Raw genomic sequence first — 230,686 nt, forward strand, 5'->3', positions numbered from 1 at the left:
GATCATAAGAATAAGCCATATATTTATGGGAAACAAATCAATTATAATATTTCCCATTCTTCAAGTTATTTAATGATAGGGATTTCAAAAGATAAACAAATTGGCGTGGACATACAAAAAATAGATGATAGGAAGAAAGAAATACCGATATCAATTTTTTCAAAGCAGGAACTAGAGAAGTATGATTCAAGTCAATGCTCTGGAAAAAGGGAGTTCTTTTGGAAAACATGGGCATTAAAGGAAGCCATAACAAAGGCTACAGGAGATGGAATGACAACAAATTTTTGTGACATAGATGCTTCTACGCTTGATGTAAACCAAGAAGAGACAGTAGAACTACAATATTCAAATAAAGTTTATATAAGTGCAATAGTCTTTGTAAAAATAGAAAATGATTATGTATATTCATATGTTTTGTTGAATGGATAAAATGAGGGGTAAGTAGGGAGTTTTAAATAAAAAGTGATAGGACTGAGATAATTGAGGAATTTAATTGAGGTTCAAGATTTCGTAAAGAAGTATGATAAGTTTGTTGCCGTAAATAATGTAACCTTTGAGGTGGAGGAAGGTACTATATTTGCATTTTTAGGTCCTAATGGGGCAGGAAAAAGCACGACTATCAACACCCTGTGTACAATACTTGAGAAAACTTCTGGAAGGCTGGCTATTGATAATAAAGACTTATCCCATGAAAAGGATGCTGTAAGAAGGGCTATTGGGGTTGTTTTTCAGGAGTCGACTTTAGATAATAAAATGACAGTCCATGAGAATTTGATTATGCATTGTCATTTTTATGGAGTACCCAAAGGAGAAGCAGCCAAAAGGATTGATTTTGTATTAGAATTGGTAGGGATGCAGAATTGGAAAAGGAAAATAGTAAGTGGCTTATCTGGTGGAATGAAGCGACGTGTGGAAATTGCAAGATCTCTTTTGCATTATCCTAAGGTATTGTTTTTAGATGAACCAACGACAGGTCTAGATCCCCAAACGAGAGCCCACATTTGGGACTATATAGTCAAGTTACAAAAGGAAAAAAAAGTTACAATTTTTCTGACAACCCATTATATGGAAGAGGCCGAGATAAGCAATAAGGTTGCAATTATGGATGCTGGAAAAATTGTTGCTTTAGATACACCCCGAGGTTTAAAACAGAAATATACCAAAGATATAGCTAACATTGCAACCAGTAACGAGGAAGCATTAGAGACAGCTTTAAATAAAGCAGAATTTGATTATACTAAAAAATTCGGCTATTACTCAATTGATGCAACGAGTTTACCGAAACTAATGGAGATAATAGGTGAGCTAAGGGCTTCTATCACAGACTTAGAGATTAAAAAAGGAACATTGAATGATGTATTCTTAGCTATTACTGGAAAAGACATAAGGGAGTGATCTTTTTATGAATATTATAGTTGCTTTATGGCTCAGAAATCTTAAACTATTTATCCGTAATCGTGTTCAGCTAATTACGCTAATTGTAATGCCCTTCTTTTTTTTATATATTTTCAGTGCGATATTTAAAAATGAAAGCATTACCAATCCAGTAAATTATATGCTTGCGGGTATTGTAATTGCTACGGTATTTCAAGCATCCCTCACAATGGGAACCAGTACGATAGAAGATATTGTTTCAGGATTTATGAAGGAAGTATTGGTGAGTCCAGTTAAACGGATACAGGTTGCAGTAGGACAGTTAATTTCTGCCGCAACAATTGCAAGTCTGCAAGGGATTATTATTTTATTTTTTGGATTCTTAATAGGATTTAGAGTCAATTCTTGGATTACACCATTTGCCGTTATTGGATTTATGATTATCGTGGGGCTTGTCTTTTCTGGGCTAGGGTTATTTATTGCCACACTAGTTAAGGATTCACAAACTTTTCAGATCATAAATACAGCAATCTCTATGCCATTGACATTTCTTAGCGGTGCATACGTGCCCCTTTCAATATTGCCAAATATTTTAAGATTTGTGGCTTATCTCAATCCAATGACCTATGCTACGGCTTTCTTCAGAACAATTATACTGGAAAAGACCTCTTTAACAATAGATGAACTAATTGAACAACAACTTGCTTTTAAGATTGGTGATTTTGTAATAACCCCCTTGATTAGTATGGTGTTTGTGTTAGTATTTGGGTTTATATTTTTAATATTAGCATCCTATGTCTTTGGAAAAGTTGACTTTTCTAAAATTAATCGTACAAGAAATAAAGAAGAAGAAATATGGTAAGCATCATTACGACCTGTCTTTAACAATAGTTAATAATAGATTTTAAAAAGTAAAAATCCATTGTTAGAAGAGTTAAAATTAGAACCGTATTAAAATTGACTAGATAGAGGTTAGGTGTATCTGTGATGTAATATACTTATTGTAATTTTTTAAAAGTCTAGACTTAAATTTACTTGTGTTTAACGATAACAGATAATATTACTTTAGGAAAAAAGGGGAAATGAAAATGATTCGCTTAGGAGTGATATGTCCATCTGAAATTGCAATGCGCAGATTTATGCCAGAGTTGGCAGCGTTGGAGGGTTTCCAGTTTGTTGGGATTGGTGTATGTACTGAAGAAGAAAGATTTGGCGATAAAGGTTCAGAAGTGTCAGAAGAGGTGAAGAAAAGTACATTAAAGGCACAATACCAAAAGGCAGCTCAATTTGTTGAAACATATGGTGGGAAAATTTTTGAGGGTTATGAAGCAATTTCTACTTCTAGTGAAATTGATGCCTTATATATTCCATTACCCCCATCCCTGCATTTTAAATGGGCAAAACGTGCATTAGAATCTAATAAACACGTTTTAGTAGAAAAACCTGCTACGATAGCTTCAGAAACAACTAGAGAGATGGTAGAACTGGCTAGAGAAAAAGGAAGGGCACTTCATGAGAACTATATGTTTGTTTATCATGATCAATTGAAGGCGATTGATGATATCGTTCAAAGTGGTGAAATTGGTGATGTAAGACTTTATAGAATTACTTTTGGCTTTCCAAGAAGAGCGATTAATGATTTCAGATATAATAAAGAACTTGGCGGCGGCGCACTAATGGATGCTGGAGGCTATACTATCAAATATGCAGCAACCTTACTTGGTGAATCGGCTAAGATTGCCTATGCCCAGATGAACTATATAGATAATTTTGAAGTTGATCTATTTGGCTCGGGAGCAATCATTAATCGAGAAGGAATTACAGCTCAAATTGCATTCGGGATGGATAACCAATATAAATGTGATCTTGAAGTTTGGGGGAGCAAGGGGTGTTTAATGACAGGTCGCATACTTACTGCACCCACTGGGTTTGTTCCTGAAATCACTATTAATAAAGGGAGCATAGAAGAAGTGAGAAAGCTTCCATCGGATAATACATTTAGGAAGTCAATACTAAAATTTCAAGAGTGCATTACGAATAGTAGTGTGAGGGAAAACAATTATAATGAGATTCTTAAACAAGCAGAGTTAATAGATGAGTTCATTAAAACAGCCAAAGGATCATTTTAAGTAATGTGTAATTTAAAGCATGGTTTACATACTTTGTTATAAGGAATAGGGAGTTCTACTTTAACTATTTTAAATAAGAAACTTTATGTAAATGAGGATGTTTCTATAATTATGTTAATATGAACAATTCTTCTAAACTTTTAAAAAGGAGGAAAGGATATAATATGAGATTAATTATTCATGATTTATCGGAAGAATATGAGAAAAAATTAAAGGTAAATAATGATATGGTTTTAGGAAATGATGGGACCATAAAAAGCTGTATAGGATGTTTTGACTGTTGGACTAAGCATCCAGTGTTATGCTGTTTGAAGGACAAGTATTCGGATAACCCTAAAAATATGCAGTATATGGATGAATACGTAATAATTACTGAATGTTATTGTGGTAGCTACTCTCCTTTTATAAAAAACATATTAGATCGAAGTATTTCCTATATGTTACCCTTCTTTGTTATTAGAAACGATGAAATGCATCACCCTGAGCGTTATTCTAATAAATTTAAGCTGACGGTTTATGCTTATGGTAACTCCTTAACTGAAAGAGAAAAAGCAACGATGAAAAGTTTTGTTAAGGCTAATGCCATTAATTTAAATTGCGATGATTATACGACAACATTTTTTCAATCTCCACAGGATATCATTTCATTATGGGAGGGAGTAAAATGCAAATAGCTATATTAGATGGCACCCCAAAATTTAAAGAGAGCCGTTCGGGATACTTGATAAACCACATGGAAAATTTATTAGGAGGCAATAATGAATGTCATCAACTGAAGCTTATTAGAAAAAGTCAGTGGCAACAATATTATAAAACCATAGATGAATCGGAAGTTATATTACTGGTGGCTCCATTATATGTAGATGGATTGCCATCTCATGTTTTAGATTTTATGTATCATTATGAAAAGTATTTGAAGGATGAAGGCAAAACCCCCAATTTGGTTATGTATACAATTATAAATTGTGGATTTTATGAGGGTATTCAAAATAAAATTGCAATCGAGATTGTAAATAATTGGTGCAATAAAATTGGTATTACCAAAGGAGGGGGAATAGGGATTGGAGCAGGGACTCTATTGGCAACTGACAAACCAATACCCTTCACTGCTGCTTCTAGAAAAACATTGAAGGAAGAGCTACAGAAATTTAAGGAGTTAATCGAAGTAAAAGGAACAAAGGACGACTTATATCTAAATCCCCAAATGTCCCGTTCAAAATGTATGAGATTATCGGATATGTACTGGTATTTTTGTGGATTTGCAAATCGCTTAACTCCAAAGAAATTATACGTTAAGAGACAATAGTACCCCCATTATAATTATATGTTAATCAAAAGATAGTGATAAAAGAAAAGATAGTGATAAAAGAAATGAGGGAAGGTGGTGTAACTACTTATGGAAGGAAAGGTAGTTTTTTGTTTTGAAGGGATGAACAGTTCTATAGGAAAACTAATTAGTAAACTGGATGAAAAACAAAAAGAAAAACTATATACACTGTGTGAAGAAGCAAAAGAATTTATGGGAATAGACTTCTTAGAAAATTTGAAACATAGAAAAGAAGATGGAAGTGATCTAGAAGTAGTCTTTGCTGAAATGGTAATATCATACATATGTGATTACATAATATTTGATACATATATACAAAATGGAATTAAGCCCGATATATTGGTGGGATACAGTCTAGGAGTGAATACAGCATTAGTATGTGCTGGATATCTTTCATTTTTAGGTGGAATTGAAATACTAAAAAGCACGATAAAGTGCATAGAGTATTCTTTTAATAATCTAAAGGAAGATATGGCTTTAATTGTTGGCTTACCTAAAAATTATTTAGAAGAAATTATTATAAAAAATGGATGGAGCAACTTTGTATCAATAGCCAGTGAAAACTCTGAAGTTTCATTATTAATTACTGGTGAAAAGGAATATGTGGATTACATGATGGAAGCTTCAACCAACGAGGGAGCATTAAAAGCGATAAAATTAAATACATTAATCGCCTTTCATAATGGAAAAAAAGACTGGATGGAAGAATGTATAAAGGGCATGGATGACCTTGTTATATTTAAAGGTAATAGAAAAGTCTTATCTGTGTATTCATTAGATATTATTAAGGATGATGAGAATTTAGTAAGGGAAGAATTAAAGAAAAATGTATACACTCCAATGAAATGGCGAGAAGCTATAGAATCTTTAGAAAATCAGGGATACAACCAATTTTGGGATGTAAGCCTTGATGGTAATGTCAAAAAAATATCCACTTTAACTAAACCAGATTCTGTTTTTTATTCCTATAAGACTTTTTTAAAAAACTGCTAGGAAGGTTTTTACTATAAATAAAATTCCTCAATTACTACTTGAGGAAAATGCATAATTAATATTGAATTATGATTAATGCATTTTCCTCACTTAAGTGTGAGGAAGTGAAAGGAATGAATACAATTGATAACTGATAATAGAATCGTTTATGTGGACCTGGATAAGAAAAAGGTAGAAGAGGTTGAAATTACAAGAAGAGAACGGGAAGAATACATTGGGGGGGCTGGACTTAATACTAAAATTCTATTTGATTCTGAAGCTATGTTTAACGATGCGCTGTCTGATGAAAATGTCCTAGTTTTTGGAGTTGGAGTTGGCACTGGTTCAGGACTACTTAATGGAAACCGTGGTGTTATAACAGGTAAAAGTCCAGTAACGGATTTGTTTGGGGATTCTAATATTGGAGGAGATTTTCCCATATATTTAAAAAGACTTGGGATAGATCATCTTGTTTTACGTAATACGTCAGAGAAGCCAGTTTACATTTATATAAGTGCTAAAAGGGAAGTGCAGTTTATTGATGCTGATGACTTATTGGGCATGAATACAGATGATGTAACCGATTTATTACAGGCAAGATATGGGGGAAATTGTGAGGTGGCATGTATTGGGCCAGCTGGTGAAAAATTATGTAGATTTGCAAGTATTGCAATGTCAAAAACTCATTTTGCAGGACGTATGGGAATGGGTTGTATAATGGGGCATAAGAAGGTTAAAGCCATTGTTATAGAAAAGACGAATGTTATAAACAATGTGTATGACAAAGAAAAATTAAAAAATATAAGCAAAAATTGGTTGGATAGTGGTAAAACTTCTGTCACCTTTAAAATGATGAGTCTTGAAGGGACGTTATTGTTGGTGAAACAGTATAACGAAACAGATACGATACCAATCAATAATTGTGCCAATAACAAGGACGAACGTTGCGAGAATTTATATGCTAGGGTTTTTAGATCAGAATTTGAAACTAAAAAAAATCCGTGCAAATACTGTGCAATGGGCTGTGCAAAAGACTTTGAGATTAAAAAAGGTAGATTTAAAGGAGAAGGTGGTTCAAGAATTGATTATGGTTCTGTAGCAAGCTTTGGTCCAGCTATAGGAATTTTTGACTATGCTGAAGTTATCCACTTAAAGCTTTTAGGAGACAAGTTTGGAATGGACAGTATGGAATGTGCTTCGGCTATTGCCCTCACCTTTGAACTGCAAAACAGGGGACTTTTGCCTCCAGAATATCAGAATGAGAAGCTATATAAGTTCGGTAGTGTAGAAGGGGCAGAGCATTTAATGTCTTTGATGGTATCTGATGATGAGTTCGGGAAAATTTTAGCTCAGGGTTCATATAGGGCTTCAAGAATTTTAAAGGCAGAGAAATACGCCTTTTGTGTAAAAAAATCTTCAATAGGTTTACAATCCAAACGAAGAAAAGCATGGGCACTAGGATATATAACCTCCACCCGTGGTGGAGATCACTTGAAAAACTTTCCGTTTACATCAATTTTTGGTGGTCCTTTTGCAGAGATGGTGGCAAAGCACATTTTTAAAAGAGATTTTAAAGGGAATTATCATAAATCAGAGGAAAAAGGAAGAGTTGTTTGGTGGCATGAAAACTATAAGTATGCACTAGATTCAATTGGTTTATGCTTATTTGGTATGCATGGAATTGTAACACAAGGTAGAGGTTACTTTAATGACTTGGCAGAAGTCATGAATTCACTACTAGGGACTGCCTTAACAGAAGAACAACTATTCTATTGTGGAGAAAGAATATATCAATTACAAAATGCTTTTAATATCGTATCGGGTATGAAGTTAGAAGACTATAAGTTACCCCAAAGAAAGAAAGAAGAAGGTGTTAATAAACAGTTTATAGAAGACACCGACATTAAAGAAAATGATGAGGGAATGCTTCCAGAATACTTTTATTTTAGAGGCTTATCAAAAGATGGTAGACCAACAATAGAAAGATTTAAGGAGATAGGGTTAAGTCATTACATTGATCTGGTAAAAGCCACTGAAGATAGTAAAACTGGTAAAATGGAAGAGGTTTTAAAAGAGGTGCGATTAAGTTTTAAAATGACTATAGGAGAAAAGATAAAGTCTAGAATTATCTATAAAATAGTGACTAACTCAATAGAAAAAGGCATGAAGAAAGCTAAAAAAATGAAAATGGAAGAAATGAAAAAAATGGGGAAAACACTGCAGCAATAGAAGGATCTAGTTAATAGAATCATACTAGCATAGCATCATCTTCTGCACTAAGACAAGGTATAAGATAAGGTATAAAAATGTTTCTACAAATAACAGTATTATAACTAAATAAGCCTTTTAAAAAGTAGTAAACCTTAACCATACTAAAGTAATCAAAATGGTTGAGGTTTTTCTCTTCTCACAATCTTTATATTTTCTATAATTAATATTTTTAATAAATTATTATGAAACTAAAAAAATGAGAAATTTGTAATAATCAAAAATTGGCATAATTAGAGAAAGTTTTTAAATTAATTTACAAGCTTTTACAATTCTCCCCATAATTAAAAAATACCACGAATATTAGTCAAACCTGCCCTTTCTGCTGTTTTCAAGGCATCGCAAAATTTGTCTTTAGTCACTCTTTTATTCAGTTCAGTGTAATCAAATGCCTTGTAGGCAGGGTAGTACTGGGGCATAATGTTAACATAGGTATTTTTTGATAAATCATCTGCTATAAATTTCATGATTTTTTCTGTACCAGCAAGATTTTCAGGCATAACTAGGTGACGAATCAGTAATCCTTCATAGGCAATATTTTTTTCATTTGTTTTTAAGCTACCTACCTGACGATACATTTCTTTAATGGCTGCTTGAGCAATGGTAAAATAACTTTTTACCCCTAAATATTTCATTGCTAAATCATTATCTGCAAACTTAATGTCTGGCATGTAAATGTCTACGACCCCATCCAATAATTTGAGACTATCAGTTAAGTCATAACCATTGGTATTATAAATAATGGGGATATTTAAACCCTTTTGAGCGGCAATAAAAATTGACTCTACAATTTGAGGTATAATATGGCCGGGGGAGACAAGATTAATGTTATGGCAACCTTTCTTTTGTAAAGATAACATTACTTCTGCCAGCTGTTGATTAGTGATCTCCTGTCCTTCACCACAATGGCTTATTTCGTAATTTTGACAGAAGACACATTTAAGATTGCAATGAGAAAAAAATATTGTACCTGAGCCATATCGACCTACCAATTCAGGCTCTTCACCAAAATGGGGGTCAGCCCCCGAAACCACTACTTTCTTTAAGGTTTTACAATAGCCAGGCTCACCACTTAGTCGATTAACTTGACATTGATGGGGACACAATACGCAATTTTCAAGCATCTTGTTTAATTTATGTATTTTACTTTCTAATTGGCCATTGGCTAATAGTTGAAGATATTTTGGTGTTTTCAGCAATTCCATCTACTCCTTATCTTTACTTTACTATATGAAGACAACCCTTATTATATTTCCCTTTTTAATTCATTTAAATATTATGTTTGTCTAGGTTAATTTGCTAAATTTAAATTGACCTTCCGTAATTTTGCTAAATATACTATATCTCTTAGTATAATAAGTAGTACTAGAAGGGTCAGGGTTAATAAAGATATACTTCAAAGTATATTGTAAAATTATGGAATTTATAATATAATATTAATAATTGAAGCCTGTTAGGAGAGGGAATATGGAGAATGAAAAAATAACAATTGAAAAAGTTTCAAAGGAAAATTATCATATGTTTGATGATATGGTGGCATGGAGAATAAGTGGCGTAGAAAGAAGTGTAGAAGAGAAAAAGTTAAATAAACAAACTGTTTTTTCTGATGCTTATATCCAGTTAGGGCAACAGGGCTTTTATGCCTTTGCGGCTAAGGTGGAGGGGCGGTATGTTGGTTGGATTACTATGATCCTTACACCTAAAATAGGAAAATGGCACCGGGGAATTGTCTATGTGGATGAGGTATGGACAGCACCAGTCTACCGGAGAAAGGGAGTGGCCTTTGCCCTTATGCAGAAGGCCTTCGATGTTGCAAATGAGACTAATGCAGTAAAGGTTAGATTATATACTGATAATATACCAGCCCAAAGGCTGTATGAAAAGTGTGGTTTTAAAGTTACAAATCATGCAGTTTTTATGGAGTCAAATGAAGGGTAAAGCCTTAAGAATAGAGGGTTATGGAATGAATAAGAAATTAATTGTGGTCAACGGGACAATGGCAGTAGGAAAAACAACCACCTGTCGTTTGCTTAATAGCAAACTTCAAAATTCCGTTTGGTTAGATGGAGATTGGTGTTGGAGGATGAATCCATTTGTGGTGAATGATGAAAATAAAAGGATGGTAGAAAATAATATAAGCTATTTATTAAGGAATTTTTTTAGTAATTCTTCTATTGAGTATATCATCTTCAATTGGGTTATACATACAGAGGCTATCATGGAAATGGTGTTGGACTGGGTTAAGAATTTCAACTTTGACCTCTATAAGATAACCCTTACTTGTTCTGAAGATGAACTAAAAGAACGATTGTTAAAAAGACAAGCCCATGAAGAAATGATTAAAAGGAGCATAGAAAGATTAGCTTTATATGAGGACTTAGATACATTTAAAATTGATACTACCAATAAAAGAAGTGAAGAAGTAGCAGAGGAAATTATTAAGCTGATAAAGAGAAAGTTCTCGTAATAAAAGCATAAAATACCGAGAAGGGCCTTTCTAACTAGAGAAGGACTTTCTTTTTTTACTCTATGCTTAATTTCGGCAACTATCAGCATAAAAATGGAAGTATAAATTGAAAAGGAAATACTACATATTATTGGGCAAGTATAATATCTTATGCTCTGATCTAGATTCAATAATTTATAAATATATGAGGGGTATTGATGCTTACTTGACATGGTTAAATTTGACAATTACATGGTTGTGAAGTATGCTTGTATAGGAAGGTTAGAGAAGAGAGGGAATATTAAATATGAAGAAAAAACTACTTATAATCTTATTTCTTATACTGACGATTACTCAAGTTGTAGGGTGTGCTATGCAGACTAATACTAGCAAGAGATTTATTGAAGATAACATAGATTTTATTGAAATAAGTGATGGTAAAATGAAGAAAGTGATTACAGAATTAGAAGATATTAATAGAATTATAAATCTTCTAAATGAAATGAGATTTAGCAATATAAGTGAAGATATAGAGTATAATCCTGTTTATGAGATTAGTATTGTGGATGACAAACGTAATGTAAATTTCATCAGTTTTGTTGGACAAAGAGTTTATTATCAAGAGCAATGGTATGATATAGACATAAGTGTAATTAATGAAATAACTACTTATTTTGAAGGACTTAATTACCCAGAGGAACCTATTGAAATTGATTTAGAAAATGTAAATTTACATAGAAGTAATATGCCAATGGATATAGCAATTTACGGAAGTTGGGTAACTACAGATGATGAAATGCTTACCTTCGATGAAACATACCTATACCAAGGTAGCCATAAATTTAAATATGTTATAACCGAAGAGTTAGAAAATGGTTTAATCATTTCAGTCTATGGAATAAGGGGATTTTTGATCAAAGAGAGAAAGCTTTTTAACCTGTATCTGATTTTTGATGAGACCAAGAATAATGTTCAGCTAATGAAAACCTTCTATCAAATGGGAAGTACAGATTTAGTTTATAAATACAATATGGTTTTAAAAGATGAAAATAATAATCTATTAGGAAAGTACCATTCAGCATTTTTTTCAAAGGATGTGTTCGATGAGTACAATCATAGCAAATAATAGCAAATCATAGTAAATAATATTCCTCTAATGATTATGAGAGGCATATTACTACTACTATTTCATCTAAAGGAACAATGCAAAAGGGTTTTATAGCCCATACTATGTTAGAAGTCATGAAGGAATATAATCAACAGAGCTAGTCATTACTAGTATTATGATGCCTCCAATAAATTAGGGGCATTTTTAATTTGCAGGAAACCACAAAATGCCCTAACATAAAAAGGAAAACCACTTTTCCCATCGAAAATATCCCTATAGGTTAATTGAAGTGATACAATGGTATATAAAGTATAAAAAGAGAACAGACGAGGGGGAATAAGGATGAAAATATTCCATACCAGCGATTGGCATATAGGAAAATTGGTACACCAAATTCATATGACAGAAGACCAAAGACATATATTAGAGCAGTTTGTAGAACTAGTAAAGGAAGAAAAACCCGATTGTATCATCATTGCAGGGGATTTATATGATCGTTCAGTACCGCCAGTTGAAGCAGTAGAACTTTTAGATGAAGTCTTTTCAAAAATATTAATTGAATTAGAAATACCTATACTGGCTATTGCGGGCAACCATGATAGTCCAGATCGTTTAGGCTTTGCTAATAAAATATTGAAAAACAAAGGACTATATATTTCAGGGAAGCTGACAAAGGAACTAGAGGCAATTGTATTAGAAGATGAACATGGTCCTGTAAACTTTTACTTAGTTCCCTATGCAGACCCAATTATCGTAAGGGATATTACCGAAAATAAAGAAATTCAAGGTCATGACCATGCCATGAAGGTACTGCTAGATGGTATCAAAGGTAAGATGAATCCTCAAGAAAGACATGTGGTGGTAGCCCATGGTTTTATTACAGGGGCAGAGGCTTTAGAAACCAGTGAATCTGAAAGACCCTTATCTATTGGAGGGACAGACTATATAGATGCCAATTACTTTAAAGACTTCCACTATACTGCCCTAGGGCATCTCCATAGCCCCCAAAAGGTTGTGTGGGACAAAGTACGATATGCAGGTTCATTAATGAAATATTCTTTTTCAGAGAGTAAACAAAAGAAGTCTATTACTATTGTAGAGATGGATGGTAAGGGAGAAATTGAAGTAAGACAGGTGTCCCTAACCCCTAAAAGAGATATGAGGAGAGTTATGGGGGAACTAAAGGAGCTACTGCAACCCCATGTTTATGAAAATGCCAATATAGAGGACTATTTAATGGTGACCCTAACCGACGAAGGAGAGTTGATTGATGCTATTGGAAAGCTTAGGACGGTTTATCCCAACGTATTAAGGTTAGACCGACATACAACGGCTCGGAATAAGGAAAATGATAAAATTTCAGCAGGAGAAAACCACCATAAAAGGACTAAACTAGAGCTATTTCAAGAGTTCTATAAAAAAGTGACAGATCAAGACTGTTGTGAAGCCAAATCTACTATTTTAGCCAAGGTATTAAATCAACTAGAGGCAGCGGAAAGGGGGAAATAAAGGATGAGACCATTAAAACTCACCATGACAGCCTTTGGCCCCTATGCAGGACAAGAAGTAATAGATTTTTCTAAACTAGATGGGCGGAACATTTTCTTAATTACAGGCCCAACAGGAGCAGGGAAAACCACCATATTTGATGGAATTAGTTATGCTATCTATGGGGAAGCCAGTGGACAAGAAAGGGATGGAGAAAACCTTAGAAGTCAGTTTGCCGATTTAGATACATTAACCATGGTGGAACTAGAATTCCAACTAAGAGGAAGACATTACTATATTAAGCGAATCCCAAGACAAGAAAAAAGAAGAAGTCGTGGGGAAGGAACAACAGAACAAAGTCCAGAGGCAGAGTTAAGAATAGTAGGAGAAGATGACCCTCAAACTGTTACAGGGGTGAGTAATGTAAAGGAGAAAATTAATCAACTAATGGGGATTACCAGCGACCAGTTTAGGCAGATTATGATGATTCCCCAAGGGGAATTTCGTAAACTCTTGGTTTCTGATAGTAAAGATCGGGAGAAAATTCTTCAAAAAATCTTTGGTACAGAGGGTTTTAAACTTGTTGAGACAAGGCTGAATGAGATGGCGAAAACCATTAGACAGGAAATCGGTACCTTGGTAACTAGAAGACAGGATACCTTAAAGCGAGTTGAGTTAGAAGACCCTACTGTAATGGAGACCCTTATGGAAGGGAAGGACTTAAACTACATTGAGGTGCTAAAACTAATAAAAGAAGAAATCGAAAAGGATGAAGCCCTAAGAACAGAAGTCTCAGAAGCTATCAAAACACAGAACCAAAAGTTAGAGGAAGGCCATAAAAAGATATTAATAGCAGAAGAGAATAATAAAAAAATTGCCCTTAAGGAAGCAATAGAAAAAGAAAAATTATTACTTGAAGCAGAAAAGCCTAAAATAATAGCCCAAGAGGAAAGATTAAAATTGGCTAGAAGGGCAGAAGGAATAATTCCTTTAGAAGAAAATTACTTAGAGAAACAAATAAGTAGTGGGAAAAAAGAAGAAGAACTAAAAATTAAAACAGTTGAACTGGAAGCTGTAGAAACTAGATATGTAAAAGCTGTAGAGAAGTTAGAGATTGAAAAGAAAAAGGAAGCAGAAGGCACCAAGCTATCTGAAGAGATTACCCTTCTCAAGGGTTTTGAAGAAAAGGTAAGTTCTTTTGAAGTTAAAAAGGAAAGTTTAAAAAAATTAGCTACCTCTCTAAAGGGAATAGAGAAAAACAAAGAAGAGCAAAAGAAAATAGTCGAAGAGTTAAAGGAAAAAAACAAAGAAATAACAGTAAAGTTGGATCAGAGTCGAAATGTTAGTACAGAATTGGTCGAAGCTAAAGGTCACTTTGAAAAGGTTTCTCAAATCCACGAAAAGCTTAATAGTCTAGACATAGAAAATGATAAATTAGATAGTTTAGTTAAAGGCTATAACAACATCAAGAAGCAACATGATGACATTACCCTAAAGTTTCAAGGGGCCAAAAAAGACTATGAAACTTTAATGGAAAACTGGTATAGGGGACAAGCTGGGTTATTAGCTCAAGATTTAAAGGAAAATCAGTCCTGTCCTGTTTGTGGCTCTACCCATCACCCCCACCTAGCAACATTAGAAGAAGGGATTCCTACAGAAGTCACCTTAAAAATAGAAAAAGACAAACTAGAAAAGTTAGATATGAGCTATCAAAAAAGCCAATTAAAGGTGAACGATGCCCTTAGCGAAGGCAAGGCACAAAAAGCGATTGTAGGGAGAATGAAGGAAGAACTGGAAATACTAATCAAAGTTCCTTTACAGGAGCTAAAGTTTAATGAGTTAAAGATCTTTATTAAGGAACAGTTAGCTCTTGTAGCCCTTGATAAAGAAACTATAGAAAAAAGGGTTGCTCTCCTTGAAAAGGAGAAGAAGGAAGTCGAAGCATTATCAAAAAAGCAAGAAGAAATAATTAAAGGGCTTGAAGAAGAAGAAAAAAAACTAGAAGAATTAAATAACCTTTATACAGAAGAAATTGGTCAGTATAAGGGAGAGCATGCTATCGTAGAAGCACTAGAAAAAGAGTTGCCAGAGGAAATAAGAACTCCAGAAAAGTTACAAAGGGCTATTATCATCAAGACAAATAAATTGCAAGAAATAAAGGATGCTTTTAAAGAAGCTGAAAAAAAGGTACAGGATTTTAATTTAGAAATCGCAACAAGAAAGTCTCAATTACAGGAAATAGAAAACAACTTAAAAGAAATAAAAGAAGCCGTTAACTTATCGAAGGACAAACTGGAAAAAGCCATAGAAACAGCAGGATTTAAAGGGTTAGAAGGCTACCAAAGGGCAAAACTTGGAGGGGCTGAAATTCAACAACTAGAAAAACTAATTAAGGAATATTATGAGTCCTTAAAGTCTGCATCTGACAGATATCAGGAGGCCGAAAAGGAAGCTGAAGGTTTAAAACTAGTTGAAGTGAAGGTTTTAGTAGAGGACTATGAAGGAATGAAACTTCAAAAAGAAGCATTAGAGCATAAGAAAACAGTTCTCCATAGTAAGATTGATAAAAATAGCAATGTTTTAGTTACTATAGAGGCATTGCAAGTAGAGATTGGAGATAAAGAGGAAGAATATAGTCTAGTTGGGCACTTGGCAGAGGTGGCTAAGGGTAACAATAACGAAAGAATGACCTTTGAAAGATATGTTCTAGCGGCCTTTTTAGATAATATTTTAGAAGCAGCCAATACCCGTCTTGTTAGAATGACAGGGAACCGTTATGAGCTAAGTAGGACTGATGAAAGGGTAAGAAGCAACGCTCAAAGTGGATTAGAGCTAGAGGTTTATGATCATTATACTGGTAAGTCTCGACATGTAAAAACCCTATCAGGGGGAGAAGGCTTTAAGGCTTCATTATCACTTGCCTTGGGACTTGCAGACGTTGTCCAGTCCTATGCTGGTGGCATTAGTATTGATACCATTTTTATTGATGAAGGTTTCGGTACCCTAGATCCTGAATCTTTAGATAGTGCAGTAGAATCTTTAGTAGAATTGCAGAAATCTGGCCGACTAGTGGGTATTATATCCCATGTTCCAGAGTTAAAGGAGCGGATTGGGGCTAGATTAGAGATAATTCCAGGTAATAGGGGGAGTAGAGCAGCCTTTAAAGTCGTATAATAGTTTAAGAGAATTTTTTATATAGGCCAATTGGAATTAGTCCGATTGGCTTTACCCTGTTATGAAGACCTATAGATTTATTTTAAATTATTTTATTTTTTTTGCAGGGTTATCTAAAAAACCATCGTCTTTATAGTTGAATGGGGGAGGTGAGTTATGGAACAAGATGAATTATTAATTAAAAGGGCGTCAACGGGGGATCCAATTGCATTTGGCAAAATAGTAGATTCCTATAAAAATTACGTCTTTTCAATTATATTAAACATCACAAAAAATAAAGAAGAGACTGAAAACATTGCTCAAGAAACCTTCATTAAGGTCTATAACTCCCTTAATAGCTATCAAGGACAAGGTTTTAAAAGTTGGATTGGGAAAATTGCTGTTCACAAGGCAATAGATTGGAATCGAAAAGTTAAACGGGAAGGAGCTGGCTTTTTGGCATATTGTCAACATCAAGAAATCCATAGCCAAATGCTAGAGCCATCACCCGAAGAAAAAATCCTTCAGGGGGAAGATACAAAAAAGCTAAAGATTGTCTTAAATCAATTACCTGAAAGATATCGTGGAGTACTTGAAAGCTATTATCTAAACGCTATGAGTTATAAAGAGATTGCTGAGAAAGAAGGAATTAGTGTAAGAACAGTAGAGTCTAGGTTATATAGGGGGAAAAACTTACTGCGGGAAGCATGGAAGGAGGCAGACTTAGATGCATCATTACCACCAAGATAAATGGCAGAAATATATTGATAATGAACTAGAACAGTGGGAAGTTCAGTTATTGGAAGAGCATCTTTATCAATGTGATGAGTGTATGAATGTCTACTTATCTCTATTAGAGGGAGCTAATCCCTTAGAAGAGATTGAGCCTTCCTTAGATTTTACAAGCAAAGTTTTCGAAGAATTAAATTTAGAACTACCTTCAACAACAAAAAACGAGCCCTACGATAGAAAGGTCTTATTTAAATACTATGTTGTTGCTGCATCTATTACGATGGTGCTAATGTATGGTGGTATTTTTGATTTGTTTCTTACAGAAGTACCCCGTGCCACCTCAGAGATGATCAGTTCCAGTAAACGAGTAGAAGAGATTGTGCCAGCTGGTTGGTCACAGCGAATGTTAGATTCAACTTTTGAAAAATTAGAATTAAGATCATTAAAACAAGGGAGTGATGTAGATGAAAACTAATCGATTTTTTGGATTTATGTTGTGTTTTTTACCTGGAGCAGCCCATATGTATTTGGGACTTAAAAAACAAGGGCTTCAATTAATGACGTTATTCGTTTTGCCGATGTTCTTAACGGAATTGGTTCGATTAAGTCTGTTTATGTTTGTATTGCCTATTATTTGGTTTTATAGCTTTTTCGACGGATTAAGAAAAATTAATGGCCATGAGGAACTTATAGATTCTGATGTTTTAATATTCAATTGGTTAGATCATAATAAGCGATGGGCTGGAGATCAGAATAAGATATTAGGTTATGGTTTTATCGTTTTAGGTGGATTACTAATTTTTGATAGAATATTAATGCCTATTGTAAGTAGTAATTTTGGGTGGCAGATGAGGCAATATATTCATATGGGAACAATCTCTGTGGTATTAATATTAGGCGGAGTTAAACTGTTGGCAGGAACACAACAGGGGAAAGGAAAGGATCAATAATGGGAAAATGGAGAGTTGGTACATTAACCATGGGGGTTGCACTAATTTTATTGGGGGTTATTTTATTTGTTTCATTATTAGGCGGCTATGAAATAATGGATAAGCTACTGACCTGGTGGCCTGTAATTTTAATTATGATAGGTGCAGAAATCCTCTTTTATATTTATCGTGGAAAAGAAGAACAAGTAAAAATAAGGTATGATGTATTTAGTATTTTCATGATTATGTGTATTTTTATAACTAGTGGCATTTTATATGGGGTTACCTCTTCAGGTATTATTCAACATGTGGCTGTTGCTGTAAACAGTAGAGACTATACTGTCTCAATTCCCCAAGAAGAAATTGTTGTCGGTAATCATATAAGAAAAGTTGTCATTACATCCCCAAATTCATCAATATTAGAGCTCAATAAAACAGAAGGGGCAAACATAATTTATAAGGGAACCAGCGATGTTTTTGCAGAGTCGATGGATGGGGCAAGAGAGATTATTAGTAAAGAAGAAGTCTATATCAATGAGATAGAAAATACATTGTATATACAACTACCTTCCTTTGAAAGAAGATATGATATTAAAACAGGAGTTAATAACATTAGCTTCAATCTTTATTTACCAGGAGAGATTGATGTTGAAGTTAGAGGTGGAAATCATTATTTATCTAAAGTAATGATAGATGGCGAAGCAGTTAGGGGTAACTGGTTAATTAATAATAGTTTTAATGTGCAGGTCAATGGAAATAGCAACTCTAACTTCCTGCTAGAGGCTATAACAGAATATGAACCCAACTTAAGGGGTAATGTAGAATGGGATATAAATCAGCAGGAGGATGGTTATGCTGTAGGAAAAGTGGTTTTAGGCAATGGAGATCATAAGCTTCATATAGTTAAAAGTAACGTTGAAGTCCTTAAATTAAATTAATTAAGTTCAAAAATGAATATTTAATTAGAAATAAATGGCTCCCAGAAATAGGTGAGCCATTTATTTTATAGCGAAAAGGAAAGTTCAAATTAAATATACAGCCTCCATAATTTAATTAGGCAAAATAATTTGATTTAGATTGATGGAAATAGTTGTTGATGTTATGTTATAATAATACGAAATAGTTATTTTATTTAAGTTTTATTGACTTTAAAGTCCTAATATGTTATTACTAGAATTACTAAAAAAATATTTGCAACGATCATGTAGCCATCGACTGAATATGGGGGGCTGTTTTTTTATGGGGTTCTTGTTCATGTTAGATGGTTGAAGTTTGCTGTAAATATAAACCTTAATCTTATGAAAATGGGGGGAAGCCTATGGAGGATCAAATTATCAATCTCGTGAATATATCCAAGAGCTACGGAGGAAGTGAAGCTTTAAAGAATATGAACTTATATATTCGGAAAAATGAGTTTTTGACTCTGCTAGGCCCAAGTGGATGTGGAAAGACCACTACCCTTAGAATTATAGGTGGCTTTGAGACTCCAAATTCGGGAAGGGTTCTTTTTGAAGGGAAGGACATAACTGATGTACCCCCCCATAAAAGAAGAGTGAATACAGTATTTCAAAAGTATGCTTTGTTTCCTCATATGAATGTCGCTGAAAATATTGCCTTTGGTTTAAAAATTAAAGGAATAGCTGATAGTGATATTAAAGAAAAAGTAAAAAAGGTACTTGAGCTGGTAAACCTTGCAGGATATGAGAAACGTTCTGTAAACTCCCTAAGTGGTGGGCAGCAGCAAAGAATAGCTATTGCAAGAGCTATTGTTAATGAACCAGAAGTTCTCTTGCTGGACGAGCCTTTAGGGGCATTAGATCTTAAATTAAGAAAAGATATGCAGTTTGAACTAAAGAAAATACAACAACATTTAGGGATTACCTTTATTTATGTTACCCATGACCAAGAAGAAGCCCTAACAATGTCTGATACGATAGTTGTGATGAAGGATGGTTTAATACAGCAAATTGGGACACCGGAAGATATATATAATGAGCCGAAGAATTCCTTCGTGGCTGACTTTATTGGTGAAAGTAATATTGTAAAAGGGAAGTACATAGAAGATTTTAAAGTAGCCTTTGCTGATAATATTTTTGACTGTGTAGATACAGGTTTTGGGGTAGGTGAAGAGGTAGATATCGTTATTCGCCCAGAAGATATTAAGCTGGTAGATATAGCTGAAGGTATGCTGAAGGGCAAGGTAACGTCTGTGACTTTCAAAGGGGTCCATTATGAAATGATTATCCATAGCATGGGGATCGATTGGATGGTCCATAGCACATCTATGGAACAGGTGGACAGCCCTGTGGGAATTAAGATATCACCAGATGATATTCATATTATGAAGAGGGTGATCTGATGAAGCTAAAGTGGATTTCCTATCCTTATATTGTTTGGATGATTATTTTTATTCTGTTGCCCCTATTTCTGATATTATTCTATAGTGTTACTTACAATACAAGTGAAGGACTAGGATTTACCCTAGAGTACTTTCAAAGATTTTTTGAACCAATCTACATTAATGTATTATGGAGATCTTTTAAGCTAGCCCTTGTCAGTACAGGAGTCTGTCTTTTGTTAGGGTATCCTATGGCAATGATTCTAGCAGACAAAGAACTAAAAAATCGAAATGTGATGGTGTTGCTATTTATCATACCAATGTGGATGAATTTTTTGTTAAGGACCTATGCGTGGATGACCCTTTTAGAGAGAAATGGGATCTTAAACTCCCTTTTAGGTCTATTGAATATAGCTCCAAAGGATTTTTTATATAATGAAGGAGCTGTTATACTGGGGATGGTTTATAACTTTCTACCCTTTATGGTGTTGCCAATTTACTCAGTATTAATTAAGATAGACAAAAATTTACTGGAGGCAGCAGGCGACTTAGGTGCTAACTCAGCTACTACCTTTAGAAAGATCATACTACCCTTAAGTATACCAGGGGTGCTTTCAGGGGTTACAATGGTATTTATGCCAGCGGTAACTACCTTTGTTATTCCTAGGTTACTGGGGGGCGGACAATTTACCCTAATAGGTAACTTAATCGAGCAACAGTTTTTATTTGTTGGCGACTGGGGTTTTGGTTCTGCCGTTTCAGTTATCATGCTAATCCTTATACTAATTAGTATGGGGGTTATGGGTAAATATGAGAAGGAACAGGAGGGAGGCGGATTATGGTAAAGTTTATAAAACGTTTTTATACTTCTTTAATCTTTCTGTTTCTATACGCTCCCATTTTAGTCCTAATTATTTTTTCCTTCAATAGCTCAAAGTCTAGGGGAAGCTGGGATGGATTTACCCTTAACTGGTATGTTGAAATGTTTCAAGATAGACAGATTATGTCGGCCTTATATGTGACCCTTGGGATAGCTGTGTTGTCCTCAATAATTGCCACTATAATTGGGACAGCTGCTGCCATCGGGATCTATAATATGAATCGATTTAATAAAGGAATTATAATGAACTTAACCTACTTGCCTGTTTTAAATGCAGATATCGTTACAGGGATCTCCCTAATGTTATTGCTGATATTTTTAAAAATACCCTTAGGATTTACATCTTTATTATTGGCTCATATTACTTTTAATATACCCTATGTAATACTATCGGTATTGCCTAAGCTAAGGCAACTCAATAAGCATCTTTATGAGGCTGCCCTTGATCTTGGGGCCAGTCCCCTATATGCATTACGAAAAATAATTATTCCAGAAATAAAACCAGGAATAATAACGGGGCTATTATTAGCCTTCACCCTATCTATTGACGACTTTGTAATCAGTTTCTTTACGACAGGGTCTGGGGTGGCGAACCTATCAATCACCATTTATTCTATGGCAAGAAGGGGTATAAACCCTAAAATAAATGCATTATCAACAATCATGTTTCTAAGTGTTCTTACTTTACTAATTATAGTAAACAAAAGAATGGATAATACAGAGGAGGGAGATAATTGAAAAAATATTTTAAATTAGTATTATTTATGGTAGTTGCCACAATCCTTTTAGCAGGTTGTAGTGGTGGACGAGAAACCCTTACGGTTTACAACTGGGGGGACTACATCGATGAAGATGTAATTAGAGAGTTTGAAAAGGAATTTGGGGTAAGAGTTGTCTATGATGAATTTGCCACTAACGAAGATATGTATGTTAAAATCAACGCTGGAGGCGGAAACTATGATGTAGCCATTCCATCCGACTACATGATTAAAAGGATGATTGATGAGGATTTACTGCACAAAATAGACTTTGATAATGTACCAAATTATCAGTATATTGATGATCAGTTTAAAGACCTTGGCTTTGATCCTAATAATGAGTATTCTGTCCCTTATATGTGGGGAACGGTAGGGATTTTATATAATAAAACTATGGTAGATGATCCTGTAGATAGTTGGAAAATCCTATGGGATGAAAAATATAGCAAACAGATTTTAATGTTAGATAGCCAAAGGGATTCTATTGGGATTACATTAAAAATGTTGGGTTACTCTTTAAATACTAAAAATACCCAAGAGTTAGAAGAAGCAAAAGATGCTCTAATTGAGCAAAAACCGCTAGTACTAGCTTATGTAGGTGATGAGGTTAAAGATAAAATGATTTCGGGAGAGGCTGCATTGGCAGTAGTTTGGTCAGGAGATGCAGTTTATATGATGAGGGAAAACCCTGACTTAGCCTATGCAATTCCAGAGGAAGGTAGTAACCTATGGTTTGATTCTATGGTTATTCCTAAAACCAGTAAAAATAAGGAATTAGCAGAGAAATTCATTAACTTTATGACAAGAACAGATATTGCCTTTATGAATACTGATTATATTGGCTATTCTACGCCCCACACTGAGGCAAAGAAGCAGTTAGATCCATCTTTAATGAATGACATGGCAGCTTATCCAGCAATGGAGGATCTAGAAGACTGTGAAGTCTTTGAAGACTTATCAAGTTCTGCAAGTGTTTATGATAGAATTTGGACAGAAGTAAAGGCTAAATAGATAAGAGAAAATTAATAGACAGGTATAGCAAAGGAGAACTCAGATTTTATCTCAAAGGTCCCTTTAGCTAACCTGTCTTTTTAAATTAATTGGTTATCTGCTTAGTTTCTTCACCTAAAGTCATCCTTTAAACCATAGGAAGCAAAACTTTGTTACAGGCTGTATTTAAAATAACTACTTACAATTAATTAATCTCTTTTAAAAAGAATCTTGTTAATTCTTTAGCTTCATCTTCTCCAAACAGATCAGATATATGATATTCGATTCTATATCCACCCTTCTCAAGATTGATTCCTGTTATGATAAGCTTCTCTCCCTCTACATTCATGACCTTGTAGGGAATATCCCTCCCATCTATTACCCAGACATCTTTACTGGATACCTCGCCATGTTTTTGTGGATAATAACTTAATTCTGCTATCATATCTCCTTCGTAATATCCATAGATAATTCTTCCTGTCGACTCTTCATAAGATTTAATGAAGGCCTCATCTTGAAAATGTGGTCGGAGTTCTTCTTTAGACAGTCCATAATGAATAACCATGTCTGGGGACATCGTTTCTAAAGGGGGGTTAGCTAAATAAACGTGTAAAATGGGGTAGTCAGGGGATAAAGGCAAAGCATAGTTACCACCATACTGATGATTAAATTCTTCCACCTGCTTAACTAATTCTAGGTATTCTCCTTTTAAGGAATCATCAGAATTAGAAGAGCTATCAGTTGTGCTACAGCCTACTAAAAGGATGGTTAAAATCATTAGAATGCTTAAATATTTTTTCATATAAAATCTCCTTTCTTAAAGTTTAAGCAACTGGTTTTTCAAAATTAAAACATAAACTAATAATTAATATTTTATTTTCTAAATCAAGAATTAATAGTAGAGGGAGCCAATATGGGACTCCCTCTAACATTACATTTTAATTTTAACCCTATTCATATAACATTATTTATATATAAAAACTGGAGGTAAATCTATTGGATAGAATTGAATAAAGTATATAGTGTATCTACACTGACAGTATCACTCAGAGTTCCTGCTAATGAGTATACCATACCTTTATCTTCCCAATTTAATACCACTATAGTCTTTCCAATCCATTCATTTTCTATTATACGTTCTTGTATATTCAATTCTATAGCAATATCTGAATCTGAAGTATGTAGCTTAGGAGTCTGTTGAAATATAATAAAGTCTCCACTCTTATCGTCAGTCCAACTTTGCTTGATTAGGTTGGGTAAGTTAGAACGTTCAATAACATAAACATTTGTTGAATCGTTAAAATTGTCTGGTAAACTTTCCAATGTAGATATATTAAAATCTACATTGGAAGAAGCCATTTCAAGATCAGTTTTTTCAATATTAGACTGTACTTCATCTTGAATAGATAGTGTACCAGCAGTATTAACTCTATATACGACTTTATCTGAAGATAAACCAGTGGTGCCGTCTTGGAAGAATTGATCAGTAATTAAATGGCGATTAGTGGTATTGAAATTAGCAAATGACCAGTTAGGTGAAAAGGTGTAATTTGTATTGCGAACTGGCATACCAAACAAATGCCAATAGTCTACAGAATTATTACCATATTCATCATATATCCATAGGATGCCAAATTGTAAGTTGCTAGATGCGCTACTTGCCCCTACATATTGCCTTGAATGTAATATAGCATTACTATTAGAACGTTTCTCAACTTGATCTCGAACATAATAGTTAACATCATATCTCACACCTAATTCACTATTTTTTTGTCCAATAAAATCACTCCTATAGTAAGCAGTGCCATTCAATAGATTCCAAGAACGAGTAGCACCGTATGTAATGCTAGATGTTATCAAAATTACCAAAGCAAGAATCATCAAAATTCTCTTACTCGAAAATTTTTTCATATAAACAGCTCCTTTGTTAAAATTATAGTATTGTCTGACATGTGTTAAGCTTTGTTGCTTTCCCACCTTTCGGAATAATATAGTAAGCATTCTTTGATTTCTTTTATTTAAGTATACAAAAAAACAAACAGGTAGTCAATGGAAAATTTGAAAAATATGTATTTAAATTAAAATAATTTGATATAATAGGGTATATAAAGTATGAAAGGGGGAAATAATATTCAAATTCTCTATAGATAGCTTAGTAATGTATATTGATAAACTGTAATGACATTAGACAAGGGGTTGATTAAAATATGAAGAGTGTTATAAAAATAATAGCCATCGTAGCAGGGCTATTAATAGGGGTTTTTGGTATATGGTATTACTTTGTTAACAATACAACTTTTCCTGAAGAGGTACTTATGGTGGGAGAGCAGGTTGACGACAATGGCAGAGTGCATTTTTATAAAAATATAAAAGAGGAAGAAAAAATTGCTCGGTATAAAAAGTTATATAATAGTATTGGGATAATCTACGAAGGAGAAGAACCAAAGGATTATCCAGACTTTGTTATTAGCATTTTAAATCCTGAATCGATGGTGACCCATAATCTTAATATATGGGTTAAAGAAGACCAGGTGATTGTTTTCAAAAGAAGTAATAACTCAAGTTATTTTAGAATATTATCATCAGCACAATTTAAAGAATTAAAAGAAATACTTGAAATTGAATGACAATTAAAAGGAAGGGCTATGGAGCTGGAAAGAAACCATAAACCTTCCTTTTTCATAATTATCTATCAGTTTTTATTACTATCTACAGACACAGTTTCTTCCCTTCTTTTTAGCTTTATAAAGGGCTTTATCTGCATTTTTCATTACCTCTTGGGGAGACTTAGTTTCCTTTGTTCGATTGGCAACCCCAATACTGATGGTTACAAAGAGCTTTCTGCCAACAGTTGAAGGAGATTTTCTAGTGGTTTGAGACTTTGTTTTAGGCTTTGTTTTCGGGCGATTAGGGCTTCTTAATATAAAGGCCCTTTTGGCTACAGTCTCTCGTAGTTCCTCCAAATGGCTTAATGTTTCATCGGCAGACTTACCGGGAAAAAGAACTGTAAACTCTTCACCACCATAACGGAAGGCCTTTCCCCCACCAGTTACTTTTGATAAGCAGTTGGCTACCATTTTAAGGACCTCATCACCAACATCGTGTCCATGTTTATCATTGAATTTCTTAAAAAAGTCAATGTCCAGCATAGCAACAGAATATGTACCACTAAGTTTTAACATATCTTCCTTTAACGCCCTCCTACCTGGTAGCCCTGTCAGTTCATCTAAATAGGACATTCGGTAGGAATCTTGAATAATACTTATGATTAGAACAATCCCAATGGCAGAAAAAAGCACTAATACACCAGTAGTCGTTTTGATGCTTAAAGCAATGGTGATGGCAATTAAGCTAGCAATTAATGGCCCATCAGAATAAGCTGAATTAATATAACCCTTAACTAGTAAACCTACAACAGATAGTGTAATACTAAAGATGACCAACTGAGGACTATTAGTATTAAAGGGAAGGTTTATGTAATCTTTATATAAAAATTCGAGGTTAGTATAATTAGATGCACCAACACTACCAACGATAAAGGCTAGCTGAAGGGAGATAAAGATAAAACGAAGAACTCCCCATACTGTGAAAAAACCCCTCTCTTTTAAAAGAGAAAAGATGGCTAAATTTATTGGAATAATAACCCCTAATACTAGGTAAAAAATAGTTAGGTCATCATAGATCATTAATATTTTAGGGGCATAAACGATCGTTAATAAACTGGCTAAAAGAACCACTAAAATAAAGAAAATCCGACTACGATTAAATCGTAAAGATAAAAGCATCCCTATTAATAAAATACCATAGGGTAAATAATACATTAGTAATGTAACTGAAGTAGGTAATTCAGTTAGTTTAAGGTATAAGAAGATTCCTGCAATGACAATTAATAAAGGGAGGACTAAGGATCGTAGTAGTTTTGTTATAGCTTTCAAAGATTTCATCCTTTCTTTCAGTGAAAAAATGTCGTATGTTGTTTTATTATAACATTTATTATAGGCTAATTTAATAGATAAATGGTTCTATTGACAAGATAGTGGCTTTTCACAATGCACAACGCACAACGTTGTTTTTATCTTTGCATAAAACAAAATATAAATTCAGATTTATGGTATGCTGCAATTTCTTAATCTAGTGTAGAAAAGAAATTAATTTCAGATAGTCGTGGAGATTTATGATAAAATTAGATTTAAATATTGATAGAGTTTGATATAGATTGATATAGATTGATATAGATTGATATAGAAAGTTGGAATGATAGTATGGATAAAGTTGAAAAAACCTTAGATATGGGAGGAATCCCAACGTGGGAATTTGTTCAATATTTTGAAGAACTAGGTTGTAAGCAAGAAGGAGAGGATACGTTTCTTGATAAGAATTGGAGGGTTAATTTAGTTGAAAGCGAAGAAATGCTTGGCTCAATTAAAATGACCAGAGTGAAGATCACTTTTATAGGTGATGAAAAAATAATAGATCATGTGATTACTAATTTTAGAAAGATGTTTATGAGGGCTGGAGGTTAATAAAGGGTGAAAAATTACATCATTAATTTAGGTTTATATTAATGGGAATATATTATTGAGGAAACTACTCACTTCACAATGGGTGACTTAGTTTTTATTTTGCATAAAAAATATAAATACAGCGTTATGGTATTATGTAATTTCCTCTATTGTTAAGCTCCTTATGAATTATTTTAGTTAATGGGGAGGAATAAGTTGGGGGATACTTGTAAATAAGGATTCTATCATATACAGTTATACTTAAGTAGAAATAGGAACAAAGGAAGGATGTTTAAAATGATTAGGATTGCAGAAATAAAGCTATCAATTGACCAAAACGAAGAAATGCTTAAAGATATAATCTTAAAAAAATTAAAGGTTAATGAAACAGATCTAAAGGGATATACCATCTATAAAAAATCCATAGATGCTAGAAAAAAAGACCAAATTCAATTTGTCTATACCCTAGATGTAGACATTAAAAATGAAGATAAAGTGCTTAATAGAATTAAAGATAAAAATATTATTAAAACCCCAAATAAAGCATATCAGTATGTTGAAACAGGAAGTAGTAAGTTAAGCTACCCTCCAGTTGTTATTGGTACAGGGCCGGCAGGATTATTTGCAGGATTAATTCTAGCAAGAATGGGATATAGACCAATTATACTAGAAAGAGGAAAGGCAGTAGATGAAAGAAGCAGAGATGTTGCTGATTTTTGGAAAAATGGAAAGTTAGATCCAGAGTCAAATGTACAGTTTGGAGAAGGTGGGGCAGGTACTTTTTCAGATGGTAAGTTAACTACTCAAATTAAGGATATTAGATGTAGAAAAATATTAGAAGAATTAGTTGAGGCAGGTGCGCCAGAAGAAATTATCTATTACAGTAAGCCCCATGTAGGAACAGATCATCTACGAAGGGTTGTAAAGAACATTCGAGAAACAATAATCGCTTTAGGGGGAGAAGTTCGATTTAGTAGTAAGGCTACTAATTTCATCATAAAAGAGGACAAAATAGCAGGTGTGGAGGTTAATCATGAAGAAGTTATTCCAACTGAAGCCGTTGTGTTAGCAGTTGGTCATAGTGCTAGAGATACTTTCCACATGCTTTACGAGAATAAAATTGATATTCAACAAAAAGCCTTCTCCATAGGGGTAAGAATAGAGCATCCACAAGAAATCATAAATAAAAGTCAGTATGGAACCTGTTGGGAGAATTCTAAGTTGGGAGCAGCCGACTATAAATTATCCTACCATGCTAGAAATGGTAGGTCGGCCTATACCTTCTGTATGTGCCCTGGTGGACAAGTTGTAGCAGCAGCATCTGATGAAGGCGGCGTAGTAACTAATGGGATGAGTTATTACGCAAGAAATTTAGAAAATGCCAACAGCGCCCTGTTAGTAGGGGTAGGGCCTGAAGATTTTCATGACAATCATCCGTTGGCGGGCGTATTTTTTCAAGAGAAATGGGAAAAAGAAGCCTTTAAGGCTGGTGGTTCTAACTATCATGCACCAGCACAATTGGTTAAAGATTTTTTACAAGATGTGTCTTCAACTGAGTTAGGAAAAGTAAAACCATCCTACACCCCTGGAGTCCATTTGACTGATCTGAGAGAATGTCTACCAAACTTTGTGACAGAAACCATGAAGGAGGCCTTATTAGAGTTAGACAAAAAACTAAAGGGTTTTGCTATGGGAGATTCGATCATGACGGGGGTAGAAACCAGAAGCTCGTCTCCTATTAGAATTTTGAGAAATCAAGACCTTGAAAGTAATATTATAGGGCTATATCCTTCTGGCGAAGGTGCAGGCTATGCAGGAGGAATCATTTCTGCTGCGGTAGATGGAATTAAGGTGGCGGAAGCAATTGCTAAAAAATATGCTCCCTTACAATAACATAGTGGTTTCCTAAATTGGGGAGTCTAATATCTTTATTGAGTAAGAATTGTAAGGATTGGAGGAACTTTTTGTGAAGAAGATTGTAGGTGTTGGTGAGAATATCATGGATTATTATCTGAAGCAAAAGAAGTACCATTATGGAGGTACTGTTATCAATTTTTTAATGAACTTAAGTAAAAACAAAAATTATTCATTGAGCTATGTGGGGCCTTTTGCAACAGATGAAAGGGGTAACGAATTTAAAGATTTTATTAGATCAGCGGGTATAGATGTAAGTTACGCCGATTTAATTGAGGGAAATACAGCTATATCAATAATTGATTCAGTCAAGGGTGAACGAATTTTTAAAGAAAAAAAACATGGAGTTTATGAGGAGTTTGAATTAACAGAAGAGCAATTAGCCTTTATTCAACAACATGATCATATACATGCTTCTGTTATGGGAAGAATGATCCAACATTTAGGGCCAAGTAAAGGAAATGCAACAATATCCTACGATTTTTCAATACTAAGGGGATTAACCACAATTAATAAATGTATCGATTGGGTTGATTATAGTTTTTTCTCTGGGGAAGATCTAGAGCACCAAAGAAGTGAAATTATTAATGGTGTGAATTTAAAAGCGGGACAACAGATTATTTTTTTAATGGGAAGTAAGGGAAGCTGTGTGTATGATGGGGATAAGTTATATGAATGTCCTGCAAAAAAGATAGAGGTTGTGGATACATTAGGAGCAGGAGATAGCTATATCGCAGGATATATTGCTAGGATTTTAGAAGGAGGGACGCCTAAGGAAGCAATGGAAATGGCAACGGAGTGGGCTTCTAGTGCTTGTCAAAAGATTGGAGGATTTTAGCTGAGCTTAAGATAGGCCTTTTACAACTTATACAAGGGAGGAAATACTCCATGAAAATAGCAATCATCTCTGACACCCACATTAATAAGCAAATAGAAGGTTTTAAAGAAATGATAGAATTTCATTTTTTAGAATTTGATATGATTATCCATGCTGGCGACTATCATCATGAAGGGGCACTAAGACTACTACAAGCTACAGGTAAGTTTATAGGGGTATGGGGTAATGCTGACTCAGAAGAAGTTAAAAAGAAACTAAATGAGAAGGAAATAATAGAGATAGCAGACCTTAGAATCGGGGTTTTTCATGGCCATGGTACCAAGAAAACCACTATTGAACGGGCCTTCGATACTTTTCAAGAGGATACTGTAGATATAATCGTTTTTGGTCATAGTCATCAACCATTAGTTCAAACTAAAAAAGGGGTGTTAATGTTAAACCCAGGCTCATTTACCAATAAAAGAAGGGAAAGGTGGTTCTCTTATATTGTGTTGGAGATTAAAGAGGGTGAAGTAGTGGTAGAAATGAAATTTCGCCATTAGTTAAATTTGAAGAAGAAGAAGGTGTAACTTTTATGGATAGAGTAGAAGAGTTTATTCAGATTTATAATGACCTAGATAGAGAAATTAAAAATGCCCTAAAACTGAATAATAGTATTTTTCATGTTAAGGCTCTAGAAATTATGTCTAAGAAAAATGACTTAATAGCTCAGAATCTCGAACTTTTAAAACAATACGCAAGGTTAAGGAATTGTATTGTTCATGATACAGTGACTGGTGTGAAGGGGGCAATTGCAGTTCCACTACCTGAAGTTATAGAACATTACAGAAGTGTTTTAAACCGATTTAGAAATCCTTTAACGGTCTATGATATCTGTACCCACAGATCAAAAATGTTGGTGGCCACACCAGATAGTCTTATTCTAGACATAACAGATGCTATGGAAAATTTACTCATATCAAGGGTACCTCTACTGGATAATGAGGCTGTTGTTGGTGTTTTTAATGGACATGTTCTGATTCACTATTTAGCAAGTACAAAAAAATGTCTACTATCAAACAATACATTGATGAAGGATTTAAAGGAATTTACCGAGTTAGAAAGTCATAGAAAAGAACAGTTTCTATTTGTAAATAAGACTCTAAATATTTACGAGGCTAAAAATTATTTTAAAGACAGAAATAGAGATCAACATAGATTAATTGGACTGTTTATTACCTCAGACGGAACAAAGGATGGAAAATTACTAGGGCTACTAACTGAATGGGACTTATATAATAAATTGGGTTAACTGGGGAGGAATAGCATAACTCATTTGTATACTTATGCTACAAGAAACCCGAATTAAAGAAGATAAGAACTAAAGAAGATAACAATTAAAGTAGATAACAATTAAAGAAGAACTAAGAATAATAAATTAACAAAAAATTACAATAATAGAAATATCAATGCAGGATAAATATTGTTAAATAAATAACGATAAATTGGTTGGATAATTACAATTACAAATAGAAGTAAGTACTTTAAAATCTGATGATTATTAAAGGGGTGTTGAAATGAGAATAGGTGCTTTTGCAAAACATAATAGAGTAAGTATCGATACAATACGTCATTATATGGAATTAGGATTAATTCTGCCCCAAAAACATGGGGGACAATACACCTTTGAAGAAAGATGTCAGATTGATTTAGATAATGTTATCGAATTAAAAAATATGGGCTTCAGCTTAAATGAGATTAAAACCATATTTAAGTTTAAGCGGTTAGGAAAGTTAACTCCCTATCAAAAGGACGATTATTATAGAGCCTTATATATAGATAAACATGAAGAACTTAAAGAAGAAATTGCAATATTAAAAGATCAAAAAGAAAAATTAGAGATTAAAATAAATGAGCTTTCAGAAAAAGAATCAATAAAGGATTTTAAATTAGGAATAGACATAAAGATGATAGAATTATTAGCCTGTTCTAAGTGTAATTCGGAGTTAGTTTTACATGATGGGATCATCAATGATAATCAAATTATGGATGGAAAACTTGAGTGTCGTCAATGTGGAGAATTTTATTACATTGAATCAGGAATCTTAAAAATAAGTAATGCTGATATGGACAAGGAATTGAAATTTCAACAAGATTATTTTACATATATTAGAGAATATATAAATGTAACGGATTCATCCTATCTAGATAATATAAATAAAGGTTTAGAATGGCTATATAAGAAAATTAATTTTAGTGAGATGAAGGGAAAAGTTCTTTTAGATTTAGGTTCTGGTGTGGGCTTTTTCTTAAGGTACATTTATCAAGATTTACCCGATGATTGCTATTATATCGCAGTGGATCATGATATTAATAGACATAAGTTCCTAAAAAATATGTTAGAGAGAACAGGTTGCAAAAAAAAGATTGTTTTTATTGAAGTAGATTTTCTTGAGATTCCTTTGAAGCGTTGTTCTGTAGATATTTTGATAGATCATTCAGGTACAAGTAACTATAGCTTCCATCATAGTGATTTTTTATTAAGTAGGATTAATCATTATGTAAAGGAACATGCTAAACTATTGGGTTCTTACATTTTATTTAAAAATTTTAGTACAAATAGTATCATAGAAGCAGATTTTCGAAAAAATTTTATGATAGAAACTGTAAAAGAGAAGATATTCGAGTTAGGGTATGAAGCCCTTGGTGAACACATTTCCGAATATGTAGAAAAAGGTGGGAAATACGAAGGCTATTTTGTTAAGGGAGAAAAAGTATATAATTTAATGGTCCATTGTGAAAGGTAGGGTTAACCCTATCTTTTTGTTTTTTTGATGTTAAAAACATTAATCCCTCCCATTGCTGTTGTCTTAGGACAACTTTATATAATAAAAACAAATGAAGGGTTAATCGAGGAGGGGTACTATGACAGCATTAGAAAATGTTATTAATAGAGGAGATAGTAAGGGAGAGCTACGAAATTTAATTTTATTTTTACTAGGAAAATCTATATCAGTATTTGGAAATGCAATCTTTAATTTTGCAATGGGACTGTTTGTTTTACAGAAGACAGGATCAGGTTTAAGTTTTGCGATAACTTTAGTATTGGGAACAATACCTATGGTGATTGTGAATCCATTTGCAGGGGTACTTGCAGATCGTTTTGACAAGAAAAAACTGGTGGTGGGAATGGATCTATTAAACGGGACATTACTAATGAGCTTCTATCTCCTCACGATGCTTTGGGGATTAAAAATTAGTATGATCTATATTAATACATTTTTAATGTCCATCTTTACAGCTATATTTGCAATTAGCATAGAGACAGCAAAACCTAATATCGTAACTAAAAATAAATTAATGAATTTAAATGCTGTTAGTAAAATTGTTGATTCAATTACTGGAATTTTAGGTCCAATGGTGGGAGGGATAGTGTTTGCCTTTATAGATATGCGATTATTTATTCTCTTTAACGCAATATCCTATCTATTCTCTGGCGTTACGGAATTATTTATTGATTTTAATTTTAATATTGACAGTAAACCAGTAGAAAATAAAAGTTATGGTATTGTTAAAGATATTAAAGAAGGATTAAGATACATTTTAAATAGCAGTACCCTAATCCCTATTTTTAGCGTTTTTTTTCTCTTAAATTTCTTTATAGGTTTTTCTATAACAGTACCTTTACCTTATATTATTAATAGTGTATTGATGTTGGAATCTAGTTATTATGGAATGATCCAAGCTATGTTTCCTATAGGAATGATTGTTGGTGCACTGGTGGTTAAAAGGTTTTCTAAGGAGATTCCTTATATCATACTATTACGCAGAATGAGCAGGATATTAGCCCTTTGCATGATGCTATTGGGGATACCGGTATCTATCAGTATGAAGTTTGGGGGACACGTCTATTTAGGATATTATAGTATCCTTTCTTTAATCATGGGGGTATCTATTTCTTTTATTGATATACCATTATTTTATCAGTTGCAGACTATGATCCCAAGCCAATATCGAGGGAGAGTCTTAAGTCTAGGAATGAGCGTTGCAAAGGCCATTTTACCAATTGCATTAATATTGTCGGGAGCAGTAATAAATAAATTGCCACCATGGGTTTTACCAGTAGGGGGAGGAAGTCTGTTTTTAATTCTTAATTTACTAATGGTAGGTAATAAAGCTCAATATGAAGCTACTAAATAAAACTACTAAATAAAACTACTAAATAAAACTACTAAATAAAACTAAAGTCTGAGTGTTTAAGTTGATTAATAAAAAGGATTTAAAGACCTATTTGTAGAATATGGAAACGTTAAGATTAATAAATTTAAGGAGAATTATAATGAATATGAAAAAATTATCTAATTCGGCTAAATTTGTTTTATTATTAATTCCATTATTAATAGGCTTTCTAGTGAATAGGGACAGTGTCCTTATGACATTCTATCTTAGGTTTTCTAGAATTTTTTCAATAATATTACTTATTTTATGGGGATGGGTAGGTAGCCTTTTCGCTCAATCTGAAAACAAAATAAAAAGTTATATGATTGGAAATAGCCTATGGGCTTTAGGGTTAATGTTGTACATTTGGCAATATATAATTAAAAGTGAGCAAAGTATGAATTTTATCATATTGATCTTATCACAACTTTATGTAGTATTTGTACTGCCTACTGCAGTATTAATTATGAAGATTTTTACCTCTTCCATTAATGGTATTCATGCAATAATCCTATCCTATGGATTGATGATAGTCTCCTTTTCAATTGGTTTCTTTTATAGGGTGAAAAATTAAAATTTATGTATTAAATTTTAATAAAGGATAAATTAGAGGAGGGAAAGTTATGAATGAAATGATAAACCAATTAAAAAATAGAAGATCTGTTAGGCAATTTGAAGAGAGAGACATCGAAGCAGAAAAGAAAAACGAAATTATTAACGCTGCCTTCGAAGCACCAACAGCAGGAAACATGATGCTCTATACGATATTAGATATTACTAATCAAAAATTAAAGGAAAAACTAGCGGTAATTTGTGATAACCAGCCCTTTATTTCAAAGGCTCCCTTGGTATTGATTTTTCTTGCAGATTATCAACGATGGTATGAAACTTTTGTCTTTGAAGGATGTAATCCACGAAAACCAGGCGAGGGTGATATCTTACTTGCCTGTGCTGATGCTATTATTGCTGCCCAAAATACAGTAGTAGCAGCAGAATCTTTAGGGATAGGCTCTTGCTATATTGGTGATATTTTGGAGCACTGTGAGGCGGTAAGAGAGTTATTAGGTTTACCAGATTATGTAATACCAGCTGCTATGCTAGTTTATGGATACCCCACAGAGGGACAAAAAAATAGAGTAAAACCACCACGCTTTGAGAAGGAATATATCGTTTTTGAAAATCAATATAAAAGTATCAGTAAAGAAGAACATGAAGAAATGCACCGTATTAGAAATGAGAAAAGGGGTTTTACTGATAAAAATATCAATGAAGATATTAAGGCTTTCTGTAATCGTAAGTACATGTCAGCCTTTTCATTAGAGATGACTAGATCAGCTTCAGAATATTTAAAGAAGTTTAGATAGCGGCATGAATAACTATCCTTTTAAGTAAAGCTGAGAATTTTTTTACCTTTCATCTTTTTGCTTTTCTATTAAGTTATTCCAATAATAGGCAGGCATATTTTTTCGTTGAAGTTTTGGGTTATGGCGCTCTTTTATAGATAGATTAGCAAAATACTCTTTCCATAGGGATTGATAGATTTTTTCGCTTTGATCTAGTTGGGGGCTAAAATTGGAATCTAAATCTGTAATTACCCACTGTCTATCAAGGCAAACAGATGCTAATTCTCTTTTTTTATCATGAATCATCCAATTTAATTCCCCCATTCGATCTAAGAAATGGGGGGAAATTAACCCTGTAATATTATACTTTGGTTCGATTACTGCATAATAAAAGTCACCTACCAGCTGCTGAAATCGTACCAGACCTAGCATCCAATGCTTTTCTTTCTTTACCTTTAAACAAATTTTATCGACTGCCATTACTCTATCATCCAATAAGTTAGACTCTATAGAAGCACCAATCTTCCATCCTAAACGCAGGTATTGATAGATGATTGTAGCCGCTTCCTCTTCCTCAGATAAATAGACATGGTATACGTTTCTTAAAGCCTTATGGGAAATTTTACGATAGATGGATTCGTATACCTTTTCAGATTTTTCTAAATCTGTTTCTATTGTATAGGTTTGATCTAATAAATTAGGTTGAAAAATTTTTTCGGTGATTATTTTATCGGGTTTGTCCTTTAAATAATAAGATTGATAGATTGCAGTTAATAAGCCTTCAAAACTTCCATCATAAAGATATATCGTCTTCAATGAAATCTCCCTTCCTATGGAAACATACTTATAGATCTACTAATTATGATTATAGGGCATAAGATCGGTAAAAAAGGAAAGTTGATGACTTTGCCACGAAGGAGTAGATCTTTTGACTGGTTTATAAAGTAGACTTTGTCTAATTAAACCCTCCTTAACATCTATACCTCCATAATATTTACCTTGACAGGTTACAAAGAACTTTGTTCTTTTTAAGACAACTCCAATCTTCTTAAGGCCATCGTAGCTGATAGGAGCCAATTTTCTTGCTGCAATAATTCTTTGAGCCGATTTTACACCAATGCCGGGTATGCGTAGTAGCATCTCATAATCTGCTCGGTTAATTTCGATAGGGAAAAGATGGATGTTTCTTAAAGCCCAGGTTATTTTAGGGTCCAGTTCATGATCAAAGTTTGGCTGGGCTTCAGTTAGAAGCTCCTCAGCAGAAAAACCGTAAAATCTTAATAACCAGTCGGCTTGATAAAGTCTATGTTCCCTTATAGTGGGTGGGTTAATCATCTCTGGAAGTTTTGGATGTTGAACCACCGGCACATAGGCAGAATAATAAACCCTTTTTAAGTTGAATTTATGGTAGAGACCTTCTGTTAATTGCAGAATTTTGTAATCGTGGTCAGCTGTTGCCCCTACAATTAATTGAGTACTTTGGCCAGCAGGAACGAAGGAACTAACTTTTTTAAATTGTTTTTTCTCGTCAATCGTTTGGATAATTTTACGATTAATTAAGCCCATGGGCTTGAGAATGTTCTCCTTCTTTTTTTGAGGGGCCAATAGCTTTAACCCTTCGCTAGAGGGCAACTCTATATTAACACTCATTCTGTCTACATAAAGGCCTGCTTTAGCAATTAAAAGCTCATCTGCACCTGGAATTCCCTTAAGATGAATATATCCATTGAATCGATAATCCTCCCTTAGAATTCTTACAACTTCAGTAAGACCCTCCATTGTATGGTCTGGGTTGCGGGTAATTGCAGAACTAAGAAAAAGACCTTCAATATAATTTCTTTTATAAAAATTGATGGTTAAATCGGCTACTTCCTTAGGCGTGAAGGAAGCCCTGGGAATATCATTAGTGATTCGATTAACACAATAAGCACAATCGTAAACACAGTCATTGGTATACAGTATTTTTAGAAGTGAAATACAACGACCATCATCAGTCCAGCTATGGCAAATACCACTTACCGCAGTACTGCCAATTCCACCAGATTTATGTTTTCTATTACTACCGCTGGAGGAACAGGAAACATCGTATTTAGCTGAATCTGCCAAAATTTTAAGTTTTTCTTGAATATCCATTATACCCCTCCATGATAACTTGCTTTTACCTATTGTACCACAAAAGAAGAAAAAATAAAACGTATGTTCGGTATTTTCTTAAATAGATTCAAGTAATTTTAATTGACTAGAAGGACTAAAATGAAAAACTAAAATGAATACTAGAATAAAAATTAAAATGAAACTAAAATAAAAACTAAAATACTAAAATGAAATTTTAATTGTGTATTCGTCAAAAAAGCTCCCTTCTATTGAAAAGGGAACTTTTTAAAACCTTCTCTAAATTAGTGTAAAAATCTTGGCCCATATGATAATATCTACCTCTAAACCTTAGAATAGCATATCCCTCTTGGAATTCTTCATAATCATACATTTGAAATTCATTGTCTAGCTCATCTTTCTTGTTAATTGTTAGAATGTAAGCAGTAAGAAGCTTTTGATCATCATTGTGAAATGCTAGTTTATAAGAAGAAGTCATACTTTTAACATTAGGTTTTTTTCGACCTAGAAGGCTATCTGTATCCTCTAATAAAGAACTAGAATCAACTAGAAAATTCTTTTCATTATTTAAAGAAGTCACTTCTACTTGATTTGATAAAAAAACCTGTGAAATAACTGAGCTTCGGTGGATTGTAAATACTTCATAGGAGTAAACGATAAATAAAGTTAAAATAATAATAACGATAATCTTTTTATTTAGTTTTATAGCTAAATATAAGCCAATAAGAAATAGTAATAATGTGTATATTATCGGTAACCAGTTCATCTAAATCCCCCTTATGTAATATAGATCAGATTTGGGATTGTTATAATACTACTATTAATAACGATTAGCAATTTTATCAATAATTTAATGCTCTAATACTATAATCTTTTAGTTAATTTGCATCTAATATAGTTACAGATTTAACAATATGTTCCCCAAAATCCCTAGCCTTCTCTTCAATACCCTCAACCCTCAGAATCGCTCCCAAATCATTAGCAATCTCCATTATGGCAAAGTAGGGGGGGAGATAAAAGCCTTTATTAATATTTAGAGCATCAATCAACTGCCTTGCAATAGAGTCAGAGCCAGAGTTGCCAGAAACAATGACTGCAAAGATGGCTTTATCATAGAAATCCATGATCCGATACAGCGTGGTTAAACGATTAATTACCGCCATTAAGTTAGATGAGATAGAATCATTATAGTTAGGACAAATCCATACTAAGGCATCTGCCTTTTCGATGGTGGGTAATATTGTTTCTGTCATCACACCACCATAAAAACAACTGCTCTCTTGGGCAAACTGCATACAGGTTTTATAAGAACAGCCATAACAATCAAAAACAGAACCATTTTTAATATAAAGTTCATCCAAGTTGCAGTTGTTTAAACTTTCAGTAACCATATTCCAAAGAGATAAAGTATTAGAGGTAGCACGAGAACTGGAATGAAGGGCTACAATATTTGGATTTTCTATCTTTTTGTAAGCAAACTGAGCTAAACGTGCCCCCAATTGGCCAGAAAGAGATAGTGAAATTTCTTCAAGGGATAAATTAAGTCTTTTCTGCCATGTCTTAAAGTTTTTTAACCCGCCAATAGCTTCTACTAGAGGATGCCCTATAAAACTACACCCCAGTTGATTAGCCATAAAAATGATATGGGCAGCAGTACTCTTTGTATATAGATCACTTTTACTATGGACCAGTAAAGCCCCTACAGAACCCAGTAATGCATCATTCCCCCTACTAGAGAGGACAGATAAAATTTTTAGTAGGGATATATTAAATCCTAAGCTTCCCAGTTCAATAGCAAATAGGATTTTTACATTTTGTAAGTTAGGAAGCTCAGTTTCATCTTTTATAACACGAAATTTATGCCCTTTGGTAGCCGCCTCCATCATATTGATTAACTGGGGAGAAGGCTCCCCAGCCATAATTACATAAATCATAGGAGACTCCCCAGTTTGTTATAAGTAGTTTGTAGTCGTTCCATCAGTTGTGAAGGTAGGGCTAACCTTTCCACCTCAGTACCAGAGGGAAGTAGACGATTTAACGCCCCCATGTAGACCCCACCCATATAGGTAGCACTATAATGCCATTCTCCCCTAAGGGTGGCTAAAATTGATAGAGTACCAGAAGAAAGGGCAGGGGCAATATAAGGTTTAAAGCCAGTTTCCCTAACAGCTAGATTAGCTGTTCTTGCTTTTTCAGTTAAATATAAAGACAGTTGATGGTTATAGTTTTCTATACTGTCGGCAATAATTAGATCCTCCCCATGGGGGCCAAAGGCTCTACCTTCCTTAATATAATGTTTTGTATCTTCTCGACGGTCGGCATAGTATAAAGCTCTAGCATTCATCACCCCTAGTCCATAGCCCCTAACTTGCTCTGGAGCTAGACCCTTTCCATCGAAAAGACCTTCTTCATTGGTGTTACTTGCAAGATAGACAGATTTACAAAGGAGATCTACAGGGTCAGATACCACAGCAAAAATCCCTTTATATCCTGCTTTTCTGGCTAAAGCGCCATAGGTGTTAATGATTTTGGCGTTCTCTTCAAATTGAACCATTCGTACATCAACCTTTTCCTCACCGATGGCAGGCACCCTAGCAGCAATACAGAAAAGAAAGATGTCGCAATCAAAAATTTCCTCTTCTTTTAAAATCTTTACCTCAGGCATGTTAGATGCTTGAAAGCCGTCAATCTGATTAATTTCATATTCCCAACGCTTTAACTTATCCATTGTTCGATCATAAATACCAATCTCTCTAAGGGTATCAAAGCCCAATAGTCTTAAGCCAATTAATAGGGTTCCTCCAACATCCCCCAATCCAGCAATATTAAGTCGCCATTTCTTGGGTAGGGGATTACTTAAAACCTCCTGCCAATCTTCATAGAGGGTATTAATGGACATCACTTCACCATTACTAATCTTATCTAGAATCCATTGGGGCAAGTCATGACTTACTTCGTCCTCCTTTAGAAGAAGGCTTAAGTCCTCCTTCTGAGAAAAGATTAGAGATGGGCTAGAAACCGAAAAACTCCGTCGGGCAGGGGCTTCTACCTTCTTAAGAAGGTATATTATTCCTCTATGGCTTTTTGCCACCTCCTCCCTAATCTCTTTCAATTGGGGGTAGTGGTCTAGAGAAAAAAGAATTTTATCCTGTAATAGATAATAATACATGTTAATCCCTCCTAGTTTCGCTGGTGATGATACTATACTCTAAGCGCTTTGCCAGCTCTAAATCATTTTTTAAATAACTTGATGGATTTAAACTTAGGTCATATTGTACATTTTCGCCGTGATCAGGGCATCTAGGGTATAACAATACCTCATTTAGTGAAGATAGATTGAGTCGACGTTCATTTAATTTTTGGTATTCTACTTCTAAAACCTGTAGAATGTCAATGGCATTTTCAAGAGAAACCTCAGATAAATTGTAAATAGCTTGGTTAGATACTCCTTTAATAAAATAAGGCGATGTATAGGGGACAATCAAATTAATAGAGGGAAGAAGATTACCCTCAGGATAAACTCCCCGCCAAAGGGTATCGCCACCAATAAAGGGATATAAGTTATTTTCATTAAACCAGAGATTCAACTTAGGAATAAAATACGCACTGTCCACCTCTCTATCCTGAATTTCCATTAACTCTTTACCCCTACCAGAAAGAATTCCCACCAAAATCTTTTTAACTTTAACATTTTCTTTTTTTAGTAGAGGGTCTAAGGCCTTAATTCTGTAACCTTTATTTAATATATCATCTACTAAAATAACAGACCTATTAAAAGAATGGATCATTCTAATTTGATGCTCTAAATCTAGATAATAGGGGTATGGTCCAATTGTAAAACCCTTCATATCAGGATAAAATAATTTTTCGGTGTGGAGGGACTTGGTGACGGTATTGGGAACGATTGATCTATTCAAAATATTTCCAAAGGGAACACACATTAAATCTCCTAATTTCCTTGGGTTAGTAGGAATGGGAGAAACACCATTTTCCTCACAGATTTTTCTAACCAAGGTTTCCTCGATAATACTACGGTCAAAAGACAGGACAAGTTGACCGGGGTATAATTTGGTTAAGGCAGCTTGAAGTCTTCTTCTAGTACGATCAATAACCTTTTTTACATTTCCATTACTCTTAAAGGGCTCTTTAATAACGGCTTCAAGATCAAGGTTAAGGGTACAAGGGTTAGTCATATTTACCACCATAATTGGCATACTTTCTCCATGGGGAGGTAATGTTTCAAAACCATGTAAAGTTAACATCTCCAACAAGTCATCATCAGAGTAGCCATCTACGGTATTTCTAAAAATGCCATAACCAAAATCATTTCTTAAGCAATAGGTTAAGGTTTCTGTTAAGATGATTTGATGTAGAGAACTTACGGCTGCATACTCTTTAACAAAGAATCCATCAAGAGAAATGATTCTACCACTATAATTATCTCGAATAATTTCAGTTATTTTGCTATTCTTAAATTCTTGATAAATCTGATCTGAAGGAATCCAATGGAGGGCTGAATAAGCTAATAAATTCCTCTGATCATGGATATCTCGAATGACAATCAAACGACCATCGGGTTGCTGACAAATCCTTTTAAGTCGATCTACTGCTTCATCTACTTGGTAATGAAAGCTAGAAGCAATAAGATGAAGGAAATCATCATCACAACCTTCAATAATATCGACACTAATAGAGATGGTTTGAATAATTGACTTGTACTGAGGTTCTTTTTTATACAAATTGTTTTTATAAATATATTTTTGAGCAAGGGGGTCAATAAGTTTAGAAATATCCCGATTCTCATCAATATAATTACGTATTTGAGTTGAGCTAATATCCTCGTATTGGGGAGGCAAGTTTAATCGAACAACTGGTGCTATTATGTTGGAAAGAGCCTCGTCCAATAATTCGTCATATTCTTCTTGTTTCTCCATTTCCCGTCTTTCGAAAACAATATGGGGAAAATGGTGAATTGAGTCTTCTTTGGGTGGTAGTTGATAGGCAGAGGCATTAATTACAACATCTCCCCCAACAACAATATAAACATCATCGTTATTAAGATTTTTTCTAAGCTCCATTAGATCCACAGGATTAGAAATATTAGTGGGAAATTCTTCAGGATATAAATAAATGTCCATTTCATCAGCAATAGACTTATTAATAATATTTTTTCTAATTAGATTAGGTTGAGTTCTTTTAGACCATGAAAACTCATCAACTGCTAAGTAAACTTCAAATCCTATATCCCTTATTGCCTTAGATATCTCTTTATGACCAAGGGTAAAAGGGTCAAAGGTGCCGGGGAAAAAAGCTTGTTTTTCTGGTACCTTTATGATAATCTCTCCGTATTTAAATGAATAGTCGGAGATAAACCTATAGATATGATTTAAACCAGAAGAATTAGTCAAAAACAATAACTGGTTTTCCTCAGATTCAGATAAAAGGGAAAGAATCTTTTTTGCAATAGATTGAAATATAAGATACTTAACCGTTAAAGGTAATTTTTTAGAACCAAATAAATCTTTACCGATAACACTAAAGGATATTTGCCTGATCTGTTGATCATCATGAACAAGTCCATTTAGTAAAATACCCAGAAGTTGAGATTGACGTCTTAAATAATCAGTTTCTGTTTCTTTAAATCGCTCTCGATAACTAGGATAGTTGGTGATGATAATCCCAATGGTCTTTAATAAAAGAGACTTAATTTGGTTAGTGGATTGACGAGTCTTTTCCTCTAAGTCGTCGATTATTTCGTCTAATTCATAGGGTTGTAGATAAAGAAGAATAGCCCCTAGATAATTTGGTATATATTTAGTGTACTGATAACCTTCTATTTCTAAGGCTCTTAATAACTCTATGGCTACATCATTTCGTTGTTCAATGGGTAGGTGGGGAAAGAGCTTTATTAACGCTTTACCAGCAGCATTACGAACACTTTCGACTGCACTTACCTTTAATAAATTACAAAAATGCATAGCAGTATATAGACCACTAACACTTTTAAATTCTAAAGTATATTCTAAAAGAATTTTAACTTGTACTTTTTTAGTAACCCAATTGGTGGCAGTTTTTAAATTACTTAAAAATATATCCGATAATCTTTCCATGTCTCGATAGCATAGGCTTGAATAATGGCTGATGGTATCAGGATCAAAGGAAAGACTCTGGGCTATTTTATATTTAAGGTAATTTTCTGCCGGAAAGTGGATGTCATCATCCTCTTCTAGCATATGTACAATTTTTTCCATTAGACAGTTATTGGTTTGAAGATGATTAACAAGGTAGTTAATGGCATCTAAAGAAGCTACTTTTAAATCTTTAATGGTACTAGACAAACTAGTGGAAATATAGTCGCAAATCACTTCTAAAGATTTTAAGTCATCTTCTATAGGTATATATTTAATAATGTCTAAAAGATAAATATTAATATTTGTTTCATAAAAGGTTTTTTGAGTGTAATATTTTAATACAATTTCACGATATTCTTCAACGGGCTTGCCCTGACAATTTGCAAATACTGATGTAATGAAAACCTTCATACTATAGCCCATCCATTGACGATGGAGAGGAATCATCTGATGGGGTGGTTTAATAAATAGTTGTAAATACTCATCTAAAAGCTCAAAACTAGTAATATAGGCAGGTGCTAATGTTACCCCTTCTGGAATCTCCTTCCGATAATCCTCATCAAACATTGTAATTAAGCTACCCATTAGTTCAGCACATTGTCTACGGATATCCTCTTCAGGATGAATTAGTTTTTCATATAAGAAACGAAGAACAATAATCTTTTGTTTTTGAGTTAAATAGGTGGAGTATTCTTGAAATACATCTAGATATTCCCGTAAATTTCTTGGATCCTCTTCACTTCTTGCCACCTCTAAAATTTCGTTTAGAGAGGTTTCAGTTCTAAATTGATGCATTAAATAAATATTATGACGTATTGCAAGAAATTTTAGGTTTTCGGTAACTTCTTTACTTTTCATTAAAGAATAGTATTTTTTCTTATGTGTATGTTGGTCGGGTGCAGGTAAATCAGGATTTGTCTCTACCCCCAAACTAACCATATAATCTTCAAAATCCTTTAATTTTCCATAGACACGGGTGTAGCGTCTTTCCTTTGCATCATCAAGATTATCTAATTTGTTTAAAATTACATCAAAGGAATCCTTTAAAGTAAAAATCTTCATCTCATACTTGTTATTTTCATTTAAATCATTTTTTACCCTAAAGTCTGAATAGATTAAAATTAATGATTCGAGGGATAAGTTTTCTAACTCTAAATCCCAAACAGAATGATTTAGGGCAACATTTCCAATATGGGTAATCCCTCTGCTTTTAAACCATAAATCTGTATAATAGTAGTGAAGATAGGCAACTCGTTTACCTTCCCAGCTTCTACATCCAAATTTACCTAGGTCGTGGCCAGCTGCTGCACCAGAAACCCTTCCTAAATCGATGGGAACCCCAGCATTAAACAACTGCTTTCCAATAAATAACGCAAGATGGTGGACACCAGAAATATGGTCTAATGTATTGTGGTGAAGAACCTCTTGATTAAGCTTCATCATCTCATAAAGAAACTCTTTTTCAAAAGCCGACTTAAAGTGGCGATATTCCTCAGAAACATGATAGAAGATCTCTTCTTTTTGAGTTAGAAGTTTAAGTGGAAATCTTTGAATAATTGAATCGCCATCAACTTCTTGTTCAAGCTGACAAACTATCTTAAGTACATGAAGATAGACTAGGCACCCTGCTGATAATTCATCCTTCAATTCAATTTCCACAGATTTAGGAAAAGACCTACTTAAAGTAAATTGATAGATATAATAGAGGGGATTTGCAGGTATTTCACCCTTCCATAATTCAGCTAAAATATCATGACAAAGGGTGTATACTGCTTGGCAACTATAATCGCCTTTATTAGCAATATAAGATATTTGATGAATGAACTCTGCTTCCTCTATTTGGGACCTAATAAAAGATGGATCGAGCTTAAGCTCATGAATTAATTCTCTTTGAAGTAGTTGACTACAGACATTCTGATAGAGTTTTCTAGGTGTGACCAATGTTGATCCCCCTTTCATAAAAATTTCTTCCACATAGTTTCATTATATCCTATCAGGAAAATAATAATAAAGAAAGTTTTTAATATTATTATAAATACCCTTTGTTTTAGATAATTGAGGAAATTGCATAATTAATATTAAATTTATATTAATGCAAAATGAAAACTTCGCTGTTTAGTGTTCAATGAGTAATAGATTATTTTATCAAGGAAATTACTCATTTCACAATGCACGACTCAGCTTTCACCTTTGCATAAAACGAATATAAATTCAGATTCATGGTATTATGCAATTTCCTCAATTAAATTGGTTTTAGAGAATTAATTTCAGGGTAAAGAAAAATTAGAGATTGCTCGTTAATATATTAAGAAAAATTCATTTTTTTCTTTGTAAAAATTATTTATTATTTTCCATTTTTAGGGTATTATTATAATACTGTCTATGAAAGGAACAATTTATAGATTAGAAACGTCTAATAGAGGGAGGTGATGGTTTTATGTTTAAAAAGGTAAGGGGACTAATACTTATATGTATTTTAATGTTATTATTTACAGCTTGTACAATATTAGATGGTAGCAAAGCTTCCCTTGATCATCCAAATATAAGAGGTATTATTACTAATATCCACCGAGATGCATCTGGAAACATCTTAAGTATTTTAGTTGAAGGAGAAGCAACGAAAGAAACCGATTATGATAAAGCCACCATAAGTTTTAGGGAAGAAACGACGATCTTAGAAAATGATGAAAATATAACATCGGATGATCTGTTTATTGGATTAACAGTAGAAGCATGGCTAATGGGACCAGTGGCTGAATCTTACCCTATTCAAGCAGCGGCTGAAAAAATAAAGGTAATTAATATTGAGCAAAAAGTTACCTTAGATTTCAGTCCCATAAAACCAGAAATCCTTAAACCAGGAAAACCTGAGGATAGTTGGCTATTAGAAGGTCTTATTGACTTTTCATGGCAATATGATGACCGAATATTAGAGGTATATCTTTATAGAAGAGATTTTGAAGAGGATCCTTTAGGTCATGAAATTTTCGCTTTTTTACAGGATGAAAATGACATGTATGAAATTGGTTTAGTGGCTAATTACGGCATAAGAAGTCTTGGAATAGAGCTAGATGATGTAACCCATAATGGAAATAAAGAAATTATTTTAGAGGGAAGTTTAGGTGCAACCTATGTAGAAACCAAAATTATAGGGCAAGATCATGAAGGGAACTGGGTATTATGGTTATCGGGAGGATCCTATAATCATATTGACCTTGATGGAAATGGTCAGATGGAATGGGTAGCTACTTCCAGCGGTAGTTTACCACCCTATGTTGTTATTTATCGTTGGAATGGAGAATCCTTTGAGTGGGCAGATGTAAGTGCCGCAGTAGGTGGTAACTATGCTAATTTGATTCAAAAGAATAATGAATGGATTCTAGAGTCTGGTATGTGGAAATTAGATCACTATGCAAATGAATTTGTGATTAATAAAAGAAGCTACGTATTTAGGGAAGATTATTTAATTAATGGGTTTGATAATTGACAAAATTCACTGGTTTGTGCTACTATATTTTAAGAATATGTGTCTACCTTTAATTTGGTCCAGAGAGGCCAGAAAGGAATGAGAGCCATGATTAGAATTAATGGACTTTTTTGTCATACCAATATAAAAATTTATTCAAAGTATAATCTAGAGGAACGAAAAGAAGGGTTTTAACACCTCCTTTTTGTTGCTCTTTTATTTTGTCTAAAAACATTCCTGTAGACCATGCTAATCATAAATTAGAGGGAGGAATTTAAAATGCAAATTTTAATTAAAGCAGGTAGAGTAATTGACCCTTCTACCAAAACCGACGCTATTATGGATTTATTAATCGAAGACGATAAAATTAAAAAAGTAGGTAATGATCTGGAAATAAAGGTAGATCGAGTAATTGAAGCAAAAGGGAATTGGGTGGTACCAGGTTTAATAGATATTCATGTTCACCTAAGAGAGCCAGGTTTTCAGCATAAGGAAACTATTTTAACGGGCAGTGAAAGTGCTGCAATGGGAGGATTTACAACAATTTGCTGTATGCCCAATACAAACCCAATCATCGATTCAGTTGAAATTGTAGAATATATCAATAAAAAGGCAGAAGAAGCTAATCTAGTTAATGTTTTGACCATTGGCAGTATCACTAAAGGCCAAAGGGGTGAGGTGCTGTCGGATATTAGGGGAATGAAAGAGTTTGGAATATGTGGAATCAGTGAAGATGGAAAAACAGTAATGGATGAAAAGTTATTTGTTGAAGCACTACAAAAAGCAAAGGAAGAAAACCTATTAGTTTTTTCCCATTGTGAAGATCATCAGTTGGCAGCAGATGGGGTAATGAATGAGGGTAAAGTGGCCGATGAACTAGGTTTAAAGGGAATTCCACCCGAAGCGGAGGATAAGATTACCTTAAGAGACATCAACCTAGCTAATGAGATTGGTGCAAAATTACATTTGTGCCATGTCAGTACTAAGGGTGCAGTTGAGATTATTAGAGAAGCTAAAGGAATAGGTAAAAAGGTAACAGCAGAAGTATGTCCCCATCATTTTATCCTAACCGATGAAACAGTAAAAGTAATGAATGCTGACCCTAATGCTAAGATGAATCCCCCTTTAAGGGGAGCTGAAGATGTAGAAGAAATAATTAAAGCTTTGAAGGATGGAACAATTGATATAATAGCCACCGACCATGCCCCTCATCATGCTGATGAAAAGGCTTTAGGGTTTGAAAAAGCCCCCTTTGGTATTGTGGGTCTAGAGACAGCCGTAGCTTTGTCAATTACAGCTTTAGTGGAAACAGGCATTTTAACACCAATGGAATTAATAGAAAAGATGAGTACTAACCCTGCAAAGTTATTGGGTTCTGGTGGAAGCCTAAAAGTAGGGGAATCAGCAGATATAACCATTATTGACCCTATGGCAAAGTATAAGATTGACGTAGCTAAATTTGTATCAAAAGGTAAAAATAGCCCCTTTCATGGGAAAGAAGTAAAGGGAAAAGTAGCGTATACCATTGTTAAAGGAAAAGTTATTGTAGCCGAAGGAAAGTTAGTATAAAGAACGTTAATATTAAGTGTTATGAGTTTATCTGTAATTTTCAAAAATAACATTAAATTAGAGGGGGAAGAAAGATGATTGACTTACTAATTGAAAAGATACAAGAAAAGGAAAATCCAACGGTGGTTGGTTTGGACCCAAGACTAAACTTTATTCCAGAATACATTAAAAAAGAAGCTTATGAAAAGTACGGAAAAACACCAGAGGGGGCAGCAGAAGCCATCTATCAATATAATCGAGAATTAATTGATGCTATTTACGATATTGTTCCGGCGGTTAAACCCCAAATAGCCATGTACGAGCAATATGGTGGGGCAGGAGTTGACGCCTATATTAAAACCATCAAGTATGCCAAAGAGCAGGGTTTGGTAATTATCGGGGACATTAAGCGAGGCGACATATCCTCTACAGCAGAAGCCTATTCTAATGGGCACATAGGTAAAGTAATGGTAGATGGCGAAAAATTTGAAGTTTATCAGGAGGATAGTATAACTATTAATCCTTATCTGGGCTATGATTCTATTGAACCTTTTATTCAGGACTGTAAAGACTACAATAGAGGATTATTTATCCTTGTAAAAACCTCCAACCCTAATAGTGGACAGATTCAAAATCTTAAAGTAGATGGAAAAATGATTTATGAAATTATGGGGGAAAAAGTTGCTGAATGGGGTCAACAGCTAATGGGGACTAAAGGCTACAGCAGTATAGGGGCAGTTGTTGGGGCGACCTATCCAGAGGAAGCAACGAAACTTAGAAAGATTATGCCTCATACCTATTTCCTAGTACCAGGTTATGGCGCCCAGGGGGGAACCGCAGAAGACTTAAAAGGTTGTTTTAATCAAGATGGATTAGGAGCAATCATTAATTCTTCAAGGGGAATTATCGCAGCCCATCTAAAGGAAGAAAATAAAAAGAAATATCAAGAAAAAGAGTTTGCCCAAGCTGCTAGAAATGCAGCTATCGAAATGAAGAAGGATTTACAAAGGGTAATTGGGTAAAATAATAAGAAATTTCTAGATGCTATCAAAAATGTTGGAGAGAAAATGCTCCAACATTTTTTATGTATTAAGAGGTTAACTGTAAAGTAAGGGGGTTATATAATAATGTAAGCAGGATAAATAAAACAAATAACGAAATAAATAAGAGATAGTAAAGGAGGTGGATTACTATAAATATATTAAGAAATATAGAAAAATTTTCTAAAACCTTAAAACCTACTTTTGTTGAAATATTAAAAGAAGCTAGAACTTGGATACAAATGTTTACCCTGTTAATATTGATATACCTATTAAATTTATGGTTTTACCCATTTTTGCCTAATGCAATAGGAAATGCTAGGCGAGCAGCTATAGTTGTAGTTGTTGTGGTTTTTATCTGTACCATCATTGAAAGAGGTATTAAGAAAATTAATGACTAATCAATACACATTCAATCTGTCTACCATGAAGGCTAGCATATCACCACAATTCTAGATTTTTACTTTATTTTAAATCAACCCTTATTATGATTATTGTCGTGGATCACTTGGTCTATTACAATTACTAAAGCCAGCATAAATGGTTGATCTTCTTTATCGTCAATTTCAGCCATATATGAGTCGCCAAAGGAGACCCATTTCTTGTTTACAACAGCTACGGGTCTACCATCCTTTAAGATTTCGAAATTATGGCCGAAAAAATTGCCTGATATTGTATAATTGCCCGTAATGCTACTGATATTAAACTTAGGTTTAAAAAAAGTAAATTCTTTTTTAACCTTTGCTAAATGTTTAGTGCCCGAGAAAATATGATACTCTGGCAGGAGTTTAAAAATCTTTTGTTCAATATAAACTAACTCTTGATTTTTGTTTTAACAATGATACATACACTATATAGTACAAAACCTTTAAGTTATTACTAGATAGTATATATTTCATGGGATTTGTAGTTTTGACACCCTAACCATTAAGTTTAAAGTCAATTATGGAATTTCTTCAAATATATAAATATCCTTTACAATCCCCTCCACCTATGATAATATAATTTGAAGAGTGTGAGTCTACCTTTAATTTGGTCCAGAGAGGCCAGAAAGGAATGAGAGCCATGAAAAATCTTAATGGATTTTTTTGCTGTACAAAATTACAGTTGAATACTAATGCAGACAACATGGAAACAACGGCAATAGCTTCAATAATACCGTTGCAGTTTCCTATTGTTGTTCCTTTGCTAATGAATATAACCAGAGCAATTGAAAGAAGATTGAATAAATCCTCTTTTGTTGCTCTTTTTGTTATGTCTAAAAACATTCCTGTAGACCACCTTAAAACATACTAGTCAAACAAAATACTAAGAAGAGGTGAAAAACATGAAGGCAACATTAATCTTAGAAAATGGCCAAAGGTTTCATGGAAAGGCTTTTGGTCATGTTAAAGAGACCGTTGGAGAAGTGGTTTTTAATACAGGGATGACAGGTTATCAAGAAGTACTAACAGACCCCTCCTATACAGGACAAATTGTTACCATGACCTATCCCCTAATCGGAAACTATGGAATAAATTTAGGAGATATGGAATCAGCAAACCCAAAGGTAAAAGGATTTATCGTAAGAGAAAGGTCTGAAATGCCCAACCATTGGAGATGCGAAATGGATTTAGACGGATATTTAAAGGAAAGTCGTATCATGGCGTTAGAGGGAATTGATACAAGGGCTTTAACAAAAATTATTCGTAATCATGGAACAATGAAGGGGATTATTACAGTAAGAGAATTAACAGAAGCTCAGATTCAAAACAAGTTTGATAGCTTCCATAATACCAACGCAGTAGAAGAAGTCACAACTAAAGATATTTATGAGATCGCAGGTGAAGGGAAGCATGTAGCAGTATTAGATTTCGGAGTAAAAGCAAATATCCTTCGCTCATTACAAAAAAGAAATTGTCGATTAACGGTTTTTCCAGCCTTTACATCAATGGAAGAAATCCTTAAGGTAAATCCCGATGGAATTCTATTATCCAACGGCCCTGGAGACCCAAAAGATATACCCCAAGTGGTAGAAACGATTAAAGGTTTATTAGGTGTCAAGCCAATCTTCGGTATCTGCTTAGGGCATCAATTACTCACATTAAGTCTAGGTGGAGATACAGAAAGGCTTAAATTTGGTCATAGGGGATGTAATCATCCAGTTAAAGACTTTATCAATAATCGAGTTTATATTACCTCTCAAAATCATGGATATGTAGTTAATGGTAAGAAATTACCCCAAGAGGTAACTGTAACCCATATCAACATGAATGACCAGACCATCGAGGGGATTGCCCACAAGAGATTACCAGCCTTTAGTGTACAGTTTCACCCAGAGGCAGCACCAGGGCCAAGGGAAAATGACTATTTATTCGACCGTTTCATGAAGATGATGGAGGAGGAAGCGACATGCCAAGAAATCATAGCATAAAAAAAGTACTAGTAATCGGTTCGGGACCAATTGTAATAGGGCAGGCAGCAGAGTTCGACTATGCAGGGACCCAAGCCTGCCAAGCCCTTAAAGAAGAGGGAGTAGAAGTAGTATTAATTAATAGTAACCCAGCCACCATCATGACAGATCAAGAAATAGCCCATAAAATTTATATAGAGCCCTTAACAGCAGAATTTATTGAGAGGGTAATTGCTAAAGAAAGACCCGATAGTCTGTTGGCAGGAATGGGAGGGCAAACAGGCCTAAACCTTGCTGTAGAGCTTCATGATAAAGGGATATTAGAAAAGTATGACGTTAAAATCATTGGAACATCCATCGAAGCCATTAAAGAAGGTGAAGACCGAGAAGCCTTCCAACAATTAATGGAGAGAATCAACCAACCGATGGTAGAAGGAAAAATAGTCACTTCCTTAGAGGAAGGAGTAACCTTTGCTGAAGCCATTGGTTATCCCGTAGTTGTACGACCTGCCTATACCTTAGGGGGTACCGGTGGGGGAATCGCTGAAGACCAAGAAGGATTAAAGGAAATCTTAGCCCAAGGATTACAATTAAGTAGAGTAGGTCAAGTATTAATAGAGAAATCAATTAAGGGTTGGAAGGAAATTGAGTATGAGGTAATTAGAGATAGCCAAGGGAACTGTATCACCGTATGTAACATGGAAAATATAGACCCAGTGGGGGTCCATACAGGGGACAGCATCGTGGTGGCCCCTTCCCAGACCTTAACCGATAAGGAATACCAAATGCTAAGAAGCGCCTCCATTGATATTATTAATGCTATAAAAATAGAGGGGGGCTGTAATGTACAATTGGCCCTTAACCCAAAGAGTCATGAATATGTAGTCATCGAAATCAACCCAAGGGTAAGTCGTTCTTCAGCTTTAGCATCAAAAGTAACAGGTTATCCCATTGCAAAGGTAGCGGCGAAAATTGCCTTAGGCTATGGACTAGATGAAATTATCAATGCTGTAACAGGAAAAACCTTCGCCTGCTTCGAGCCAACATTAGATTATCTTGTGGTTAAAATCCCTAAATGGCCCTTCGAAAAATTTACTGGAGCAACAAGAAACTTAGGGACAAAGATGATGGCAACAGGAGAAACAATGGCCATTGCCAATAATTTTGAAGCCGCCCTTTTAAAGGGAATACGCTCTTTAGAAATTGGACAATACAACTTAGAGAGAAAGTCGTCTAAAGAAAGAAGTTTAGAGGAACTAAAAAAGAGAGTACAGGTACCAGATGACGAAAGAATCTTTGATATTGCAGAAATGCTAAGAAGAAACTATCGAATTGATAAGGTTTGCGAAATAACAGGTATGGATGCCTTCTTCATTGAAAAACTAAGAAATTTAGTGATGATGGAGGAAGAATTAAAAGTAAGGAAATTAGAGAATTTAACAAAGGAGAAGCTACACCAACTAAAGAAAAAAGGTTTTTCTGATAAGGGAATTGCAGATTTAATGGGAGTTAGTCCTCAAGAAATCTACCAATTAAGAAAATCATTAGGAATACAGGCCGTATATAAAATGGTAGATACCTGTGGTGGAGAATTTGATGCCCTATCCCCTTACTACTACTCAACCTACGATGAAGTTGATGAAGTAACAGTCTCAAAAAGTAAAAAAGTAATGGTAATCGGTTCTGGTCCAATCAGAATTGGTCAAGGAATTGAGTTTGACTACTGCTCAGTCCACAGTGTACTAGCCTTAAGAAAGCTAGGCATAGAAACCATTATTGTTAATAATAATCCAGAAACCGTCAGTACCGATTTTGATATTTCCGATAAGCTTTATTTCGAGCCATTAACAGAGGAAGATGTCCTGAACATTGTAGAAAAAGAAAGGCCAGATGGAGTAATTCTACAGTTTGGGGGGCAAACAGCCATTAAATTAGCAAGCTTCCTTGAAGAAATGAAGATCCCAATACTAGGGACTAAGCCAGAGCAAATAGATGCTGCAGAAGATAGAGAGAAGTTTGAAGCCCTATTAGAAGATTTAAACATTGCAAGACCAAAGGGGAAGGCTGTATGGAGCATCGAAGAAGGTGTGAAGGAAGCAGAGAAGATCGGATACCCTGTATTAGTAAGGCCCTCCTACGTTCTTGGGGGACAAGGGATGGAAATTACCTACGGAGAAGATGAACTAAAGGGATATCTAGAGGAAGCCTTCAAGAAGGATCATAAAAATCCAGTATTAATTGACCGTTATTTAATTGGTAGAGAAATAGAGGTAGATGCCATCTGTGATGGTGAAGATATCTTGATTCCAGGGATCATGGAGCATTTAGAGCGGGCAGGAGTCCATTCGGGAGATAGTATCACCATTTATCCAAGTCAAAATATTAGTGAAGAAATAGAAAAGAAAGTAATTGAGTATACAAAAAAGATATCCCTAGCCTTGAAGGTAATGGGAATGATCAATATTCAATTTATTGAGTTTAACAATGAACTATATATCATCGAAGTAAACCCTCGATCCAGTAGAACAGTACCTTATATTAGTAAGGTAACAGAATTGCCTGTGGTTTCCTTAGCAACAAGGGTGATGTTGGGGGAAAAAATTAAGGACTTAGGCTATGGAACTGGGGTGTATAGAAGGTCAGAAATTGTTGCTGTAAAAGTACCAGTATTCTCTACAGAAAAGCTACCAATGGCAGAAATTAGTCTTGGGCCTGAAATGAAATCTACAGGAGAGGTTCTAGGGGTAGGAAAGACCTTTGAAGGGGCAGTTTACAAAGGTATGGTGGCAGCTGGACTAGGTCTACCAAAGGAAAATGGGACTATACTAGTGACCATTAAGGACTACGATAAAGAAGAGTTTCTTCCAATGGCTAAAGACTTCATCGAGATGGGATATCAGCTGATGGCTACCCACGGGACGGCAGAATATCTAAAACAGCATCAGTTGCCTGTTACAGAAGTTAAGAAGATTAGTGAAGGAATACCAAACATTCTAGACATCATCAGAAGTGGTATGATCGACTTAATCATCAATACACCAACAAAAGGGAAGGATCGTGTAAGGGATGGCTTTAAAATTAGAAGAACAGCGGTGGAATCTTCGGTAAAGGTACTAACTTCTCTAGATACGGTGGCAGCTATGCTAAGGGTAATGAAGTATAACTTAAAGGATGAAGACTTGAAGGTAATCAATTTGGGGGTGAAGGAATGAAGAAGAAGCATATAGTTGAAATTCTTCTAAATGAAGAGATTGCACCTAATAATTATAGGATGGTTTTATCTGCAAAGGAAATTGTAGAAGAAGTAGTGGCAGGGCAATTTGTTAATGTCTATTGCAACAAGGGGGAGCTGTTGCTTCCCCGCCCCATCAGTATCTGCGAGGTAAATCGAGAATCGGGAGAGTTAACCTTAGTCTATGCAGTTGTAGGAAAGGGAACAAAGGTAATTTCAGAAATGAAGGTGGGGGAAGACCTGCAGATTATTGGCCCCCTGGGCAGAGGATTTATGATATTGGAAGATGAGGAAGATGAGGAAGAAAATCAAGAGAATCCAGTTTATCTAGAACATTTAATTATAGCGGGGGGCATCGGTGTACCTCCTATGGTGGAGCTAGTGAAAAACCTTAAAGGTAATGTAACGGTACTATTGGGCTTTAGATGTAACCCTATTTTAGAAGACATCTTTAAGAAGTACGGCGCAACAGTCCATGTGGCAACAGAGGATGGTAGTGTTGGTTTAAAGGGTAATGTGATGGATTTAATTAATCAACTAAAACCAAAGGCAGACATGGTCTATAGCTGTGGACCGAAGCCAATGCTAAAGGCTGTGGCCCAATGGTCTAAGAAGGAAAATATTGCAACACAAATATCTCTAGAAGAAAGAATGGCTTGTGGTATTGGTGCTTGTCTAGTTTGTACCTGTAAGATTCAGAAGGAAGAAGAAACCGATTGGGAAAACAGAAGGGTCTGTAAAGATGGTCCAGTATTCTGGAGGGATGAGGTGATTTGGGATGAGTAAGGTAGATTTAAGGGTAAATATTGCAGGTGTAGAATTAAAAAACCCAGTGATGACAGCTTCAGGTACCTTCGGATCTGGAATAGAGTATAGTGAATATGTTGACTTGAATCGGCTGGGGGCAGTGGTAACTAAAGGAGTTGCCAATATTCCTTGGAAGGGTAATGCCAGCCCAAGGGTAGCAGAAACCTACGGTGGAATGTTAAATAGTGTAGGCTTACAAAACCCAGGAATAGAGGAATTTATTAAAAAAGACATCCCCTTCCTAAGACAATACGATACTAAAATAATTGTTAATATCGCAGGAAGAACTGTCGAGGACTATTGCTCGGTAGTAGAAAGATTAGCTAGTGAAGATATTGATTTATTAGAGTTAAACATTTCATGCCCCAATGTAAAGGAAGGTGGCGTTTGCTTCGGTACAGTCCCTAGCATGGTGGAACATGTCACGAAAGAAGTGAAAAAATTTGCTAAGCAGCCTTTAATCGTAAAATTAACTCCCAATGTTACAGATATTGTAGAGATTGCTAAAGCCGCTGAAGCAGGAGGGGCCGATGGCATCTCACTAATTAATACCCTTTTAGGCATGGTTATTGATATTCATAAAAGAAAGCCAGTACTGGCAAATGTGGTAGGAGGACTTTCAGGCCCTGCCATCAAGCCCGTAGCAGTTAGAATGGTTCATCAGGTGGCTAAAGCCACAAAGCTTCCTATCATTGGGATGGGAGGCATCATGACGGGGGAAGATGCCATTGAATTTATTCAAGCAGGGGCTACAGGGGTAGCTGTAGGAACAGCCAACTTCATCAACCCAAGGGCAACCCTAGATGTGCTGGAGGGTATTGAGAATTATCTAAATCAATATGGTGAAGAGAAGATCGGTGATGTTAGAGGTATTATCTAGAAAATTAATATAAAAATACTGAATGTAGTATTTGAGGGTTTCTACACAATTAAACAGAAGGGGATGATCAATTATGTTAAGTAAAGAAAGAGTACTAGAAATCTTAAAGGCTTCAGAGGTTTTATTGGAGGGGCATTTTCTACTAACTTCTGGTAGACATAGTAATCAGTATATGCAATGTGCAAGAATATTACAATATCCATGGTATACAGAAGAAATCGCAGGTGGATTAGCTCAAGCCTTCAAAGATGATGAAGTAGATATTGTTGTAGGGCCAGCAATGGGTGGCATCATTATCGCCTATGAAATTGCAAGAAAGCTCAAGGCTAAAAATATATTCGCCGAGAGGGAAAACGGTAAAATGACTTTGAGAAGAGGGTTCTCCATCCCTAAGGGGGCAAGGGTTGTGGTGGCAGAGGACGTTATTACCACAGGTGGATCGGTTAAAGAAGTGATGGAAATCGTTAAAGAGCAGGGGGGAGAAGTTGTTGGCGTTGCTGTTTTAGTAGACAGAAGTAATGGAACGATTGATTTTGGAACAAAGCTACAGGCAGCTCTAACAACAGAGGTAATTTCTTATGATGCTGAAGATTGTCCCCTGTGTAGAGAATTAAAGACACCTCCTGTTAAGCCCGGTAGTAGAAATATATAAGTTAGACTTAATTGCGTAGTAGTTTTTAACTGCTACGCAATTAGTTTATGCAGCCAAGAGACTGAGCCTGTCTTCTACAGGACCCATCCATAATAGTTACAAATTATAAATCGTATCGTACTCTAACTCAACAGATTCTGCTTCTATTGGCTTAGAAAAATAATATCCTTGAATGGCATCACATCTTCCAATAATCAATTTTTTCACCTGCTCATAATTTTCTATCCCTTCTGCAACTACCTTTAGATTTAAACTCTGGGCTAGGGCAATGAGATTGTCCATCACTTTAGTATCTTCTTTCTCTAGAAACCTATGGCTTAATGTACTGTCAATTTTAATTGAATCTACCGGTAAAAAAGTTAAGTAACTTAAGGAAGAAAAGCCTGTACCAAAATCATCTATTGCTATTTTTATACCATAGGATCTTAAGGTATTTAAAAAAGATATGGTGGATTCTCTATTGTCTAAAAATACATTTTCGGTGATTTCTATAATGATTAAACGAGGATCAATTTCATACTCATTTAGCCAAGTAATAAGGTAAGTGATAAATTGTAGGTCTTGAATTTGAGCAGCCGAAAAGTTTATAGAGACTGGCCTTAGAGTTAGTCCTTTACTGCGCCATATACTCATTTGCTTAATCACTAACTGAGTGATAATCCTACCGATATTGATTATTAAATTATTTTCTTCTGCAACGGAAATAAATTCTCCAGGTGAGATTTGATGGTACTTTAGCCTAACTAATGCTTCATATCCGATTATCTTCCCAGAAGAAATGTCAACTTGAGGTTGATATAGAATCTTAAAGCCGTCATGAGTAATAGCTTCCCTTAAAATTTGTTTAATATCCTCAGAGCGCTTAATTTTTTCGCTCATGTGACTTCTATAAAGAGAAAAATTGCTTTTACCTTTTCCTTTTGTATCAAAGAGGGCCATATCAGCATACATCAATAGTTTTGTAATATCCCTACTATCATCTGGAAACTTTGCTACACCACTACTAAAGTGAATTTTAATTTCTGTACCATTAATGATAAAGGGTGATTGAAAAAGTAAGAATAATAGCTTCATTAAGGAAGATAGATGCTCATCATCATTAGAACCTAGGTAATAGAGTAAAAATTCATCGCCTCCAAACCTAGAAACAAAGATTTCCTCATTTGAAAAAGATAACAGTCTTTCTGCAACACGTTTTAAAATTTCATCTCCAAATAAATGTCCTAAAGTATCATTAAAACCTTTAAAGTTATCAAGGTCTAGTAAAATAACGGCTCCACTTTCATTACTTTCAATAGCCTCACCAAGTTTCTGTTGAAATATTCTCCGATTTGGTAAACAGGTCAATGGGTCATGATCTGCCAAATAACTAATATAGTGTTCTTGCATTTTTATCTCTATAATTGAGTTGTATACTCTTTTAAGTAGTTCATTAATAGAAGTAGAAATTCTAATAAATGGATTTTTTTCAGATAATTCTAATATCAAAGGAGCAGGATCTTCAATCCTCACATTTTTGATTTGAGTTTCAATCGTAGCCATATTATCCCTTAATTCAAAAAAATTCGCTTCTAAGTTATTTAATGCACGGGTGATCTCCCCGATTTCATCCTGTTGGTTGATATATTTTTTATAATTGCTTTCTTCATACCCATTAAAATTAAAGGTAGACATTTTTTGAATATCCTCAGCAATTTTAAGGATGGGTTTAGTGATATAGTTAGAAAAGATAATTGCAAAGAAGATTAGAATAAGTAAGATAAGGATATAGGCTATTGTGATAAAATTAGATAATCTAGTAATTGGTGCAAAGACTTCCTTTTCCGCTATAGTTGAAATATATTTCCAACCACTATAGTCAGATATGTACACACTAAAAATATGTTCTTTATTTTCAAACATTCCCTTAAAGGATTTCTGATTATATTCATCTATGTCGATGGGGATTTCATACTCTATATCATTTAAAGAATGGAGAAGCCAATCCTCATTTAATGGACTATTGATAAAAACATTATTAGGACTTAAAATGCTAATGCTACCAGAACTTCCGTAGTGAAGATTATTGATTTGATACATCAGATCTTCAAGACTGATGGTTATACTAATAACTCCGATAGTATTATCTTCTAGGGTAACCCTTTGGGCAATACTAATGACTAGTTCCTCAGTAATCTGCGTGATATAGGGTTCGGATATGACAGGTTTGTCTACTGTGATGGCATCAATATACCACTTTCTGTTTCTCGGATCATAGGAAGTACTAGGTTTAAAATTAGGATATTCTATGTAAGCACCCCATTCAGTTCCTAAAGAAACCATTTTGATCATTTCGTGACTATCGCTAATGGATTGAAAAAATTCTAGTATAGCTTCTTCCTGTTGGGAGGGTTGAGTTAACGATGTATTATTGGTGAGATTAATGTAGCTACGGATAGAATCATCTACTAATAGTATTCTCGGATCATTAATCATTAAGAAAAGTAAATTTTGTGTATTTTTTAAAATGATTTCATCAACAGAGCCAGCTGTCTGACGAAGCAATTGATTGGTATATTCTAGGGTGCTTTTATGAAACGAGTCTTCTGTGACATTTTTAATAAAGTAGATTCCGATAAAATATGGTAAAAAACAAGTTAAGATAATGCTAAATATGATTTTATTTCTGATGGATGGTTGTTTTCTCAAAACTAGCCCTCCTAACATAATAATATTTAATGTTCTCCTATTGATTCGAGTTATTGTGACAAAATAATAGAAAGTTTGACATTTTTATCATTTTAACATCTTACAAGACATATTGCCACAATTAAGTTTCGAAAACTATGTATACGTACAAGAATACTTGTTGTGACCTTCATATGATTTAGTTTTTATGAAAATAATAGTTTTTTATAAAATATTCTCGAAACATATAGATTTTATATTGCCAAATATTGTATAATTAAGGTGGGAGATTATAGACGGGAGTTGTAACGAACTTTATTATGTAGATATGTCACTATTACCCAGATTTAATGAATTTAACCTTTGGCCTTTAGAATTAAATTAGGTTATATGATCTAATTTACTGTGTTAATGACTTTTTAGAGAATAGAGGGAGTTCTGCTTTGAATTTATGGCACTACGAGAATCCCCTATTATTTAAATAGTCGAAAAAATAATAATATTCATATAAATATTACATTAATGTAAAAGATTCATCTTTTATAAAAATGTATAATAGAAACAACACTAGTTAAAAGGGGGAATGACTGATGTTTATTAAAATACTTGAAAAGCTAGATGGCTTGTTTACAGTTAAGCAAACCCAATATACAAGAAAACGGGTTTTCTTTAATTTGCTTCTAGCAATTCTAGTAATTATGAGTTTGCCAATTTACTTTTATTATGAAGATTGGAATTATGAAAAATATTTAGTAGAATACAACCAAGCTTCTCAATTGATTAATGAGTATACAGAGGTTAATGGGGTCTATCCCATAGGTGAAGCAGTAGAAATTCAAAAGGAGAAGGACCTATATGATTTTTTCAAAGAGATGAATTTAAGTCTTACTAGAGAGTTTTATTATGTAGATATGACGTTATTACCAGAGTTTAAAGATTTTAAATATACTTATATTATTGATTCTACCAACCGATATATTTATACAAGTGAGTCGGTTGTGTATAAAATGGCTAGATGGCACTATGCTCGTCCTTATTGATGGAAAAGAAAATAAAATAACATCACTTTATGACAAGGTTCACAATGTTTAAATTAATTAAGCTATGGATTAATATAAATCTATATGAAACAGGAGAAATATCTTATCAAGAAGATAACTTCTCTTGTTTTTATTTTAAGAAATGAATAGACGATATAGTTTATAGACCTTAAATTAGTTATGCAATCACCTCGATTATTTAACAATCTACTGATATGTAATTATTATGGAATAAGAGGTAGCCATATAGACTTTATTGTACATTATATCTATATATCTATTTGGAAAAGAATGAAGGAGGAGTATTATGTTTAAACATATTATAGAAGAAGGTTTAGAGTTAAAAATGTTAGAAAATAACCATGCAGAAGCCATTTTTGAGTTAGTAGATGGTAATAGAGAACATCTAAGACAATGGTTGCCTTGGGTGGATGATAACAATACCCTTCATGAATCTAGAAACTTTATTAAATATGTAAAAAAGCAACACTTTGAAGATAAGGGGTTTGTTGCTGGTATTTGGTACGAAGGAAAACTAGCTGGTGTGATCGGTTTTAATGAATTAAACTGGAACAACAAATCTGCCAGTATAGGATACTGGTTAGGAGCAGAATTTGAAGGTAAGGGAATTATGACGAAGGCTACAAAAAGCTTTATAGACTATGCAATACTGGAGTTGGGTTTTAATAGGGTAGAGATCAGATGTGCAGAGGATAATTTAAAGAGTGGAGCTATTCCCAAAAGACTTGGATTTACAAAAGAGGGTGTTATTAGGGAAGTAGAATGGTTATATGACCATTATGTAAACCATATTGTTTATGGAGTACTGGCAAAAGATTGGAAAGAAAAACAATAATATTGTTACATGATTAATAAAACTAAATGCTATTTGGCTAATTCTATTAACAAAGGGGGCTAAAAAATGTATCAATTAAATAAAGAAGAATACCATAAAATTCAACATTTGATTAAAGATGTTGATCCAGATTGCAGTTTTGCTTACAGCGTTGCTCTTAATGGCAATCCAGGTAGAATTTATGTTGATAATCTTTTAGACCCTAAAGCCTGTATTATAGCTGGGGCAGGGGGCGTATATTTAGTGGCCGGTAGTGAAAGGGAGGAAGATTTTAATTATAATTTGGTAGAATTTCTAAAAGATAAGGTAAACCACATTAAGTATTATGATTTGTTTGCTACATCTGAAAGGTGGGTTAAACTATTAGCCAAGAGACTAGAAAAAGACTCTATTCCCTTACCTCGTACAACCTATACATATCAACAAGCTGTTCCGCCAATGTTTCATCGAGATATTACATTAGAAGAAGGATATCATCTAAAAAGAATGGATGAAGCTTTATTTCATCAATTTAATAAAGAAATGTATTCTATCTATCAAGACACATGGGGAACTGTCGAAAACTTTATAGAAAAGGGTATTGCCTACGCTATACTACATAAAGATGAAATTGCCAGTGTATGCTTTGCCTGTAGTAGTGGTGGAGGCTATACTGAAATAGGGGTATTAACAAACAAAAAATATCAACAAAGGGGTTATGCATTAATCGTGTGTAGTGCCTTTATAGAAGAGTGTCTAGAAAAAAAGATGGTGGCAGTTTGGAATTGTGGTAAAGGGAATCAGCCTTCAGAACAATTAGCCCAAAAGTTAGGTTTCACCTTTGTAAAATATTCTGATTTAATCTTTTGGCATTCCGATAGAGCCATTATCGAATCTTATTTAGATGGCACTAATTTTTTATAATAAATAGGGAAATTCTACGGGAAACTCACTTTCAAATTCTAAAAAAACAACTTTACCTAATAAGTTTCAACATAAAAAGCTAACCAGTTAACGATGAAATTCTGATAGTATTATTCCTTAGAGTTAAGGAAAAGGGGTGAGCGTATGAAGATCAGATTAGCAAAGGGGCATCATGACCTAGAAATAGTGGTTAATTTGTTAAATGAAGTAACTGAAATGCTCCTTAAAAAAGGAATTAAGCAGTGGGAACACCCATGGGATGCCACAGAAATAGAAGTTGATATAAATACCAATAGATTATATGTTGTAGAAGTTGATGGAGAGGTGGCCTGTTCCTTCTCCATTAAGAAAATAGATCAGTTAAATTCCTTGACTATAAAAGAAGGACTATATTTATACCGAATTGCAGTATTACCAAAACTTCAAGGAAAAGATTATGGAGGCAAAATTATAGATTTTTCCATTTGTTTGGCTAGGGAAGGAAACTTGTCATTATACTTGGATTGTTGGGCAGGTAATGAAAAGTTGAAGAATTTTTATTCATGTTCTGGATTAGCATATTTAGGGGACTATCCCGAAGAAGATTATATGATTAGTATTTTTAAAGGCTAAAATCATCAGAATTAAAGAAATACAAGGTCTTGTAGTTTGAGACCTTGTATTTTTTCTATTCGTTAAAGGTTTATGCAATTTTTTATTAAGCTAAATTCTTAGCTTTATCTTCTTCACTTAAGACCTCATTCATACTACCAGTACGATACCCAAGAAGATCAACGGTAGCGTAATCAAATCCAATTTTTTTAAAGTAGGTTCCAATTTGATCCATTAGATCCGTATTAAAGAGTTTTATTCTTTCTTCCTTTGCAATTTCAATTCTTGCAATTTTTTCGTGATGACGAACCCGTATTTGTCTGAAACCTAAATCAAGTAAAAACTGTTCTGCTAATTCCACCATTTTTAGTTTTGGTGCAGTAATTTCATGTCCATAGGGAAATCGAGAAGATAGGCAAGCAAAAGCAGGCTTATTCCATGTTGGGACACCCAGCTCTTTAGATAGCTGTCTAATATCATCCTTAGTTAAGCCAGCTTCCTTTAATGGACTTACAACTTTAAGTTCTTTAGCAGCGTGCATACCAGGTCTGAAGTCAGAGATATCATCAAAATTTGAGCCATCCAATACATGACTGATCCCATGCTCTTGGGCAACGTCACGAACCTTTGTAAATAACTCATGTTTACAATAATAGCATCTATTAACTGGGTTTTGAGCAAAACCTTCAATATCCAACTCTTCTGAAACAATTACAACATGTTTTACGCCAAATTCCTTTGCATATTGTGTTGCCTCATTAAATTCCCTTTCAGGATAGGTAGAAGAGCGAGCTGTAACAGCAATCACATTTTTGCCTAAAACATCATGGGCAACCTTCAATAGAAAGGTGCTATCTACACCGCCAGAAAAGGCGACTGCCCCACTGTTAAGGTTTTTTAAAATTTCCTTTAGCTTTAAATATTTATCTGCTAATTTATTAGACATAGACCTAACCCCCCTTATATCATCAAATAAATATGTAGAATGGTAATAGCTTATCATATTTTGAAAGTTTATTCAATTAGTCTAAGGTCATTCTGGGCTTATGATAAAAAATAGAATGGAAAAGTATAAAAACACATAAAATCATGTAAATGTTACATAAATTTAAACAACTGTTTAATATTTATACATTGCAATATAGATTGGTAATTGATAAAATACATAAATATTGTATAAATATAATACCGGTAGTTATGTTTATAAAAAAAGATTGCTTCTAAAACAAAATGGTAGTAGTTAATTTTATAAGTATCTGTAATTATTTGTACTATTACCATAAAATACTCAATAGGATTTAAGAAAGAAAAAAAGGGGGACAAAAAATGGTTGGAAAAATAAACTCTAAAAAAGGCATTAAGATACCACATACCTATGTTATTATCTTTTCAATTTTATTACTGGTTTCATTGGCAACATATTTAATACCAGCTGGAGAATATGAAAGAGCAGAAAATGCCAGCGGTAGAACTGTAGTTGTAGAAGACTCCTACCATCGTGTAGAAAGTAATCCACAAGGAATAATAAAAGTACTTCAGGCGCCTTTAAGGGGTATTCGTGAAACATCAGAAATTATTGGATTTATTTTAATTATAGGGGGAGCTTTTGCTATCGTTCAAAAAACGAAAGCCATAGACTCTGGTCTAATAAAGGCAACTAGCCATTTAAAAGGAAAAGAAATCATTATTATACCTACTGTAATGTTATTATTCTCTTTAGGTGGCGCAGTATTTGGAATGTCGGAAGAAACAATTCCTTTTGTAGCAATATTTGTACCCTTAGCCCTAGCATTAGGTTATGATACGATAACGGGAATTGCAATGTCCTATATGGCGGCACAAATTGGTTTTGCTGCAGCTTTTATGAATCCCTTTACAATTGGGATCGCCCAAGGAATTGCAGAGTTACCCCCTATGTCAGGAATGGGTTATCGATTATTTGTTTGGGTAGTGGCAACCTTGTTTGGAATTGCTTATGTGATGATTTATGCTTCTAAGATTAAGAAGAATCCAGAATTAAGTATTACCTATGATCACGACTTAAATAGGAGAAAAGAACTTAGGGAAGATGGAGCAATAAATAATAATTTTACGAGTAAACATGCTTTAGTACTAATAACTTTTTTTATAGGGATGGTTACTTTAATTTGGGGAGTTATTGTCCATGAGTGGTACATTAGTGAAATTGCAGCTTTATTTGTAGCAATAGGGATAATAGCTGGGTTTATCGGTGGATTAAAGGCAGGGGAAATTGCAAACTCCTTTATTGATGGGGCAAAGGATCTTGTAAGTGCCGCATTAATGGTAGGTTTAGCGAGAGGTGCTTTAATTCTAGCTACTGATGGAAGAATTATAGATACAATGCTAGCTAGTGTAGCAGGGGTAGTTGGTAGTGTTCCTAGTTTAATTTCAGCATATTTAATGTTCTTTATTCAAACCATTATTAATTTCTTCGTACCATCTGGAAGCGGGCAGGCTGCTTTAACTATGCCAATTATGGCACCATTAGGAGAGTTGGTAGGAATTACGAGACAAACAACTGTACTGGCATACCAATTTGGTGATGGCTTTACAAATATGATTATTCCCACATCTGGCGTTTTGATGGGAGCTTTAGGGATGGCAAAAATCTCTTGGGATCAATGGGCGAAATGGATGATTAAGCTTCAGATTCTTTTCATTATTTTAGGCTGTCTATTATTAACACCAGCTGTTTTAATGCATCTAGGACCCTTTTAAAGATAAATATAAATAGTTAAAAAAAATATTTAAAAAAGGGGCTATCTTAAATTCAAAAAAAAAAATTTGGAGCTAAGTTGATATGATACTTCCAAAGTAGACATTGTAATTAACTAAAATTACATTATCTACTTGGAAGTATTTTTTATTGTGTTGACAGAAATCAATAGGACTATTTGCTTAATATTACTTTTACTTTCTAGTAAAAAAGTTGTAAATAGTTGCGAATTATCAATATAATATAAAAACATTGAAATAATTAGTAACATTATGTATTATTATAGTAGATATAGTATTTTTTTGTCGATGTTGGATAAATAAAGCAGTTTGTCATCTTTCAATTAACGTTTAAATGATTATTTAGTTTAACTTAACGAGGTAGGAAACACTTAGATTTTTAAGTAAAGTGGTTGAAATATTTAATATATTTTACAAAATACTGTTAAAGAATAATCAGAATGAGGTGAAGAAATTGTTCAAAGTTCTAATTGGTGGAAAAGGTAAGAAAGATTTAGAAAGCATTATTCATGGTAAAAATGATCGATTAAAGGAGCTTATTGATCAGACTTCTGACATGGTAGTTGATACTAATCAGATGGCCTATAAGGTGAAGGTGATTTTAGAGGAAACCGAAGAAATTTCAAAAAGTCAGTCGGAATCTATTAATGAGTTAGCAGAAAGTACTAAATTATTAGCACAAGATTCAGAAGATGTCGCCCTAAAGATAACACAGCTTTCGGATGTTGTTTCGGGGGCTTCAGAAAAGTGTAAGGATGCCAATGATAAAACCCTACATATGGTAGAGATCTCCCGACAAGGAAAGGGATCGATGGAAAATACTGCTGAAAATGTTAATTCAGTAATTAAGTCAATTAGTCAATTGTCAAACACTGTAGCAGAAGCGGGAAGTTCAGCTTCCGAAATCAAATCAATTATTCAAGTAATTGATGATATCGCTTCCCAAACCAATTTATTGGCTTTAAATGCTTCTATAGAAGCCGCTAGGGCAGGAGAACATGGTAGGGGGTTTGCGGTAGTAGCAGAAGAAATTAGGAAGTTGGCAGAAAGTGTTACTGGTGCAACAAAAAATATAGCTGATCTTCTTTTGAATGTAGAGAATGTTGTTAATCAAGCCGTTAGTCAAACCGAAGAAAATAAAGAGAGCATTTTTCTAGTTAAAGAATCCGTTAGTGAAACAGATAAAATATTTGAGAACATGCTTACAGCAGTAAACAATGTACAACTGGACATTAAGGATATTGTAAATGATATGGAGTCCACCAGTAGATTTGCTCAGGAAATTGCCAGTGTTACTCAAGAACAATTGGCTGCTTCCGAAGAAATTTGTGCAGCAGCAGAAAATGTTAAGGATTCCACCATTAGCACTTTAGAAAATAACAAAAACATATTAACCAATATAGATGATCTATTTAGAAGCACCAATCATATTGGAAGACGAATTGTTCTAGAGACAGGTAAAAATGGTGAAATTGGATATTTTTCTTATAGGCATGATGCGGAAGGAAAATTTGAATTCGTTACAAAATCTGTAGAAGGACTTTTAGGCTATACAACAGAGGAGCTAATGAAAGATTTTCAATTGTTCCTTACAGACCATGCAGTAAATAATCAGGTAGATGAATATACAAGCTTATCATTACAAGGGATTCAACAACCAAAATATCATGCAGAATTTAAACAGAAAGATGGTGTTAAATGTATGAGTGAGGTAACGGAAGTACCAGTGTTTGATGAAAAAGGCAATGTTATAGCAGTAGAAGGTCTTGTAAAAATGCTAAAGGATTAAAAAACTCAGGGATAGATAATCGTTAAAACATATATTATATATATCTATTGGAGGAAATTGTATAATATCTTTAGTTATGAATTTATATTCACTTTCTATTAAAAAACTAAAATAATTATACAATTTCTTTATTTAAATTAGAAAGAGAAAAAATAACGGGGGTATGTCACTATATTGTTTTGCATAATACTAGAGGGGGAATGACAGTTGAAACAGAATTATATGAAAGGACTAAACTATGATGATTTTGTCCTAACTTCAGAAGGACTTAAGGAGGAGGATCGTTCAAAGGCGATCAAAAACTTACAAGATTATCTTAAAGAGCAAAAGGGGCGTTTTTTAGGTTATCAGGTAAACCATAATATGACATATGATGAAGATCTTAAGCCCTTTTTGAATATGCACATTAATAATGTAGGAGATCCTTTTATTGAGAGCAATTATACCATGAGCAGTAAAGCGATGGAGAAGGCCGTCTTAGATTATTATGCAAAATTATGGAATGGGATAACTCCCCACGATAAAGAGAACCCAGAATCCTACTGGGGATATACCTTGTCTATGGGAAGTACAGAAGGAAATGTCTATGCTATATGGAATGCTAGAGACTATTTAAGTGGTAAGGAATTATTAATAGATGAATCAAAAGGTAATTCAAACAAAGTATTTAACCCATCAAACTTATCAAAGAATCTAGCAACAAATAATGAAAATACCTATACACCTATTGCTTTCTATTCACAAGATACCCATTATTCAATTAAAAAAGCTATGAGGGTACTAAGTTTTGAAACTTTTTATGAAATAGGAAGCAGTAAATATCATTGTCCACTAAGGTTTCCAGAAGATTATCCTAGTGGTTATTCTAAAGGAAATTTAGGAGAAGGGGGATGGCCATTAGAAGTTCCTTCTAACCATGATGGGAGCATTCATATTCCTTCTTTAACTAAATTAATAGATTTTTTTACGGGTAAAGGATATCCAGTGTTTGTGTGTTTCAACTACGGGACTACTTTTAAAGGAGCCTATGATCAAGTTGAGAAGGCTGTTAATGCCCTTGTACCCATCTTAAAAAAGAACAAAATGTACGAAAGAGAGATACCATATAAAGAGAAATCTTGTCATGGAACAGTTATACGTAACGGATTTTGGTTTCATGTAGATGGTGCTTTGGGGGCAGCTTATATGCCCTATATTGAAAAATCAGTGAAGGAAGGGAAACTTTCCCTACCAGAAGGTTACGATTTTCCAAAGTTTGACTTTCGTATACCAGAGGTTAATTCTATTGTTATGAGTATTCATAAATGGGTAGGAGCACCCTTTTCTTGTGGACTATTAATGACAAAAACGAAATATCAATTATTGCCACCGGCGAATCCAATGTATATCGGTTCTCCAGATACAACCTTTGCTGGTTCAAGAAATGGGTTAGCACCAATAGTACTGTGGAATTTTCTGGCCAAACATTCAGAGGAAAAATTAAAGGAAATGGCACTAAAAACAGAAAAGATTGCCCAATATGCAGAAAGAAGACTTAAAGAGCTTGAAAAAGTTTTACAAATAGACTTATGGGTGGAAAGAAGTCCGTTAGCCCTAACAGTCCGCTTTAGAAAACCAAATGATCAAGTTATATTTTCTAATACCCTATCTTGTGAAACTGTATTTGTTGGCGAAGAGAAGCGAGACTATGCCCATGTATATGCTATGGAACATGTAACAGAAGAAATGATTGACTTATTAATAGAAGACTTAAGGGATTCAGACGCATATCAAGAATTTAATGATTCACCTTTAGAGGTGGAAATTCATCCTATGGAAAATTGTTTAGGGAGTTAATATAACTGAAACAGTAGACTAGGATCTCTATGAATCTGTATAGGGATCCTTTTTATGCCATTAGGGCTATTTTAAATATTCTGTATAACTAATAACTTGTTTATATAAGCATAGCCTAGTATAATAGGACTATATTAACAAGAATAGATTATTTCTCTACTGAGGAAAAGGATGATAGGATGACGATTAAGTATATAGAAAGAAAAACTGGAGAAGAAGTAACAGAAATTGTAGCTGGAGGTAAGGTTTTAAGGTGGACCTATGAAACGAAACCAGGGCGTTTTTTGTTAGAAACCATTATGAAACGAAAATTATTTACAAAAATATTTGGAATAGTGATGGATACAACCTTTAGTAAAAAAAGGATACAGCCTTTTGTTAGGGATCTGGCTATAGATTTATCGGAGGCTCAAAAGGAGAAAATTGAAGATTATCAGAACTTTAATGATTTTTTCGCTCGACATTTAAAACAAGAAGCTAGACCAGTCTGTTCAAAGGTGGATACCTTAGCTAGTCCAGCAGATGGACGCATTTTTGCCTATGAAAATATCGATATTAATAAAATTGTCCAAGTTAAAGGGTCCCATTTTTCCTTAATGGAATTGATTGGGGATCAACAATTGGCGTTAGAATATGAGGGTGGTATTTGTATTATTGTGAGGTTAGCACCAGTAGATTATCATCGTTTTCATTTTCCGGCTAAGGGGATTCCCAAAGTTGCAAAAAGAATAGAAGGACATTATTATTCTGTAAGTCCATATGCATTAAGAAGGATGACAGAAATCTATTGTAGGAATAAACGAGAAATTACTGAGTTAGAAACCGATCTTTTTGATAGGTTATTATTGGTAGAAGTGGGGGCCACCTGTGTTGGCAGTATTGTTCAAACCTATGAAGCTGATAAACCTGTAATTAAGGGTCAAGAAAAGGGTTATTTTAAATTCGGCGGATCTACTACCATTATATTTATTAAAAAGAATATTGTAAAAATAGATGAAGATATTATCAATAATACGGCAAAGGGGATCGAAACAAAGGTAAATATGGGGGAGTCAATTGGAAAAAAATTAATTAATGATTAAAGGGAGTATTAAAGTCAATAAAGGATAAGTGGCTAGGACATGATTTTAATATAAAGCAGAATAAAGAAAAGAATAAAAAGGACGACATTGTATTTGTCGTCCTTTAAATATGTATTAGTCCTTATAAACTATTTTTCTGTAGTAAAAGTTGTAAACATCTCTACTTTAACCTTGCATACAGGACAATTGTCTTCTAATGCACCAGTTAAAGTATAACCACAGACATCACAGACATGAACCGTATCTTCTTGGAAATCTACTTTAGAATCAACCGCTTCTTTAGCCTTTGCAAATAATTCAGCATGGGTTTTCTCAGCTTCTATAGCATAGTGGAAAGATCTCATGCTTCCCTTTTCGTTTTGTAACTCTGCAACAGCCATAAAAGCAGGGTACATTTGTTCAACTTCGTAGTTTTCGCCATCAATAGCACCTTGAAGATTTTCAGAAGTAGTAGTCATTCCAAAACCTGCTCCTGCTGTTACTGAAGCTTCACCTACTTCGTTTTTTAATTCTCTGAAATGATTTGCTGCATGAACCTGCTCTGCATAAGCTACAGCTTGAAATAGGTTTCCTACGTTTGGATAACCTTCTTTAGTAGCAAAAGCTCCCCATTGTAAATATCTCATATGGGCCATACTTTCTCCACCAAAAGCAGATTTTAAATTAGTTGCTGTCATATCGTTCATAATAATTCCTCCCTTTAAATAAAAAATTAGACAATGTCTATTATACTATATTTTTAAGCCATTGCTATAATTACCCATGAAAAAAAATATTAAACATAATTAAATTTTAAAATTTGATTTATTTAAGGAATGAAATTAATTCTAGAATTTTCTCAAGTATTTAAGCAGGAAATAACTTAATCTATATAGAAAAATATCTAGAAGTAATATTTAGTAGAAAAAATTTTAGTAGAAGTAGAAAATAGATTTGGGGTTTTAATGATGGTTATTTATAAGAAAAATTATATAGGCTAAAGCTTAAATTTTAAAATAGCTAGTGATCAATCAGACGATAGAGGAGGTTTTAAGATGAAGGAGTATCTAAAAGTAGTGAAGAATGCTACCATTGCTGCAGTAGTTGCAGGTGTAGTTGGTAGTATCTATGGACTTATTCGAAACATTGATGTATTATTAGGTGCTAATAGATTTATTTATATCTTGGGCTTAATACTAATTACCTTTAGCATTTTTAGTAATCTTTCTTTTTTTCCTAAAGCTGAAGAAAAGGGTAAATTAATAAACAAAGAAGAACTTCATAAAAAGATGAAGGAGAAAAAGGAACACAAGAAGGAAGCCCCAAAGGACTACTTAAGAGCTGCTACTGTCATGTTAATTGCAATCCTACTAGAGAGTGTTAGATTTTATGTTTTATAGGAGGATATAAATGGAAATCAAACAATTAAAAGATATTAATAAAAGTCATTTAAACAGCTTAATCGAAGTGGTTGCCCTATTGGTGGAGGTTAAGGTTAGAACAACAAAAACTGAAAAGCAATATGCCGACTTAATCCTTCAAGATGCTTCTAAAAAGGTGGAAGCAAAGTGCTGGGAATATCAAGAAAACAAGAATCTATTTGACTCCTTACTAGATACACCAGTAGTAAAGATTAAGGCCCTTGTAGGAGAATATCAGGGACAGATTCAATTAACAGTTAAAGATATTTGTATCCTAGAAACTAGTGAAGATATGATGGCAGGGTTGATTCCCACTAGTGATTGGGGACTAGATACCCTACAAAAAGGCTTGCAGTATTTTTATGAAAAGGTGGAAACACCCCATCTTAAGACTTTGTTGGATAAATTGATTTTTAATGAAGATTATTATGAAAAGTTTATCACATATCCAGCCGCACGACAGGTGCACCACAATTTTTATCATGGTTTGCTACAGCATGTTTTAGAAGTATTAAAATTTGCCTTTACGATTGCAACAACCAAGAAACTAACTAAGCGTCAACAGGAACGATTAATTGTAATGGCTTTTCTTCATGATTGGGCGAAGATTTTTGAATATAAGCCACTGCCTAATATAGGATTTACAGATGAAGGAACGATGCTGGGGCACATATTTTTAGGGGCCCATATGGCCCTTAATACAATGGATGAAATAACAGGTTTTGACCAAGATGATAAACTTATTATTTTAAATGGTATTTTAGGTCATCACGGAAAATTAGAATATGGATCGCCTGTTTTACCTAAGACAGTTGAAGCCCAAATTCTTCATCATGCCGATTGCGTATCGGGGGACATAGAGAGCATTTTATCCTTCATGGAAGAACAAGAAAATGAAGAAGATAGCTTTACAGGAAAACTTTGGAATATGGGAACAGACTATTATAAAAAGGGAAGATACTAACACTAATTAGAATAGGTATAAAGCTAAAACTGTCGTAAAACCGGCAGTTTTTCTGATAGCGAAAGTTTATTTTTAGGTAAATTATAATAGGATATTAAATCAAAGTGAGGTGTAAAGATGGCGTTTAAATATATTATTGGCCGTAGTGGGGTAGGGAAAACCCATTATGTCCTTCAAGAAATAAAAGAAGCCTTAGAAAAAAAAGAAGCCCATAAGCTAATTTTATTAGTACCAGAACAATATACCCTCCAAGCAGAGCGGGATCTCATTAAAAAATTAAACCTTGAAGGGATTTTAAGGGTTGAGGTATTAAGTTTTAGTAGACTTGTCCATAGGGTATATAACGAGGTTGGCGGTTTAACTAAAATTCATATAAATGAAATGGGTAAAAATATGATCATTCGTAAGTTATTGGAGGAACATAGTAAATCCCTTAGTGTATATCAGAAGGCTTCTAGACAAGATGGGTTTGTGGCCAAAATTAATGAATTAATCACTGAGATGAAGCGACATGATGTTATCCCCATAGAACTTAATCAACAACTAGAGAAGTTAGACCATGCTCCTTTGCTACAAATGAAGTTATCGGACTTTAATTTAATTTATGATAGTTTTAATCAATATCTTGCGAATCGATATATCGACACTGAGGACCAAATTAATTTATTAATAGAAAAGATCCCTCAAACAGAATTTTTAAAGGGGGCTGAAATTTGGATAGATGGTTTCCATCGTCTAACCCCTCAAACTCAAAGAATTATAGGGGAACTAATGAAAAAAGCCCAACAAATATCCATGACCTTCACCCTCGATCCAACCCCCCAAGCTAGAGAAGGGGATCTATTTTCCATTTCTACAAATACATTAGGGCAAATCAAAAGAATGGCTAAAGAATTAAATCTTAATGAAAAGGTCATTAAGATTGAGACATCTATGACTGAAGACAATCAACTTACTAAAACTAGCCAACTTAAACATCTAGAAAAGGAACTATATGCATACCCCTATAATCCTTATCTATATAAGGCTGAGGGGATAGAAATCTTTGTTGCTAATAATCTGTATACAGAAGTAGAGCAGGTGGCAATTAATATTTTATCTCTAGTGAGGGATAAAAAATATCGTTATCAAGATATAGCAGTCGTGTCAGGAGACCCAGATGGCTATGGGAGAATCATTAGAAGAATCTTTAAGGAGTATAAGATTCCCTATTTTATGGATCAAAAGCGGGAAATTATGGATCATCCTATCATAGAATTGATCCTTGCAGCTTTAGATACCCTTATTGGTAACTTTCAGTATAAAGATATCTTCAGATATCTAAAATCAGGTTTTAGTGATTTAAAGAAGGATGAATACGAAAAATTGGAAAACTATGTGTTGGCATATGGCATCTCAGGAAAACAGTGGACAGAAGCCTTTTATAAGGGTGAAAAGGAAGACATAGAAAGGCTAAATCAACTGAGGGAAAAAGTAGTAACCCCCTTTATCAAATTTAAGGTTAAGGTAAAGAAGGCGGAAAATGTTTTAGAAATTACTAGAGGTTTATTTGAATTTTTAACGGATCTTAAGATTGAAGGAAAACTACAGGACTGGATAGATCAGTTAAAAGAATTGGGGCACTTTGACTATGTAAATGAGAACACTCAAATTTGGAACACTGTAATGGAGATCTTTGACCAACTCTCAGAAATTTTAGGAGATTCTTCAATTAGTTTAAAGGGTTATCGCAGGATATTAGAATCTGGCTTTTCGGCATGTGAAATAGGGGTAATTCCAACGACAATAGACCAAGTCTTAATTGGTAATATAGAAAGATCCAGAAGTCATGATATTAAGGCTCTTTTTGTTGTGGGTGTTAACGACGGTATTTTACCTGCCATTAAAGAAGATAAAGATATTCTATCGGGAAATGAACGTAAATTACTAAAAGAAAAGGGCTTTCAATTAGAGTTTGATGATGATAGTAGATTAATTGAAGAGAAGTTTTCTATTTATTTAGCCCTAACTAAACCCAGCCAGTATTTATGGTTGAGCTATTCAATGGCAACTCAAGAAGGAAAGGCATTAAGACCTTCTATGTTAATAGACAGATTTAAAAAACTGTACCCTAAACTAGAGATTAAAAGCGAGTTAAGCCATGGGGAAGAATATGAATTTGATCTAGTGGCAAGTCCAGAAGCCACGTTTAAACATTTAGTAGAGCGAATTCGTTTGAATATAGATGATAAAGAAATTAATGAGTTTTGGTGGGATGTTTATTGTTGGTATCATGAGAATGAGAGCTGGCGATCTAAAGTAAATATGATCAATGAAGGATTTTTTCACGCTAACCAAGTTTATTATATTCCAGAAAATAAAGCTAGGGATCTATATAAAACCCCAATTACTGCAAGTATATCAAGGCTAGAAAAGTTCTCAAACTGTCCTTTTTCTCATTTCATAACCTACGGATTAAAGCCAACAGAGCGGAAGGAATATCAGCTAAACAACCCAGATATAGGTAAGTTGTTCCACGATTCTATGGATGAATTTAAGAATAGATTAGAAGCAGAAGGACTAAGTTGGTTAGAGATTGAGAAGCCAAAGTGCGATAGCTTAGTTGAGGAAGTGATCGATGACATGCTAGATCACTTTGAAAATGGTATTTTACAAAGTACCCATCGATATCAATATTTAGTTAATCGATTAAAGCGTATTAGTAAGAGGGCCCTTTGGACATTAACCCAGCATTTAAAAAGAGGCGGCTTTACCCCTTTAGGGCAGGAAATTCGATTTGGACAGGGAGAAGAAATACCGCCAATTGTTGTTGAATTAGACAATGGCGAGGTAATCTATCTTGAGGGAAGAATTGATCGTGTTGATTTACTAGAGGATGAAGAGGGACGGTATATTAAAATTATTGACTATAAGTCTGGGAATAAAGACTTTAGTTTGACAGATGCTTATTTTGGATTACAACTTCAGCTACTGGTATATCTAGATGCCATGATGAATATGTCAAATGATCATAAAAATAAAACCTACCCAGGGGGAATTTTCTATTTTAAAATTGATGATCCATTGATCAAAACCACAGAAAAGGCAGCAGAATTTGTAGAAAAAGAAATCAATAGCAAGCTGAAAATGAAGGGTGTTGTATTAAAGGACTTAAAAGTTATTAAAGAAATAGATAAAGATATAACCAGCTATTCAGATATTATTCCTGTAAAGCTTAATAAAGGTGAGGAGATTTCAAAAACATCCAATGTCCTGTCGAAGGATGACTTTAATGATCTAATTTTACACGTTCGACATTTGGTTAAGGAAATTTCCTGGGAAATGTTGAAGGGTAATGTCAAAATATATCCCTGCAAAAAAGGGAAACAGGTTTCTTGTCAATATTGCTTATATCAGGGAATTTGTCAATTCGACTCTAGTCTAGAAGACAATGTTTATCGCAATATTAAAGAATTAAAGGATGAGGAAATCTTAGAAAAAATAAAAGGAAAGGGGGATCACTCAGATGACTAAGTGGACGAAGGAACAGAAATCAGCCATAGTTGCTAGAGATAGTAACCTATTAATATCAGCAGCAGCAGGCTCAGGAAAAACTGCAGTATTGGTTGAACGTATTATAGGATTAATTATTGATGACGGTGTGGATATAGACCAACTTTTAATTGTAACCTTTACAAATGCTGCTGCAGGTGAAATGAGGGAAAGAATTGCTGCTGCAATTATTAAAGCGTTAGATTCAAATAATGGAAAAGAAGAGCATATTAGAAGACAGATGACATTACTGAATAAAGCCACCATTACTACCCTCCATTCCTTTTGCATTGAGGTGGTAAAAAGACATTTTCATTTAATTGAGATAGATCCTTCCTTCCGAATTGGAGATGTGTCGGAAACAGAGTTGTTGAAAATGGAGGCCCTTACAGAGGTCTTTGAGGCAGAATATGAAAAGGCAGAAGGGGATTTTTTAGAATTAGTAGAGGCCTTCGGTGGTAATCGAGAGGATATTCCCCTACAAGAACTTGTATTGAAAATTTTTAGATTTATTCAGAGTCAGCCTAAGCCCTATCTTTGGTTACAGGAAAAGTGTCATGATTTTAATATGACGATAGAAAACTTCGAAGACAGTTCTTGGGGAAATACGATTAAAAAGAGCATTTTAATACGTTTGATAGGGGCAAAGGATGCCCTTTTAGAGGCAAGAGAGATCTGTCAAAAGCCCAGTGGCCCCGATTGTTACATGGAGGCTGTCCTAGATGATCTTCAACAAGTAGAAGCTTTAATGACAGATTTATCAGAAGGTGTATCAAAATTCCATCAATCCTTAAAAAAACTGACTCATATGAAGTTGGCAAGAGGGGGAAAGGATATTGATCCAGAACTAAAGGAAGAAGCTAAGGGCCTTAGGGATCAAGCAAAGGATATTTTGAAGAAAATTAATGTTGAGTATTTTAACCTTTCTCCAGAAGAATATGTTGAGGATATTAACTTGACTGCCCCTTTAATGAAATATTTGAGTTATGTGGTAGAAGACTTTGGTAAAAGATATCAAACTAAAAAGACAGAAAAGGGAATTGTTGATTTTAATGATTTAGAGCATTATACGTTAAGTATTTTAGAGGATGAATTGGTGGCAAAGGAATACCGGGGTAAATTTGAATACATCTTTATTGATGAATATCAGGACAGCAACATTGTGCAAGAGACGATTATTCAAAGGATTAATCGAGAGGAGAATCTATTTTTAGTAGGTGATGTTAAACAAAGTATTTATCGATTCCGTCTGGCAGATCCATCACTTTTTATAGAAAAATATGAAAAATATCAACTAGAAGAGGGTAGTCAGAATCGAAGGATTGATCTCGCTAAAAACTTTAGAAGTCGTGGGGAAATTTTAAAGGGGGTAAATTACCTATTTAAAAATATGATGACAAAGACCTTAGGGGAAGTAGATTATGATGAAGCGGCCTACCTTTATCAAGGAAGAGAATTCCCACCAATAGATGATCCATCAATAGAATTGAATCTAATTGAGCGGGATTATAATGGAGAAGAGCTGGAAGAAGAACTGGAGTTGATGGAGGATATTGAGGTAGAAGCCAAAATTGTTGCCAATAGAATAAAAGTTGCCTTAGAAGAGGAAATTTTTGATGAGAAGATTAATGATTATCGAAAAGTAGATTATAAAGATATTGTTATTCTTCTAAGGGCAACTCAAAACTGGGGTTCTATTTTCCTTGAAACTTTTATACAAGAGGGCATTCCAGCCTATGCCGATGCTAATGCAGGTTACTTTCAAACAACAGAGATTACTATATTCTTAAATTTACTTAAAGTAATTGATAACAAAAGACAAGATATCCCCCTATTAAGTGTTATGAGGTCTCCAATTGGCGGCTTTACTATTGATGAATTAATAGAAATACGTATTACCCATAGAAAGGGAAGTTATTACGAAGCTATCGAAAAGTATGTTGAAGAAAAAACTGGTGAGCTAAAGGAAAAATTACAGATTTTTAAGGAAAAGATTAATCATTGGTTTGAAATATCTAGATATATGAAGTTAGATGACTTCATATGGAAGATACTAACTGATAGTGGTTATTATCACTATGTGGGGGCTATGCCTGGTGGTTTACAGCGCCAAGCTAACTTACGTATTTTGCTAGATCGAGCTGCCGAGTTTCAAAAGACTTCTATTAAAGGGTTGTTCAATTTTATTCATTTTGTAGGTAAGCTTCAGAGTAATAAAGGAGACTTAGATGCGGCTAAAATCTTAAGTGAAAATGATAATGTCGTTAGAATAATGAGTATTCATAAAAGTAAGGGCTTAGAGTTTCCTTATGTTATCGTTGCTGGAATGGGAAAAAACTTTAACCTAAGGGATAGTAATGATCATGTTCTTCTCCATAAAGAACTAGGGTTAGGGCCGAGATATGTTGATAGTCAGCTTAGGGTTACAAGGGATACCATTGCAAAAATAGCAATGAAGGATCAAATTAAAATAGAAAGTCTTTCGGAGGAGATGCGGGTTCTTTATGTTGCCCTTACTCGACCTAAAGATAAACTTATTTTAATTGGGTCTATGAAAAACTTAGAGAAACAATGTAAAAAGTGGACTAAGGGCTTAGGTAACTACTCCCTATTTAATGCCAAGTGTTATCTTGATTGGGTTGGAAGTGTTCTCATTAGACATCCCCTTGGGGAAAAGTTAAGAGAGCTGGCAGGGGATTTCGACCCTCAATATTTCTTTGAAGATGAATCGAAATGGACTATCTCTTTTGCTGACAGAGGAAGCATATTAGCAGAAAAAGTAGTGGCATTAAATCAACAGGCGGAATATAAGGAAAAGCTAAGTAATCCTGGTCTCCAATCTAATTCCAACTTAGTAGATCCAATACAGGAAAGGTTGAATTGGCAATATCCTTATGAAAAGTCCCTCAAAATTCCATCAAAATTATCGGTAACAGATATCAAAGAGAGTCATTTTAAAAGGGTTGAGAGTCTAGCCCATAAGATTCCGCCCTTGGTTAAAATGCCAAAGTTCATGGAAAGTGTTAAGGAGTTTTCGCCAGCAGAAAAGGGGACAATACTTCACTTTGTTTTACAACACCTTCAATTAAAGACACCAAAAGACTTAACCACCATAGAAGAAGAAATTAATATGATGATCGTGAAGGAATTACTAACTGCTGAGGAAGCTGAAACTGTAGATGTAGGTAAATTAGTAACCTTCTTTAATAGTGAAATTGGTATCAGAATGAGGGCATCCGACCATGTCTACAGAGAAGTTCCTTTTAATTTGAGAAAGAAGGCTGTGGATGTGATTGATGGCTTAATAGATTGTGACGATGAGCTTTTAATACAAGGTGTAATTGATTGTTACTTTCAAGAAGGAGAAGATTTAATTCTGTTAGACTATAAGAGTGATTTTGTTTTAGAAAATAATCTATGGGAAATGAAGAATAAATATGAAAGTCAGCTAGAATTATATCAAGAGGCCCTAGAAAAAATAACAGGAAAAAATATTAAAGAGCGATATCTCTATCTTTTCTATCGAGATGAAGTGCTGGAAATTTAAAGATAAAGGATAAGAACTAATCAAATAAATAAATTAATCCAGCTTAATTCGAAGGAATATAAAGGCTGGATTAATTTTCTTAAATATTTATTAAAAAACAATAAAATTTAAACCATAATTATGACAATTCATGAAAAATAAGCTAAAATAATGAAAACTAAGCTAAATAATGAAAAAAGAATAAAAGAGGGTGAGATTATGCCAAAGAGAGATAAAAAAACCACCATGAGAAAGCAGTGGACCCGTAATATCATGATCCTTATTACAGGGATCTTCATTGTTTTTTCCATATCTATTTTTGCACTAATTAATAGCACAACAACGAGGGTTTTAAATTTAGCCCTTGATGTTCTTGGTAATGTTGCTACGAAAGAACTCGTGCATCAAAATGTTGAAGAATTACTTAATAATAATCAACAAAATGAGAACTTTCAAGTGGTTAAACAATCTTTAGAGTTTCTTCAAAATAATTCTAGGGGGCTTATACCTAGTGTTTATATGGTAACTAAAAATCAAGTAGGAGAATGGGTCTATATAGCAGAAGCTACTTCTGAAGAGAAGCCAGCCGTAAGTATCGGACAAGGTTTTATCGCTGAAGAAGAGATGGAAGAGGCTTTCTATAATGGAAAAGTAATGCTTTCTAAAATTCATCGAGACTATATTACCCAAGAAGCCATCGTTACTGCATATATTCCTATAGGCAATAGCGAAAGTGTTACAGCTATTCTTGGTTTTGATTTAAAGGCAGATATTGTTATTAAGTTAAATATGTTATTAGTACTAGTATTATTAGTAACAATGGGGATCACCCTATTTATTGTTTGGTTGATTGTTAAACGGATGACAAAGCGACAAACGAAATCGATAGAATTATTGGTAAGAAAGATGAGGGAAATGGCTGACTTAGATGGTGACCTAACCCAAAGAATAGAAGTTGAAAGTAATAACGAGATAGGAGAGCTTGCTGAATGCACTAACAAGATGTTAGATACCATTCAAGAAATGTTTATAGGGGTAGAAAAGACTTCAAAGAAGCTATTAAGCACCAGTGAAATTTTTTCCGAAGCATTTAATCAAACCGCCACCAGTTTTGATGAAATTAATATGACTACAAGAGATGTAGCCCATAGAATAGAATCACAAAACGAGGGAAGCCGTAAAATTAATAACTACATAGTTGATGTAAGTGAATCGGTAAATCAAGTTGCAGTTTTTTCACAGCAGGTAACTGAAGAAGCCATCAAAACAGAAACCAATGCAGTAGATGGGAATGGTAGCATCCAATTAATGCAAAAACATATCACAGAAGTTATTAATGCTGTTGATGAATCGGTTGAATCTGTTAAGCTTCTTAGGGGTAAATCAAATCAGATTAATAGTATCGTCGATACGATTACAGCCATAGCAGGACAAACTAACTTATTGGCTTTAAATGCTTCTATTGAAGCTGCTAGGGCAGGAGAACAAGGAAGGGGCTTTGTTGTTGTAGCCGATGAGGTTAGGAAGCTTGCAGAAGAATCCTCCAAATCTGCTGAAGAAATTTATAAATTGATTCAAGAAGTACAGCATGTAATTGAAGCTGTAGGAAAATCGATGGAAAAAGTATCCCATCAATCAATGTCCAGTAATGATTATGTTTCAAATGTGATGGAACGGTTTACTTATATAGTAGAATCCATCAAAAACGTTTCAAATATGGTGGAAGAAGTTTCTGCTTCGACAGAGGAAATGGCTGCAAGTACGTCTATGATCAATAGTGAAATGAATGCATTTACTTCCATCTCTGCCGAAAATACAGCTGCCACCGATGGTATATCAATAGAAATTGAGAAGGAATCGGAAAGTGTAAATGAGTTGCTTCATATGGTAACAGACTTAAAGTCAGTTGCTCTTGAACTAAGCAATAGACTAGAAAAATTAAAATTAGAATAATAAATTACAACCTCCCTTGGAAAAGAGCTAGACAGAAGATATTCTTTACATAGCTACTACTAGTGGGAGGTTTTTTTGTACCGAATAGTAAATCATCTCCGAAGAAAAACTTCTTCTAGAAGGAATAAGAAAAAATTAGACAAGAGCTATTAAACTTGTAAAAAATGGGTATCTTAAGACTAGATCATTATAAATAGAGAGGGGAAATGGTTATGATGGTAAAGGATATTATGACAAAAAAGGTATTTAGTGTTCAGCCTGAAGATTCAATTGAGGATGTGGTAAAACTATTAGTAGAGCATAATATAAGTGGAGTACCTGTTGTAGATGATGAAAATAAAGTAGTGGGAATTATAACTGAAGGGGATTTGATTTACAGAAGCAAAAAACTACAGATCCCTAGTTATTTCACTATCCTAGATAGTTATATTTTCCTTGAAGATCCCAGTACTGTAAAGGATCAGATTAAAAAAATGATAGGTTATAAGGTAAAGGATGTTATGACAGAAAAAGTAATTGTGGCAAAGGAAGATGATTCAATAGAAGAGGTAGCTACCATCATTACCAATAAAAATGTTAATCGACTGCCCGTTGTAAAAGATAATAAGCTAGTGGGTATAATCAGTAGAAGAGATATTATCAAGGCCTATTCACTATAAAACACTAATTAATGAGGAAATAGCATAATACCTTAGTAATCAATGGATTTCCTCTATTAAAAAATAATAATTATAACCTCCAAATTCCATTGATAGAATCCTAAGGTTTCTTGTTGATAAGGTAATGGAGGTTTATTTCTGACTAATGGAGGTTAGACCATGGAGCCAATCTTAAAGGTAGATCAATTAAAGAAAATCTATTCATTAAAGGGGAAGAAAGAATTTATCGCTGTAGACGATGTATCCTTTTCTGTTAATCGTGGAGAAATTTTTGGTTTATTAGGTCCCAATGGAGCAGGAAAAACCAGTACCATTAAGTGTATTTGTGGATTGTTAAAATATGAAGGTGGGGAAATATTAGTTAAGGGACACTCCATGAAGAAGGAGCGAAGTAAAGGATTAAGACATATAAGTGCTGTGTTGGAAGGGAACCGTAATATCTATTGGCGGATGACTGTAAGGGAAAACCTAGAATTTTTTACGGGTATAAATGGTTTGTCACCTGCGAAAACTAGAGGACGATTAGAGGGATTATTAGAACAATTTCAATTAGTAGAACAGCGTGATACTGTGGTAAATAACTTATCAAGGGGAATGAAGCAAAAGGTGGCTATTGCCATATCCTTAATAACTGATAAAGATATTATATTATTAGATGAACCTACCTTAGGTCTTGATGTTGGAATGAGTCAGGAACTAAGATATTTATTAAAGACGATTGCAAAAGAAGAAGGTAAGACAATTTTATTAAGTACCCACGATATGAAGGTAGTTGAAGAAACCTGTAATCGACTGATTATTATTAACAAAGGAAAACGGATCGTCCATGATACCGTAGAAAATGTAATTAAACTAACAAACCAAGAAAACTATTTACTAAAACTTAAAGATTCTCTTGAAAGAAATCTGTATGAGCAGATAAAGGCTAAAAGTAAAAACATTAAGAGTTCTAACGATAGACGGGGGATTTATGAGTTAAGTCTTTTTCATCCAAACGACCTTTATCATGTAATGGAGATTTTGAAATCTAACAATGTAGAGTTAGTTTCTATTGATAGAATAAATAATCGATTAGAAGATATTTTTATTGACCTTGTTAAGGAGGTAAAAGATGATGAAATATCTGTATAGTTTTACTGCCATTGGAAAAAGAGAATGGATTGAACTCAAACGTTATTGGTTTAATAGCTTAATAGGTTTGGTTATTTATATAGGTATTTTTGCAGCCCTTTTTACAGGAGCCCAATATATAGGACAGAATAATTATGCCCTTAATGAGAGTCTTGAAGGATTTTTAATTGGTTATGCTTTATGGTTTATGGCGATGGGAGCTTTTTCAGAAACAGCCCATTCTATTATAGATGAAGCAAGAAAAGGGACCCTGGAACAACTTTATATGACTGAAGTTCCCTTTGTATGGCTACTAATAAGTAAAAACATAATATCAACAGTGATCTTTAGCATTTTATTTTTTTTAATTACTACAGTTCAAATGTACATTACAGGTATACAGGTAAATGTTGATGTTTTAAGTATTTTCATTACTTTGTTTATAGGCTTATTCAGTCTCTATGGAGTAGGTTTAATTATGGCTGGGTTAGGACTACTCTTTAAGCGTATACAAAACCTATTAGGCGTAACACAATTTATTATCGTAGGCGTGATGATTCTTTCTCCTACCGATCTTCCTTTAATTAAGTTTTTGCCCTTTGTTTATAGTAGAGAGCTGATCATGACAATTATGATGAGGGGTTATTCAATTCTTCAATTCACTTTAATCGATTGGGGTTTTCTTATTATAACTTCGTTAGTATATTTAATTATTGGTATTTTACTATATAAGATGGCAGAAAAAGAAGTGTTGCGAAGGGGTATGCTGGGGCAATATTAAAAGAGATTATCCAATGCCTTCTATCGTTACATAGTTTAATACATGGTTTAATGCAATTAATTAGTTATCTGTTTATGATGGAATCATTTACATAAAGTTCTTGTTTACATAATATCGAAGTAGAACTTTGTTGTTTCTTATATCAAAGCGACTACCTCGAAATCTAAAAGGTTAGTAAAGAATAAAAATAAAAACCAAAAATAAAGAATAGTAAATATATTCAGAAAATTTGTTAATTAATTATTTAACAATAATTACCCTTCCAATTAATAATGATTATGAATAAGATGTATTATATCAGATACCATCAGTAGCAAATGTTTGAACATTCAATTAATTTAACAAAAAAGTTTAAAATGAGCTATAAGATGATAGTGACTAAAGTTTGATAAAAAAATAACTAAACTTTACAAGAAAATACTATATACACTGTAGTAAAAAAATGATAAAATGAAGATAACATTGGAAACTCAATGTTTTTTTAAAAAAATACAATGAGAGTGTTTATCAAGTACGATTGGAAATTACGCACATTGATATATATTTAACAAATATTAACGTATCATAATCATAACAGAGAGTATAGCTATGGACTATGGATTATAGATTATAAGCTATAAATTATGGATTATAGATTAAGGATTATTAATAATTAGTATCGGGTATTTAAATAGATTTCCAATTAAAGGAGGGGATCATATGTCAAGAAAAACATTGGGTCTAGTAGCATTTATAGCTACCGGGGCGGGACTTCTTGGAGAAACGATTCTACAAGGATTAACTCCCCTGTCAAAAATAGGCGTATTTGCAATTATAGGGCTTTTTATTATAGGTATTGCTGGTCATTACAAAGAATTATCGAAATAAAAAATAAACCATTTAGAGGGGGAGAGTTCCATGAAAATAGAATTTTCTAAGGGAAAATCAATAATATGCTCATTCGTAGCAGTAATTGTAACGTGGTTCTTAAACCATGAGCTTGGTTTAGGTCCAATAGTTGCCAATGGTCTAGTTGGTGTGATGGCAGCTCTTTTTTTATCACCACCTTTGGCGGCAGTTACCTATGCATCCTCCTTTGTTGGAATGTCGTCAATTACTGTATTGCCATCTCTCACTGCTGCAGCAATCGGGGGCATAATTATCGGTGGAATCTGGTTGCTTACTTCTGAAATATATGCGGGAATTGGGGGCAAGGGAGGTACAACAGCTGCCTTAGCCACACTAATTACGAAAGCCATTATGAACATCTTTAGTTAGAGGGGGAAAGACTAATGGAAAATATTTTGATTTTATTTGTATCAACCTTAGCTGGGGTTGTTACTTACTATATAAGTGTTAATTTAAACAAAGGGGCTGTTTTCGGATCAGCAATTGTGACCTTGGTTTCTGGTCTGCTTTTCCCAAATATATTCCCATCAATCGGAGCTAAATTAGCCATTGTTGCTACATGTGCTTCCTATGCAGGAATGGTGGCAGTGAAAAATGTACCTAAACTATGGGAAATGGCCATTGTATCATTTATAACAGGGGGGTTGTATATTGCAACAACTTCTGCCTATGTTGGGGTGGGAGGTAAATTAGGAACAATTGCAGCTATAGCCTGCTTTAGTTGGATTGGATGCAAAAAGATGTTAAGTCTACTAAAAGTTAACAAAAAAGAAAAAGCTTATAAAAGGGAATTAATTGATCAACATTAAAACTAGCTTAAACCATTGAAATTAACAAATAATTTGAAACCTATATTGATAATAAATATAGGTTTTTTTCTATTCTACTAAAGATACATTTAGATAAATTTATAACCAGTCATTGAATTTAATAACGTTTTGAAGTACAATGAAATATGGACAAATTAAAAAATATTATTTATTAACAATCATTAAAATAGGGGGGTTAGAATGAAATCGCCAAAAGGAATATTATCTAAAAGTTCACTTCTACTAATTATTCTACTATTCGTCTTCTGGCTAATATTATCACCAGCACTTAGTTTAGAAACGGTAGTTTTAGGTCTCATAGCATCGTTAGGAGTCGTTATTTTTAATTTAGACTTATCATTTGATGAAAATGAAACTTCTTTTTATTCAATTAAAGGAATCATAAAACTTATTTCATTTATAGGAATTCTTTTGATTGAAATCGTAAAGGCAAACATAGGAGTTGCCAAAATAGTGCTAAGTCCTAAAATGCCAATATCACCAACCTTTGTTAAAGTTCCATTAACATTAAAGAAGGAAATGAATCGAGTGCTGTATGCCAATAGTATTACTTTAACACCAGGGACTCTTTCAGTAGATATTAATGAAGATGAAATATTAGTTCATGCATTGACCCAAGAATATGCCGATGGAATGAAGGGGAATATTCTAGAAAAATATATAACAAGGCTGGAGGAAGAATAAGATGAACTTAAACACCTTAAATATACTGATTTCAGTTGCTATTTTTTTAAGTATATTAAGTATCGTTTGCCTCTATCGAGCTTATGTAGGACCCACATCAGCAGATCGAGTAATCTCTATTAATGTAATTTCAACAAAGGTAACGGTGCTAATTGCAGTGTTGGCAGTCTTAACTGACCAAGATACTTTTATTGATGTAGCATTAATTTATTCAATGATGGGTTTTATCACAACAGTATGTGTATCTAAGTTTATGGAAAAAGGAAAATTGTTTTAAGGGGTGAATCTATTGGAACTAATGATCGATATCGTAGTACTTTTACTAGTGGTGGGGGGCGCCTTCTTTTTTTTAGTAGGAACAACCGGATTAATCAGAATGCCCGATGTTTTCAGTAGAATGCATGCCACAACAAAATGTGATACCTTAGGTGCTGGTTTAATACTGTTAGCACTAATCATATCACGGGGGATGAATGTTGTAAGTTTAAAAATTCTATTAGTAATCGTGTTTATTTGGATTACCAACCCTACTGCTGCCCATATTATTTCGAAGGCAGAGCTAAATAATCAAAAATTAGAAGAAAAAAAGAATAATTAATAATAAACCTTTTAAGAAAGAAGGTGGACCCTATGGTATATTTAAATGTAGTTTTAGTATTATTTCTCATTGTCTGTGCTATTGCAGTTGAAAGAACTAAAGATTTGCTGGGGGCAGTGATTATCTTTGCTGCCTATAGTTTAGTAATGGCGGTATTATGGTTACTAATGAAGGCTCCAGATATTGCTTTAACAGAGGCAGCTATTGGGGCGGGAGTAACCTCGATTTTATTTATAGCGGTAATTAGTCGGACAAGGAGGATGGAAAAGTGAAGAAGCTTATGTTAATGGTTGTGCTTGCGGGGCTTTTCGTTGTTTTAGTCTCCAGTATATTAAAAATGCCTGCTCTTGGTAGTATTGATAATCCTTCCTATAACGAAGTTACTCATTATTACTTGGAAAACACCTTAGATGATACAAAGGCTGTCAACGTTATTGCAGCTGTGATTACTGATTATAGAGCTTTTGATACCCTCGGAGAAACGACAGTATTATTTACTTCTATTGCTGCGGTAATTTCTGTCTTGCAAATAAGTCATCATAAAAAAGAAAAAAACAAGGGGGAAAAACAGCATGGATGATTTGATCGTTAAAACCATAACCCGTTTAATCGTACCCTTTATACAATTATATGGAATATTTATTATACTTCATGGACATATATCCCCTGGTGGAGGATTCTCAGGTGGTGCAATATTAGGCTCAAGTATTATTCTATTTACCCTGTCCTATGGACTAGAAAGAGCGTCTAAGAAAGTTCCCCATAAAATATCAGCAATACTTGAATCAGCAGGAATCCTTTGGTATATTTTTATTGGTTTAATAGGGATCGCTTTAGGTGGAACCTTCTTAGCTAATCAAGACTCAGGCTTCTTTATGGGAGAAGCAGGACGAATCTTAAGTGCAGGTATGATTCCATTATTAACTGTTGCAATCGGAATTAAAGTTGCTAGTACAATGGTTACTTTATTTCACACTATTATTGAGGAGGACTAAAAGTGGAGTTATTAAATTCAATAATAGAACACATTAACTATATAGGTGCAATGGCACTGTTTGTAATCGGGTTATATACCGTTTTAACCCATTCTAATTTATTAAAAAAAGTAATTGGGATTAATATTATGGAGACATCGATCTTCTTATTCTTTGTTTCAATTGGCTATGTCCATGATGGAAGCTCTCCGATTATTAATCTTGGTGGTGGGCGTGTTATTTATGTTAATCCATTACCATCAGCTTTAATTCTAACAGGAATCGTAGTTGCCGTTAGTATAACTGCTTATTCCTTAAGCTTAATTATGAAGCTTTATGAAGTTTACGGAACGATGGATCTTGACGAAATTATGGAAATAAGGAGTGAGGCAACAAATGAATAATATACATTTTCCAGTATATACACTGCTCCTGTTATTAGCCACCGCCGTAGTGATTCCAATTATTGGTAAGGAGAGTTTTTCAAGATTAAAGACCTTAATGATGGTAACTCTACCAGCCTCATGGTTATTATCGGTGATGACTTTTCTTAAGGTAAATCAAGAAGGTGGATTTGTATATAATTTCGGTAACTGGAGTGAAAAAATAGGGATTCAATTTATAATAGATGAATTTTCTGCACTAATGAGCTTATTTATATTGACGGTATCTTTTTTCGTGATTCTTTATTCCCTAAAGGATATTGAGCATGAAATTGATCCAGATCAATTTTCTGGTTATTATACTTTAATATTTATTCTGCTATTCTCTATGGTGGGAATTACCTTTAGTAATGACCTATTCAACATGTATGTATTTATGGAGATTTTATCTTTAACCTCATGTAGTATTATTTCCATCAAGCGAAAGAAAGATAATTATATGGCTGCCCTAAGGTATCTTGTATTAAATACAATTGGTTCCCTTTCTGTACTTCTGGGCATGGCCTTATTATATATGGTAACAGGACACTTAAATGTAACCGAAGCAGCTAGAAATATAGCAGAGATTTATCAATTGTATCCAACTAACCTATTATTGGCAGTTGGGTTTATGGTTACAGGAATGGGAATTAAAGCAGCAGTCTTTCCGCTACACATTTGGTTACCAGATGCCCATTCATCAGCACCAACACCTTCCAGTGCTTTATTATCAGGTATTGTAGTTAAGGTTTATATCTTTACTATTATCAAAATTCTATTTAAATTATTAGGAATAGATATCGTAAATTCATTGGGAGTACCTCAATATATCACTTATTTTGCAGCAGTAGGAATGATCATGGGATCAGTATTCGCTATCGGACAAAAAGATATTAAACGAATGTTGGCCTATTCCAGTGTAGCCCAAATAGGTTATATATTCTTAGGGCTAGGGTTGGCATCAGAACAAGGTCTATCAGCAGCATTGTTCCATGTGATTGCCCATGCATTAATGAAGTCAGCTTTGTTCTTAAGTGTCGGAGCAATTATTTATAAAACAGGAAAAAGAGATATAAGAGAATTAAATGGAATTGGCTATGAAATGCCAATTACGATGACGGTATTTACAGTGGCAGCCTTTGGAATGATCGGAATTCCTGGTATTAATGGATTTATGAGTAAAATATATCTGAGTTTTGCAGTTTTAGATGCAGACAAACCAGTCTTTTTGGTTATTATCCTAATCAGTAGTTTCTTAAATGCATTCTACTATTTACCAATTGTTATTTCTGCTTTCTTAAGGGAAAATAAAGAAAGAAAAAGTATCATGGCATTAGAGAAAATTCCTAGAGGAATGCTTATACCTATGGTATGTTTCGCATTAGCCAGTATCATAATGGGCTTCTACCCACAAATTGTAATGGATGTGATAGAAAAAGCTGTTCCAACATTTTTTCTAATGGGTAACTAGTAGCACAAGTTAATAAAATTAATAAGCACCCTAAACTCATTAGAGTTTATAGGTGCTTATTTTTGGGTGCTAAGTTAGTAAAAAAAGTTAGTAAAAAAAGTTAGTAAAAAAAGTTAGTAAAAAAGTTAGTAAAAAAAATTATTAAATAAAATAAAAAACTAAGTAATAATAAGAAAAACAGTAACTTTGTTTAAAAATGAACAAATTTCAAAGAATTAACCAGAGAATTACCCTGTTGATTTCTTTAGACAATAGGAGTAAAATGAAACTGAAGGAAGTATCTGTTAATTGAATAACAAACCAATTTATTATTGTAGAAATAGGTAGCTTATATTATGAAAGGTGTAGATTTTTACAATAATAAAGGACCCAATGGGAGGTTTGTTTAGGGTTATTTAGTAAAGTTAAAATATTTTGGAGGAGATTAAAAATGAAAAGTTCCCATAGTACCGAAGATGTGCGTCTGAGGGAAGTAAGCTACAGCAATTATATTAAGAATAAGATTTATGATGTTGACTGCATTGTGGTTTTTACAACATTGATGTTTATTATTATTGGATTTATCGCCTTAACGGCAACAAACTTAGGAAGCCGCTTAATTTCAAACTCTGAAACAGTCGCATCATTTGCAGACTTCCTATATGCTTTCAGGGCTCTTCCATTATTGGCGATTCTAACACCGTTTTTAGGAGGAATCATTGAAACCTATTTCGGAACCAAATCAGATAATTTGCGGGACGTTGCTGTGGTAAATACAACATTCATTACATTGTTACTAGTATTAGCAATGTATCCACAGGTGGCAGCAGGCACATTAAACTATAAAATAGCAAATATCTTAGGCTTTGGTTTATATTTTAAAGTAGACATGCTAAGTCTTGCAATGGCGGCAACTACTTCAATATTGTGGTTAATGGTAATGATTTATTCCCATGACTACATGATGGTGGAGAACCATAGAAGTCGTTTCTATTTCTTTATGTCCATTACCTTCGGAGCTATTTTAGGATGTGTAATGGCGGGAGATATCTTCACTATGTTCTTATTCTTTGAAATTATGACCTTTAGTTCTTACATGTTAGTTACCCACAGTCAACATGAAGAATGTATTCAAGCGGGTTATAACTATATTTATATCGGTATTCTTGGCGGATTAAGTATTTTATTAGGAATGATCCTACTATACATTAATACCAATACCTTAGAGTTTGTCCCCTTAGCATCAGTTTTTCAAGAGTTAGGAAGTATAAGATATTGGATTATCGGTTTATTTGTATTTGGATTTGGGATTAAGGCAGGGATGGCACCAGTCCATGTTTGGTTGCCAAAAGCCCATCCAGTGGCTCCAACCCCAGCAAGTGCCCTTTTATCAGGGATCATGATTAAAATAGGAGCCTATGGAATCTTGAGGGTAACCACAACCTACTTATTTCCACTACCAAGTGAAATTGAAGGATATAAAGATATATTATGGACAGCTTCAAAGAATTTCGGAGCAGGAATTATATGGCTTGGAATAGGAACAATGGCTTTAGGTGTATTCTTAGCCCTGCAACAAGGAAATATTAAGAGAATGTTGGCTTATCATAGTGTCAGCCAGATGGGATATATCGTAATGGGAATTGGGGTAGCCATCTACCTTGGCCATAAAGGTGCAATGGGATTTGCAGGTAGTCTATACCACATCATTAACCACGCCCTATTCAAGTCGGTATTGTTTATGGTGGCAGGAGTTGTCTATCTTAAAACCCATGAAACCGACATGTATAAGCTAGGTGGACTATGGAGAAAGCTACCCTTTACTGCTGTGGCCTGTTTAGTGGCGGCCCTAGGAATAACAGGAATGCCAGGTTTTAATGGTTTTGCAAGTAAGTCTATACTTCACCATGCAATCATCGAAGCCTATGAATATGGGCATCCAGCCTTTAGATATGCTGAAATTATGTTTACGATTATTAGTGCAGGTACAGTTTGTTCCTTTATCAAACTTTTTGGATTTGTATTCTTAGGACGCTGTCCAGAGAAATACAAGGATATAAAAGGTGGATATAAGATGATGGATATGGCAATGGGAGGTCTATCCCTTTTAATTATTGGTATAGGCTTAAGACCAGAATATTTGATGAATCAGTTTATTATTCCCGCAGCTAGAAGTATCACTTATGACCCTTACTTTATTGATAAATATTTGGTGGATATGAATTTCTTTAATGCAACGGATATGACAGGAATGATCTGGGTGTATCTGTTAGGTGCCATTATATTTATTTTAGGAATCAAGTTTCATTTGTTCCACCTACACTTTCCAAAATGGCTTAAGACAGAATATATTGTGTTTTATCCCCTTAATAAGTTCTTACAAATTATTGGTAAAGAATTATCAGTGGGAGAAGGAACTAAGGCTAGCAATAATGCTAGATTAAGGGATGGAATGTATGCAATTGAGCCCCACCAGCCAGAGGGAAATACTGAAAGTGAAGGGGTTGTAAATCGGTTTGTCAATACAGTTGGATTATTTACTAATCGCTATGAAACAAGTATGATTAAAAATGATACAATAATCTATTCAGTTATTATTACAAGTATCTTAGCTCTACTAGTAATTTTTAACTAAGAATAAATTTAAATTATGAAGCCCAAAGGCAGGCCTTTAAAATGCTACCTTTGGGCTTTTTTTATCTCTATTTTTCAAGATTCTTAAGGGGAGCCATGCCTTGACAATAGGGGTTAAAGTCATGTAATATTGAAATGATAATAGAATTTTTGTCAAAGTAATTAAGCAGATGACTAGTTTAATTTGATTAAATTTTGTTAGTTGCTTTGTTTCTTTAACAAAGTCCTCCATTAAAAATTCTTTAAGGAAGACTTTGTCCAAAAATTGACAGGAGGTTACGATAAATGGATTTTCTGGAGATTGTAATCCTATTGTGGTTACCAGCTTTGGTGATCTTCTTTGGGTTACTGGAAGCATTGATTATTCCTTTGTTAGGAGATAATCACAGATTTGCTAGAAGGTTATCGGTTAATGGATTCATTTTATTTACTACAATACTGATTATGATGACCTTTAATCAAGTAAAAGAAGCACCGATCGTTTATGAGTTTGGAAATGTATTTGGAATGGGAATTTTCTTTAAAATTGACCTATTGAATTTTATCCTAATGGTATTTGCAGGAATTATTTTTATGGTGGCAAGTATTTATAGTCTTGAAGATATTAAACAAAAAGATAGAGAACGAACCTTCTATTTCTTTTTTATCATATCATATGTAGCCACAATTGGTACTTTAATGGCAGGAGATCTATTAAGTTTCTTCTTGTTCTTTGAGGTAATGACCTTCTCATCCTATGCCCTAATGGTTCACTATAGGGGAGACAGCGTATTAGAAGCAGGTAATGTCTATATTTATATGGGGATTATAGGTGGTCTTTGTATCCTAAGTGGTATTGTTCTACTTTCGGCCTATACCCAAAGTTATGAATGGACTAACTTAGCTGTTAAGTTTAGCACAATGGGACCAATTAAATATATTATAGGGGCCTTATTTATAACAGGGTTTGGTATAAAAGCAGGTATGGTGCCTTTCCATTTTTGGATGCCTAAAATCTACCGTGAATCTCCTATTTCAGTAAATGCCATATCATCTGGAATACTAACAAAGGTGGGAGCCTATGGTATTTTACGAGTTGCTACAATTATATTCTCTGTAGGAACAGCAGAAGCATCAACTTCAGGAATTGTTTTATGGGCAACATCCCAGAATATTGGTTTTGTTCTAATTTGGTTAGGAATTATTACAATGGTTGTGGGGGTTTTCTTAGCACTATTAGAAGGAAATATGAAACGTATGTTAGCCTATCACAGTGTTAGTCAAATGGGTTATATTATAATGGGAATTGGCGTTGCAGCCTATTTAGGGTTCAAAGGTGCAACGGGTTTCTCAGGTAGTATCTATCATATGATTAACCATGGGTTCTTTAAAGCTCTTCTATTTATGGTGGCTGGAGTAGTATATTTAAATACAAAAGAAATGGATATGTATAAACTAGGTGGATTATGGAAGGTAATGCCTTTTGCTGCCGTTGTGGCCTTAATTGCGGCACTAGGAATAACAGGAATGCCTGGGTTTAATGGTTTTGCCAGTAAGTCAATACTACACCATGCAATTATTGAAGCCTATAAATATGGACATCCATCCTTTGAGTATGCAGAAATTATATTTAAAGTAGTAAGCGCAGGGACAGTCTGTTCCTTCTTAAAATTCTTCGGATTTATCTTTTTAGGTAAGTGTCCAGAGAAGTATAAAAAGCTTAAACCAAGATATCCTAGAATGGCATTAGCTATGGGGATTTTAGCAACTTTTGTTGTGCTTATTGGAATTAGACCAGACTTTGTTTTAAATACTTTTATCGTGCCAGCAGTACTGTCTTTTACCTATGACCCCGCTTTTGTAAGTGAACACTTAGTAGGGTTAAACTTCTGGAATTCAAAAGACATTATGGGAATGGTATATGTCTATGGTTTAGGGGCAATCATATTTACAATAGGAGTTAAATTCCATCTATTCCATAAACATTTACCTAACTGGTTAAATGCTGAAAGATTTATTTATCGTCCTGTAACACAATTTTGTGAAGAGTTCCCAAATATGTGTGTTCAAAAATATGAAAAACCAATGATCTTAGGGGATGTTGTTATTTACGTAACCTTATTAACGGTAGTCTTAGGTTTATTAGTTAATTCAGGATTCTAAATTCAATAATACTAAATCATATAATACTAAAATTGTATAATATTAAAATTGTATAATATTAAAATCGTATAATACTAAAATCGTATATAAAGAAAAGAGGAAATAACAATGAAGCTTGGTTCCCATGTATCCGTATCGGGTAAGGGGTTGCTATCAGCTGTAAAGGAAGCCATTAAGTATGATTCAGATACCTTTATGATCTATACAGGAGCTCCCCAAAATACCAAAAGGAAAAAGATTGAGGATATGCATATTGAAGAGGGACTAAAGTTAATGGGGGAGCATGGACTAGCGGATTTTATAGTCCATGCTCCTTATATTATCAATTTAGCCTCCCCAAAGGAAGACACCTTTAATATGTCGGTAGATTTTTTAAAACAAGAAGTTGCTAGAACTGAAGCTATAGGGTCTAAGTATATTGTCATTCATCCAGGAGCCCACGTAGGTTCAGGAGAAGGTGAAGGTTTAAAGCGAATTAGCTATGGTTTAAATGAAGTAATCTCAAAAGATCAAGACGTTCTAATTGCCCTAGAGATTATGGCAGGAAAGGGTTCAGAACTAAACTACAAATTTGAACATACTGCAAGTTTGTTAGAACAAGTAACCCATTCTGATAAGTTGGTCGTTTGCTTTGATACCTGTCATGCCCATGACGCAGGTTATGACATCGTCAATGATTTTGATGGGGTAATGGAGTCCTTTGATAAGATCGTTGGTTTAGACAAATTAAAGATTTTCCATATTAATGGGTCCTTAAATCCGAGGGGTTCTAAAAAAGACCGTCATGCAAATATAGGAGCAACCGAAGATAACCCAAAAGGGAAAGACCACATAGGGCTTGAAGCCATAAGATACATTGTGCATCATGAAGTAGCTCAAGGAAAGCCCTGTATTTTAGAAACTCCTTGGTTGGATAAGAAGACTAATCTTTATCGGGAAGAAATAGCTTTATTAAGAGGAAAAACCAGCACGTGCTCATGGTAGCGGCTGGTTTTTTTTATGATTAAATACATAAATATGGTAAATTTTATGATATAATTCATAGAGAAAGTACAATGATACAAATAGATTACCCACTAAACACAGTGATGGGAAGTTTAAATAAATGATAAGGATTAAACAAAGAAGAAGGTGTTGATATGGCTAATAAGAGATTAGTCACAAAGCTTAGTAAAGGGTTAATTGCTATTTTTACATTGATTTTTATATTGATAGTCTTAATTCGTAGTCTAGATTATCGTAGTAATATAGCAATTAATTGGGGGGTGAAGTTACCAAAAAACTATGAAATAACATATAGTGCAGATTCAGGGTCAGGTCCTTTTAATGATGGATTTCGTTTGCATGTATTTTACTATAAAAATGGCATAAATACTTCATTTTTGAATGATTTTTCAGATAAAAAAGATAAGGCTATGGAAGAAGAAGTAAATAATATCTTAAGCCATTTAGAAATAGATCCAGAAGAGTCAGTAGACTTTAATCAACCCTATAAATGGAAACGAATTACTTATATTCCTGAAGGGGGTATTGATATTGTAACTAAAGGTTTATATTTAATTTATCAACCCCAAAATAACTGCTTATATGTGGTGGATTATAAAATTTAGCATAATAAGACCAGCCCTTAGCATATAAAGTCATATGTTATTTTGGCTGGTCTTATCTATGTTACTTCTAACTTTCTTTATTATACTTACCTAAGTTTAGAATACATGCTTTATATCCGTCTAGTTTCCTGCTTCAAAGGGTGTTTGAACCAATTCTATATTTTTCATAAAGATGGCAGCTTTTATTTGAACTAGGTGGAAATTTTCTGTAGAAATCTCGTGTTGAAGATCTTCTAATGAAAGGACTAACTTATCTAATTCTTCCTCACCATCTTTTTCGATTACTCTCTGTCTTAAACCATTAATTAATTCCTTCATCTTTTCAGCTTCTTCTAAGGCTGCTTCATATTCTTCTTCATTGGACAATAAAACACTTTTGCGAGACTGGTAACGAAGCATATACATTTCAAAGGGAACTTTACTCTTAAAGTGGTTACGATAATCAGCTAATTTTCCAAGGATTTCATTAGAAGTAAAAAGGCTAGCTTCTACTTCTTTGGCATCAAGATTCTTCGTAAGTTCCTCTAGCAATTCCTCTAGTTCTTGTAGTTGCTCATTAGGTACATCAGCATCCTTTAAATGCCTTTCTAACACATTCCATTGTCGATGAATCGTATAAATATTCTGTTGGATTTTAAACCATAAATCATCTACTTCCTGGGGAGGTTTATGGGGATCAATCATTTCATCACCCTCGACTTCTTCTTCCTCTAAAATAGGAATGATGATTGCATTCTCCATAATAACTCGATTTACGTCAATCATATCCATTGCAGAGTCTTCTTTTTCTTGCTTTTCTTGATCAACTTCACTTTCCTGTGTAATTTCAGCTTTAAGCTTTTCAATCTCCTGTAATGTTACCTCTAAACCCATAACGCTATCGATGGCATACATTGTCTCTAAGATTGTATCCTCCATTTCAGTCAATATTTCCGGTACTTCTGGAGGGGTATTGCTGTTTTCTTTTGGTTCTGGTTTCTCAGGGTTAGCGCCACAGCCAGCAAAAGAAAAAATGATTAAAGCTAATACTATTAAGGGAACAATTAATTTATATCGCTTTAGCATCCTATCACCTCGAAAATATTTTTTCCAATAACTTAAAAATAATTACATGAATTTATTTAAATAATCTGCCATTTAATTTATAAAAAATAAGTCAAAAGTACTGGCAGGAAAAATAACTTCAAATATAGAAATATGAAAAGTAAGAGATATATTACAAGGGTTCCCTTAAATAAGGGTTAATACAGATGCTAGTATAATATAAGAGTTAATCAAATGATGGGATAAAATAAGGAAATTAAGAAAAGAGTGAAATCATGTTCTTTAGTAGAAAAAGAAAAAAGCTATTGGATAAAAAGATCATAAAGAAAAGTAATGTACCTATTTTGATTAAAGATAAAGAATGGCGAGAAGTTTTTACAAAGAAATCAAACCGGATCATCGAAAATCTAAGTGGGGAGTTGACTGATTTAGTAGCTCAGGAAGCCACCTATAAAAAAAATCTTGCTGAAAAGAAAAAGCAAAAAAAATTATTAATGGAAAAAATATTAGAGCTATCGGATGAAATAAATTCTAAGGGCTTAGAAGAATCCATTGAGACTTTAGAAAAATCAAAGGAAGAATTTACTGTAGTTGTTGAAGAAATCGATGAGATTTATAAAGTATTAGAAGAGTTTCCAGGGAAAATTGAAGAAGTAAATCTTGCATTGCTAGAAGAAACTGTACAAATAGCTTATCAAGATTTGGTTGACGGGCAAAAAAACCTAGATGGGATACACGAAGAAATCGCCAAACTTAGAGACCGACTGGCGATTTTAAGGGAAGATAAAGAAGAGCTAGACACAAAGCTGAGTTATTTATATTCCTTTTTACATACGATGATTGGACATGAAGAAATTGAAAAATTAGACATTCATTATTTCAAAAAGAATGAGGAATAGATAGACTAGCAGACTTAAGTATATGTACTGGTTACTTAAGCACTGCTGGTTTTTTTTACGAAGTCATCCCTTAAATCTAGGGAAGGAAGACTTTTGTTCTTTATAGAAATGATCCTTTAATCAAAATTTTTTCTACTGAAACAGATAAGTTACAATTTTTAACAGATTTAATATTAACTTATTATTATTATCATTATTATTAACTTGTTTAAAAAAATTGTATAAATTCCTGATTCTATAAGAGATAGGACTTGTTTTTCTAGCATTTTAATGGATAATAATGAAGGGGGTATTAAATTATTTTTATATAATTTTTAGTATTCTAAAAATTAGGAAATAATGATAGGATAGTATAGAAGGGGAGTATAGGTATGATTAAAGGAATTGGCATTGATATCATTGAAATTGAAAGAATTAAAGAAGCAATAGAAAAGAAAGGTAAATTTCTTCAACGCTTCTTTACAGAAGCTGAAATTGAAATTTTTATAGCTAAAAACAATAAGCCATCAACAATAGCTGGTTTTTTCGCAGCAAAGGAGGCTGTTGTAAAGGCTTTAGGTACTGGTTTTAGAGATATGAAATGGAAGGACATAGAGGTAGCCCAAGACCATTTGGGTAAACCCTATATAAAATTACATAATAATAGCAGGAATATAGCATATAGTAAAGGGATAGAAGAAATAATGATTTCTATATCCCATAGCAGATTTAATGCTGTAGCCCAAGCTATAGCCATTGGAAACCAAGAAAAACCTGAGCCTAAGCCTACAAGTATTATTGGGGGAGCAGATGGAGAAAAATAAAATATGAATTGGGAGGGTTAAAGTTGAAGGTCCTTAAGATTATCGTAGTAATGATGCTACTAACCTTATTAAGTGGATGTCAACCACCTACCGATGAAGAGATTTACTATAAAGCACAGAAGAAATTAGGAGAAATGGAAAGTTATCAAACAACTGCTAAAATATATGTGCAAAGGGAAGAGATAGAGCAAGAATATGTATTCCAACAGAGCTTTCATTACCCCAATAAGTACCATTTAGAGGTGCTGTTTCCTGAAAACCTAAAGGGAAACTTAACAATCTCCAATGGCAGAACTGCTTGGATAAAACATCCTTCTATTAATCAAGTATGGAGGATGGAGCAGTTTGAACAGTCCCAAGAGCAATTGATGTTCATAGGTTATTTTATGAGAAACCTATATAACTCAGGGGAATCTACAATAGAAAGAAAGATTGTGGAGGGTAAGGACTTTATTGTCATCACCACGCCACTGCCTGGGGCTAACTATTACTTTTATCAACAAAGATTATGGGTCGATACAAAAGAATTAGTACCAACACAGCTTCACATCATTGATGAAAAAGGGAAGACAAGATTTAAAGTACTTTATGAGGACTTTATATATAATCCGAAGTTAGAGGAGGACCTCTTCAATCTTAACTAATATAAGTATATGGATTTTTTAAATCAAAGAGGGGGATTTACTTATATGCAAAGGGAAAAGCTGCTACGACCAGTTTGGGCAGAGATTAACTTAGATTATTTAAAACATAATCTTTTAGAAGTAAAGAGGTTAATTAATAAAGGAACAAAGGTATGTTGCGTTATTAAAGCAGATGGATATGGTCATGGGGCATTGGAAATAGCAAAAACCTTGATAGAAAATGGATCAGATTATTTTGCTGTAGCAACCTTAACAGAAGCTATTCAACTAAGGAAGGGTGGAATTAATCTACCGATATTAGTTTTAGGATATACTCCTGATGAATATTGGCAGGAGATTCTACAATATGATATAACCCAGACTATTTACAGCTTGCAACAGGCAAAGGAATTTTCAGCGGCTGCTAAAAGGGTTGAAAAGACCATGAAGGTACATTTAAAAGTTGATACGGGCATGGCTAGGCTAGGCTTTCAAGTAACTGAGGGAACCATAAGTGATATACAAAGTATATATCACTTATCAAACATAATGATAGAAGGAATTTATACCCATCTTGCAACTGCTGATGAAGGAGATAAAACCTATGCAAGAGAACAGTTTTCGAAATTTATGGGGTTGTTAGAGACATTAGAAAATAGCGGGTGTAGCTTTCCTATTAGACATGTATCTAATAGTGCAACAATTATCGATTTACCAGAAATGAACTTAGATATGGTTCGGGCAGGGATTATGCTTTATGGATTGTATCCATCTGATGAAGTTTGCCATGAGCAGGTTAAATTAAAACAAGTATTAACAGTAAAGGCCAAAGTTGCTCAAGTTAAGAAGCTACAAAAAGGTTGTGGTGTAAGTTATGGGCAAATTTATAAAGCAGAAGAAGAACGACAAATCGTTACTTTACCTATTGGATACGCCGATGGTTTTACTAGGCTACTCACTAATAAAGCAGAGGTGCTTTTAAAGGATAAAAAAATTCCGATTGTAGGCAGAATTTGTATGGATCAATGCATGGCCGATGCCACAGGGCTAGATGTCATGAGGGGAGATGAAGTGATAATTATCAGTAATGATATAGCCCAAGGAAATACAGTAGATGATTTTGCTAAAAAACTTGGAACGATAAATTATGAAATCATATGCATGATAGGTAAGCGTATGCCAAGAATTTATATGGAAAATAATAACCTTTTACACGTGAAAGATAGTTTGGTAGAATAATAAAGTATAGTAAAGTGTGTAGCTATGTTTTTGTTTAAATGCTATCAAAATTTAATCTTTAAATAGAGGATAATAAAACCCCATAGTACCATAACTCTAAACTGATATTTTGCATTAATATAAATCTAAAATTAATGATGCAATTTCATTAGAAAATAGTATAATTTTGGGGTTATATTGACACACTTAAAATGAATATATATATATGGGTATATATTCTTGATATATAACAATACTAATGGAAAGTATAATCAGCTACTAGCCATTATCTAATTTTTTTTGATTTATTGAATAATTCTAGGAGGTGCGCAATGGCTGATTCTAAAAGAATTATGATAAGCCTTCCCGACAGTCTCTTAAAAGAGATTGACTCAATTGTCTGTAATGAAAAGACCAATAGGAGTGAATTCATTAGAAAGGCAATGCATTTGTATATTAGAGAAAAAACAAAAGTAGAAATTAGAGAGCGAATGAAAAAGGGTTATCAAGAGATGGCAACGATTAATCTTTCGCTGGCAGAACTTGGGTTAAGCTTAGATGTATCTTCGTTAGAAAATTATGAGGTCAAAATGGCGGAGTGTGAATAGTGTGAATGTTAAAAGAGGAGATATATATTATGCAGATTTAAGTCCTGTAATTGGATCAGAACAGGGGGGAGTTAGACCGGTATTGATTATTCAGAATGATATTGGTAATCGATACAGTCCAACTGTTATTATTGCTGCAATAACATCACAAATTAACAAGGCAAAGCTACCGACTCATATTGAAATTGCCGCAACTGATTATGGACTACCAAAGGATTCAGTAATATTACTGGAACAAATTCGAACCATTGATAAAAGGCGCCTAGAAGAGAAGATAGGTCATATAGATGAAGAGATGATGGAAAAAGTCAATGATGGACTAATGATCAGTTTAGGTTTAATTGATTTTTAATCAGTTAATAATGAAGGATAGAAGACTTAAGGGAAACTTAGGTCTTTTTGTGTATCTAGATATCTATGGATTTTCATAAATAATTAAATAAAACTATATTACTTCAAATTTAGAGTAAATTATAGTATAATGTAAACATCAAATCTTTAGATAGCAGTTAGGGAGGCAACTTTATAATGAAAAAGAATAAAAAAGTGCTATTTTCACTATTAATTTTGTGTGGGACTTTAATTGTTGGACAACTTGTCTATGCTGCAGGCAAAGAGCCTGGATCTACTGATGATCCTTTAGTAACGGTGTCCTTTGTAGAGCAAAAGATTAATCAAATTAAGGCATATGTTGATGACCAAATTAGAACAGCACCTTCTACAGGTGGTGCCACTACATTAGAAGTTGTTAATGTGGGGGCTGGACAAACCCTAGTTGCAGGGCAAGGAACAGAAATGATTTTAAGAAGTGGACGAGCGACTGCCGTTGCTTCTCCTGGTGGGGGTCTTTCTGACGTTACCGCTGGAAGGGATATTACTACAGGTGAAGTGATTCCCCAAAACCACCTGCTCATTATTCCACGGGCCGATGGAAGGGGAGCAAAAGCCGAAACTGCTACAATTTTTATGGTGAGAGGTTCTTATAGAATAGAGTAAATGACATACAAGAAGACTTAAATAGATAAGACTTCCCCAGGGTATTAATGGAAGTCTTTTTTATGGATAAAAAACATAATTAAGATTAGAGGGATGGGACAACTTATGAAAAAAAATAACTTTTTAATAGGGATTTTAATAATTAGTTTTTTAGTAACAGCCTTTACTTTTGTAGGAAGAATTTCTACTGAATATCATAATGATACTGTTGATATTGTTTTAGACTACTATGAATTTGTTCAGCTGGCAGAAACATCAGAAGAATCATTATCATGGTGGTTTGAAGAATTTAATCGATTGGGTGTTCAATATGTGGCAATAAGGGAAGAAACAATAGCCTCATTAATCGAAGAAGGAAAACCACTACAGGTTGAAATGGTAGGCAATATAATATCCGATTTAAATTGGAAGGATAACTATCCAGCAGGTATAGTCAATCATCTTGAAGCAGGTGATGATATTGAGTTTGATGTATTATTAATTTCAGACTCTAAAGAGACCTTCGATTTTGTTTCTGAAAAATTATTGGCCCGCTATGATGAAGAAAAATTTACATTAATAGAAGATGAAGCCTACTACTCAATTATTCTTAAAGGAACGAGGGAAGAAGCCCTCTTTATACAAGATCGTGCAGTAGATGAAATGGGAAGGGTTTTTCAAACAAAACCAAGGTTAATTTCCTCAAAGCTTCTAAATTTAGGTTTAGGACTTGATCCAGAAAAGGTTGAATTAATTCAAAATAGTGGATTAAAGGTGATGCCTAGACCCTATCAATATCTAGATTGGCTAAGTGAAAGATTAGTTTTTGCCACCTTCAACGAATATGAAACCTATGGTATTAAACCAACAGTATTAATTTTCGATGGGGATGACATATTTGGTTATCCAGACTATACCCATGTAACAAAAAATTATATGGTAGAAAACGATATTAAAGTTGGTTTAATAGAGCGAAGTGTCCAAAGGGAATATATTAAACAAAAAGGAATAGACCCATTAATTAAGGCATTAGATTATAACGCTACAGGAGTATTTTCAATGCCAGAATTTGTTCAAATGAGATTTGCCTATTATCATTATTCAGGTTCAGAAGAGATTGAAAATACCCTTTATAGAGCAGTAACTGAAAGAAATATGAGATTAATTTACTTTAGACCCTTTAAAATTGATCGAACTGAATATGTTACAGATTTAGTTGAGTATGAAAACATGTTCCAACGTTTTGAAGCAAGACTTTCCCAACATGGTATGGCTATCGGTGACAGTAGTGCTATGGCACCTTTTAAAGTAAGATTAGCCTTCCAAATAATAATGGGATGGGGAATTGTTGCAGCTGGCATACTATTAATTAATACGTTATTCAAACTAAAACAAAAATATAATATCCTATTAATGGCAGTAGGCGCATTGTTTGTAATTGGAATTCTAATGATCAGACGTGATCTTGCGGCTAATTTACTAGCTATTACTGCTGCAATTGTTTTTGCTTCCTTAAGTATGATCTATTTTATTAAACAAACCCATAAATATCTTCAAGAAAAGAATGAAGGTATTCCCTTTACTAGAAAAGTGATAAGGTCAGCAAAAGATTTGTTAATTGCTTCTTTAATTTCTAGCATTGGAGCAGTTTATGTAGCCTCTATATTAGCTGATATTGAGTATTTCATTGCTATGAATGTATACAGAGGTGTTAAAATTAGTCAATTAGTTCCTTTTGTTGTCTTTGCAATTGCATATTTAGCTTACTTTGGCTATAGACGTAAAGACGGAGACTACAAAGTAGGGATACGTTTTGGTGACATAAAGCGTCTCTTAATGGAAGATGTAAAGGTGATTTATGTATTTTTAGCAGGAATAGTATTAGTAGTCGGATATATCTATATTGCTAGAACAGGTCATGCTACAGGTCTTCAAGCTTCTGCTATTGAAATGAGAATAAGAAACTTTTTAGGTGATGTTTTAATGGCAAGACCTAGAACTAAGGAGTTTTTAATTGCTTTCCCTGCATTAATGATGGGAGTTTATTTAGCCCATCAATACAAATATAAAATTTTTATATTTGCTACAGGTTTAGCGGCAGTAATGGGACAAACTTCAATAATTAATACCTTTAGTCACTTTAGAACCCCTATTTATTTATCAGCAATAAGAACAGTTTATTCTTTAGGACTTGGTATCCTTGTGGCAATTATTTTTATAGCCCTTTTAGAAGTAGGCGTTAAGCTAATTAAGGTTGGGGCAGAGAAATTTAATGATTAACTAAATTGCATAAATAGAAGAAAAACCCATAGTATGGTATTATGCAAATTAGCTAGGTTATCAAAATATCTTCTAAAGAGAGGATGAAATTAGAAATATGAAAAATGTTCTATTATTTGGATACTACGGCTTTCAAAACACAGGAGACGAGGCATTACTTCAAACGATAGTCAATCAAATGAAGGTGTATTCGCCAAAGGTAAATGTGGTGGTTATGAGCAATAATGCAGAAGAAACCAGCAGGCTTTATGGTGTTAAGGCGATTAATCGAAATAACTTTAAAGAAGTGCTTAATACAATTAAAAAAAGCGATGTGGTTATTAGTGGAGGAGGTTCTATCCTTCAAGATGTCACCAGTAGTAGATCCTTAATATATTATTTAGGCGTTATATTCCTAGCAAAACGACTAGGGAAAAAAGTCATGTTCTACGGAAATGGTTTTGGACCAATCATAAAGGGAAGAAACAAAAAGCTCACAAAATATATTTTAGATCAGGTAGATGTGATTACAGTTCGAGATCATCCGTCGAAGGAGCTCATGCAGTCTTTAGGGGTTAAGAAAAATATTCAAGTTACTGCCGACGTAGCTTTTGGTATGGAGCTTCCTACTGTTGCTAAAACAGAGAAGATTCTTGCTTCGGAAGGGCTTAATAGCCAGAAAAAACTAGTGGGTATTTCTGTTAGAAAATGGAAAGATCATCAAGAGTATAAAAAAATAATTGCTAAAGCAGGAGACTATCTTCAAAAAAGTAATTTTGAAGTGGTGTTTCTTCCTATGCATCATCCAGATGATTTAGAGGTTTCTTTAGAAATAGCAAATATGATGGAGACTAAACCTAAAATACTGGATAAGCAATATAGTCCAGAGGATTTATTATCTATAATAAATGGTCTAGATTTAATGATTGGTATGAGACTCCACTCTTTAATATTCGCAGCCATTGTTAATGTTCCTATGGTGGGTTTAGAATATGATGAAAAAATTAATAGTTTTCTTAAGCTAGTTAGTCAAAGAAATGCAGGAAGAGTTGAGCGTTTAGATCAGATTAAACTTTTTACTGCCATTGATGAAATTTTACAAAACTATGAGGAAGTACAGTCAACTTTGGATAAAGCAAGCTTAAACTTAAAGAAAAAAGCAAAGATGACCCATGATATATTTATGGAATTAATCTAAGAAGGTGAAAAAATGAGAGAAAAGGTAGAGATACTAAATGTACCGATAGATGCCATCACCATGAAGGATGCCATTAGAAAAGTGACTTCTTTTGTAGAAGGAGATTCTTTAAAAAAGATCTATACTCCAAATCCTGAAATTGTTATGTTGGCACAGGATAACCCTGAATTGTTTAGAATATTGACAGAAGCAGATTTAGTTGTTGCCGATGGGATTGGTCTAATTATTGCTTCTAAGATGAAAAGAAAGGGACTTAAGGAAAGGGTAACAGGAATTGACTTAATGCACCACCTGCTACTTTATTGTGCTAACAACAACAAATCCATTTACATCTTTGGTGGTAAGCCTGGTGTTGCAGATGCAGCAGTTGCCAACATTGTAGCGAAGTATAAAGGGATTAATATTGGTGGTTATCATCATGGCTATGTTAAAAATGAAGAGCATCACCAAATCGTTGAAGATATCAACCATTCAGGTGCAGACGTTTTATTTGTATGTTTAGGTGCACCAAGACAAGAAATTTGGATTGATCAATATAAAGATCAGCTAAAATGTAAAGTTGCAATGGGGGTTGGAGGCAGTGTCGATGTACACGCAGGTACAGTGAAAAGGGCCCCTGTATTTTATCAAAAAGTAGGTTTAGAATGGTTTTATCGTTTAATGAAGGAACCAAGTAGATACAAACGGATGTTAGTATTACCAAAGTTTTTAGTTAGATTTATGATTAAGGGGTAATCCCTGTTAAGTAATGGAGAGGTGAAAAAGTGAAACATTTAAAATACAAAACAATCATCGAATACGTAGGAATAACCGTTGGAGCAGCACTTATGGCCTTAGCACTAAACTTTTTCCTAGAGCCTAATACAATTGCCCCAGGAGGGGTAACAGGGTTTGCCATCGTTCTATATAGAGCAATGGGAATTCCCATTGACTTAACTAACCTAGCAATAAATATTCCTCTTTTTATTGCAGGTATACTTATTTTAGGAGGGGTATTTGGCGTTAAAACAGCCTATGCCACCTTAATGCTTTCAGCATTTATAAGATTATTTATTATTTTGTTTGGTCATGGGTTTATTGTTACTCAAGACCTTCTATTGGCAAGTATTTATGGTGGACTGATTATGGGTATTGGTCTGGGCGTGATTTTTCTATATGGTGGAACTACTGGTGGAACAGATCTGGCAGGAGCAATTTTAAATAAGTACTTTCCGTCAATCAGTACAGCTAAAATGATGATGATCTTAGACTTAATTATTGTTGCTGCAGCAGGAATTGTTGGTCGAAATGTAGAAACGGCCCTTTATTCTGTTATTGCCCTGTATATATTAGTTAAAATTGCAGATTTTATTGTAGAGGGACTGTCTTATGCAAAGGCCTTCTATATCATCTCTAATACATCAGAAGAGATTGGTAAAAAAATTATGATGGAAATTGGTAGAGGGGTAACTGTTTTAGAGGGTAGAGGTATGTATACAGGTAACCAGAGGGATGTACTACTTTGTGTAGTGAATCGAGCACAGGTAGCTAAGTTAAAAGAAATTGTTTATAGCGTTGATAACAGAGCTTTTATCATGATTACGACAATTCATGAAGTTCTTGGTGAAGGCTTTAAAGAAATAAAATAGAAAAAAGTATTGGAGGAGAAATATTTCATGAAGGACTATCAGTTACTTAAGGAAACAGCAACAAATGTTAGAAGAAACATTATTGAAATGTTACACGAAGCAGGTTCTGGACATCCAGGAGGTTCATTATCGGCGGCAGATATCTTAACAGTACTTTATTTCCACGAAATGAAGGTGGACCCTCAAAACCCAAAGATGGAGGACCGAGACCGTTTTGTACTGTCTAAGGGCCATGCTGCTCCTGTTCTATATTCAACATTAGCAGAAAAAGGCTTTTTCCCTAAGGAAGAACTACTTAAACTTAGAAAAATAGATGCTATGCTTCAGGGGCATCCTGATATGAAAGGGACTCCTGGGGTAGAAATGTCCACAGGTTCTTTAGGGCAAGGTTTCTCTTCAGCTGCAGGTATGGCAATGGGGGCTAGGTTAGATGGAAAGTCTTCTAGAGTATACGCATTATTAGGAGACGGAGAGTTACAAGAAGGCCTTGTTTGGGAAACAACGATGGCAGCTGCCCACTACAAATTAGATAACTTAACAGCTTTTATTGACTACAATGGTTTACAAATTGATGGACCAAATAAAGAAGTAATGGGAATAGATCCGATAGCAGATAAATTTATGGCCTTTGGATGGCATGTAATCGAGATTGATGGACATAACTTTGAAGAAATAATCAATGCTATTGAAGAAGCCAAAGCTACAAAAGGAAAGCCAACTGTAATTGTGGCTAAGACAATTAAAGGAAAAGGTGTTTCCTTTATGGAAAATCAAGTAGGTTGGCATGGAAATGCTCCTAAGAAAGAGGACGCTGACAAGGCATTAATGGAATTAGGAGGGGAAAAGTAATGAGTAAAAAGATCGCTACTAGAGATGCATATGGAGAGGTTCTTGTTGAATTAGGAAAAGAAAACGATAAAATCGTTGTACTAGATGCAGACTTATCAAAATCTACTAAAACCCATGATTTTAGCAAAGCTTTTCCAGAAAGATTCTTTAATATAGGAATAGCAGAACAAAACTTAATGGGTATGGCAGCTGGTTTGTCAACAACTGGGAAAATTCCCTTTGCCAGTACCTTTGCAATGTTTGCTACAGGAAGGGCCTTTGAAATAATAAGAAATTCAATAGGCTATCCTAAATTAAATGTAAAAATTTGTGCAACCCATGCAGGAATTACTGTTGGAGAAGATGGAGCTTCCCATCAAGCCTTAGAGGATATTGCGTGCATGAGGGTTATTCCTAATATGACAGTGATCGTTCCTGCCGACGGTGTAGAGACAAAAGCTGCAATTAGAGCTATTACTGAATACAATGGACCTGTATACGTGAGAATGGGTAGGTCAGGCGTACCAGTTTTAAATGATGAAAATACATATAAATTTGAAATTGGTAAAGGGGTTCAGTTAAAGGAAGGTAATGATGTAACAATTATAGCAACTGGAATCATGGTAAGTAAGGCTATGGAGGCAGCTGAAAAACTAGCAGTAGAAGGTATTAATGCTAGAGTTGTAAACATCCATACAATCAAGCCAATTGATACAGATATGATTATAAAGGCTGCAAAGGAAACTGGAGCAATTGTTACTGTAGAAGAACATAACGTTATCGGTGGATTAGGATCAGCTGTTGCAGAGGTTTTAGTAGAACATTATCCAGCACCAATGAAAAGAATCGGTACACAAGATACCTTTGGTGAATCTGGAAAACCAGATGAATTATTAGAGAAGTACGGATTAACAGCTGATGCTATCGTTGATGTAGCAAAGTCAATGAAAAAATAAAGTTATATATTTTGCTTCTTAATTAAATTTTTTAGCTTTAAATTTACTTGATACTTTATATAAATAAATCAATTTTACTTAAAAGGAGCTTAGGCTCCTTTTTTTCAAGGTAAGTTTAAATAGTTTAAATTTGTAATTGCTACAGATCATGAGAAGGAGAATGTAGTATGAAACCGATATTAATTATTGCCCCCCACACTAAAATTAAAAATGATGCCGAGAAAGTGGCTAAAGACTACGATGACGTAGCGGTAGAATTAGCACTTTTAGATCATGCGATTGAAGTTGTGGGACGTAGAGAAAAAGAAGGGGTAGAAGCAATCATATCAAGAGGTGGCACCGCCAGAGTTATAAAAAAATCAGTGCCATCAATACCGGTTATTGAGATAAAGGTCTCTCCCTATGATTTGATTCAAGCTATCCATGAGTCGAAAAAATATGGGAATAACATTTGTATTATTGGTTTTGATGATATGATTGAGGGCATACAAATGATTGGTTCTATATTAGACGCTAACCTAAAGGTATATCATATTAAAAATGAAGAAGATGGCGAAGGGTATATAAGGCATTTACTAAGTACTGGTGAGAAGATTGATGCTCTACTGGGGGGGACAGTTGCTGAAAAAATTGCATTAAAATATAATATTCCTACAGTTAGTCTAGAAACAAGCCCACAAGCCATAGACCAAAGTATACAAGAAGCAAGAGAAATCATTAGAATTGCCCGTAAAGAAAGGGAAAAAACCCAACAATTTAAAGCAATTTTGCAATGTATTAGTGAAGGGGTTATCTCGATAGATCAAGATGAAAAAATTACTACATTTAACTCAGCGGCTGAGAAAATGTTTGGAATTAAAAGTAGAGAAGCGATGGGGAAGTCAATTGATCAGCTTTCTTCTAATTTAAAACTTGCTACTGTAGTAAAAGCAAATAGTCCTAAACTTGGAGAAGTGATACAGATAGGAAGAACTCAAGTTTTAACCAATCAAGTCCCCATACTTTTAAAGAGCCAGACGGTGGGAGCAGTCGCTACCTTTCAAGATATAACGAAAATTAAAGAATATGAAGAGCAAATTAGGTCAAATCTATTGCATAAAGGTCATGTGGCTAAATACAGTTTTTCAAAGATTATAGGTGAAAGTAAAGTATTAATGAAAACCATAGAAAATGCAAGAAAGTATGCTAAACATGATAGTACAGTCTTAATTGTAGGTGGCAGTGGAACAGGAAAAGAGATGTTTGCCCAGAGCATCCATCTAGAAAGCCAGCGGAAAAATATGCCCTTTGTAGCAGTAAATTGTGGAGCCATTCCAGAAAGCTTGTTAGAGAGTGAACTTTTTGGTTATGAAGAAGGTGCTTTTACAGGAGCTAAAAAAGCTGGTAGAACAGGACTTTTCACAGAAGCCCATGGGGGAACCATATTTTTAGATGAGATAGGGGAAATGAGCATTGAATTACAAAGTAGACTTTTAAGGGTAATTCAAGAAAGAGAAATCAGACCAGTTGGCTCAAATAAAGTGATTCCAATAGATATTCGTATTATTGCGGCTACTAATAAAGATCTTTTAATGGAAATAGAAGCAGGTAAGTTTAGAAGAGACTTGTATTATAGATTAAACATATTGAAATTAAGAATACCATCTTTAATAGAACGAAAAGAAGATATTAAATTATTAAGTCAATATTTTATAAATAGCTTTTCTTCTAAACTAGCTAAGAAGATAGAGATTGCAGAGGATGCAATAGCAGAACTATATAGGCACGATTGGCCGGGCAATGTAAGGGAATTGGAAAATGTAATTGAAAGACTTGTGGTTTTAAACGATAATATCATTACAAAACAAGAGGTTGAAGAAATCTTAGAAGAATATGTCCCTGTCCCTTTAAATAGTAAAAACCACAATATAAATCAGACTATAAATAGTTTTAAAAATGCCACTATAAATTATTCTAAAAACGATGCTAATAACTATTTTAACAATGAAGATGAAAGGGATTCCCTTGAAGAAGTGAAACAGAGACATATTTATCATATCTTATCGGAATGCAAAGGGAACCAATCTTTAGCAGCAAAAAGATTAGGGATCAGCAGAACCCATTTGTGGCGAATCTTAAATGATTATCAGCGTAAAAAATAATTTATTCAGAAACAAACCCATAAGTAGTATAGGTGTTGATGAAACTGATACAAAATGTAACAATCGAAACCTTATGTATCAGTTTTTTTCATTGCATTAATTTATATTTGAGGAAATTGCATAATACCATAAATCCGAATTTATATTCGTTTTATGCAAAGGTGAAAGCTGAGTCGTGCATTGTGAAAAGCAGATGGCCGAAAGCTTAGATTTCGAGGCAGTCGCTTTGTTATAAACCTTTATACTAACACCAAATGTTTATAATTATAATATTGAACTGTTAGTATGAATGTTTCTAACATCATTTATATTACTCATTGAACACTAAACAGCGAAGTTTTCATTTTGCATTAATATAAATTTAATAATAATTATGCAATTTCCTCATTTAATTGAAGTGTTGTTTTTTCTCAGAATTAATGTTCTACTCAAAAAATAAAATATTCTGCAAAGTATTGATTCTTTCCTGTTTCCATAACTCAAATACAAATTCATAGTTATCATATTGTGCCCTTCCTTGATTTTAGAGAGGGAAGGATGGTACATATTTAAAATTTGGCATCTTTCTTGCTAATATTAATAGTTAATAGATAATTTTGAGATTAATATTGAATAGCTTAAAGATGAACATGAGGAGGGAATCAAATGCATGCAATAGAGAAAATATTAGCTAAGGCTGCAGGGAAAGAGAAGGTTGTAGCGGGTGAAATTGTTAATTGTAAGATTGACTTTGCAGAGGTTAATGATCTATACCTACAAACCGTCTATTCATTTTATGAAATGGGAGGAAAGAAAGTTTGGGATCGAGAAAAAGTGACTTTTGTCTTCGATCATTATTCACCAGCACCAACAATAAAGACTGCCCAAATTCATAAGGAAATGAGGGACTTTGCGAAAGAGCAGAATTTAAAGTATCACTTTGATATTAATACTGGAGTATGCCATCAAGTAATGCCAGAAGCAGGAGTTGTTTGGCCGGGGATGATTCTTGTTGCCACAGATTCCCATACAACTACCCATGGAGCCTTTGGTGCTTTTGGTACAGGCTTAGGGGCTACCGATATGGCTACAGTCTTAATTTCTGGTGAGTTGTGGTTTAGAGTGCCAGAAGTGATGAAGATTGAATTAAATGGTCAGCTTTCTCAAGGCGTATATGCAAAGGATGTGATCTTGCATATACTAGGACAGCTTAAGGCAGATGCAGCGGTATATAAAGCCATCGAATTTTCAGGAAGTTATGTAGATGACCTCGACGTAGCCGACAGAATGACAATCTGCAATATGGCTGTGGAAATGGGAGCCAAAACCGCCTATATGAAACCTAATTCCAAGGTATTAAATTATTTAAGCAAGCGAACTAATGAAGAATTTATCATCCATGAAACAGACGACGATTATCAATATTCAGACAACTATATCTTTGATGTAAGTCATCTATCCCCCCAATTGGCTGTGCCCCATAGCGTAGACCATGTGTTTCCGCTAGAAGAGGTAGAAATAGTTAAGGTTAATCAGGCTTTTATAGGTTCATGTACAGGTGGTAGGTTAGAAGATATCGAAGCTGCCTATAAAATACTTCATGGTAAAAAAGTTAATTCAGAAACAAGACTAGTTGTCATTCCAGCATCCAATGAAGTTTTTCAAAATGCAATGCAGTTAGGTTATGTACAATCGCTTATTGAATCGGGAGCTACTTTTGCAGCAGCCGGTTGTGGGCCCTGTTTAGGTACTCATGCTGGCCTCCTTGCAGATGGAGAAGTTTGTATTAGTGCAACTAATCGTAATTTCCCTGGTCGTATGGGGAGTACTGGTGCAAAAATATATCTTGCCTCACCAGCCAGTGTTGCAGCAGCAGCCCTAGTGGGGGAAATTACAGATCCAAGGCAATTACTGAAGGAGGTAGAAGTAAATGCATAAAGAAATAACAGGAAAAGCTTTTGTTTTTGGCAAAAACATTGATACCGATCAAATATATCCCGGTAGATATTTAGAACTTGTTAAGCCAGAAGATATTGCAAAACACTGTTTGGAAGGAGCAGACCCAACCTTTGTTGAGAGGATGACAAAAGGTGATATTGTTGTAGCTGCCACTAACTTTGGATGTGGATCAAGCCGTGAGCACGCTGCTATTACTTTAATTAATGCAGGTGTTAGTGTTGTTTTAGCAGATTCCTTTGCAAGAATATTTTTTAGAAATGCTACAAATTTAGCCCTTCCTCTTATGGTGGTGCCAGGAATAAGTGAGAAGGTAAATGATGAAGATGAATTAGAGGTAAATCTTGAAGCTGGTACTGTATATAACCGTACTACAGGAGAAAAAATTCAAGGAGAAAAAATATCTGAATATGTGATGAATATTTTAGAAAATGGAGGAATTAAACCTCTATTTAAGAAAAAAACAGAGACTTCTAATATATAGTTTTGGTGACTAATATTTAATCATTTTTTTATACTTGTATAATCCATTAATAGAATAAGACGTATTTTTCCACTATAAAGGTCCTTTGGGGGCCTTTTTTAGTAAATCTATTGAATATTTCCTCCCCCTGAAGAATAAACATAGAAATGAGAAGCCATGAAGAAATAATTGGAAGGGGGGAACTCAATGAATAGAAAAGTAAGATTACCCAAGTTTCCAAGACTTAATTGGAAATTATTAATTACTGTTATTGTACTAATTGTTTTAGTTGCGGCCATTACTAGATGCGTACCTAGATTTTTCTCTGGTGGAGAGCAGACTGTAAACTATGTCATTGTAGAAGATGAATCAGTACCTGATAGCTTAAAAGAAATTATATCAAGGTATAAGATGTTGGAAAGGGCTCTAGCAACAACAATTGATGACCAAGTCTATGTAATAGTAACTAGAGGAGAAAAATTAACCGCTGGATACGAGGTTGATATAGAAAAGATGCAAATCGTTAAGGAAGAAGATGAAGAAAAATTAGTGGTTTATGCATTGTTTACTGATCCCAAACAAGGTGAATTAGTTGCACAAGTAATAACCCATCCCTATGTTATTGCTAAAACCGATTTAAAAGAACTGCCTAAAAAAATTGAATTACAAGCTAGATTTCCTGAATAATAGTAAAAAGTGACATGGTGAAAATCATGTCATTTTTTTTAATACCAAAACTTAATAATATTGTAATCTGCTTGTAATGGACATTGTAGGTGGTTGATATATACTAATAAATGATACTTATTTACTTCCAAAAAAGGACAACTAAGGGGGCATTGCCAATGAAACTACATAAGAAAAAAGTAGTTGCAAGTTTGCTGATTGTAGTATTTCTGTTGAGCTTATCTTCAGGAGCTTTTGCAAATAATAGTTTTTATGAAAGAGTTACAACAGAGAGAATATCTAGAGGAGTTACCCAGAGTCATATCCAACGCTTCGACCAGAATGGATGGCTAAATGCTAATGTTATGTATGTTGACTTGATGGATGATACCCTTGAATTAGACCTATTACAAAGTTCTGGTGGTTTAACTACGAAGGAAACTCTTTCGACAATGGTTAGTAGACAAAAAAATGTAGTAGGGGCTATTAACGGTGATTTCTTTTATATGACAAACCCAGATTCACCAATGGGGGTTATGGTTAAAGATGGAAGGATGATCAGTAGTCCAGTAATCAATAATCAGTTAGGAACCCTATACATTAATAACAATAATAATGCTTTTGCAGAGTATTTAGATTATACCTTAAACCTTAAAACTGATCAAGGTAAGCAATTAAGACTAGGGGCTATCAACAAACTTTCTTCAAGATTTCAGCTAATTACAGTAATTGATAGAAACTGGGGAACCCATTCGCCAGGGGTCGCAAGTGATCGTCCCGATATGGTGGAGGTTGTTGTTGTCAATGATGTTGTTGTTGAAGTAAGAAAAGCTTTACCAGCAGTTCAGATTCCTGAGAATGGTTATATTATTATGGCTTCAGGAGTTAATGGTGGACAATTAGCTAATAACCTAAATGTAGGAGACCGTATTACTATTGACATTCAAATAACTCCCGGAATTGAAAATCTAAAGTTAGCTATGGGGGGAGGAACCTTACTTGTAAGTAATGGACAAGTTGTGCCAAACTTTACCCAAACAAATGTGACAGGAAATGCTCCTAGAACTGCAGTTGGTGTTACTAAGGATAGAAGTAAATTAATTCTTGTAACGGTAGATGGTAGAAATAGCTCATGGCCAGGACTTGATGGAACCCGTTTAGCAAGATTGCTGATTGAGTTAGGAAGTCATGAAGCTGTTATTATGGATGGTGGTGGTTCTACAACCATGATAACGAGACCCTTAGGAAGCTATGCACCAAGGGTTATTAATACTCCTTCTGATGGTGCAGAGAGAAGAATCATAAACGGCTTAGCTGTTATATCTAACTTACCTCAAGGAAATATAGAAGGACTTAAGGCTGTAGCAGCAAATCAAAATGTATTTAAAGATACTTCTGTTGAAATAAGAGTTACAGCATATGATACAAATTATAATCCGTTTTGGGTAGATCCTACAAAGGTAAGTTATTCTGTAAAAGAAGGTAGTGGGACCTTTAATAGTAATCGTTTTACCCCGAATAGAGCTGGTAATGCTACTATTGTGGTTGAATATTTAGGGAAAACGACAGAAGTGAGTGTTAAGGTATTGGATGAACCTGCAAATTTAGAGATTACGCCTAAATCAATTACCCTATCACAAGGTAGAACGGCCAATTTAAGTGTAATAGGAGTTGACCCATTAGGCTATAGGGCACCTATTAATGCAGGACTAATTACTTGGAAAGATACAAAGGGGCTAGGTACTGTAGCCAATGGGGTATATACAGCAGGAAATAATAGTGGGCAATCTCAATTAGAGGCGACCTATAAAAATGGCAAAGGTACGATTCCGGTTGTCATAGGTAATCAACAGGTAGAGGTAACTTTGGATAACTTTAATGAAATGAAGGTCAGATTTAATAGTTTCCCACAGGAAGTTACAGGTTCTGTTACGTTGGTAAATAACGGGCGAAATAACTCTAAAGCAGTAGCATTAGAATATGATTTCACAACAACAGATGTAACTAGAGCAGCCTATATGGACTATAGTAATGGTGGGATCACTATTAATGGTAGCCCAAGTAGAATTGGAGTATGGGTGAATGCAAGTGCCCAGTCAAAACAGTGGATTAGAGGAAGGGTTTTTGATGCCAATGGTACAGCCCACATTATTGATTTTTCAAAAGGGGTTGACTGGACTGGCTGGAAATATCTTGAGGCAACGCTTCCATCTAACATTTCATACCCAGTTAGAATAGATCGACTGTATGTAGCAGAGACAAATAGTAATGAAAAAGCAAAGGGTACATTAATCTTTGATGACCTACAGGCGGTATATCCTTCTAACGTGACTGTAAGCTCGTCTACATCAAATGTGATAAAAGACCCCCTTTACAGACCTGCTGCTACAAAAGGAACAGTAATTACTGCCCATAGTGGGATAGGGCTACAACAAAAAAGTACCCTTCTAGATCGCTATGTTAATAACAATATTATTAAATTGATAAATGAAAATAGCAATAGAGCCCTCTTTACTGGAGAGGTTGGGGCAGGTATTAGAAGTGATATAAAAACACCTTATGTATCGGCAGTTGCTGGACATACCCATTTAGAGGATGAAAATAGCTTAATTATTAGGCTAGATAACCGTAAGAATGGATTAAGACAAACCAACTTCCAACAATGGCCTTACCTAAAGCAACAATTAGAAACTAGTAAGAAGAATAATGTCTTTATTATTCTACCGAACCCTATTTGGGGTGGGAAGGGCTTTAGTGATGGCTTAGAGGCTGAACTGTTGGCAGAAATCCTAACAAAAGAAGCAGAAAAGGGTAGAAACATATTTGTACTTTATGGAGGAGAAGACCTACAAGTAAACCTCTATAATGGGGTAAGATATATTGCAACGGGCCTTCATCAACAAAGACCCACAAGTCCTACTGAAGCCTACAGATATGTTGAGTTTAATGTATTGGGTAATGAGGTTACCTATCAAATAAGATCGGTTTTTAACTAACTGATATGGAACATTAACCTAAAAAGAAGAGAGTAGAAAAGGGTAGACCGTTTTAAAAAAGCTCTAATGGAATAAACACTTCCATTAGAGCTTTTTTTCAGTGTAACTTAATTGTTTGTTGTCTATATCCTATTCTTACTTCCTTGTAATTTTGTCTAACAAAATAATTAATATTACTCAATTTTTTGGTCTGCTAATCTTTCTAGGTACTCTAACAATTCTATCGTTTCTGCCGTATATCTTATTTCAGGTATAAATTCAAGCTTTAGGAATGACATTAACTTTGGAGGAGATAATACACTCAATCCATATCCTGTATTAATATAATCTAATTTAAAATCAATTAATCTTTCTTCCAACTCAATATCTTTTAATTCTTCCACTGTATATAGCCCCAAAATCATTTTCATATAATTTATATACTGTGTTCCCTCATTTGAAACTTTAGGGTCAGTCATACTATTAGCCAAACTAAAATATTGATAAGTATGCTTTAAAAGGAATTCATCTTCATTTCTTATACCCTCAATAATTTGATAGTTTACTGAAACAAGATTTGAGTAAAGTAAAACTTGTGTCCTTTTATGTTGGATAAACATGTTAGCATAAAAGTATAGTATTACAACACTAACCAAAGCCAATCCTACTATAAATTTTTTGTTATTTTTCAATAAAACCTACCCCCATTCTGTGGGCTTGTGTTGATAGCGTAGCTACAAGTCCATGTATACTTATAATATTTAATAACTATATCTAAATCTAAATATATCTAAAATATCTTTACAATGACTGAGGAAATTAATACTGATAATACTTTTGATAAGTTGTTTTTTATTTTAATTCCACCTTTTGTTAGTTAAGTTAATTTAGCTAAATTAGTTAACGAATAAATATTACTATAAAATAAAAAAAAGTAAATGGATTAATAGAACAAAAATTCTGAAATATTTATATTTAATAATTTTAACAAGCAATAAGTATTGATTTATGTATTGATGATGATAAAATAATAAATAAACAAAGTGAAATCTAAATGATAGGTTGTTAAAAAGTAACTGGAGGTGAACTATGGATTTTAAAAGTGGTTTAAAGTTTTTTGGGATTTATGTTATTTTGGAATTATCTTTGCTTATAGCAGGGATTGATAGTTCTCTTTATAGGATTGCTATTGCATTTATTGTTGCAGTAATACTATCAATATTTACAGATAGAAACAAATTAAAAGATAAAAAAGCCAAGTGAACTTAAAGTAAAAAAGTATAGTAGAAGCCCACATTTGATTATAATTAATAAATACTTGCCTTTAAAAAACAAAAAGAAATAAATAAGGGTAGACCGTAGAATGTTTCTTAACCTACGGTCTACCCTTATTTAACAGGATATCTAATAAGGAGCACCACCTTTTATTGATAGAGATATAGAAATAAGTGCAATAATTATAATGGTATCCTCTTAATTTTCGTAAATTTCTCGTATTAGCTCCTTAGTCTTCTGTTCATCAAGTATATAGTAACTTGTTGGGCCAATATATTCTCCTTTGCCCGGCAAAGTATAGGTTTCAAGCTTAGTATTATTGTTTCTATAGGTATTAGCTAAGTTTAAAATTTCATTTATACTTAAACTGGTTTCAACAGAATCAGATGCAATATTTAATAACTTAGGAATATTAGTAGGTCTTACTGCCTTATTAACAAGTACAGCAAGGAACTCCTGTTGCCGTCTAATTCTTCCGAGGTCGGCCTCTTTAGGCTCTCTATATCTTAAGTATTTTAACGCATCTTGCCCCATAAGTAGGGTTTGTCCCTTTTTAAAGTTTATAATGAGAGGTGGACTAGCGGCATAATCGGTGTGTTTCATGTCTGCCTTTATGTCTATTTCAATTCCTCCAAGGGCATCTACAATTGTTACTACCGAATCAAAGTCAACGGCTATATAATGATGGACGGGGATATCCAACAGATTACTGACGGCCTTCATCATGGAATAAGCCTTATCTTCCCTAACACCATAGGCAGCATTGATCTTCTTTTGATGGGCAGTATTGTATCCTTCCCTTGGGTAATAGGTATCTCTAGGGATACTGATTAAATCGACAGTATTTCCTTTGCGATTATAATTAATAAGCATAATGGTATCGGCTAAAGACCCATCGGCAACACCAATCAATAGAATATTTTCTTGCTTGCTGTTTTTGTTACCTTCTTCAAGCTTGTCTCTATATTCATCTGGTTCAGCCACTTCTACATTTATGCCCACCTGCAAGTTTCCAATTATATTGCCTATATAAAAGGCCAGAGGAATAAAGAAAACTAAAAATATAATAAAACTGATAAAAAAGACTTTTTTAAATTCCTTCATAGAATCTTTCATAAATTCCTTTATAAACCCTTTCATAAACTCCTCCTTGGTAGGGTAATTAACCCTTCATGTAATACTTCATATGTTATAGTATATCATATATTGTTAAAATAGTAATAATCAGATTAAAAGACAATAGCATAGCTGTATTATAATATATAAAAGGAATAGTTCTTCTTTAGTGGGGAGATAAAAACATATCAATAGCTAAGGGGGTACATGAAATATAAGTAAATGAAGCTTTCTATAAGAGATAACCATAATTTACATCAAGGATATAGGGGGGGCTCCTAGAATTATATTAAAGGACAGGATAATTCTACAAAAGGAGGCAACCTAATGAAGAAAAACATAAAAAAGATCATTGTAGGAACTACTTTAGCTGCAACCCTCTTTACTTCTACCGCAGGCTTTACCTTTGCAAATCAAGCCCATACCGTTAGAAGTGGAGATACCCTATGGAAAATAGCTCAACAATACAATACAAGCTTAGAGAGGATCTATCAATTAAATCCCAACTATCGGGCTAATCCAAACTTATGGGTAGGAGCAACAGTAATGGTGCCATCAAGTGGGCAATTGACTAATTATACCGTTGTAAGAAACGATACGCCGTGGTTAATTAGCAATCGTTTGGGTGTAAGTTTAAGTGAACTTTTAAAGGTAAATGGATTAACAGCTAGTTCTCAAATATACCCTGGACAAATATTAAAAATCCCATCAACCACATCTGCCCAAACCCAACAGTATCGAGTAGAAAGAAATGATACACCATGGATAATTAGTCAAAAGTTTAATGTCAATTTACAGCAACTATTAGATTTAAACAATCTAAAGGCTGGTCAACATATCTATGAAGGGCAAATATTACTTATCCCTAATACATCAAGTAATAATAGTAGCAGTAACAATAGTAGCAGTAACAATAGTAACAATAACAACCAAGGGAATCAATCGAGTAGTGGAGTAACAAAGACCTTTACAACCCATACTGTAGCCAATGGAGACGATTTGTGGAACCTTTCAATTAAATATGGAATTCCCTTTGCAGAGCTAAAGCAAGTTAATGGACTGACGGATAATAGTGTGTTGAGAATTGGTCAAAAACTAACAATTCCTGTATATCAAGTTCCGGTTAAACCAACCCCTGGGCCTCGATTTGGCGAATTACTAGATTGGTGGACGGAAGCACAATACGTTGTACCTATCGGAAAAATATTTACAATTATTGATTTTCAAACAGGTAGAAGTTGGCAGGCAAAACGTACAATTGGAGCTAATCATGCCGATACTGAACCCCTAACAGCTAGAGATGCAAATATTATGAAGGAAGTATGGGGCGGTAATTTTAGTTGGGCAACACGAGCAGTTATTGTTGAAGTTGACGGTAGAAGAATTGCTGCTTCAGCTAGTTCATTACCCCACGATATTCAATATATTACTAATAATAGTTTTAATGGACATTTTGATTTATATTTCTTAAACAGCACACGACATGTAGATGGTAGAAGTGATGCTAACCACCAAGCCAATGTACTAAGAGCTGGGGGAAAATAATCAATAAATAATAATTAAAAAGGAAATGATAATAGTCATAAAAAAGATTATTATCATTTTCTTTTTTTCAAAAATATCGGAAGATTAGGATTTTTGTTGTTAATCTGCTAGAAAATAGGTATATATAAACTAATAAACAGAGGGGGGATTTATATGCAAAAACTTCGCTTAAATGAAAAACAATTAACTAGTCGGTGCAGGATAGAAGATCTAAATTTTGAGTCAACCTCTGACTTGGGACCACTAAAAGGAATCATCGGGCAGGAAAGGGCGGTTAATGCATTAGCCTTCGGTCTAAAGATGAAGAAAAAAGGCTATAACATCTACATTGCTGGTTTAAGTGGGACAGGCCGTAGTAGCTATTCCCACTCCATTACAGAAAAGCTAGCAGAAGAGATGGAGATTCCTAACGACTGGATCTATGTTTATAATTTTAAGAACCCAGACCGGCCTAAAGCCCTGTGTATGGAAGCCGGCTTAGGGTTACAATTTAAAAAAGATATGGAGTGGTTGGTGGAACAATTACTAAAAGAAATTCCATTAACCTTTACATCATCCGATTACGAGACGAAAAAGAGTGAACTATATCGTGAATTTTCTCAAAAAAATCAAGTGATTATAGCAGAATTAAACAAAATTGCCGAAAAGTATCAGTTCACCTTTAAAGAATCGGAGGGGGGATTAGTACCTATTCCTTTATTAGATGGTAGACCAATGAAGCAAGAAGAGTATAGTCATTTACCTATTTCGGAAGTGGAAAAGATTAGAGAGGCTTCAAATCAATTAGCCATTGAGACGATGGATACATTAAATAAAGTGAAGGATTTAGAAGAAGAATATAGTATCAAATTAACTAAACTAGATGAAGAAGTTGGATACAATGTTGTTAATTACTATATTACCAAGTTAATACAGCGATATGGTCATAGAAAGTCCATTGTAGAGTATATTAATCATTTGGAGCAGGATATTGTTGAGAATCTTGAACATTTTAACGATAAAAAAGAAGATAACCAAGTGGAACAGTTATTAATGATGCAGGTACAAAAAGATGATAAATTCTTAAATCGATATGGGGTTAATTTGTTTATAGATAATTCAGATTTAGATCAAGCCCCTATTATTAATGAAAGTAACCCTACCCTTTATAATTTAATTGGTACAATTGAATATAAAAATGAAATGGGAATTTTAAAAACTGACTTTATGCAAATAAAGCCTGGGGCATTACATGCTGCTAATGGAGGATTTTTAATATTAAATGCTAGGGAAGTTCTTTCACAGCCCTATGGTTGGGAGACCTTAAAGCGAGCATTAAAAACGGGTGAAATCAATATAGAGTCTTTAAATAAACAGATGGGCTATGTTGTGACATCTACCCTAAAACCGGAAGCAATTCCCTTAGAAACTAAAGTAATATTAATTGGTGATTCGGAAATTTATCATGGACTGTATCACATAGATGAAGACTTTAGAAAACTATTTAAGATAATGGCAGATTTTGATGTAGAAATGACAAAGGATGATGAAAATATATTAAAAATGGCAAGATTTATTGCATCCCATTGTGAAAAGGAAGGATTAAAACATTTCCATAAGGAAGCTGTTGCTCGGGTAATAGAGTATAGTTCTCGATTAGCTGATCACCAAGAGAAATTAAGTTCTCTATTTAATAAAATTGTGGAGATTCTATATGAAGCTGACGCATGGGCAGAGATGGATGGGCAGCCCCTTATTCTCAAGAAACATGTTGAAAAGGCCATTCAACAAAAGATACATCGCAACAGCAAATACGAAGAAAAACTTAATGAAATGTTTAAAGATGGTACTTTATTGATGGATGTAGAAGGAGAAAAGGTAGGACAAATTAATGGTTTAGTAGTGATGGGAACAGGGGAATATAGCTTTGGAAAGCCAAGTCGTATAACCGTTAATACTTATCAGGGAAAATCGGGTATTATTAATATCGAAAGGGAAGTTAAAAAGAGTGGTAGTATCCATGATAAAGGTGTATTAATTCTTAGTGGTTACTTAGGAAGTCAATATGCTCAAAAGAACCCCCTCTCCCTTTCAGTTAGTATTAGTTTCGAACAAAATTACTCGATGATTGATGGAGACAGTGCTTCAAGTACAGAACTATATGCCATCCTATCTAGTATTGCAGAAGTGCCGATAAAGCAATCTATAGCAGTAACAGGTTCCATTAATCAAAAGGGAGAAATACAACCTATTGGTGGCGTTAATGAGAAAATAGAAGGCTTTTATGATGTATGTAAACATAATGGTTTAACCGGAGATCAAGGGGTTATTATTCCTAAGCAGAATGTAAAAAATTTAATGCTTAAAGAAGAGGTAGTTGAAGCTGTTAAAAATAAACAATTCCATATCTATGCCATTGGTGGTGTAGAAGAGGGGATTGAAATATTAACTGGAATCCCTATGGGAGAAAAGGATGAAGGGGGCCAATACCCAGAAGGCACTCTAAACTATCTAATTAATAAAAAGCTAGAAAACTTATCTAAAAATAATAAAAAAGAGAAATAAAGCAGGGTAGGAAATCTGTTGCCTTGAATAGATGATGGTTTAGATGGGGGTTAAAATTTAATAGGCTCTTTGTTAAAAATGGGGTGGGATTCTTTGAATTCCACTCCATTATTACATTAGGGAGTATCAAAATACACTCAATATTGATTATAGTACTGGATATTGGTTATATTACTTGATATTAATTATGGTACTGGATATTGGTTATATCACTTGATATTAATTATAGTACTTGATATTGATTATAACTCTTGGCTTTTTTAAAAGTAATGTTACTATTTTACTAGGGGGTTATTTTAATTATTCTGCAAAAAATAAAACAAGGCTAAAATCGCCCTGCCTTATTGGGTTATGTACTATGTTATTGCGTAGAAGTATTGTAGAAGTATGAATATTTACCTGGCTGTTTTATATAATTATTCCTTCATTTGTTTCTATCTTATTCACAAAGTCCATATTGTAACGGACAGCACCGTGATCTTTAATTACTGTACCTCTCGTAAGGCGGATTGCTAAAATACAGCAATTCTCATCTTGCTCATTGTTTGCGTCATCGTACCATGGGGCAAAAACTTCACGAAGTTTAGTTCTTATTTCAGCATTTTTCGGGTCTAATACCCAACCAAGATTTTCACCTATTCCATTGCCAGAAAACCACTCGAAGTTAACTGAAAATGCAACTTCTTTATTTTGGGCTATTTGATGCATTTTATTTGACTTACCATAGGTTACAGCATAAAAAACGCCCTCCTCATAATATGCATCTATATCACGGACAATGGGTATGGGATTTCCATCAGCACTTGGCTCTGTCGCAATAGTTGCAAGTGAGATAACATTATCCTTGTTGTTGCCGCACCTTTCTTCAATGATCTTTAGCCCTTCTTCGTATTTACTCATTAGTATTTCCTCCAATCAATTTATTTTTATTTAAATTCCCATTGCTTAAATAAAATCCACATTCCATATTTTCAGAAAATCCACATTGCAATACATTCTTTTTCCAAATTTTTCGCCTACCGTTGGAATAGATGAATTCTCTAGAATTTACCCTCGACAGGTGATAATTTGATTTTCAGTAATAATATATTGAACTGGAAAATCATAATTATCATTTGGAACTAAGTCAATCATTTGAACCTCTAAGGCAAGGGCAATTAAAGGAACTTGGGGGTTAATGTTTGGCAAAAAGCGATCATAATATCCAGCTCCATAGCCGATGCGATAGCCTCTTTTATCGAAGGCTACCCCTGGAACAATAATTAAATCTAATAGGTCGGGGGAAACTGGTCTAAGGGCTTCTTTTTTAGGTTCTAGCACACCAAATGTACCAACCTCAAGATCATTAATGGGGTCCTTTAATTCGGAGACTATTAAAGCTTTTGTTTTGGGAACTGTTACGGGAATAAATACTCGTTTATTAGCTTTTAATAGATCTTGAATGATTTTATTAGTGTCTACTTCATTTCGAAAAGATAAAAAAAGCATGACACATTGAGCTTTTTGATAATGGTCAGTGGCAGTTAACAGATCATAAATTTTTTCGCTTTTTTCCTGTACAGCCTGCTGGTCAAGGCCTTCTCTCTTGTTTAAAATTTCCTGTCGAATGATTTTTTTCATTATTTCTTCCTCCTAAAGCTTCAATTTCCAGTTACTTACTATCTATTGTATCGAATTTTGGTAATCAATACAATTGAAATTAAGGCTTATATATTGTTATAATGAATACAGTAGATATGCGAAAAAAGGATTATTATTGAAATTTATCTTTTATTATATCACTTAATGAAAAACTAGGTACATTTTCCCAAAGATCTCTACTGTTTTTAAGAAGGAAAAATAGATTTTATGTCGAAGAATATATTGTGGATAACAGGAGTTGATAACTTTGATCGAAATGAGTAACGTAACTAAAAAATATGTTAATGGTGTACAAGCTTTAACGAATGTAAATTTGAAAATAGAAAAAGGAGAATTTGCTTTTCTAGTTGGACCTAGTGGAGCAGGTAAATCTACTTTTTTTAAGCTATTATTAAAAGAGGAAGAACCTACATCGGGTAAAATTTATCTCGATAATCAAGATATTACAAAGGTTTCAAGAAGAAAAGTACCCTACTTAAGAAGGAACCTAGGGGTTATTTTTCAGGACTTTAGACTTTTACCTAATAAAACGGTTTTTGAAAATGTAGCTTTTGCTATGGAAATTGTCGAAGCCTCATCAAAGGAAATTAGAAGGCAAGTCCCCATGATGTTAGGGATGGTAGGGCTAAGTGAAAGGGCTAACCAGTATCCCCATCAATTATCTGGAGGAGAAAAACAAAGGGTTTCAATTGCAAGAGCCATTGTTAATAACCCTTCAATATTAATTGCCGATGAGCCTACTGGTAACCTTGACCCAGAAACAGCCTGGGAAATTATGAAGGTTTTAAGACAAATTAATAGAAGAGGTACAACAATTTTAATGGTAACCCATGCAAAAGACATTGTAGATGTAATGCAACAAAGGGTTATTGCCCTCGAAAAAGGCAGAATTATTCGAGACGAAGCAAAGGGGGCATATGGCTATGAAGATTAGAACCGTCAGATACATTTTTAAACAAGGTTTTGTTGGGTTATGGCGTAATAGAGGGATGAGTTTGGCTTCAATCGGTTCAGTTGCGGCATCATTGGTGGTTTTAGGGTTAATCATCATCTTAGTATTAAACATTAATAATGCAGCCGAGACCCTTCAATCAGATTTCGATACAGTTCGTGTATATTTAGAGGAAGATTTAACAGAAGAGGAAACTGCAAGAGTAGGACAGGTGATCAATGCCCTTGACGATGTTCGAATGGTTGAATATGAATCTAAAGAGCAGGCATTAGCCAATTATAAGGAAAGCTGGGGAGAAGAGGGATATCTTCTGGAGTTTTTCCAAGAAAATCCTTTATCTAATTCCTATATTATTCATTTGTGGGATATTGAGACTGCCCATCAAGTTGTAGCAGTCTTAGAAAATGTTGATGGTATTGATGAAGTAAGATATAACGAAGAAATTATCCAAAATCTATTACGAATGGCGACCTTTATTAGAACAATTGGTTTAGTGTTAATATTTATTTTAATTCTTGTAGCAATGTTTATTATCTCCAACACAGTTAAGTTGGCCCTAAATGCTAGAAGACAAGAAATAAATATCATGAAATACGTTGGAGCTACCAATTGGTTTATTAGATGGCCCTTTGTGGTGGAGGGTGTAATTTTAGGTTTAATAGGTGCTGTATTAGCACTATTGATGGTACATTACGGATACCAATACACATTAGAAGCAATCAACCTTAGATTCACAGCAATATTTAGTGGATATTTACTACCTATTGATACCATGATGCAAAGAACAACATATATGTTTGTGGTGTTAGGAAGTGGTGTTGGTGCTTTAGGAAGTATTATATCCTTAAGAAAGCATTTAAAAGTTTAGTTGGAAGGGGGCCCCTAGAAAGTGCATTTTAAAAGAATAAAATTAATTTTAATCGCATTGATTATCTTGGTGACAACAGTTACTGTTTTTGCAAATGATACGCAGGGATTAAGAGAACAATTAAATGACATTAATAGTAAAACCGAAGAAGTTACTAAAGGAATAAAGGAACTTGAAAAGAGAGAACAAGGTGTACTGGCACAATTGCAAAAAATTAATCAAGATATCGAGAAGACAGAGGAAGAAGAAAAGCAATTAGCACGACAAATTACAACTGTAGAAGGACAAATTAGAACGACAACACAAGAACTAGTTGTAGCAGAAGAAGAAATAGAAGAGAAATCAGATTTATTTGGTTCAAGGTTAAATGTGATGTACCGTAGGGGTAATGTGGGTTATCTTGAAGTGTTACTAAGTTCTAAGAACCTTCAAGAACTTCTAACAAACTTAGATATGGTGAAATTAATTGTACAACATGATATTGATCTTTTAAAATCATTAAGAGACCAAAGAGATTTAATAGAAGATAAAAAAGTACAGTTAGAAACAGACCAAAGACAATTAGTTTCCTTAAAAGCTGAAGTAGCCAGTAAGAGAGACACTTTAGTAGTATCTAGGGGGCAACAGGAAAGACTTAGACAAGAATTAGTTTCAGATCGTAAAGAACTTGAAAAAATGGAAGATGAATTAAAACGTGAAGCCGATAATATTACCTCAATGATTATTAGAATGGGTAATAGTGGGAAAGATTATTCTGGCGGAGTAATGGCATGGCCTGTCCCAGGGATGACAAGAATTTCTTCTCCTTTTGGGAACCGAATCCATCCGATATTAAAAACAAATCGTTTCCATTCTGGGATAGATATACCTGCACCAACAGGGACCCCTATCGTGGCGGCTAACGATGGTAGAGTCGTTTCAGCAGGTGACATGGGGGGCTATGGTAGAACTTTAATTATTGACCACGGCGGTGGAATTACCACTTTATATGCCCATAACTCTAGATTACTAGTATCGGTAGGAACAGAAGTGAAACGGGGAGATAGAGTTGCTCTAGCAGGAAGCACGGGTATGTCAACAGGCCCCCATCTACATTTTGAAGTAAGGGTAAATGGACAATATGTAGACCCTATGTCTTATTTATCTAATTCAAGATAGAATAGACATAGAAATAGAGTATAAAATACCAAATACAATATACATTATATAATAAAAAATTAAAACTATAATAACATAATGCAAATGTACCCTATAGTGTGGAGCAAAACTCACCTATAGGGTATTTTTATGGTTTAGGGTATTTGGACTTTGTTTTGATTTAGTTACCTAAATATCTAGAAAAAATCCATATTAAAATAGCTACTCCTAGTATCAATAAACTAATACGTTTGCTGGTAATCAATAGCAAATCCTCCTTTTAAGTTAATTTATTATCTGAATAGGAAAAATATGATAAGTATTTAATCCTATTTAAGAACATAATTTTATTAGGAAAGATTACGATTTTAGGGCTATTTTCGACTTATGGACAAATAATAAAGTAAGATCCTTAATTTGAAAGATTTTAAGTCATAATAAGAATATGATATAATGTTATTTAATAAGTTAGATAGAAGGATATAAAATGTAATCTGACAAGAGGGGAGAAGTGCAATGATCAGTAAGAAAAAAGCATTGATTGGAGCTATAGTCATTGTGGTATTAACCACTGTATTAAATATGACAGTCGTAAACTTTATTGGAGTCAGAACAGGTCAGATGTATTTAATTAGTAAAAATACCCATGAATATTATCAAGAAATACAATCCCGTTATGGTAAATTACTTCAATTAAGTAGTTTCTTAGAAGAAAATTATTATCAAGAAATAGATATGGAGGCTTTGGCAGAAGGAGCAGTAGCAGGTATGTTCGAAGCAGTTGGAGATCCCTATACTACTTATTTAACTGAGAAAGAGTTTAGCGATTTAATGACAAGGACTTCTGGGGTTTTTGGAGGAATTGGAGTTATCGTAACCCCGGGGGAAGATGGATATGTAACGGTAGTATCGCCTATAGAGGGTACACCAGGAGAAAGGGCAGGTTTAACAACAGGGGATAGAATTCTGTTGGTTGATGGAGTAGCTATTTATGGAGATCGTCTAGAAAATGCAGTTGAGTTAATGAAGGGAACACCAGGTACTCAAGTTACCTTAACCATTAGAAGGGATGGTATACCAAATACCTTCGAAGTTGAGATTATAAGAGAAGAAATAAGAGTTCAGACGGTAAGATCAGAAATATTAGAAGGAGAAATAGGTTATATTAGAATATCCTCTTTTGATGAAAAAACTTCTGATGATTTTGAGATTCACTTGAAGCAGTTGGAAAAACAAAATATTAAAGGCCTAGTATTAGACTTAAGAGGTAACCCAGGCGGACTGTTAAGTCAATGCGTTAAAATAGCAGATCGACTACTGGGAGAACAGGTGATTGTTTATACTGAAGATCGACAAGGAAAGCAAGATGTTATGAAATCTGGAAAGGGTAAAATAGATTATCCATTAGTTTTATTGGTTAATCAAGGAAGTGCCAGTGCTTCAGAAATTTTAGCAGGAGCAGTTAAGGATAGTGGAGCAGGTACCATTGTTGGAACAACCACCTTTGGTAAGGGATTAGTTCAACAAGTAAAACCCCTTTCAGATGGAACAGGTTTTAAATACACTGTATCTCAATACTTTACACCAAATGGTACCAACATTCATGGTACTGGTGTAGAACCTAATATTATTATTGAGCTACCTGAAGAATTAAAGGGAGCTACTTCAATTGAACCTAGTGAAGATACACAATTGCAGAAAGCGATAGAAGTCATTAGAGAGAAATTGAATTAATTAATAAAAGATAATTAATAAAAGATAATTAACTAAGAGGCGGGTATTCTTTATGGATACCTGCCTTAATTAATGTTTATAAAATTATGTTTTAAACTATTTTGATATTTAATTTGAGTTATGCAATTTCAAAAACTCCTTGAATCCAAAAAAAATCAGCTTCTTCCCTTAAACTATTACTAAAATCATTGTCATCAACGTATAAAGAGTTTGCATTCCAATGTTTGTCGTAATTTGCGTTATAGGAAAATTCATATACATGGTGACCATGTTTGTCCAAATCACTTAAATAAAGTATTTTCATTAGAACAAATCCCTTCGTAATGTAGTTTTATATACATATATCAAATAATACAATTATAGTATATATCCTTTCATAAAAAAAACAAACACATCAATTGTATTTAACAACAGATGTCAACACAAGTGTTTACTAAGAGTAAAAATGTTTTAAAAAAGATTAAAAAACTATTGAAATTATGTAATAAATTAGATAATATAGTAATATACATTAAATAAAAATCACATAAAGTAAATATAACTATAATATAATTAACAATGTATAGGTTTTTATTTTAACAAATGAGGAGGGGGAACAAAATGGCAAAGCGGATTGGGCCAGGTGAGAAGATTAAAAGACTTCGCTTGGCTATGGGATTAACGCAAGATGCCTTGACTAAGGATGAATTATCTAAAAGTATTGTAAGCATGATTGAAAGTAATAAACGGAACTTAACTTGGCATACAGCCCAAATTATAGCTGACTGCTTAAATGTTTATTACGAAAGATTGGGGCAAAAAATTACTGCCGAATATTTAATGGAAACAGAGGAAGATGAAGCTCGAAGAACCATTAAAGAAGACATCAAACATCTACAAGAGGTGATTGATAAAGGGAATGTAGACCAACAACTGTTAGAGAATACCTTCGATAAAATTTTAAATCACATCAAAACGTGGGGTTTAGAGAAGGAATTAGCAGATTTTAAAATTATCAGAGGTAACTTTTACTATCATAATTATCAGTATAATGAAGCCTTAACAGAGTACTTGGACGTGCTAGAATACGCTCTACGTTCAAATGACCATGGCTTAACGGCTAGAATGTACAATTCAATAGCATGTGTCTACAAATTGCAGATGAACCTAGATACTGCCTTAATCCATTATGTTAAGGCATACGATACGGCAAGGGTCTATAAGCCAAAAGATGAAGCAAAAAGAAAGGTGTTAGCATTATATAATCAGATATTATGCTATCGTCTGATGAAGCGCTACGACTTAGCCCTAAGCCATATTAATCTATTAAGGGGATTAAAATGGGATGATCCTTACTTTAAAGTAATTTTAGATAAGACGTTATTAATAGAAGGTAGTACCTATCGAGACATCGGAAACTATGAAAAAGCCCTTAAAACCTATGATAAACTACAAAACAATGAAAGAGAATTAAATAAAGAAACCTTATTTTTACTTTATGATAACTACGCAGAATTATTTTTATTACAGAAAAAACCCCGAGAGGCTTTGGTTTTCGTTCATAAAGCAAATGAAATAAAGAAAGAGGTAAATATAAACTATTTACCTGACCTATACTTAATGGAGGCAAAATGTTATAGTATATTAAAGGATTACGATCTAGTAGTTAGTTTGCTAGAAAATGCCCTGCATTTAGCCCATAGGGTAGGAAAAGAACGTGTAATATTAGACATGCACTTTGCCTTTGCAGATCTTTATTTAAAAACAAAAGACTACGAAACAGCCCTAGCCCATTTAGAGACGGCAGAGAAAACAATTATCGAGAAGGACTTAAGTACATATAAGGCAGACCTCTATAGCTTCTACTCAAATATATATCTTAAGCTGGGAGACGACAAAAAGGTTGAAGAATATCTTATTAAAATGAGAAGAAGTTTTTTGTAGACTAATTGTGGAGGATAATAAAATAAGGGGGAATTTTTGTGAAAAGGTTGAAGGGTGTTATCTTATCATTGGTAATTTCAATACTTATGTTAAATAGTGTTTTAGTATGGGGCAATATTAATATCAACGGAGAAGAAAACCCTAATACTGGTGGCGGGTTTACAATGCAACAAGACCCAAATCCAGAGATAGACTAAAAAGAGACTAGAGCTAGTCTAGAGCTAGACTAGAAAGACCCTAGCCTACTACATAATAGCTATCATTATTATCTATAATGTAATAATAGGAATAAGATAAGTTTTTAGAAGTATAAAAAGATTAGGTAGATCTTATCGATATAAATGGACTCTATGTTAAGGACAGTTTAAAAAAAGAGAATAAATGATTACCCTCATGTCATGAAAGCGATGTGAGGGTAATTTTCTATTTATAACTGTTAAATCATTTTTTACAAACTGCCACCATTAAATAATATTTATGATTTGGGATAGGTATTTCTATAGTAGAATCAATTTGATGATACATGGTTAATTGAGAAAAGGGTTTTAATACTTCTATAAATTCTTCCTCTTTATATTGATAAACATGGAAGGGGCAAGAACAAGGCTCATTTTTTCCTTTTCCAAAGGGAGTTGAAATAAGCAGCGTACCGTCAGGTTTTAAGAGATTATAGAGATTATTAACAAAAATATGGTCTCCTTCAAAATGTTCAATCGTTTCAAAGCTAATAATGGTATCGAAGGTACCATATTTTTTATCTAAATTTTCATCAAGGGCATCCTCTACATAATATTCTGTTTCTAGAAAATGATAATTGTCTTTAGCATATTCAATTGTTTCTTTACAATTGTCAATACCCACATATTTTGTAATTTTAGGATTCTGTTCTAATAATATTTCACTACCAAAGCCTACGCCACAAGCGATGTCTAAAACCCTTCCCTTTGCAAAGTCTTTTGCAAATTGATAGCGGGCAATATGCTCCATAAGTATTCCACTTCGAGGGTTCATTAAGTGGGGGATGACTCTTTCACCGGTATATTTCATAAAATTTTCCTTCCTTCTGGTAAAACTTAATATTTTAATATAACCACTTTTATCAAAAACAATTATAACAAAAGGTAGGAAATAGAACAAATTTAGATATAAGAACTAGAAAGTTTGATTAGCCTTTATTACGTTTAGTAAATATAGAAACTGCATAATTAATATTTAATTTATATTAATGATTGAAGTGTTAAAAGCATGTTTTAACAATGATATATACCTATATTGTACAAAACCTTTAGTCGTTGCTAGATGGTGGGGATGATTTATGGTATTATGCAATTTCTTCAATTAAATAGTAATTAAAATGTTAAGGGACTGGTTGAATGGTTATAAATATTTAGGGAATCATTTTAATTTAAGTAAAAAATATACTGACTAACGTTGACTTTAAAAAAATAGAGAAGTATAATTGAATAAGAACAAATGTTCTTGATAAGAATCTTAGTTAAAGATATTGTTAGATATTGGCATAGGGTTATTATGTTAACCAACTATGGTATAATAGAAGAGTACGTCTAGAATATGTATGAAAGTAATCTAGCGTATGCCTATAGGAATCTAAAAGAAAAGATCGTGAGGTTATATAAATGGACTCATTTAAAATTGTATCTGATTATAAACCAACAGGAGACCAACCGAGGGCAATAGAGACCCTAACGGAGAGTATATTAAAAGGAAGCAAACACCAAACCCTTCTAGGGGTTACGGGTTCGGGTAAAACCTTTACTATGGCCAATGTGATAGAAAATGTGCAGAAGCCAACCTTGGTTATTGCCCACAATAAAACCTTGGCAGCCCAACTTTGTAGCGAATTTAAGGAATTTTTCCCAAATAACGCAGTTGAATACTTTGTTAGTTATTATGATTATTACCAACCAGAGGCCTATGTGGTTCATTCTGATACTTATATTGAAAAAGATGCATCTATTAACGATGAAATTGATAAACTTCGTCACTCTGCTACAGCGGCTTTACTTGAGAGACGTGATGTCATTATTGTAGCCAGTGTTTCCTGTATTTATGGTTTAGGGGACCCAGAAGAATATAAAAAGTTGATGGTATCTCTAAGGACTGGTATGAATAAAGATCGAGACCAAGTACTAAGACAATTGGTAGATATTCAATATGAAAGAAATGATATCAACTTTGTTCGTGGTGCCTTCCGTGTAAGGGGTGATGTAGTGGAAATATTCCCTGCAAACTCTTCAGAAAATGCCATAAGAGTAGATTTTTTTGGTGATGAGATAGAAAGAATTACAGAAGTAAATGCCTTAACAGGAGAAGTAATAGGCAGAAGAAATCATATCTCTATTTTCCCAGCTTCCCATTATGCAACTGGGCAAGACAAAATTGAACTTGCCATCAAAGGCATTGAAAAAGAATTAGAGGAACGAGTTAAATATTTTACAGACAATGATAAATTAATCGAAGCCCAAAGGATTCAACAAAGAACGATGTATGACATTGAGATGCTTCGGGAAGTAGGTTTTTGTCAAGGAATCGAAAACTATTCAAGACATTTAACGGGAAGAGAGGCTGGTAGCAGACCCTATACCCTATTAGATTATTTTCCAGAAGACTATCTCATTATTGTGGATGAATCCCACGTGTCTATTCCACAGGTAAGGGGTATGTATAATGGCGACAGAGCTAGAAAAGAAACTTTAATAGAGCATGGCTTCCGTATGCCATCAGCCTTTGACAATAGGCCATTGCAGTTTAAAGAATTTGAATCCTTAGTCAATCAAATAGCGTATGTAAGTGCTACACCAGGACCCTATGAACTTGAAAAGGATGGTCCAGTAGTAGAACAGATTATCAGACCTACGGGGCTTTTAGACCCTATTATTGAGGTGCGACCAGTTAAAGGTCAAATAGATGACCTTGTTTCAGAAATTAATAAAAGAATTAAGCTGAAACAAAGGGTATTGGTGACAACCCTTACTAAGAAGATGGCGGAGGATTTAACCAATTATTTAAAGGAACTAGAAATAGCAGTAAGATATCTCCACTCAGATGTTAAAACCTTAGAAAGAATGGAAATTATTCGAGACCTAAGACTAGGCGTGTTTGATGTTTTGGTGGGAATCAACCTTCTACGGGAGGGGCTAGACCTACCAGAGGTTTCTTTAGTGGCTATATTAGATGCTGACAAAGAAGGGTTCCTGCGTTCGGAAACTTCCTTAATTCAGACCATCGGCCGGGCTGCTAGAAATGCAGAGGGTCGAGTAATTATGTATGCTGATAACATAACAAAATCAATGGATAAGGCTATTGGTGAAACCGAAAGACGTAGAAAAATTCAACAGGAATATAATGAAGCTAATCAGATAGAGCCTAAGACCATTGTTAAAAAGGTAAGGGAAGTTATAGAGGCTACAATGGTTGCAGAAGAAGAAGGTCTATATAAAACAGGTAAGAAGAAAGAAAGTCTTACAAATGAAGAATTACAACAATATATTAAATCTTTAGAAACAGAAATGATGGAGGCTGCAGAAAACCTTCAATTTGAAAGGGCAGCCCAATTACGAGATCAAATTAAGGAACTTCAAAAGAAAAAGTAAAAAGAGGTGTAAAAATGCCACGGGATAAAATTATTATTAAAGGTGCAAAAGAACATAATTTAAAGAATATTAATGTAGAAATTCCAAGGGAAAAGTTAGTTGCACTGACAGGACTATCTGGGTCGGGGAAATCTTCCCTTGCCTTCGATACCATCTATGCTGAAGGGCAGAGAAGATATATAGAAAGTTTATCGGCTTATGCAAGGCAGTTCCTTGGACAAATGGAAAAACCAGATGTTGAATATATTGAAGGATTATCACCTGCAATATCAATTGATCAAAAAACCACTAGTAAAAATCCTCGATCTACTGTTGGTACTGTTACAGAGATTTACGATTATCTTAGACTGTTATATGCAAGAATAGGAACACCCCATTGTCCTGTATGTGGAATAGAAATTAGTCAAATGACGGTGGAACAGATTGTTGATAAGATCATGGAATTTGAAGAAGGTACTAAGCTTCAAATTTTGGCTCCTGTTGTAAGGGGGAAAAAAGGAGAACACCAAAAGCTCTTAGAAGAGATTAAAAAAGAAGGGTTTGTAAGGGTTCGAATTAATGGAGAAGTTATGGATCTCCATGATGATATTAAATTAAGTAAAACTAAAAAACATAACATTGAAGTAGTCGTAGATCGTATTATATTAAAAGATGGGTCACAACAGAGATTAGCCGATTCGATTGAAACTGTTCTGAAACTTACTGAAGGTTTGGTTGTGGTAGATGTTATTGGAAAAGAAGAGTTGTTATTTTCAACAAAATTCGCTTGTCCAGATCACGGAATAGGAATAGAGGAACTAGCACCAAGGATGTTTTCCTTTAATAGTCCCTTTGGTGCATGTCCAGAATGTAACGGGATAGGGTATATGAAGGTGGTTGATCAAGATCTAATTATCCCTAATCAAAACCTCTCTATCCGTCAAGGGGCTGTTGTTCCCTGGGCTGGCTCTAATGGTAATCAAGAAAACACTTATTATTTTAAGATGATGGAGAGTCTTGCAAAGCAATTTAAGGTAGATCTAGATGCTCCTGTTAAGGACTTGCCAAAGGATTTTATGAAGGCACTATTATATGGATCGGCAGATCACAAGGTAACCTTTGAATATGAGTCTCAATTCGGAGGAGTTAGAAATTATGAAGCCATCTTTGAAGGTGTAATCCCAAATCTTGAAAGAAGATATAAAGAAACCTCTTCAGACTATATTAGAGAAAAGATTGAAGAGTGCATGAATGAAAACCCTTGTCAGGCATGTAAAGGAGCTCGACTTAAAGATGTTGTTCTGGCAGTTACAGTTGGGGAGAAAAACATACATGAAATTACTGAAATGTCAGTAGGCGAGGCTAAAGTTTTCTTCGATGAAGTTCAATTAGACCAAAGAAAGCAATTTATAGCAACTCAAATATTAAAAGAAATAAGGGGCAGACTTTCATTTCTATTAGATGTAGGTTTAGATTATTTAACCCTTTCAAGAAGTGCAGGAACCCTATCAGGGGGAGAATCCCAAAGAATTAGATTAGCAACCCAAATAGGATCTAGTCTAGTGGGGGTATTATATATTCTAGATGAGCCCAGTATAGGACTTCATCAAAGGGATAATGATCGGTTAATTCAAAGTTTAAGAAATCTTGCTGACATAGGAAATACAGTAATCGTCGTAGAACATGATGAAGATACCATCTGTTGTGCCGACCATATCATAGACATTGGACCAGGGGCAGGAATCCATGGTGGAGAAGTGGTGGCAGAAGGGACCCTAGATGATATTAAGAACTGTAAAGAATCCATTACAGGGCAATATCTGAGTGGAAGAAAGAAAATTGCTATCCCATCAGAAAGACGTAAGCCTAATGGTAAATGGATTGCAATAAAAGGAGCTAATGAAAATAACCTAAAGAAGCTGAATGCAGAAATTCCCTTAGGAGTCTTTACTTGTATAACAGGGGTATCTGGTTCAGGAAAAAGTACCTTAATTAATGAAATACTATATAAAAAGATTGCACAAGAGCTCCATGGGGCTAAGAGTAAACCAGGAAACCATAAATCTATTGATGGTCTACAGCATATAGATAAAGTAATTGATATTGACCAGTCACCTATCGGTAGAACACCAAGGTCAAACCCTGCCACCTATACAGGTGTATTTGATGATATAAGGGACCTATTCGCCCAAACACCTCAAGCTAAGATGAGGGGGTATCAAAAGGGAAGGTTCAGCTTTAATATTAAGGGCGGCAGATGTGAAGCATGTAGTGGAGATGGGATTATTAAAATTGAGATGCATTTCTTACCTGATGTCTACGTACCTTGTGAGGTATGTAAAGGAAAGCGTTATAATCGTGAAACTTTAGAAATTAAATATAAGGGTAAAACTATTTCTGATGTATTGGAAATGAATGTTGAAGAATCTGTAGAATTTTTTGAAAACATACCTAAAATCAAGCGAAAACTTGATACCCTTAACGATGTAGGGTTAGGTTATATAAAACTAGGACAACCTTCAACTCAGCTTTCTGGTGGAGAGGCTCAACGGATTAAATTAGCTACGGAATTAAGTAAGAGAAGTACTGGGAAAACCCTCTATATTTTAGATGAACCGACAACAGGACTTCACTTTGCAGATATCCATCGTTTAATTGATGTATTACAGAAGCTTGTAGATACAGGGAATTCTGTTTTAGTAATCGAGCATAATTTGGATGTTATCAAGACAGCAGATTTTATCATCGATTTAGGCCCTGAAGGGGGAAATAGAGGAGGTACGATCATAGCTAAAGGTACTCCAGAAGAAATCGTTAAGGTAAAGGAGTCCTATACAGGGAAGTATCTTAAAAAGCTATTATAGATTATACATTGTTGATTATAGTCTAAAAGTGAATATAAATTCAGCGTTATGGTATGATGCAATTCAAGCAGGTATAAAAGGTTTGGAATGTAATCTAATTTAATTTAATTATACACTCTACAAGGTATAAAAATATATGGAGTAGTCACCTTATATTTTTATACCTTATTTTATGTCTTATTTTAACATCATATTTTTAAATTTTTTGAAATGATCCATAGCTGAGGAAAGTGCATAATAAAAAATTAATTATTTATTAATTTTATTAATATTATTGCAAAACAACTTCGCTGCGTAGTCTTCAATGGGTAATAGATTATAATTTTAAAAGTAATTACTCAGTACACAATTCATAGTTAAGGTATTACGCAATTTCCGCAGTCAAGTATCTATAATTTTGCAGTTTCATTAGTAGAATAATTTGATTTTTTATTTTAGTAAAAGGAAGGTAAATGGAAAATTTTGAAGAAATATTAGAGGGGTTTCTTAATATATGAGTATAAATGACTATAGGAAAATAGTCTTTAAGGGGTTAGAATATTAGATAAGAGAAGTTAAATCTAGTAGTTTGTAGTAGGGGGAAGCATGAATGAAAACATACATAGAAGTTGGGATGCCAATAAAATTAGAAGTTGACGTTGTTCCTCCCTATCTCTCGTTTTGGGGGGTAATTGAGGAAGTTCAAGATAATGAATTAGTTGTTAAAATAGAGGGGCAGTATGCTCAAGGGGATATTCGGAAGGTTAAATGTACAATTCCAAAGGATACAAAGGCTTGCATTTTTGAAACCTTTATCCTTCAAGGAAAAGGGGAAGAAGTTCTCTTAAAATTACCACCAATTAAACAGCCAGAATTAGTTCAACGGAGAAAATATGTAAGGGTATCTACTGATTTGCCCGTAAATTGTTTTTTAATTGGATTTAATGATCAAAAAATCGAAAGCCAAAAGTCCTTCCCTGCTGCAGTTAAAGATCTTAGTGGTGGTGGCGTTCTAATCAATAGCAGCCTTTCACTACCAGTTGGTACAGTTATTGTTTTCGAACTAGAATTAAATAATCAAAAAATGGTCTTAACTGCTAAAGTTTTAAGAAACACTGAGAATATGGAAAATAATACAAGGGATTTAGGCTGTGAATTTATAGGCTTAGACGATTCCGATCGACAAAGAATTACTGCCTATTGTACAAGGATGCAGTTGATGAATAAGAGGAGATAAATTGAATATACAAGATATGAAATCTAGGTCGATATCAAACCCTCTATGGAATAGGGGGTTTTGCTTTTTGGAAAAAATTTTATAGCTAATATGTTAGATTGAATTAAATTACTTAATTTACAGTTTCTTCTAGATAATTATAAAATTAAGTATAGAACAAAATATTAAATAACTATAATAATTAACATATGTTTACGAATAAACAGAATATTTAATTAAATACCATTGACTCAAAATGTAAAAAATAGTATAATGATTAATAAATTGGGAATTGTTATTGTGTAAAGTATAAAAACAATTTCCAAATAATAAATGAAAGAGGTGAGGAAAATGAAAAAGGAACTTTTCATGGTACTAGAAGAAGGACATATTGAGTTTTCTGAATCTAACTTCTGTGTTTTCTGTAATCCTGTACAAATAACTCACTAATCTTAAGAGAAGCTTAAGCTTCTCTTAAGATTAGGATATAATGTGTAAGAACTAATTTTATCTAAAGAGAGGTTATTTAAAAGATGAAATCAAAGCTATCTAAGTATAATATAAATGTACCCTTTGGTGATAATACGTTCATATTTAATACACTTTCTAAAGGTCTAATAAGATTAAATAATAGTCTTTTATCTGATATAGAAAATAATAGAGAAGTGGACTCTTATATCCAGAAGGAAATGGAAAGAATGAATTTTATAGTTAACAATGAAGACTGCGAAAAGCAAATCATGAGATATCTGATGAATTCAGCTAAGTATAATTATAGTGCAATGGGTATAATTCTATCACTCACTTCAAACTGTAACTTTAGATGTAGTTATTGTTATCAAGATGGAGAAGATAAATTATCATCAAAATTTTTAAGTATAGAAGAATGGAAAATATTGTTGGGATATATTAAAAAAACGATTAGAAAAAATCATATAAGTAATTTAAGTATTAGTCTTTTTGGAGGAGAACCACTGCTTGATTATGATGCATTAATTAAAATAGTTAAAGAAATAAAAGCATTAGAAGAGGAAGAAGAAATTAAAGTAAGTATAGTGTTAATAACAAATGGTTCACTACTGACCAAATCAAGAATAGATGAACTATTAAATTATGTATCAGCTTTCCAGATAACTCTTGATGGATCTGAATCAACACATAATAAATTAAGGCCGTACCTAAATGGTGGTGGGAGTTTTAAAAATATTTTTTCAAATATTTCGTATTTAACTAATCAAGCGCCAAATAGACTTAATTTAAGGGTAAATGTTGCAGAAGAATCAATTAGTTCTGTTTATGAACTATTAAAAATATTAATTGACGAAAAAATTTCAAGTTCATTAGCAGGAATTTCTTTTGAAGCTATTTTCTCAACACAAGATGAAATTCTTAGCATTGGACATGAAAACAGAGTAAGCACTCAATTACTGAAGGAAATTAATAAGCTATATTTTTATGCAGTAAAAAAAGGTTTTAAGATTAACAAAAACTTTATATTTGGTCCTTGTATGATAAGGCATGTGCAAAGCTTTGTTGTAGATGAAAATTTAAATGTATATTCCTGCGCTGGTAAAGTATATCAGGAGCAATTGGGCAGGGTAGAAGATAACAGTAATTTATCGATTATAGATAGTAAATGGTATTCAGATATATTAGAAGAACCAAGTTGTATTGAAAACTGTCAGTATGCTCCAATCTGTTATGGCGGTTGTAGATGGATGTCGAAATGTAATAAAGAATTTTTCGATGCAGTAATTAAAGAAAGAATAGCTGCATATGTAATTTCAAAATACCCAGAAGAAGTAGAACATTTTCGATTTCAAGAGGAGGGGTTAGATGAAGTTGCTACAAGTAGAGAATTTGACTAAAGTATATAAAAATGGTTTTGTAGCTAATGATCAGTTAAATTTAGAATTAAGTACTAATGAAATTGTTGGAATTGTTGGACCAAACGGTGCAGGTAAAACAACATTAATAAGACAATTATTGAGGTTATTGAAACCAACATCAGGTGAAATAAAATTACTTGAGGAAAATATACCGTATCTTGAAAATATTGCATACGTACCACAATTACCTATATTTTTTCCTGCTTTAACAGTTAAAGAAACCCTATACTATTCACTAAGATATAGAGGGTATTCAAAAAAGGAAATCGAAGAAAAGATGAATTGGGTTATGGAGGATATTGGGTTAAATCAAGTACAAGATAAATATGGATATACATTATCAGGTGGTTATAAAAAATTATTGTTAGTTGCAACTGCAATAATGCAAGAGACTAAAATATTAATATTAGACGAACCCACAGCAATGGTTGATATTATAAAAAAACAAAACATATGGGATTTAGTACAAAAAAATAAAAATAATAGAGGTACACTTATTACAAGTCATGATATTAATGAGGTTAAAAGGCTTTGCGACAGAATATATGTTTTAGTAGGTGGTAAGTTTATTTTTTCTGGCACACCGGATGAGTTGGCATATATGATGCCGGAAAAAGTAGAGGTTTATTTAAAAATAAAGTCAGAAGAAATCAAATTCGAGAAGTTTATTAGTAGCCTGAATGTTGAGTATGAAAAAATGGAGCATAGGACCTTTAAATTATTATTTTCTCAATTGGGGGAAGCTGTCAGTCGATTAAGTGGTATAGAAGAGCATTTTAGTATTATATCGTTAAAAGTTGAGTATCCATGTTTAGAAAGTAGGGTGATGAATCTTGTTAAAAGTAATTAATGCTAAAATACTTACAACTTTGTCTATAGAAATGAAGAGTTTAAGGCTCTATAGTTATCACATGTTCTTCACATTATTTTTGATTCCCTCCTCTTATATTATTATTAACATGCTTAATCAAGGGTTCATAAAAGATCAAGTGGGTTTCCTGTTAACGGGTTTCATTGTAACTATTATGATCGGCGCATTCATAAGTATGCTGTCGTTAAGAGTTTCAAACCTAATGGAAGCAGAGGTATTAGAACTTTATTCAACTATTATTGTTAATAAAACACAGTTAATTATCGCATTAGTTTTAAATTATTTAGTTTTATCAATACCACAAATTATTATTGCAGGTATTTTAGCAGTTGTGTATAGTACACAGGTGAATGTGTTGAAATTTATATTCTCTATAATTTTAGCAGGTATTTTTTTTGCTTCTATTGGGGTATTTATAGGTTTAGTTATCAAAAATAAGTATAAGGCTTCTGGGATAGTTCCTTATATTAATATAATCTTTTTAGTTATAACTCCAATATACTATCGCCTTGATAATATGAATAGATATTTTGTTTATTTATATAGTATCAACCCAATTGTTCATATATTAAACATTATGAGGGAAAGTATTGGTATTAAAGGTTTAAATAGTGGAATAACGCTTTCGTATGGTTACATTATAATTCTTTGCGCCTTCCTATTAAAATCTATATATAAAAAAGTAAATAACATATATATCTTAGAGAAATTAATATGAGGCATTTATTTAAAGAATGGAAAAATTTATGGATATATTTTTTGAAATTAACAATAACTGTATTTGTTTGGATCATGATTACTATTACAAGTGTACCTATAGTAAATGCTAGTATTTTAAGTATATCAAATGATGAAGTACCTATTTATATAAAAATGGATAAATACTTTATACTCTATACATATCCGATAGCACCTTTTATTGATCAGCAAGGTCGTCTATTAATTCCATTAAGAATGATCCAAGACTTAATGGGGGGGAATGTGGAGTATAATCATACAACGAAAACAGCTTCTGTGGAACTATTAGATAGTGTTTTCAATCTGACAATTGATTCGGAAATAGCATATGTAAATAAAAATGAAGTTGTAATGGATACTATTCCAGTATTAAAGCAAGATTCGATGTTTTTACCTTTACGTTTATTTTTAGATCATACAGATATTGACTATAATTGGGACCTCTCACTAAAATTACTTCATATAACCGATGAAAGGGTATTAGTTGGGAACATTTTCAAGTCATTTGATCTTCATGATTTAACAGAAAATCATATAGACGGCAACTTCCACTTACAATCTTATAAAATATTCAATTCTAAGGGTCTATCATATTTAAATGTAAAAGTAAAAAACTTGACAACAGAAAATGTGTTAGAAGGAAAAACAGATATTCAACCACTAGTTTATTTTAGAGCTACTAGAGGCGGATATTCAGTAGATTCTTACATTAGGCCTAACAATAAGGATGTCCAAGAAATAAAGGCTGGGGAAACTTTATGGGTAAATAAGACAATAGATTTAGATGATGCGGCGTATATTATTTCTGTGGGAAGAAGAGTTCCTTAAAGACTTAAATAATATGAAACGTGAATAAGTAAAATAGGCTAATTAAAGGGTTGTCTCAATAATGGAAAAAATAATTTCTAGGACTGAGACGCTCTTTTAGTTTTTGTTAGACAGATAAAGGAGTTAAATTACATTTTTATTACTCTTTTAATTTAAATTTTATAAATTTGTAAAAATTAATTTTAAGATTAAAGAAATTGTATCCCTCTAATTTCAAAATCCAAGAAGGATTTTAACCAGATTAAGTAGAAATATTAGTATATGAAATAAAGCTATTGAAATAAAGAAATTTTGAGAACATTTAAAGGTTTGCTGTTGGTTTTCAATAGACAGGATGATATTAGAGGAGGCATAATAATGGGAGATTTCCACTACTACATTTACATTTGTTTGTTAGGGCTAGTCATTAATATGGTTTATTTAATCATTAAAAGAAGAGAACAACCTACTGTCGTATTAATTAATTCACTAATCTTGATTGCTATTTCAAATTTAGCCCTATGGCAAAAAGGAATTTACATTGATGAACATAATCTAAGTGGAAATTCATTTGATTTTTATGTTAATTTAGTTAACAACATCATTTTCTTAATTTCCGCAATTACAATAGGTGGGCCTAGCAAAAGGCGATAAAAGAGACAGGGAGTAATTTTATTCAGCTCTCTGTAGTTTTATGATAACACGGGAGTTGAGTATATGATCAAAGTAATCTTAGAGAAGGATAATTTCAGAAAAATATGTTCCTATATAATTATTTTAAATTTTATACTCAGTATATTCGTTTATAAGACAAAACTAACTGGAACGATTTTCTTTGTGTTTGGTATACTGTTATTTTTATCGGCTATTATACTCTTTTCTGAAATGTTGGCTACAAGAAGGTTTTCAGTGGTTTTTCTGGTGGGGATTCTGGTAGGGACATGGCGGTTTATGAATCTATTCTCAATAAACAACCAAAGTGCTATGACAATTTTTATTTTGATAAATTATATTATTTATAGCGGGATAATGGGCATAGCAATTGAAGTTATAAGTTATGGAATAAAGAATATTTATCAAATGTCTAGTGCAATGGGGATCGTAATCATTACATCATTAAGCATAATGAGTTTTTTCGGATATTTTTATTATCAAAGTGTTGTTCGTTTCATAGGATTTTAGTAGACATAAAGGAAATAGACGGTAGAGAGAATAAAAGTTCCAATAGAGCTTGATAAAGAGTATAGGTTCTATCAATTAGACATTTGAAAATAGCTTATATAGAATATAATAGAATTAGTTAATGGGGCTTAAGTTTTAGAATAAGGCCAATGTTGGCTAGTATGTTTATGAAATCTCTGCTAATAACCTTAAAGGGTGGAGGAAACTATGAAAAAATATTTTAAAATATCTATTTCTATTCTTCTAATTCTAATCTGCTATATGGTCTACTTTTATCAAACCATCGGACCAGAAGAATTAGTTAAGCATCATTTCAAACTACAAAACCAAAACGCTTTTTTTAGAATTAAGGCAACAGTGACCCCTCGACATTTAAGCACAAACTGGAATTTAAACAATATTGATGAAATTAAGCTATTAAATATAGAAGAAGATACTACTGGTAAAATTGCAGAAGACTATAATAGCAATGGTATGGGTAGTACTAAAAACTACCAAGAAGTAAAGGGTTATGTAGTTACTTATGCATTAAAAAACAAAGTAGATGGGAAGTCACCATTATATAGTGGCGAATATAACTTCAATTACGTTACTGTTAAGAAAAACAGATTCTCCCGCTGGTTGATAGACGATTGGGGCATATAACTTAATAACGTTTCATATCTTCATAAATAAACAAAAAAGTTGCCAACAATTTCAGTCTGGCAACTTTTTTGATTCATTGTCTAATTTAAAATATCAAAATCAAGTCAAAATCTAGTCAAAATCAAGTCTACAATCTAATCTACAATCATACCACGTATTTCATTCTCTTTAGTTAATATAATTCCTACAACATCCCCAACCTTTAAGTCTTCAAAGGATATATTGAAATGATGGGCATTACGCTTCAATAAAAATACTGCATCATCTATTGGCGAAAGCCCTTCAAAAACCTCACGACTATTGTTTTCTATATGTTGTTCAATTTCAATTAATTTTTTTTCAAAATCAATTTTTCTAATCTCTCCATAGACAAAGGCTTCTCCCTCAAGAGGATTAGCAGCAGGAAGTTTTTCTAAGGCTGTTTTATCAGAGATTGTTACGGTATGGGTGTGTTCATCATAATCAATTTGATAGCCTAAGCCCTCCGAAATGGCCCTAATAGGCAAGTAGATTCGCTCATTATACATAAAGGGTTCTTCATCTAATGTCAGAGACTCATCCTGAAACCTTACCTGTATGTTGTTATAATAAACCGTAATCTCTTCAAATAAAGTAGCGCCCCAGCTTAAAGATGAATAGGCCAGTAGGATAAAAGTTAATATAGATACCGTTAATTTTTTTAACATAGTCTTCCCCTCCAAATAAATTATTATGCAATTTATTTAGAGTATCGTCTAAGAAAAAAATATTATACCTATTTTTTAAAAGTACCTTGGGGTATTTTCATCATTTTGATAAAGTCTTTAATTTCACTTTTATCTTCTGGAGGAAAGGTAAGCTCAATTTTCCCAAATTCAGAACTAAGCTTTAACTCAACAGAAGATTCTCTAATTAAATAACTATCTATCTTTTCGTAGGGATAGAAACCTGACATATTAATGATTCTACCAGTAAGGGGAAAATCTAAACGGAGATCTATTCCTCTAACTAAAATACCATCCTTTAAAAAGTCAGCCGTGGTTTTCGACTTCGAATAACGTAGAAGCCCTTCAAAAAATAAGATTGTTATAATAAATAAACCAATTCTAAGTACAACAATTTCTGTAAGATAGGATTGACGAAAAATTGGTAGAAGGTATATGAAAAATGGTACAATATAATAGACAAGACGGTCTCCTATATAAAAGGATTTAATAGGATAACTCATGACTGCATTACTTTCTTTTCTATATTTATAGAATAAAAAGTGTCTAGTAAAGGCTTGTATAACTGCAAAAGCAAGAAAACTTAAAATAAATAAAAAGGCCTGATAAACCTCTACACTAATTGATGGTGGAAAGACTCGATCAAAAGTGGCTACGACAAATAGGTAAGTTATATCCTGAAAGAAAGGATATAATAGAAATAATAATATTGCTGCGACTGTAAAAATAATCATTCTTTTAGTATTGTACATTAAACAACCTCCCAAATTATTACAGACTTACTGATATAGTTAATTGTATCCAAAAAATTAGAAAACATCAACAGGATTTCTTAGAAAGGGGGCAGAAAATGTTTGACATTAAAGAACAATTAAAAATATTACCAGATCGACCTGGTGTATATATAATGAAAAATCTAGATCTAGATGTTATTTATGTTGGTAAAGCCATTTCCCTAAGAAATAGAGTAAGACAGTATTTCCAATCGGGTAAGAATCAGGGATCTAAAGTTAGGGCTATGGTGGCTAACATTAACTCTTTTGAATATATCGTAACGGATTCTGAGCTAGAGGCTTTAATTTTAGAATGTAATTTAATCAAAAAATATAGACCCAAATATAATGTCCTTTTAAGGGACGATAAAACCTATCCCTATATTAAAGTAACCTTAAATGAAGCCTATCCAAGGGTCATTAAAACAAGAAGAGTTTTAAAGGATAAGGGGAAATATTTCGGTCCCTACACCAATATCGGGGCACTAAATCAAACGCTGGAAATAATTCATCAGCTTTATCCTATTAGAGATTGTAAAAAAAATATTGATAGAATGATTGAAAGAAAGGAAAGACCATGCCTGAATTATCATATAAAGAAGTGTATGGGACCCTGTACTGGCGAAGGAAAAAAAGATGAATATAACCGTATGGTAGAGGAAATTATTACGATTTTGAATGGGAAAGAAAATCAGTTGATTAAAACCTTAGAGACAAAAATGAAGGAAGCCGCAAGGGAGATGGATTTTGAAAAGGCTGCCTCGTTTAGAGACCAGCTTTTGGCCCTTGAAAATACCTTTGAGAAGCAAAAAGTTGTTACGGATCTTAAAGTAGATCAAGATGTTATTGCCATGGCTACAGAAGGAGAAATCAACTGTGGTGTAGTATTTTTTATAAGGGAAGGGAAATTAATTCATCGGGAACCCTTTACCTTCATGGCTAATGAGGGAGAGTCGAGGGAAGAACTTTTAACGGCCTTTATTAAACAGTTCTACAATAATATGGACTATATCCCTAAAGAGATTCTTTTAGAGGAAATTTTAGATGAAGAAGAGCTACTACAGGAATGGTTAAGTGACAAAAGAGGTAGCAAGGTTCAATTGAGGGTTCCACAACGGGGGGATAAAAAACAGTTGATGGAAATGGCTAAAAAGAACGCTACCACCACTTTAATGCAATTGAAAATAGCAAGAAAAACAGCTACAGGTGGTGAAAGAAAAGAACTGGTTGAGCTTCAAGAATTACTAGGACTAGATGAAATGCCGATTCGCATCGAATCCTACGATATATCTAACATTAGTGGATTGCAATCTGTAGGTTCGATGATTGTATTTGAAGATGGAAAAGCTAAATACAGTGACTATCGAAGGTTTAAAATTAAAACCATCTCAGGCCCTAATGATTATGGAAGTCTTGAAGAAATCCTTGAAAGAAGGTTTTCAAGGGGCTTGTTGGAAACTCAGCAATTATTATCGGGAGAGATTTCCATGACGGAAGGTAAGTTTCTACAATTTCCAGATCTAATTATGGTGGATGGTGGTTTCGGGCAGGTTACCAGCGTTAAAAAGGTCCTAGATACCCTCTCTATTAACATTCCTGTATGTGGAATGATTAAAGATGATAAGCATAAAACAAGGGGGATCGCCTATGAAGGTGAAGAAATTATTTTGGACAAAAGGACACCATTATTTCGATTGATTTTTAAGATTCAAGAAGAAGTTCATCGTTTTGCCTTAGCATATCATAAGACATTAAGAAAAAAGACAATGCTTCAGTCAGAGCTAGAAGAAATAAAGGGCATTGGTGAAGCCAGAAGAAAGGCATTAATGAAGCATTTTGGCGAAATACAAAAGATTAAAACCGCCACCCTCGAAGACTTACTAAAGGTGGAGGGAATGAATAAAAAAGCGGCTGAAAGCATTATCAATTTCTATCAAGAAAGTAGTCAAAAGGAAGAAATAACAGATTTGGAAGGAGTAAAAACAGGGGATGAATAAAGAAAACCAAATGAAGTCAATATCAGTAAAAAAGATGATAGAATATTTTAAGTTTGAAGAAGTGAATTTCCCAGAGAATGAAAAAAAGTACATTACTACATCGGAACTAAATCGCCCAGGAATACAATTGGCAGGTTTTTTTAATTACTTTGCTTTTGAACGGATTCAAGTAATTGGAAAGGTAGAACACTTTTATTTAGACACCCTTTACCCTGATATTCGGCAACAACGTTTTAATAAGTTATTTTCTTATGATATCCCTTGTGTTATCGTGAGTCGAAACTTAGATATTTATGATGAAATGTTGATGGCGGCAGAAAAATATCAGATCAAGATCCTTCGAAGTGAGCATAATACCACCCACTTAATCAGTATGCTTGTAGGCTATCTAGAGGATAAATTAGCTCCTTCATTAACCCTACATGGGGTTTTAATGGACATCTATGGTGTAGGGGTTTTAATTACTGGGAAGAGTGGTATTGGGAAAAGTGAAACAGCAGTAGAGCTAATTAAGCGGGGGCATCTACTGGTGGCAGATGATTCTGTAGAAATAAAGCGAATTGGACATGAGTCATTAAGTGGAACTGCTCCAGAACTAATTAAGCACATGATGGAGGTAAGAGGCATCGGCCTAATGGATATAAAAAGCCTATTTGGTGTAGGTGCTATTAAAGAAAGCACTCAAATTAATTTAGTAATTCACTTGGAGGAATGGGATGCCCAGACAAGCTATGATCGTTTAGGCTTAGATGACAATTATCGTGAAATTTTAGGGATGAAGGTGAACGAAGTTGTTATTCCTATTAAACCTGCAAGGAATGTTGCACTTTTAATTGAAATTGCCGCTAGAAACTTTAGACAAAAGGAAATGGGTTATCATGCTGCAAAAGAATTTGACAAACGGTTAATGAGCAGTTTATCTATTCAAGAAGAAGATTAAAGGGGGAGGACAAATGTATAGGATTGGGATAGACTTAGGGGGAACAGAAATAAAAGGTGGTTTGTTAAATGAAGAGGGAGAAATCCTTCATAAAGTCTCGGTTACAACCCCTGTAACTGATGGATTTGAAGGGGTTTGTAAAAGGATTGCTGAATTAGTAGATGAACTAATAAAGATGGCTGGGCTTCAAAGGGAGTCTGTAAAGTCGGTAGGGGTAGGGATTCCAGGGTTGTGTGACGAAAGGGGTTTTGTCTATATTGCCGTCAATCTTTATTGGGAAAATGTACCTTTGGGTGAAAGACTTCGGCAAATTATGGGGTTACCCGTTTATATTGAGAACGATGCTACAGTAGCAGCTATAGCCGAAGCCACAAAGGGCTCTATGAAGGAAGTAATAAATGGTGTTTTAATTACCCTTGGAACGGGGGTTGGTGGTGGTCTTATTTTGCAGGGAAGAGCCTATAGTGGTAATCATGGTCTTGGTAGTGAATTAGGACATATGATTATAGGAGAAAATGATTATAATTGTAATTGTGGCAGTAATGGATGTTTAGAGACCTTTGCTTCAGCCACTGCCCTTGTGAAATATACCAAGAGTCTACTTAAAGAGGGAAATTTTAATTCTAAACTTAGGCATCAGTTAAAAGACAACTTAGAAGATTTGAATGCTAAGATGATCTTCGACCTAGCCAAGGAAGGAGACGAAATAGCCACTAAAGCTGTGAATCGTTTTATTAAGTATCTAGCAATTGGAATAGGAAACATTATAAATTTACTTGACCCAGAGATAATTGCCCTTGGGGGTGGCGTTTCTAAGGCAGGAAGTTTCCTTATTGAATCAATAGAAGCAGAAGTAGGCAAATATGTTTTCTTTAAAAAAGGTAAAAGACATTGTAAAATTCGGTTGGCAGAGTTAGAAAATGATGCCGGGATCATTGGAGCAGCCATGATGGGGATAAAAAGAGAAGATTAAGAATAAAAAAAGCTAGTTTGGAATGTTTTTTCAAACTAGCTTTTAAAAATAGAGGGTGTTAAAGCTATAAAGGTAGATCCTTTTTGCTAAAGATATAAATTCCTCCACTGTAGAGGATAACTGAAAGTATAAATAAGGCAACAAAGGAAGTACCGAAACCACTGACTTTATTGATGATATCTGTAGGGTTAAACAGGGTTAGTAGAGTAGCATATTTAAGGTTTGAAAGCTGATCTCCTACGTTAGATAACATTTGAATAATTAAAAATGCTACTGGTATGCCTCCTCCTACTGCAAGGGATTGATTTGTATCATTGAAGAAACAAGAGGCGATAAACCCAATTCCACTAATGGCATAATAAAGAAGTAGTGTACCTAAATTAAGCAATAAAAATCCTGAAATATCAAGGGCGCCTGGAAACATGGCTTCACTAGAAATAATCCCAATTAGGGTTACAAAAGCAATTAATAGAGTGATACTGCCAATAAGAAATAGACCTTGGGTCACTGCAATTTTTACCCTTGTATTTGGTGTTGAAAGTAAATAGGCCATTGAGCCCTTATCCACGTGCTTTGCAATGGTACGATTAGCCACTATAATCGAATAAATCAATGGAAATAATAAAATTAGAAAACCATAAAAATATCCAGCAATAAAACCTAATAAGGATGTGTCTACAATTGTAAAGTTTAGTGCACTGATTAGGTCCTTAGGTAGGGACTCAATAAGGGCATTCATAGAATCAAGGGTGTCTGGATCAAACATACCGACAATCATTGAAAAATAAAAAGCTAACACCACCATAAAGATAATTAGAACTTTATAATTAGACTTAATTGTTGCTTTTAGTAAGGGCATACTAATCATTTTGAACCCTCCCTTCCATAATAGTGCATGAAAATATCTTCTAAGCTTTGGGTAATCACATCTAAGCCCGTTACGCTATAATTGGGTAATAGGGCAATAAATTGGGAAAGGTCACCACTTATAGCGACATTAACGATATTCTCATACATTGATTCCACTGTAAGGTTTTCCTTTGCAAACTTACTTGCTTCATCAGTGGTTTTAAAAGTAACCCTGTAAAGTTTCCTTTGGGCGGCCTTTAGCGCCTGAATATCATCAATTGCTACTAAACGGCCCTGACGAATGATTCCAACACGGTCACAGGTTCTTTCTACTTCCTCAAAGCTATGGGAAGACATGATGATTGTTCTGCCCTTTGTCTTTTCTTCTCTAATTAATTCAATAAATCGATTTTGCATAAGAGGATCAAGTCCGCTGGTAGGCTCATCTAGAATTAAAATATCTGGGTTATGCATAAAGGCACAAACAATTCCTACCTTTTGTTTCATTCCCTTTGACATTTTTCTTATTTTACCCTTTGTATCTAATTCAAATTGAGCGATAAGTTCATCTCTTCGGGTAAAATCCTTTAAGCCCCTCATACTTGCCATTAGATTTAAAAATTGAATTCCTGTCATATCATCAAAAAAAGCAATTTCTCCAGGTAAATAACCGAGGTTTTTTTGAATAATAGCTGCCTCTCTATGACAGTCCATTCCATCAATTTTGCAACTTCCTTGATCAGGCTTAATAAAACCTAGAAGATGACGAATTGTTGTTGTTTTTCCGGCACCGTTAGGACCAAGATATCCAAAAACTTCTCCTTTACTTACTTCAAAGGAAAGGTCAAAGACTCCTTTTTTATTTCCATAAGATTTAGTTAGTTGGTGAATTTGGATCATTTTTTACACCTCCACAAAAAGTTTTGAACTAAAACCTAAATATGAGTTCATTATATCAATGGTAAAATCTAAAGTCAATATAAAAATGAACTAATTAAGTGTAAAAAGTTCATTTTTATGATATACTATGGATGGGTGATAATATGAACGGCTACGAAAAAAGAACACAAATGAAGAAGGAACTAATATTACAGGCAACTGAAGAGCTGATTTTTAGTAAGGGAATTACCAATACAAGTGTCGAAGAAATTGCAAATTTAGCTGGAGTCTCTAAAGTAACCTTATTTAAATATTTTGGGTCGAAGGATGCCCTTGTTCGCTTAGTTTTTGAAAGATACATGGATCGAAAATTAAGTGAGGTAGATAAAATGTTACAGTCAGATTTGCCCTTTCAAGAAAAAATAGAAGTATTTTTTTCTATGGAGCAGATAACCCAGGACTCAATTGATGATCGGTTTCTGCAAAGTGTACCATGGGAGGACCCTGCTATCCAATGTCTTTATGATGAAATAGCCAATACAAAGGCTGTTCCGATGTTATTAGAATTATTTAAACAAGGAAAAGATGCAGGTGTTATTGATCAAGATATATCAATAGAAGCTTTTATGGCCTACTTAGGGGCATTTACTGGTATTATGAAGGACCCAAATTTTTTGAAAACTAGTGAAGAATTTAAAAATAGTATCAGTAAATTATTTTATTTTGGTTTGTTTGGTAAGAAATAAAGATAATAATAATATAAGTTAATTAAGTTGAATATTCCCTTTAAGGGAATTTTTTTTGTTTATGGCGAGTAAGTTATAGTAAAAGTCAGCTTTGTTTCTTTTAAGTAGGAACACTTAAAATACTAAATAACTCATCTTATACAGAATAAAGTTATATAATTTAGACTATTTTAAATTTAATATAAATAATTAAAGGAATAAATGATAAGAGAATCGAAATAATATGTAATCGAAATAATTATTAGGAGGTATTATTATGGAGCTAAAATGGAGTTTAAAGGAGTTATACCCCTCCTTTGAAGATGATAGTTTTAAAGAGGATTTAGTGAAAGTAAAAAAACGATTTGATGAAATAAGTAGTTGGATAGATAGGGAGTTGGAAAGTACTAATAATCCAGTTGAGAAGATGGAGTATATGGTTGGGGAATGTAGTGATTTAAAGAGTCGTCTTCATCGTTTATATTCCTTTTCATATTTATCCTTAACAGTTGACGCCACAAATGAAATTGCATTACAATCTGTAAACAAAATAGAAAAAATACAGTCCGAAGCAACAAAAATAATTGTAGCTTTTGAAAAGTGGTTAGGAAAACTAGAAAATTTAGAAGAGCTTATTAATACATCAGAAATCCTAAAAGATCATCACTTTTTTTTAACAGAAAGCAAGAAAAAAAATAAGTATCTTCTCAGTGAAGGAGAAGAGATTATTTTAAGTAAAATGAGTAATACAGGGGCTAAAGCTTGGACAAAACTGCAATCTCTTTTAGCTTCTACCCTTATGATTCCGATAGAGGTTAAAGGAGAAATAAAGGAACTTCCATTACCTAGTATAAGAAACATGGCCTATGATTCAGACCCTAATGTGAGAAGAAAAGCTTATGAAGCAGAACTAGAGGCATATAAACAGATTGATGAAGCCTCTGCCGCTGCCCTCAATGGAATAAAGGGGGAAGTTATTACGGTTGCCGCCCTTAGAGGATATCAGTCTCCATTGGAGAAGACCCTAATAGAGAGCCGAATGGATGAAGAAGTGTTGAATGCTATGCTAGAAGCAATGGAGGAGAGTTTACCTGTCTTTAGAAAATATTATCGCAAGAAGGGTGAATTGTTAGGTCACGAAGCTGGGTTACCTTTTTTTGACCTGCTTGCTCCAATGGGGACAGTTAATAAGCAATATACTTATGAAGAAGCGACAGCCTTTGTTGTTAAACATTTTCGATCCTTTAGTGATAAGTTAGCTGATTATGCTACTAAGGCGATAGAAAATAACTGGATTGATGTTGAACCAAGGAAGGGAAAAAGGGGTGGAGCCTTTTGCTTTAATCTACATCCTATTAAGGAAAGTAGATTCTTGTTAAACTTTACAGGTAGTTTCAAAAATGTCAGTACTTTAGCCCATGAGTTAGGTCATGGGTATCATGGAGCATGTTTAGTGGATGAAGGCATTTTAAATACCACTTATCCAATGCCTTTAGCAGAAACAGCTTCAATTTTTGCCGAGACGATTATTACCAATGCAGCCCTTAAGGAAGCTACTAAAGAAGAGGCATTTAGTATTTTAGAAAGTTCAATCTCCCATTCAGGACAAATTATAGTAGATATTTATAGTCGTTATTTATTTGAAACAGCCCTTTTTAAGGAACGGGAGAAGTATCCTGTATCTGTTGAAAAACTTAACAAACTTATGATGGAAGCACAAAAGGTGGCTTATGGAGATGGTTTAGACCATCGTTATTTACATCAATATATGTGGATAAATAAATCCCACTATTATAATGCTGAACGAAACTTTTACAACTTCCCCTATGCCTTTGGGTTGCTTTTTGCCCTTGGGATCTATAGCGAGTATTTAAAGCGGGGAGAAAGCTTTGTAGAAGAGTACGATCAACTCCTTAGAGCTACAGGAAAGAATTCAATTAGAGATGTAGCCAAAATGGCTGGAATTGATGTAGCTTCTAAAGATTTTTGGAGAAGTTCATTAAAATTAATAGAAGAAGATATTGAAAAGTTTATTGAGTTAGCCAATGAGAGATTATAACATTTGGAAATGAGTAATTACTTTAATATGATAGTATATTACCCATTGAAGATTAAGTAATGAAGTTTTTGTTTTGCAGTAATTGCAGTAGTGTAAATTCTATTAAATTATAGAAGTTTCCTCTGCAATTTTCCCAACAATATAATACTTTTAGGGTGATAGATACTTCCAAGGTAGAAACTGTAATTAATCAAAATTACAAATCTGCTTTGGAAGTTTTTCTATCTGTTGATAAAGCATTAACACGATAAGCAGGGAATCTTGCGGTAAAATTCGACATTATTGAGAAAACATTAACAAAGTTTAATAATTAGGTAGTATTTTTTTTGAAATAACAATTGCAGAAGATAAGAAATATAGTGTATAATCAAAGTATAAATGATGAAAAAAGAATATTCACAGAATATAGTTAATTTTCTAAAAACTAAACAGGACATTTTGATAGTCGAAATATGGGATTCACTAAGCAAAAGAATGTTAACAATTTAACAACAAACGATGGAAAAAAATCACAATTAATATGAAGGATTTTATCGTTATATGTAGAAAATTTAGTTGATTTAAACTATTCAGAATTAATTTTATGTAATAATTAATTTCGTTTGGCAATAAGCTTAAAATCAAAATATGTAAAAAATAGGAGGGGCAATATGGCTAAAAATATTCTTACTGAAGAAAACTTCAAGAGATTGGAAGGAATCATTGAGGCTAATAAAGGCAAAAAAGGTGCATTGATGCCAGTATTACATGAGGCTCAAAAAATCTTTGGATGTATTCCGTTGGAAGTACAAAAAAGGGTTTCTAATGAACTAGAAGTTCCCTTAAGTGAGATTTATGGTGTAGTTACTTTTTATTCGCAATTCACTCTAGAGCCACGAGGAGAATACGTAATTGGAGTTTGTTTAGGTACAGCCTGTTATGTTAAAAATGCACAACCAATCATTGATAAGATTAGTGAGCTAACGGGAGCACCAGTTGGTGGAACCTCAGCAGATGGAAAGTTTTCTCTTGAAGCTACAAGATGTATTGGGGCCTGTGGTCTAGCTCCTGTACTTACGGTAAATGAAGATGTATATGGAAGATTAGTGGTAGGGGATGTACCTGGCATAGTTGCTAAATATTAAAAAAAGGGGGCATTTTAAAATGAAATCTTTACAAGAACTAGAGCAAATTCGCCAACAGGCATTGGAAAAGGTAAGTATTAGAACCGATAGAAAAGGTACTAGAATCGTTGTAGGAATGGCCACCTGTGGAATTACTGCTGGAGCAAGACCGGTGCTTATGGGATTATTAGGAGAAGTTCAGAAAAGAAAATTACAAGACGTTGTTGTAACCCAAACAGGATGTATTGGTGTATGCCGTCTAGAGCCAATTGTTGAAGTCTACAAAGAAGGTGAAGGAAAAACCACCTATGTAGAAATGACACCAGAAAAGGCTCAAAGGGTTATATTAGAACATATTGTTAATGGAAAAGTAGTGGATGAATTTACTATTGGAGCTTATGAAAAATAATAGCCAGAGATAAGGGGGTTAAACAATGGAATTAATGAGATCCCACGTGTTAGTATGTGGAGGAACAGGTTGTACATCTTCTGGATGTCAAAAAATAATTAATAAGTTAGATGAACAGTTAGAAAAGCATGAAATGAAAAAAGAAATACAAGTAGTAAAGACTGGATGTTTTGGTCTTTGTGAAGCTGGTCCCATCGTAATTGTTTATCCAGAGGGTTCCTTCTACAGTCGAGTTGAAGAGAAGGACGTTGAAAAAATCGTTGAAGAACATTTATTAAAGGGAAGAATCGTCAAAGACTTATTATATAAAGATGCGATTGTAGAAGACCAAATTAAATCGGTAGACGAAGTAGACTTCTACAAAAAACAACACAGGGTTGCTTTAAGAAACTGTGGTGTTATTAACCCAGAATCAATTGAAGAATATATTGCCTTTGATGGATATAAGGCTCTAGGAAAAGTACTAACTGAAATGAAGCCTCAAGATGTTATTGATGAAATTAAAAAGTCAGGACTAAGGGGTCGTGGAGGTGGAGGATTCCCTTCAGGACTTAAGTGGGAATTTACAGCAAAGGCAGAGGGAGACCAAAAATATGTTGCCTGTAATGCCGACGAAGGTGACCCAGGTGCCTTCATGGATCGTTCGGTGCTAGAGGGCGACCCCCACGCAATTATTGAAGCTATGGCTATAGCTGGTTATGCAGTTGGAGCAGACATGGGTTATGTATACATTAGAGCTGAGTATCCAATTGCTGTAGATCGATTAGATATTGCAATTAAAGAAGCAAGAAGAGTTGGTTTACTAGGTAAGAACATCTTTGGAACAGACTTTAATTTTGATATGGAAATTAGATTAGGTGCGGGAGCCTTCGTTTGTGGAGAAGAAACAGCTTTAATTAACTCAATAGAAGGTAAACGTGGGATGCCTAGACCAAGACCACCATTCCCAGCTGTAAAAGGAATTTGGGATAAGCCAACCCTATTAAATAACGTAGAAACCTATGCCAACGTACCACAAATTATTTTAAATGGTGCAGAATGGTTTGCAAATATAGGAACAGAAAAATCAAAAGGAACTAAGGTTTTTGCCCTAGGTGGAAAAATCAACAATACGGGATTAGTTGAAATTGCAATGGGAACTACCTTAAGAGAAGTAATTTATGATATCGGTGGAGGTATTCCAAATGGTAAGGCCTTTAAAGCTGTACAAACAGGAGGACCATCTGGTGGATGTATTCCAGGCGACTACCTTGATACACCAATTGACTATGATAATTTAATTGCATTAGGATCTATGATGGGTTCTGGTGGAATGATTGTTATGGACGAAGAGAATTGTATGGTGGATATTGCAAGATTCTTCTTAGACTTTACGGTTGAAGAATCCTGTGGAAAATGCCCACCTTGTAGAATTGGTACAAAACGTATGCTAGAAATTCTAGATCGAATTACTGAAGGTAAAGGTGAACTAGAAGATATCGAAAAACTTGAGCGTTTGGCAGAAAACATTAAGGTATCTTCATTATGTGGTTTAGGTCAAACGGCTCCAAATCCAGTTATATCAACTTTAAAATATTTCAGAGAAGAATTTGAAGCCCATATACGTGAAAAGAAGTGTCCAGCTGGGGTGTGTCAATCTCTATTAAGCATCACAATTGATGAAAGCTGTAAGGGATGCGGTATCTGTAAGAAGGCATGTCCTGTCGATGCAATCGTTGGAGAGAAGAAGTTACTTCATCAAATCGACCAAGATAAGTGTATTAAATGTGGTGTTTGTATTGATAAGTGTCCTTTTAAATCTATTGCTAAAAGATAGGTAAAAAGGGTTTCATCTCAAATTGAAAGGAGTGCTTCATTTGGAAAAAATTACTTTAACCATAGATCAAATACAAGTAGAAGTTCCCAAAGGTACTACAGTTCTTGAAGCGGCTAGAGTAGCAGGAGTGGATATACCAAGTCTTTGCTATCTTAAGGATATAAATGCAATTGGTGCCTGTAGGGTTTGTTTAGTAGAGGTAGAGGGAAGTAGAGGTCTTCAAGCTTCTTGTGTGTTCCCTGTAGCAGAAGGAATGGTTGTTAAAACCAATACTAAAAAACTAAGAGATGCAAGAAAATCGACAGTAGAGTTAATCCTATCAAATCATAATAGAGAATGTTTAACTTGTTCAAGAAATAAAAATTGTGAGCTTCAAAGTTTAGCAGAAGAAATGAATATTACTGAAATTCCCTTCGAAGGAGATAAGTCTGAAACAACAATAGATGCTTTTTCTACTTCAATCGTGAGGGACTCAAGTAAATGTATCCTATGTGGCAGATGCGTTAATGTATGTAAAAATCAACAGGAAATTGGAATATTAGATTTTACAAATAGAGGGTTTGAAACCCAAGTATCCCCAGCCTTTAATATGAGTATGGACCAAGCTCCATGTATCTACTGTGGTCAGTGTATTGTAGCCTGTCCAGTGGCAGCCTTAAAGGAAAAGGAAGATATTGATAGAGTTTGGGATGCAATTGAAGATCCAGATCTTCATGTAGTGGTTCAAACAGCACCTGCAGTTAGAGCAGCTTTAGGAGAAGAGTTTGGATTACCAATTGGATCAAGAGTTACAGGCAAAATGGTATCTGCCCTTAAGCGACTTGGTTTTAGCAAAGTATTTGATACAAACTATGCGGCAGACTTAACTATTATGGAAGAAGGTCATGAATTATTGCACCGTCTTCAAAACAAAGGAACTCTACCAATGATCACTTCCTGTTCGCCAGGTTGGGTAAGATATTGTGAGTTTAATTATCCAGAGTTTTTACCAAATCTTTCAACCTGTAAGTCTCCCCATCAAATGTTGGGAGCAATTGTAAAAAGCTATTATGCAGAAAAAAATAATGTAGATCCTAAAAAAATCTTTATGGTTTCTATTATGCCTTGTACATCTAAAAAGTCAGAAGTTGCCCGTCCAGAACTAGAAGTTAATGGATTAAGAGATGTCGATGCAGTATTAACCACAAGAGAATTGGCAAAAATGATAAAACAGGCAAGAATAGACTTCTTAAAGTTAGAGGATGCTGATTTTGATTCAGCTTTAGGCACCTATACAGGAGCAGGGGTAATCTTCGGTGCAACTGGTGGAGTTATGGAGGCAGCCCTAAGAACTGTAGCTGATGTGTTAGAAGGAAAAGATTTAGAGCAATTTGAGTATAACAACATTAGAGGTGTTGAAGGGATTAAGGAAGCGGAAGTAACCCTTGGAGGAAACACCATTAGAATTGCCATTGCCCACGGAACTGCTCAAGCGGCGAAACTTCTAGAAATGGTTAAGAATGGTGAAAGAGAATACCACTTCATCGAAATGATGGGTTGTAGTGGTGGATGTGTAGCTGGTGGAGGGCAACCCCATGTAACGGCTAAACAAAGAATGGAATATGACATCAGAATAGAGCGGGCAAAAGCTCTTTACGAAGAAGATACGAAAATGGAATTTAGAAAGTCCCATAAAAATCCATTAATTAAAGAACTATATGACACTTATTTAGGAAAACCAAATGGACATAAAGCCCATGAGCTACTTCACACCCATTATGTGGAGAGGGAGCAATATCCAACTTCTAAGGAAGACTCAGTTGTAGTTGAAGAACAACATAAAATTTCATAAGGTTAAACAAGATCGAAATGAAATCTAACCAAGGAACCTTTTCCTTGGAAGGAGAAAATGATCGGTAATTTCCCTAAAGGCAAGGATTTAATCTGAGCAAAAGGCGAAGAAGGTTTAATGATAAAATAAAAAACTTTCCTATCCTTTTAGGAAAGTTTTTTTGATGTTTTTTAACTATTTGCCATGAATATTAAGTAAAGTAGATTCCATTGGCATTAGCACAAATGTAGATTTAGCGATTAATTTTCTTTAGGTAATTTAATTTTCTTTAGATAATTTAGTTTTCCTTATCAAGATAGTAAAAAAAGAAGGTCTATTTGGAGGGTGGAAAATGGAAAAGAGAATTGGTGTGGTGGCCATTATTGTAGAAGATAAAAAGGTAATTGATGATGTAAATAAGCTTCTAAGTAATTTTGCTGAAAGTATTGTTGGAAGGATGGGAGTCCCCTATAAGGAAAAACAAGTAAGTATTATTTCCTTGATCGTAGATGGAACAACAGATGAAATTGGAGCTTTAACAGGAAAACTTGGCAGATTAGAGGGCGTAACAGTGAAAAGTGCCCTAACTAAAAAATAAGACCGAAGAATCTAAGGAGGTAAAAGCTATGAATACCCATGAGATCATCAATGAAGGTAAAATACATCAATTAATAAAAGAAGGGAGTACTTCCACAAAGGAAGAAGTTCTAGCAATAATTGAAAAGGCAAAGGAAGGCCATGGTCTAAACCTTAAGGAAGCAGCTTCGTTGTTAATGGTGGAGGATCCAGAAATATTAAATTCATTGATGGAGGCAGCCCAATTTGTGAAGGAAAAAATCTATGGAAAGCGGGTAGTTATTTTTACACCCCTTTATACCAGCAACGAATGTACAAATAACTGCCTATATTGTGGGTTTAGAGTAGCTAATAAACATCTCCACAGAAAAACCTTAACCACAAAAGAAATTGTTGATGAAGCTAAGGTAATTGTAGAACAGGGGCATAAGAGACTATTGTTAGTGTGCGGAGAAGATCCTAAAAAGACCTCAATTAACCATATTACAGAAGCTTTAGAGGCCATCTATAAAGAGACGGATATTAGAAGAATAAATGTTAATGCTGCCCCAATGGAGGTTGAAGACTTTAAGAAGTTAAAGGAAGTAGGGATTGGAACCTATCAAATTTTCCAAGAAACCTATCATCGAGAAACCTACGGAAAAATGCACCCATCTGGAAGTAAGAAGGATTATGACTACCGTTTGACTGCCATAGAAAGGGCTATGGAGGCAGGGATAGACGACTTCGGTATTGGCGTTTTACTAGGCTTATATGACTATCGTTTTGATGTATTGGCCACCCTAATGCATTCACAATATATGGATGATAAATATCATGTAGGTCCCCATACTATATCTGTACCGAGATTAAGACCTGCCAACGATTCAGCCATTAAGGAAGTACCCTATGAAGTAAAGGATGAAGATTTTAAAAAGGTTGTGGCAGTTTATCGATTAACCCTACCCTACACTGGCATTATTTTATCCACCAGAGAGTCAGTAGAATTAAGAGATGCCCTATTAAGCTTAGGAGTTTCTCAGATGTCGGCTGGGTCTAAAACTAACCCAGGAGGATATGGAGAAGAAGACAAAGAAGCAACGCAATTTGAAACTAGTGATGAAAGAAAATTAGATGAAATATTACAGGTGATTTGCCAACAGGGATATCTCCCCAGCTTTTGTACAGCCTGTTATCGTGCAAACCGAACAGGGGAAGCCTTTATGAATTTAGCAAAAGAGGCAGAAATTCATGAGTTTTGTCAGTCCAACGCCATCCTTACCTTTAAAGAACACTTGTTAGACTATGGAAGTGACACGACTAATGAACAGGGAAATGTTTTAATTGAAAAGGCCCTAAAAGAAATTGAAAATGATCGACTATACGAAATTACCCTTCAAAGATTAAAGGAAATTGAAGAAGGTAAACGGGATCTTTTCTTTTAGAAAAACAGATGGAGGAGATAGATATGAGTAATCAGCAATATATCATTATATGCTATTCTACAAGTCAAATGCTAAGGGCAGACAGCCTTTTAAAGGCTTTAAATGTTACAACAGATTTAATTCCAACCCCCAGTGAATATGGCTCCATCTGTAGTACGGCAATCGCAATTTCCCATAAGGATAAGGAAATAGCAGAAAAAATTTTAATGGATCATAACTTTGCAGTAAAGGGAATCTTTCCCCATGAAATTCGAAAACTAAGTGGATTGATGGAGAGTTTAAAAAATACAGTTATTTCTCAACCCTTCAAGGACATTATGAAAAAGGTTGAAACCGGTGAGACTTTATCAAAGGAAGAAATCACCTACCTTCTAAAGGTGGAAGGCAGTGAGAAGAAAGTATTATTCGAAACAGCAGACAGAATGAGGAAGGAAATTGTTGGGGATGTAGTAGAGGTACGGGCAGCTATCGAATTTTCAAACTACTGTAATAAGAGCTGTCATTATTGTGGCATACGAAATGGTTGCTCTGTACCCAATCGATATCGTATGACAGAGGATGAAATTATGGAGGCAGTCCATCAACTCCACAAAACAGGTATTAAAACAGTGGTGCTTCAGTCGGGAGAAGATGATTACTACACCGTCGATCTATTAATTCAACTGATAAAAAGAATTAAAAGGGAAACAAAGATGGGAATTACCTTAAGTGTTGGGGAGAGAAGCTATGAAGAATACGCAGCTTTAAAGAAGGCTGGAGCCAACAATTATCTTCTTAAAATTGAAACTACCAACCCAGAAATATTTCAATTTATTCATCCCGATGATGACCTACAAGTAAGGAAGCAATGTGCCCAATGGTTAAAGGAGTTAGGTTATGTAAACGCTTCTGGTAATATGATTGGACTACCAGGCCAAAGACCAGAGGATATTGCAGAAGATATTTTATTCTTTAAAGAAATGGGAATCCATATGATTGGCATAGGTCCCTTTATACCAGCCAAAGGTACGCCTTTTGAAAAGTACCCCCAAGGTAGTGTGGAAATGACCTTAAAGGCTGTGGCGGTAACCCGTCTCGTTTGTAAAAATGTATTTATTCCTGCAACAACAGCCCTTGCATCAATTGATCCTGATGGACAACGAAAGGCCCTTCAGGCAGGGGCCAATAGTTTAATGCTAATTTCCACCCCACCAAAGTATCGGTTAAATTATCAAATCTATAGCAATAAAAATATGATCGATTTAGATTCTGCAATAGAAGCAATAAAGGAAGCGGGCAGAAGACTGCCAAAATACCTAGTTCTTAATGAGGAGGTATCGGTATGAATCAAACCCCCAGAGGTAATAGATTACACATAGCCCTATTTGGAAGAAGAAATGTAGGGAAATCTAGCTTAATTAATGCCCTAACCAATCAGGATATAGCCCTCGTATCAGACTTAGCAGGGACAACTACTGACCCTGTCTATAAGGCAATGGAGATTTTACCCATTGGGCCAGTACTAATTATTGATACAGCAGGGATTGACGATGTTGGTATGATCGGTGAGCTAAGAATTGAAAAAACAAAAGAGGTTTTAAATAAAACCGATCTAGCCCTAATCGTAACCACAAAGGAGTATGGGATCGGCAGCTATGAAAAAGAAATTATAGAGACCATAAAAGAAAAAAACATTCCCATTGTTGTAGTAGAAAATAAATCTGATATACAGGAAGCTACAACAGAAAAGAGAAGAGAAAAGGAAAATCAAAACTATCCTTTTGTAGAGGTTAGTGCAAAAAATGGGGAAGGAATCGATAGACTTAAAGAGAAAATTATTGAGACCGCCCCTAAGGAAGTTGAAATTTCCCTAATGGATGGGTTAGTTAAAAAAGGAGATGTTGTTGTTTTAGTAACCCCCATAGATTCTGCCGCCCCAAAAGGGAGAATGATTTTACCACAAGTACAAGCAATTCGAGACATTCTTGACCATGATGCCTTTATGGTGGTTTGTAAAGAATCTGAATTAGAAGATGCCTTAGGTAGATTAAGTAGGCCTCCAGACCTTGTAGTAACCGACTCTCAAGCCTTTAGTGTGGTATCGAAAATATTACCGAGGGAAATTCCCCTAACCTCCTTTTCCATATTATTTGCAAGGCATAAGGGAGATTTAGAAGAATTAGTTAAGGGAGTTAAGGCAATAGAAAATCTGCAAGAAGGGGATGAAGTTTTAATTGCAGAGGGATGTACCCATCATCGACAAGAAGATGATATAGGAACTGTAAAGATTCCTAACTGGTTGCAAAGAAGAATTGGTGGGAAATTGAAATTTTCATGGGTGGCAGGTACAAAGTTTGAAGAAGATTTAACGAAATATAAGTTAATTGTCCACTGTGGTTCCTGTATGCATAATCGTAGAGAAATGTTAAATCGAATTAGTCGAGCTAAGGCAGCAGGTGTTCCTATGGTAAACTACGGAGTATTAATTGCTGATGTAACAGGAATTTTAGATCGAGCATTAGAACCCTTTAAATTAATAATTAAAGAAATTTAAGTAGAAAAGACAATCTGAGTGTAAAAAGATTGTCTTTTTTTTATCAATATTTAAAAGGGAAATAGAAAACTTTTGTATATTATTACTAATAATGGCTTTGAATTAATAAGAATAGTCTAAAGATTATTTATATTAATCACATTGAAAAAATAACGAATTTAATATATAATAAGCTCATAATGTTTAAATGTATTGAAATATAGCCATTATTACAAACTAACAAATTGGGATATTTCAAAAGGTTCAGTTGACTACGTTACTTCTTGATCAGAAGAAGTAAAGTTTTTTATGTTAAGACAATGTTTTACCATAACACAGAAAATTATAAGAATGGGAAAATGTTAAATATTTAACTAAGTTAAACATGGAAAGGTTTTCAGGTCAGATCGTTTTTAAGATCGGATTAAAGATTATAAATGAAAATAAAATTGATATCATCATTTTTAAAGGAGGTTCATTATGGCAAAAAACATTTTAACAGAAGAAAACTTTCTTAGGCTACATAAAACTATCCAGTTGAATCGGGGAAAGAAAGGGGCATTAATGCCTGTGCTTCATGAAGCTCAAAAAATCTTTGGATGTATACCGCTGGAAGTTCAAAAGAGGATTTCCGAAGAGTTAGGGGTGCCCTTAAGTGAAATTTATGGTGTCGTAACCTTTTATTCTCAGTTCACCCTAGAACCAAGGGGAGAATATGTTATAGGGGTCTGTTTAGGGACGGCCTGTTACGTCAAAAATGCTCAGCCAATTTTAGATAAAGTGGCAGAACTAACAGGGGCTTCAGTAGGAGGAACATCCCCAGATGGGAAGTTTTCGTTGGAGGCCACCAGATGTATAGGGGCCTGTGGTTTAGCACCAGTATTAACGGTTAACGAAGATGTATATGGTAGATTAGTAGTAGGAGATGTACCTGGTATTGTTGCCAAATATTAAGAAGATCATTGTAAAGGGGGCAGTAATATGAAATCCATTCAAGAATTAGAACAAGCTTGCCAACGAGGGTTAGAAAAAATCAATATAAGGCTGAACTCTGTTGATGAAAAGCATATAGACAAAAGCGATGAAGACAAGAAACATAAGGAGAAAAACCATGTAATGGTTTGTGGTGGAACAGGATGTACTTCTTCCGGTTGTCAAAAGATTATTGGTAAATTGGATGAAGAACTGAAAAAACACCAACTTACTGAAGAAATTAAAGTGATTAAAACGGGATGTTTTGGCTTATGTGAAGCAGGGCCAATTATTATAACCCACCCCGATGGAACCTTCTATAGTAGGGTTAATCCAGAGGATATAGAAAAAATAGTAGAAAACCATTTGATTGAAGGGAATATCGTAAAAGACCTACTCTATAAGGGGGCAATTAAACAGGACGAAATTAAACCCTTTCACGAAGTAGACTTTTATAAAAAACAAAAGCGAGTTGCCCTAAGAAACTGTGGGGCAATAGACCCTGAAAATATCTATGAATATATTGCCCTAGATGGATATAAGGCTTTAGCAAAGGTTTTAACTGAAATGACTCCAGAAGGAGTTATTGATGAAATGAAGCGCTCTGGACTAAGGGGACGGGGTGGCGGCGGTTTCCCAGCTGGCTTAAAGTGGGACTTTACAGCTAAAGCCAAGGGTGACCAAAAGTACGTTGCCTGTAACGCCGATGAAGGTGACCCTGGGGCCTTTATGGATCGTTCTGTTTTAGAGGGAGACCCCCATGCCGTTATAGAAGCAATGGCTATTGCTGCCTATGCCGTGGGTTCTGATATGGGTTATGTCTATATTAGAGCAGAATATCCAATTGCGGTAAGTCGATTGCAAATTGCTATTGACCAAGCAAGAGAAATTGGTTTACTAGGTAAGGATATTTTAGGTACAGGATTTAACTTTGATTTAGAGATACGTTTAGGGGCAGGTGCCTTTGTTTGTGGAGAAGAAACTGCTCTTATTAATTCAATAGAAGGTAAACGAGGAATGCCAAGACCAAGGCCGCCTTTTCCTGCCCATAAGGGAATATGGAACAAACCAACTTTACTAAATAATGTTGAAACCTACGCCAATGTACCCCAGATCATATTAAAGGGTGCAGACTGGTTTGCCAATATGGGGACAGAAAAGTCTAAAGGCACAAAGGTTTTTGCCTTAGGAGGAAAGATTAACAATACAGGTTTGGTGGAAATCGCCATGGGAACAACCCTTAAAGAGGTCATCTATGATATTGGTGGGGGAATACCCAACGGAAAGAAGTTTAAGGCAGTTCAAACAGGAGGACCTTCGGGGGGATGTATTCCTGCCAACTACCTAGAGACTCCAATTGATTATGATAACTTAATTTCATTAGGCTCAATGATGGGTTCTGGTGGTATGATCGTAATGGATGAAGACAATTGTATGGTGGATATCGCAAGATTCTTCTTAGACTTTACCGTTGAAGAATCCTGTGGGAAGTGTACCCCATGTCGTGAGGGTACAAAGAGGATGTTAGAAATATTAGAAAGAATTGCTGACGGAGAAGGAGAACTTAGCGACTTAGATAAATTACAGTCGATGGCAAAGACGATTAAATCGGCATCCCTATGTGGATTAGGTCAAACAGCACCAAATCCAGTTTTATCAACCCTACATTACTTTAGACATGAGTATGAAGCCCATGTAAAGGATAAAAAATGCCCAGCAGGGGTTTGTCAGGCTCTATTACAATATATGGTTATTCCAGAACTATGTAAGAAGTGTGGAATCTGTGCTAAAAAATGCCCAACCAGCTGTATTGATGGGGTTAAGGGTAAGGAAGTATATGTAATTAGACAAGAAGATTGCGTAAAATGTGGTGCCTGTATGGCGGCCTGTCCATTTAAGGCAATTAAAAAGGGCTAATGGCTAATTGTTCAGACTAAGCACAATCCATAATGAATCGGTGAGATTAATCATAAGGAGGATAAAGGATGATTACCTTAAAAATAAATGGACTAGAAGTTGAAGCAGAAGAGGGTTCAACGATCCTCGAAGCTGCTACAAAAGTAGGAGTTAAGATCCCCACCTTTTGCCATGACCCAAGATTAGTGCCCCATGGGTCTTGTAGAATTTGTGTTGTAGAGCTAGAAGGGGGAAGAAATCTTCCTACTGCCTGTACAACACCCGTTGCAGAGGGGATGAACATTCAAACAGAAAGTAAGGAAGTAGTAGAAACCAGACGGGAGATTTTAGATTTAATATTAGCAAACCATCCACTAGATTGTTTAACCTGTGAAAAGTCTGGTAGATGTACGTTGCAAGACCTTTGTTTTAAGTATGACGTCAAAGAGACCACCCATAGGGGAGCTAAAAAATGCCATCCAATAGATGAGTCTAATCCCTTTTATTATAGTGATCAAAACAAATGTATCCTGTGTGGAAAATGTGTCTATGTCTGTTCTCAGCTACAAGGAACAAATGCAATTGGATTTGCTGAAAGGGGCTTTCCAACCCATATTGCAACACCTTTTAATGAAGGTTTAGCGCATTCCACCTGTGTTTCTTGTGGAAACTGCGTTTCGGTCTGCCCTGTAGGGGCATTAATGCCAAAGAGTAAAGAAAAGTTTAGGTATTGGGAAACTAGAACTGTTAGAACAACCTGCTCCTATTGTGGGGTTGGATGCCAGATGGATCTTGTTGTTAAAGAAAACTCAGTAGTTGGGATAGACCCTGTTATGGCAGTACCTAATGATGGTTTATTATGTGTTAAAGGAAAGTTTGCCTTTAATTTTATTAACCATCCTAATAGACTAAAAAAGCCTTTAGTAAGAAAAGAGGGTAAATTAGTTGAAGCCACATGGGAAGAGGCCTATCAAGTGATCGCAGATCAAATTAATGAAATTAAGACAAAGGATGGGGCCGATGCAATCGCAGGTTTTTCCTCTGCAAGGGCATTAACAGAAGAAAACTATCTTATGCAAAAGCTGATGAGGGCTGTCGTGGGAACCAACAATGTAGATCATTGTGCCCGCCTCTGACATAGTTCTACAGTTGCAGGTCTTGCAACTACAGTTGGAAGTGGAGCCATGACAAATAGTATTGGAGAAATTATTGATGCTGATGCCATCTTCATCACGGGGTCAAACACCACCGAAAGTCATCCCGTAATTGGAGCTAAGGTAAAGCAGGCGATTAATCGTGGAGCAAAATTAATTGTGGCAGACCCAAGGGAAATTGAATTGGCTAAAGATGCCGATGTTTTCTTGCAAATAAAACCAGGCACCAGTATTGCCCTAAGTAATGGGATGGCCCATGTCATTTTAGAAGAAGGCATAGAGGATAAAGAATACATTAAAGCTAATACAGAAGAATTTGATAAATTTGCTAAAAAAGTGAAGGACTACACCCCAGAAAAGGTAGCAGAGATTTGTGGGGTAGCTGCTGAAGATATTAGAAAAGCAGCAAGAATTTATGGAGAAGCATCAAAAGCCAGTATCTTATATTGTATGGGGATCACCCAACATCATAATGGAACAGAAACAGTAATGAGTTTATCTAACTTAGCCTTGATGACAGGGAATTTAGGAAAGGAATCTACTGGTTTAAATCCCCTTAGAGGACAGAATAACGTACAGGGAGCCTGCGATATGGGGGCATTACCTAACGTATTAACGGGATACCAGTCGGTGGTTAATCCAGAAGTAATTGAGAAATTTGAAAAGGCTTGGAATGTTAAATTAAGTAGTAAACCAGGCTTAACCATTCCAGAGGCCATGCATGGAGCAAGTCATGGAGATATTAAAATGCTCTATATCTTCGGTGAAAACCCAATGGTTTCAGACCCAGACACCAACCATGTAAGGAAAGCCTTAAGTAAGACCTTCCTAGTGGTGCAGGATATATTCTTAACAGAAACAGCTGAATTGGCAGATGTTGTTTTACCTGCCGCCAGTTTTGCAGAGAAGGAAGGGACCTTCGTCAATACTGAAAGAAGGGTTCAAAGGGTTAGAAAGGCAGTGGAGGCTCCTGGTGAAGCAAAACCAGATTGGGTAATTTTGATGGAATTGATGAATGTACTAGGATATGGGAAAAAATATCATAACACCGAAGAGATCTTCAATGAAATTAGAGAGGTTACTCCCCAGTATGCAGGAATTACCTACGAAAGGATTGCAGAAGTAGGGATCCAATGGCCTTGCCCAACAGAAGACCATCCTGGTACTAAAGTTCTTCATGTTGGAAAACCTGCAAGGGGAGCTGGATTATTTAAGGCGGTGGACTATATACCTTCTAGTGAAGAGAACAAAGAGGAATATCCTTATATCTTAACGACTGGTCGTAACTTATATCAATATCATACGACAACCATGACGGGTAAAACCGATGGGATTAACGAAAAGGCTGGTGAATGTTACATTGAAATTAATCCTTCTTTAGCAGAAGCTTTAAATATTAAAGAGGGTGAAATTGTAAAAGTAACCTCCCCAAGGGGTGAAATTAAAACCAAGGCAAGGGTCAGCGAAATTGTAGGAGAAAAGGTAGTATTTATACCCTTCCATTATGCTGAGGGAGCAAATATATTAACCAATGGAGAGGAATTAGATCAATATGTTAAAATTCCAGGACTTAAAGTAACGGGAGTTAATATAGAGAAATTAGCTTAAGTGGATTAAAATCTTTTGTTGTACCATAAGGGGATAGGGATTCTGAAAGGGTTCTTGTCCCTTTACCTTTGACCAAAGATATTAAACTCTGAATATGCTATAATATAATAGGAACATAAGAAAAGATTATAAAGAAATAAGAATAGATTATAAAAAAACGAGGTGTAGCCATGGAAGAAACGATAAAAGCTAGAATACATAAAGTATTTAGAGAAGATGTTGAAGAAGTGGAGGATACACTAATCGTCGAGTACCCCTTTACAATTTATATAAATGACCAGGAATTCATAACTCTTCTATGTTCGCCAACTGCTTTAGAATACTTAGCTACAGGCTTTTTAGTGTCGGAGGGGATTATTAAAGAACAATCACAAATTAAACAATTGAAACTGGATGAAAAAAACGGTCATGCCTATATTTACTTGAATAACTCAAACTATTTTTCTGAAAAACTATTCGGAAAAAGAACAGTTACAACTGGCTGTGGGAAGGGGACAATATTTTATAATGCCCTTCACTCCTTGGGTACGGGGAAGTTACAATCGAACTTTAACATCTCAGCAGAGAAGATCTATCAGTTGATGGAGGATTTTAATCATAAGTCTGATCTTTTTAAAGAAACAGGTGGAGTCCATAGCTGTGGGCTTTTTGATGAAGAGGGGATCATCCTATTCCATGAAGATGTAGGTAGACATAATGCATTAGATAAGATTATTGGAGAAGCCTTGATAAAGGATATAGAGCTTTCAAACAAAATTCTAATTACCAGTGGTAGAATTTCTTCAGAAATGATTATAAAAACCAGTAAGCGAAGTATTCCTATAGTTATTTCAAGGTCTGCCCCTACAAATCTTTCCTACAACATTGCCCAAGAACTAGGGATAACACTGATTGGATTTGCTAGAGGAAAGAAGCTGAATCTATATCATGACGAAAATAGAGTTTTATTTTCAGAAAATTAATGCTATAATTAAATTATCTATTTTAGCAAAATAAATGAAGTTATTTCCGAGCTATTACTTCTAAGGGGAAACCTATGTAGAATAGCCTGGGTGTAAGGAGAAATTCTTATGCCTCCCTCACTTGGAAAGGAAATAAACTGGCATACTGTATACATAGCCAGTCCTTCCATAGGACTGGCTTTTTTACGTAATCTATTGCAACAATTGCTACAAAAGATCTTCCAAAGGAAGACTTTGAATTGAAGAAAGGGTGATTTTATGAAGGACGGTTATTCAAGAAAAATAAATTATATGAGAATATCGATTACAGATCTCTGCAATCTTAGATGTCAGTATTGTATGCCAGAAAAGGGCATTCATAAGAAAGACCATAGAGAGATGCTGTCCTTTGAGGAAATTACTGAAATTGTTAAATCAGCTGCAAGACTAGGAATAGATAAGATTAGATTAACCGGTGGAGAACCTTTAGTAAAAAAAGATATTGTGAAACTAATTGAGAAAATTGCAAGTATTGAAGGGATTAAAGATGTAGCTTTAACTACAAATGGATTATTATTAAAGGATATGGCAAAGGACCTTCATCAAGCTGGTTTAAAAAGGGTAAATATCAGTATCGATTCTCTAAAACCTGATCGATATGAGGAGATTACCAGAGGTGGCAAGTTAAACCAAGTATTGGATGGAATACAGGAGGCCCTTCACCTAAAGATGGCACCAGTTAAGTTAAATGTTGTGGTCATTGGTGGGGTCAATGAAGATGAGGTTGAAGATTTTGCAAAATTAACAGTAAATGATAATATAGATGTAAGGTTTATAGAATTAATGCCTGTTGGGGAAGCCAGTGGATGGGCTAAAGAGCGATTCATTTCTAATGAAGAAGTTAAAAGACGAATTGGAGGATTAATTCCTCTAATTAATGATACCTCAGGGCCAGCAAGGCTTTATCAGCTTCCTGGTGCAAAGGGGAGAATCGGTTTTATTAATCCTATTAGTGAACATTTTTGCGGGGCCTGTAATCGGATACGCTTAACTTCCGATGGCAAACTAAAGCCCTGCCTTCATAGTAACCACGAAATTGATCTGTTAAAGGTATTGAAGGAAGACCCTAGACATGTAGATGAGGTTCTACAACGGGCTATTTTGTCAAAACCTGAAAAGCACTACTTATATACAACAGAACACGAAATTGGACATAGAAATATGTCTGAAATTGGGGGGTAGCCAATGGCTAGTATAATATCAATTAACCCAAAGAAGATAAATGAAAATAGGATTCTACCACCTTCAAAAATACAGATCAGCCATGAAAATTTTATTGCTAAAACTAGTTGTGATAGACAAATAAGCTTTATTACCTTAGAAGGTGAAAATAGACTAAGAGAAGATGAAAGAAAAGGATTTTGTCATAGTCGTTTTAAGGCAGACTTAGTAATAGAGGGGTTGAGTGTAGCTGACTTGAAGCTAAAGGACAAAGTAAGACTCGGTACAGCTATTATTGAAATTTCAGAAGTAGGTAAGGAATGCCATAAAACTTGCCCAGCTTTCTCTGAGGGAATATCTTGTGAAATAAATCAGTTGATTTTTTTTGGAAGGATTATAGCAGAAGGCGATGTAAAAATTGGTAATAAAATATACTTTATGTAAATTTAATATATAGTGATATTCATTATCTCTTTTTAGGAGGCTCTAAAAGTAATTTAACTATAATTTATGGAGTTAACCCCAATAAAGGTGGTAAACTACAATTTGGTATTTCTCATTATAAAAATGGTGAGAGAATTACTGAGAAATATCGAACTGGACTTTTAGAAGATGATACCTTTATTTATATCTTAACTGATTTAGATGTAGATGACAGAATTTTTTTAGATTCCTTTGAGGTTATTAATAATTCCTAAATTGCAATAGCAAATTGAACTAATTTATAAATTAAAAGAAAAAAATTATAAAGAGATATCTTCTTAAATGGATAGATATCTCTTTTACATATTATTACCGCCCCCCGCCCACTTACACGAATAATCATTTTTATAAGAGAATAGACTTAATAGGGGGGGATTGCAATGAAAAGGAAGCAGAAACAGAAAAAAAGAATTATAAAACCATTACTAATATGTCTATTGATCTTATTCATTTTGATAGGTCCCTATTATTTTTTTGTTTTTAGACCTAATGATGTCGATTATAATAATGTTGTAAAATCAACACCCCAGTGGACAGGTGTTATTACAATGTGGGATTATCCTCGGTTAGATCAAAAAACTGGAGGTAGTTATACTTGGATCAGTCAAAAAATTAGAGCCTTCGAAAAAAAGTATCCCGGTGTTTATATTGATTTTCAAGGGTTAACGTGGGATCAAGGGGGAAGACGAATAGAAGAGGCAATAACAAATGATCGACTACCAGATATTTTACCTGTAGGGGGAGAATATCACTACATGAACAAAGGGATTTTAGAACCCTTAGACCCTTACTTAGGGGCTGAAGAAAAAAAGAACTTTGAAGAAAACGCCATAAAGGCTGTTACCTATAATGGTGAAATGCTGGCAATGCCATGGATGATGACCACCTATGGAATGATGCTAAACCTTGATATGTTTCAACAAAAAGGGGTAGAAGCTCCAGTTAATGGACTATGGACCTATGAGGAGTTTGTTGAATCTCTTCAAGCCTTAACCTATGATAGCAAAGGAAATGGTAAGATCACCCATTATGGCTTCAACAGTTTTATAGAAGAGGGTTATTATAATTTATGGGGGATTATTTTAAGCGACGGAGCAGAAATTTTTAATGAAAGAATGGCCTATACCTTCAACGATGATCGGGCAAAGTCTGGGGTTCAAAAAATAATCGATTTAAAACAAACTTATCAAGTAACCCACCCTAAGTTTGGAGAACATAACTCTAACCAAGCATGGACTACTTTTTATCAAGATAAAAACATTGCTGTAATACCTTCTGGAACATGGTCTCTAAATGTCCTTGACCGTTTGCAAAATGAAGGAAAAGGCTTCAACTACACTGTGGCCCTATATCCAACTGGAAGTTTAGGGAAGCCAGTTGCAATGAGTAATATGGTAGGCTCCTATGGCGTATCAAAACAAGATAATGAAGAAAAATTAAGTATGATCATAGAATTTTTAAAGTTTATTGTTGAAGATGAACATCAAGCAGACCTTGGTAGACTAGGGGTTTTTCCAGTAAAGAAGCAAGTTGGAAACATTTATTTAGACGATCCCTTAATGACCCTCTTATATCAAAATCTTCATAACACAACTATTATTCCACCCCATCCCAATTGGAAGGAGATTGATACAATTCTACAGGAGGAAATAGAACAAGGTATATTGGGTAATAAAACAGTAGATCAACTTTTAAAGGATGCAGAGGCTAGAATAGCCCCTTTCATTAGGGTTGATAATTGACCCAAGGAAAGAAAAAGTATATACTTTAGTAAAGAAAAAGGATATACTTTAAATTAAGTTCTCGACATTATTTTAGAGATTTAATGGAGATAATAACAATAGAAAAAACGATATATCTATATAAATTAGGAGTGAAGGTCAATGAATAAAGCTATGCTACAAAGTTTGTTTCTAGAATTTTTACCTGTAGAATCGGTATTAATAGACGAACCAATGAGAAAACATACTTCCTTTAAAATAGGTGGTCCAGCAGATTTTTTACTACTACCTAAAAAAATAGAAGACATTCAAAGGATTATACATATTTGTAAAGTAAATGATGCTCCCTATTTTGTAATGGGGAATGGTAGTAATTTACTTGTTAGAGATAAGGGGATGAGATCCGTTGTTATTAAAATTGCTGATAATTTTAATGACGTAAAGATTGAAGGAACCAAAGTGATTGCTCGAGCTGGCGTACTATTATCAACTTTATCTAATAAGGTGTTGAGGGAAAGTCTAGCTGGTTTTGAATTTGCAAGTGGTATACCAGGAACTTTAGGTGGGGCTGTTACCATGAATGCAGGTGCCTACGGTGGAGAGATTAAAGATGTTTTGACCAGTTGTAAAGTGCTAGATGAAGAAGGTAATGTTTTAGAATTTACAAATGAAGAACTTAAATTAGGCTATAGAACCAGTATCGTTCAAGAAAAAGGTTACGTTGTTTTAGAAGTAACGATAGATTTAAGACAGGATGAGTACGATAAAATAAAGGAAAGAATTAATGAGCTAAATATTCAAAGAACCACCAAGCAACCCCTACATTTACCAAGCGCAGGAAGTGTATTTAAAAGACCTCCCGGTTACTTTGCTGGTAAGTTGATTCAAGATAGTGACCTAAAGGGAGTTAAAGTTGGGGGAGCCCAAGTATCAGAACTTCATAGTGGTTTTATTGTTAATGTTGGCAATGCCACAGCAGCGGATGTTCTTAATTTAATTAAATTAATTCAAGAAGAAGTAATGAAAAACTTTGGTGTAGCATTGCATCCAGAAGTAAGAGTAATTGGTGAAGAATAAATAAACTACACATAAGAGGAGTTTAGGCCTATGCGTTTTGTTATTGTAACTGGATTATCAGGGGCGGGTAAAAGTCAGGCAGTAAAGCACCTAGAGGATTTTGGGTATTTTTGTGTAGATAATCTACCACCTAGCCTAATACCAAAATTTGTTGAGTTATGCCATCAAACTAAAGGCAAAATAGACAAAATTGCTCTAGTGGTGGACATTAGGGGAGGCTTGTTTTTTGATGATGTTTTTACAAGTCTTGATACAATGGAAGAGCTGGGCTATAAATGCGAAATTTTATATTTAGAAGCCAGTGATCAAGCCCTTGTAAAGCGATTTAAAGAAACCCGCAGAGCCCATCCATTATCCCTAGAGGGGTCAATTATAGATGGGGTAATCAAGGAAAAGGAAAAACTTCAACAATTAAGAAAGATGGCTACCAATACTATTGACACAACTAAGCTAATCCCCTCTCAGTTAAAGGAAGTCTTAAGGAGTAGCTATCTAGAGGGGAAAGAGACCAATAATATGATGATCTCCATTATTACCTTCGGCTTTAAACATGGAGTTCCCTTAGATGCAGACCTTGTTTTTGATGTTCGCTTTCTTCCTAATCCCTATTACATTGAAGAATTAAGAGATTTTACTGGTGATGATCAAAGAGTAAGGGATTATGTTATGAATTCATCTGTCAGTGTTGAGTTCACCGAGAAACTATATGACATGATGGACTTTTTAATTCCCCAGTATATAAAAGAAGGTAAAAACCAATTGGTTATCGCAATTGGTTGTACTGGTGGAAGACACCGTTCTGTTACAATCGCTAATCTATTATATCAAAGGATGAAGGAGAAGGGGTATCGTGTCATTACCAATCATCGTGATAGTACATTGGTAAAGGAAAGGAAAAGATAAATAGATGAAGATAGAAGATTGGCTCAAACCTGGTTTACAAATCAAAAGATGGCTTTTAATAGGTATAGCAGGAATCGTGCTACTTCTTATTTCCCTTTCATATTATATTAATCTTCTAAGGTTAAGCCTTCATGGTTGGTCAAGCCTGTTAGCAGGGGTTATGGGAGTTTTATTGGTTATTTATGCCCTATATCGGGGAGTCGGATCATTATTAACCGTATGTCATTTTCAAAATAGTCTACAGGGGAAATTGGATCGTACAAAAATTAATAAAATGTTTTATGACAAAAGGATTTTAAACAAGGGTCCTAAAATTGTGGTCATTGGTGGGGGAACAGGGCTTTCAGTACTTTTAAGAGGAATAAAGCTCTATACATCAAATATTACTGCTATTGTTACAGTTGCCGACGATGGAGGTGGCTCTGGTAAGCTGAGAGAAGACTTAGGAATGTTACCGCCTGGAGATATAAGAAACTGTATCTTAGCTTTAGCAGAAATGGAACCAACAATGGAACAACTACTTCAATATCGTTTTCCAGAGGGAAGCTTAAAGGGACAAAGTTTTGGAAACCTGCTTATTGCCTCAATGAATGGCATTAGTAATAATTTTGAAGAAGCCATAAAAAAAATTAGTGAAGTATTGGCGGTTACAGGAAATGTTTTGCCCGTAACTTTAGAGAATATGACTCTTTATGCTAAGTTAGAAAACGGAACAATTGTTGAGGGAGAATCTAATATTCCCCAAAAAAGTATTGAAGAAAACAGTCCAATTAAAAAGATTTCCATTAACCCTAAACATCCAAAGGCTGTAATTGAAGCATTAGAAGCTATTCAGCAAGCAGATGTAGTTGTCTTAGGGCCGGGAAGCCTATATACCAGTATTATTCCCAATTTATTAATTAATGATATTAGAAAAAGTCTATTAGAGACGACAGCAGAAAAGGTTTATATACCAAATATCATGACCCAGCCGGGAGAGACGACTAACTATTCTGTACTAAATCACCTAGAAGCTATTTTTAATCATTTTCCAGAACTATCAATAGACCATATTTTTATAAATCAAGGGACGATTCCACAGCCCATTAAAGAGAAGTACCGTTTTGAAGGTGCGGAGTTAATTTCTACCTCCCATGAAGAAATGGTAAAAATTAAGAAGCTAGGGATAAATATATTAGAAGCTAATTTAGTTGACATAAAAAAAGAATATGTTAGGCATGATGCAGAAAAGATTTCGAAAATGATTATGGAAAATGTATTAGAAAGTAAGTTCTCCCAAAAGGGAAATAAATTGTTTAAATTATTTAATTTAAAGTGGGATAAAAGCAAAAACTAATATGTAAATTGCATTACTACTATCTTTGGGTGGCCTTTGGGTCACCTTTATTTTTTACTTGAGAAGACTAAGCGATTGTTTTTGATTTGAAGTATAAGCTTAGATAAGCAGATAGATAAGTAGGGATAAAGGAAATTGATTAAGTTGATAAACTTATTAATAAAAAGAAGGAATAAAAATTCCTAGATCATCCAAAATAATTATTGGAGGTGTTTGAAAATGAATATAACTTTAACACAAAAAGAAAGATTCTTGTTGGAAGATCAAAAAAGTCATGAAGAGCTTTGTATTAAGAAGTATACCGATGCAGCTAATCAAGCTCAAGATCCCCAACTGAAACAGATTTTCCAAAATCATGCCCAAGCAGAGCAACAACACTTAAATACAGTTAATCAACTACTAAGTGGTACTATTCCCAACATGAATCAACAACAAGGTCAACAGGGGCAACAAAATCAACAGCAAAACCAACAAGGAAACCAGAGTGGAAATCAAGCTCAGGCAAGTGGTAGCTTTAACCAAAAAGACAAAGAATTATGTCAAGACCTATTAACCACCGAAAAATATGTATCGGGTACATATGATACAACAATTTTTGAATTCACCAATACAGATGTACGACAACTATTAAATCATATTCAAAAAGAAGAGCAGCAACATGGAGAAGATATCTTCCTATATATGCAAAGTACAGGAATGTATAAGCCACAATAGGGATATTTTACTGCCAATTATTTGAAAGTCTTTTGAGGGGAACCTTGAAGGACTTATTTTTTAAAATAATAATCAAAAGCCACCTGAAAGTATGACGGGTGGCTTTTTCCATATCTAAAAAAAATTGAAATAAATCATAGAATATGTTAATTTATTAGTAATAGAAAATTATATTCAATATTTTCAAAATTAATAACCTAGACTTATAAAAATTGATATAATATAGCAATAGAAGAAACAGCAAAGGAGTGGAAGGTGTGAGACGAGAAGTAAGTGCTGGCGGTGTAGTTGTATTTGGTAATGCTATTTTAATGCTTAAAAAATATAATGGCGATTGGGTACTCCCAAAGGGTAAAGTTGAAGAAGAAGAAGCATTAGAAGATACTGCAGTAAGGGAAGTTTTTGAAGAGGCCGGTGTTAAAGTTGAAGTAATCAATTATTTAGGCCAAATTGAATATACCTTTAAAAATACATGGCATGATAATAACAGAATTCACAAAACTGTCCATTGGTTCTTAATGCAATCAAAAAATATTGAATGTGTTCCTTTGAAAAAAGAGGGCTTTATCGAAGGTAAGTTCGTTCATATTAATCGTGCGGTAGACTTAGCCAAGTACCAAGATGAAAAAGAAATTATTGAAAAAGCCATAAACTTCTTTTTTAAAAAAGATTAGCAAACCCATACACCTCCATAACCAATTTTTATAAAGATGCATCTAACGGGCTACCTCATATATACTCTCTTGTTGTCACATATAAATTTAAAAAATTATTAATTGATTGTTACTGTCTGGGGAAAATAAATTATAATAGAAAAAAGATATAGAAAAAAGATACTAGAAGGTTGTGATAAAATGTCCTTTTCGTCAAAAACCAAAGGAGAATTGGCAAGATTATTCGCTGAAGACCAATGTTGCCAATTAGCTGAACTATCAGCATTAATTCGAATGAGTGGAACATTACAATTGGCTGGTTTAAATAGATTAAATTTAAATATAATAACAGAAAATCCTTCCATTGCTAGAAAACTTTTTAGACTGATTAAGGATTTGTTTAGTATTCATACAGAAGTAATGGTACGACGAAATCCCCGTTTAAAGAAAAATAACCATTACCTTATAGGGATTACCCATCAGATGGGCAGTGATAGAATTTTAGAAAAGGTGGGAATCCTTAGACGAGAAGAAGATTCCTTTGATATCACCTATGATATCCCCGAAGATATCATTAAAAGCCAATGCTGCAAGCGATCCTACCTAAGGGGAGCCTTTTTAGGTGGTGGATCAGTGAGTGACCCGGAAAAAACTTATCATTTAGAGTTTGTTACCAACAGCTTAGAGCATAGTGAAGTAGTTAAGAATTTAGTTAATGACTTTGACTTAAATGCCAAAATTATTCAAAGAAAAGGTAGCTTTGTGGTCTATTTAAAAGAAGGTGACCAAGTAGTAGACCTTTTAAATATTATCGGGGCCCATAGTGCCCTGTTAGATTTAGAAAATGTTCGTATTATGAAACAAATGAGAAATGACATCAATAGAATTGTAAATTGTGAAACAGCTAACTTAAGTAAGACAGTGAATGCTTCAATTAGACAAATTGAAAATATAGAATATATTAAGGCAACGGTAGGGCTTCATAAGCTTCCCAACAATTTAAGAGAAATAGCTGAAATAAGGCTAAATCATCAAGAAGCTAGTTTAAAAGAGCTAGGTCAAATGCTAAACCCTTCCATAGGTAAGTCGGGAGTTAACCATCGTTTAAGAAAGATTGAAGAGTTTGCACAAAAATTATTAGATCAAAATGAGGATCAACCACCCTGTTAAGTTGCAGGGTGATTTATTTTTTTGTATTAATAGATAAAATAAGAGGGAAACAGAGGGTTTTGTCGAATATATTTCCAGTGGATTATTTTAACAACCAAAGGATTTTTAACAAAAGGAGGGGGATTAATGATTAAACTACATATATCTTCTGTTAAACCAGGAATGCGTTTAGCGAAATCTCTCCATACGACAGAGGGGAGATTATTAATTGAAGCAGGAGTCCCTCTAAAGGAACAATATATCGAAAAGTTATCAAAGGTAGGGATTGAAGATGTCCAGGTGGACTGGAATCCAGCAATAGACCGAGAACTTTATGATTGCTTTTTTTATAATACTAAAGAATATATGATTCAATTGGTGGAGGATGTCCTTCAGAGCAGTCAGTTTTCAGCCAAATTAGAGATAGAAAAGTTAAGGGAGTTGATAAGAAACCTTCTTGAAAATCTATCTAATAATAAGGGGACAATGGTATATCTAACTGATATCAGAAATATCGACTCCTATACCTTTGGACATAGTATTAATGTTTGCATTTTTGCCTTAATGATGGGTAAGATATTAGATTTTAATTCAGAAGATTTAATTGATTTAGGAATTGGAGCCCTACTTCATGATGTAGGTAAAATCGTTATTTCTAAAGAAATCTTAAATAAACCGGGAAGGTTAGAACAGCATGAATTTGATGAGATAAAGAACCACTCCCTATTAGGATATAAGTTGATTAGCGAGATAGAGGGAATATCAGAAGCATCTTGCTTAGTGGTAAAGCAACACCACGAAAGATATAATGGGACAGGTTATCCAGATGGGCTGAGGGGAGAAAATATTCATCTATTTTCTAGAATTGTGGCTATATGTGATGTTTACGATGCCCTTACTTCTAATCGTGTCTATAAAAAGAAGATCTCCCCCCATTTTGCTGTAGAGTATTTAATTTCTATGGGAAACCATGAGTTTGATTTTGAATTAGTTAAATGCTTCATTAAACATATAACTGTATTTCCTGTTGGAACACTGGTAAAGTTTAATACTGGTGAATCTGCCGAAGTTGTAGCCAACAATGAAGGATACCCTACACGTCCATTGGTTAAAATGAAATATGATGAGTATGGTAACCTAATAGAAGGTACTAGAATTTTAGATCTTACAAAGCACCTGTATATTAACATTGAAAAAGTAGTATAAATTAAGGGAATAGGAGCAATAGGGATTAATCTATATTTTAATCCCTATTGCTCTTTTTGTGTGATTTCAAGCTATCCAATAAAAAAAGAGGCGATAGAAAAAATAAAAATCTAAAAATTTTAACTAATTATAAAAAATAGACGATTTAGTGACGGTAGGTTTTATATAATTTTTTTAGAGGTGTAAAAAGGGTATTAAAACTAACAAATAATATAAAAATACATAAGAACGTTAAGCAAATGAAAACGTTTTAATTCCTGTCTATCATTAAACTTTAATTATAAAAAATCAAGAGAGGATGGTTTTATTATGACAAAGTACTTAAGCGATATCGAAATTGCCCAACAGGCAAAAATGCTTCCAATTACAGACATTGCAAAAGAATGGGGAATATTAGACGATGAACTAGAGTTATACGGAAAGTATAAGGCGAAAATTTCATTAGATATTTTTGATCGTCTAAAGGATAAGCCCGACGGAAAGCTAGTATTAGTAACAGCTATCAACCCAACACCAGCAGGTGAAGGTAAGTCAACAACTACAGTTGGTTTAGGGCAAGCACTAAATAAGATTGGTAAAAAAGCTGTAATCGCCCTTAGAGAGCCTTCCTTAGGTCCAGTATTTGGTGTAAAAGGTGGAGCCGCAGGTGGTGGACATGCTCAGGTAGTACCAATGGAAGATATTAACCTTCACTTTACAGGAGATATGCATGCGATTACAACTACCCACAACCTTCTTTCAGCAGCTATTGATAACCACATCCACCAAGGGAATGCATTAAATATTGACTTAAACTCAATCGTTTGGAAACGAGTTTTAGACATGAACGACCGTTCTTTAAGAGAAGTAATTGTTGCTTTAGGAGCTAAGTCAAATGGTGTAGCTAGACAAGATGGGTTTATGATTACAGTTGCATCTGAAGTTATGGCTGCATTATGTTTATCTAACAGCTTAATGGATTTAAAAGAAAGATTCGGTAGAATGATCGTTGCCTATAGTACTGAAGGAAATGCTATTACAGCAGCAGACCTAAATGTTCATGGAGCAATGGCAATGTTAATGAAGGATGCTATTAAACCTAACATCGTTCAAACATTAGAAAATACACCAGCATTAATCCACGGTGGACCATTCGCAAATATTGCCCATGGTTGTAACACAATTATGGCAACTAAACTTGGCTTAAAGCTAGGTGACTACTTAGTAACAGAAGCTGGTTTCGGAGCAGATTTAGGAGCTGAGAAGTTCTTAGATATCAAGTGTAGATACGGAAACTTAAAGCCAGCGGCAGTTGTTATTGTAGCAACCATTCGTGCATTAAAGATGCATGGAGGAGTAGCTAAGGCAGACCTAGGTTCTGAAAATGTAGGAGCAGTTGAAAATGGTTTTGTTAATCTACAAAAACAAGTAGAAAACGTTAGAAAGTTTGGTTTACCAGTAATGGTATCTGTTAATAAATTTGTTAATGATACAGATGCAGAAGTTAATAAATTAATGGAATTATGTAAGGCAGCTAATGTAGAGGTTGCATTAAATGAAGTTTGGGCAAATGGTGGAGAAGGTGGAGCAGAAATGGCTCAACTGTTAGTAGATATCATTGAAAAATCAGAATCAAACTTCAAGCCAATCTACGAAGTAGAATCTACAATTGAAGAAAAAGTAAACACAATTGTTAAAGAAATCTACGGTGGAGATGGTGTAATCTTTACTGCAAGAGCTAAGAAAGAAATTAAGAAATTAGAAGAATTAGGCTTAGACAAATTACCAATTTGTATGGCTAAAACCCAATATTCATTATCAGATAACCCAGCATTATTAGGAGCACCAAAGGGCTTTAAGGTAACAGTGAAAGAAGTTAGAGTATCGGCAGGAGCAGGCTTTATTGTTTGCTTAACTGGAGATATTATGACAATGCCTGGTTTACCAAAGGTTCCAGCAGCAGAAAAAATGGATATTGATGCTGATGGCAACATCGTAGGGTTATTCTAAAGACAAAAATCGATCTAAAAAGGGGAGTACATTATGATTTCAAATATGGATATATCTAAAGCAATGACAATTAAGTTAGACAATAGCCTGCCAGATATGCCTGCATTTATTGAAGGAATAAGAAGAGCACCCAATAGAGGATTTAAGTTAACCCCTGCCCAAACAGAAGTGGCATTGAAAAATGCCCTTCGATATATTCCAGAGGAGCTACATGAAACTGTAGCTCCTGAATTTCTGGAAGAACTAGTGACCTATGGTAGAATATACGGATATCGTTTCCGTCCAGCAGGAGACTTAAAGGCAAAATCTATTGACGAATATGCAGGAAACTGTCTTGAAGGTAAAGCTTTTCAAGTAATGATTGATAATAACTTAAGTTTTGATATTGCCCTTTACCCCTATGAATTAGTTACTTATGGGGAAACTGGAAAGGTATGTCAGAACTGGATGCAATACCAGTTAATTATGAAGTATCTACAGGTAATGACTAATGAGCAAACTTTAGTTATTGAGTCAGGTCATCCATTGGGATTATTTAAATCAAAACCAGATGCGCCAAGGGTAATTATCACCAATGCCCTAATGATAGGAATGTTTGATAATCCAAAAGATTGGGATATCGCTGAACAAATGGGTGTTGCCAACTATGGACAAATGACTGCTGGAGGTTGGATGTACATCGGACCTCAAGGAATCGTTCATGGGACCTTTAATACACTATTAAATGCAGGTAGAAAAATTTTAGGCGTACCAGAAAATGAAGACTTAAAAGGAATTCTATTTGTTTCTTCAGGTTTAGGCGGAATGAGTGGAGCTCAGCCAAAGGCCGTTGAAATTGCCAATGGGGTAGGAATTTTTGCAGAAGTAGATTATTCTAGGATTGAGACTAGACATTCTCAAGGATGGGTTAATTTAGTATCAGCCGACTTGAAAGAAGTATTTGATAAGGCAAAAGAATATATGGAAAAGAAAGAACCTATTTCAATTGCTTATCATGGAAATATAGTAGATTTATTACAGTATGCAGTTGATCACAACATAAAAATAGATTTATTATCAGATCAGACGTCCTGTCACGCAGTTTATGAAGGTGGTTATTGTCCACAGGGATTAACTTTTGAAGAAAGGACGGAACTTTTAAAGCTTAATCGTGAACAATTTAACAAATTAGTTGATGAAACCCTAGTTACACACTATAAATTAATCAAAACCTTAGTGGAAAGAGGCACTTATTTCTTTGATTATGGTAACGCCTTTATGAAATCTGTCTATGATGCAGGTGTTAAAGAAATATCTAAAAATGGCATCGACGACAAAGATGGTTTTATTTGGCCATCCTATGTAGAAGATATTATGGGGCCAGAGCTTTTCGATTATGGTTATGGACCTTTCCGTTGGGTCTGCCTAAGTGGTAAGCATGAAGACTTAATGAAGACCGACCAAGCTGCTATGGATTGTATTGATCCTAACAGAAGAGGTCAAGATCGTGATAACTATGTATGGATTAGAGATGCAGAAAAAAACCAGTTAGTAGTAGGTACCCAAGCAAGAATATTATATCAGGATGCAATGGGTAGAACGAAAATTGCCCTTAAGTTTAATGAAATGGTTAGAAATGGTGAAGTTGGTCCAATTATGTTAGGGAGAGACCATCATGATGTTAGTGGTACAGATTCACCCTTTAGAGAAACATCAAACATTAAAGATGGTAGTAATGTTATGGCAGATATGGCCACCCAATGTTTTGCGGGTAATGCAGCTAGGGGTATGAGCTTAATCGCCCTACATAACGGTGGTGGTGTAGGAATCGGTAAGTCTATTAATGGTGGTTTTGGAATGGTTCTAGATGGAAGTGAAAGGGTAGATAATATTTTAAAAACTGCTATGCCTTGGGATGTAATGGGAGGAGTAGCTAGAAGAGCTTGGGCAAGAAATGAGAACTCCATCAGTACAAGTATTGAATATAATCATGATAATCAAGGTACAGACCATATTACCATTCCCTTTATACCAAAGGAAGATTTAATCAAAGGGTTAGTGGAAAAGGTTTTTAATAAATAGTTATAAAACTAAGTTTTATCCACTTGGGAAATAGATCTTTAATTTTAACTTGCGTTAATGTAAAAGAAAAAACGACAAAAGAGGGGAGAAATGCAGTCATGAATAAGATTATTCAATGTGTTCCAAACTTTAGTGAAGGTAGAGATTTAGACAAAATCGAAAAAATCGTTAATCCTTTTAGAGGTAAAGATGGGGTTAAGCTATTAGACTACAGCAGAGACGAAGACCATAACCGTGTTGTTGTAACAGTTGTAGGAGAGCCAGAAGCCCTTAAGGGTGCAATGCTTGAAGCAATGGGCGTAGCAATTGAAGTAATTGATATGACCCAACACCAAGGTCAGCATCCAAGAATGGGAGCCATCGACGTTGTACCATTTATCCCAATTAAAAATGTAAGTATGACAGAGGCTATTGAGTTATCAAAGGAAGTAGCTCAAGAGGCTTCTGAAAGATATGGTTTACCAATTTTCTTATATGAAAAGGCAGCTACAAGCCCAGACAGAGAAAATCTTGCAAAGGTTAGAAAGGGCGAATTTGAAGGTATGGCTGAGAAGGTTAAACAATCAGAATGGAAGCCTGACTTTGGACCACAAGCAATTCATCCTACTGCAGGGGTTACTGCCGTTGGAGCTAGAATGCCCCTAGTAGCCTTCAATGTTAACCTTGATACACCTAGTTTAGAGGTTGCCAATAACATTGCAAAAAATGTACGTTTCTTAAGTGGTGGGTTAAGATACTGTAAAGCGATTGGGATAGATCTACAAGAAAGAGGTATTACGCAGGTTTCCATGAACATGACAGACTATTCAAAGACTGCCCTATACCGTGCCTTCGAATTAATTAAAATAGAGGCAAGAAGATATGGTGTTAATGTAGTTGGTAGTGAGATAATTGGATTATTACCAATGGAAGCTTTAATTGATACAGCAGTTTACTATCTTGGAGTTGAAAACTTCTCTATGGAACAGGTTCTTGAAACAAGAATAATGGAGTAATATTGGAGTGATGATGATGAAAAAAGGTAACATTTTGATAAAGTCAGCTGCAGAAGTAGTTACTTGCAGTGGTTTTAAGGCCAAAGGGGGAGCCGAAATGCAAGATTTAAAGGTAATCCCTAATGGGTCGGTGGTAATTGAAGATGGAGTCATAAAAGCTGTAGGCTTAACTGAAGAAATACTTAAACAATATGATGAATCAAAATATGAAGTAATTGATGCAACGGGTAAGGCAGTATTACCAGGTTTTGTAGATTCTCATACTCACTTTGTTTTCGGAGGTTATCGTGCTGAAGAATTCTCTTGGAGACTTAAGGGCGTTAACTATATGGAAATTATGGAACGTGGGGGTGGTATTCTAAGTTCTGTTAGGGCAACTAAAGAAGCCAGTCACGAAGAATTATATCAAAGTGGTATGAAACGTTTAGATTCAATGTTGGCCTTTGGGGTGACAACCGTTGAAGGTAAAAGTGGCTATGGACTAGATTTAGAGACAGAGGTCAAGCAATTAGAAGTGATGAAACAGGTCAATGAAAATCATCCCATAGATGTTATCAGTACTTTCTTAGGAGCCCATGCGGTTCCGATGGAGTATAAAGGGAAAGAAGATGATTTTATTGACTATATGACAGATGAGGTTTTACCAGTTGTTGCAGAGAAGCAGCTGGCAACCTTCTGCGATATCTTCTGTGAGAAAAAGGTATTCTCTGTTGAACAATCGAGAAGACACTTAACTAAAGCAAAGGAGCTGGGCTTTAAAATTAAGTTGCATGCCGATGAAATTGTTCAACTAGGAGGTGCTGAACTATCAGCAGAACTTGGAGCAGTTTCGGCAGATCATTTATTGCAGGCATCTGATCAAGGGGTGGCGGATATGGCAGAGAAGGGTGTCATAGCAACCCTACTACCAGGAACAGCCTTTAGCTTAAAGGAAGACTTTGCCAGAGGTAGATATATGATTGATCAAGGCTGTGCAGTAGCCCTAGCAACAGACCTAAACCCAGGAAGTTGCTTTACAGAATCAATTCCTTTAATTTTTTCTTTAGCCACATTATATATGAAGATGACGACAGAAGAAGCGATTACTGCCCTTACCATTAATGGTGCAGCAGCTGTCGATCAAGCCGATACAATTGGTAGTATTGATGTAGGGAAAAAGGGAGATGTGATTATTTTGGAGTTTCCATCCTATCACTTTATTCCCTACCACATAGGTGTTAGTACGGTAGAAAAAGTAATTAAAAACGGTGTTCTTGTTTTTGATAAAGAAAGGGGAGACGGTAAGTTATGTTAGGAGCAATGGGTCTTAAGGAATTTTTAGAGAAAACAGCATCAAGTGATCCAGTACCTGGTGGCGGAAGTATTGCAGCTATGAGTGGCGCAACAGCAGCTGCGTTAACAGAAATGGTTGCTAATCTTACAATTGGTAAGAAGAAGTATGTTGAAGTAGAAGAAGAAATGAAGGAAGTTGCCAGTAAAGCAAATGAACTTAGAGAAAAACTAATTGGTGATATCGACCGAGATGCTGCATCCTTTAATAAGGTAATGGACGCCTTCAAGCTTCCAAAGGAAACTGACGAAGAAAAAGCAGCAAGAACAGAAGCAATACAAGCTTGTACGAAGGAGGCTGCTCTAGTTCCACTAGAAGTAGCTAAGGAAGCCTTCAATATGATGGGAATCATCGAAGCAGTAGTTGAAAAGGGTAATTCAAATGCTGTAACTGATGGAGCTGTGGCAGCGATGATGGCAAGAACAGCAGTATTATCTGCCCTATGGAATGTAAAAATTAACTTATCTTCTATTAAAGATGAAGCCTTTGTTGCTGAGGTAAGCCAAGAGGTGAAGGAATTAGAAGAAAAAGTTCAAGTAAGAGAAAAGGAAATATTAAGCAAGGTAGTATTGTAGAAACATTATAAACATAATATAAACATTGTGGAAACATCATAGAAATGGAAAGAGAAAAAGACATCCTCCTATAAAAATGGGGGATGTCTTTTTGTAGGAAAAAATTTATGTGAATTTGAGTAGACAATCATCAGATGGGTAGATATAATTAACATATAGAATAATATAATGTGTTCAAAAACTTGACAGTTTAGCTAGTCAAAATTATGTAATAGGTGGATATACCAAGATTTGAGGCTAATGATCAAAGTTATTAGAAAGAAAGGTGGGGTTTAGGAAAACGTTTAACTGTTCAAAAAGTTTACAGAAGAAAAATCTAAGGGGGAAATAAAAATGAGAAAAAACAAGGGTTTAAGATTTATTGCTATTTTTGTGTTAACGATGGTAATTGCCTTTGGGGGAATTGTACCAGGTACATATCTAGTGGCAGAAGCCAATCATTTTACAGAAAGTCAGATGTATCCATTACATTTTTTAAACATCTATGAAAGAACCGTTACCTATAACCTTGCCCCAGGCACTGTTTTGGTTATGTACCCGGGAAATAATCGAACTGTGTATACTTATTGGGCAGCTGAGGGATTATTGGAGAACAATACTGTTAAAACAATTGTGATGGCAGGGGTGGGAAGTAGTTCGTTAGGAACAGCGGCTTTTGCAAAACAAGTTGCAAATGAATTGGGAGAGCCTGTAGCAGGAATTGTAACAGGTTGGGGAGATTCGACAATTTGGTATTATGGGACTCAAGGTTATTATGTTGGACGCCCAAACAACATTGATGGAACATATTATACCAATGCAGCCTCGTATAAGTTATACGATTTGTATCGTGCTGGTGCACATCCCTACCGAGTTGTTGGACATAGTAAAGGGAGTTTAGATATAGCTAATGCCTTATTTAGGTTAAATAACGAAGGTAGAAGTAGCTTGTACAATGAAACGACTTTTATATCTTTTGGAATTGGTGTAAATAGACCAACAGGATTAGCTAATTATCGTGGATATCTAGGTACAGAAGATAGTCTCGGAGAACTAAATACAACCAGCTACACTGACTTAACAAGGGTTAATGGTGCAGAACATCATACAAATCCATTGGTAGCTAAGTATTTACCTGTAACAAGTAACCGTTTAGCTAGATAAATCAAATTTTAATAGTAGGTTCACCCTTTCTGGGTGAACCTTTATTACGTTCTCAAAAGTTGACAAAACTAAGGTTATCAATCCATTAATTTTTGGTAACAAATAAAGGAATCAGACCCTTGTTGTAGAAATAGGTAGCAAAATGACGTATGAATTATGACTATCTTGTAAAACAGTTTATTATATTAGTCTAAGGCGGGACAGTAACTTTGTTTATGCTATAAAAATAATCAAGTAGAGGTGAGGAAATGATTTTAGAGACTTTGAGCTTTATTGGAGAAAAACTGAATGAAAATGAGGTTCTTTGGGCTGTTGGAGCTTCACTTTTGCTAAATCAATATGGCTTAATAGACAAACCAAATGATATTGACCTAATGGTAGATCAAAAAGATTATCCAAAGGTACATCAGATATTAAAGGGATTAGGTAGTGAAGTTAGTATCGAAACAAAATCATCAGATTATGAAACTGAATGCTTTAGTAAATACATAATTAAGGGTGTATCAATTGATGTAATGGCTGGTTTTATAATAAATCATAAAGAAGGACAATATAAATATGAGTTTGATTCTAGTTCAGTCAATGAAAGGTTATTAATTAATGATGTTGAAATTCCCTTTACTGCATTAGAAGATTGGTTTGTTTTGTATCAGTTGATGAAAAATAGAGAAGCTAAAGTAAGATTGATAGAAGACTATTTGCTAACGGCAGGTATTAAAAGAAAAGACCTATTAGAAAGAGCATTAACGAAGGTTTTACCTAAGGAAGTAAAAGAGAAAATTAGTAACTTTCTTTAAGGGTGAAAAGGACTAAAAGAATGATAAGGATTAAAAGGATTAAAAGAATAAAAAAGCTTAATCATAAATTATTTTGATAAATAAACGATTAAAAATAGGAGTGATGAAATGGAAATATTAATAACGAAAGCAGATTCTTCGACAGAGGATATTTTAGTAGATTTTAAAACCCCCTATGGTGAAGGAAAAGCTTTTTGGAATGGTGTTAAGGTGTTTAATCCAGAAGAAAATCAGAAATATAAGGTGGAGTTCGATATATCTGATCCGCTAGTTTGGGGAAAAGAGATCCATTTGAGTGAAAGGAATACCTTCCATCTGTCTGCCACTGATGAAGGGGTTCAACTGACTGGAAGGTTGGAAGAAGTTGATGAAGATGACATTGCTATCTTGAAATTTGGTGAAAGTATTATTCAATTAGAGGTAGAAGGGAAAAAGTTACCCATTGGTAAATTTGTTGATATTTCAACAGGATTTTTAGAAATATATGAAATAGCCTATTAAACTTGGATGTAGAGTCCAAGTTTTTTTCTCTCTTTTTGGCAAGGCTTTTCTTTTCTTCTTAATAAAAGGATTTTTAGTTCCTATCAAGAATTAATAATAGATTAGCATCCAACAGCAGGGAGGTTCAACCGATGAGGAATATAGAAGTAAAAGTATTCAATACACCCACCGTTTTTAAAGCTGAAGAAAAAATTCTATTTCCCTTCCGAAAGGCTGAGGCTTTATTTTATTACCTTTTAGTTAAGGGAGAATCTACTAGAGATGAGCTAGTAAACCTCTTATGGGGAGAAATAGATGAAGAGACTGCAAAAAAGAATCTCAGAAATGCCATGTACAAAATTAGAAAGGTTTTTGACCTTGACATTATTATCTCCCCACAAAAATCAATTGTGATGCTTAATCCTGAAATTCAAATTAAAACAGATTTAGAAATTTTTTTATCTTCGAAAAATGAGGGTCTTGAGGTATATACAGGAGAATTTTTACAGGGCTTTTTGGTGAAGGATGGAGAGGCCTTCGAAGCGTGGATGTATCATACGAGGGAGCAATATAAAGATGCCTATATTGCTAGGGTAAATAAAAAGATTGAAGAAGAAATGAATAGAGACCATTGGGGGGAGATAGAGCATTATGGTAAGCTTTTAATTACTGTCGATCAGTTTGATGAAAGAGCCTATCGAACCCTAATGAAGTTATATATAAAAGAAGGGGCCTATAACAAAGGAATCGATTTATACCAAAAACTATCTAAGACATTAGAGTTGGAATTAGGAATTAAGCCTGATTCAGAGACAAAAGTAATCTATGAAAAACTATTGAAATTAAGGGATCTTCAAGAAAATCAAGTGAAAGAGTCCTATGAAAACTATTTCTACGGAAGAACTGAAGAGCTAACCATGCTAAGAAAAGATGCCCAACTATTTACTAAGGGAGAAGGGGGTAAGTCCTACTTAATTGTTGGAGAAGCTGGAATAGGTAAGACTAGGCTAAAAGATCAGTTTCTTAGGATGATTAACAGTGATGATATTTATATATTCAATGCTAATTGCTATCAAGCAGAAGAAAAATATATTTTAAAACCTTGGAATGGTATTTTTTCAAAAATAGCAGATTTACTAAATAAAGAGAAGATATCAATCCCCGTAATTTGGCGGAATGTTATTTCATACTTCTTCCCTATTTTTGCTACAGAAGGTAGTCTTCCTACAGTTAATCCTGCAAATCGTATGGATTCTATGCAGTATCAGGTGGCAGAAGAGGCAGTACAAGGGTTATTTAAAAAGCTTTCAGAAAAGAAAAAAATTCTATTAGTTTTTGAAGACCTTCAATGGATTGATTCTATCAGTTTATCTTTATTAAGTAGTATTCTTTTACATGATAATAAAAGTAAAGTAATGTTTATTGGAACATGCCGTAACATCCAAAATGAAAGGATAGATCGATTTTCTGCTTTACTTACCAAATATGACTTAATGGAAAAAATAGTGATTGAAAGGTTTAACGAAACACAGGTAAAGGAGTTTATAGATGGTGCATTGCCAAACTTTACAGTATCTGATGAAATGAAGGAAAAAATATATGAAGAAACAGAAGGGAACACTTTCTTTTTAGTGGAATTTTTAAACTCAATTAAGGAAAGTAGAAATATAGGTGAGATGTCCACTAAAATGAAGGATATCCTCAATAGCAGATTGATAGACATATCAGAAGAAGGACGAAAAATACTAAATATCGTTTCATTATTTTTTGATAAAGTATCATTAGACCTATTAAAGGAGTTAGTTGGAAAAGATGAGTTAGAAGTTATGGAGATGATGGAAGAACTTCAAAACAAATGTTTAATTAAAGAGGATCACGAAGACGACAAAATCAATTTTCTATTTACCCACCAAAAAATTAGAGAGTTTATTTATTTACAACAGTCCATTGCTAAGAGAAAACTATTACACAATAAAATAGGTCTAATACTTGAAAAACAACTAAAAAATGAGAAAAGCGATATGCTTATTTATTCTAGATTGATCTATCATTTTTCCAATAGTGGAAATAAACTGTTAGCCTTAAAATATCAGATGAAGAACGTTGATGCCTATTTAGAGTTTACCCACGAACTATTTCCAGTTTTAAGTAGTAATCTGCAAATGAAGGAAAAAAGTCTGTATTTAACTAAAGATGAGTCTAAAAAGCAAATAGATGAACTAGAGAACATACTCAAGAATATTTCTGAAGAGGAAAGACTTAGAGAAGAGATGATTGACCTACAGGTTGCCTTCTATCATATGAAGGGGAGGTTTTTAATACGGGAAGGTGAATATGATAAAGGAATAAAATATATCCAAGAAATGATCACCTATGCCCTAGAGATCGGCAATTATGATTATGGATTAAAGGGCTTTAAGCAAATGATTTATTATGGTATTCAAACTTATAATATTCCTTTAATGAAGGAATACCTTCAGCAGGGACTAGAAATGGTTCATTATAGTAAAATCAAAAAGGAAGAAGCTATTTTCCTTAGATTAAAGGCTGTAAGCAAAATCATGTCGGCAGAATATGATGAAGCAGAAGAGATCTTAAAACAGGCAATAGGCCTCTTTAATGATATCAGTAAAATGGAGGATAAGTATGCCTTGAATATTGCCGCCAGCTATAACTATCTAGGTGAAATTAGACGATATAAAATGCAGTTCAACCCTGCCCTACATTACTATGATAAAGCAATGGCAATTTGTGAAGAGAAGAAGGTAACTAGAGGGTTAACCATCTTTAGTACGAATGCAGGTCAGACGGCTTTTGATATGGGAGACTATGAACGAGCCAAAGTATACTTTGATAAGGCTCTAAAAATCTATAGGCAATTTGATGTTCTATGGGGGCGGGCAATTGCTGAAGGGTATATGGCACTATTGATGATTAGAAGGGGAAATTATAAAGGGGCTTTAGAAAGTTTAAAAAGGGCAGAGGTCTATGGAGAACGGATTAAAAGTCCTTACGAACTTGGGTTAATCTGTCGTGTAAAGGCAGAAATAAAGTCTAATATGAAGAACAATGAAAAACTCCAGAAGGTTTTTGAAAATTATTTACGTGAAGATTTAGAAGTATATTGTAATAAAGGGATTTCATATTTAAAACAAGTTAAGGAAAGTTATGAAATTCAGATTTTAGAAGTATTAAAAAAGGGTAAAGAATAGATAAACGAGGAAATTGCATAATTAATATTAAATTTATATTAATACAAAATGAAAACTTCGCTGTTTAGTGTTCAATGAGTAATATATTATTTTATCAAGGAAATTACTCATTTCACAATGCACGACTCAGCTTTCATCTTTGCATAAAACGAATATAAATTCGGAGTTATTGTATTATGCAATTTCCTCAAGTGTAAGATTACTACTTATATTTTTCCATATTTTCGTTTATAATCTAAGTAGTGACAATAAAAAGAGGAAATATATCCTAAATATAATATAAAGGAGAAATTAAAATTGGAAAATAATCATAACCATCAACATTGTGGACACCACCATGACCACGACCATCATCACCCTGATCATGACTGCTGTTGCGGACATGATCATCATCATGAACATCAAACAATTAAGCTGTTGTTAGATGATGACAGAGAATTAGACTGTACAGTGTTAGAAATTTTTCAAGTTGAAGAACAAGAATACATTGCCCTTTTACCAGAAGGAGAGGAAAATGTACTAATCTATCGTTTTAATGAAGAAGAAGAGGGCCCGCAATTAGCAAATATAGAAGATGAAGAAGAGTTTCAAACTGTTTCTGATGTATTTTTAGAAATGATGCAACAGGGTGAAGAGGAAGAAGAGATTACAGAAGAATAATCTTTTACTAAGAGAACTTACTTTCATGGATTAGAATCAAACGTACTTATATAACTATAAGTACTGATTCGAAACCATGATAGTAGGTTTTTTTCTTTGGACAGGCTCTTTTTTATCGGCGTGGAATAAAATAGACTGAGGTAATCCATAGCTAATGGGCAGTGGAGTTTCCAACATAAAAAGGGGTAATGTTTAAATTGATTATTTTGAGGAGGGGGGAATCATTATGGAACGTGTGATAGATCAATGGAATTATGTACAACAGGATGTAAGTTACCAAGTTGTGAAGTTAGCAAAGGATAAAATTAAAGTAACTGTACAATGGAATTCAACCCCGACAAAAGGCCATAAAATTAAAATACAAGATGTAATCGTAATCGAAAATAAGATTAAAGTAGTTTACAAGAAAATTTATCCCAATGGGGATTCCATCAATTGTCAGGTAATTACCAATTCCACCGATAGTTGGGAAGGAAGTGTTGATGGAATTTATGAAGACTACACGGTTACTTTATCTGACAAAACTAATTAAAGGGGTATAAAGTCCCCCAGCTACTTTACTGGGGGACTATAAAAGAACTTTAATTAAAAGAACTTAAACAAAATGAATTTGAATAAAATGAAACTGTATTAAAATATTTCGGAAAGAAAGAAGTCAGTATATAATAGAGTATATAGAAAGAGGGTGAAGGTCTTATGTCCTTTTATAGTACTCTAGAGATAGAAAGTGAAGAAAATCCGTTAATTTCCTTTATCGGAGGTGGAGGGAAAACCTCCTCAATGTTTCAGCTGGCAAAGGAATTGAAAAAGCAAGGGAAAAAGGTTTTAGTCACAACCACAACAGCTATTTATAAACCCACCAAAGACCAATATGACTATCTGATGCTAACAGAAGAAGACAATATTGAAGAAAACAACATTGAAGAAAAACTCAATGATTATAGTGCTTTATCGGGAATTACTGTAATCGGGGGTAGGGTAAATACAGAGGGAAAAATGTTTGCTCCAGAGGTTAGTTTAATCGAAAAGTTAAAAGAAAAAAAGTATTTTGATGTAATCATCCTAGAGGCTGATGGAGCTAAAAAACTTCCTTTAAAGGCACCAGCAAACCATGAACCTGTCATTCCAAAGGGGACAAGTATCGTGGTGGCAGTAATGGGAATAGAAGCACTAGAGGGAAGACCTATAGAAGAGATAGTCCACCGATGGGAAAGATTTTGCCAGATAACCGGAAGTAAGGCCTATGAGAAGGTACAGGAAGACCATATTATAAAGCTAATTACCCATGAAGAAGGAAGTTTTAAGGGGGTAATAGATCAAGTAAATATAAAAAAATATCTTCTGATTAATAAAGTAGATCATCATCAGAGAAGAAGATTAGCTTTAAGTATCATAAAAAGGATAGAGCAGGAGGTATTTTTTCTAGAGGGGGTTATTATTGCCTCAATAATGGGACAACAATTTGAGTTAAAGAGATTCGTTAAGAGATAAAATAGTAGCATTTGATTTTAGGAGGGGCGAAGGATGATAAGTGGAATCATTATGGCTTCAGGTTTTTCTAGAAGAATGGAACAAGAGAAGCTTCTGTTACAACTTGATGGAGTGCCTTTAGTAGAAAGGGTTATTCAAAGGGCAAAAGCGTCAAATTTACAAGAAATTATTTTAGTCTATCGAAGTGAAGCCGTTGGAGCCATCGGATATCAATATAATCTAAAAACAATTCATAACCCTGATGCCCATTTAGGCCAGAGCATGTCATTAAAATTAGGTGTAAAGGCTGCCAACCCCAAAACCCAAGGCTATATGTTTTTTGTGGGAGATCAACCCTTTTTAAAAGTTGACTTTATCAATGAATTAATAGAAGCCTACTATCAAAAAAAACATGCCATCATCCTTCCCAGATATAAGGGACAGCAGGGGAACCCTACAATTTTCTCTTCATCATTAAAGGATGAACTTTTATCTTTAGAGGGAGATGAAGGGGGAAGAAAGATTATTAGAGCAATGGAGGTTAAAAAAATAAAGTATGTAGATTCCCAAGATCAACAAATGGGTCAAGATGTTGATACTTGGGAGATGTACCAGCAAATATTGGCTAGTTGTAAAAGTTGATGTAATGGGTCTACTTTGATATATTAGTAGTAGGAAAAGTGTTATGAAAATAGAGATCTTAATTAGTAAATGAAAGTAACTTAAATGTAACTACGAAATAGTTAAGAAATATTAAAAAAAGTTACAAAATGTGATATTAAATAGTAAATGAAAGTAGTCGTAGAAAGAAATAAGAGGTGGTAATATGAGTCAATTTGTACATCTACATGTCCATACAGAATATAGTCTTCTAGACGGCTTTACCACCATTAATAAAATGATGGATCGGGTAAAGGAGCTAGGGATGGATGCCGTAGCCATAACTGACCATGGTACAATGTTTGGCGTGGTAGAGTTCTATAAAACAGCCATTAAAAAGGGGATTAAACCCATTATTGGTTGTGAAGTCTATACAGCTTCTAGAAAAATTGAAGATAAAGACCCCGTTAGAGATAAGGGGCAAGGCCATCTTGTTCTATTGGCTAAAAACAATGAAGGCTATCAAAATATTATTAAATTAGTATCCATTGGATACATAAAAGGCTTTTACTATAAACCAAGAATTGATTATGATCTATTAAAAAAGCATAGTGAAGGAATTATTTGTCTTAGTGCATGTTTAGCAGGAGATATTCAGCAACTGTTACTTAGGGGGCTGTATGATAAAGCAAAAGACAAGGCACTAGAGTTGCAGGAGGTTTTTGGAGAGGGTAACTTCTATTTAGAGTTACAGGACCATGGACTAGCAGAGCAGAAACAAATAAACCCTCTGTTAGTAAAGCTTAGTAGAGAAACAGGAATACCTCTCGTAGCAACTAATGATAGCCACTACATTCATCGAGAGGATGCAGAAGCCCATGATATTTTACTCTGTATACAGACAGGGAAAATTCAAGAGGATGAAGAAAGATTAAAATTTCCTAATGATGAGTTTTACCTAAAGTCGACAGAAGAGATGGAGAATTTATTCCCCTATGCCCCAGAGGCCATCAGTAATACCGTTAAAATTGCAGAGGAATGTAATGTAGAATTTGACTTTAATACAATTCACTTACCAGAATATAGTTTGCCAGAAGGATTTACCGTTGAAGACTATCTAAGGAAGCTATGCTATGACGGTTTAGTTGCTCGATATGGGGAAGTAACTGAAGAACTTAAGGAAAGACTAGAGTATGAATTAGGAATTATTAAAGAAATGGGCTATACAGAATATTTCTTAATTGTTTGGGACTTTATTAAATACGCTAAAGATCATCAGATCCCTGTAGGGCCAGGTAGGGGAAGTGCTGCAGGGAGTATTGTAGCCTATACTTTGGGAATAACCGACATTGACCCAATTCGATACAATCTAATTTTTGAAAGATTTTTGAATCCAGAGCGGGTTTCTATGCCTGATATCGATATTGACTTCTGTTATGAACGTAGAGAAGAAGTAATCGATTACGTAAAGAGAAAGTATGGGGACGATAAAGTAGCCCAGATAATCACCTTCGGAACAATGGCAGCTAGGGCAGCTATTCGGGATGTTGGTCGGGTAATTAATATGCCCTATAACGAAGTAGATCAGATTGCAAAACAAGTGCCCTTTGCCATCGGCATGACCATTGATAAGGCACTAGAAATGAACCCGATTTTAAAGCAAATGACAATAGATGATGAAAATGCCAACTATCTAATTCAAATGGCAAAAAAGTTAGAGGGGATGCCAAGACATGCCTCCACCCATGCTGCAGGGGTGGTAATTGCAAAAAAATCCCTAGACGACTATGTACCCCTATATATGCATGATAACAGTATCACTACCCAATTTCCTATGGGTCATTTGGAAGAACTGGGTCTTTTAAAAATGGACTTTTTAGGTTTAAGAACCCTAACAGTGATTAAGGATGCTCTGTTAGCCATCGAAGAGAACCATGGAGTAAAAATTGATTTTTCTACCTCCACCTATGAAGACCCAAAGGTATACGAGCTAATTAGTAGAGGGGATACCCTAGGGTTATTCCAGTTGGAAAGTGCGGGAATGATCTCCTTTATGAAGGAGTTAAAGCCCAATTGTTTTGAGGATATTGTAGCGGGAATATCCCTTTATCGTCCTGGTCCTATGGATTCCATCCCAAAATATATTGAGTACAAGAATAATGCTGAAAAAATTAAATACAAACATCAAATGCTAGAACCGATCCTAAACGTGACCTATGGATGTATGGTTTACCAAGAACAGGTTATGCAGGTAGTTAGAGATTTGGCAGGCTATAGTTATGGTAGAAGTGATCTGGTAAGAAGGGCAATGGGTAAAAAGAAGATGGATGTAATGGAAGAGGAAAGACACTATTTCATCCATGGGAAAACCGATGAAGAAGGTAATATCGAACTACCCGGGTGTATTAGAAATGGTGTACCAGAGACCATTGCTAATGAAATATTCGACGAAATGATAGAATTTGCCAACTATGCCTTTAATAAATCCCATGCTGCTGCCTATGCTGTTTTAGCCTATCAAACGGGCTACTTAAAGGCCTACTATCCTGTAGAGTTTATGGCGGCTTTAATGACTAGTATTATGGGCAACAGCTCAAAGGTGGGTCAATATATCCAAGACTGTAAACGAATGGGGATCGAAATTCTTCAACCCGACATTAACTCCAGTTACAGTAAGTTTACTGTAGAAGGTAAGCGTATTAGATTTGGTTTAGCGGCTGTCAAAAATGTTGGGATAAATATGATTGAAGCCATTGTTAGAGCTAGAAAAGGTAGAGGAAACTTTATTAGTTTTTATGATTTTTGTCAAAAGGTAGAATCTAGAGATTTGAACAAAAGGGCGGTGGAGAGTTTAATTAAGGCAGGTGCCTTCGATTGCTTGAAGGTTTTTCGTTCACAATTATTAGCCATCTATGAAAGAGTACTAGAGGGGGTTAATCAAGACCGAAAACGAAATATCGAGGGGCAAATAGGGCTGTTTGATATGGCAGAAGCTGCCGATATTTCTATTAAAGAAGACCTACTACCCAATATTAGAGAATTTGATGAAAAAATAAAACTAACAATGGAAAAGGAAGTCATTGGCCTTTATATTAGTGGCCATCCCTTATCAGAGTTTGAAGCAGAATTAAATCGTTATGCCACTGCCAATAGTAATGACCTAGTAGAATTGGTGGAACATCCAGAGGAATCGAAACTTAGAGATGGACAAAGGGTAATTGTCGGTGGAATGATAATAGAAAAGGTAACAAAAACCACTAGAAACAATCAGCTAATGGCTTTTATTACCCTTGAGGATCTGTTTGGTACAATAGAGTGTATTATTTTCCCTAAAACCTATAGTAGGTTTATGGGTATCATTGAAACTGATAGATCAATCTTACTGGAAGGAACCCTTAATTTTAAAGAAGAAGAAGTACCTAAAATAATGGTGAATCGCATTAAACCATTGGTGAAGGAAGAATTAAGAAAACTAAAAATTATTGTTAAGGATGAAAGAAATTTAGTCTTATGGGACAAAATAAAACCAACCCTACAGCAATATAGTGGTAATGTACCAATTTATTTATCATTGGACTATTTAGAAGAGAAAAAGAAGACCGTTAGAGCCAAACGGGAGCTTTGGGTTAAACTGGAGGAGCCTCTAATAGACCATTTAAAAACTACTTTTGGTGAAGATTGTATTATAGTGGGTTAATCAGTAAACTTTGAGTGGGCAATTCTGGCGGAGGCGGCTGCTGCTATACCTGCAACCAAGTCGTCTAAAAAGGTATGTACTTTTCCGTCAGAATTGTTAAGGGTTTTAATAATTCCTATCTTTTCTTTATCAAGAAAGCCAAAATTAGTCAAACCTATTGTACCATAAACATTTGTAATACTTAGGGCTAAAATTTCATCAATACCATACAGGGAAGCATCTGTTTCAAGGATTTCTTGAAGGGGCTCCGGTAATAGTTTTTTCTCAGCATACATGTCAAGGACTACACCAGTAATAATAGCATGTTGAACTTCTCGTTTTGAGAGGACCCGATCAACACTCTCTTCACATTCTTTAATGGTGAGGGAACCATAGCTCGACTGTAGGTGATAAACTAGATCAGCAATATCTACAATTTTTACTCCTCGGTCGGCTAATAGTTGAATTATTAACTTTTTCAAAAATCATTCCTCCCTTTCGTCAATATACTATAGATAATAAATGAAAGTATATGTTATAATATGAGATATATTTAAAAAAGGGAACAATAATAAATCCTATAGACATACATAAAGCGAAAAGGAGGCCTAATAGAGATTATGTGGACAGTAGTGTATATGGCTAATTCTAAACAAGATGCTGAAAATATTCAGAAAATATTAGTGGATGAAGGCTTCTTAGTCAAAGTAAAACCTATCAGTAAGAACAATGTTGAAGGGACTTCGGAAGTTCTTGTTCCTAGATCAGAAGTGGAGGAAGCACATAACATTTTGATGCAAAGGGGGTTTTAATCCCCTATTTTTTAAAATAGATGTTTTAGTGGGATAAAATTACTGCCAGTGGGACACAAAAAGTCCCTGTGGTAAAAAGGAGGTAATAAGAATGAAAACAATAGGGGTATTGACAAGTGGAGGAGATTCACCGGGAATGAATGCTGCCATTAGAGCGGTGGTTAGAACTGGTATCTATAAAGGGCTTAAGGTAATCGGTATAAAGCAAGGTTATCATGGGTTGATTAATGGCTATATGGAGGAAATGAATCTATCTTCTGTGGCAGATATTATCCATAGAGGAGGGACAATACTTCAAACGGCTAGAAGTGAAGAATTTATGACAGAAGAAGGTCGTAAAAAAGCTGGCTATGCCCTTAAAATTTTTGGCGTAGATGGGGTTGTTGTCATTGGTGGTGACGGATCCTACAAGGGAGCAGAAAAACTAAGTGAATTAGGGATCCCAACCGTAGGTGTTCCTGGTACAATTGATAATGACTTAAGATACACCGACTATACGATTGGCTTTGACACAGCAGTAAATACTGTAGTCGATGCCATTGGTAAAATTAGAGATACCTCCACATCCCATGGAAGAGCAAATGTTATTGAAGTAATGGGGAGACATTGTGGAGACATCGCCCTTTATGCAGGGTTAGCAGGTGGGGCCGAAAGTATTATTGTTCCTGAGGAAACCTTTGACTTAGATAAAGTTTGTAAAAAATTAATAAAAGGTAGAAACAGAGGGAAACTACATAGTATCATACTACTGGCTGAAGGTGTGGGTGGTGGTATGGAAATTTCTAAAGAAATAGAAGAGAAAACAGGCATAGAAACCCGTGTAACCATTTTAGGACATATTCAAAGGGGTGGAACACCTACAGCCTTTGACCGAATTATTGCCAGTAAGATGGGGGCAAGGGCAGTAGAATTACTGGTAGAAGGCAAAAGCTGTCGAGCCGTAGGCGTAAAAGGCTTGGAAGTTATCGATGTAGACTTTAAAGAAGTTTTTAATGCAGAAAATAATTTTGATAAAAATAGCTATGAACTAGCAAACATATTATCTATTTAGAAGATGAGGGGGAGTTTTAATGAGAAAAACCAAAATCGTATGTACAATAGGTCCTGCCAGTGAAAATAAAGAGATCTTCAGTCAATTAGTGCAACAGGGTTTAAATGTGGCAAGGTTAAATTTTTCCCACGGAGACCATGAAGAACACGCCAAGAGAATCCATACAATAAAAGAAGTTAGAGAAGAACTTAATATTCCTGTTGCAATTCTGTTAGACACTAAGGGGCCAGAAATTAGAACTGGTAAATTTAAAGATCCAGAGGTATACCTAGAAGAAGGCCAGGAATTTACAATTACAACAAGAGACATTTTAGGTGATACGACCATTTGTGCAGTAAGCTACGATGGATTACCTAATGATGTAAAAGAAGGTAATTCTATTTTAATAGATGATGGTCTAATCGAATTAGAAGTAAAAAAAGTTGTTAATGAGACAGATATTTTATGTGTTGTGAAAAATGCAGGAGTTGTTAAAAATCATAAAGGTGTTAATGTACCAGGGGTGAGCATTAACCTGCCAGCTATTACAGAAAAGGATAAAAGAGATATCGAATTTGGTATTAAAATGGATATCGATTTTATTGCTGCATCCTTTGTAAGGAAGGCTGCTGATGTATTGGCTATTAGAAGGATTCTAGAATTAAATAATGCTGAACATATTCATATTATTTCTAAAATAGAAAACCAAGAAGGTGTAGATAATCTAGAAGAAATTATTGAGGTTTCTGACGGAATCATGGTGGCTAGAGGAGACTTAGGAGTAGAGATACCTACTGAAGAAGTACCACTAGTACAAAAAGAAATGATTCGTTTATGTAATAAAGCTGGAAAACCAGTCATTACAGCAACTCAAATGCTAGATTCTATGATTAGAAACCCAAGACCAACAAGGGCAGAAGTGACAGACGTTGCTAATGCTATCTTTGATGGTACTGATGCAATTATGCTTTCTGGTGAAACAGCAGCAGGAAAATATCCACTAGAGGCTGTAAGAATGATGGCTGATATTGCTAAGAGAACTGAAGCTGCCATCAATTATGAAGAACTATTAAAGAGTAAGTCAATTGAAAAAGAGATTACTGTAACAGATGCCATTAGTCATGCAACCTGCAGCACGGCAACAGATCTTCAGGCTTCTGCAATTATTACAGCTACTTCATCGGGCTATACTGCAAGAATGGTTTCTAAATTTAGACCAAAGGCACCAATTATTGCTGCAACTGTAAGTGAAAGAATTAGAAGAAGAATGACCTTAATGTGGGGTGTTTATACAGTATTAACAGAGCCCCTTCAATCAACAGATGATGTTATTGAAGTATCTGTTCGTAGAGCGTTGGAAAACAACCTAATTAGAAGAGGTGACTTAGTGGTTATTACTGCTGGTGTACCTGTAGGTGTCGTTGGAACAACTAACTTAATTAAGGTTCATATCGTAGGAGATGTTGTTGTTTCAGGAATAGGTGTTGGAAAAAAGGCAGTAACTGGTAAGGTTGTTGTTATTAATGATGCAAGTCAAAAGGATCAATTTAATGTGGGTGATATACTAGTTGTTCAATCTACCGATAAAGAAATGGTATCTTTAATTGAAATGGCAGGTGCCGTAATTACAGAAGAAGGTGGATTAACCAGTCACGGAGCCATCGTTGGATTACACTTCGGAAAACCAACAATTGTAGGGGTAGCCGATGCCACTAGCAAATTGAAAACAGGAGATATTGTAACTGTTGACTCAGCAACAGGCTTAGTCTATAGTGGTAAAACGAGAGTAATGTAGGTAGTAGAAGATATTTTTTAGGAGATAAAAAAACTTTTACAAAAACTTTACCTAAAGATAACACCAAAAATGGGGAGAAACCATATAATAGGGTATGAAGTCAATATCCCCCTTTATTTATTGATATTCATGGGTTTTACACTTTTTAGAACTTACGCTTTAGTAAGTTCTTTTTTTCTTTTTATAATGGTTTTATAAAGGATTCTTCTTCTTTAATATAGAATTAAACAATATAGCATTAAATTAAAGTACCTTTGTATATAATAATATTAGGAGGAATAGCGATGACTAGTCGAAGTGAAATAACCGTAAGATATGCCGAGACAGATCAAATGGGAGTTGTTTATCATGGAAACTATTTCCCTTGGTTTGAGATTGGAAGAACAACACTTTTAAAGGATATGGGATATTCTTATAAGGAATTAGAAGATGAAAATATATTATTACCAGTTACTGAAGTAACTTGCCAATATAAAGAGTCTGCAAAATATGATGATGTTGTTGAAATACGAACTAAAGTAAAGGAAATGAAGGGTGTAAGAATCACCTTTAGTTATGAATTATATCGAAAAGCAGATCAACAGCTATTGGCATCTGGCACTACAACCCATGCCTTTGTAAACAGAGCGTTTAAACCAATTAATATTAAAAAGCAGTTTCCAGCCTTTTATCAAAAGTTAATTTAAACTTGGGGGTGAGTTTGTGTTAGGTAAATTGATATTACTTTTTACCATCATACCGATCGTAGAATTGGCCTTAATACTTAAGCTGAATAGTTACATAGGTTTAAGCTATACTCTTTTAATTGTATTATTAACAGGAGTTGCAGGAGCATATTTAGCTAAAAAGGAAGGTAGAGGCATCTTAAATAATATTAAAATGGATATGGCCCAAGGAAGAATGCCAGGGGACGAGTTGGTAAATGGACTATGTGTGTTAATCGGAGGGGCCTTTCTTCTAACGCCAGGTTTATTAACAGATGTAACAGGATTTATTTTAGTAATCCCTTTTACTAGAGGAGTTTTAAAAAGTTTTATTAAGAGAAGACTTCGCCAAATGGTGGAGGATGGTACATTTACTTTTTACTATAGAAAGTAAGTAAATATACCTAAAGAGGGACAAAGGGAGGTTTTGTTTTGGAAATACGGAAACTGGGAAGATCTAACCTGCAGGTAGGGGTTATTGGCTTTGGTGGAATACCCATTCAACGGTTGGAGGAAGAAGATGCAAAAAAGATCATAGCTTTAGCAGGAAAAGAAGGGGTCAATTTTATCGATTCTGCTAGAGGATATGGAGAAAGTGAAAGATTGATTGGAAAAGGAATTGAAGGAAACCGAGACCACTGGATAATTGCCACTAAAACCATGTCTAGGGATTATGAAGCGATGAAAAGGGATATAGAGATTAGTCTAACTAACTTTGGGGTGGATACCATCGATTTATACCAATTTCATTTAGTTAAAACAAAGGAACAGTTAGATCAAATTTTAGCTCCCGACGGAGCCTATAGAGCACTTAAAGAAGCACAAGAGGCTGGAAAGGTTAGAGAAATTGGGATTACAAGCCATAACGTAGAGGTTTTAGAATTAGCTGTTGAAACCGATTATTTTTCTACAATACAATTTCCTTATAACATTGTTGAGAGACAAGGGGAAGACCTTTTTAGAAGGGCGGCTGAAAGGGATATTGGTGTAATTATTATGAAGCCTTTGGCTGGAGGTGCTTTAGATAATGGCAGTCTAGCCTTACGATTTGTTTTAGACAACCCAAATATTAGTGTTGTGATTCCAGGAATGGACAAAATAGAGGAAATTTATGAAAATGCTAATGTAGGGAAGACCTTTTCTCCATTGGTGGAGGCTGACAGAGTACGAATAAATGAAATTACTAAGCAATTGGGGACATCCTTCTGTAGAAGATGCGGCTATTGTTTACCCTGTCCTCAAAGTATTGATATACCAACTCAATTTTTAATGGAGGGATACTATTCCCGCTATGAATTACAAGATTGGGCAATTGAAAGATATGGAGGCCTGCCTGTTAAAGCATCCAACTGTGTACATTGTGGAATCTGTGAATCAAAATGTCCTTATAATTTACCAATTAGAGAGATGTTAAAGAATGTTGTAGAAAAACTTGAGGGATAAAATATAAATTAATGTAAATTATGGGTATAAAAATGGTATAATTGGAGTATAATCTCTAATAGTTAATTTTAAGCAATAAATCATGGGTTAACTGATTCTATTTTTTGAGCACAAATGTGCTCATTTTTTTTTTGTCCTTTCTATAACCAATAGGAAAGCTCTACTTTAATTATTTTAATATAAGAGAACTTTACCTATTGAGTTTCAATATAAGTAAATCACCAATTTAATTGGATTAAACTATGTATTGGCTTAGTTTCTTTATCTAAAGCCATCCTTTAAATCTTCTGGATGAAGACTTTGTTCTTATATGTCTCTACTATTTTTCAGTTTTCTTGTTTTCTTTTGTTTTCTACCCATAATAAAATACCTCCCAGAAGAAAGTCCATTTTAATTAATTGACTATCTGCTTAAGAGGTATCATGTTCATTAAGAACTATTTTTCAGGATTAATATATTTAGATGGCTTAACAGGATTTTGTAACTGTACACCACCAAAGGATGAAATAGGATTATTATTAACTTTAAAAATAACTGAATCAATATTATCTAATGATGTTAAGCTATAAAGAAGAGCTTCCAACATAAAGGCTTGTTTATGATTATTACTTGAATACACCTCAAGGAAGGCTTCGTTTAATTCTAAGGTTAAAACCCCATCCTCTAATGTATGGGATAATAACTCCACTGATGCTGGTATAGGTGGAATTACGCCATAACGATAGATATTAGGATTACCTTCATATTTTAGGTTGTTAAATACCGATTCAACAGTAGGCTGATTTTCATACAAGTAAATGGGGGCTAAGAGGACTCGATTATTTTCCGTCATTACCCCTACATAAGTTTTTTGTTCCTCTGATGGATAATGGGGTTTGTCCATGGTCATATCATGAAAACCAACTTCACGAATTTGTCCTCCAAAATAAAACTGTACGCCATTGACTTCATTTATTGAAGCAAGGGAATTTACAATACTATTAACAACAATATAAGAGCTAGCAGAAGAGATGCCATAGTTACTAACATCATTAGGTAAATAAACATTTGCAATACCCCTACTTAAGCTTAAACCAGAAGAAGGTGGTACATGGGAGCCTATAGGTAAACCTAATTCTTCTATTGGGCCCATCTGTAGGTTATTAATGGTAGCCCGTAAAGGCGTATTTGTATAAGGAATAATTCTAGTAATAGGGATTAGATTATTGTATTGGGGGTCTGGAAAGTATAGTAGTAGAGCTGTTTCATTTCGATTAATGGATTGTAGTGAGGGAATATAGTTATAATTAGTATTGAAGTTAAATGCTATATTTAGTGGTTCAATTTTTTCATCATAATCTTTAATAGTTGGTTTTATTTCTAAACGATAATCTCCATCGGGAAGATCGAGCTCTTCCTGTAAAAGACTAAATGTAAGTAATATTGAATCCTCCACCAATAGTTCTGAGGTGAAATCTGGTAAATTGTCTGCAATATCTAGTAGGTTTAGTTGCTGAATATGTAGGTTGTTATGATAAAGATCAATAGAAAAAGGATTGTTGGGATTAAAGTTTACTGGAATTGCCTTGCCATCTGTTGATAGAATAATAGCTACATCCCAGTTTGAACTGGAAATCTGGTTAAGCTGCACATCTAGCGATAAATTCCCTTTTGAGGTTGCCCCTATAGATAAGTTAAGGTCAATATCGATGGTATCGGCATAGAGGGGAATGCCAGATGCGATAAAACAAACAATTAAAAGCAAAGTAATATTTCTTGCCACACGAAACATTTCATCAACTCCTTGCTAGCTTGTCTACTCTTATCTATTATTATAAAATAATTGGTAGTAATGGTAAACCATTATTGTACAACAAAATCTGTCAAATTAAGATGAAGTAGTGTAGAATAGAAAAGGATATAATAAAATTAGTCATAAAAATACAGTTAATGATTTAGTTTACATAGAAATAAGGTAAAGTTGCTGAAGAAATTGAATCATTTTTTAGAGCTCATAATAACATAATCGAAGATACATTTATGTTATGGAATGATACAATTTCAGATCTGATAATATTGTGAAAAGGAGCTTAATAAAATGCTGGAAAAAAATAAAGTTTATGAATTAGAAATAGTAGATTTAGGCCATAGTGGGGAGGGAATCGGAAAAGTCGAAGGGTTTACAGTCTTTGTTGAAGGCGGCCTACCAGGTGACTTTTTAAAGGTAAGGACGACAACCGTTAAAAAGAACTATGCGATTGGAAAGTTATTGGAAATTTTAACCCCATCATCTACCAGAAGTAATCCCCCTTGTCCAGTTGCCCACCAATGTGGTGGTTGTCAAATAATGCATATGGATTATCAAGCCCAACTAGACATTAAAAGAAGTCGGGTAGAAGAAAATTTAAGACGTATCGGAAAAGTTGAAGCTAAAGTATTACCTACCCTTGGTATGGACAATCCTTATGAATATCGAAACAAGGCCCAGTTTCCTGTAGGGATGATGAAGGGAAGGGCAATTATGGGCTTTTATGAGAAGGGAAGCCATAATATTGTTGATACGCCCTACTGTCATATTCAACACCCTATAAATGAAAAAATCGTTAAGTTGATAAAAGAATATATTGAACAATATCAAGTAAGTGTCTATGATGAAGAGACGAAAAAGGGCCTAATTCGGCATGTCGTAACAAAGGTGGGCTATCAAACTGGCGAGATCATGGTTGTACTGGTGACTAATGGAAAGAAACTTCTCCACCAAGAGGAATTAATTAATCTATTAAAAGAAAATATAGCAGGTTTAAAAAGTGTTGTTCAAAACATAAATGATAAAAACACCAATGTGATCTTTGGTAGAGATACCATTACCCTTTATGGGGAGGACCATATTGTAGACTATATAGGAGACTTAAAGTTCAACATTTCTGCTAGGTCTTTTTTCCAAGTAAACCCTATGCAAACTAAGGTTTTATATGAAACGGCCTTAGAATATGCTGGCCTAAAGGGAGATGAAACTGTCTTTGATATCTACTGTGGGATAGGAACAATCTCTTTATTCTTAGCCCAAAAAGCAAAGAAGGTCTACGGGGTAGAGATTGTTGAAGCGGCCATTGAAGATGCCAAAGTAAATGCTGAGATTAATAACATGACCAACACTGAATTTTATGTAGGAGAAGCAGAAAAAATTGTTCCAGAGATATATAAAAAGGGGATCAAGGCAGATGTTGTTATGGTAGACCCACCTAGAAAAGGGTGTGAAGAAGCTGTTTTAGAGACTATTGTTAATATGGCACCTGAGAGGGTGGTTTATGTTTCTTGTAATCCTGCAACTTTGGCTAGGGATTTGGCGTATTTGCAGGAGAAGGGATATTTTGCTGAGGTGGTTCAGCCGGTGGATATGTTTCCGCATACGGCGCACGTTGAGACCGTCTGTCTGCTGACAAAAAAATAGATGTATAAGCCCTTGAAAACGGCGTATTTACAGTGTTTTTAGGGGTTTCATTATTTTTTGATGGCGGGTAAAGTTATAGATTTCGGGTGTGTTTTAAGAAAATAAGGAAAAAGAGATGGATTGTGCTCACCCATGTAAATGTAGTTTTGCCTTCAGGGTTCAGCCGTTTAGCAAAATATCTAATACTGAGAGGTTAAAAATCAAATCATCATATAGATGTTTCTGCAATAAAGCTCATATAAGAATCGAGCTATTTCATAAATAAATCTTGTGAACCTAAAGAATAACATTGATATATCTTGTTTTTTTGATAAAATGGAGATAACGTGCTATTCAATTTTGATTTCAAAAAGTGTTATCAAATATGAGGTGAAGGGATATGGCAATTAGTTATAAAAAATTATGGAAACTGTTGATTGATAAAGATATGAAGAAGAAAGACTTACAACGTTTATCAGGGGTTAGTTCAGCATCAATTACAAAGCTGGGAAAGAACGAGAACGTTAATACCGAGATTTTAGAAAAAATATGTATAGCACTGAAGTGTGATATAAGTGACATTATGGAAATGACAGAATTGGAAGAAAACTCCAATGGAAATTAAAAACAATTTGGCAGGTGAATCGTTTGATTGATTTAGGACAAGTTTTCACAAGTGAAAAAATTGCGGAATTTATGATATCTTTATTTACCATACAAAAGGAAGGGGCACTTTTAGATCCTTGTTTTGGGGATGGTGCTTTTATAAAAGCAGCAAAAAAATTTAACTTCAATAATATTGAGGGATACGAAATTGATAGTAAGTTATTTGATGAATCAAAATTAGACTTATCTTCTGCCAATTTATACAATGAGGATTTTTTATTATCAAAGCGACAGAAAAAATATGATGCAATAATAATGAATCCACCATATATTCGACAAGAGAAAATTGATGATTTAAAAGAATACGGTATTACCAAAGTGAATTTAAGAAGAAATAAGTTATTTTCTTGTTTGCCTGGAAACGCAAATATTTATATGTATTTTATTATTAAAGCAATCAGCTTGCTGAAAAAAAATGGTGAACTAATAGTAATATTTCCTAGCAGCTGGATAAAAGCGAAAAATGGTGAAAGGTTTAAGGAACATATAACAAGTAAGTGTACAGTTGAAAAAGAGATTCATGTTACAGGTGAAATTTTCGAAAAAGATGCTTTGGTGGAGGTTGTGGTCTTAAAATTAGTAAAAGGAAAGCATGAATTTTCTTGTACAGATGAGTATTTGGAAATGAAAAATGGTAATCTTATTAAGCGAAATTCTGGCAATGAGTCTATCGATTTTGGTTTTGATACAGAATTTATTGAATTAGCAAATATTAGAAGGGGATTGACAACAGGATACAATGAAATGTTTATTAACCCATCATTAATAGGAGAATATTCACACAGAAATATTTTCAATATTATTTCTACTCCTAAATCGATAGACGGGTATAGTACTAAAAATGCAAAATTAGATAAGATTTTAATTATAGAAAATGATTCGATAGATAAAGAGATACAAGATTATATTAATCATTACAAATTGTTAATTGTAGAAAATGGAAAACCCAAAACGCTTTTTAATAAGATAATGAAGGATGAGCGATGGTACACTCTTAAGAAGATTGATTCAAAAGGAATAATCTTCAGTTATTTTGTTAGAAATGACATGAAATTTGTGCTGAATGAAACAGATTATTTGGTAAGAGATAACTTTTATATTATATACCCAAAGATTGACAAGTTGCTTTTGTTTGCGTTACTAAACAACTATTATACCTATCTTCAGCTAGAATTGTCGGGTAAAAAATACGGTGCTGGACTACTTAAAATTCAGAGATATGATATTGAGAATTTACTCTTTCCGACTATTAATGAATTAGCGGAAACTGACGTCATTACTCTAAAAGAATTGTCAAAAAGAATAATTGAAGGTGAACAGAAATCATTAATTGAAGAGATTACAAGAATTATTTCTAAATACTCATTTGTACCGTTTGAGGAAGTAATTGATAAATATAGACATGAAATAAAGCATAGATTGGAGTGACATATATGAGCAGAAATGTAGTTAGTTTGTTTTCTGGTGGAGGCGGCTTAGACTTAGGTTTTAAAGTTGCTGGTTTTAATATAATTTGGGCTATTGATAATAATCTCAATGCTGTAAATACTTATAAAAAAAATATTGGAAATCACATCATTCATGAAGACATCAATAAGCTTAATTTAAATAGTATACCTAAGGCTGATATTGTTATTGGAGGTCCACCATGTCAGTCATTTTCACTTGCAGGTAAAAGAGATGTAGAAGATGATCGTGGACAATTAGTATGGAAATACATCCATATTATTGAGAAGATTAAGCCTAAAGCATTTGTTTTTGAAAATGTTACAGGACTTCAGTCAGCAAAAAACTCTAGTGGAGAAAAAGTTTTAGATTTGATAAAATTAGCGTTTCAAGATATTGGTTATTCAATAAGCACACAAGTACTTAATGCTGCTGATTATGGTGTACCACAAAAAAGAAAAAGGGTCATAATCGTGGGCCTTAAGGATGGAAAAGAATTTATATTTCCAAAACCTACTCACAGTGAAGATGGGCTTAGATTAAAAAAATATATTAGTGTGAAAGAGGCTTTAGATGACTTACCTGATGCAGTAAATAATGAAAATGATTTAGTGGATTATGTGGAAGCTCCTTATAATGAATACCAAAAAAAGATGAGATCCGATGGAGAAATATCAGAACACTTCATACCGAGGATGAGTGAATTAGATAAGTATATTATTTCGCATGTAAGACCGGGAGGGAATTACATGGATATTCCGAAGGATGTACCATCTGAAAGAATAAGAAGACTACAAAAAGAAGGAGGGCATACCACATGCTATGGAAGAATGCATCCTGAAGAGCCTTCTTATACTATTAACACTTATTTTAATAGGCCTAATGTAGGTTGTAATATTCACTACAAAGAAAATCGATTAATAACGGTAAGGGAAGCACTTAGGTTACAATCATTTCCGGACAGTTACAAAATAGTTTCCACTAGCAAACAAGGTAGAAACTTAATAGTTGGAAATGCTGTACCACCAATACTCGCTGAAGTGATTGCTAAGCAATTAATAAATTATTTAGATTAGGGGGGATTTTATGTGGATTTCATATTCAGATTCTGAGGTGTCAGTATTTCATCCATTATGCGAAGAGGCAATCAAAAATTCTTTGAAAAATTTAGGCTTGGAATCAACTTATAGAGTTATACATCATCAATTAACTGGTTCCTTAGAGATGGACTATGCCATTCAAAATATTACTACGGGTAAGTATTTATGTGTCGTTGAGGTGAAAAGAACACCAGCAGACATTAATAGTGCAAGATATCAGTTTCAAGCTATGTCTTATGTGCAAATGAATGATGCTGAGACCGAGAAGCCTTTTTACATCCTCACCAATTTAGAATATGCTTTTTGTTTTAGATATGATTCAACAAGGCCCAGAGTGTTTCAACAGATGCTAAAACCAGGACTTCATTCAGTTGGTGATTTTTCTAAGGATAGTCGCGATGAATTTGTAGATAAATTATCAAACTTTTTCTCAAAACAAATTGATGATTTTGTGAATAATAGATATGATTATTTGGTTACGTTGGAACAGTTTGCGAACCACATGGAGCGCATCAAATCGAATCCTAAATTATGGAAAAGTAGCTTGGCGGTTTTATTATACGAGTACATAAGAGGGTCTTTTACGTTCATTAAACGAAATGAACTACCTGATATTAGAGTTTTTAGAAATGACATTATTAGAATTTGTAACGAAGCAGCCAAGATAAATTTCAAGGAGATTTTTAATTATGATTCTAAACAGTTTGCGCCTAGTCCAACGGTAGATAATGATACACTAATCAACATATTTGATTTTGGTCTTCAAAATGTATCTGGAGATTCAGTAGCTGGAATTCTTCACCAAATTGTATCAGCTGGCCATGAACATGAAGGTGAAGTACCTACTGATTTAGAGTTAGGTCGATTAGTTTCAGTTCTAGTAAATCATGTACATGGAAGTATGACTAGTGAAACAATAGTGTGTGATCCGGCAGCAGGAAGTGGTAACCTTATTAGCGCTGCCATAGATGTATTGGGGTTAGTTCCATCTCAAATCGTAGTAAACGATTGGAATACCCAATTACTTGAGTTGTTGTCCTTGAGACTAGGACTGAATTATGTAAGGACTATCTCTTTGACTAATTCACCATTAATAACGGGAGAAAATGTTGTTGATTTGGACAAATCATACTTCGAAAGCATTGATGTAATTATTATGAATCCACCTTTTGTTGCAGGCATAAACTGTGTTGGGAGAAAACAAGAATTTTATAGAAAGATAAAAAGAATTACTGGTAAAGATGCAAAATCAAAGATTGGTCAAATGCCATTAGAGGCTGTTTTTCTTGAATTACTGACACTACTTTTAAAACCAGGAACAACTGTTGCCTGTATATTTCCAAAAACTCATCTATTAGCTAGGGGTGTTGAAGCTAAAGTTATTAGAAATATCATGCTTAATAATTTTGGTTTAAGAGCCGTATTTAATTACCCTGGAGGAGAAATATTTAGTGATGTAGTAAAAGATACTTGTGTACTTATTGGCAAAACAATGGAACCAAGTGAAAATATTGAAGTTCTCTCTAGTTATGAAGAGATTCCAAATATTGATCTTCATAGATTTCAGAGAGCACTTGATTCACAATTAAATTTAAATTTTAGTTCAATCATGCCTGGGATAGTTGGTAAATCAATTTCATACGAAACATTAAAAAACAAAATAAATGATGGTTGGCGAGAGTTAAATAGTGAAATGGTAGAAGCAATAAATTTCGTGCGTCAAAATATCGAAATGTCACCTCATTTTGAGAAACTTAAAATGAAAGATTGGAATATTAAAAGAGGCCCTGCTGGAAATATTGGTGGGAGTGATTTAGTTTTTTTTAGTTCTAGAGAAGAATTAAGGAGTAAATTTCTATCTAAAGGTGTTAATCTTAAACCTGCTATGAGAAATGCCAAACTTGATAGTTTTGTAGTAGGAAATGGAGATGCTGAATTCTTAGATATTTCGTTAAATAGTGAAAATCTTATTGAAGAAATTGTTGATGAGTATATGATTCTACCAGCTCGGAATGGTAGACAGCAAAGGCAAACTAAGTCAAAAGAGCAATGGTTGAAAATTTTGGAACGTGAAAGTAGAGGCAAATTTGGTGCTAACTCTGTATTGATTCCAAGAGCTATACGGAGAATTGGTAGAATATACTTATCTGAAACTGAGATATTTGTTTCAACTAATTTTGTAGTATGCACTTTAGATTCATACACTGAAGCACTATTATTATCTACCTGGATGTCCACTATTTTTTATCAATTAATTTGTGAAGTTTCATCTAAAGATCAAGAAGGAATGAGAAAAATGGAAGTTGAAGATATATACGATACTTTTGTTCCGGATTTAAGTATTGTTGATCAAGCAACAATTAACAGACTAGTTAGTGAAGTGACGTCATTGGAGTCACTAGATTTGCAAAGGCCCACAATAAGAGAGATTGATAAAATTTGGGCTGAAATTTTGTTTGGTACGAATGCAACGGTCATTGTAGAAGAAGCAAGAAGACTCTTAGAATTTGCAGCAAACAGAAGATCTTCTTTGTAGCTAAAATTATAACTTTTTGTAGTGTACAGGCCTGGAAGTATAGCTTTCAGGTCGTTTTGTTTTACAGATAAAGAAAAAATACATAACGCACTTGACAAAAAAGAGTTAATATGTAAAAATAGAAAACAGATAATAGAAATGAGGTGGTTGTGTTGGACGGTATCAAAATCAATGAAAATCTATTGCGACGAATAGTTCGGTGTGTGGATAAAGCCGTTGCAGATGATGTTCCTCAGTACTTGAGAGAACACTACAAGGAAACAAATAACGCTGTAGCTCACTTGAGAGGTGACTTCATAAATGATAATTTGAAAAACCTCGTGGTCAGTGGTGATATTGAGTTGTTACCATTCAATCGTTCGAGCTGGCAAGGAAGAATAATCGTGGATCATGGAGAAAAAGTGACATATACGGTTACAACGCAGCAGACCCTGCGGTCAATTCCTAAAAAGCAAAGAAACAAACCCCATTATCTACATACACTATTATATAAAGAAAATGGCGAGTATGAAGGTGAGGGGAAGCAACTTACATTGATGGATATGTATCCTTTTGAAATAGAGGATTTAGAAAGAGATTATGAAACCATTGTAAATGGTCGTATTAGCCCCGAAGATGGGTATGTTCACTATGTTATTGCATATGAATCACAGAATAGTGAATTAATCGATATACAGTTGGAATTCTTGGATAAAGATTTCAATACCATCACAACCGCATCTCTGAATGAGCACATAAAGCCGGACTTTGCACGGCTTACAGATGTCGAGCTTGTTGATGAGGGCTTTGATGACAATATTGAAGCTGAGGAAGAAGGTTTAGTATCTATAAAACCAGGCCTTCGACCAAAACTAAAGAAAGGTCAAAAACAAGCCTGACAAATAATTAGTCAGGAGATGAGAGATCATGGATAAAAAAATATTTAACGGGAAGCGCTTAAAAAATGCTAGGTTGTATAGAGGGTTGACGCTTACTGAACTTGCAAATCGGACTGATATAAGTAAACAGTCAATTTCTCTTTATGAAAATGAAAAGAATGTCCCGGAGCATCAACGAGTGCAAAAACTTTCAGCTGAACTTAATATCCCATACGATTTCTTTTTTCAAAAAGACAGCTTTGAGACCATTACCGATGTTACTTACTTCAGATCATTGGCAAGTGCGACAAAGCTAGATAGAACCGCTCAAAGTATAAAATTGGATTTTGTTGCTAAAATGTATGAAGTACTCTATGAGTATATTGATTTTCCAGTATTAAATATACCCAATGTTGAATTTGATGGGATAGATGATGAATGCGATGACCAAGGGCTTGAGGAAACACGAAGTCAAATAGAAGAGATTTCAATTAAGGTAAGAGAGCTGTGGGGATTGGGAGATAACCCAATTAAAAATTTACAATTCACTTTAGAAAAGAATGGGATTATCGTTACTGGTTTCAGCACAGAAGAGGATAAGATAGACGCTTTTAGCCAAAGAACAATCATTGGTAATCAAGACATGTTTTTTATTGCTTTATCACTTGGCACTAGACCAGAAGGGCGTATAAATTTTGACATGGCTCACGAACTGGGGCATATATTGTTGCACCCATGGAGTGAGAATCTAGAGTTAATTACTAAAGAAGAATTTAAGGCTCGTGAAAAACAAGCTAATATGTTTGCAAGTGCGTTTCTTTTACCTAAGACAAGTTTTGCAAAAGACATTCAAGCTTACCCAACAGATTTGAAATATTATCAGTTCTTAAAAAAGAAGTGGAAAGTATCAATTCAAGCAATGGCTTATAGAAGTCATCAGCTTGGAATAATTTCAGACAACCAATTTCAGTACATGATGCGCCAAATATCTAAGAATGGGTGGAGAACTAAAGAGCCTGGTGATTTTCCACATAAATTGAATGATAATATTTTTCAAGGGGCTATTAATCTTCTCATAAAAGAAGAAATAGTAGATCCCAAAAAACTACTACAAGTATTTAAAAAACACGGTATAACACTTTACCGTCAAGATATCGAAGACCTTCTTCATCTTAAAGAAGGAACATTATTCTTCGAAGAGGAAAAGCCTAAGATTATTCAGCTCAAACGTCCATATGATGAAAGTGGAGGAAGTGAATAGGCATAAGCGTAGCAGCTTCCTATAATGAATCTTATGGAACTTTTGTGCAGATTTTGCAGAGAGGTTTCATTATTGATTTGTTATGAGGAGCTGCTTTTTTGTTTGTGGTGTTGTTATTAATTTATCACTCCTATTAAAAGCAATAATCCTTATTGTTCTGGGGGTGATCACATGTGTATGCTTAAGGAGGAGTGGTATTGGGGAAATTACATACTTTCAAGGTATTAATTGAAGAGCAGTGTTTTGATGATATATTTGAAGCTCTAAATGCTTATATAGAGCAAAACCCGGACAAGTTCGCAGGAGAATCTAATACAATTGATGACCCTGATGAAGCTGAACTATCTGATATGAGAATGCAGTTTGTAACGGTCCATGAACACCCGAATAACCATTTGAAATTTGAAGTGGTTGTATCTGCTGAAATTGAAATATCACAAAGAATGCCACATAGTTATAGTGACAGTGATGGCATTACACAGTGGTTTTCAGTAGAATGTTCAGCGGAGCTTAAAGATGGACTTAATCATTTTCAGATATACGATATTGAAATATATTACAGACATAAACAGAAGAAAGAAGGAAAGCTGTCAGAATACCTCGTGCCTATAACGTACAAAGAGATGCTGGATGATGTGGCAGAGGATTTCTTGTCAAGACATTACCCTGAAGCTTTAGAAAAGCCGGTACCGATAAAGGTGGAAGATTTAGTTGAAAGAATGGGTCTTTCAATAGAATATATCCATCTATCAAAGACGTGTACTGTATTTGGTCAGATATACTTTGCGGATGCTGAAGCGAAATTCTATGACAGCGAAGATGGAGTATATAAGCAGAAGGATGTTCAAAGAGGCACTATTATAGTTGACCCCAATGTATTCTTCATGAGGAATGTTGGATCCGTTAACAATACTATTATTCATGAATGCGTACATTGGGATCGACACAGTCTATTCTTTGAATTGGAGAAGATATTCAATCCTATTTCAAAAGCTATAACCTGTCAGGTTAAGGAAGGCAAGAAAACTGAGAATGACGGTACTCCATACGAATGGATGGAGTGGCAGGCTAATCATCTAGCGCCAAGAATACTAATGCCAGCCAAAACTACAAAACAAAAGATTGAAGAGCTTATTGAAAAAAATGAGAAAATCCTTCCAGATGCAAAACGAGTTGATATCATAGAATCCGTGATTTTTGAGTTGAAGGAGTTTTTTGGTGTTTCAATAATGTCAGCCAAAATTAGGATGATTGATTTAGGATATAAGGAAGCTGAGGGGGTTTATACCTATGTGGATAATCACTATGTACTAAACCACAGCTTTGAGTTAAGCGCTCTTCAACGGGGCAGACTTATACAATCAGTGCACAGGATGCTTTGATAGAGTATGCTACGAATCTTAATTTTAGAGCAATTATTGATTCTGGTAGTTATGTTTTTGTAGACAATCATTTTTGTATCAATGACAGCAAGTATATAAAATTTGATGAAATTGGCTCTCCAAAACTAACTGATTATGCTCTCCAGAATATGGATGAATGCTGTTTTGTATTTGATTTCAGGCTTAGAGATAATAAAGATTATGGAGTCCAATATTATTCAGAGTGTACACTGTTCAAAAGCGCAATTTCAAACAAAATTGTCGAAACTTATTATGATCCCTCTGAACATAATGATGAAATTGTTCAAAGAGCAATGGATTTGAGAGAAACGGTTGCTGATATCGTCAAGATCAGAAATTCATTGCCGGCCGAGTTCTCAAAAACCCTTAAAGCCCACATGAAAAGAAAAGGCTGCACAGTTGAAAAGCTTGCTGAACTATCTTTGATTGGTCCTAAAACTATCCAAAGGATGAGAAATGAAGAAGATTACCCTGTTGAGATGCATCATGTTGTTGCTCTTTGTGTAGGAATGCAATTGCACCCGATATTCAGTAGAGACTTACTGAAAAAGGCGGGGAAGAGTTTTAAAGGTACTGAATTGCATATAACATATGAGCTGATCATCGATTCTCTGTACCCTGAGTCCATTCATTATTGTAATGAAATCCTTAATGATAACAGCTTACCCCTACTTGGAACAGAAGATTTGAAATAAATTTTAACCTAACCGGACACAGCATGTCCGGTATTTTTTTGTCTAAAATCAAGGCTCCTTACAGATTGCGATTTTTCAATTGCACCTGTAAGGGGCTTTTTTTTGCGTTAAAACCGGACATTCTGTGTCCGGGGCAAACCTAATGAAACACAGTAGTATTAAGGCATGAGTTAGCTAATTGGTAGGCCAGTAATCACTTTTAAAGTTTTGCGAAAAAGTTTTTCTAACTATGAAATGAACCTGCGTAGTTAACTCTTATTCTTAAACCACAGAGCACAGGGAGGAGGTGAGAAAGCGATGGGACCAAATGAAAGACGTATGGAAATCATGGAAACTCTTTGCCATAGACGGCAAGAAACCATGGGAAATCTAGCATTTGAGTTTGGAGTCAGTGTCAGAACAATCAAGAATGATATTGATCATTTGTCGCTTTCTTACCCACTTGAAACAATCTGTGGACGTTATGGTGGAGGTGTGAGGGTGGCTGATGGTTTTTATATGAACCGAAAGTACCTAAAGCCTGTGCAGCAGGAATTACTGGAACGGTTAAGCGCGCAACTGTCCGGTGATGACCTCACTGTAATGAATAGCATCTTCAAGGATTTTGCTCTGAACAAAAAGACGGGATGATCCCGAATGATGAAAGGATGAATAGACGATGAAGAAAATATTTGTTTGCTCTCCCTATAGAGGAGACGTTGAGAAGAACACAAAACGAGCTGCACAAGTAGCCAGAATCCTATGTGAATGTGGCTACATGCCAGTTGTACCACATCTGTATTTTCCAAACTTCTTAAGAGAAGAGGACCAGCACGAGAGGATCCGAGGCATTGAGCTTGGCATTGAACTGATGAAAGAGTGCGATAAGATATGGCTCCTCGGTCCTGAAATTACAAGTGGAATGGAGTATGAGCTTGAAGCGGCAAAAGAGCTGAAGATTCCCGTTGTGATGTATGACGAAGAACTGAGACAGATTAAAGCCAAAACACTACCAATTGATGATCGCGTGGATGATCGTATCCGTGAGATTCTCAAAGGCTTGAAATTAGATTAGAAAGGATGGAAAGTCATGAGCAAAGTTTATTTAACCCTGGCTGATGGGTTTGAAAAGTTAGCTGCTGGATATCGAGCTTTGGCTGAAGAAGGTACAAGCCCAAATCCAGTAAATGAATCACCGACTAAAGAGGAACCATCCATCGACATTGAAACGGTAAGAGCTGTTCTTGCTGAAAAAAGTCGGGATGGGAAAACCAAAGAAATCAAAGCACTTCTTATGAAGTATGATGCCGGAAAGCTTTCTGGAGTAAACCCGGAAGACTATGCCAGCCTGCTTTCTGAAGCGGAGGTCCTTTAATGGGGGCACATGCCAGATTTTCTCCATCAGCGGCACACCGCAGATTGAACTGCCCTCCGTCATTGGTGCTGGAGGAACAGTTTCAAGATGAAGAATCTGGATATGCAGCGGAGGGTTCTGCCGGTCACGCACTGGCAGAGCACCTCATAAAAAAGCACCTGAAGGTAAGAAGCAAAAGACCAGTGTCTGATTATTATTCAGATGACCTGCTTGAAGCGGTGGATGAGTATGTATCCTATGTCATTAATGAAATTGAAGAAGCCAAAAGGACATGTAAAGCTCCAATCTTTTCAGTAGAACAGCGGGTAGATGCATCGGAATATGTGGATGAGTGCTTTGGTACAGCTGATATGGTCATCGTCACAGACAAGGTGGCACACATCATAGATTTAAAGCTGGGTAAAGGCGTGGCAGTTTTTGCTGAAGAGAACCCACAACTGATGATTTATGGCCTTGGCATCCTGAGCATGGCTGAAATTCTATACGATGTGGAAATCGTCAGGATGACCATATTCCAACCAAGGCTCAACAATTCAAGCACATGGGACATTGCACCAGATGATCTAAAGAACTGGGGCGAAGAGGTTCTAAAACCCAGAGGAGCTATGGCTCTGATGGGGGCGGGAGATTTCAAATCAGGAAACTGGTGTCGGTTCTGTAAAGCCAGAAATCAATGTAGGGCCAGAGCAGAACAGTTTCTAGAGCTTGCCAAGTTGGAGTTTAAAGCACCGGCACTTTTGTCTGAAGAGGAAATCGCTGAAGTGTTAAAAGTCTCTGACGAGCTCTCCAAATGGGCATCTGATGTTTATGCATATGCTCAGGAGCAAGCCATCGTTCATGGAAAAGAGTGGTCAGGCTTTAAATTGGTCGAAGGTCGAAGCAACAGAAAGTATTCCAGTGAAGAAGAAGTAGCTGAAGCTGCAATGGCAGCCGGTTACAAGGACATCTATAAAAGTTCCCTAGTGACCATAACTGAGATGGAGCGGTTAATGGGAAAGAAAGAATTCAATAAGATTCTTGGACATTTGGTGTACAAGCCACAGGGCAAGATTACCCTTGTTCCTGAATCGGACAAGAGAGAAGCAATAAACAATACTACCGCTGCGGCGGAATTTCAGGAGGATTAATTATGAACAAGAATACTGTAGCAACAAAAGTGATTGTACCATGTCGTTTTTCCTATCTGCACTGCTGGGAACCAGATTCAGTGAATGGAGGAGATCCAAAGTATAGTGTTTCAGCCATCGTGCCAAAGAGTGATACAAAGACCATCGAAGCCATCAAAGCTGCAATCGAGCAGGCAAAGAAGGAGTCCGTTTCCAAGTGGGGCGGCAAGATTCCAACCAATCTCAAGACGCCCCTTCGTGATGGCGATATTGACCGTCCGGATGATGAAGCTTACAAAGGCTGTTACTTCTTCAATGCCAACAGCAGACAGGCTCCTCAAGTGGTGGATAGCAAGGTGCAGCCGATTCTGGACCAGAGTGAAGTTTACTCCGGATGTTATGGTCGCATCAGTGTTACCTTCTATGGTTACAACTCAAACGGTAATCGAGGTGTAGCAGCAGGACTTGGAAATATCCAGAAGCTGAAGGACGGAGAAGCTCTGGGCGGACGTTCAAAAGCGGCGGATGAGTTTAGCACAGTCGAAGAAGATGACTTCTTAGAATAGTAAGGCATATGGGCGGTGGGAAACTGCCGCCCTTTATATAAGGTCTTGAAAGGATGATTTAATGAATGGAAAACTACTCAGCATCGATATAGAAACCTATTCGAGTGTGGACCTAACCAAGTGCGGCGTTTATGCCTATGTGGATAGTCCAGACTTTACCATATTACTTCTCGCCTATGCCTTCGATGAGGATGAAACAAGCATTGTGGATCTGGCTTGTGGTGAGGAAATCCCGGATGAAGTTATATCTGCCATAACGGATGACGGTGTAATCAAGACAGCTTTTAACGCAGCCTTTGAGAGAGTGTGTTTATCAAAATACCTGGGTGTGAAGTTAACCTCCAAAGCATGGCAATGTACTGCTGTTCAAGCATCTCTACTTGCTCTACCCCTATCTCTAGAGGGCGTCGGTGAAGTACTAAACATTCAAAGAAAGAAGCTGAAGGAAGGGACGGACCTGGTTAGGTACTTCTCGCTACCATGCAAACCAACTAAGGCAAATGGTGGAAGGAAGCGGAACCTGCCCGAGCATGACAGGGAAAAGTGGGAACGCTTCAAAGCCTATTGTATTCGAGATGTGGATGCTGAACGTGAAATCCGCTACAAACTTCGAAAGTACCCCATCCCTGAAAATGAGCTGGTGCTATATCAGCTGGATCAGGAAATCAATGATCGTGGCGTATTGGTAGACCTGGATATGGTGTCAAAGGCAGTTGAATGTGACCTGATGTATAAGGACCATATGACAGCCAAAGCTTATGAGCTCACTGGTCTTGAGAATCCAAACTCCGTAAGTCAAGTAAAAGAGTGGCTTTCAGATCGAGGGATTGAAGCTCAAAGCCTTGATAAGAAAACGGTAAAAGGACTCGTAGAGGAAACAGATGGAGAAGTATTAGAGGTATTGAAGCTCAGACTGCTCATGGCTAAAACCTCAGTGAAAAAGTATGAAGCAATTGAGAGATCAGTATCAAAGGATGGAAGGGTTCATGGACTACTCCAATTCTACGGGGCAAATAGAACCGGGCGATGGGCAGGAAGGCTTGTGCAAGTACAAAACCTCCCTCAAAACCATCTACCAGATTTGGAACTGGCCAGATTGCTCATCAAAGAAGGACGTTTTGAAGATGTTGAGCTGTTTTATGATTCTGTTCCTGGGGTTTTGTCAGAACTCATCAGAACAGCCTTTGTGCCAAAACCTGGCACACGGTTTATCGTAGCAGACTTCTCAGCCATCGAAGCGAGAGTGCTTGCTTGGCTGTCAGGGGAGAATTGGAGACTTGAGGTATTCGAGAGTCACGGAAAAATCTATGAAGCTTCAGCATCGGCAATGTTCAATGTGCCCATTGAGGAAATTGATAAGGGCAGTCCACTAAGGCAAAAAGGTAAAATCGCTGAGCTGGCCTTAGGCTATGGCGGATCCGTTGGTGCACTGACGTCAATGGGTGCTTTGGATATGGGGCTGACAGAAGATGAGCTGCCTCAACTGGTCAATCAGTGGAGAAATGCCAATCCCCATATCACAAAATTCTGGTGGGAAGTTGATGTGGCAGCCATTAAAGCGGTCAGGGAGAAACGGGAGACTGTGGTCGGTAAAGTGTGTTTTAACTACATGTCAGGGATCCTGTTCGTTGCTCTACCCTCTGGCAGAAAGCTCTCCTACATTAAACCAAGACTTGAAATCAATCGATTTGGTAGGGAAGGTTTGACCTACGAGGGCATCGGTGAGAGCAGAAAATGGATGCGGATTGATACCTATGGACCAAAACTGGTGGAAAACATCGTGCAAGCAACAAGTCGTGACCTTCTGGCTTTAGCCATGCTAAGGCTTCGAAATAAAGGCTTTGAGATAGTCATGCATGTGCATGATGAAGCTGTACTGGAAGTACCTGATGGTGAATCAAGTGTTGATGAAGTATGTGAAATCATGGCCATCGCACCAGAATGGGCAAAAGGATTGCCGCTTCGAGCTGATGGTTATGAATGCGACTTTTATAAGAAATCATGAATTCATGATTTTTTATATTATCATCAGGTTTACATTATCCTCAACAAATACAAAATTCTTTGAAATTCCAAATGTTTTTCTGCAAATGTTGAGGATAAAAAATCTATTTCAATCCACAGAGACGAGCCAGTTCTTCTTCATCACTTTCCCACAAAGGTTGTTCTGTAGCATCAGCTGGCATATTAACCTTATTCAATGCCTCGCGCATTTGATCGAGGGATGGGATTGCGTAAATTTTGGTAGTTTCAACACTGGAATGTCCAAGAATTTTTGAAATCATAATTGAATCCACACCATCTTGATACAAATGTGTAGCACGTTCTGCACGAAGCAAATGAGGATAAACCCTGTCAGGCATGTCTGGGCAGGAGTTTCTTGCAGCATCTGCATATTTCTGGACAATGCGTTCAACTGTACCAGTAGAAATTCTACCAGTGTTACCTTTAATAATTGTGTAAAACAATACATGGTCTGGGTCTTTGGTATCTGAATGGTAAATTGATTTATACAGCTTTAGATGTTCTGCTGTCTTTTCTGTTATAGCCACAGATCGTTCCTTATTGCCTTTGCCATGTACATGTATGGATAAAGTGTCAAGATTTACATCGTTGATATGAAGCCCTGTCAGTTCACTGACCCTGATTGCAGAATCATAGAGAAGAATCATGATTGTGCGATCACGAATACCGATTTTTGTATTCTTAGGTTCTGAAAATAGAGCATTTAAGGCTTCTTTAGAGAGAAGAATCTTTTCCCTCTTTGGAACCCTCATGCTAGGAACTTTTGATACCTGCAAAGCAATAGATTGTAATGACACATCGTTATCAGATGCATACTGCACATAATTCTTTATCGCTGCCAGCCGTACATTACAGGTGGCCGGAGAATTTCCATGTTCTTTCAAGTAGGCACAATATTCTAGAAGCAACTCACGAGTACAGTCAGTAAAAGTTAGTTTTGAAATAGAAATATTCTTTACTTTGAATAAATATTTTCTAAACGCAGACAGAGAATCTTTATAGGAACGTATAGTTTCTGGACTACGCCCCAACTGCTTGGGAAGATAATTCTCGAGATATTGCAGGGTCATTGAGAAGAAAATTTTTGTATCAGTTATCTTTTTTTTCATTGAAGTTCACCTCCGGAATTACTAAGCCTGATGTTTTATCTTTGGCATGAATGATTTTGAAACTTTCAGCTACCTGATGATAGTAATAAAGAGATTCCTGGATGTTGGCATGTCCTAAAAACTTACTAAGGTATGGAAGCTTTGTCTCAATATTTTCACCATCCTCCATCCAGCTATTTAGACGGTCAACAACAAATGTATGTCGAAATGACTTGATTGTTGGAGGATTGCTATTTCTGGAGTAAGGTGTATCAGTCCATGCTCTTAAAAAGTAGTCTCTTACTGAAACATCGCTCAGATGATTATCTTCCTTTGTTCCAGGAAAAACCCAATTTGTGTCAGGACGTTCGTTCTGGATATAAGCACGATATTTTTTTAGCATGTCGATGATGTCATCAGTAAGCCACAGAATACGATCCTTGTCACCTTTGGATTGAAGGATGCGAAGAGTTCCTGCTTCTAAATCAAGGCACTCCCATATGAGCTGTAAAGGCTCATTAAGACGCATCCCGCAGCAGTAGTAAAGCCTAAAAAGGACTTTGCATTCATTGAGAAGCCTCACTCCATAGGATTGTCTAACAGGTTCAAGATTGTCAAGATTTTCAAAGAATGCCAGCAACTCATCACCAGTAAAAACGTGTGCTTCAGATATTTCTTTAGATTGAAATAACTTTGGAATATATGCGTCTGTTCCAAGCGAAATCAGGTATTTTGAAAGCTGGCGAAGTACGCTCACTCTTATGTTTCTGGCATTCAATCCTTCGGTAGAACGCTGCATGGACCATGCATCTGCAAGTTTTTTCGTAACTGTGGAGGATGTAAAATCATGCTTAAGGCAAAAATTGTCAAGTTCCTTCAATACATTTTCAGTTGATGCATATGAGTAGCCACATGCACGTTTTTCGTCGATCAGGCCCTTGATGACCGGAGCCAAAGTGCTATAAAAGTCATAGTTGCGTTGTATTTTCATCCTATTTCACCGTCCTTTTAAGGGGAAGACAGCATGATCGAATGCCTTCTTCATCGACTGAGAGATATCGGTTAACTGTATCAATAGTAGAGTGGCCAAGAGAATCCTTAATGGTGTCACTCCCGATGCCTGCTGATAATAACCTCGTTGCAAATGTTCTTCTTAAGATATGGAAGGAATGCTTTTCACCATTGAAAACTCTTTCTATAGCAGTATTACAGGCTGAACGATTTGCATTTCCATATGGTGCGCGCTGAGACAAGAAAATATAGTCTGAGTTACTATTGGGTCTTCCATATTTTAAGTATTGAAAGATGCTGTTTCCGACTGCTACAGGCATTGGAAGGATCAATGGACGGTATGTTTTCTGCTGGGTAATCGCTATTGTCTGATGCTTCCAGTCGATATTGGAAAAACGTAGATTAATTACATCAATTCCTCGTAGTCCCATGAGAAGTCCAATTATTAGCATTGCACTGTCACGCAATTCCAACGGTGTACGTGCATTGTTACGATACGTATAGATGTTTTGAATTTCATCATTTGAAAGAATTTCTACGATTTTACGAGATTGTCCACGTTGTGATGGAAATGATCTGACCAAATCCTGTTCTGTATATTTTTTCTCAAACAAATATTGCAGGAACTGTCGAATTGAGTAAGCATAATTATTCTTTTTATTGGACGATTTTTGGGCTGTTGTAATGTTGTAAGCCTTAACAAGCTGTGGCGTAAGTTCTGAAATTGAAGTAAGTCCCTGGCTCTGCAAATAAAGCAAGAAAGAAATACTGGCAGACTTATGGCGGCTGATTGTATTGGCAGATAATCCGTCCTTTTCTTTTTCAGAAACAAACTCTTGAAGAAGATTTCTGCCCCAGACCGCTAGAGATGTTACTATTCCAGGTTGTGCAATAACCGGAGGAATACTCTGAAGAAAAGTATCCCCACACTCAATAAAGCTCTTTAGCACATGAAAGCAACGGTATCGCATTGGACCCACACGAAAATCACTTGAAAAGGAATCCATTGACTTCAGCCAGTAATCAGCAACGGCGGGTGTGTAGTCAAGATTCAATTCACTGGCAACGATATAAAACATTTGAAAATAAGCCAAGTAATTGCTTCTAAGAGCTTTAGGCTCGAAATGGTAGATTTCTTCAAGAGACTTAATAAGATCTTGACATCGCTCCAGAAAAGTTTCAGGTGATAACCGGAATTCGCTCACTTTGGCATTTGTTTCAGAAATGCTTGCGATAGAGATGTTTTTTAACGCAAATCCAGCTGCTTTAGCTTGTACAGGTGCAGTAAGTGCAAAAGGCCTATGTTTAGGAATAAATCCTTGGTTAGCTAAAAATTGCAGAAAGTATCTGACAGAGTAGGTACAGATATATTTGTCACCTATAGAGTCTGCATATTCATGGTATTTGGAAATGACTGGAACTGTAATTCCTACAGGATCGTAAATAT

General features: G+C 34.6%; 199 protein-coding genes, 1 pseudogene and 1 riboswitch (2 of these 201 only partly in view). Of the genes and pseudogenes, 169 read left to right on the top strand and 31 right to left on the bottom strand.

Annotated elements, in window-relative coordinates; genetic code table 11:
* The 8 genes from T335_RS0105070 to T335_RS19915 all read left to right on the top strand — a co-directional run.
* Window positions 1–429, top strand: the 3' portion of a protein-coding gene (locus T335_RS0105070) for a 4'-phosphopantetheinyl transferase family protein (protein WP_169735929.1). Its footprint begins 189 nt before the window's first position; 429 of the gene's 618 nt are visible here — the last part of the coding sequence; its start codon lies beyond the left edge, outside the window; the stop codon is at window positions 427–429.
* 51 nt (window positions 430–480) lie between these two features.
* Window positions 481–1,395 carry an ABC transporter ATP-binding protein gene (locus T335_RS0105075; protein ID WP_026476574.1) on the top strand — a complete coding sequence of 305 codons (915 nt, stop codon included), beginning with the start codon at window positions 481–483 and terminating at the stop codon, window positions 1,393–1,395.
* Window positions 1,396–1,402: 7 nt separating this feature from the next.
* A complete protein-coding gene (locus T335_RS0105080; protein ID WP_026476575.1) occupies window positions 1,403–2,236 on the top strand; it encodes an ABC transporter permease in 834 nt (277 codons plus the stop codon).
* A 226-nt stretch (window positions 2,237–2,462) separates the two neighbouring features.
* Complete coding sequence (locus T335_RS0105085) at window positions 2,463–3,503, top strand: Gfo/Idh/MocA family protein (RefSeq protein WP_051569148.1); 1,041 nt, start codon at window positions 2,463–2,465, stop codon at window positions 3,501–3,503.
* Between the two features lie 164 nt (window positions 3,504–3,667).
* A complete protein-coding gene (locus tag T335_RS0105090; protein WP_026476577.1) occupies window positions 3,668–4,177 on the top strand; it encodes a flavodoxin family protein in 510 nt (169 codons plus the stop codon).
* The gene (locus T335_RS0105095; RefSeq protein WP_026476578.1) at window positions 4,168–4,809 is read left to right on the top strand and encodes a hypothetical protein; all 642 of its coding nucleotides are present in this window, start codon (window positions 4,168–4,170) and stop codon (window positions 4,807–4,809) included. The genes T335_RS0105090 and T335_RS0105095 overlap by 10 nt, the downstream gene beginning before the upstream one ends.
* Window positions 4,810–4,899: 90 nt before the next feature.
* On the top strand, window positions 4,900–5,823 hold the full coding sequence (locus T335_RS0105100; protein WP_026476579.1) for an acyltransferase domain-containing protein: 924 nt from the start codon (window positions 4,900–4,902) through the stop codon (window positions 5,821–5,823).
* A 123-nt stretch (window positions 5,824–5,946) separates the two neighbouring features.
* Entirely contained in the window at window positions 5,947–8,031 is a 2,085-nt protein-coding gene (locus tag T335_RS19915) for an aldehyde ferredoxin oxidoreductase family protein (protein WP_242837251.1), read from the top strand.
* A 323-nt stretch (window positions 8,032–8,354) separates the two neighbouring features.
* Here T335_RS19915 and T335_RS0105110 read toward each other — a convergent pair whose 3' ends face one another.
* Window positions 8,355–9,269: a radical SAM protein gene (locus tag T335_RS0105110; protein ID WP_242837252.1), complete on the bottom strand. Its 915-nt coding sequence runs from the start codon at window positions 9,267–9,269 to the stop codon at window positions 8,355–8,357.
* 268 nt (window positions 9,270–9,537) lie between these two features.
* On the opposite strand from T335_RS0105110, the gene T335_RS19920 reads away from it, so the two are divergent.
* The 13 genes from T335_RS19920 (at window position 9,538) to T335_RS0105175 (ending at window position 22,913) form a co-directional block, all read left to right on the top strand.
* A complete protein-coding gene (locus T335_RS19920; protein WP_034327772.1) occupies window positions 9,538–10,008 on the top strand; it encodes a GNAT family N-acetyltransferase in 471 nt (156 codons plus the stop codon).
* Between the two features lie 25 nt (window positions 10,009–10,033).
* Entirely contained in the window at window positions 10,034–10,537 is a 504-nt protein-coding gene (locus T335_RS0105120) for an AAA family ATPase (protein ID WP_026476581.1), read from the top strand.
* A gap of 286 nt (window positions 10,538–10,823) precedes the next feature.
* The gene (locus T335_RS0105125; RefSeq protein ID WP_026476582.1) at window positions 10,824–11,642 is read left to right on the top strand and encodes a hypothetical protein; all 819 of its coding nucleotides are present in this window, start codon (window positions 10,824–10,826) and stop codon (window positions 11,640–11,642) included.
* 324 nt (window positions 11,643–11,966) lie between these two features.
* Window positions 11,967–13,133, top strand: coding sequence for an exonuclease SbcCD subunit D (locus T335_RS0105130; RefSeq protein WP_026476583.1), 1,167 nt, complete (start codon window positions 11,967–11,969; stop codon window positions 13,131–13,133).
* A gap of 3 nt (window positions 13,134–13,136) precedes the next feature.
* Window positions 13,137–16,286, top strand: a complete 3,150-nt coding sequence (locus tag T335_RS0105135; protein ID WP_026476584.1) for an SbcC/MukB-like Walker B domain-containing protein — start codon at window positions 13,137–13,139, stop codon at window positions 16,284–16,286.
* Window positions 16,287–16,442: 156 nt separating this feature from the next.
* Window positions 16,443–17,015, top strand: coding sequence for an RNA polymerase sigma factor (locus T335_RS0105140; protein WP_026476585.1), 573 nt, complete (start codon window positions 16,443–16,445; stop codon window positions 17,013–17,015).
* Entirely contained in the window at window positions 16,993–17,472 is a 480-nt protein-coding gene (locus tag T335_RS0105145) for an anti-sigma factor (protein WP_026476586.1), read from the top strand. The genes T335_RS0105140 and T335_RS0105145 overlap by 23 nt, the downstream gene beginning before the upstream one ends.
* The gene (locus tag T335_RS19925) at window positions 17,462–17,947 is read left to right on the top strand and encodes a hypothetical protein (protein WP_051569149.1); all 486 of its coding nucleotides are present in this window, start codon (window positions 17,462–17,464) and stop codon (window positions 17,945–17,947) included. Before T335_RS0105145 ends, T335_RS19925 begins: the two co-directional genes overlap by 11 nt.
* Window positions 17,947–18,864, top strand: coding sequence for a LiaF transmembrane domain-containing protein (locus tag T335_RS0105155; protein WP_026476587.1), 918 nt, complete (start codon window positions 17,947–17,949; stop codon window positions 18,862–18,864). The genes T335_RS19925 and T335_RS0105155 overlap by 1 nt, the downstream gene beginning before the upstream one ends.
* Before the next feature lie 380 nt (window positions 18,865–19,244).
* Window positions 19,245–20,285: a spermidine/putrescine ABC transporter ATP-binding protein gene (gene potA / locus T335_RS0105160; RefSeq protein WP_026476588.1), complete on the top strand. Its 1,041-nt coding sequence runs from the start codon at window positions 19,245–19,247 to the stop codon at window positions 20,283–20,285.
* Complete coding sequence (locus T335_RS0105165) at window positions 20,285–21,109, top strand: ABC transporter permease (RefSeq protein WP_026476589.1); 825 nt, start codon at window positions 20,285–20,287, stop codon at window positions 21,107–21,109. The genes potA and T335_RS0105165 overlap by 1 nt, the downstream gene beginning before the upstream one ends.
* Window positions 21,103–21,882, top strand: coding sequence for an ABC transporter permease (locus T335_RS0105170; protein WP_207640647.1), 780 nt, complete (start codon window positions 21,103–21,105; stop codon window positions 21,880–21,882). Before T335_RS0105165 ends, T335_RS0105170 begins: the two co-directional genes overlap by 7 nt.
* On the top strand, window positions 21,879–22,913 hold the full coding sequence (locus T335_RS0105175) for an ABC transporter substrate-binding protein (RefSeq protein ID WP_026476591.1): 1,035 nt from the start codon (window positions 21,879–21,881) through the stop codon (window positions 22,911–22,913). Before T335_RS0105170 ends, T335_RS0105175 begins: the two co-directional genes overlap by 4 nt.
* 184 nt (window positions 22,914–23,097) lie before the next feature.
* On the opposite strand, the gene T335_RS0105180 is transcribed toward T335_RS0105175, so the two are convergent.
* Both T335_RS0105180 and T335_RS0105185 read right to left on the bottom strand, forming a co-directional pair.
* Window positions 23,098–23,694, bottom strand: a complete 597-nt coding sequence (locus T335_RS0105180) for a hypothetical protein (RefSeq protein WP_026476592.1) — start codon at window positions 23,692–23,694, stop codon at window positions 23,098–23,100.
* A 191-nt stretch (window positions 23,695–23,885) separates the two neighbouring features.
* A complete protein-coding gene (locus T335_RS0105185; RefSeq protein WP_026476593.1) occupies window positions 23,886–24,803 on the bottom strand; it encodes a hypothetical protein in 918 nt (305 codons plus the stop codon).
* Between the two features lie 296 nt (window positions 24,804–25,099).
* Here T335_RS0105185 and T335_RS0105190 point away from each other — a divergent pair, with 296 nt between their 5' ends.
* Window positions 25,100–25,519: a hypothetical protein gene (locus T335_RS0105190; protein ID WP_026476594.1), complete on the top strand. Its 420-nt coding sequence runs from the start codon at window positions 25,100–25,102 to the stop codon at window positions 25,517–25,519.
* A gap of 78 nt (window positions 25,520–25,597) precedes the next feature.
* Here T335_RS0105190 and T335_RS0105195 read toward each other — a convergent pair whose 3' ends face one another.
* The gene (locus tag T335_RS0105195; protein ID WP_026476595.1) at window positions 25,598–26,827 is read right to left on the bottom strand and encodes a GGDEF domain-containing protein; all 1,230 of its coding nucleotides are present in this window, start codon (window positions 26,825–26,827) and stop codon (window positions 25,598–25,600) included.
* 327 nt (window positions 26,828–27,154) lie between these two features.
* Between T335_RS0105195 and T335_RS0105200 the strand changes: the two genes are divergently transcribed.
* The 9 genes from T335_RS0105200 to T335_RS0105240 all read left to right on the top strand — a co-directional run bounded on the left by T335_RS0105200 (window position 27,155) and on the right by T335_RS0105240 (window position 35,707).
* Window positions 27,155–27,415, top strand: a complete 261-nt coding sequence (locus tag T335_RS0105200; protein ID WP_026476596.1) for a hypothetical protein — start codon at window positions 27,155–27,157, stop codon at window positions 27,413–27,415.
* A gap of 276 nt (window positions 27,416–27,691) precedes the next feature.
* Complete coding sequence (locus T335_RS0105205) at window positions 27,692–29,287, top strand: NAD(P)/FAD-dependent oxidoreductase (RefSeq protein WP_026476597.1); 1,596 nt, start codon at window positions 27,692–27,694, stop codon at window positions 29,285–29,287.
* Window positions 29,288–29,360: 73 nt separating this feature from the next.
* Window positions 29,361–30,146 (top strand): PfkB family carbohydrate kinase, encoded by a 786-nt coding sequence (locus tag T335_RS0105210; RefSeq protein WP_026476598.1) that lies wholly within the window; start codon window positions 29,361–29,363, stop codon window positions 30,144–30,146.
* Between the two features lie 50 nt (window positions 30,147–30,196).
* On the top strand, window positions 30,197–30,688 hold the full coding sequence (locus T335_RS0105215) for a metallophosphoesterase family protein (RefSeq protein ID WP_034327778.1): 492 nt from the start codon (window positions 30,197–30,199) through the stop codon (window positions 30,686–30,688).
* A gap of 32 nt (window positions 30,689–30,720) precedes the next feature.
* Window positions 30,721–31,437 carry a CBS domain-containing protein gene (locus T335_RS0105220; RefSeq protein ID WP_026476600.1) on the top strand — a complete coding sequence of 239 codons (717 nt, stop codon included), beginning with the start codon at window positions 30,721–30,723 and terminating at the stop codon, window positions 31,435–31,437.
* Window positions 31,438–31,702: 265 nt separating this feature from the next.
* Window positions 31,703–32,932, top strand: coding sequence for a MerR family transcriptional regulator (locus tag T335_RS0105225; protein ID WP_026476601.1), 1,230 nt, complete (start codon window positions 31,703–31,705; stop codon window positions 32,930–32,932).
* A gap of 118 nt (window positions 32,933–33,050) precedes the next feature.
* Window positions 33,051–34,325: an MFS transporter gene (locus T335_RS0105230; RefSeq protein ID WP_026476602.1), complete on the top strand. Its 1,275-nt coding sequence runs from the start codon at window positions 33,051–33,053 to the stop codon at window positions 34,323–34,325.
* Between the two features lie 139 nt (window positions 34,326–34,464).
* A complete protein-coding gene (locus T335_RS22480) occupies window positions 34,465–34,917 on the top strand; it encodes a hypothetical protein (RefSeq protein WP_026476603.1) in 453 nt (150 codons plus the stop codon).
* Between the two features lie 49 nt (window positions 34,918–34,966).
* Window positions 34,967–35,707 carry a nitroreductase family protein gene (locus T335_RS0105240; protein ID WP_026476604.1) on the top strand — a complete coding sequence of 247 codons (741 nt, stop codon included), beginning with the start codon at window positions 34,967–34,969 and terminating at the stop codon, window positions 35,705–35,707.
* Between the two features lie 42 nt (window positions 35,708–35,749).
* Here the strand turns inward: T335_RS0105240 and T335_RS0105245 are convergent, their stop codons facing one another.
* The 6 genes from T335_RS0105245 to T335_RS19935 form a co-directional block, all read right to left on the bottom strand.
* Window positions 35,750–36,502 (bottom strand): TIGR03915 family putative DNA repair protein, encoded by a 753-nt coding sequence (locus T335_RS0105245; protein WP_242837253.1) that lies wholly within the window; start codon window positions 36,500–36,502, stop codon window positions 35,750–35,752.
* A 39-nt stretch (window positions 36,503–36,541) separates the two neighbouring features.
* Complete coding sequence (locus tag T335_RS19930; RefSeq protein WP_034327781.1) at window positions 36,542–37,819, bottom strand: putative DNA modification/repair radical SAM protein; 1,278 nt, start codon at window positions 37,817–37,819, stop codon at window positions 36,542–36,544.
* Between the two features lie 211 nt (window positions 37,820–38,030).
* Complete coding sequence (locus T335_RS0105255) at window positions 38,031–38,564, bottom strand: hypothetical protein (RefSeq protein ID WP_026476606.1); 534 nt, start codon at window positions 38,562–38,564, stop codon at window positions 38,031–38,033.
* A 112-nt stretch (window positions 38,565–38,676) separates the two neighbouring features.
* On the bottom strand, window positions 38,677–39,732 hold the full coding sequence (locus tag T335_RS0105260) for a flavodoxin family protein (protein WP_026476607.1): 1,056 nt from the start codon (window positions 39,730–39,732) through the stop codon (window positions 38,677–38,679).
* Complete coding sequence (locus T335_RS0105265) at window positions 39,729–40,967, bottom strand: lactate/malate family dehydrogenase (RefSeq protein ID WP_026476608.1); 1,239 nt, start codon at window positions 40,965–40,967, stop codon at window positions 39,729–39,731. Before T335_RS0105265 ends, T335_RS0105260 begins: the two co-directional genes overlap by 4 nt.
* A 1-nt stretch (window position 40,968) precedes the next feature.
* Entirely contained in the window at window positions 40,969–45,870 is a 4,902-nt protein-coding gene (locus T335_RS19935; protein ID WP_242837254.1) for a nucleotidyl transferase family protein, read from the bottom strand.
* A gap of 496 nt (window positions 45,871–46,366) precedes the next feature.
* Here T335_RS19935 and T335_RS19940 point away from each other — a divergent pair, with 496 nt between their 5' ends.
* From T335_RS19940 to pyrF, 3 genes are all read left to right on the top strand, one after another.
* On the top strand, window positions 46,367–47,416 hold the full coding sequence (locus T335_RS19940; RefSeq protein WP_034327786.1) for a DUF3221 domain-containing protein: 1,050 nt from the start codon (window positions 46,367–46,369) through the stop codon (window positions 47,414–47,416).
* A gap of 258 nt (window positions 47,417–47,674) precedes the next feature.
* Complete coding sequence (locus T335_RS0105280) at window positions 47,675–48,964, top strand: dihydroorotase (protein ID WP_026476609.1); 1,290 nt, start codon at window positions 47,675–47,677, stop codon at window positions 48,962–48,964.
* Between the two features lie 74 nt (window positions 48,965–49,038).
* Window positions 49,039–49,965: an orotidine-5'-phosphate decarboxylase gene (gene pyrF / locus T335_RS0105285; protein ID WP_026476610.1), complete on the top strand. Its 927-nt coding sequence runs from the start codon at window positions 49,039–49,041 to the stop codon at window positions 49,963–49,965.
* Window positions 49,966–50,458: 493 nt separating this feature from the next.
* On the opposite strand, the pseudogene T335_RS22810 reads toward pyrF, so the two are convergent.
* Window positions 50,459–50,794, bottom strand: a pseudogene (locus tag T335_RS22810) (LURP-one-related/scramblase family protein); the annotation flags it as partial.
* Window positions 50,795–50,939: 145 nt separating this feature from the next.
* Window positions 50,940–51,251, bottom strand: a complete 312-nt coding sequence (locus T335_RS0105295; protein ID WP_026476611.1) for a hypothetical protein — start codon at window positions 51,249–51,251, stop codon at window positions 50,940–50,942.
* A 59-nt stretch (window positions 51,252–51,310) separates the two neighbouring features.
* Between T335_RS0105295 and T335_RS0105300 the strand changes: the two genes are divergently transcribed.
* The 5 genes from T335_RS0105300 (at window position 51,311) to pyrE (ending at window position 57,946) form a co-directional block, all read left to right on the top strand.
* Complete coding sequence (locus T335_RS0105300; RefSeq protein WP_026476612.1) at window positions 51,311–52,396, top strand: carbamoyl phosphate synthase small subunit; 1,086 nt, start codon at window positions 51,311–51,313, stop codon at window positions 52,394–52,396.
* Window positions 52,375–55,587 carry a carbamoyl-phosphate synthase large subunit gene (gene carB, locus T335_RS0105305; protein WP_026476613.1) on the top strand — a complete coding sequence of 1,071 codons (3,213 nt, stop codon included), beginning with the start codon at window positions 52,375–52,377 and terminating at the stop codon, window positions 55,585–55,587. The genes T335_RS0105300 and carB overlap by 22 nt, the downstream gene beginning before the upstream one ends.
* Complete coding sequence (locus tag T335_RS0105310) at window positions 55,584–56,393, top strand: dihydroorotate dehydrogenase electron transfer subunit (protein WP_026476614.1); 810 nt, start codon at window positions 55,584–55,586, stop codon at window positions 56,391–56,393. Before carB ends, T335_RS0105310 begins: the two co-directional genes overlap by 4 nt.
* Entirely contained in the window at window positions 56,386–57,294 is a 909-nt protein-coding gene (locus tag T335_RS0105315) for a dihydroorotate dehydrogenase (RefSeq protein WP_026476615.1), read from the top strand. The genes T335_RS0105310 and T335_RS0105315 overlap by 8 nt, the downstream gene beginning before the upstream one ends.
* Window positions 57,295–57,367: 73 nt before the next feature.
* On the top strand, window positions 57,368–57,946 hold the full coding sequence (pyrE, locus tag T335_RS0105320) for an orotate phosphoribosyltransferase (RefSeq protein ID WP_026476616.1): 579 nt from the start codon (window positions 57,368–57,370) through the stop codon (window positions 57,944–57,946).
* 96 nt (window positions 57,947–58,042) lie between these two features.
* Here the strand turns inward: pyrE and T335_RS21530 are convergent, their stop codons facing one another.
* Window positions 58,043–60,634 carry an EAL domain-containing protein gene (locus tag T335_RS21530; RefSeq protein WP_051569150.1) on the bottom strand — a complete coding sequence of 864 codons (2,592 nt, stop codon included), beginning with the start codon at window positions 60,632–60,634 and terminating at the stop codon, window positions 58,043–58,045.
* Between the two features lie 569 nt (window positions 60,635–61,203).
* Between T335_RS21530 and T335_RS0105330 the strand changes: the two genes are divergently transcribed.
* The 4 genes from T335_RS0105330 (at window position 61,204) to T335_RS19950 (ending at window position 64,024) form a co-directional block, all read left to right on the top strand.
* A complete protein-coding gene (locus tag T335_RS0105330; RefSeq protein WP_026476617.1) occupies window positions 61,204–61,653 on the top strand; it encodes a hypothetical protein in 450 nt (149 codons plus the stop codon).
* Between the two features lie 307 nt (window positions 61,654–61,960).
* Window positions 61,961–62,509, top strand: a complete 549-nt coding sequence (locus tag T335_RS0105335) for a GNAT family N-acetyltransferase (protein WP_026476618.1) — start codon at window positions 61,961–61,963, stop codon at window positions 62,507–62,509.
* Between the two features lie 66 nt (window positions 62,510–62,575).
* Window positions 62,576–63,412, top strand: coding sequence for a GNAT family N-acetyltransferase (locus T335_RS0105340; RefSeq protein ID WP_026476619.1), 837 nt, complete (start codon window positions 62,576–62,578; stop codon window positions 63,410–63,412).
* A 144-nt stretch (window positions 63,413–63,556) separates the two neighbouring features.
* Complete coding sequence (locus T335_RS19950; RefSeq protein WP_051569151.1) at window positions 63,557–64,024, top strand: GNAT family N-acetyltransferase; 468 nt, start codon at window positions 63,557–63,559, stop codon at window positions 64,022–64,024.
* 85 nt (window positions 64,025–64,109) lie between these two features.
* On the opposite strand, the gene larE is transcribed toward T335_RS19950, so the two are convergent.
* Window positions 64,110–64,949 carry an ATP-dependent sacrificial sulfur transferase LarE gene (gene larE, locus T335_RS0105350; protein WP_026476620.1) on the bottom strand — a complete coding sequence of 280 codons (840 nt, stop codon included), beginning with the start codon at window positions 64,947–64,949 and terminating at the stop codon, window positions 64,110–64,112.
* Window positions 64,950–65,329: 380 nt separating this feature from the next.
* Here larE and T335_RS0105355 point away from each other — a divergent pair, with 380 nt between their 5' ends.
* The 4 genes from T335_RS0105355 to T335_RS0105370 all read left to right on the top strand — a co-directional run bounded on the left by T335_RS0105355 (window position 65,330) and on the right by T335_RS0105370 (window position 71,467).
* Window positions 65,330–66,742, top strand: a complete 1,413-nt coding sequence (locus T335_RS0105355) for a YfcC family protein (RefSeq protein WP_026476621.1) — start codon at window positions 65,330–65,332, stop codon at window positions 66,740–66,742.
* Between the two features lie 472 nt (window positions 66,743–67,214).
* Window positions 67,215–68,549: a methyl-accepting chemotaxis protein gene (locus T335_RS0105360; RefSeq protein ID WP_026476622.1), complete on the top strand. Its 1,335-nt coding sequence runs from the start codon at window positions 67,215–67,217 to the stop codon at window positions 68,547–68,549.
* A 207-nt stretch (window positions 68,550–68,756) separates the two neighbouring features.
* Window positions 68,757–70,385: a pyridoxal-dependent decarboxylase gene (locus T335_RS19955; RefSeq protein WP_051569152.1), complete on the top strand. Its 1,629-nt coding sequence runs from the start codon at window positions 68,757–68,759 to the stop codon at window positions 70,383–70,385.
* A gap of 179 nt (window positions 70,386–70,564) precedes the next feature.
* The gene (locus T335_RS0105370) at window positions 70,565–71,467 is read left to right on the top strand and encodes a phosphatidylserine decarboxylase (protein ID WP_051569153.1); all 903 of its coding nucleotides are present in this window, start codon (window positions 70,565–70,567) and stop codon (window positions 71,465–71,467) included.
* Between the two features lie 128 nt (window positions 71,468–71,595).
* Here T335_RS0105370 and T335_RS0105375 read toward each other — a convergent pair whose 3' ends face one another.
* Entirely contained in the window at window positions 71,596–72,153 is a 558-nt protein-coding gene (locus T335_RS0105375; protein ID WP_034327790.1) for a rubrerythrin family protein, read from the bottom strand.
* Between the two features lie 348 nt (window positions 72,154–72,501).
* Between T335_RS0105375 and T335_RS0105380 the strand changes: the two genes are divergently transcribed.
* From T335_RS0105380 to T335_RS0105485, 23 genes are all read left to right on the top strand, one after another.
* Window positions 72,502–72,846, top strand: a complete 345-nt coding sequence (locus T335_RS0105380; RefSeq protein WP_026476625.1) for a hypothetical protein — start codon at window positions 72,502–72,504, stop codon at window positions 72,844–72,846.
* Between the two features lie 10 nt (window positions 72,847–72,856).
* Window positions 72,857–73,831: a 3'-5' exoribonuclease YhaM family protein gene (locus T335_RS0105385; RefSeq protein ID WP_026476626.1), complete on the top strand. Its 975-nt coding sequence runs from the start codon at window positions 72,857–72,859 to the stop codon at window positions 73,829–73,831.
* A gap of 117 nt (window positions 73,832–73,948) precedes the next feature.
* Window positions 73,949–77,344, top strand: coding sequence for a helicase-exonuclease AddAB subunit AddB (gene addB / locus T335_RS0105390; RefSeq protein ID WP_026476627.1), 3,396 nt, complete (start codon window positions 73,949–73,951; stop codon window positions 77,342–77,344).
* Complete coding sequence (gene addA / locus T335_RS0105395) at window positions 77,337–80,909, top strand: helicase-exonuclease AddAB subunit AddA (protein ID WP_026476628.1); 3,573 nt, start codon at window positions 77,337–77,339, stop codon at window positions 80,907–80,909. The genes addB and addA overlap by 8 nt, the downstream gene beginning before the upstream one ends.
* A 198-nt stretch (window positions 80,910–81,107) precedes the next feature.
* On the top strand, window positions 81,108–82,841 hold the full coding sequence (locus T335_RS0105400; protein WP_026476629.1) for a methyl-accepting chemotaxis protein: 1,734 nt from the start codon (window positions 81,108–81,110) through the stop codon (window positions 82,839–82,841).
* A 212-nt stretch (window positions 82,842–83,053) separates the two neighbouring features.
* Complete coding sequence (locus tag T335_RS0105405; RefSeq protein ID WP_026476630.1) at window positions 83,054–83,500, top strand: CBS domain-containing protein; 447 nt, start codon at window positions 83,054–83,056, stop codon at window positions 83,498–83,500.
* Between the two features lie 159 nt (window positions 83,501–83,659).
* The gene (locus T335_RS0105410; protein WP_026476631.1) at window positions 83,660–84,631 is read left to right on the top strand and encodes an ABC transporter ATP-binding protein; all 972 of its coding nucleotides are present in this window, start codon (window positions 83,660–83,662) and stop codon (window positions 84,629–84,631) included.
* Window positions 84,612–85,391 (top strand): ABC transporter permease, encoded by a 780-nt coding sequence (locus tag T335_RS0105415; protein ID WP_026476632.1) that lies wholly within the window; start codon window positions 84,612–84,614, stop codon window positions 85,389–85,391. Before T335_RS0105410 ends, T335_RS0105415 begins: the two co-directional genes overlap by 20 nt.
* Window positions 85,392–86,090: 699 nt before the next feature.
* Window positions 86,091–86,258 carry a hypothetical protein gene (locus tag T335_RS22200; RefSeq protein WP_156943631.1) on the top strand — a complete coding sequence of 56 codons (168 nt, stop codon included), beginning with the start codon at window positions 86,091–86,093 and terminating at the stop codon, window positions 86,256–86,258.
* Window positions 86,259–86,288: 30 nt separating this feature from the next.
* Window positions 86,289–86,648 carry a hypothetical protein gene (locus T335_RS0105425; RefSeq protein ID WP_026476633.1) on the top strand — a complete coding sequence of 120 codons (360 nt, stop codon included), beginning with the start codon at window positions 86,289–86,291 and terminating at the stop codon, window positions 86,646–86,648.
* Between the two features lie 14 nt (window positions 86,649–86,662).
* Window positions 86,663–87,088, top strand: coding sequence for a hypothetical protein (locus T335_RS0105430; protein WP_026476634.1), 426 nt, complete (start codon window positions 86,663–86,665; stop codon window positions 87,086–87,088).
* 201 nt (window positions 87,089–87,289) lie between these two features.
* Entirely contained in the window at window positions 87,290–87,793 is a 504-nt protein-coding gene (locus T335_RS21535) for a Na+/H+ antiporter subunit E (RefSeq protein ID WP_051569154.1), read from the top strand.
* 1 nt (window position 87,794) lies between these two features.
* Window positions 87,795–88,070 carry a monovalent cation/H+ antiporter complex subunit F gene (locus tag T335_RS0105440; protein ID WP_026476635.1) on the top strand — a complete coding sequence of 92 codons (276 nt, stop codon included), beginning with the start codon at window positions 87,795–87,797 and terminating at the stop codon, window positions 88,068–88,070.
* 21 nt (window positions 88,071–88,091) lie between these two features.
* Window positions 88,092–88,391 carry a monovalent cation/H(+) antiporter subunit G gene (mnhG, locus tag T335_RS0105445; protein WP_051569169.1) on the top strand — a complete coding sequence of 100 codons (300 nt, stop codon included), beginning with the start codon at window positions 88,092–88,094 and terminating at the stop codon, window positions 88,389–88,391.
* Between the two features lie 32 nt (window positions 88,392–88,423).
* Window positions 88,424–88,663 (top strand): hydrogenase subunit MbhD domain-containing protein, encoded by a 240-nt coding sequence (locus tag T335_RS0105450; protein ID WP_026476637.1) that lies wholly within the window; start codon window positions 88,424–88,426, stop codon window positions 88,661–88,663.
* A complete protein-coding gene (gene mbhE, locus T335_RS19965) occupies window positions 88,660–88,971 on the top strand; it encodes a hydrogen gas-evolving membrane-bound hydrogenase subunit E (RefSeq protein WP_034327796.1) in 312 nt (103 codons plus the stop codon). Before T335_RS0105450 ends, mbhE begins: the two co-directional genes overlap by 4 nt.
* Entirely contained in the window at window positions 88,964–89,386 is a 423-nt protein-coding gene (locus tag T335_RS19970) for an MnhB domain-containing protein (RefSeq protein WP_034327798.1), read from the top strand. Before mbhE ends, T335_RS19970 begins: the two co-directional genes overlap by 8 nt.
* A gap of 2 nt (window positions 89,387–89,388) precedes the next feature.
* A complete protein-coding gene (locus T335_RS0105460) occupies window positions 89,389–89,769 on the top strand; it encodes a cation:proton antiporter subunit C (protein WP_026476638.1) in 381 nt (126 codons plus the stop codon).
* Window positions 89,762–91,258: a complex I subunit 5 family protein gene (locus T335_RS0105465; RefSeq protein WP_034327800.1), complete on the top strand. Its 1,497-nt coding sequence runs from the start codon at window positions 89,762–89,764 to the stop codon at window positions 91,256–91,258. The genes T335_RS0105460 and T335_RS0105465 overlap by 8 nt, the downstream gene beginning before the upstream one ends.
* A 430-nt stretch (window positions 91,259–91,688) precedes the next feature.
* Entirely contained in the window at window positions 91,689–93,872 is a 2,184-nt protein-coding gene (locus T335_RS0105470; RefSeq protein ID WP_026476640.1) for a complex I subunit 5 family protein, read from the top strand.
* 284 nt (window positions 93,873–94,156) lie between these two features.
* Window positions 94,157–96,013: a complex I subunit 5 family protein gene (locus T335_RS0105475; RefSeq protein WP_026476641.1), complete on the top strand. Its 1,857-nt coding sequence runs from the start codon at window positions 94,157–94,159 to the stop codon at window positions 96,011–96,013.
* Between the two features lie 108 nt (window positions 96,014–96,121).
* Entirely contained in the window at window positions 96,122–96,997 is an 876-nt protein-coding gene (locus T335_RS0105480; protein WP_026476642.1) for a deoxyribonuclease IV, read from the top strand.
* A 155-nt stretch (window positions 96,998–97,152) separates the two neighbouring features.
* Entirely contained in the window at window positions 97,153–97,623 is a 471-nt protein-coding gene (locus T335_RS0105485; RefSeq protein ID WP_026476643.1) for a hypothetical protein, read from the top strand.
* Window positions 97,624–97,743: 120 nt separating this feature from the next.
* On the opposite strand, the gene T335_RS0105490 is transcribed toward T335_RS0105485, so the two are convergent.
* Window positions 97,744–98,688, bottom strand: coding sequence for a hypothetical protein (locus tag T335_RS0105490; protein ID WP_026476644.1), 945 nt, complete (start codon window positions 98,686–98,688; stop codon window positions 97,744–97,746).
* A gap of 254 nt (window positions 98,689–98,942) precedes the next feature.
* Between T335_RS0105490 and T335_RS0105495 the strand changes: the two genes are divergently transcribed.
* The 18 genes from T335_RS0105495 to T335_RS0105580 all read left to right on the top strand — a co-directional run bounded on the left by T335_RS0105495 (window position 98,943) and on the right by T335_RS0105580 (window position 118,863).
* Window positions 98,943–99,566, top strand: coding sequence for a hypothetical protein (locus tag T335_RS0105495; protein ID WP_026476645.1), 624 nt, complete (start codon window positions 98,943–98,945; stop codon window positions 99,564–99,566).
* A gap of 371 nt (window positions 99,567–99,937) precedes the next feature.
* Window positions 99,938–100,369 (top strand): holo-ACP synthase, encoded by a 432-nt coding sequence (acpS, locus tag T335_RS19975; RefSeq protein WP_084281012.1) that lies wholly within the window; start codon window positions 99,938–99,940, stop codon window positions 100,367–100,369.
* A 23-nt stretch (window positions 100,370–100,392) separates the two neighbouring features.
* Entirely contained in the window at window positions 100,393–101,013 is a 621-nt protein-coding gene (locus T335_RS21540; RefSeq protein ID WP_026476646.1) for a LolA family protein, read from the top strand.
* Window positions 101,014–101,058: 45 nt separating this feature from the next.
* Window positions 101,059–102,231 carry an alanine racemase gene (alr, locus tag T335_RS0105510; protein WP_026476647.1) on the top strand — a complete coding sequence of 391 codons (1,173 nt, stop codon included), beginning with the start codon at window positions 101,059–101,061 and terminating at the stop codon, window positions 102,229–102,231.
* A 311-nt stretch (window positions 102,232–102,542) separates the two neighbouring features.
* Window positions 102,543–102,818 carry a CopG family ribbon-helix-helix protein gene (locus tag T335_RS0105515; RefSeq protein ID WP_026476648.1) on the top strand — a complete coding sequence of 92 codons (276 nt, stop codon included), beginning with the start codon at window positions 102,543–102,545 and terminating at the stop codon, window positions 102,816–102,818.
* A complete protein-coding gene (locus T335_RS0105520; protein ID WP_456297549.1) occupies window positions 102,790–103,170 on the top strand; it encodes a type II toxin-antitoxin system PemK/MazF family toxin in 381 nt (126 codons plus the stop codon). Before T335_RS0105515 ends, T335_RS0105520 begins: the two co-directional genes overlap by 29 nt.
* Window positions 103,171–103,346: 176 nt before the next feature.
* Window positions 103,347–103,814 carry a hypothetical protein gene (locus T335_RS0105525; protein WP_026476650.1) on the top strand — a complete coding sequence of 156 codons (468 nt, stop codon included), beginning with the start codon at window positions 103,347–103,349 and terminating at the stop codon, window positions 103,812–103,814.
* Between the two features lie 105 nt (window positions 103,815–103,919).
* The gene (locus T335_RS0105530) at window positions 103,920–106,073 is read left to right on the top strand and encodes a DUF5693 family protein (RefSeq protein WP_026476651.1); all 2,154 of its coding nucleotides are present in this window, start codon (window positions 103,920–103,922) and stop codon (window positions 106,071–106,073) included.
* Between the two features lie 97 nt (window positions 106,074–106,170).
* Entirely contained in the window at window positions 106,171–107,250 is a 1,080-nt protein-coding gene (gene csaB / locus T335_RS0105535; protein ID WP_026476652.1) for a polysaccharide pyruvyl transferase CsaB, read from the top strand.
* 12 nt (window positions 107,251–107,262) lie between these two features.
* A complete protein-coding gene (locus T335_RS0105540) occupies window positions 107,263–107,985 on the top strand; it encodes a WecB/TagA/CpsF family glycosyltransferase (protein ID WP_026476653.1) in 723 nt (240 codons plus the stop codon).
* 29 nt (window positions 107,986–108,014) lie between these two features.
* Window positions 108,015–108,878, top strand: coding sequence for a YitT family protein (locus T335_RS0105545; RefSeq protein WP_026476654.1), 864 nt, complete (start codon window positions 108,015–108,017; stop codon window positions 108,876–108,878).
* Window positions 108,879–108,905: 27 nt separating this feature from the next.
* Window positions 108,906–109,727, top strand: a complete 822-nt coding sequence (locus tag T335_RS0105550; protein ID WP_026476655.1) for a transketolase — start codon at window positions 108,906–108,908, stop codon at window positions 109,725–109,727.
* Window positions 109,727–110,662 carry a transketolase family protein gene (locus T335_RS0105555; RefSeq protein ID WP_026476656.1) on the top strand — a complete coding sequence of 312 codons (936 nt, stop codon included), beginning with the start codon at window positions 109,727–109,729 and terminating at the stop codon, window positions 110,660–110,662. Before T335_RS0105550 ends, T335_RS0105555 begins: the two co-directional genes overlap by 1 nt.
* Window positions 110,663–110,829: 167 nt before the next feature.
* Window positions 110,830–112,803 (top strand): sigma-54-dependent Fis family transcriptional regulator, encoded by a 1,974-nt coding sequence (locus T335_RS0105560; RefSeq protein ID WP_026476657.1) that lies wholly within the window; start codon window positions 110,830–110,832, stop codon window positions 112,801–112,803.
* 645 nt (window positions 112,804–113,448) lie between these two features.
* Complete coding sequence (locus T335_RS0105565) at window positions 113,449–114,720, top strand: 3-isopropylmalate dehydratase large subunit (protein WP_026476658.1); 1,272 nt, start codon at window positions 113,449–113,451, stop codon at window positions 114,718–114,720.
* On the top strand, window positions 114,713–115,222 hold the full coding sequence (locus T335_RS0105570) for a 3-isopropylmalate dehydratase small subunit (protein WP_026476659.1): 510 nt from the start codon (window positions 114,713–114,715) through the stop codon (window positions 115,220–115,222). The genes T335_RS0105565 and T335_RS0105570 overlap by 8 nt, the downstream gene beginning before the upstream one ends.
* Before the next feature lie 186 nt (window positions 115,223–115,408).
* Window positions 115,409–115,888, top strand: a complete 480-nt coding sequence (locus T335_RS0105575; protein ID WP_026476660.1) for a protease complex subunit PrcB family protein — start codon at window positions 115,409–115,411, stop codon at window positions 115,886–115,888.
* A 158-nt stretch (window positions 115,889–116,046) separates the two neighbouring features.
* On the top strand, window positions 116,047–118,863 hold the full coding sequence (locus T335_RS0105580) for a phosphodiester glycosidase family protein (RefSeq protein WP_026476661.1): 2,817 nt from the start codon (window positions 116,047–116,049) through the stop codon (window positions 118,861–118,863).
* A gap of 173 nt (window positions 118,864–119,036) precedes the next feature.
* Here T335_RS0105580 and T335_RS0105585 read toward each other — a convergent pair whose 3' ends face one another.
* Entirely contained in the window at window positions 119,037–119,534 is a 498-nt protein-coding gene (locus T335_RS0105585) for a hypothetical protein (RefSeq protein ID WP_026476662.1), read from the bottom strand.
* 397 nt (window positions 119,535–119,931) lie between these two features.
* On the opposite strand from T335_RS0105585, the gene T335_RS22205 reads away from it, so the two are divergent.
* Window positions 119,932–120,105, top strand: coding sequence for a hypothetical protein (locus T335_RS22205; protein WP_156943632.1), 174 nt, complete (start codon window positions 119,932–119,934; stop codon window positions 120,103–120,105).
* 210 nt (window positions 120,106–120,315) lie between these two features.
* Here T335_RS22205 and T335_RS19985 read toward each other — a convergent pair whose 3' ends face one another.
* Complete coding sequence (locus T335_RS19985; protein ID WP_051569155.1) at window positions 120,316–121,257, bottom strand: LCP family protein; 942 nt, start codon at window positions 121,255–121,257, stop codon at window positions 120,316–120,318.
* A gap of 303 nt (window positions 121,258–121,560) precedes the next feature.
* On the opposite strand from T335_RS19985, the gene T335_RS0105600 reads away from it, so the two are divergent.
* Window positions 121,561–122,778, top strand: a complete 1,218-nt coding sequence (locus T335_RS0105600; RefSeq protein ID WP_026476663.1) for a LysM peptidoglycan-binding domain-containing protein — start codon at window positions 121,561–121,563, stop codon at window positions 122,776–122,778.
* 153 nt (window positions 122,779–122,931) lie between these two features.
* On the top strand, window positions 122,932–125,322 hold the full coding sequence (locus T335_RS19990) for a Lon protease family protein (RefSeq protein ID WP_034327803.1): 2,391 nt from the start codon (window positions 122,932–122,934) through the stop codon (window positions 125,320–125,322).
* Between the two features lie 408 nt (window positions 125,323–125,730).
* On the opposite strand, the gene T335_RS0105610 is transcribed toward T335_RS19990, so the two are convergent.
* A complete protein-coding gene (locus T335_RS0105610; RefSeq protein WP_026476664.1) occupies window positions 125,731–126,222 on the bottom strand; it encodes a hypothetical protein in 492 nt (163 codons plus the stop codon).
* Between the two features lie 147 nt (window positions 126,223–126,369).
* Complete coding sequence (locus tag T335_RS0105615; protein WP_051569156.1) at window positions 126,370–126,942, bottom strand: 5-formyltetrahydrofolate cyclo-ligase; 573 nt, start codon at window positions 126,940–126,942, stop codon at window positions 126,370–126,372.
* A gap of 277 nt (window positions 126,943–127,219) precedes the next feature.
* On the opposite strand from T335_RS0105615, the gene ftsE reads away from it, so the two are divergent.
* From ftsE to T335_RS0105635, 4 genes are all read left to right on the top strand, one after another.
* Window positions 127,220–127,897: a cell division ATP-binding protein FtsE gene (gene ftsE, locus T335_RS0105620; protein WP_330371189.1), complete on the top strand. Its 678-nt coding sequence runs from the start codon at window positions 127,220–127,222 to the stop codon at window positions 127,895–127,897.
* Entirely contained in the window at window positions 127,887–128,783 is an 897-nt protein-coding gene (gene ftsX, locus T335_RS0105625; RefSeq protein ID WP_026476667.1) for a permease-like cell division protein FtsX, read from the top strand. Before ftsE ends, ftsX begins: the two co-directional genes overlap by 11 nt.
* Before the next feature lie 21 nt (window positions 128,784–128,804).
* Window positions 128,805–129,941, top strand: a complete 1,137-nt coding sequence (locus T335_RS0105630) for a murein hydrolase activator EnvC family protein (RefSeq protein WP_026476668.1) — start codon at window positions 128,805–128,807, stop codon at window positions 129,939–129,941.
* Between the two features lie 495 nt (window positions 129,942–130,436).
* Window positions 130,437–131,654, top strand: a complete 1,218-nt coding sequence (locus tag T335_RS0105635) for a S41 family peptidase (protein ID WP_051569157.1) — start codon at window positions 130,437–130,439, stop codon at window positions 131,652–131,654.
* Between the two features lie 118 nt (window positions 131,655–131,772).
* Here T335_RS0105635 and T335_RS0105640 read toward each other — a convergent pair whose 3' ends face one another.
* Window positions 131,773–131,958 carry a hypothetical protein gene (locus tag T335_RS0105640; protein WP_026476670.1) on the bottom strand — a complete coding sequence of 62 codons (186 nt, stop codon included), beginning with the start codon at window positions 131,956–131,958 and terminating at the stop codon, window positions 131,773–131,775.
* A 296-nt stretch (window positions 131,959–132,254) separates the two neighbouring features.
* On the opposite strand from T335_RS0105640, the gene T335_RS0105645 reads away from it, so the two are divergent.
* Together T335_RS0105645 and T335_RS22210 are read left to right on the top strand one after the other, a co-directional pair.
* Complete coding sequence (locus T335_RS0105645) at window positions 132,255–133,577, top strand: helix-turn-helix domain-containing protein (protein WP_026476671.1); 1,323 nt, start codon at window positions 132,255–132,257, stop codon at window positions 133,575–133,577.
* Between the two features lie 38 nt (window positions 133,578–133,615).
* Window positions 133,616–133,774, top strand: coding sequence for a hypothetical protein (locus T335_RS22210; RefSeq protein WP_156943634.1), 159 nt, complete (start codon window positions 133,616–133,618; stop codon window positions 133,772–133,774).
* A gap of 244 nt (window positions 133,775–134,018) precedes the next feature.
* On the opposite strand, the gene T335_RS0105655 is transcribed toward T335_RS22210, so the two are convergent.
* Window positions 134,019–134,624, bottom strand: a complete 606-nt coding sequence (locus tag T335_RS0105655; protein ID WP_026476672.1) for a class I SAM-dependent methyltransferase — start codon at window positions 134,622–134,624, stop codon at window positions 134,019–134,021.
* A 590-nt stretch (window positions 134,625–135,214) separates the two neighbouring features.
* Between T335_RS0105655 and uvrB the strand changes: the two genes are divergently transcribed.
* The 10 genes from uvrB (at window position 135,215) to T335_RS0105710 (ending at window position 147,361) form a co-directional block, all read left to right on the top strand.
* Window positions 135,215–137,191, top strand: a complete 1,977-nt coding sequence (gene uvrB / locus T335_RS0105660; protein WP_026476673.1) for an excinuclease ABC subunit UvrB — start codon at window positions 135,215–135,217, stop codon at window positions 137,189–137,191.
* 14 nt (window positions 137,192–137,205) lie between these two features.
* On the top strand, window positions 137,206–140,034 hold the full coding sequence (gene uvrA, locus T335_RS0105665; protein ID WP_026476674.1) for an excinuclease ABC subunit UvrA: 2,829 nt from the start codon (window positions 137,206–137,208) through the stop codon (window positions 140,032–140,034).
* 589 nt (window positions 140,035–140,623) lie between these two features.
* A complete protein-coding gene (locus tag T335_RS0105670) occupies window positions 140,624–141,250 on the top strand; it encodes a flagellar brake protein (protein ID WP_026476675.1) in 627 nt (208 codons plus the stop codon).
* Between the two features lie 512 nt (window positions 141,251–141,762).
* Window positions 141,763–143,097 (top strand): radical SAM/SPASM domain-containing protein, encoded by a 1,335-nt coding sequence (locus T335_RS19995; protein WP_051569158.1) that lies wholly within the window; start codon window positions 141,763–141,765, stop codon window positions 143,095–143,097.
* Window positions 143,066–143,968 (top strand): ABC transporter ATP-binding protein, encoded by a 903-nt coding sequence (locus T335_RS0105685; protein ID WP_026476676.1) that lies wholly within the window; start codon window positions 143,066–143,068, stop codon window positions 143,966–143,968. The genes T335_RS19995 and T335_RS0105685 overlap by 32 nt, the downstream gene beginning before the upstream one ends.
* Window positions 143,969–144,077: 109 nt before the next feature.
* Window positions 144,078–144,707, top strand: coding sequence for an ABC transporter permease (locus tag T335_RS0105690; RefSeq protein WP_242837256.1), 630 nt, complete (start codon window positions 144,078–144,080; stop codon window positions 144,705–144,707).
* Between the two features lie 41 nt (window positions 144,708–144,748).
* The gene (locus T335_RS21545; RefSeq protein ID WP_169735930.1) at window positions 144,749–145,555 is read left to right on the top strand and encodes a copper amine oxidase N-terminal domain-containing protein; all 807 of its coding nucleotides are present in this window, start codon (window positions 144,749–144,751) and stop codon (window positions 145,553–145,555) included.
* A gap of 357 nt (window positions 145,556–145,912) precedes the next feature.
* Entirely contained in the window at window positions 145,913–146,188 is a 276-nt protein-coding gene (locus T335_RS0105700; RefSeq protein ID WP_026476678.1) for a hypothetical protein, read from the top strand.
* A 63-nt stretch (window positions 146,189–146,251) separates the two neighbouring features.
* Complete coding sequence (locus T335_RS0105705) at window positions 146,252–146,716, top strand: hypothetical protein (protein ID WP_026476679.1); 465 nt, start codon at window positions 146,252–146,254, stop codon at window positions 146,714–146,716.
* Between the two features lie 207 nt (window positions 146,717–146,923).
* Entirely contained in the window at window positions 146,924–147,361 is a 438-nt protein-coding gene (locus tag T335_RS0105710; protein WP_026476680.1) for a DUF4829 domain-containing protein, read from the top strand.
* Window positions 147,362–147,495: 134 nt separating this feature from the next.
* Here the strand turns inward: T335_RS0105710 and T335_RS0105715 are convergent, their stop codons facing one another.
* On the bottom strand, window positions 147,496–148,047 hold the full coding sequence (locus T335_RS0105715; RefSeq protein ID WP_026476681.1) for a copper amine oxidase N-terminal domain-containing protein: 552 nt from the start codon (window positions 148,045–148,047) through the stop codon (window positions 147,496–147,498).
* Between the two features lie 68 nt (window positions 148,048–148,115).
* Window positions 148,116–148,817, bottom strand: coding sequence for a DUF5673 domain-containing protein (locus T335_RS0105720; RefSeq protein ID WP_026476682.1), 702 nt, complete (start codon window positions 148,815–148,817; stop codon window positions 148,116–148,118).
* Between the two features lie 98 nt (window positions 148,818–148,915).
* Between T335_RS0105720 and uvrC the strand changes: the two genes are divergently transcribed.
* From uvrC to T335_RS0105735, 3 genes are read left to right on the top strand one after another with little or no spacing between them, the layout of a single operon-like run.
* Entirely contained in the window at window positions 148,916–150,835 is a 1,920-nt protein-coding gene (gene uvrC, locus T335_RS20005; protein WP_051569160.1) for an excinuclease ABC subunit UvrC, read from the top strand.
* Window positions 150,828–151,775 carry an HPr(Ser) kinase/phosphatase gene (hprK, locus tag T335_RS0105730; protein ID WP_242837255.1) on the top strand — a complete coding sequence of 316 codons (948 nt, stop codon included), beginning with the start codon at window positions 150,828–150,830 and terminating at the stop codon, window positions 151,773–151,775. The genes uvrC and hprK overlap by 8 nt, the downstream gene beginning before the upstream one ends.
* A 13-nt stretch (window positions 151,776–151,788) precedes the next feature.
* Entirely contained in the window at window positions 151,789–152,748 is a 960-nt protein-coding gene (locus tag T335_RS0105735) for an ROK family protein (RefSeq protein ID WP_026476684.1), read from the top strand.
* Window positions 152,749–152,812: 64 nt separating this feature from the next.
* Here T335_RS0105735 and T335_RS0105740 read toward each other — a convergent pair whose 3' ends face one another.
* Entirely contained in the window at window positions 152,813–153,616 is an 804-nt protein-coding gene (locus tag T335_RS0105740; protein ID WP_026476685.1) for an ABC transporter permease subunit, read from the bottom strand.
* Entirely contained in the window at window positions 153,613–154,497 is an 885-nt protein-coding gene (locus T335_RS0105745; RefSeq protein WP_026476686.1) for an ABC transporter ATP-binding protein, read from the bottom strand. The genes T335_RS0105740 and T335_RS0105745 overlap by 4 nt, the downstream gene beginning before the upstream one ends.
* Before the next feature lie 143 nt (window positions 154,498–154,640).
* Here T335_RS0105745 and T335_RS0105750 point away from each other — a divergent pair, with 143 nt between their 5' ends.
* The 38 genes from T335_RS0105750 to T335_RS0105945 all read left to right on the top strand — a co-directional run bounded on the left by T335_RS0105750 (window position 154,641) and on the right by T335_RS0105945 (window position 202,953).
* The gene (locus T335_RS0105750; RefSeq protein ID WP_026476687.1) at window positions 154,641–155,222 is read left to right on the top strand and encodes a TetR/AcrR family transcriptional regulator; all 582 of its coding nucleotides are present in this window, start codon (window positions 154,641–154,643) and stop codon (window positions 155,220–155,222) included.
* A 256-nt stretch (window positions 155,223–155,478) separates the two neighbouring features.
* Complete coding sequence (locus tag T335_RS0105755; RefSeq protein WP_026476688.1) at window positions 155,479–157,260, top strand: M3 family oligoendopeptidase; 1,782 nt, start codon at window positions 155,479–155,481, stop codon at window positions 157,258–157,260.
* A gap of 650 nt (window positions 157,261–157,910) precedes the next feature.
* On the top strand, window positions 157,911–158,384 hold the full coding sequence (locus T335_RS0105760) for an NADH-quinone oxidoreductase subunit NuoE family protein (RefSeq protein WP_026476689.1): 474 nt from the start codon (window positions 157,911–157,913) through the stop codon (window positions 158,382–158,384).
* Between the two features lie 19 nt (window positions 158,385–158,403).
* Window positions 158,404–158,772 (top strand): (2Fe-2S) ferredoxin domain-containing protein, encoded by a 369-nt coding sequence (locus tag T335_RS0105765; protein ID WP_026476690.1) that lies wholly within the window; start codon window positions 158,404–158,406, stop codon window positions 158,770–158,772.
* A 25-nt stretch (window positions 158,773–158,797) separates the two neighbouring features.
* Window positions 158,798–160,588 (top strand): NADH-quinone oxidoreductase subunit NuoF, encoded by a 1,791-nt coding sequence (gene nuoF, locus T335_RS0105770; RefSeq protein WP_026476691.1) that lies wholly within the window; start codon window positions 158,798–158,800, stop codon window positions 160,586–160,588.
* A 40-nt stretch (window positions 160,589–160,628) separates the two neighbouring features.
* A complete protein-coding gene (locus T335_RS20010; RefSeq protein WP_051569161.1) occupies window positions 160,629–162,419 on the top strand; it encodes an NADH-dependent [FeFe] hydrogenase, group A6 in 1,791 nt (596 codons plus the stop codon).
* 331 nt (window positions 162,420–162,750) lie between these two features.
* Window positions 162,751–162,996: a TM1266 family iron-only hydrogenase system putative regulator gene (locus T335_RS0105780; protein ID WP_026476692.1), complete on the top strand. Its 246-nt coding sequence runs from the start codon at window positions 162,751–162,753 to the stop codon at window positions 162,994–162,996.
* Window positions 162,997–163,024: 28 nt separating this feature from the next.
* Window positions 163,025–164,398 carry a [FeFe] hydrogenase H-cluster radical SAM maturase HydG gene (gene hydG, locus T335_RS0105785; RefSeq protein ID WP_026476693.1) on the top strand — a complete coding sequence of 458 codons (1,374 nt, stop codon included), beginning with the start codon at window positions 163,025–163,027 and terminating at the stop codon, window positions 164,396–164,398.
* Between the two features lie 23 nt (window positions 164,399–164,421).
* Window positions 164,422–165,723 (top strand): [FeFe] hydrogenase H-cluster radical SAM maturase HydE, encoded by a 1,302-nt coding sequence (hydE, locus tag T335_RS0105790; protein ID WP_034327805.1) that lies wholly within the window; start codon window positions 164,422–164,424, stop codon window positions 165,721–165,723.
* Window positions 165,720–166,931: a [FeFe] hydrogenase H-cluster maturation GTPase HydF gene (gene hydF, locus T335_RS0105795; RefSeq protein WP_026476695.1), complete on the top strand. Its 1,212-nt coding sequence runs from the start codon at window positions 165,720–165,722 to the stop codon at window positions 166,929–166,931. The genes hydE and hydF overlap by 4 nt, the downstream gene beginning before the upstream one ends.
* A 459-nt stretch (window positions 166,932–167,390) precedes the next feature.
* A complete protein-coding gene (locus tag T335_RS0105800) occupies window positions 167,391–167,864 on the top strand; it encodes an NADH-quinone oxidoreductase subunit NuoE family protein (RefSeq protein ID WP_026476696.1) in 474 nt (157 codons plus the stop codon).
* A gap of 27 nt (window positions 167,865–167,891) precedes the next feature.
* A complete protein-coding gene (gene nuoF / locus T335_RS0105805) occupies window positions 167,892–169,799 on the top strand; it encodes an NADH-quinone oxidoreductase subunit NuoF (protein ID WP_084281019.1) in 1,908 nt (635 codons plus the stop codon).
* A gap of 68 nt (window positions 169,800–169,867) precedes the next feature.
* Window positions 169,868–172,540 (top strand): formate dehydrogenase subunit alpha, encoded by a 2,673-nt coding sequence (gene fdhF / locus T335_RS21920; RefSeq protein ID WP_084281021.1) that lies wholly within the window; start codon window positions 169,868–169,870, stop codon window positions 172,538–172,540.
* A gap of 170 nt (window positions 172,541–172,710) precedes the next feature.
* On the top strand, window positions 172,711–173,502 hold the full coding sequence (gene fdhD / locus T335_RS0105820) for a formate dehydrogenase accessory sulfurtransferase FdhD (protein ID WP_051569162.1): 792 nt from the start codon (window positions 172,711–172,713) through the stop codon (window positions 173,500–173,502).
* Between the two features lie 32 nt (window positions 173,503–173,534).
* A riboswitch (molybdenum cofactor riboswitch) is annotated at window positions 173,535–173,650 on the top strand.
* 110 nt (window positions 173,651–173,760) lie between these two features.
* Window positions 173,761–174,723, top strand: a complete 963-nt coding sequence (gene moaA, locus T335_RS0105830) for a GTP 3',8-cyclase MoaA (RefSeq protein WP_026476701.1) — start codon at window positions 173,761–173,763, stop codon at window positions 174,721–174,723.
* 3 nt (window positions 174,724–174,726) lie between these two features.
* A complete protein-coding gene (locus T335_RS0105835) occupies window positions 174,727–175,146 on the top strand; it encodes an MOSC domain-containing protein (RefSeq protein WP_026476702.1) in 420 nt (139 codons plus the stop codon).
* A gap of 419 nt (window positions 175,147–175,565) precedes the next feature.
* Window positions 175,566–176,927, top strand: a complete 1,362-nt coding sequence (locus T335_RS0105840; RefSeq protein ID WP_034327807.1) for an extracellular solute-binding protein — start codon at window positions 175,566–175,568, stop codon at window positions 176,925–176,927.
* A gap of 141 nt (window positions 176,928–177,068) precedes the next feature.
* Window positions 177,069–177,983, top strand: coding sequence for a UDP-N-acetylmuramate dehydrogenase (gene murB / locus T335_RS0105845; protein WP_026476704.1), 915 nt, complete (start codon window positions 177,069–177,071; stop codon window positions 177,981–177,983).
* Window positions 177,984–178,013: 30 nt separating this feature from the next.
* Window positions 178,014–178,886, top strand: coding sequence for an RNase adapter RapZ (gene rapZ, locus T335_RS0105850; RefSeq protein ID WP_026476705.1), 873 nt, complete (start codon window positions 178,014–178,016; stop codon window positions 178,884–178,886).
* A gap of 4 nt (window positions 178,887–178,890) precedes the next feature.
* On the top strand, window positions 178,891–180,222 hold the full coding sequence (locus T335_RS0105855; RefSeq protein WP_026476706.1) for a gluconeogenesis factor YvcK family protein: 1,332 nt from the start codon (window positions 178,891–178,893) through the stop codon (window positions 180,220–180,222).
* Window positions 180,223–180,441: 219 nt separating this feature from the next.
* Window positions 180,442–180,936 (top strand): spore coat protein, encoded by a 495-nt coding sequence (locus tag T335_RS0105860; RefSeq protein ID WP_026476707.1) that lies wholly within the window; start codon window positions 180,442–180,444, stop codon window positions 180,934–180,936.
* A gap of 257 nt (window positions 180,937–181,193) precedes the next feature.
* Window positions 181,194–181,610: an NUDIX hydrolase gene (locus T335_RS0105865; RefSeq protein ID WP_026476708.1), complete on the top strand. Its 417-nt coding sequence runs from the start codon at window positions 181,194–181,196 to the stop codon at window positions 181,608–181,610.
* A 180-nt stretch (window positions 181,611–181,790) separates the two neighbouring features.
* Window positions 181,791–182,759, top strand: a complete 969-nt coding sequence (gene whiA, locus T335_RS0105870) for a DNA-binding protein WhiA (protein WP_026476709.1) — start codon at window positions 181,791–181,793, stop codon at window positions 182,757–182,759.
* A 126-nt stretch (window positions 182,760–182,885) separates the two neighbouring features.
* Window positions 182,886–183,944 (top strand): HD-GYP domain-containing protein, encoded by a 1,059-nt coding sequence (locus tag T335_RS20015; protein WP_051569163.1) that lies wholly within the window; start codon window positions 182,886–182,888, stop codon window positions 183,942–183,944.
* A gap of 309 nt (window positions 183,945–184,253) precedes the next feature.
* Window positions 184,254–185,933, top strand: a complete 1,680-nt coding sequence (locus tag T335_RS0105880) for a formate--tetrahydrofolate ligase (RefSeq protein ID WP_026476710.1) — start codon at window positions 184,254–184,256, stop codon at window positions 185,931–185,933.
* Between the two features lie 33 nt (window positions 185,934–185,966).
* Window positions 185,967–187,994: a urocanate hydratase gene (locus T335_RS0105885; protein WP_026476711.1), complete on the top strand. Its 2,028-nt coding sequence runs from the start codon at window positions 185,967–185,969 to the stop codon at window positions 187,992–187,994.
* Window positions 187,995–188,092: 98 nt separating this feature from the next.
* The gene (gene ftcD, locus T335_RS0105890; RefSeq protein WP_026476712.1) at window positions 188,093–188,989 is read left to right on the top strand and encodes a glutamate formimidoyltransferase; all 897 of its coding nucleotides are present in this window, start codon (window positions 188,093–188,095) and stop codon (window positions 188,987–188,989) included.
* Window positions 188,990–189,005: 16 nt separating this feature from the next.
* Window positions 189,006–190,283: an imidazolonepropionase gene (hutI, locus tag T335_RS0105895; protein WP_026476713.1), complete on the top strand. Its 1,278-nt coding sequence runs from the start codon at window positions 189,006–189,008 to the stop codon at window positions 190,281–190,283.
* Window positions 190,277–190,894, top strand: a complete 618-nt coding sequence (locus T335_RS0105900; protein ID WP_026476714.1) for a cyclodeaminase/cyclohydrolase family protein — start codon at window positions 190,277–190,279, stop codon at window positions 190,892–190,894. Before hutI ends, T335_RS0105900 begins: the two co-directional genes overlap by 7 nt.
* Window positions 190,895–191,227: 333 nt before the next feature.
* A complete protein-coding gene (locus tag T335_RS0105905; RefSeq protein WP_026476715.1) occupies window positions 191,228–192,037 on the top strand; it encodes a hypothetical protein in 810 nt (269 codons plus the stop codon).
* Window positions 192,038–192,285: 248 nt separating this feature from the next.
* Window positions 192,286–192,834, top strand: a complete 549-nt coding sequence (locus T335_RS0105910) for a nucleotidyltransferase family protein (RefSeq protein WP_026476716.1) — start codon at window positions 192,286–192,288, stop codon at window positions 192,832–192,834.
* A gap of 108 nt (window positions 192,835–192,942) precedes the next feature.
* Entirely contained in the window at window positions 192,943–193,335 is a 393-nt protein-coding gene (locus tag T335_RS0105915; protein ID WP_026476717.1) for a hypothetical protein, read from the top strand.
* A 131-nt stretch (window positions 193,336–193,466) separates the two neighbouring features.
* Window positions 193,467–196,526: an AAA family ATPase gene (locus tag T335_RS0105920; RefSeq protein ID WP_026476718.1), complete on the top strand. Its 3,060-nt coding sequence runs from the start codon at window positions 193,467–193,469 to the stop codon at window positions 196,524–196,526.
* 297 nt (window positions 196,527–196,823) lie between these two features.
* Window positions 196,824–197,186, top strand: coding sequence for a DUF1292 domain-containing protein (locus T335_RS0105925; RefSeq protein ID WP_026476719.1), 363 nt, complete (start codon window positions 196,824–196,826; stop codon window positions 197,184–197,186).
* Between the two features lie 226 nt (window positions 197,187–197,412).
* Complete coding sequence (locus tag T335_RS0105930; RefSeq protein ID WP_026476720.1) at window positions 197,413–197,718, top strand: hypothetical protein; 306 nt, start codon at window positions 197,413–197,415, stop codon at window positions 197,716–197,718.
* A 164-nt stretch (window positions 197,719–197,882) separates the two neighbouring features.
* Window positions 197,883–198,677, top strand: a complete 795-nt coding sequence (gene yqeC / locus T335_RS20020; protein WP_051569164.1) for a selenium cofactor biosynthesis protein YqeC — start codon at window positions 197,883–197,885, stop codon at window positions 198,675–198,677.
* Between the two features lie 33 nt (window positions 198,678–198,710).
* Window positions 198,711–199,298, top strand: a complete 588-nt coding sequence (mocA, locus tag T335_RS0105940; RefSeq protein WP_026476721.1) for a molybdenum cofactor cytidylyltransferase — start codon at window positions 198,711–198,713, stop codon at window positions 199,296–199,298.
* A gap of 184 nt (window positions 199,299–199,482) precedes the next feature.
* Window positions 199,483–202,953: a DNA polymerase III subunit alpha gene (locus tag T335_RS0105945; RefSeq protein ID WP_026476722.1), complete on the top strand. Its 3,471-nt coding sequence runs from the start codon at window positions 199,483–199,485 to the stop codon at window positions 202,951–202,953.
* Here the strand turns inward: T335_RS0105945 and T335_RS0105950 are convergent.
* Entirely contained in the window at window positions 202,950–203,414 is a 465-nt protein-coding gene (locus tag T335_RS0105950) for a phosphatidylglycerophosphatase A family protein (protein ID WP_026476723.1), read from the bottom strand. The genes T335_RS0105945 and T335_RS0105950 overlap by 4 nt on opposite strands.
* A 138-nt stretch (window positions 203,415–203,552) precedes the next feature.
* Between T335_RS0105950 and T335_RS0105955 the strand changes: the two genes are divergently transcribed.
* The 6 genes from T335_RS0105955 to T335_RS0105980 all read left to right on the top strand — a co-directional run bounded on the left by T335_RS0105955 (window position 203,553) and on the right by T335_RS0105980 (window position 208,716).
* Window positions 203,553–203,744, top strand: a complete 192-nt coding sequence (locus tag T335_RS0105955) for a hypothetical protein (RefSeq protein WP_026476724.1) — start codon at window positions 203,553–203,555, stop codon at window positions 203,742–203,744.
* A gap of 91 nt (window positions 203,745–203,835) precedes the next feature.
* Window positions 203,836–204,795, top strand: coding sequence for a 6-phosphofructokinase (gene pfkA / locus T335_RS0105960; protein ID WP_026476725.1), 960 nt, complete (start codon window positions 203,836–203,838; stop codon window positions 204,793–204,795).
* Window positions 204,796–204,814: 19 nt separating this feature from the next.
* On the top strand, window positions 204,815–206,569 hold the full coding sequence (gene pyk / locus T335_RS0105965; protein ID WP_026476726.1) for a pyruvate kinase: 1,755 nt from the start codon (window positions 204,815–204,817) through the stop codon (window positions 206,567–206,569).
* Between the two features lie 284 nt (window positions 206,570–206,853).
* Window positions 206,854–207,255, top strand: coding sequence for an acyl-CoA thioesterase (locus T335_RS0105970; protein WP_026476727.1), 402 nt, complete (start codon window positions 206,854–206,856; stop codon window positions 207,253–207,255).
* Window positions 207,256–207,271: 16 nt separating this feature from the next.
* Complete coding sequence (locus T335_RS0105975; RefSeq protein WP_026476728.1) at window positions 207,272–207,667, top strand: FxsA family protein; 396 nt, start codon at window positions 207,272–207,274, stop codon at window positions 207,665–207,667.
* 38 nt (window positions 207,668–207,705) lie between these two features.
* Entirely contained in the window at window positions 207,706–208,716 is a 1,011-nt protein-coding gene (locus T335_RS0105980; RefSeq protein WP_034327811.1) for an aldo/keto reductase, read from the top strand.
* 436 nt (window positions 208,717–209,152) lie between these two features.
* On the opposite strand, the gene T335_RS0105985 is transcribed toward T335_RS0105980, so the two are convergent.
* Complete coding sequence (locus T335_RS0105985) at window positions 209,153–210,487, bottom strand: GerMN domain-containing protein (protein ID WP_026476730.1); 1,335 nt, start codon at window positions 210,485–210,487, stop codon at window positions 209,153–209,155.
* 306 nt (window positions 210,488–210,793) lie between these two features.
* On the opposite strand from T335_RS0105985, the gene rlmD reads away from it, so the two are divergent.
* The 15 genes from rlmD (at window position 210,794) to T335_RS0106055 (ending at window position 227,120) form a co-directional block, all read left to right on the top strand.
* Window positions 210,794–212,146 (top strand): 23S rRNA (uracil(1939)-C(5))-methyltransferase RlmD, encoded by a 1,353-nt coding sequence (rlmD, locus tag T335_RS0105990; RefSeq protein WP_026476731.1) that lies wholly within the window; start codon window positions 210,794–210,796, stop codon window positions 212,144–212,146.
* A 379-nt stretch (window positions 212,147–212,525) separates the two neighbouring features.
* Entirely contained in the window at window positions 212,526–212,750 is a 225-nt protein-coding gene (locus T335_RS0105995) for a helix-turn-helix domain-containing protein (RefSeq protein WP_026476732.1), read from the top strand.
* Window positions 212,751–212,773: 23 nt separating this feature from the next.
* Window positions 212,774–214,219, top strand: coding sequence for an Eco57I restriction-modification methylase domain-containing protein (locus T335_RS0106000; protein WP_026476733.1), 1,446 nt, complete (start codon window positions 212,774–212,776; stop codon window positions 214,217–214,219).
* A gap of 5 nt (window positions 214,220–214,224) precedes the next feature.
* The gene (locus tag T335_RS0106005) at window positions 214,225–215,313 is read left to right on the top strand and encodes a DNA cytosine methyltransferase (protein WP_026476734.1); all 1,089 of its coding nucleotides are present in this window, start codon (window positions 214,225–214,227) and stop codon (window positions 215,311–215,313) included.
* Between the two features lie 10 nt (window positions 215,314–215,323).
* Window positions 215,324–217,873 (top strand): BpuSI family type II restriction endonuclease, encoded by a 2,550-nt coding sequence (locus tag T335_RS0106010; RefSeq protein WP_026476735.1) that lies wholly within the window; start codon window positions 215,324–215,326, stop codon window positions 217,871–217,873.
* A 152-nt stretch (window positions 217,874–218,025) separates the two neighbouring features.
* Window positions 218,026–218,751 carry a DUF5986 family protein gene (locus tag T335_RS0106015; protein WP_026476736.1) on the top strand — a complete coding sequence of 242 codons (726 nt, stop codon included), beginning with the start codon at window positions 218,026–218,028 and terminating at the stop codon, window positions 218,749–218,751.
* A gap of 28 nt (window positions 218,752–218,779) precedes the next feature.
* On the top strand, window positions 218,780–219,991 hold the full coding sequence (locus T335_RS0106020) for a helix-turn-helix domain-containing protein (protein WP_026476737.1): 1,212 nt from the start codon (window positions 218,780–218,782) through the stop codon (window positions 219,989–219,991).
* A 197-nt stretch (window positions 219,992–220,188) separates the two neighbouring features.
* Window positions 220,189–221,373, top strand: a complete 1,185-nt coding sequence (locus T335_RS21550; protein WP_051569165.1) for an ImmA/IrrE family metallo-endopeptidase — start codon at window positions 220,189–220,191, stop codon at window positions 221,371–221,373.
* Window positions 221,370–222,089 (top strand): helix-turn-helix domain-containing protein, encoded by a 720-nt coding sequence (locus T335_RS21555; protein WP_051569166.1) that lies wholly within the window; start codon window positions 221,370–221,372, stop codon window positions 222,087–222,089. The genes T335_RS21550 and T335_RS21555 overlap by 4 nt, the downstream gene beginning before the upstream one ends.
* Window positions 222,090–222,386: 297 nt before the next feature.
* On the top strand, window positions 222,387–222,719 hold the full coding sequence (locus T335_RS0106030) for an HTH domain-containing protein (protein WP_026476738.1): 333 nt from the start codon (window positions 222,387–222,389) through the stop codon (window positions 222,717–222,719).
* 28 nt (window positions 222,720–222,747) lie between these two features.
* A complete protein-coding gene (locus T335_RS0106035) occupies window positions 222,748–223,143 on the top strand; it encodes a DUF7768 domain-containing protein (protein ID WP_026476739.1) in 396 nt (131 codons plus the stop codon).
* A gap of 15 nt (window positions 223,144–223,158) precedes the next feature.
* Window positions 223,159–223,443 carry a hypothetical protein gene (locus T335_RS0106040; protein ID WP_026476740.1) on the top strand — a complete coding sequence of 95 codons (285 nt, stop codon included), beginning with the start codon at window positions 223,159–223,161 and terminating at the stop codon, window positions 223,441–223,443.
* Window positions 223,443–224,570 carry a DUF2800 domain-containing protein gene (locus tag T335_RS0106045; RefSeq protein WP_026476741.1) on the top strand — a complete coding sequence of 376 codons (1,128 nt, stop codon included), beginning with the start codon at window positions 223,443–223,445 and terminating at the stop codon, window positions 224,568–224,570. The genes T335_RS0106040 and T335_RS0106045 overlap by 1 nt, the downstream gene beginning before the upstream one ends.
* 2 nt (window positions 224,571–224,572) lie before the next feature.
* On the top strand, window positions 224,573–225,115 hold the full coding sequence (locus tag T335_RS0106050; RefSeq protein ID WP_026476742.1) for a DUF2815 family protein: 543 nt from the start codon (window positions 224,573–224,575) through the stop codon (window positions 225,113–225,115).
* Window positions 225,116–225,176: 61 nt separating this feature from the next.
* Window positions 225,177–227,120 (top strand): DNA polymerase, encoded by a 1,944-nt coding sequence (locus tag T335_RS0106055; RefSeq protein WP_026476743.1) that lies wholly within the window; start codon window positions 225,177–225,179, stop codon window positions 227,118–227,120.
* 103 nt (window positions 227,121–227,223) lie between these two features.
* On the opposite strand, the gene T335_RS0106060 is transcribed toward T335_RS0106055, so the two are convergent.
* The 3 genes in view from T335_RS0106060 to T335_RS0106070 are tightly spaced (at most 1 nt apart) and all read right to left on the bottom strand, a layout consistent with a single transcriptional unit that may run on beyond the window.
* The gene (locus T335_RS0106060) at window positions 227,224–228,249 is read right to left on the bottom strand and encodes a tyrosine-type recombinase/integrase (protein ID WP_026476744.1); all 1,026 of its coding nucleotides are present in this window, start codon (window positions 228,247–228,249) and stop codon (window positions 227,224–227,226) included.
* Window positions 228,230–229,219 (bottom strand): tyrosine-type recombinase/integrase, encoded by a 990-nt coding sequence (locus T335_RS0106065; protein WP_026476745.1) that lies wholly within the window; start codon window positions 229,217–229,219, stop codon window positions 228,230–228,232. Before T335_RS0106065 ends, T335_RS0106060 begins: the two co-directional genes overlap by 20 nt.
* A gap of 1 nt (window position 229,220) precedes the next feature.
* Window positions 229,221–230,686 carry the 3' portion of a tyrosine-type recombinase/integrase gene (locus T335_RS0106070; RefSeq protein ID WP_026476746.1) on the bottom strand. Its footprint extends 421 nt past the window's final position, so the window shows 1,466 of its 1,887 coding nt (coding positions 422–1,887); its start codon lies off the right edge, out of view — the gene reads right to left on this strand; its stop codon occupies window positions 229,221–229,223.

Source organism: Alkaliphilus transvaalensis ATCC 700919, assembly GCF_000621485.1.
Taxonomy (GTDB): domain Bacteria; phylum Bacillota; class Clostridia; order Peptostreptococcales; family Natronincolaceae; genus Alkaliphilus; species Alkaliphilus transvaalensis.

What these genes read in the sequence shown, in the direction of transcription:
- T335_RS0105080 (WP_026476575.1), top strand. Translation starts at nt 1,403, where the DNA reads ATGAATATTATAGTTGCTTTATGGCTCAGAAATCTTAAACTATTTATC.
- T335_RS0105085 (WP_051569148.1), top strand. Translation starts at nt 2,463, where the DNA reads ATGATTCGCTTAGGAGTGATATGTCCATCTGAAATTGCAATGCGCAGA.
- T335_RS0105090 (WP_026476577.1), top strand. Translation starts at nt 3,668, where the DNA reads ATGAGATTAATTATTCATGATTTATCGGAAGAATATGAGAAAAAATTA.
- T335_RS0105095 (WP_026476578.1), top strand. Translation starts at nt 4,168, where the DNA reads ATGCAAATAGCTATATTAGATGGCACCCCAAAATTTAAAGAGAGCCGT.
- T335_RS0105100 (WP_026476579.1), top strand. Translation starts at nt 4,900, where the DNA reads ATGGAAGGAAAGGTAGTTTTTTGTTTTGAAGGGATGAACAGTTCTATA.
- T335_RS19920 (WP_034327772.1), top strand. Translation starts at nt 9,538, where the DNA reads ATGGAGAATGAAAAAATAACAATTGAAAAAGTTTCAAAGGAAAATTAT.
- T335_RS0105120 (WP_026476581.1), top strand. Translation starts at nt 10,034, where the DNA reads ATGAATAAGAAATTAATTGTGGTCAACGGGACAATGGCAGTAGGAAAA.
- T335_RS0105125 (WP_026476582.1), top strand. Translation starts at nt 10,824, where the DNA reads ATGAAGAAAAAACTACTTATAATCTTATTTCTTATACTGACGATTACT.
- T335_RS0105130 (WP_026476583.1), top strand. Translation starts at nt 11,967, where the DNA reads ATGAAAATATTCCATACCAGCGATTGGCATATAGGAAAATTGGTACAC.
- T335_RS0105135 (WP_026476584.1), top strand. Translation starts at nt 13,137, where the DNA reads ATGAGACCATTAAAACTCACCATGACAGCCTTTGGCCCCTATGCAGGA.
- T335_RS0105140 (WP_026476585.1), top strand. Translation starts at nt 16,443, where the DNA reads ATGGAACAAGATGAATTATTAATTAAAAGGGCGTCAACGGGGGATCCA.
- T335_RS0105145 (WP_026476586.1), top strand. Translation starts at nt 16,993, where the DNA reads ATGCATCATTACCACCAAGATAAATGGCAGAAATATATTGATAATGAA.
- T335_RS19925 (WP_051569149.1), top strand. Translation starts at nt 17,462, where the DNA reads ATGAAAACTAATCGATTTTTTGGATTTATGTTGTGTTTTTTACCTGGA.
- T335_RS0105155 (WP_026476587.1), top strand. Translation starts at nt 17,947, where the DNA reads ATGGGAAAATGGAGAGTTGGTACATTAACCATGGGGGTTGCACTAATT.
- potA (WP_026476588.1), top strand. Translation starts at nt 19,245, where the DNA reads ATGGAGGATCAAATTATCAATCTCGTGAATATATCCAAGAGCTACGGA.
- T335_RS0105165 (WP_026476589.1), top strand. Translation starts at nt 20,285, where the DNA reads ATGAAGCTAAAGTGGATTTCCTATCCTTATATTGTTTGGATGATTATT.
- T335_RS0105170 (WP_207640647.1), top strand. Translation starts at nt 21,103, where the DNA reads ATGGTAAAGTTTATAAAACGTTTTTATACTTCTTTAATCTTTCTGTTT.
- T335_RS0105180 (WP_026476592.1), bottom strand. Translation starts at nt 23,694, where the DNA reads ATGAAAAAATATTTAAGCATTCTAATGATTTTAACCATCCTTTTAGTA.
- T335_RS0105185 (WP_026476593.1), bottom strand. Translation starts at nt 24,803, where the DNA reads ATGAAAAAATTTTCGAGTAAGAGAATTTTGATGATTCTTGCTTTGGTA.
- T335_RS0105190 (WP_026476594.1), top strand. Translation starts at nt 25,100, where the DNA reads ATGAAGAGTGTTATAAAAATAATAGCCATCGTAGCAGGGCTATTAATA.
- T335_RS0105200 (WP_026476596.1), top strand. Translation starts at nt 27,155, where the DNA reads ATGGATAAAGTTGAAAAAACCTTAGATATGGGAGGAATCCCAACGTGG.
- T335_RS0105205 (WP_026476597.1), top strand. Translation starts at nt 27,692, where the DNA reads ATGATTAGGATTGCAGAAATAAAGCTATCAATTGACCAAAACGAAGAA.
- T335_RS0105215 (WP_034327778.1), top strand. Translation starts at nt 30,197, where the DNA reads ATGAAAATAGCAATCATCTCTGACACCCACATTAATAAGCAAATAGAA.
- T335_RS0105220 (WP_026476600.1), top strand. Translation starts at nt 30,721, where the DNA reads ATGGATAGAGTAGAAGAGTTTATTCAGATTTATAATGACCTAGATAGA.
- T335_RS0105225 (WP_026476601.1), top strand. Translation starts at nt 31,703, where the DNA reads ATGAGAATAGGTGCTTTTGCAAAACATAATAGAGTAAGTATCGATACA.
- T335_RS0105230 (WP_026476602.1), top strand. Translation starts at nt 33,051, where the DNA reads ATGACAGCATTAGAAAATGTTATTAATAGAGGAGATAGTAAGGGAGAG.
- T335_RS22480 (WP_026476603.1), top strand. Translation starts at nt 34,465, where the DNA reads ATGAATATGAAAAAATTATCTAATTCGGCTAAATTTGTTTTATTATTA.
- T335_RS0105240 (WP_026476604.1), top strand. Translation starts at nt 34,967, where the DNA reads ATGAATGAAATGATAAACCAATTAAAAAATAGAAGATCTGTTAGGCAA.
- T335_RS19930 (WP_034327781.1), bottom strand. Translation starts at nt 37,819, where the DNA reads ATGGATATTCAAGAAAAACTTAAAATTTTGGCAGATTCAGCTAAATAC.
- T335_RS0105255 (WP_026476606.1), bottom strand. Translation starts at nt 38,564, where the DNA reads ATGAACTGGTTACCGATAATATACACATTATTACTATTTCTTATTGGC.
- T335_RS0105260 (WP_026476607.1), bottom strand. Translation starts at nt 39,732, where the DNA reads ATGATTTATGTAATTATGGCTGGGGAGCCTTCTCCCCAGTTAATCAAT.
- T335_RS0105265 (WP_026476608.1), bottom strand. Translation starts at nt 40,967, where the DNA reads ATGTATTATTATCTATTACAGGATAAAATTCTTTTTTCTCTAGACCAC.
- T335_RS19940 (WP_034327786.1), top strand. Translation starts at nt 46,367, where the DNA reads ATGTTTAAAAAGGTAAGGGGACTAATACTTATATGTATTTTAATGTTA.
- T335_RS0105280 (WP_026476609.1), top strand. Translation starts at nt 47,675, where the DNA reads ATGCAAATTTTAATTAAAGCAGGTAGAGTAATTGACCCTTCTACCAAA.
- pyrF (WP_026476610.1), top strand. Translation starts at nt 49,039, where the DNA reads ATGATTGACTTACTAATTGAAAAGATACAAGAAAAGGAAAATCCAACG.
- T335_RS0105295 (WP_026476611.1), bottom strand. Translation starts at nt 51,251, where the DNA reads ATGTTTTTAGACATAACAAAAAGAGCAACAAAAGAGGATTTATTCAAT.
- T335_RS0105300 (WP_026476612.1), top strand. Translation starts at nt 51,311, where the DNA reads ATGAAGGCAACATTAATCTTAGAAAATGGCCAAAGGTTTCATGGAAAG.
- carB (WP_026476613.1), top strand. Translation starts at nt 52,375, where the DNA reads ATGCCAAGAAATCATAGCATAAAAAAAGTACTAGTAATCGGTTCGGGA.
- T335_RS0105310 (WP_026476614.1), top strand. Translation starts at nt 55,584, where the DNA reads ATGAAGAAGAAGCATATAGTTGAAATTCTTCTAAATGAAGAGATTGCA.
- T335_RS0105315 (WP_026476615.1), top strand. Translation starts at nt 56,386, where the DNA reads ATGAGTAAGGTAGATTTAAGGGTAAATATTGCAGGTGTAGAATTAAAA.
- pyrE (WP_026476616.1), top strand. Translation starts at nt 57,368, where the DNA reads ATGTTAAGTAAAGAAAGAGTACTAGAAATCTTAAAGGCTTCAGAGGTT.
- T335_RS0105330 (WP_026476617.1), top strand. Translation starts at nt 61,204, where the DNA reads ATGTTTATTAAAATACTTGAAAAGCTAGATGGCTTGTTTACAGTTAAG.
- T335_RS0105335 (WP_026476618.1), top strand. Translation starts at nt 61,961, where the DNA reads ATGTTTAAACATATTATAGAAGAAGGTTTAGAGTTAAAAATGTTAGAA.
- T335_RS0105340 (WP_026476619.1), top strand. Translation starts at nt 62,576, where the DNA reads ATGTATCAATTAAATAAAGAAGAATACCATAAAATTCAACATTTGATT.
- T335_RS19950 (WP_051569151.1), top strand. Translation starts at nt 63,557, where the DNA reads ATGAAGATCAGATTAGCAAAGGGGCATCATGACCTAGAAATAGTGGTT.
- larE (WP_026476620.1), bottom strand. Translation starts at nt 64,949, where the DNA reads ATGTCTAATAAATTAGCAGATAAATATTTAAAGCTAAAGGAAATTTTA.
- T335_RS0105355 (WP_026476621.1), top strand. Translation starts at nt 65,330, where the DNA reads ATGGTTGGAAAAATAAACTCTAAAAAAGGCATTAAGATACCACATACC.
- T335_RS0105370 (WP_051569153.1), top strand. Translation starts at nt 70,565, where the DNA reads ATGACGATTAAGTATATAGAAAGAAAAACTGGAGAAGAAGTAACAGAA.
- T335_RS0105375 (WP_034327790.1), bottom strand. Translation starts at nt 72,153, where the DNA reads ATGAACGATATGACAGCAACTAATTTAAAATCTGCTTTTGGTGGAGAA.
- T335_RS0105380 (WP_026476625.1), top strand. Translation starts at nt 72,502, where the DNA reads ATGAAGGAGTATCTAAAAGTAGTGAAGAATGCTACCATTGCTGCAGTA.
- T335_RS0105385 (WP_026476626.1), top strand. Translation starts at nt 72,857, where the DNA reads ATGGAAATCAAACAATTAAAAGATATTAATAAAAGTCATTTAAACAGC.
- addB (WP_026476627.1), top strand. Translation starts at nt 73,949, where the DNA reads ATGGCGTTTAAATATATTATTGGCCGTAGTGGGGTAGGGAAAACCCAT.
- addA (WP_026476628.1), top strand. Translation starts at nt 77,337, where the DNA reads ATGACTAAGTGGACGAAGGAACAGAAATCAGCCATAGTTGCTAGAGAT.
- T335_RS0105400 (WP_026476629.1), top strand. Translation starts at nt 81,108, where the DNA reads ATGCCAAAGAGAGATAAAAAAACCACCATGAGAAAGCAGTGGACCCGT.
- T335_RS0105405 (WP_026476630.1), top strand. Translation starts at nt 83,054, where the DNA reads ATGATGGTAAAGGATATTATGACAAAAAAGGTATTTAGTGTTCAGCCT.
- T335_RS0105410 (WP_026476631.1), top strand. Translation starts at nt 83,660, where the DNA reads ATGGAGCCAATCTTAAAGGTAGATCAATTAAAGAAAATCTATTCATTA.
- T335_RS0105415 (WP_026476632.1), top strand. Translation starts at nt 84,612, where the DNA reads ATGATGAAATATCTGTATAGTTTTACTGCCATTGGAAAAAGAGAATGG.
- T335_RS22200 (WP_156943631.1), top strand. Translation starts at nt 86,091, where the DNA reads ATGTCAAGAAAAACATTGGGTCTAGTAGCATTTATAGCTACCGGGGCG.
- T335_RS0105425 (WP_026476633.1), top strand. Translation starts at nt 86,289, where the DNA reads ATGAAAATAGAATTTTCTAAGGGAAAATCAATAATATGCTCATTCGTA.
- T335_RS0105430 (WP_026476634.1), top strand. Translation starts at nt 86,663, where the DNA reads ATGGAAAATATTTTGATTTTATTTGTATCAACCTTAGCTGGGGTTGTT.
- T335_RS21535 (WP_051569154.1), top strand. Translation starts at nt 87,290, where the DNA reads ATGAAATCGCCAAAAGGAATATTATCTAAAAGTTCACTTCTACTAATT.
- T335_RS0105440 (WP_026476635.1), top strand. Translation starts at nt 87,795, where the DNA reads ATGAACTTAAACACCTTAAATATACTGATTTCAGTTGCTATTTTTTTA.
- mnhG (WP_051569169.1), top strand. Translation starts at nt 88,092, where the DNA reads ATGATCGATATCGTAGTACTTTTACTAGTGGTGGGGGGCGCCTTCTTT.
- T335_RS0105450 (WP_026476637.1), top strand. Translation starts at nt 88,424, where the DNA reads ATGGTATATTTAAATGTAGTTTTAGTATTATTTCTCATTGTCTGTGCT.
- T335_RS19970 (WP_034327798.1), top strand. Translation starts at nt 88,964, where the DNA reads ATGGATGATTTGATCGTTAAAACCATAACCCGTTTAATCGTACCCTTT.
- T335_RS0105465 (WP_034327800.1), top strand. Translation starts at nt 89,762, where the DNA reads ATGAATAATATACATTTTCCAGTATATACACTGCTCCTGTTATTAGCC.
- T335_RS0105470 (WP_026476640.1), top strand. Translation starts at nt 91,689, where the DNA reads ATGAAAAGTTCCCATAGTACCGAAGATGTGCGTCTGAGGGAAGTAAGC.
- T335_RS0105475 (WP_026476641.1), top strand. Translation starts at nt 94,157, where the DNA reads ATGGATTTTCTGGAGATTGTAATCCTATTGTGGTTACCAGCTTTGGTG.
- T335_RS0105480 (WP_026476642.1), top strand. Translation starts at nt 96,122, where the DNA reads ATGAAGCTTGGTTCCCATGTATCCGTATCGGGTAAGGGGTTGCTATCA.
- T335_RS0105485 (WP_026476643.1), top strand. Translation starts at nt 97,153, where the DNA reads ATGGCTAATAAGAGATTAGTCACAAAGCTTAGTAAAGGGTTAATTGCT.
- T335_RS0105490 (WP_026476644.1), bottom strand. Translation starts at nt 98,688, where the DNA reads ATGCTAAAGCGATATAAATTAATTGTTCCCTTAATAGTATTAGCTTTA.
- T335_RS0105495 (WP_026476645.1), top strand. Translation starts at nt 98,943, where the DNA reads ATGTTCTTTAGTAGAAAAAGAAAAAAGCTATTGGATAAAAAGATCATA.
- acpS (WP_084281012.1), top strand. Translation starts at nt 99,938, where the DNA reads ATGATTAAAGGAATTGGCATTGATATCATTGAAATTGAAAGAATTAAA.
- alr (WP_026476647.1), top strand. Translation starts at nt 101,059, where the DNA reads ATGCAAAGGGAAAAGCTGCTACGACCAGTTTGGGCAGAGATTAACTTA.
- T335_RS0105515 (WP_026476648.1), top strand. Translation starts at nt 102,543, where the DNA reads ATGGCTGATTCTAAAAGAATTATGATAAGCCTTCCCGACAGTCTCTTA.
- T335_RS0105520 (WP_456297549.1), top strand. Translation starts at nt 102,790, where the DNA reads ATGAGGTCAAAATGGCGGAGTGTGAATAGTGTGAATGTTAAAAGAGGA.
- T335_RS0105525 (WP_026476650.1), top strand. Translation starts at nt 103,347, where the DNA reads ATGAAAAAGAATAAAAAAGTGCTATTTTCACTATTAATTTTGTGTGGG.
- T335_RS0105530 (WP_026476651.1), top strand. Translation starts at nt 103,920, where the DNA reads ATGAAAAAAAATAACTTTTTAATAGGGATTTTAATAATTAGTTTTTTA.
- csaB (WP_026476652.1), top strand. Translation starts at nt 106,171, where the DNA reads ATGAAAAATGTTCTATTATTTGGATACTACGGCTTTCAAAACACAGGA.
- T335_RS0105540 (WP_026476653.1), top strand. Translation starts at nt 107,263, where the DNA reads ATGAGAGAAAAGGTAGAGATACTAAATGTACCGATAGATGCCATCACC.
- T335_RS0105550 (WP_026476655.1), top strand. Translation starts at nt 108,906, where the DNA reads ATGAAGGACTATCAGTTACTTAAGGAAACAGCAACAAATGTTAGAAGA.
- T335_RS0105555 (WP_026476656.1), top strand. Translation starts at nt 109,727, where the DNA reads ATGAGTAAAAAGATCGCTACTAGAGATGCATATGGAGAGGTTCTTGTT.
- T335_RS0105560 (WP_026476657.1), top strand. Translation starts at nt 110,830, where the DNA reads ATGAAACCGATATTAATTATTGCCCCCCACACTAAAATTAAAAATGAT.
- T335_RS0105565 (WP_026476658.1), top strand. Translation starts at nt 113,449, where the DNA reads ATGCATGCAATAGAGAAAATATTAGCTAAGGCTGCAGGGAAAGAGAAG.
- T335_RS0105570 (WP_026476659.1), top strand. Translation starts at nt 114,713, where the DNA reads ATGCATAAAGAAATAACAGGAAAAGCTTTTGTTTTTGGCAAAAACATT.
- T335_RS0105575 (WP_026476660.1), top strand. Translation starts at nt 115,409, where the DNA reads ATGAATAGAAAAGTAAGATTACCCAAGTTTCCAAGACTTAATTGGAAA.
- T335_RS0105580 (WP_026476661.1), top strand. Translation starts at nt 116,047, where the DNA reads ATGAAACTACATAAGAAAAAAGTAGTTGCAAGTTTGCTGATTGTAGTA.
- T335_RS22205 (WP_156943632.1), top strand. Translation starts at nt 119,932, where the DNA reads ATGGATTTTAAAAGTGGTTTAAAGTTTTTTGGGATTTATGTTATTTTG.
- T335_RS19985 (WP_051569155.1), bottom strand. Translation starts at nt 121,257, where the DNA reads ATGAAAGGGTTTATAAAGGAATTTATGAAAGATTCTATGAAGGAATTT.
- T335_RS0105600 (WP_026476663.1), top strand. Translation starts at nt 121,561, where the DNA reads ATGAAGAAAAACATAAAAAAGATCATTGTAGGAACTACTTTAGCTGCA.
- T335_RS19990 (WP_034327803.1), top strand. Translation starts at nt 122,932, where the DNA reads ATGCAAAAACTTCGCTTAAATGAAAAACAATTAACTAGTCGGTGCAGG.
- T335_RS0105610 (WP_026476664.1), bottom strand. Translation starts at nt 126,222, where the DNA reads ATGAGTAAATACGAAGAAGGGCTAAAGATCATTGAAGAAAGGTGCGGC.
- T335_RS0105615 (WP_051569156.1), bottom strand. Translation starts at nt 126,942, where the DNA reads ATGAAAAAAATCATTCGACAGGAAATTTTAAACAAGAGAGAAGGCCTT.
- ftsE (WP_330371189.1), top strand. Translation starts at nt 127,220, where the DNA reads ATGAGTAACGTAACTAAAAAATATGTTAATGGTGTACAAGCTTTAACG.
- ftsX (WP_026476667.1), top strand. Translation starts at nt 127,887, where the DNA reads ATGAAGATTAGAACCGTCAGATACATTTTTAAACAAGGTTTTGTTGGG.
- T335_RS0105635 (WP_051569157.1), top strand. Translation starts at nt 130,437, where the DNA reads ATGATCAGTAAGAAAAAAGCATTGATTGGAGCTATAGTCATTGTGGTA.
- T335_RS0105640 (WP_026476670.1), bottom strand. Translation starts at nt 131,958, where the DNA reads ATGAAAATACTTTATTTAAGTGATTTGGACAAACATGGTCACCATGTA.
- T335_RS0105645 (WP_026476671.1), top strand. Translation starts at nt 132,255, where the DNA reads ATGGCAAAGCGGATTGGGCCAGGTGAGAAGATTAAAAGACTTCGCTTG.
- T335_RS0105655 (WP_026476672.1), bottom strand. Translation starts at nt 134,624, where the DNA reads ATGAAATATACCGGTGAAAGAGTCATCCCCCACTTAATGAACCCTCGA.
- uvrB (WP_026476673.1), top strand. Translation starts at nt 135,215, where the DNA reads ATGGACTCATTTAAAATTGTATCTGATTATAAACCAACAGGAGACCAA.
- uvrA (WP_026476674.1), top strand. Translation starts at nt 137,206, where the DNA reads ATGCCACGGGATAAAATTATTATTAAAGGTGCAAAAGAACATAATTTA.
- T335_RS0105670 (WP_026476675.1), top strand. Translation starts at nt 140,624, where the DNA reads ATGAAAACATACATAGAAGTTGGGATGCCAATAAAATTAGAAGTTGAC.
- T335_RS19995 (WP_051569158.1), top strand. Translation starts at nt 141,763, where the DNA reads ATGAAATCAAAGCTATCTAAGTATAATATAAATGTACCCTTTGGTGAT.
- T335_RS0105685 (WP_026476676.1), top strand. Translation starts at nt 143,066, where the DNA reads ATGAAGTTGCTACAAGTAGAGAATTTGACTAAAGTATATAAAAATGGT.
- T335_RS0105690 (WP_242837256.1), top strand. Translation starts at nt 144,078, where the DNA reads ATGCTTAATCAAGGGTTCATAAAAGATCAAGTGGGTTTCCTGTTAACG.
- T335_RS0105700 (WP_026476678.1), top strand. Translation starts at nt 145,913, where the DNA reads ATGGGAGATTTCCACTACTACATTTACATTTGTTTGTTAGGGCTAGTC.
- T335_RS0105705 (WP_026476679.1), top strand. Translation starts at nt 146,252, where the DNA reads ATGATCAAAGTAATCTTAGAGAAGGATAATTTCAGAAAAATATGTTCC.
- T335_RS0105710 (WP_026476680.1), top strand. Translation starts at nt 146,924, where the DNA reads ATGAAAAAATATTTTAAAATATCTATTTCTATTCTTCTAATTCTAATC.
- T335_RS0105715 (WP_026476681.1), bottom strand. Translation starts at nt 148,047, where the DNA reads ATGTTAAAAAAATTAACGGTATCTATATTAACTTTTATCCTACTGGCC.
- T335_RS0105720 (WP_026476682.1), bottom strand. Translation starts at nt 148,817, where the DNA reads ATGTACAATACTAAAAGAATGATTATTTTTACAGTCGCAGCAATATTA.
- uvrC (WP_051569160.1), top strand. Translation starts at nt 148,916, where the DNA reads ATGTTTGACATTAAAGAACAATTAAAAATATTACCAGATCGACCTGGT.
- hprK (WP_242837255.1), top strand. Translation starts at nt 150,828, where the DNA reads ATGAATAAAGAAAACCAAATGAAGTCAATATCAGTAAAAAAGATGATA.
- T335_RS0105735 (WP_026476684.1), top strand. Translation starts at nt 151,789, where the DNA reads ATGTATAGGATTGGGATAGACTTAGGGGGAACAGAAATAAAAGGTGGT.
- T335_RS0105740 (WP_026476685.1), bottom strand. Translation starts at nt 153,616, where the DNA reads ATGATTAGTATGCCCTTACTAAAAGCAACAATTAAGTCTAATTATAAA.
- T335_RS0105745 (WP_026476686.1), bottom strand. Translation starts at nt 154,497, where the DNA reads ATGATCCAAATTCACCAACTAACTAAATCTTATGGAAATAAAAAAGGA.
- T335_RS0105750 (WP_026476687.1), top strand. Translation starts at nt 154,641, where the DNA reads ATGAACGGCTACGAAAAAAGAACACAAATGAAGAAGGAACTAATATTA.
- T335_RS0105755 (WP_026476688.1), top strand. Translation starts at nt 155,479, where the DNA reads ATGGAGCTAAAATGGAGTTTAAAGGAGTTATACCCCTCCTTTGAAGAT.
- T335_RS0105760 (WP_026476689.1), top strand. Translation starts at nt 157,911, where the DNA reads ATGGCTAAAAATATTCTTACTGAAGAAAACTTCAAGAGATTGGAAGGA.
- T335_RS0105765 (WP_026476690.1), top strand. Translation starts at nt 158,404, where the DNA reads ATGAAATCTTTACAAGAACTAGAGCAAATTCGCCAACAGGCATTGGAA.
- nuoF (WP_026476691.1), top strand. Translation starts at nt 158,798, where the DNA reads ATGGAATTAATGAGATCCCACGTGTTAGTATGTGGAGGAACAGGTTGT.
- T335_RS0105780 (WP_026476692.1), top strand. Translation starts at nt 162,751, where the DNA reads ATGGAAAAGAGAATTGGTGTGGTGGCCATTATTGTAGAAGATAAAAAG.
- hydG (WP_026476693.1), top strand. Translation starts at nt 163,025, where the DNA reads ATGAATACCCATGAGATCATCAATGAAGGTAAAATACATCAATTAATA.
- hydE (WP_034327805.1), top strand. Translation starts at nt 164,422, where the DNA reads ATGAGTAATCAGCAATATATCATTATATGCTATTCTACAAGTCAAATG.
- hydF (WP_026476695.1), top strand. Translation starts at nt 165,720, where the DNA reads ATGAATCAAACCCCCAGAGGTAATAGATTACACATAGCCCTATTTGGA.
- T335_RS0105800 (WP_026476696.1), top strand. Translation starts at nt 167,391, where the DNA reads ATGGCAAAAAACATTTTAACAGAAGAAAACTTTCTTAGGCTACATAAA.
- nuoF (WP_084281019.1), top strand. Translation starts at nt 167,892, where the DNA reads ATGAAATCCATTCAAGAATTAGAACAAGCTTGCCAACGAGGGTTAGAA.
- fdhD (WP_051569162.1), top strand. Translation starts at nt 172,711, where the DNA reads ATGGAAGAAACGATAAAAGCTAGAATACATAAAGTATTTAGAGAAGAT.
- moaA (WP_026476701.1), top strand. Translation starts at nt 173,761, where the DNA reads ATGAAGGACGGTTATTCAAGAAAAATAAATTATATGAGAATATCGATT.
- T335_RS0105835 (WP_026476702.1), top strand. Translation starts at nt 174,727, where the DNA reads ATGGCTAGTATAATATCAATTAACCCAAAGAAGATAAATGAAAATAGG.
- T335_RS0105840 (WP_034327807.1), top strand. Translation starts at nt 175,566, where the DNA reads ATGAAAAGGAAGCAGAAACAGAAAAAAAGAATTATAAAACCATTACTA.
- murB (WP_026476704.1), top strand. Translation starts at nt 177,069, where the DNA reads ATGAATAAAGCTATGCTACAAAGTTTGTTTCTAGAATTTTTACCTGTA.
- rapZ (WP_026476705.1), top strand. Translation starts at nt 178,014, where the DNA reads ATGCGTTTTGTTATTGTAACTGGATTATCAGGGGCGGGTAAAAGTCAG.
- T335_RS0105855 (WP_026476706.1), top strand. Translation starts at nt 178,891, where the DNA reads ATGAAGATAGAAGATTGGCTCAAACCTGGTTTACAAATCAAAAGATGG.
- T335_RS0105860 (WP_026476707.1), top strand. Translation starts at nt 180,442, where the DNA reads ATGAATATAACTTTAACACAAAAAGAAAGATTCTTGTTGGAAGATCAA.
- whiA (WP_026476709.1), top strand. Translation starts at nt 181,791, where the DNA reads ATGTCCTTTTCGTCAAAAACCAAAGGAGAATTGGCAAGATTATTCGCT.
- T335_RS20015 (WP_051569163.1), top strand. Translation starts at nt 182,886, where the DNA reads ATGATTAAACTACATATATCTTCTGTTAAACCAGGAATGCGTTTAGCG.
- T335_RS0105880 (WP_026476710.1), top strand. Translation starts at nt 184,254, where the DNA reads ATGACAAAGTACTTAAGCGATATCGAAATTGCCCAACAGGCAAAAATG.
- T335_RS0105885 (WP_026476711.1), top strand. Translation starts at nt 185,967, where the DNA reads ATGATTTCAAATATGGATATATCTAAAGCAATGACAATTAAGTTAGAC.
- ftcD (WP_026476712.1), top strand. Translation starts at nt 188,093, where the DNA reads ATGAATAAGATTATTCAATGTGTTCCAAACTTTAGTGAAGGTAGAGAT.
- hutI (WP_026476713.1), top strand. Translation starts at nt 189,006, where the DNA reads ATGAAAAAAGGTAACATTTTGATAAAGTCAGCTGCAGAAGTAGTTACT.
- T335_RS0105900 (WP_026476714.1), top strand. Translation starts at nt 190,277, where the DNA reads ATGTTAGGAGCAATGGGTCTTAAGGAATTTTTAGAGAAAACAGCATCA.
- T335_RS0105905 (WP_026476715.1), top strand. Translation starts at nt 191,228, where the DNA reads ATGAGAAAAAACAAGGGTTTAAGATTTATTGCTATTTTTGTGTTAACG.
- T335_RS0105910 (WP_026476716.1), top strand. Translation starts at nt 192,286, where the DNA reads ATGATTTTAGAGACTTTGAGCTTTATTGGAGAAAAACTGAATGAAAAT.
- T335_RS0105915 (WP_026476717.1), top strand. Translation starts at nt 192,943, where the DNA reads ATGGAAATATTAATAACGAAAGCAGATTCTTCGACAGAGGATATTTTA.
- T335_RS0105920 (WP_026476718.1), top strand. Translation starts at nt 193,467, where the DNA reads ATGAGGAATATAGAAGTAAAAGTATTCAATACACCCACCGTTTTTAAA.
- T335_RS0105930 (WP_026476720.1), top strand. Translation starts at nt 197,413, where the DNA reads ATGGAACGTGTGATAGATCAATGGAATTATGTACAACAGGATGTAAGT.
- yqeC (WP_051569164.1), top strand. Translation starts at nt 197,883, where the DNA reads ATGTCCTTTTATAGTACTCTAGAGATAGAAAGTGAAGAAAATCCGTTA.
- mocA (WP_026476721.1), top strand. Translation starts at nt 198,711, where the DNA reads ATGATAAGTGGAATCATTATGGCTTCAGGTTTTTCTAGAAGAATGGAA.
- T335_RS0105945 (WP_026476722.1), top strand. Translation starts at nt 199,483, where the DNA reads ATGAGTCAATTTGTACATCTACATGTCCATACAGAATATAGTCTTCTA.
- T335_RS0105955 (WP_026476724.1), top strand. Translation starts at nt 203,553, where the DNA reads ATGTGGACAGTAGTGTATATGGCTAATTCTAAACAAGATGCTGAAAAT.
- pfkA (WP_026476725.1), top strand. Translation starts at nt 203,836, where the DNA reads ATGAAAACAATAGGGGTATTGACAAGTGGAGGAGATTCACCGGGAATG.
- pyk (WP_026476726.1), top strand. Translation starts at nt 204,815, where the DNA reads ATGAGAAAAACCAAAATCGTATGTACAATAGGTCCTGCCAGTGAAAAT.
- T335_RS0105970 (WP_026476727.1), top strand. Translation starts at nt 206,854, where the DNA reads ATGACTAGTCGAAGTGAAATAACCGTAAGATATGCCGAGACAGATCAA.
- T335_RS0105985 (WP_026476730.1), bottom strand. Translation starts at nt 210,487, where the DNA reads ATGTTTCGTGTGGCAAGAAATATTACTTTGCTTTTAATTGTTTGTTTT.
- rlmD (WP_026476731.1), top strand. Translation starts at nt 210,794, where the DNA reads ATGCTGGAAAAAAATAAAGTTTATGAATTAGAAATAGTAGATTTAGGC.
- T335_RS0105995 (WP_026476732.1), top strand. Translation starts at nt 212,526, where the DNA reads ATGGCAATTAGTTATAAAAAATTATGGAAACTGTTGATTGATAAAGAT.
- T335_RS0106005 (WP_026476734.1), top strand. Translation starts at nt 214,225, where the DNA reads ATGAGCAGAAATGTAGTTAGTTTGTTTTCTGGTGGAGGCGGCTTAGAC.
- T335_RS0106010 (WP_026476735.1), top strand. Translation starts at nt 215,324, where the DNA reads ATGTGGATTTCATATTCAGATTCTGAGGTGTCAGTATTTCATCCATTA.
- T335_RS0106020 (WP_026476737.1), top strand. Translation starts at nt 218,780, where the DNA reads ATGGATAAAAAAATATTTAACGGGAAGCGCTTAAAAAATGCTAGGTTG.
- T335_RS0106030 (WP_026476738.1), top strand. Translation starts at nt 222,387, where the DNA reads ATGGGACCAAATGAAAGACGTATGGAAATCATGGAAACTCTTTGCCAT.
- T335_RS0106035 (WP_026476739.1), top strand. Translation starts at nt 222,748, where the DNA reads ATGAAGAAAATATTTGTTTGCTCTCCCTATAGAGGAGACGTTGAGAAG.
- T335_RS0106040 (WP_026476740.1), top strand. Translation starts at nt 223,159, where the DNA reads ATGAGCAAAGTTTATTTAACCCTGGCTGATGGGTTTGAAAAGTTAGCT.
- T335_RS0106045 (WP_026476741.1), top strand. Translation starts at nt 223,443, where the DNA reads ATGGGGGCACATGCCAGATTTTCTCCATCAGCGGCACACCGCAGATTG.
- T335_RS0106050 (WP_026476742.1), top strand. Translation starts at nt 224,573, where the DNA reads ATGAACAAGAATACTGTAGCAACAAAAGTGATTGTACCATGTCGTTTT.
- T335_RS0106055 (WP_026476743.1), top strand. Translation starts at nt 225,177, where the DNA reads ATGAATGGAAAACTACTCAGCATCGATATAGAAACCTATTCGAGTGTG.
- T335_RS0106060 (WP_026476744.1), bottom strand. Translation starts at nt 228,249, where the DNA reads ATGAAAAAAAAGATAACTGATACAAAAATTTTCTTCTCAATGACCCTG.
- T335_RS0106065 (WP_026476745.1), bottom strand. Translation starts at nt 229,219, where the DNA reads ATGAAAATACAACGCAACTATGACTTTTATAGCACTTTGGCTCCGGTC.